Annotated in this window: 118 protein-coding genes; 34 read left to right on the top strand and 84 right to left on the bottom strand. The window is 52.9% G+C overall.

The window, feature by feature from the left end:
* The 9 genes from HYT79_07465 to kdsB form a co-directional block, all read right to left on the bottom strand.
* Window positions 1-245, bottom strand: a 245-nt coding sequence (locus HYT79_07465; protein ID MBI2070429.1) for a DNA polymerase/3'-5' exonuclease PolX, incomplete at its 3' end; no start/stop codon positions are given.
* Window positions 246-261: 16 nt separating this feature from the next.
* Complete coding sequence (locus HYT79_07460; GenBank protein MBI2070428.1) at window positions 262-846, bottom strand: hypothetical protein; 585 nt, start codon at window positions 844-846, stop codon at window positions 262-264.
* The gene (gene sppA / locus HYT79_07455; protein ID MBI2070427.1) at window positions 831-1898 is read right to left on the bottom strand and encodes a signal peptide peptidase SppA; all 1068 of its coding nucleotides are present in this window, start codon (window positions 1896-1898) and stop codon (window positions 831-833) included. Before sppA ends, HYT79_07460 begins: the two co-directional genes overlap by 16 nt.
* The gene (locus tag HYT79_07450; protein ID MBI2070426.1) at window positions 1840-2388 is read right to left on the bottom strand and encodes a hypothetical protein; all 549 of its coding nucleotides are present in this window, start codon (window positions 2386-2388) and stop codon (window positions 1840-1842) included. Before HYT79_07450 ends, sppA begins: the two co-directional genes overlap by 59 nt.
* 11 nt (window positions 2389-2399) lie before the next feature.
* Window positions 2400-3104, bottom strand: coding sequence for a protein-L-isoaspartate(D-aspartate) O-methyltransferase (locus tag HYT79_07445; protein MBI2070425.1), 705 nt, complete (start codon window positions 3102-3104; stop codon window positions 2400-2402).
* Between the two features lie 2 nt (window positions 3105-3106).
* Complete coding sequence (locus HYT79_07440; GenBank protein MBI2070424.1) at window positions 3107-3550, bottom strand: D-tyrosyl-tRNA(Tyr) deacylase; 444 nt, start codon at window positions 3548-3550, stop codon at window positions 3107-3109.
* 6 nt (window positions 3551-3556) lie between these two features.
* A complete protein-coding gene (locus HYT79_07435; GenBank protein ID MBI2070423.1) occupies window positions 3557-4492 on the bottom strand; it encodes a DUF1460 domain-containing protein in 936 nt (311 codons plus the stop codon).
* Window positions 4467-5093, bottom strand: coding sequence for a histidine phosphatase family protein (locus HYT79_07430; GenBank protein MBI2070422.1), 627 nt, complete (start codon window positions 5091-5093; stop codon window positions 4467-4469). Before HYT79_07430 ends, HYT79_07435 begins: the two co-directional genes overlap by 26 nt.
* On the bottom strand, window positions 5094-5879 hold the full coding sequence (gene kdsB, locus HYT79_07425; GenBank protein ID MBI2070421.1) for a 3-deoxy-manno-octulosonate cytidylyltransferase: 786 nt from the start codon (window positions 5877-5879) through the stop codon (window positions 5094-5096). It abuts the gene before it with no gap.
* A gap of 51 nt (window positions 5880-5930) precedes the next feature.
* Here kdsB and HYT79_07420 point away from each other — a divergent pair, with 51 nt between their 5' ends.
* Entirely contained in the window at window positions 5931-6947 is a 1017-nt protein-coding gene (locus HYT79_07420; GenBank protein MBI2070420.1) for a hypothetical protein, read from the top strand.
* A 2-nt stretch (window positions 6948-6949) separates the two neighbouring features.
* On the opposite strand, the gene HYT79_07415 is transcribed toward HYT79_07420, so the two are convergent.
* From HYT79_07415 to HYT79_07405, 3 genes are all read right to left on the bottom strand, one after another.
* Window positions 6950-7126 carry a hypothetical protein gene (locus tag HYT79_07415; GenBank protein MBI2070419.1) on the bottom strand — a complete coding sequence of 59 codons (177 nt, stop codon included), beginning with the start codon at window positions 7124-7126 and terminating at the stop codon, window positions 6950-6952.
* 28 nt (window positions 7127-7154) lie between these two features.
* A complete protein-coding gene (locus HYT79_07410) occupies window positions 7155-7661 on the bottom strand; it encodes a hypothetical protein (protein MBI2070418.1) in 507 nt (168 codons plus the stop codon).
* Between the two features lie 257 nt (window positions 7662-7918).
* A complete protein-coding gene (locus HYT79_07405) occupies window positions 7919-8155 on the bottom strand; it encodes a hypothetical protein (protein ID MBI2070417.1) in 237 nt (78 codons plus the stop codon).
* Between the two features lie 62 nt (window positions 8156-8217).
* Between HYT79_07405 and HYT79_07400 the strand changes: the two genes are divergently transcribed.
* Genes HYT79_07400 through HYT79_07390 form a run of 3 tightly spaced genes read left to right on the top strand, consistent with a single transcriptional unit; the run spans window position 8218 to window position 18988 of the window.
* Complete coding sequence (locus HYT79_07400) at window positions 8218-10818, top strand: hypothetical protein (protein ID MBI2070416.1); 2601 nt, start codon at window positions 8218-8220, stop codon at window positions 10816-10818.
* Between the two features lie 2 nt (window positions 10819-10820).
* Window positions 10821-17339 carry a hypothetical protein gene (locus HYT79_07395; GenBank protein MBI2070415.1) on the top strand — a complete coding sequence of 2173 codons (6519 nt, stop codon included), beginning with the start codon at window positions 10821-10823 and terminating at the stop codon, window positions 17337-17339.
* Window positions 17339-18988: an acyl-CoA dehydrogenase family protein gene (locus HYT79_07390; protein MBI2070414.1), complete on the top strand. Its 1650-nt coding sequence runs from the start codon at window positions 17339-17341 to the stop codon at window positions 18986-18988. Before HYT79_07395 ends, HYT79_07390 begins: the two co-directional genes overlap by 1 nt.
* A gap of 38 nt (window positions 18989-19026) precedes the next feature.
* On the opposite strand, the gene HYT79_07385 is transcribed toward HYT79_07390, so the two are convergent.
* The 5 genes from HYT79_07385 to HYT79_07365 form a co-directional block, all read right to left on the bottom strand.
* Window positions 19027-19224: a hypothetical protein gene (locus HYT79_07385; protein MBI2070413.1), complete on the bottom strand. Its 198-nt coding sequence runs from the start codon at window positions 19222-19224 to the stop codon at window positions 19027-19029.
* An 81-nt stretch (window positions 19225-19305) separates the two neighbouring features.
* On the bottom strand, window positions 19306-20541 hold the full coding sequence (locus HYT79_07380) for an ammonium transporter (GenBank protein ID MBI2070412.1): 1236 nt from the start codon (window positions 20539-20541) through the stop codon (window positions 19306-19308).
* 228 nt (window positions 20542-20769) lie between these two features.
* The gene (locus tag HYT79_07375) at window positions 20770-21642 is read right to left on the bottom strand and encodes a hypothetical protein (protein MBI2070411.1); all 873 of its coding nucleotides are present in this window, start codon (window positions 21640-21642) and stop codon (window positions 20770-20772) included.
* A gap of 38 nt (window positions 21643-21680) precedes the next feature.
* Window positions 21681-22373, bottom strand: a complete 693-nt coding sequence (locus HYT79_07370) for a hypothetical protein (GenBank protein MBI2070410.1) — start codon at window positions 22371-22373, stop codon at window positions 21681-21683.
* Window positions 22374-22471: 98 nt separating this feature from the next.
* The gene (locus HYT79_07365; protein ID MBI2070409.1) at window positions 22472-23260 is read right to left on the bottom strand and encodes a GAF and ANTAR domain-containing protein; all 789 of its coding nucleotides are present in this window, start codon (window positions 23258-23260) and stop codon (window positions 22472-22474) included.
* A gap of 284 nt (window positions 23261-23544) precedes the next feature.
* Here HYT79_07365 and glnA point away from each other — a divergent pair, with 284 nt between their 5' ends.
* Window positions 23545-24978, top strand: coding sequence for a type I glutamate--ammonia ligase (gene glnA / locus HYT79_07360; GenBank protein ID MBI2070408.1), 1434 nt, complete (start codon window positions 23545-23547; stop codon window positions 24976-24978).
* 55 nt (window positions 24979-25033) lie between these two features.
* Here glnA and HYT79_07355 read toward each other — a convergent pair whose 3' ends face one another.
* The 4 genes from HYT79_07355 to HYT79_07340 all read right to left on the bottom strand — a co-directional run bounded on the left by HYT79_07355 (window position 25034) and on the right by HYT79_07340 (window position 27908).
* Window positions 25034-26101 carry a hypothetical protein gene (locus tag HYT79_07355; protein MBI2070407.1) on the bottom strand — a complete coding sequence of 356 codons (1068 nt, stop codon included), beginning with the start codon at window positions 26099-26101 and terminating at the stop codon, window positions 25034-25036.
* Window positions 26102-26185: 84 nt separating this feature from the next.
* A complete protein-coding gene (locus HYT79_07350) occupies window positions 26186-26620 on the bottom strand; it encodes a hypothetical protein (GenBank protein MBI2070406.1) in 435 nt (144 codons plus the stop codon).
* A gap of 11 nt (window positions 26621-26631) precedes the next feature.
* Complete coding sequence (locus HYT79_07345) at window positions 26632-27246, bottom strand: hypothetical protein (GenBank protein MBI2070405.1); 615 nt, start codon at window positions 27244-27246, stop codon at window positions 26632-26634.
* Window positions 27247-27296: 50 nt separating this feature from the next.
* Window positions 27297-27908 (bottom strand): hypothetical protein, encoded by a 612-nt coding sequence (locus tag HYT79_07340; GenBank protein ID MBI2070404.1) that lies wholly within the window; start codon window positions 27906-27908, stop codon window positions 27297-27299.
* Between the two features lie 68 nt (window positions 27909-27976).
* On the opposite strand from HYT79_07340, the gene guaB reads away from it, so the two are divergent.
* Entirely contained in the window at window positions 27977-29425 is a 1449-nt protein-coding gene (gene guaB, locus HYT79_07335) for an IMP dehydrogenase (GenBank protein ID MBI2070403.1), read from the top strand.
* On the opposite strand, the gene HYT79_07330 is transcribed toward guaB, so the two are convergent.
* The gene (locus HYT79_07330) at window positions 29422-30060 is read right to left on the bottom strand and encodes a PorT family protein (GenBank protein MBI2070402.1); all 639 of its coding nucleotides are present in this window, start codon (window positions 30058-30060) and stop codon (window positions 29422-29424) included. The two genes, guaB and HYT79_07330, sit on opposite strands and share 4 nt — an antisense overlap.
* 18 nt (window positions 30061-30078) lie before the next feature.
* The gene (locus tag HYT79_07325) at window positions 30079-31494 is read right to left on the bottom strand and encodes a hypothetical protein (protein MBI2070401.1); all 1416 of its coding nucleotides are present in this window, start codon (window positions 31492-31494) and stop codon (window positions 30079-30081) included.
* Window positions 31495-31599: 105 nt separating this feature from the next.
* On the opposite strand from HYT79_07325, the gene HYT79_07320 reads away from it, so the two are divergent.
* The 4 genes from HYT79_07320 to HYT79_07305 all read left to right on the top strand — a co-directional run bounded on the left by HYT79_07320 (window position 31600) and on the right by HYT79_07305 (window position 33362).
* Window positions 31600-32001, top strand: coding sequence for a hypothetical protein (locus tag HYT79_07320; protein MBI2070400.1), 402 nt, complete (start codon window positions 31600-31602; stop codon window positions 31999-32001).
* A gap of 64 nt (window positions 32002-32065) precedes the next feature.
* Entirely contained in the window at window positions 32066-32305 is a 240-nt protein-coding gene (locus tag HYT79_07315) for an AbrB/MazE/SpoVT family DNA-binding domain-containing protein (GenBank protein MBI2070399.1), read from the top strand.
* Window positions 32306-32308: 3 nt separating this feature from the next.
* Complete coding sequence (locus HYT79_07310) at window positions 32309-32725, top strand: putative toxin-antitoxin system toxin component, PIN family (protein MBI2070398.1); 417 nt, start codon at window positions 32309-32311, stop codon at window positions 32723-32725.
* Between the two features lie 19 nt (window positions 32726-32744).
* Entirely contained in the window at window positions 32745-33362 is a 618-nt protein-coding gene (locus tag HYT79_07305; protein MBI2070397.1) for a hypothetical protein, read from the top strand.
* Here the strand turns inward: HYT79_07305 and HYT79_07300 are convergent.
* The 3 genes from HYT79_07300 to HYT79_07290 are packed head-to-tail and all read right to left on the bottom strand — an operon-like array spanning window position 33314 to window position 36166.
* The gene (locus HYT79_07300) at window positions 33314-33883 is read right to left on the bottom strand and encodes a hypothetical protein (protein ID MBI2070396.1); all 570 of its coding nucleotides are present in this window, start codon (window positions 33881-33883) and stop codon (window positions 33314-33316) included. The two genes, HYT79_07305 and HYT79_07300, sit on opposite strands and share 49 nt — an antisense overlap.
* Before the next feature lie 50 nt (window positions 33884-33933).
* Complete coding sequence (locus HYT79_07295; protein MBI2070395.1) at window positions 33934-34557, bottom strand: TetR/AcrR family transcriptional regulator; 624 nt, start codon at window positions 34555-34557, stop codon at window positions 33934-33936.
* Complete coding sequence (locus HYT79_07290) at window positions 34523-36166, bottom strand: NAD(P)/FAD-dependent oxidoreductase (protein ID MBI2070394.1); 1644 nt, start codon at window positions 36164-36166, stop codon at window positions 34523-34525. Before HYT79_07290 ends, HYT79_07295 begins: the two co-directional genes overlap by 35 nt.
* A gap of 57 nt (window positions 36167-36223) precedes the next feature.
* On the opposite strand from HYT79_07290, the gene HYT79_07285 reads away from it, so the two are divergent.
* The 8 genes from HYT79_07285 to HYT79_07250 all read left to right on the top strand — a co-directional run bounded on the left by HYT79_07285 (window position 36224) and on the right by HYT79_07250 (window position 44275).
* Window positions 36224-37339, top strand: a complete 1116-nt coding sequence (locus tag HYT79_07285) for an acyl-CoA dehydrogenase family protein (GenBank protein MBI2070393.1) — start codon at window positions 36224-36226, stop codon at window positions 37337-37339.
* Entirely contained in the window at window positions 37332-37799 is a 468-nt protein-coding gene (locus tag HYT79_07280) for a Zn-ribbon domain-containing OB-fold protein (GenBank protein MBI2070392.1), read from the top strand. The genes HYT79_07285 and HYT79_07280 overlap by 8 nt, the downstream gene beginning before the upstream one ends.
* Window positions 37789-38940, top strand: coding sequence for a thiolase family protein (locus HYT79_07275; GenBank protein MBI2070391.1), 1152 nt, complete (start codon window positions 37789-37791; stop codon window positions 38938-38940). Before HYT79_07280 ends, HYT79_07275 begins: the two co-directional genes overlap by 11 nt.
* Before the next feature lies 1 nt (window position 38941).
* A complete protein-coding gene (locus tag HYT79_07270; GenBank protein ID MBI2070390.1) occupies window positions 38942-40096 on the top strand; it encodes a thiolase family protein in 1155 nt (384 codons plus the stop codon).
* Window positions 40077-40550, top strand: coding sequence for a Zn-ribbon domain-containing OB-fold protein (locus HYT79_07265; protein MBI2070389.1), 474 nt, complete (start codon window positions 40077-40079; stop codon window positions 40548-40550). The genes HYT79_07270 and HYT79_07265 overlap by 20 nt, the downstream gene beginning before the upstream one ends.
* A gap of 12 nt (window positions 40551-40562) precedes the next feature.
* On the top strand, window positions 40563-42098 hold the full coding sequence (locus HYT79_07260; GenBank protein ID MBI2070388.1) for a long-chain fatty acid--CoA ligase: 1536 nt from the start codon (window positions 40563-40565) through the stop codon (window positions 42096-42098).
* Window positions 42099-42218: 120 nt separating this feature from the next.
* Complete coding sequence (locus HYT79_07255) at window positions 42219-42809, top strand: hypothetical protein (protein MBI2070387.1); 591 nt, start codon at window positions 42219-42221, stop codon at window positions 42807-42809.
* 233 nt (window positions 42810-43042) lie between these two features.
* Window positions 43043-44275, top strand: coding sequence for a zinc carboxypeptidase (locus tag HYT79_07250; GenBank protein MBI2070386.1), 1233 nt, complete (start codon window positions 43043-43045; stop codon window positions 44273-44275).
* A gap of 52 nt (window positions 44276-44327) precedes the next feature.
* Here the strand turns inward: HYT79_07250 and HYT79_07245 are convergent, their stop codons facing one another.
* The 3 genes from HYT79_07245 to HYT79_07235 form a co-directional block, all read right to left on the bottom strand.
* Window positions 44328-44852: a hypothetical protein gene (locus HYT79_07245; protein ID MBI2070385.1), complete on the bottom strand. Its 525-nt coding sequence runs from the start codon at window positions 44850-44852 to the stop codon at window positions 44328-44330.
* Window positions 44853-45249: 397 nt separating this feature from the next.
* Window positions 45250-45924, bottom strand: coding sequence for a DUF799 family lipoprotein (locus HYT79_07240; GenBank protein ID MBI2070384.1), 675 nt, complete (start codon window positions 45922-45924; stop codon window positions 45250-45252).
* A complete protein-coding gene (locus tag HYT79_07235; protein MBI2070383.1) occupies window positions 45921-46517 on the bottom strand; it encodes a hypothetical protein in 597 nt (198 codons plus the stop codon). The genes HYT79_07240 and HYT79_07235 overlap by 4 nt, the downstream gene beginning before the upstream one ends.
* A gap of 179 nt (window positions 46518-46696) precedes the next feature.
* Between HYT79_07235 and HYT79_07230 the strand changes: the two genes are divergently transcribed.
* Complete coding sequence (locus HYT79_07230; protein MBI2070382.1) at window positions 46697-47578, top strand: NmrA/HSCARG family protein; 882 nt, start codon at window positions 46697-46699, stop codon at window positions 47576-47578.
* A 15-nt stretch (window positions 47579-47593) separates the two neighbouring features.
* On the opposite strand, the gene HYT79_07225 is transcribed toward HYT79_07230, so the two are convergent.
* Together HYT79_07225 and alaS are read right to left on the bottom strand one after the other, a co-directional pair.
* The gene (locus HYT79_07225; protein ID MBI2070381.1) at window positions 47594-48637 is read right to left on the bottom strand and encodes an N-acetylmuramoyl-L-alanine amidase; all 1044 of its coding nucleotides are present in this window, start codon (window positions 48635-48637) and stop codon (window positions 47594-47596) included.
* 23 nt (window positions 48638-48660) lie between these two features.
* Complete coding sequence (gene alaS, locus HYT79_07220) at window positions 48661-51234, bottom strand: alanine--tRNA ligase (GenBank protein MBI2070380.1); 2574 nt, start codon at window positions 51232-51234, stop codon at window positions 48661-48663.
* 493 nt (window positions 51235-51727) lie between these two features.
* Here alaS and HYT79_07215 point away from each other — a divergent pair, with 493 nt between their 5' ends.
* Window positions 51728-52315 (top strand): hypothetical protein, encoded by a 588-nt coding sequence (locus HYT79_07215; GenBank protein MBI2070379.1) that lies wholly within the window; start codon window positions 51728-51730, stop codon window positions 52313-52315.
* 22 nt (window positions 52316-52337) lie between these two features.
* Here the strand turns inward: HYT79_07215 and HYT79_07210 are convergent, their stop codons facing one another.
* Entirely contained in the window at window positions 52338-53243 is a 906-nt protein-coding gene (locus tag HYT79_07210; protein MBI2070378.1) for a hypothetical protein, read from the bottom strand.
* A gap of 141 nt (window positions 53244-53384) precedes the next feature.
* Here HYT79_07210 and HYT79_07205 point away from each other — a divergent pair, with 141 nt between their 5' ends.
* Window positions 53385-53840 (top strand): hypothetical protein, encoded by a 456-nt coding sequence (locus HYT79_07205; GenBank protein MBI2070377.1) that lies wholly within the window; start codon window positions 53385-53387, stop codon window positions 53838-53840.
* Window positions 53841-53892: 52 nt separating this feature from the next.
* On the top strand, window positions 53893-55665 hold the full coding sequence (locus HYT79_07200) for an ATP-binding cassette domain-containing protein (protein ID MBI2070376.1): 1773 nt from the start codon (window positions 53893-53895) through the stop codon (window positions 55663-55665).
* On the opposite strand, the gene rho is transcribed toward HYT79_07200, so the two are convergent.
* Entirely contained in the window at window positions 55648-56538 is an 891-nt protein-coding gene (gene rho / locus HYT79_07195; protein MBI2070375.1) for a transcription termination factor Rho, read from the bottom strand. The genes HYT79_07200 and rho overlap by 18 nt on opposite strands.
* A gap of 146 nt (window positions 56539-56684) precedes the next feature.
* Between rho and HYT79_07190 the strand changes: the two genes are divergently transcribed.
* Complete coding sequence (locus HYT79_07190) at window positions 56685-57671, top strand: response regulator (protein MBI2070374.1); 987 nt, start codon at window positions 56685-56687, stop codon at window positions 57669-57671.
* Window positions 57672-57678: 7 nt separating this feature from the next.
* Here the strand turns inward: HYT79_07190 and HYT79_07185 are convergent, their stop codons facing one another.
* The 7 genes from HYT79_07185 to HYT79_07155 all read right to left on the bottom strand — a co-directional run bounded on the left by HYT79_07185 (window position 57679) and on the right by HYT79_07155 (window position 63880).
* Window positions 57679-58590, bottom strand: a complete 912-nt coding sequence (locus HYT79_07185; GenBank protein MBI2070373.1) for a HEAT repeat domain-containing protein — start codon at window positions 58588-58590, stop codon at window positions 57679-57681.
* A gap of 75 nt (window positions 58591-58665) precedes the next feature.
* Window positions 58666-59829, bottom strand: coding sequence for a hypothetical protein (locus tag HYT79_07180; GenBank protein ID MBI2070372.1), 1164 nt, complete (start codon window positions 59827-59829; stop codon window positions 58666-58668).
* A 32-nt stretch (window positions 59830-59861) separates the two neighbouring features.
* Window positions 59862-60302: a hypothetical protein gene (locus HYT79_07175; protein MBI2070371.1), complete on the bottom strand. Its 441-nt coding sequence runs from the start codon at window positions 60300-60302 to the stop codon at window positions 59862-59864.
* Window positions 60303-60331: 29 nt separating this feature from the next.
* Window positions 60332-61258 carry a hypothetical protein gene (locus tag HYT79_07170; GenBank protein ID MBI2070370.1) on the bottom strand — a complete coding sequence of 309 codons (927 nt, stop codon included), beginning with the start codon at window positions 61256-61258 and terminating at the stop codon, window positions 60332-60334.
* Entirely contained in the window at window positions 61255-61704 is a 450-nt protein-coding gene (locus HYT79_07165) for a DUF799 family lipoprotein (GenBank protein ID MBI2070369.1), read from the bottom strand. The genes HYT79_07170 and HYT79_07165 overlap by 4 nt, the downstream gene beginning before the upstream one ends.
* 133 nt (window positions 61705-61837) lie before the next feature.
* Window positions 61838-63139 (bottom strand): diaminopimelate decarboxylase, encoded by a 1302-nt coding sequence (gene lysA, locus HYT79_07160; GenBank protein ID MBI2070368.1) that lies wholly within the window; start codon window positions 63137-63139, stop codon window positions 61838-61840.
* A gap of 18 nt (window positions 63140-63157) precedes the next feature.
* Window positions 63158-63880 carry a hypothetical protein gene (locus HYT79_07155; GenBank protein ID MBI2070367.1) on the bottom strand — a complete coding sequence of 241 codons (723 nt, stop codon included), beginning with the start codon at window positions 63878-63880 and terminating at the stop codon, window positions 63158-63160.
* Window positions 63881-63969: 89 nt separating this feature from the next.
* Between HYT79_07155 and HYT79_07150 the strand changes: the two genes are divergently transcribed.
* The 4 genes from HYT79_07150 to HYT79_07135 all read left to right on the top strand — a co-directional run bounded on the left by HYT79_07150 (window position 63970) and on the right by HYT79_07135 (window position 68147).
* Entirely contained in the window at window positions 63970-64815 is an 846-nt protein-coding gene (locus HYT79_07150) for a proline dehydrogenase family protein (protein ID MBI2070366.1), read from the top strand.
* Window positions 64816-64827: 12 nt separating this feature from the next.
* Complete coding sequence (locus HYT79_07145; GenBank protein MBI2070365.1) at window positions 64828-65808, top strand: alcohol dehydrogenase catalytic domain-containing protein; 981 nt, start codon at window positions 64828-64830, stop codon at window positions 65806-65808.
* Window positions 65809-65932: 124 nt separating this feature from the next.
* A complete protein-coding gene (locus tag HYT79_07140) occupies window positions 65933-67123 on the top strand; it encodes a glycine C-acetyltransferase (GenBank protein MBI2070364.1) in 1191 nt (396 codons plus the stop codon).
* Window positions 67124-67178: 55 nt separating this feature from the next.
* Entirely contained in the window at window positions 67179-68147 is a 969-nt protein-coding gene (locus tag HYT79_07135) for a hypothetical protein (protein ID MBI2070363.1), read from the top strand.
* Here the strand turns inward: HYT79_07135 and HYT79_07130 are convergent.
* From HYT79_07130 to HYT79_07040, 19 genes are all read right to left on the bottom strand, one after another.
* Window positions 68144-69001 carry a hypothetical protein gene (locus HYT79_07130; GenBank protein MBI2070362.1) on the bottom strand — a complete coding sequence of 286 codons (858 nt, stop codon included), beginning with the start codon at window positions 68999-69001 and terminating at the stop codon, window positions 68144-68146. The genes HYT79_07135 and HYT79_07130 overlap by 4 nt on opposite strands.
* A 6-nt stretch (window positions 69002-69007) precedes the next feature.
* The gene (locus tag HYT79_07125; protein ID MBI2070361.1) at window positions 69008-70024 is read right to left on the bottom strand and encodes a hypothetical protein; all 1017 of its coding nucleotides are present in this window, start codon (window positions 70022-70024) and stop codon (window positions 69008-69010) included.
* 24 nt (window positions 70025-70048) lie between these two features.
* Complete coding sequence (locus tag HYT79_07120; GenBank protein ID MBI2070360.1) at window positions 70049-70912, bottom strand: hypothetical protein; 864 nt, start codon at window positions 70910-70912, stop codon at window positions 70049-70051.
* A complete protein-coding gene (locus HYT79_07115) occupies window positions 70902-71744 on the bottom strand; it encodes a hypothetical protein (GenBank protein MBI2070359.1) in 843 nt (280 codons plus the stop codon). The genes HYT79_07120 and HYT79_07115 overlap by 11 nt, the downstream gene beginning before the upstream one ends.
* A gap of 2 nt (window positions 71745-71746) precedes the next feature.
* Window positions 71747-72463, bottom strand: a complete 717-nt coding sequence (locus tag HYT79_07110) for a M48 family metalloprotease (protein ID MBI2070358.1) — start codon at window positions 72461-72463, stop codon at window positions 71747-71749.
* A gap of 13 nt (window positions 72464-72476) precedes the next feature.
* A complete protein-coding gene (locus HYT79_07105) occupies window positions 72477-73325 on the bottom strand; it encodes a hypothetical protein (GenBank protein MBI2070357.1) in 849 nt (282 codons plus the stop codon).
* Between the two features lie 64 nt (window positions 73326-73389).
* Complete coding sequence (locus HYT79_07100; protein ID MBI2070356.1) at window positions 73390-73971, bottom strand: hypothetical protein; 582 nt, start codon at window positions 73969-73971, stop codon at window positions 73390-73392.
* A gap of 143 nt (window positions 73972-74114) precedes the next feature.
* Complete coding sequence (locus HYT79_07095) at window positions 74115-74768, bottom strand: nucleotidyl transferase AbiEii/AbiGii toxin family protein (GenBank protein MBI2070355.1); 654 nt, start codon at window positions 74766-74768, stop codon at window positions 74115-74117.
* A gap of 6 nt (window positions 74769-74774) precedes the next feature.
* The gene (locus HYT79_07090; GenBank protein ID MBI2070354.1) at window positions 74775-75320 is read right to left on the bottom strand and encodes a hypothetical protein; all 546 of its coding nucleotides are present in this window, start codon (window positions 75318-75320) and stop codon (window positions 74775-74777) included.
* Window positions 75321-75390: 70 nt separating this feature from the next.
* Window positions 75391-75843, bottom strand: a complete 453-nt coding sequence (locus tag HYT79_07085) for a hypothetical protein (GenBank protein ID MBI2070353.1) — start codon at window positions 75841-75843, stop codon at window positions 75391-75393.
* A 31-nt stretch (window positions 75844-75874) separates the two neighbouring features.
* A complete protein-coding gene (locus tag HYT79_07080) occupies window positions 75875-76651 on the bottom strand; it encodes a M48 family metalloprotease (protein ID MBI2070352.1) in 777 nt (258 codons plus the stop codon).
* 133 nt (window positions 76652-76784) lie between these two features.
* Window positions 76785-77357 (bottom strand): hypothetical protein, encoded by a 573-nt coding sequence (locus HYT79_07075; protein ID MBI2070351.1) that lies wholly within the window; start codon window positions 77355-77357, stop codon window positions 76785-76787.
* A 47-nt stretch (window positions 77358-77404) separates the two neighbouring features.
* Window positions 77405-77983, bottom strand: a complete 579-nt coding sequence (locus HYT79_07070; protein MBI2070350.1) for a hypothetical protein — start codon at window positions 77981-77983, stop codon at window positions 77405-77407.
* 27 nt (window positions 77984-78010) lie between these two features.
* A complete protein-coding gene (locus HYT79_07065; protein ID MBI2070349.1) occupies window positions 78011-78547 on the bottom strand; it encodes a hypothetical protein in 537 nt (178 codons plus the stop codon).
* A gap of 28 nt (window positions 78548-78575) precedes the next feature.
* Entirely contained in the window at window positions 78576-79169 is a 594-nt protein-coding gene (locus tag HYT79_07060) for a hypothetical protein (protein MBI2070348.1), read from the bottom strand.
* Window positions 79166-79681 carry a hypothetical protein gene (locus HYT79_07055; protein ID MBI2070347.1) on the bottom strand — a complete coding sequence of 172 codons (516 nt, stop codon included), beginning with the start codon at window positions 79679-79681 and terminating at the stop codon, window positions 79166-79168. Before HYT79_07055 ends, HYT79_07060 begins: the two co-directional genes overlap by 4 nt.
* Window positions 79671-80219 (bottom strand): hypothetical protein, encoded by a 549-nt coding sequence (locus HYT79_07050; GenBank protein MBI2070346.1) that lies wholly within the window; start codon window positions 80217-80219, stop codon window positions 79671-79673. Before HYT79_07050 ends, HYT79_07055 begins: the two co-directional genes overlap by 11 nt.
* A 10-nt stretch (window positions 80220-80229) precedes the next feature.
* Window positions 80230-80916: a hypothetical protein gene (locus HYT79_07045; GenBank protein MBI2070345.1), complete on the bottom strand. Its 687-nt coding sequence runs from the start codon at window positions 80914-80916 to the stop codon at window positions 80230-80232.
* Window positions 80917-81248: 332 nt separating this feature from the next.
* Window positions 81249-81632 carry a hypothetical protein gene (locus tag HYT79_07040; GenBank protein MBI2070344.1) on the bottom strand — a complete coding sequence of 128 codons (384 nt, stop codon included), beginning with the start codon at window positions 81630-81632 and terminating at the stop codon, window positions 81249-81251.
* Window positions 81633-81805: 173 nt separating this feature from the next.
* Here HYT79_07040 and HYT79_07035 point away from each other — a divergent pair, with 173 nt between their 5' ends.
* Both HYT79_07035 and HYT79_07030 read left to right on the top strand, forming a co-directional pair.
* Entirely contained in the window at window positions 81806-83905 is a 2100-nt protein-coding gene (locus HYT79_07035; GenBank protein MBI2070343.1) for a hypothetical protein, read from the top strand.
* A 244-nt stretch (window positions 83906-84149) separates the two neighbouring features.
* A complete protein-coding gene (locus tag HYT79_07030) occupies window positions 84150-85469 on the top strand; it encodes a hypothetical protein (GenBank protein ID MBI2070342.1) in 1320 nt (439 codons plus the stop codon).
* Window positions 85470-85668: 199 nt separating this feature from the next.
* Here HYT79_07030 and HYT79_07025 read toward each other — a convergent pair whose 3' ends face one another.
* The 7 genes from HYT79_07025 to HYT79_06995 all read right to left on the bottom strand — a co-directional run bounded on the left by HYT79_07025 (window position 85669) and on the right by HYT79_06995 (window position 109981).
* On the bottom strand, window positions 85669-103884 hold the full coding sequence (locus tag HYT79_07025; GenBank protein MBI2070341.1) for a hypothetical protein: 18216 nt from the start codon (window positions 103882-103884) through the stop codon (window positions 85669-85671).
* Between the two features lie 135 nt (window positions 103885-104019).
* Window positions 104020-105111 (bottom strand): membrane dipeptidase, encoded by a 1092-nt coding sequence (locus tag HYT79_07020; protein MBI2070340.1) that lies wholly within the window; start codon window positions 105109-105111, stop codon window positions 104020-104022.
* A 28-nt stretch (window positions 105112-105139) separates the two neighbouring features.
* A complete protein-coding gene (locus HYT79_07015; protein MBI2070339.1) occupies window positions 105140-106456 on the bottom strand; it encodes an FAD-dependent oxidoreductase in 1317 nt (438 codons plus the stop codon).
* Window positions 106456-108192, bottom strand: a complete 1737-nt coding sequence (locus HYT79_07010) for a hypothetical protein (protein ID MBI2070338.1) — start codon at window positions 108190-108192, stop codon at window positions 106456-106458. The genes HYT79_07015 and HYT79_07010 overlap by 1 nt, the downstream gene beginning before the upstream one ends.
* A gap of 20 nt (window positions 108193-108212) precedes the next feature.
* On the bottom strand, window positions 108213-108857 hold the full coding sequence (locus HYT79_07005) for a hypothetical protein (protein ID MBI2070337.1): 645 nt from the start codon (window positions 108855-108857) through the stop codon (window positions 108213-108215).
* 21 nt (window positions 108858-108878) lie between these two features.
* Window positions 108879-109388 carry a hypothetical protein gene (locus tag HYT79_07000; protein ID MBI2070336.1) on the bottom strand — a complete coding sequence of 170 codons (510 nt, stop codon included), beginning with the start codon at window positions 109386-109388 and terminating at the stop codon, window positions 108879-108881.
* Between the two features lie 20 nt (window positions 109389-109408).
* Entirely contained in the window at window positions 109409-109981 is a 573-nt protein-coding gene (locus HYT79_06995) for a hypothetical protein (GenBank protein ID MBI2070335.1), read from the bottom strand.
* 236 nt (window positions 109982-110217) lie between these two features.
* Between HYT79_06995 and HYT79_06990 the strand changes: the two genes are divergently transcribed.
* Window positions 110218-110547 (top strand): hypothetical protein, encoded by a 330-nt coding sequence (locus tag HYT79_06990; protein MBI2070334.1) that lies wholly within the window; start codon window positions 110218-110220, stop codon window positions 110545-110547.
* 13 nt (window positions 110548-110560) lie between these two features.
* On the opposite strand, the gene HYT79_06985 is transcribed toward HYT79_06990, so the two are convergent.
* A complete protein-coding gene (locus HYT79_06985; GenBank protein MBI2070333.1) occupies window positions 110561-116044 on the bottom strand; it encodes a hypothetical protein in 5484 nt (1827 codons plus the stop codon).
* Window positions 116045-116234: 190 nt separating this feature from the next.
* Between HYT79_06985 and HYT79_06980 the strand changes: the two genes are divergently transcribed.
* A complete protein-coding gene (locus tag HYT79_06980) occupies window positions 116235-117023 on the top strand; it encodes a hypothetical protein (protein ID MBI2070332.1) in 789 nt (262 codons plus the stop codon).
* Window positions 117024-117052: 29 nt separating this feature from the next.
* Here HYT79_06980 and HYT79_06975 read toward each other — a convergent pair whose 3' ends face one another.
* Window positions 117053-117550, bottom strand: a complete 498-nt coding sequence (locus HYT79_06975; GenBank protein MBI2070331.1) for a hypothetical protein — start codon at window positions 117548-117550, stop codon at window positions 117053-117055.
* Window positions 117551-117744: 194 nt separating this feature from the next.
* Here HYT79_06975 and HYT79_06970 point away from each other — a divergent pair, with 194 nt between their 5' ends.
* From HYT79_06970 to HYT79_06960, 3 genes are all read left to right on the top strand, one after another.
* A complete protein-coding gene (locus HYT79_06970; GenBank protein ID MBI2070330.1) occupies window positions 117745-118158 on the top strand; it encodes a DUF2914 domain-containing protein in 414 nt (137 codons plus the stop codon).
* Window positions 118159-118175: 17 nt separating this feature from the next.
* Complete coding sequence (locus tag HYT79_06965; protein MBI2070329.1) at window positions 118176-120554, top strand: hypothetical protein; 2379 nt, start codon at window positions 118176-118178, stop codon at window positions 120552-120554.
* A 64-nt stretch (window positions 120555-120618) separates the two neighbouring features.
* Window positions 120619-121239: a hypothetical protein gene (locus tag HYT79_06960; protein ID MBI2070328.1), complete on the top strand. Its 621-nt coding sequence runs from the start codon at window positions 120619-120621 to the stop codon at window positions 121237-121239.
* Here the strand turns inward: HYT79_06960 and HYT79_06955 are convergent.
* From HYT79_06955 to HYT79_06880, 16 genes are all read right to left on the bottom strand, one after another.
* The gene (locus HYT79_06955) at window positions 121236-121754 is read right to left on the bottom strand and encodes a hypothetical protein (protein MBI2070327.1); all 519 of its coding nucleotides are present in this window, start codon (window positions 121752-121754) and stop codon (window positions 121236-121238) included. The genes HYT79_06960 and HYT79_06955 overlap by 4 nt on opposite strands.
* Window positions 121755-121769: 15 nt before the next feature.
* Complete coding sequence (locus HYT79_06950; protein MBI2070326.1) at window positions 121770-122435, bottom strand: hypothetical protein; 666 nt, start codon at window positions 122433-122435, stop codon at window positions 121770-121772.
* Complete coding sequence (locus HYT79_06945; protein ID MBI2070325.1) at window positions 122384-122992, bottom strand: hypothetical protein; 609 nt, start codon at window positions 122990-122992, stop codon at window positions 122384-122386. Before HYT79_06945 ends, HYT79_06950 begins: the two co-directional genes overlap by 52 nt.
* Before the next feature lie 109 nt (window positions 122993-123101).
* A complete protein-coding gene (purH, locus tag HYT79_06940) occupies window positions 123102-124649 on the bottom strand; it encodes a bifunctional phosphoribosylaminoimidazolecarboxamide formyltransferase/IMP cyclohydrolase (GenBank protein ID MBI2070324.1) in 1548 nt (515 codons plus the stop codon).
* Window positions 124642-125154 carry a regulatory protein RecX gene (locus HYT79_06935; protein MBI2070323.1) on the bottom strand — a complete coding sequence of 171 codons (513 nt, stop codon included), beginning with the start codon at window positions 125152-125154 and terminating at the stop codon, window positions 124642-124644. The genes purH and HYT79_06935 overlap by 8 nt, the downstream gene beginning before the upstream one ends.
* Window positions 125114-127132, bottom strand: a complete 2019-nt coding sequence (ligA, locus tag HYT79_06930) for an NAD-dependent DNA ligase LigA (protein MBI2070322.1) — start codon at window positions 127130-127132, stop codon at window positions 125114-125116. The genes HYT79_06935 and ligA overlap by 41 nt, the downstream gene beginning before the upstream one ends.
* Window positions 127133-127145: 13 nt before the next feature.
* Complete coding sequence (gene nusB / locus HYT79_06925; protein ID MBI2070321.1) at window positions 127146-127607, bottom strand: transcription antitermination factor NusB; 462 nt, start codon at window positions 127605-127607, stop codon at window positions 127146-127148.
* 66 nt (window positions 127608-127673) lie between these two features.
* Window positions 127674-128165, bottom strand: a complete 492-nt coding sequence (gene ribH, locus HYT79_06920; protein MBI2070320.1) for a 6,7-dimethyl-8-ribityllumazine synthase — start codon at window positions 128163-128165, stop codon at window positions 127674-127676.
* Window positions 128166-128172: 7 nt separating this feature from the next.
* The gene (locus tag HYT79_06915) at window positions 128173-129423 is read right to left on the bottom strand and encodes a bifunctional 3,4-dihydroxy-2-butanone-4-phosphate synthase/GTP cyclohydrolase II (protein ID MBI2070319.1); all 1251 of its coding nucleotides are present in this window, start codon (window positions 129421-129423) and stop codon (window positions 128173-128175) included.
* A gap of 43 nt (window positions 129424-129466) precedes the next feature.
* Window positions 129467-130051 carry a riboflavin synthase gene (locus tag HYT79_06910; protein MBI2070318.1) on the bottom strand — a complete coding sequence of 195 codons (585 nt, stop codon included), beginning with the start codon at window positions 130049-130051 and terminating at the stop codon, window positions 129467-129469.
* A gap of 6 nt (window positions 130052-130057) precedes the next feature.
* Window positions 130058-130681: a MarC family protein gene (locus tag HYT79_06905; GenBank protein MBI2070317.1), complete on the bottom strand. Its 624-nt coding sequence runs from the start codon at window positions 130679-130681 to the stop codon at window positions 130058-130060.
* Window positions 130674-131810: a bifunctional diaminohydroxyphosphoribosylaminopyrimidine deaminase/5-amino-6-(5-phosphoribosylamino)uracil reductase RibD gene (ribD, locus tag HYT79_06900; GenBank protein MBI2070316.1), complete on the bottom strand. Its 1137-nt coding sequence runs from the start codon at window positions 131808-131810 to the stop codon at window positions 130674-130676. Before ribD ends, HYT79_06905 begins: the two co-directional genes overlap by 8 nt.
* Window positions 131811-132203: 393 nt before the next feature.
* Window positions 132204-133460, bottom strand: a complete 1257-nt coding sequence (locus tag HYT79_06895; protein ID MBI2070315.1) for a redoxin domain-containing protein — start codon at window positions 133458-133460, stop codon at window positions 132204-132206.
* 76 nt (window positions 133461-133536) lie between these two features.
* Window positions 133537-137085 carry a chromosome segregation protein SMC gene (smc, locus tag HYT79_06890; protein MBI2070314.1) on the bottom strand — a complete coding sequence of 1183 codons (3549 nt, stop codon included), beginning with the start codon at window positions 137083-137085 and terminating at the stop codon, window positions 133537-133539.
* A gap of 110 nt (window positions 137086-137195) precedes the next feature.
* Entirely contained in the window at window positions 137196-138734 is a 1539-nt protein-coding gene (locus tag HYT79_06885; protein ID MBI2070313.1) for a hypothetical protein, read from the bottom strand.
* Window positions 138735-138867: 133 nt separating this feature from the next.
* A partial coding sequence (locus HYT79_06880) for a cation diffusion facilitator family transporter (GenBank protein MBI2070312.1) occupies window positions 138868-180152 on the bottom strand: 41285 nt, incomplete at its 5' end.

Genomic DNA, 180152 nt, shown 5'->3' with positions numbered 1-180152 from the left:
TTAAGCGCGCCTGTGTCCGCGATTTCCCGGATATGGGAGGCCATGGCTGAACCGATTCCGTTAATGGATTTAAGCTCCTCAAGAGGCATGTCCGCCAATCGCTGGGTCATGCCGGAAAGCACTTGAACCGCGCGTTCATAGGCTCTGACGCGGAAAAAGTTTTCCCCTTTGATGTCCAACAACTGACCCATGAGCGAGAGGATATTAGCGATTTGGGCGTTGCTGATTGCGGATCGGGCGGACATGGTCGCCGGGTGAGGGCTAGGCGAGCATGGCGGTCACTACCATGGCGGACGCCAAAAGAAAAATGGCCGCAAGCCCGGCAAAAACAGAGCCGACCAGGAGAAGGTAAGGCGAGAGCACGAGGCCGATCATGGAGAGTTCCCCCATATCCGCGAAGCGCCGCCTGATTTTGACGTAGAGAATGACGTACATGAGGAAAGGAAACAAGCCGTTTAAAAACTGGCTTAAACTGCGCGGGTAATCGAGCCCGAAATATTGCACCACGGCCATGGACAACAGCAGGATGGGCGCGGCCAGAAGATAGCTGGATTGGGCGGTTAACGTGATGTTGAGCAGTTCGGTCCAGGAAGGCTCGCGTTCGGGTTTTGTGCGCAAAAATTTGATCATGGTCATGATGCTGGCGGCCAGAAAGAATGCTAACAGAAAAGTGCTCAACAATTTCGACCCGAAAACCGGGATGATTTTAAGCACCGCCAATTTTTTCCCATGCAGCCAGGAGTTGTCCATGAGCAGGCGATTGATGGAGATAAGAACCAGGAGAAGCCAGGCCGGCCCGTCCCAGGGCCGCCCCAGCGGGCCCAGCGCTTTTAGTACCCTGTCCACAGGTAAAGAAGCCCGGTGGGCGGCAAGGCCGCTTCAGGCGCCACCCATTTCCAAATGCCGGTGGGCGATGAGCCTTTCAGAATTTCTTCGAGAAAATCTTCTTTGAAATCACCATCCCAGATGATTTTCGGCTCCCCGGTGATTTTGCCCATTTCTTTGGCGAGATCGATCGCGCCCTTGTAGCCGGAATCCTGGTCCACCAATTGAGCGGCTCTGGCTTGGGAGCCCAGGAAAATGCGCCCGTCCGCCGATTTTTTGACTTCCAAGGGCGGGATTTTGCGTCCTTCGGAAACCGCCTGCACGAATTGCTCATACGCGCCGTCGATCATGCTTTGCAGGATTTTACGCTCATCCGCTTCCATGGGCCGGAAAGGATTGCCGATGTCTTTGTAGGGACCGGATTTGATGGTGTTGAAGTTGACGCCGTATTTTTTGATCAGACCGTCGAAATGACCGGTTTGGAAAATGACGCCGATGGAGCCGGTGATGGTTCCGGGTTCCGACACGATGCGGTCGCAGGCGCTGGCCACATAATAGCCGCCGCTGGCGGCTACGTCGCCTAAAAGCGCGATCACGGGCTTGTTGTGCTTCATGCGGAGATATTTGATGGCTTGATAAAGTTCTTGGGAGCTGGCCACGGTGCCGCCCGGAGAGTTGATCCTTAGAATGATGGCTTTAATTTGTTTTTTCTTGGCCATCCGCTCCAGATTTTTTTTGATTCGGTCCACCATGGTTTCGTTCCAGAATCCGCCTTGCCGGTCCATGCGGATGACGCCGTCGAGGCGGATGATGCCGATCGCGTCTTTTTTATCGAAGTCAAGAATTCCGAATTTTTGTTTAAGGCCTTCCGGCTTTTGGGATTCGCTGTCCGCGACTTTGGGCCTGGGCCCGGAAAAAACAAGAATCAAGGCGGCCGCAAGGCTGGCTGCGTAGAGCAGGCCCAAAAGCGCCGGCCACGCGGCAGCGCGGCTTTTTGGCGCCGGGATTTCCGGGCTAGGGCCGCTTGTCTCCGGTTGCGGTTCCTGTTGAGGGTTCTGTTCCCAATTGTCCATTGTTTTGATTCTCTAATTTTTTCAAGCGAATATCTTGTGTCAGCTTTTTTCTAAGCTGCAATGAATCGACCCGGATTTTTTCATAAGGCAGCTGGTATTCGGTCGCCATTTCGCGCAAGCGCGCGCCGCGTACCCGTTTTTGAGCCAGCTCCTTGAGGGGCTGCTTGCCGCCTTCGGCGATCATTAAAAGCGAAATGATTTCCGCCCGGCCGAAACCCCGGCGCATGTACATGGATAGGTCTTGGGCCGGGTTGCCGGTGGAAATGGCGATGATGGACCAGTAATCCGTGGCCTTGGTTTTGGTTAATTCCTGGGTCAGGGCTTGGGCGTAAGGGTCGATGGGCGGGAGCGTGGGGCCGGTGGAATCCTTTTTGGAATAGGGGTCATCCATCCCCGGGCCGACGCCCATTTGAAAATCGTATTGGGCCCGGGCATGGTTGGCGCAAACGAACAACGCCGCAAGAATGGCGGCTGCGAGTAGAACTGGCACGGAAAGTCTCCTCATCCAGGAGTTGTTTGCCGTTCGATCTCGCCGCGCATGGGCACGAACATGACGCTGATTAATTCCCTTTGGGCGGCCTTGGGCGGGTTTGGAGGATCGGGTGTCTTTTCGATCAAAATCAGTTTTTGTCTTGATCTTGGTCCGATGGGCGCGATGAGTTTCCCCGGAGCGTTCAATTGCAGCATCAGGGCTTGGGGGATGCGCGGCGCGCCCGCGGTGATGATGATGCGGTCATAGGGCGCGTCTTCCATCCAGCCTTTGAAGCCGTCCGCCACTTTGACTTTGACGTTGGTGATATTTTCCCGGGCCAGGTTTTCATTGGCCATGAACGCGAGCTCAGGGATCACTTCAAGCGAAATCACTTCTTTGGCCAATTGCGCCAGCACCGCGGCTTGATAGCCGCATCCTGTGCCTACCTCAAGGACTGTTTCAGTCCCGGTTAAAGCGAGTTTTTCCGCCATATAGGCCACGATATAGGGCTGGGAGATGGTTTGGTTTTGGCCGATGGGCAAGGGCCGGTCCGCATAAGCCAAGGCCGGGGCCACGTTCGCGGGCAAAAAATGATGGCGCGGCACTTCGCGCATGGCTTTCAACACGCGTTCGTTCCTGACGCCCCGGTCCACGATTTGATTGGCCACCGCGGTCTGGCGGATGCGCACCCACTCCTGCTCGGAAATCGTTTGTTTGCGTTTAGCGGACCACATCGTCAAGTCTCCACCGTCACGGTCACCGGGCCGTCATTGGTGAGCGAGACTTCCATATGCGCCTGGAATTCCCCTTCCTCCACGCGCTTGACGCCCGCGGCTTTAAGCTCGTCGATGAATAATCGGTACAAGGGCAAAGCGGTTTCCGGCCGGGCCGCCTGGGTGAAGTCGGGCCGCCGGCCTTTGGAGGCGTCGCCGTAGAGGGTGAATTGGCTGATCACCAGGCACTCCCCGCCCACATCGAGCAACGAGCGGTCGAATTTTCCTTCATCATTCGGAAAGATGCGCAAATAAGCCGCCTTTTGGGCCAGGGTCTTGGCCGAGTCTTGGGTGTCGGTTTTGCTCACTCCCAAGAGTATCACAAATCCCGGGCCGATGCTGCGGCGAATATTTTTTTCCCGGACCGCCACGGAAGCTTGGCTGACCCGCTGGATAAGCGCCCTCATGACTCGTTATCGCGGATCAAGGACGGCGTTGAAATTCATCCCCAGCACTTTCCATCTCGCGCCGTTGTATTTGTTGATGTAGGCGTCCAGAGCTTGCTCCTCGACCGTGCGGCCCCAGGCCGCGTGGCGCACATACGCGCCGTCGGGTTTTTGAATGATCAGGCCCTGGTGGGTGATTAAGACCATTTGGTCTTCCCGGTTTTCGCGCACCACGTTGAAAATCGATCCGGTCGGGATTTGTTTGGCTTTGCCGGGCAGTTCGCTGGCCGGGATATAGGGGATGCGCGCGGTTTCATCGGGGAGGGCGCGGCCCGTCTTTTTCCATTTATCCGCCAGGCGTCTTTTTTGCTTGGCGCTCAAATGGTCGAACCCCTGAAGGTCATTGGTGCTTTTGGCGACATACCATTTCTGTTTGGAAATCGTTTTGCTTTCCCAGGCCACGGATTCGCCGCCGATTTTGTTAGTGATGTCTTTGAGAAAGCCCGCTTGCGCGTTGTTGGGGATCCAATCCGCTTCCGGAAAATGATTGCGCGCGCGATAGAAAACGCGGGCGTCTTTATAGCGGATTCGCTGAAGAACGGAGTCCATGGCCGATGATTGAGGCGCCAGGGCCATGGACATCACTGTTTCGATGAAAGTCGTGCAATCCGCGCAATCAAAGCGCAGCATGGGATCGCGGTCGAATTCCCCCTCCGGCCCTTCTCCGAGGGGGCCCAGTTGATAAGGCATGCCCAAAAATCGTTCGCTGATCATGGCGATTCTTAAGTTGACGTCGTTGGGATGCTTTTGCCGGGCTTCATTGATGATTTGCGCGATTTCTTGTCCGGAAGGAGGTTGATAAGCCGGCGGCTCATCGGCAAAAACCGGCAGCGGCAGCGCCGTGAAAGCGGCGAGCAGTAATGATCGAATGTTGAAATTAAGGCTCTTTATTCCATGAAACACAGAAGAATCGTCCTCCTTCATAGTGCAGTTCCCCGTAACGGCCCGTGCCTATTTTGAATGATTTGTTTTGAACTCGTTCGTCCCATTCGCCTTCGGGCAGCTTGAGAAAAAAGCGCAGCACGCCGTTGCTGCCGACTAAAACCACGTTTTGCCCGCGTTTCCCCGATATGGCGACGGTGCGGGCCAATTCATTGATTGAATTGATAACTTCCTGCTGCGTCGGTTTCCATCCGGCGTTATCCGGCCAGCGGGATTCCTCCTGCCAGGCGCGCCAGGATTCATAGCCGAATTCTTTTTGAATGCTCTCGTCGGTTTTTCCCGTCCATCCTCCGTAATCGATTTCTCTTAAGGTTTCCGTGACAATGGGGGTAACGGCGAGTTCCGCTTCTGTTAAGGCGATTTGGGCGAATTCCTTGGTGCGTTTAAGCGGCGAGCAGAAAACAGCCACGGGTTTGATTTTTTCACGCAGCAGTTTTTGTCCGAAGGCTTTCGCCTGCAAGCGGCCTTTGTCCGTCAAGGGGAGATCTTGGCGAGCGCCCACAGCCACGACTTTTTCTCCGTCGTTGAACGTATTGCCGTGGCGCACAAGAAAAAGGCGCACTTAAACCAGCTCGCCTTCTTTCTTGATGATGTCTTCAACCATGGCGATGTCGGAGGGATTGTCCACGGACCAAAGCGTGCGGCCGCGCGTGTCCACTAAAACGACGTCGATGGGCAGTCCGTGTTCCAGCGCGCGTAATTGTTCGAGCTGCTCGGCCAGCTCGAACACGCCGGGGGGCAGGGCCACCCAGCGTTTGAGCGCGTCCGGAGTATAGGCGTAAATGCCCAAATGTTTGTAGACGGGCAAATCCGCTGATTTTGGGTCGCGCACATAGGGGATGATGGACTTGGAGAAATAAAGCGCGCGTCCTCGTTTGTCAAAAGTGACGGTCGTGCCTCCGGCTTTCCCATTTTTTGAGGCTTCCCGGAATTTTTCAAAAACGTCGGCAGGCAACCGCACCGCGGGCGTGGCGATTTCGCAGGAGGGATTGCTCATCATTTTGTCGATTAACGCTTCGATAATCCAGGGCGGAGTCAAGGGCGCGTCGCCCTGAAGGTTGATGATGACGCCGGCCTCCGGCTTCAAATTTTTAACCGCGTCAAAAACGCGCTCCGTCCCATTCGCGCAGGAGCCCGATGTCATCACCGCTTGAGCTCCGATTTTTTTGGCGTGATCGAAAATTCGCTGATCGTCCGTGGCGATCCAAACGCCGGACGCGTTTTTAACGGCCCGGGCCAGATGCCAGACGCGCTCGAGCATGGTTTTTCCGGCGATGGCGGCCAAGGGCTTGCCGGGAAGGCGGCCGGAGGCCCATCGGACGGGGATGATAATAACGGCTTTCTTCACAGGATCATTTTAAACAATTGAGGAACATTCTCTCTTTTCCTGGTAATCTTAATGGGCATGCTATTGCTGATTTTGCTTCTCTTGCTGACGCCGCTTTGGGGACAGGAAGAGGATATCTACGCGGAAATCGATGAGCGTTACGCTAATGAAGCCGCGGCGCGATTCTGCGCCGATCCTTATCAATACGTCTGCAATAGGCCGCAGGTGACGGCCACCGAACAGCGCTACCGCTCCAGGAGGGACGATCTTGAAGGAAGAATCTGGCGGCGCAAAAGCAAGGCCAAAAGCATGGATGATTTATTCGGGCCTGTCCTGGAAATGCTGGGCTCGGACCTGGACCGGGCTTCTTTGCTGCATCAGCAGAGCGTGTTGGATGAAATCCGCAGAGACTTATTGGGAGCCATCAATAGGCAGCCGGGCTTGACGTCGGCGTCCAAGGGCGCCGCGTTCGGGGCTTTGTCGAACGTGACCATCCAGGCGCCCAACCGTTTGATGACCGCCCCGCAGAATTTTTATTATTCAAACCGATTCATGGAAATCTGCGCTTTAGAGGGATTGCGCGCCAATGCCTTCCCCGTTTTTGACGACGATTGGCCCTTGCTTTACCTGTGCCCCGGTTATTATTTGGCCATTGCCGGGTCTTGGGATGAGAACAACATGCTTTCTTCGGTTTCCGGGGACAGGGCCTTTCTGGTCGTGGCGCATGAATTGGGGCATTTCATCGATTACAGCAGCAATCCCGGTTTCCCCTACAATCGGATCGCTGATTGCGCCGAGAGCTACCCCGACGCCGGCCGTGAACGGTATTTGAGGGAATACACCGCGGATTATTGGGCGGCGGAGGCTTTGGCCTATCACCTCAAGGACCGTACCGACAAGGAATTAATGATTCAGTTTATTGCGGATACAACCGCGCTGTTTTGTTTTTCAGGTTTCCGGGAATCGAGCACGCACCCGTCGGCCAGGGTTTTTTTCAACGACATCCTTGGGCTTAATCCCGAACTGCGCAAGCTGTTAGGCTGTCCGGCTCCCGAGCGCAGCCGTTGCGATTTACAGCCGGACGAGTAAGATTAAATTTTTTCCAGTTTCCCTTCGCGGATATTGTCGACCAGCATATTCCACTGGTCCTTGGTCAGCACCGCGACTTTGTCGTCTTCCCCGATGGTGACGGTTTCATCATTGTGAATTTCGACCGTGGGGCAATAATATTCGTTGAGTTTACAGAGCACGATTTTTTTGTTGGCCATGGGATTCTCCTTAAGGGTTGTCCGGGCTTTAAGCCGCGATCAGTTCTTTGGGCCGGCCGGCGTTGGCCGCCGCCCGTTTGGAAGCAAGGCCCAATCCGGCGATGGCCCGCAACTCCGTTGCGCTGCGGAATCGCTGCCGGGCCGCGATATGGGGTTTATTGGGCCGGTGGAAAGTTTGAGGCGCTCGAGGGGTCTCGTTCGCCTGGTTTTTAGGTCGGGTCAAATAATAGAGAGGAATGCCCAAGGCCACGCCAGCCAGCAGGCCCGCGGCTGCGATAGGCCACGCGCTGCCGGGTGATTTGTCGCTAAGGCTTTTTTCGATTTCGGAAATCAATGGGTCAGCGGCAGGTTTCCGGTTGTTCTCGCGCAATGCCCAAGCTTCTTTTTTGGGCTGAGTCCTGGGCGCAGGCGCGGCCTTGTGACCGAGCAATTCCTTCAAAAAATCGGGGCTATTGGCGGACATTGTTCTGATGCCTTGGGCGGCGCGGTTGTCCAGGGGCTGGAGTTTTTCCTGGTGGTCGAAAATCTCGGACATTCTGCCGATTCTCCGCTCGGTCTCCGCCGAAGCGACGGGAAGATGGCTAACGACGGCGCAGAGAGCTAAGGTTGACGTCAAGAAAAGGGTTCGTTTCAGAGCGCGATTATTCATCATCGATCAGTTGCCGTCCTTTATTTTAGCTTAAAGCGAAATTAATTCAACGGTAATAGAGCTTAACTAATCAATGGATTTTTTGGTTGGGTCTTAGGGTTGAAAAAGAATAGGGACTAAAGTCCTATGCGCTAAGGCGGGGTTTATTTATCGATCATTTTGGAGCCGAAGATTTCCCATAGACCTAAAAGAATGGCCGCAATAGCCGCGAATTTGAGCAGGGGCGAAATTTTTCCCGTCTCCTGTTCAGTTTGGACGGCCGCTTCTTGAGCCATGACCATGCGTTCTTCCGCCGGCTTCCATTTGGCGAAAATGAGCCCGCATTTGCCGCATTCCGGAGTTCCGTCAGGGCTGTCTGTCTTACAATTAGGACACTGCACGATATCAAGGTTAAGCAGGGTTTGGTTCAAATGCAAGCGGCAATTTGGTTATCATAGGGTTGTTGCAAAAAACCGTTTTCGAGCCATCCGATTATTCCGCGATCAAGGAATTTGACCGGACCTTGTACGACCGCTTGTTGGGGCGGCCGGGCGAATATCCGTACACGCGGGGCATTCATCCGGACATGTACAGCAAGGGCAATTTGCCGACGGTCAGAAAATACGGCGGCTTCGGCACCGGCGCTGAATTGAACGCCAATATGAAGGAGCAAATCGCTTTGGGCGTGACCGGCCTCTCCATTGCCTATGATTTGCCTACGCAAATGGGCCATGATCCGGATCACCCGTTGGCTCAGGGCGAAGTAGGCGTGACCGGGGTTTCCGTGGCCTGCCTTGAGGATTATGAAGAGGCGTTTTTGGGGATTCTTCCGGATATCGCAGCCAAAGGCATCGGCGTTTCCAAGACAATCAATGCCACGGCTCCGATTTTATTGGCCTTTTATGTGGCCGCCGCCAAAAAACAGGGCGTTCCCCCAGCCGAGCTTCGAGGAACCATCCAAAATGACGTTTTAAAAGAGTACTTGGCCCGCAATACCTTTATTTATCCTTTGGCCGGAACTTTGCGTTTGGCCCGTGATGTGTTCGCCTGGTGCCGGGCGAATTTGCCGCGCTTTAACACCATCAGCATTTGCGGTTATCACATGCGGGAGAAGGGCTCCACCGCAAGCCAGGAACTGGCCTATATGTTCGCCAACGCCATCCAATATATCGTCACGGGCATGGCCGGCGGATTAAAGCCCGATGATATCGCCGCACAAATGAGTTTTTTCATCAATGTCAAAAAGAATTGCTTGGAAGAAACGGCCAAGTTGCGTGTCGCCAGAAGGATTTGGGCTCAGATCATTAAAGAAGGTTTCGGCGTTGACGCCGAGCGCCCGCAGAAGCTGCGCATGCAAAGCTATACCGGCGGCAGCGATTTAGTCAAGCAAAAACCGCAGTTGAACATTGTCCGCGACGCGGTCCGGACTTTGGCCGCCGTGTTGGGCGGGCCGCAGGGGACCAATACGACGTCGTTCGATGAAGCCATCACCATCCCCACGCCCTTATCCCAGCAAATCGCCATCGACACGCCGTATATCGTTTTGCTGGAGAAGTCGCTGTCCGGCATTATCGATCCGTTGGGAGGTTCGTATTATTTGGAATCGTTGTGCGACCGGCTTGAGGCCGATGTCTGGAACGAATTGGCGGCCGTCGCGCGCTGCGCGAGTTACCAGAAGGCCTTGTCGCGTATGCATCAACGTTTGGAAGAAGAGGCTTACCGGGAGCAGCGGGCTATGGATACCGGGCAGCGTTTGGTCGTGGGTGTCAATGGCAACCGGGAGGGCGAGCATCTTTATCCCGAAGTGCCGATTTTTGCTCCGCCCGGGGACCCGCGCGAGCGCGAACGCTCGCGCCTGGAATCCTTTCTTGACTATAAGCGCCGCCGGCCAATGGCTCTCGTTGACGCAAGTTTAAAAAGCTTGACCGCCGCGGCGCAAAGCGAATCGGACAATGTCATGGAAGCGATTTTGGCCTCGGTTGAAGCCGGAGCCACCTTAGGTGAAATCAGCGATACGTTGAGGAAGGTTTTCGGAACAGGCGGCTCGGCAGAGCCCTGGGAGCCTTCGGCTCCGATTGACGTTTTTAATGAGCCTTTGCGTTCATTCATCGGTAAAAAAGCCGCCGAGCACAAAAGCCGACCCTTCTCATCGAAAGCCTTCGGCCGGCTCGAAGACGTGCGCTATATCCTTAAATCCGATACCGGAAATCCGGAGGAACCCGGCGTTTTCCCTTATACGCGCGGCTTATCCGCGTCTTTTAAGCCGTGGAAGCCGGTGTCAAGGGCTGCCGCGGCCCCGGCTGTTTTAGCCGACGGTTGGTCCTATCGTGAGCAGGGCGCCGATGCCGTCCGGGAACTGGCCTTTAGTTTCTACGACGCGATGAGCCGGTTGTCAGCCGGCCGGGCTCGTTCGGGCAGCCGCTGCCTTTTGCTTTGCGCGCATAATGATTTTATTGAGGAAATCGCCAAATTTCGGGCCGCGCGTAGGCTTTGGGCCAAACTTAACAAAGGATCGAAACTCGAGATTTACGCCCGAACCTCATCCACGGCGTTGACCCGCGTGAAGCCCTGGAACAACATCGTGCGCAGCGCGCTTCAGGCGCTTGAGGCTGTTTTAGGCGGCGTCCAATATTTGGAAATTTTGCCGTTTGATTCCCCATTTCGCCCGGCCCTCCGGCGCGCGACCGAGTGGTCATCCTGGGCCGCGCAGTTGGCTAAAGACACGCATGCGGTTTTGCTGCATGAAATCGGATTAAATGGGCTGGTCGACCCGTTGGGAGGATCCTTTGCTTTGGAGGCCAGGACCGATGAGATTGAAGAATCGGCTCATCGGGAACTCGACAAGCTGTTGGCTCTTGCGCCTAAAGAAGCACAAAGGTATATTGCAAATTCTTTAGTTCATTCGTTGCCGGCCCTGGACCAGAAAAAAGTATATCCTGAGCAAAGTCGAAGGATGAATGGAACGCCTATTGTGGGTTTGAATATACAAACCAAGGGTCCCGACCCTCGTCCTCGGTTGCTGCCCATAAAAAAATCATCATCGGTTCGCAGAAAAGGAGTGTAGGTATGGCTAAAAAACATCGCGTTGAACATGTGCTGCCGGCATCCAATCCTAGATTCATCGAAAAAGCCGCTCAATCGGATGCGGATGTTTTATTTTTGGATTTGGAAGACGCGGTCGCGACCAGCGTCAAAGTCGCCACGCGCCAAACGCTTATCGATGCGGTGAAAGCCACGGACTTCAAGGGCAAGAAAGTGTTCGTGCGTCCCAATAACCTGCGCACCAAATGGGCGGCCGGAGACTATTATTTCGTGATGCGCGAAATCGGAAATTTGGTGACGGGCGTGACCTTGCCCAAAGTCGTGGGCGCCGAGGATATCGACGTCGTCGACCGGATTTTAACGGCTATCGAAGAGGAAAAAGGCTGGCCCCTGGGCCAATTAAAAATCGAAACATTGATCGAGCTGCCCAGCGCCGTGCTTCAGGTCGAGGAAATCGCCCGGATTATCCGGGATTCGGGCCGCGCCGGCGCCTTGATTTTCGGGCTGGTGGACTACACCGCGGCCACCGGCGGCCGTCCCCAAGCTCAAGAGGAGCAATGGACGTATCCCGTTTATCCCAAGAAGCGCATCGTAGACGCGGCTAAAAAATTCGGTTTGGATGCGATCGACGGCATCACCATTCACGTCAAAAATTTCGAACAAACAAAAAAAGACGCGCTGTTGGCTTCGCAGTTCGGATTTACCGGGAAATGGAGCCTGCATCCGGAGCAAATTCGCGCAGTTTTGGAAGCGGACAAGGAGCGTCCGTTCACCCCAAGCCGCGCCGACACCGCGCCCGGGCGCAACCGCCCCGGCGTCAAACCTTTTCCTTATAAAGAGCTCGAGCGTCTGGCTAAGGAATCGCTGCCTGTTTTCTCCCCGTTGACCCCCCGGTTGAAAGTGACCAAAGCGCGGCGCAGCGTGTGGACGGGTCCTGCTGTTGCGGCTCCGGCCGGCGTGGATGATGTGGCTCAAACCGTGGTTGCGGTTAAAAATCCTGACGATGTCCGCCAGGCTGCGGCGAAACTTAAACCCGGCCAGGGGATGTTCCTTAAAATCGATGCGCCTGAAACGCTGGCACAGGCTTATGAACTGGCCACGGCCTCGGAGCGCGTCGAGGGTTTGATTTATGCCTTGCCTTCGCAGGGCGACGCCTTCGAGTCCAAAGGCGCTTTGGTGGCTGCGGCCAGCGCCGCGGACGTTGACGCCATCGACGGCCCCGCTCTTGCGGCCAGAGCCCAGGAAGAAGCGCAACGCGCCGCCATCATGGGATTTTCCGGTAAAGTGGCGGCGTTGGAAGGCGAAGTGGTCATTTACAATAAAATCTTTTCCCCCACGCCCGAGGCCATCGCCCGAGCGCTCGAGGTGGTTGAGCTTTATCATAAGGCGGACGTGGAGCGCGGCTTGGGCGCCATCGTTTATGTCGATCCCAGAAAACCCAATGCCCAGGAAGAGTTGGTGGACGCGGCCACAGTCAAAGTGGAGCGCAGGATTTTAGCGGTCGCGCACAAGGCCAAGCTGTTTACGCCGGAGCAGGAAGCCCAGTATCAGAAGATTTTGGACCGGGAAAAGAGCCAGGACCCCCGCAAGGGTTCCGGTCCTGCGCCCGGATCAGGCTCTTCGTCTTCGGGCCAGCCGCAGCCGGCGTCGAATATTAAACGCGTCTCGATTTTGGGCGCCGGAGAAATCGGCGCGCCCTTGGCCGCGCGCATGGCCCGGCACGGGGTCAAAGTGGCGTTGGGCACGCTTCATCTCGACACTTTGGCCAAAGCCGAGAAAAAGATCAAATCGTCCCTGGAATTTCGAGCCAAAGAAGCCGTGGGCATTCTGCCTTTGGAGAAAAAGCTGGCCAAAGCCTCCCCTGACGAAAAATCGGTGATCGAAGCCAAGATCAAAGAATTATCTCCTCAAATGAAGGAATTAAGGGACCGGTGGCAGGCTAATATCACGACTTACCAGGACACGAATTATTTGAATTTGGTCAACGCGTTAAGCGCCCAGGCGCCGCAAATGGTCGTTGAGTGTATTCGCGAGGAGCTGTTGACCAAACAGTCCATTCTGGGCGAATGGGCCAAGGCGTTGCGCAGGCTCAAAACCTCGGACGCCAGTTTCAAGTGGCCGGTATTCGCCACAACCACGTCTTCGCTGTTGGTTACGGAGATCGGCCGTTCCCTGCCCAAGGAAGCGAGGGAGCGTTTCCTCGATTTCCACCCCTTTAATCCCCCCGACCGGATGGATTTGGTTGAAATCGTTTACGCTGAAGAAACCGATCCTTCCGTGGTCGAGGAAACCATGGCCTTCGCCAAAACATTGGCCTTGGAGCCGGTTCTTGTCAAGGATTCCTGCGGGTTTATCGTCAACCGGATTTTGTTCGTTTACCTCAATGAGGCGGTGCGCATGCTCGAGCGCGGCGAAGCCAGCCTAGAACAGATTATCCGTTCGGCTTATGATTTTGGCTATCCCATGGGTCCATTGCGTTTGGTTGATTTTGTGGGTGTGGATGTCGCGGAAGCCATCATTTCGAACCTGCACAATGCCTTGCCCGCGTATGCCGAAACCCCCAGTCTTTTGTTCAAAGCTTTGCTCGGCCTGGGCCGCTACGGCAATAAAAGTCAAAAAGGATTTTTCAGCTATGCGCCCGTGGTTCCAGTGGTCGCGGATGTGATCCGCAAGCGAAGCGCGGAATTGGGCGCTGATGAACGATTATTGGAGGCCGCCGCCAAATTGGGATTGCCGCTGGATTCATCCACGATGGATTTATTAAAGACCATGGGCGTTGACCCCGAAGGTTGCGGCCGGTTGGCCGAACTTTTGGGGCGTTCCCGGGCGGCTCTTGATGAAGAGGCTCTCAGGCTCCTGGCCCGTTATGGCGTTTCTTTGACTCAAGGCGCGTCTGATTTTGATCCCTTGCGATTGCCGTTGGTTATGCTTAACGAAGCGGCGCGCATTGTTGAAGACGGCTTAGCCTCGGTGGCGGACATTGATTTGGCCATGGATTTAGGCACGCGTTTTCCTGAAGACAAGGGCGCCGGCATCCGCTTGGCCGACGGCGTTTACACCATTGCTCACGAAAAAAGCCGGGAACCGCTTAAGAATTTATACGCTAAAACCAAATACCCCAAGCTGTTCGCATCCGGTCCCTTTGGCTGGGCGTTGCGCTTCGGGCTCGAGGAAGCGGTGCTGCGTTTGGAATCCTTAGCCGAACGCTTCGGGCCGTTGTATGCGCCCTCTCAATTTTTGCGCGATTTGGAATTAGGCTGCATTCCCAAGCCGGACAAAAATAATCGCTTCAGAACCGTAGCGTACAAGCGCGCGTTCGTCAAGCCCAAAGGCGCGGCCGGACCGGCGACCGAAATTTTCGAGGAAGGCATTGTGCCGACGATCAGCAATATCGGGGCTTATCAGATCAGGGCTTCGGTCCTGATTGCGGATATCAACGCCAACTGGAAATGGGGCACGCGGGATTACCCCATTGATTTATCCAAATATCATCACGAATCAGGAACTGTGGGCGGCAGCGCGGGCTTGGTGTTGGTGACCGAAGTGGGCAAGGAACTCGCTCAAGTGGGCACGATTAAACCCGGCGATATCGGCATCATGCTTTCCGGAAAGCATGATGTCATCACCACCGAAGCGTTGGGCGGCAGCGCCCAAGCGCATCGGAGTTTCCGTATCCACGCCTATGAAGCCAAAGATCCGTTGGAAGGCAGCTATAGCCAGGAAGTGGTTCTCGATTGGTCGCAATTCGTCAAAGTCGACGAGGGCGCCTATACGTTCGAAGAATTGGGCGGCGTGGGCCTTGTCTATCCCACGGTGCAGCATGCCTGGAACGTGTTGAACGTCAAAAAAGGCGATGTGGTTTTAGTCGAGGGCGCGGTCGGCGGCACGGGCGCGGCTGCGGTTGAAACCGCCAAGTCCAGGAACACGACCATCGTCGGCCTGGTTTCCTCCGAGGAACGGGGCCGCCGCGCCATGGAGCTTTACGGAGCGGACTCTTTCATTGACCGAATCAAACATGATAATGATGAGGATTATGTCAATCGCGTCAAGGAAGTGGTCAGGGAATTGACCGGTTCAAAACGCCTCTTGGACAAAGTGTTGGCGTATTCCGGGCAAGGCATGTTCGCGCGCCATTTACTTTCCGTCAGGGAAGGCGACCCGATGGACGCCCAGGATTACGGCGGGCAAGTCGCTTATTTCGGCGCCGGTGAAACCGGATTCGCTTTGGAGATCCCCGGAACCGCTTCCGATACGCCGCTGGAGGCCATGTTTGATCGCATCGCCAAACTGCGCCGGGAACGATACCGCGTGCCGCAGATGCGCCATTGCCTGATTGTGGCCGGAGAGGACGATCAGGAACTCAAACAAGCCGTTCAAATCGCTAAGAACCGGCGTGCGGACATTATCGTGGCGGTTCAAGACGATCGGCGCGAGCGCATGGTCCACGACTGGAAAATTCTTGATGAAAAAGGCTGGTGGCATAAGGCCAAATCAAGGGACGGCGTGGTGAATTTATCCCGCCTCGGGATTAAAGTCGAGCGCATGCCCGAGCCGCCGGCTATCTTGCCCGATCATCCTACCGAAGAGCAGAAAAAAAATTACGAAGCCAAACAGCAGGCTTATCACAATTACATGCGTCAGTCCCTGATTCCCTTCGGCAAATCGTTGGGCGAAATTTGGGGCAAGGATTCGACCGGACGCCCGCTGTATCCCGACGTAGCCGTTGTTTTGGCCGACGGGGCGTTGGCTGAAAATGTTTTGAATCACATCATGTTTACCGGATTCTTTACGCAAATCGGCTACCCTAACGATACCTCGCGCCTGAAGCTCAGGTGGCATGCGGCTTTGGGTTGGATGAATCAAAATTCCATCGTGTTGTCGAGAAAAGCGATTCTCGGCACGCATTACGCCAGCCCGGCCGAATCAACGGCCATTATCGACTGGATTATGCGCGGCGTGATCCGGCCCGTGGCGACCGAAGGCTATTGGCCGCGCCAAATCGGCCAGGCCCAGGAAGGCATCGGGACCGGTAAGAACGCGATTCTGATGGGCGTTTCAAAGCGCCATTTAAAAACTCTTGAGGATGCGTACCAAAGCCAGGATATCGCGCGTTTCATTGAGCCTTTAGGCCATGCCGAGGAGCCGATTAGAAAATTGGCGGCGCGAAAAATTCATAAAGCCGTTTCTTTATTAGCTGTTGAAGCTAAATCCGTTTTGGGTTCGGCCGGATTGGGCGATCTCATTCTTTGGCCGCCGACCGCCGGATTGGCCGTCGAGCCCAAGCGTTTCGAAGCGATCCGCGCGGCCTGGGGTTCCCCTGAGCTGGCGCAGGTGCCTGCCGAACATCAAGCCCGCGAATTCACCGTGCATGTGCCGGGCGCTCCCATCGATATTTTGATGCCGGCGGGCGAAGGCGCCATCAGCAAGTACTTGAGCCGCTTCGGGCATGGCTTGCAACAAATCGAATTTGTCACGCCCGATGTTCAACGCGCGACGGAGCTTTTAAAGAAATTCGGCCTTTCTCCGATTTACGAAGCGCCGAGGCCGGGAGCCAACGGCACGAAAGTCAATTTTGTTCTGGTCCCCCTGGCCGAGGATCGCAAAGTCCTCGTGGAACTCGTTGAACTTGTTCCGGGCGCGCGGGTTTCCTTGGCGCCCATGACCATGACCGCTTTGGACATCAGGGTTTTTGCCAAAGCATCGGGCGACAGAAATCCGTTTCATCTTGACGAGGTTTATGCTCAGCGCAGCCGTTACGGCGCCTGCATCGCCCACGGCATTTTAACGGTGACCAAATCCTTGGCTCATTTAGAGGAATTCGCGCCTGGCTATGATATACGATCGATTGAAGTCCTCAAGTTCACGGCCGCGGTTAAAGTCGGAGACCGGTTTTCCCCCGGTTTCGAAATCAAAGAGAAAACTTCAGAGGGTTTTCTGCTCGGCGTCACGGCGAAGAATCAGCATAGCGAGGACCTTTTTGAAGCGCAAGTGGATATGGTCCCGGCTTATTTTCATCCCGGAGCGGCGCCGTCAGGACGTCCGGTCGCGGCTTCCTGGGCTTTCCGCTGGTCCCGGGACGTCGCGCCTTTCGTCACCCGTCCGGCTCCTTCGTTGAAATCAGGCGATAACGCGGCCTTTCGGCCCGGCACGCCGGACACCGGATGTTTTGTCCTCTCCGAAGATACGATGCGCGCCTTTGAATTCATCGTCGGTTCCGGCAATCCTCATTGTTCGCGCCTGGCTTGTTTGGGGCCCATCGGCTGCACCTCCGCCCTGTTTGCGCCCGGGTATATTTTGGCCGGCGTGCGCGCGGGCAAGTTCGCGCGGATGTTGAAAACCGGGGAAGCGATTCAGACGCGAGTCAAGGTGCTTTCCGTCGAGACCACGAAATCCGGAAAAACATTGGCGAAAGTTTCCATCGATGTTTTGGATGAACACGGTTCCGTGTTGACCGAAGGCCAGGTCACTAAAATTTTGGCTGAACTAAAAAACACGAATGGCGTCTCCAAAGAAACCAAAGACGAAAAGGTCAGGTCAAAATAATGGCGGATACGGCCGAGCCGGTTCTTCGAGCTGCCTTAGCGCTCGAGACGAAAATAACCGAGCATTTGGCGGATGACTGCTCGCTTAAGGGGCAAATTTCTGCGGATAAAATCGATGAGCGTCAATTGGCCGCTTATGATCTGGCTTATCTTGCCGCCCAGTTGCGCGCGGCGCGCGCCTTATGGCGGTTTGCCTCAGAGTCCGGGCAGGATCTCGATAAGCGCCTGGCCGCGTTTTTGATCGCTGATGCCGCGAATGATTTCGCCGGCCGGGTTAGGTCCCGATTGCCTGAATTTGGCCTGACCAAAAAAGAGTTTGAAGCGACGTTGGGCGGCGATCAATGCGCGGCTTGGATCGCTGAAACGCTGGCGCCGGCGTTTTACGGCCCGGCGGCCAGGCTGTTGACTCAAGACGGGCCGTTGTTGGGTTTATCCTCCGAGCACGAAGAAATCAGGCAGCTGTTTAGGAAATTTGCCGAGACTAAAGTCGCGCCTGTGGCCGAGAAAGTGCACCGCGAAGACCTTTTGGCTCCGGAGGAGGTGATTCGCGATCTGGCTCAGATGGGGTGTTTCGGACTTTCCGTGCCGCAGCGCTACGAAGGTTTTCAGGATGACGCCAAGCCGGATAATCTGGGCATGGTGCTGGCTACCGAGGAACTCTCCCGCGTTTCTTTGGGCGTGGCCGGTTCTTTGATCACCAGGCCGGAAATTTTAGCCAAGGCGCTTTTAAAGGGCGGCACCGAGGAGCAAAAAGCCAAGTGGCTTCCCTTGATCGCCACCGGGCAAAAAATGGTTTCGGTGGCCGTGACCGAACCCGATTACGGCTCGGACGTGGCCGGAATCATCGTCAAAGCCCTGCCCAAAAACAACGGCTGGGTGATTCAGGGCACGAAAATGTGGTGCACGTTCGCGGGCCGGGCCGATTTGTTGATGGTTTTAGCCAGAACCGACCCGGACGCGTCTAAAAAGCATCGGGGCCTGTCCGTTTTTATCGTTGAGAAGCCTCCGTCCGATGGCCGCAGTTTCAGCTATGACAACCCCAAGGGTGGGCGCATCTCCGGACGCCAAATAGCTTGCATCGGTTATCGCGGCATGCATACCTTCGAGGTTGTTTTTGAGGATTTTTGGGTGCCTGCCGAAAATTTAATCGGCGGCGAAAGCGGTTTGGGCAAAGGGTTTTACCTGCAAATGGAGGGTTTTGCCGGAGGGCGGCTCCAAACCGCAGCCAGGGCCAACGGCGTGAGTCAGGCGGCTATTGATGAAGCTCTCAAATACGCGCTCGCGCGCAAGGTCTTCGGCAAACCCATCGCCGAATACCAGATGACTCAATGGAAACTGGTGCGCATGGCCGCGCTTCTATCGGGCAGCAGGCAATTGACGTATGAAGTCGCTCGGTTGTTTGACGAAGGCAAGGGTGTGATGGAAGCGTCTCTGGTCAAGCTTTTCGCTTCGCGCATTGCGGAATGGATCGCGCGCGAATCGACTCAGATTCACGGGGCCATGGGCTATGCGGAGGAAACGGCCGTTTCCCGTTATTTTGTGGATGCCCGCGTGTTTTCGATTTTTGAGGGAGCCGAAGAAATATTGGCTCTTCGCGTGATCGCTAAAACGCTGTTCGAAGAAAACCTAAAAGCCCGCACCCCTGCTTGAGCAGGCGTTCGTTTTTTCTTGCCGGTCAACCTACGGTTTCAGTAGTGGCTTTGTCCGCTGCGATGCGTTTCGTGCCCGTGATGGCTGCCGTGCTCATGGCGATGCCTGTTGCTGGCGTCTGATTTTTTGTGATGGTGATGATGATAACAGGCTCCTGCCATCGAAGCCGCAATGATGAATGCGACGGCGGATAGAAACCATTGCGCGCGCCGGTTGCTGCCTAAGATGCGTTTCACTGATTTCCCCCTTTGACCATGCCTCAGGCATGGTCAATCAAGGGTAACACCCCGGCGCTTTGCGCGCAATAGCTTGTTACTTTACAAGCTGTAGCCCGCTTCCCCATGCTGGGTCAAGTCGAGCCCGATTTCCTCTTCTTCTTCGCCGACGCGCAATCCGATCACGGCATCGATGGCCTTGAACATCATCCAGCTCATGATAAAGGCGAAGGCTCCGCAAGCGAGAACGGAAACCGCCTGAACATAGAGCTGATGAGGATTGCCGTAGAAAAGGCCGTTTGCTCCGTTGGCATTGATGGTTTTCGTGGCGAATAGCCCGGTGGCCAGCGCCCCCCAAATGCCGCCGATTCCGTGAATGCCGAAGGCATCCAGCGAATCGTCATAGCCTAATTTGGCTTTGACGCGAATCGCTCCGTAGCAGAGAATACCCGCAATAGCCCCGATCGCCAATGCAGACAAGGGCGTGACGAATCCGGCTGCGGGTGTGATCGCCACTAGACCGGCCACCGCGCCGCTGGCCGCTCCCAGGGCCGTGGGCTTGCCTTGGCGCCACCATTCGGCGAATAACCAACTGATCGTGGCTGCTGCCGCGGCCGTATTGGTGGTGACAAAGGCTGCTGTCGACAGGCCGTTAGCTGAGAGCGCGCTTCCGGCATTGAACCCGAACCAGCCGAACCAAAGAAGCCCGGCTCCCAGAAGCGTCATGGTCACATTGTGGGCTTGAAGCCCTTCTTGTCCGTAGTCTTTGCGCTTGCCGATAAACAAGGCCGCAGCCAGGGCCGAAAGCCCGGAGCTGATATGAACGACATTGCCTCCTGCGAAGTCGAGAGCCCCCATGTTTTTAAGCCAGCCCCCGGCTCCCCAGACCCAATGAGCCAATATGTCGTAGACGAATGTGGCCCAAAGCACCGAAAAGACTAGGAAACTTTTGAACTTGATCCGTTCGGCGAAGGCCCCGGTGATAAGCGCGGGCGTGATCACCGCGAACATGGCCTGATAGATCATAAAGGCCTGATGCGGAATGGTCGCGGCATAGTCGGCGTTAGGTTCCAATCCCACGCCCGTCAACCCGAACCAGTCCAGGCTGCCGATGAAGCCTTTGATGTCCGGCCCGAAGGCGAGGCTGTATCCCCAGAGCACCCATTGGATGCCGATTAAGGGCACGGCCATGAGGCTTTGCAGGATCGTTCCGATGACGTTTTTTCGGCGAACCATGCCCCCGTAGAAGAGCCCGAGCCCGGGGGTCATGAGCATCACAAGCGCGGTTGAGAGGAGCACAAAGGCCGTGTCCCCAGCGTTTACGTTTCCGTGGTCCATGAGCGTTCCCTCCTTATTCGTCTTTTCATCCAGGGTTCCGTTCGCTCGCACACACGGACCGTCCGGCCGCCGTTGGCCGGAAATAAAAAATCCCTAAACGCTTCTTTGCGCTTAGGGACCGCTTTGTCCGCTTCGGCCTCAACAACTTCCGTTGTCGAGGCTTTGCCCTCAACGCTTCATCGCGCCGCGAGGCAACATATTATTAATAGCAGATGATGTTGAATTTTGTCAAGGGCCGTTATTGATGAGATTCAAGGATTCTTCCGAAATCAAGGCTTGGGCCAAAGTGCCGTGGGTCGTCTCCAAATCCCTGTAAAAATTAGCCAGAGCTCCGACGCTCATGGAATGCCCGTTCCATTGGACGTTTTGATGATGATCAACCGAAGTCTGCAACTGAAGGCCGTAGATTTTCTTATATATTGCATCCGCAAGAATAATCGTTTTGACCGTCGTTATCAGCTCTCTTAAATCGTTATTTTGAATGGATTCAGGCGCTCTCAACGAGATTTCCTCAACGTGCATCACTTCATGGTAAGCGACCGTGTACTTGGACAGAAATAAATCGTTTTCCCAATTATCGGCGGCTTCGATGATGGCATGAACCCGCCATGTATTGTGCTCATTTTCCGAGTCATAAACCCAAGTTTTGTTTGAGGCGGCGCCGGGGTGGCCCGTTCTGACCCATTCGACGATATTCTCCATCGTTACCCCGGCGTCCTCATATTTGCGGATGTATTGTTGAAACAAGGCCATGGCGATTTTATCGGCCTTCTTCTTTTTATTTTTCGGGATCAGGTGAATCAGCCGGGGTTGGTAAACGGCATTCACAAAATCGGCGAACGCGGGGTTGTCGAGAGCGGCGTTTCGAATTTCTTCATATTCCGCGGCCCTTGATCCCACAACCGGGCTTCGGACCGTATGCTGGCCTGGACTATTGAGGAAGTTCAGGCTTTCTTCAAGCTCGGCGCGCCGCTCATCCGTGATGGGTTCATCAAAATCTTCATCATCGGAGCGGCTTCGCTGGGGGCTGACTTCGGTGCCCTCGCCTTCCGTGCCTTGAGAGGGCGTCGGCTGGGCGCTGGCCGTCAAAGAGGCGAACACCCACGGCCATAGGAGGATATTCGTTTTTATGGTTCGTTTTAGAATCTGATGCAGTTGTCGGTCTCGGGATCTTGATGGTCTTCGCATAGCGGGGGCACCTCAGGCGCTGTCGGCGATGGGATTAGAACATTAAGAAAATTTTCATCGAGAGATCTGCTTAGCGCGGAAAACTTTGCTTTCAAGTTAACCGCCGCCCCGCGAAAGCTTTCTCCAGCGTCCGCGGGAGTGGTTCGGTTCATTCGCCGTTGGGCTCGGCCCGCTTCCTGGGCCGCTCTGACGAGCATGTCGTTGAAATTTTGGTACTTCTTCGGCGCCACGAATACTTTATTGCAATCATTGCGGGCCAGTTCATCTTTCCCCGATTGCAACACTTGCTGCAGCTCGCTACAGGTCTGGGCGACGCCGAATTCCTCGCCGATGGTTCGATTATTGGAGCCTTCGTAACGGTCGAGATTCTCGGCAATCGTGCAAAGATTGCCTACCGCCCGCCATTCTGTTCTGCCCCCCGTTCGTTCGCCGTCGGAGTCGTCCCTTGGCCGCGTGTATCCTTCATTCAAGATTCCTAAAAAACCGTTATAGGGCAATTGCCATGCGCAGTAATGATCCTCGCCGACGGGATCGCAACAGCCTGCCGTAGGATCGGCGGCGGTTCCATCGGCATAGGCTCCTGAGTTGATGCCGAACATAAAAACAATGGACGCTAAAATAAGTAATTCTTTTTTGTCGTTCATAAAACCCCCTGTTCTTTTAATTATTTACCAGCATTTTGCGCCGCAAACAAGGAGCAGATGAAGCGGCCTTCGGGGAGCGGCGCGGTCGCGTCCTGTCGTTAGTTTTTCGGGGTTGGTTTTGTCGGGAAGCTGGAGGCGACTTCCTGGGCGATCAAAATAGCCTGGGCGATTTCTTTCATGGATTTTCTCAAGGCCATGCTCTGCGATTGGATGCGGCGGAAGGCTTCGGCCTCCGAGAGAGACTCCGTCTCCATTAAAATTCCCTTGGCCCGCTCCACGAGTTTGCGGGTTTCCAAATCGTCTTCCAGTCTTTGAATGCGCTTGCCTTTTTGCTGCGCATCTTCGTGAAGCCGGGCGTTCTCGATCGCTCCGCCGATCAAGCGCCCGATCGTGGCCAGTAAATTGATTTCCCTTTCCAAATGGCGCCGCGCTTTTTTGTGATGCACATTGATAACCCCGGTCACCTCTTCTTTCATTAGGATGGGCGCTGATAGAAAGGATTCGTAGCGGTCTTCGGGGAGGTTGTGGAAAAATTTGAACCGGGTGTCATCCGAGGCGTTTTTGAAAATCGCCACCGGCTCTTTATGCGTAGCCACCCAGCCCGTGACGCCTTCTCCCAGTTTCAAGCGGATGCGCCCGATTTCCTGAGGATGCGGGTTTTTCGACGCGCGCAGAACAAGCTCCGAGGAGCTGGGTTCATGGACGTAGAGGAAGCAGCCGTCCGCTTTCGTGACCTCGGTGACGAGTCCGACGACTTGAGTCAGGATCCGGTCCAATTCCCACGTGGAGCCGATGATTTCACTGACTCGATGAAGAAGCTCGATTTCTTTGTCTTTTTGGCGAAGAAAAGTTTGCAGGCCTTTAACGGTTACCCGGCTGTTTGCCATGCATTTCCTCCTTTGGTTCGGAACGAATTATTATAGCCGACTTGACAATAAACGGTGAATATCGGAAACTCTCCATGTACGATGATGTACGACCGCCCGGGTGATCCGGGCGGCGCCCGAAAAGGGCAGGACAATGATGTCCCTAAGCGCAAAGCGGCGCTTGGGGTTTTTTGTTTTTAAACCCCGAACATGTTGAAGAAGGAGGATTCATGCCGGAATTATTGACAGCAAAAACGGCCGAGGAAGTGGTTCTCAAACGCACCAACGGCGTGCAGGCGATTACCATGACTCCGTCGGCGGATGTAAAGCGAACGCCCAAAGAAGTCATCGAGTTCGCCAAAAAAAGCAAGATCGAGATGGTGGACTTGAAATTCGTCGATTTTTTGGGGCAGTGGCAGCATTTTGGAATGCCGATGACCGAATTGACGGAGGGCCTTTTTAAAGAAGGCACAGGCTTCGACGGCTCATCCATCAGAGGCTGGCAGGCGATCAATGACAGCGATATGCTGGTTGTTCCCGATCCGGATTCAGCCATTGTGGATCCGTTCACCAAAGTGCCGACCCTGTCCCTTGTCGGTAATATCGTTGACCCGACCACCGGCCGGCGTTACGGCAAGGACCCGCGATTCGTGGCTCAGAAAGCCGAGGCTTATCTGAAAAAAACGGGCATTGCGGACACCGTGTGCATCGGCCCGGAAGCCGAGTTTTTTATTTTTGACTCGGTGCGTTTCGACCAGACGGCCAATGCCGGCTATTACTTCATCGATTCCGATGAAGGCATCTGGAATTCCGGCAAAGAGGGCCCCAATCTCGGCTGGCGCCCGCGCCACAAAGAGGGCTATTTCCCGGTCCCGCCCGTCGACGCTCAGGAAGATATCCGGGCCGAGATGGTCCGGGAAATGGAGCGCTGCGGCATCGTGATCGAGAAGCAGCATCATGAAGTGGCGACCGCCGGCCAGGCGGAAATCGACATGCGTTTCGATACCTTGACCCGGATGGCGGACAAGGTGATGCTGTATAAATACATCATCAAAAACGTGGCCAAGCGTTACGGCAAAACCGTCACCTTCATGCCCAAGCCCATCTTCGGCGACAACGGCTCCGGCATGCATACGCACCAGAGCCTCTGGAAAAAGGGCGCGCCGCTGTTCGCGGGCAAGGAGTACGCCGGTCTCTCCGAGACCTGCCTGTATTACATCGGCGGCATCTTAAAGCACGCTTGGGCGCTGGCGGCCTTTACCAACCCGACTACGAACTCTTACAAGCGTTTGACTCCGGGTTTCGAAGCGCCCGTCAACCTGGCTTATTCCTCGAGGAATAGGAGCGCGGGCATCCGCATCCCGGTCTATTTCGACAAGCCGGCGGCCAAAAGAATCGAAGTCCGCTTCCCGGACCCGATGGCCAACCCTTACCTTGCCTTCTCAGCGATGATGATGGCGGGTCTAGACGGCATTGAGAACAAAATCCATCCGGGCCAAGCCTTGGAGAAGGACCTCTACGGCCTTTCCGATACGGAGGCCGCCAAGGTCAAGCAGATGCCCGGCAGCCTAGCCGAAGCCTTGAATGCTCTTGAGAAGGACCATGCCTTTCTTTTGAAAGGCGATGTGTTCACCAAGGACATCGTTGAAACCTGGCTCGATTACAAGAGGAAGAAAGAGGTTGATTACATCCGGCTGCGCCCGCATCCGGCTGAGTTCTTTCTCTATTACGATAACTAAGGTTCAGCCTTAGTTCGGATTGAAAATCGCTCCGGGACAACAACCGGAGCGATTTTTATTTTTGCAGGCCGCCGGTTTCAAGAACGGCCAGGAGGTTTTGATCTTTCTCTTTCTCGAGGAAACGGCTGACGCCTTCCTGGGCGTTTTTTTCGCTCTGTTCAATTTGAGACAAAAAAATGAATGCGGCGAAACGAACATAGGCCGCCGGATCGTTAAGCATGTTCAAGGCGTCTTGAATGATGGTTTTTTTCGGGAAAACAGGCAGATAGACGTTTAAATATTTTCCTCTAGTGAAAATACGGTCCGAGTAGCGCACCCGGTCCCGGTATCGTTGCATGGCTTTCTGATGCGTTTTCGCGATTTGATAAAGGGCCACGTCCGCGTTTTGGCTGACATTGCCCAGGTCGTCGTCCAGGCGTTCGATCAAGGGCTCGATGAGGGACCGGTCTTTCATTTTGCCGGCCCGGATGCAGGCTTCGGCTCTGATGGCTCCGTTGCGGGAGCGTAAAAACGGAATCAAGTCCTCGGGCGTTTTTACCGGCGCAAGCAATTGATCGCGTTTGGCGTTTAGCTCTTCGACGACTTTTTGAGGATGGGTGTTAAAGGGCCAGGCTTTTCTCCAGCGCGCTTCTTCTTCATCCGTAATCACCGCGCCGAAAGCCGCGCTCGCGGCTCGCTTGGGAAACAAGCGCCGGGCTCCGTCGAGCACGTAGAAAGCGTCAACTTCCAGGCCGGCGTTGAAAAGCGATTTCGCGAGTTCCATATGCGCTTTGGGATCAAAATAATTTTCCCGATACCGGTCCCTGGGGCCGCGCAGTTTCGAGAGCACCTCGGCCGTCAGCGGTTCTTCCATCAATAGAGGGATCTTGGCGCTTGTTTGGCCGGGCGCTATTTTTTGTTTGGCCGGGCGCAGAGCGAAGAACAGCACGATCGCGGCAACAACCGCGGCGGCCGCGATCCACTTGCCTTTGCCCTGCCAGGGCTTGGAAAATAGGGCTTCGTTGATGAGCACATCGGCATCTTGGGGGCTTTGCCCGTTTTCGATCAGGCTTTTGCGGATATCATCGAGCGTGTAGCTTTTATGGTGTTCCCGGATCAGCTTGATAATTTCTTTTTTGTTCATGGGTAGAAGGCATTAAATAAAAAAACCGCCCCGGTAGGAACAGTTCCTTAGAGGGGGCGGTTTTTTATGCCTGGATTTTTTTGTTCAGGCCGTCAAAACCTCTCGTCCTCCGTTTAGGGAGAATTTGGCCAGAAGCGGCTGGGCTTTTTCCGGTTGGTCCACGATCAAGACCACGCGGCCGGAATATTCTCCGGGATTGGCCGTGGCGTAAATGTTCAGGATATTGACGCCTTTTTCACCTAAGGCTTTGGCCAGACGGTTTAATTCTCCCGGTTTATTGGATAGTTCCACGTCCACCGCCGGCGTTTCAAACGCCTGATAGCCTGATTTTTCCAGCAAACGTTTGACGTTGTTGGATTCTTCCGCTAAAAAGCGGAAATAAGCCACGTCGCTTAAGCTTTCGGACATGAAGCTCGTCACGTTGATTTTTTCCGCGGCCAGGGTTTTCGTGAGCTTGGATAAAGCCCCCGGTTCGTTGGACAAGGGAACGCTGTATTGGACTAATTTATTTTTTGCCATGTATTCTCCTTTTACCGGTATTCGCTGTAGTACCGGATCTCCGTGAATTCTTCTGGTTTGGATTTGGCATTGGCGCGCGCCACCAGCGCGCCGATCCCGGCTCCGGCGCCGGCCAATGCTGCTGCGATCGCAAGAAGACCCAGCCCTCCCGCGACAGAGAGAACCGCCAATCCGATCAGAAGCCCGGTTCCGCCGCCGGCCAGTGAACCGATCATCGCTCCGAATCCCGTTTGTGAGGAAACGTAGCGGTCACGATTCACGATTTTATATTGGCTCGTTTCCTGGTGATCCTGGATATAAGCCGGGGGTACCCAGGAACAATGCGTGTAGCTGATCCCGCCGGGATAGGGATAGTAGTAATGATGCCCATGGCAGCTGTAATAGCCGGGACGATAGCGCTCCCCGATGATTTCATCGTGCCGGCTGATTAAGGCGACTCCGTTGTCATTGACGGCCAACGGCTCTGCCTGGGCCTCGGGCGGAGGCGGCGGGGCCCCGTCGAATCGCGCCATGGCCTCATGAGCCGGGGCTGTTTCCGGCCCTGCCAGCGCCGATACCGGAAGCGCCTGTCCTCCTGCCGCGGCCATGGCCGGAAGCAGGGTTAAAAGAGCGAGCAACATTCTCATCGAGTACCCCCTTTGGTTTTTAGTTTGGTCCAGGGGTTTTTATTCTTGAGTTAAATGTTTTCCGTTCGCCTATACTCCCGGACTTCGGTGAAGGATTCAGGTTTCTTTTCGGCCGCTTTTTTAGCGACGGTATGGCCGATGGCTAAACCTGCGAATGCGCCGACCATCCCGACGACAGCCAAAAGCACGATAGGATTGAAACCGGTCAGCAAAGCGAGCAAGCCGCCGACAGCCAATCCCGTTCCTGCTCCGGCCAAAGTGCCGATGAGCTGCCCTGTGCCGCTTTTGGCTTTGACATAAGCCTCGCGGTCGACGATTTGATAGTCGCTGGTTTCACGGTGCACTTCAACGCGCTGAAGCGGAAGATAAGTGCAGCGTTCCATGTCCAGCCTGCCCGCAGGCCGGCACCGCTCATACCCGCCTTGGGTATAGGTGCGGAGCAATTCGTCTCTCTGACTCATCAAAGCCACGCCGTCTTTGACGCTGATGGGAACCGGAAGGATATGAACCTCGCCTTCGGGTTTTGCTCCATCGTAACGCGCGGCCAGTTCATGAGCGGCTTGCGCATCGGGTCCGGTCAATGCGGCCGGTTCAACGGGCGCCGCGGCCCAGAGAAGAAAAGGCGTTCCAGCAATAGCTGCCGCCACAGACAGTATTTTCATTTGTTGCGTACTCTCCTTTTTCTTGTTCTATTTCGCCAACCATAAAAATTGTAGTAAATTGTTTTCGTATGAAAATTTTAGAGCAAGAAGGACTCACTTACGATGATGTTTTGCTGGTTCCCCAGCGCACGTCCCTGACTTCCCGCAAAGAAGCCGTGGTCACCACCAAGCTGACCAAAGGTTTGGATCTTCAGATTCCTATTGTCTCCGCCAACATGGACACCGTGACCGAATCCGCCATGGCCATCGCCATGGCGCGCTTGGGCGGAATCGGGATCATCCACCGTTACTTGACCATCCAGGATGAAGTTCGCGAAGTGGAAAAAGTGAAGCGCTCGGAGTCCATTGTCATCGATGAGCCCCATACGATCAGCCCGGATATGACGGTTGAAACAGCCACGGATACCATGAATCGCCTCGGCATACGCGGTTTGCCTGTCGTGAAAGGGAAGAATGTTTTGGTCGGCTTATTGACGTTTCGTGATACGCTGTTCGTCGATTTTCCGGCCAAGGTCAAAGTGGCCGAGGTGATGACGCCCAAGGAAAAGCTCGTCACCGGAAAACCCGGCATGAGCACGGAAGAAGCCAAAAAGATTTTAGAAGCCAACCGTCTCGAGAAGCTTCCTTTGGTCAACGGCAACGGCGAGCTCCATGGCTTGATCACGGTTAAAGACATCATCGAAAAGAAAACGTTGTTCCCCCATTCGGTCAAAGACAAGAAAGGCCGCCTGTTGGCGGGGGCGGCCATCGGCGTTAAATCGGATTTTATGGAACGCGCCGAAGCTCTGGTCAGCGCGGGCGTGGATCTCTTGGTCTTGGATATCGCGCACGGGCATGCGACTTACGCGATCGACGTCATCAAAAAACTCAAAGCGAAATGGCGCGATCTTCAGGTGATTGCCGGCAATACGGCGACCTATCTGGGGACGAAAGAGTTGGCTGAAGCCGGCGCGGATGCGGTCAAAGTGGGGGTAGGTCCGGGCGCCACTTGCACCACCCGCATTGTAACCGGCTCAGGCGTGCCGCAATTTACGGCGGTGATGGAATCCGCGCGCGTGACCAAGGAAATGGGCGTTCCGATTATCGCGGACGGCGGCATCCGGACCTCCGGCGACGTGGCCAAGGCGTTGGCGGCCGGAGCTTCGACGGTGATGGTGGGTTCATTGCTCGCCGGAACCGAGGAAAGCCCCGGCCTTTCGATTGTGCGCGACGGCAGCCGCTATAAGGTTTACCGGGGGATGGCGTCCTTGGGCGCGGCTTTAGGCCGGGCCAGCCGCACCGGAGAGGAAATTGACGTTGATGATTTTTCGGATGTGGTTCCCGAGGGCGTCGAAGCCTTGGTGCCTTATCGGGGCGGCTGTACCGACACTATCAATCAGTTGGTGGGCGGCCTTCGCTCCGGCATGAGCTATAGCGGTTCCCGAAGTATTCCCGAACTGTGGGAAAAAGCCATGTTCGTCAAGATTTCCCAAGCAGCTTTCCTGGAAAGCCGCCCCCACGACGTCGAAAAACCTTAATTTTTTAGGTCGAAAGCGATCCCGAAAAGGCCTTTGAACCCGTTGAGTTTGTTGCCCGAAGAGCCTTTGTAAATTTCCGTCAAACCCAGGGAATAACGCATGTCCGCGACAAAACTGACGGACTTGTGGAACGCCCACTCAACGCCCCAGCCGATATCGCCGGCCAGCTTGATGGATTCCGTGGCGTCTTTAAGGTCGATTTTAATGCCCGCCGAGTAGCCGAAGATATTTATTTGCGTGGTGATCGATGAATCGAGCAGGAAGCCGATATTGGGTCCTGCGAATACGTAGGGCTTGAAATTTCCTTTGCCGAATTTGGCCTTTAAAAGAACGGGCAGCTCAAGATAACTGAGTTCATATTTTGCGGGGTTGATCGCGGCGCATCCGCTGGGGCAATAGAGAGAGATTTCATAAGGCGCGTAGAGCAGTTCCGGTTGGATATAGAACGGTTCTTTCAAGGCGATTTCAGCATGGACGCCACCCCAGAACGACGTTTCATTTTGATCCTGAACCGTAGAGCCGGTATCATAGCCGGGCAAACTGGTGCTGGGCCCGAGTTGAACGCCCCCTCGCATCGGTCCAAGGGCTGACGCTGACACAGGCAGAAGCAAGACCGCAAAAAATAACAGTTTCATCGGTATCCTCCTTTTAGTTTAAAAAGCCGCGTTGACGCCGACCACGTAGAGGTCGTTTCTGCCGGAATCGTCGCTGTGCGTCTGGCCGGTGGGCACATTGCCGCCGCTGATGAAATTAAGCGGCGCGTACCCTGCGATATGAATGTATTCGGCGAAGAGTTTGACGCTGGGTTCGATAAAGCTGGCTAAACCCCAGACCCATTGATCCTGGAATTCCCAGGGGGCTCCGTTAGGGCCCGCGACGAAGCGGCTGAATTCGCCGGATAAATCCAATGGTTTTTTAGCCAGACTCATCCGGTATTTGCCTCCCGCCCCGAAGCTCGTGACCCTGCTGGCCGCGAATTGAGGGATCGCGGGATTGAACGTGCCGGGCCAGACGTTTTCCGTCTGCGCAATTTCCGCCTGCAGCGTCAGATCAGTCAAGCCCAATTGGCTATAGACGTCAAAGGCGGCGTTGTTGTCTTTGCAGGCGGCGAAGTGCGTGATGGGAAAGTCTTGGCAGTACGCGCTGCCTCGCTGATAAGAAGTCCCGACGAGCAGACTGGTTTTTTTATCGAATTCGTGCGTATAGTTCGCGTCCGCGCTGAAATTGTCGAGCCTGCTGGGCACCGCCGTGCCTGCCACGGATGTATTGTTGGAGCGAAATTGCGCGCCGCCTTCCACGCCCATGAAACTCAGGCGCAATCCGTTTTTAAGGAATCCCAAGGTAACGCCGTTGGCTAATCCGCCGAAGGCGTGCCAGACCGTCGAAGCGGTGAACGGATTGACGGTGTCCGTCAATCCGAAAGGCGTCGCTGATTTGCCGATGCTCGCGTAAAAAGGCGATTTTTCCAAATTGCCGAGCAAAACATAGGCTCGGCGCATCTGCAGCAGGTTGCGGGCCAACGCGGTGTTGGTGCCGGCCCCAAAGCTTTGTTCCGGCTCGTAGAGAACGTCCATCTGCGCCGCTACCCATTCGCCGATGGCGGCTGTGAGGCCGATTTGGGCGGAATGGACGACGGCCTCGGAAACCTCTCTACCCACTTGATTGCTGACGGTGGGCTGGCGCATGAGATAGCTGAACTTGTGATCCAAGTTGCTTTTCTGATAATCGGCCATGGATGTGACCGCGCCCCCAAGGATCACGCTGTCGGAAGTCAACTCGCCGGATTGTTTTTTCTGCAGGATGTAAAGCTCTTTACGGTTGATCCTGGTCGTGGCATCGAGCATGTCGTAGCTGAATTGATGGTTCAATTGAACAAGCCCGGAGGCATTTGAAGATGATGATCCGCTCGGCCTGGATTCTAAAAGACGGACTTTTTCTTTCAGCTCTTTGTTCTCCGCGGCCATGTCGTTGACCTTGGCGTCGAGCTCTTCCAATGTGACGGCCCTTGCGTCATCGACGGTCAATCCAAAAATGATGAATAGAAAAACGAAACGGATTTTCTTAGGCATTCTCTCCCCTCGCGTACATGATGCGTTTAATGATGCGAAGTCTACTTATAAATTAGGCCGCTTGCAATTCGTTCGATGAGTTCAAAAGGTACTAAGATGGCAAGTATGAAAAATAAATTGTTGTTCGGTCTGATTTTAGGGTCTCTTGCCGGAATCCTCGCCGGGACGGCTGTGGGCGGGTATTACGGTTTTCGCCACGGCATGGAATTTATCCTCAATGAGTGCCTCTACGGCGACGCCCGGGATATTCAGTCGCGCGTCGGCGCGCTCAAGCATTTAAGATCAGGCGATCGTAAACAGGGCATCGAGTTGCTCGAAGCCCGGCTCGATGACGCTTTGATCATGTTCGATCCGAATGAGCCGTACCCAGGTTTAACCCAACGCACCATGGCTGAAATGAATAAAGCCATCCGCGAATCCAAAGAATACCGGCAGGCGCATCCCCGTCAGTCAAACCGTCCGGGCATCGATGAAATGGTTAAAAATTTGTTTGCTCGCCAGCCTTGAAATACCGCTGCCCTTGCGCCGTTGGGCTAATTCTGATAGTATTAAAGTAAGGAAGTAAGAAAATATGCTATCAAAAAGAACCTCAAAAAATCAGGTTACGATCCCCAAAGAGATCATTACATTCTTTGGCGATACCGAATATTTCGACGTGAGCCTCCGCAATAATGAAATTGTTCTCAAGCCCGTCGAAATCAACCCTCAAGGGCAAGTATTGGCCGATGTCCGTGAGAAAATTCGAAAGCTCGGGCTTTCGGAAAAGGACGTTGAGCGGGCCGTGCGTTGGGCGCGCCGGCGTTCAGCCTAATCCTTGCGCGTCGTCCTCGATACAAACATTATCGTCTCCGCAATTCTTTTTAGGGGCGCCGCTGAACCTGTTTTTTTAGCCTTTAAAAGCAAAAAATTTATCTTTCTCGCTTCCGGCGAAATGATTATGGAGTATTGCAGGGTTCTGGCCTATCCAAAGTTCAAATTAAGCGAGCAGGAAATCAAGGTCTTGTGGGAAGAAGAGATTCTGCCCTTTATTACTCCCATTCAAGTATCGTCGGTTAAAGCGGTCATTAAAGATGACCCTGCGGATGATATTTTTTTGGCCTGCGCTAAATTCGGGAAGGCCGATTACTTGGTCACGGGTGACCGACACCTGCTCGATCTTAAGTCTTATGGTAAAACGAAAATTATCCCTTTGCGCGAATTTCTAAGTTTGCTCCAGGAGCCCAAGAGTTAAGGAATACGAGGGATAGAGGATGAGTTCCCAAAAATGTACGTTCTGCGAAGAGCAGAATAATTTGACCCGCGAACATATTCCCCCTAAGAATTTATTTTTTAAACCAAAACCAAACAACCTGATCACTGTTCCTTCTTGCCGTACATGTAATTTAGGCTTTCAAAAGGACGAAGAATATTTCCGGATTGCAATCTCCGGTATTTGTGGAGATTCAGTCAAATTTCAGGGGCTACTTTTGCAGAATGTTAATAAACAACTTGCTCATCAACCGAAACTTGCCACTACTATTCAAGGCAATTTACAACAAGTCGAAATTAAAACGAAAATTTTATATGGATGGCGTAGCGATGATCCTAGAATTGGTCGTATATTCCAGAAAATAATTCGAGGGCTCCATTTTCACGAGAGACGAACACTGTTGCCGCAGAATCAGGGAATGTCATGGAATATTATTGATGAAGATTTCATTGAAAAAATGGGTCCAGTTCAATTTTTAATAGGTGCACCGGTTCATGATATCGGCAATGGCATTTTCCAATACAAGGTGAGATTTTCCAAGACGGGGAATTCTTTATGGCTACTAAAATTTTATGATACCGTTGAATTTTTTGCTATTACGCTTTCCAGTGGTTTTTGAAATAAAATCGCAACTGCATAGAATGGCGCCTGAAGGACCAGATTGCCGGGTGCATAAGCAGCCCACCATTTAGGATCAAAAATAAGTTCTGGCCTCTCGATCAAGTTTATGGAGCTAAAGTATTGGAATGAACTATCTTGGTTCTCTAGCCATCTCAGTAAAAAATATAGTCCAACAACCGCAAACATGGAAATATAAAAACGGGCAGTAAAATCTTTTTTTGTTTGTTGTTTTCCTCGGGCACAGACAAAGGCAATATAAATCAGGAATGTGGCGTTTCCAAAGAAACTATTTGTACCGAAAAAACCTTGGCTTAGAGTTCCAATGGCGGTTGAAATAAGTAGGGCTTGAATCCAATATTTCGCCCCCCTTCCTCCTTGAACCTCAGAGTTTTTTTTGGCTTTATCTGATTTGGCTTGGAGCATCATTATTGCATCAAATTTTTTGGCAACAGGAGTTAATTTATTATCAATCCTATCGGCGAATCCTCTCGCTTTACGATCCAATTCATCGAGAAACATAATTTTTTTTAGCCTGTTAATGGCAATTATTATACCTTGAACTCATGAGATCAGGCTTTTGTTTTCAGCCGGGCCAGGATGGCCTGGGTGGCTTCTTCGGCCGCGGTTTCTGGGTCAATGGCTCCGGGGTCGAAGTAGGATTGGCAGACAATGCCGACCACGGCCGCAACCATGAGGGCGGAGAGGCCTTCAACCGAAACGTCTTTGAAGGCGCCTTGGAGCTGGCCGGCTTTGATGAGGCGGGCGGCTCGCTGCCGGTAAAGCTGATAGAGGCGGGCATTTAATTTTTTGATGCGGGAGTCGCAATGCACCCGGCTCCAAAACGAGAGCATGGTTCGCGTGGCTTGAGGGTTTTCCAAAAAACCTTTGATTTCCGAGCGAATCATGGTTTTCACTTTTTCCTCTACGGTGGGCGCGGCCTGCACATGCGCCAACGTGGCTCGGTCCACTTCCTGTAGCGTGCTTTTTAACAGGGCGTTGATGATATCGTCTTTATTTTTGAAGTGATAAGTGATGACGCCACGGGTAAAATCCAGGCGATTTTCCAGGGCCTCGATGGTCAGGCCGTCCAAACCGTTTTTTGCCACCAATTTTTTGGCGGCTGAAAGGATTTGGCGGCGGCGCAATTCGCGCCTGGGCTCAGGCGGCGGCGACGGCTGGGACTTTAATTTCATGTTCCGCCCCCGGCGTAGGAGTCCGGTGGATTTTAACAAGCGGACCCCGCGCTTTTAAGAGTTCGGTGATCGGAAGCTTGAGGATTTCTTGGGCCGCGACCAAACCCGAGACCATCACGCCTAAAACACCGTGGCTCACCGTGCTGGCGCCGCAGAGATACAGGTTCTCGAATTCCGTTTTGACTGAATAGCCCCACGGGCCGATTTGCCATTTGCTTTTTTCGGTGCCGTAGAGATTGCCCAGGGTCGCGTTGCAATAGTGCGCATTGGTCAAGGGCGTGGCCAAATCAGCGAACACCACGCGTTCCTTGATATCCGGGATAATGCGCGAAACCGCGCCCAGCATCTTGTCCTTCAAATGCTCTTTCATCATTTTATATTCCTCGGGCCGTTCGCCGTAGTGGCTTTGAGCCCAGGCTTTGAAGGCGTCGTGATGAACGAAGGCGAAGGATTCCATGGTGTGCTTGCCGCCGAAGTTTTTAGAGCGGTCTTTGAGCGTAGTCACGGTCAGGAAGAATCCTGGGATTTCTTCCGACTTTAAGTCCCAGGCCAGGAGGCCTTTTTTGTAAATGCCGTCCACATCCGCGTCTTGATAATGCCAGTAATTGCCGGAATCAAGCCCGTAAGCGTTGGGGTCGATATCCGCGGCAAAGAAAAGGCTTAAGGACGAGGTTGAATAGCGGGTTTTTTCAAGGCGTTTTTTCAGCCCCCGGCTTAAATGATCCCAGCCCACCATGCGCATGAAGGTGGCATGGGGATCGGCGTTGCTGATCACGTATTTGGCGCGGATTTCCGTTTGATCCGCCAGACGCACGCCCACGGCCCGGCCTCCTTCTATAAGGATGGAATCCACGGAAGTCCGAACTTTGATGTCTCCCCCCGCTTTTTTCAAGGCGCGGATCATGGCTTTGGGGATGGCGCCGCCGCCTCCTTTAGGGTAATAACCGCCGTTAAAATAATGCGCCATGACCGCAGCGTGCACCGGCGCGGGCGCCATTGAAGGAGGCAGGCCATGGTCTCCGGCTTGCGAAGCTAAAATGGCGCGGAGAAGCGGGTTCTGCGCATGAGCATTGATTAAAGTCTCGGCGGAGCGCAATCCCCATTTGGCCAAATGCGGAGATTTAAACGGCATCATCAAAACATCCCAAATGCTGTTCATTTCTCGCATGTGATCGAGCTCGTGCGCCAAGCCGTTGACCACTTTAAATAAGGAATCGATGCCTTCGCGCTCTTTTGGAAAACGGTTTTTGAGCCGCTCCATGTAAGTTCTCAGGCCCTTGGGGATGTCGAAGCGCTCGGAACCCACGATAATGTGATCGAAACCATCGGGATTGAGTTCGTAAAATTCAAGGTCGTCGCCTAATCCCAGGCCTTCGAAAATCCTCCTGGCCCGGCCGCGCGAGCCCATTTCACCGATGTAGTGAACACCGGGGCTGAAGCGGTAGCCGCCTAAGGAAAAACTTTGGCACCAGCCGCCCGGCAAGTAGTGCTGCTCCAGGACCAAAACTTTTTGTCCCGCTTGGGCGAGGGCTACGGCTGCGGTCAAACCGCCGGCGCCTGAACCGATCACAATCACGTCGACGTCCGTCCATTGTTTTGTATGATTCATGGGCTAATTATAACACTTGTTATAAAATTGCAACATTGTTATGTATAATGGCGAGGCATGGATTTTAAACTGACCGAGACTCAGCGGGAGGTCCAGCAGGCCTTCAAGGAATTCTGCGGCAAAAAAATCGCCCCCATGGCGAAGGAAATCGACGAGTCGGAGGAATTCCCCCATGAACTGTTCAAGGAGATGGGGCGTTTGGGCTATCTTGGCTTGGCTATTCCCGAAAAATACGGCGGCATGGGGCTTGATTTCGTCACCTGTTCCTTAATCAGCGAAGAGTTAAGCCGCGCTTCCACCGGATTCGCGCTGTCGGTCGGCGCCCACTCCTTTTTATGCGCCTACAACGTGTACAGCCTGGCCGATGAAGAGCAGCGGCAAAAATACAATTTGTCGACCACCGCCGTTAAAAAAGGCAATGAGTGGGTATTAAACGGAAGCAAAATATTCATCACCAAAGGTTCCATCGCGGACGTTCTTCTTGTTTTCGCGCGCACGCCGAGGAAGCCGGGCAGCCAGGGTATTTCCGCTTTTATCGTGGAAAAGAATTTTCGGGGTTTTTCCACGGGCCGGGATATCCCCAAACTGGGAACCTTGGGTTCCCCCCTTTCAGAGATCGTTTTTCAGGATTGCCGCGTGCCTGAAGAAAATCTTTTGGGCAAAGAGGGCAAGGGCATCAGCTATATGCTTGGGGCTTTAGACGTCGAACGCGCCTTGTTGTCCGGCATGGCCGTGGGCAGCGCGCAAGCGGCGCTGGATTTCGCCTTGGACTATTCCAAGAAAAGAAAACAGTTCGGGCAATTAATTTCGAGTTTCCAGTTGGTTCAGGAGATGCTGGCTCAGATGGCGACTGAAGTCGAAGCCGCGCGCCTATTGGTGCGCCAGGCGGCCTGGCGTTTGGATCATGGCATGGACATCACGCGCCACGCCTCTTATGCCAAGCTCTTCGGCGCTCAAATGATTATGCGCGTGACTCAGCAAGCCATGCAGGTGTTGGGCGGTTCAGGTTACTGCCGGGAGTATCCGGTTGAGCGTTTCTACCGTGACGCTCCTTTGATGGGTTTGGGCGGCGGCACCAATGAAATCCAAAAATTGATTATCGCCCGCGATTTGATTAAGAACGGGGCCGGTGAGAATACGCGCAGAAAGGTTGCGGTGAAGAATCATGGTTGAGACGCAGATCAAGCCTCTGGTCCACGAAAGCCGGATCAAAATTCCTTATTCCTGGTCCGCAGGAGAGATCGGCAGCCGGTTCTTGAAGGAATTGGCCGAACATAAAAAAATTCTGGGGCGGCGATGCTCCTCCTGCAACAAAGTTTTTTGCCCCCCGAAAAAAATTTGCGGGTTCTGTTTTAAAGAATGCGGGGAATGGGTTGAGGTCGGCCCCGATGGAACGCTGGTGGCCTTCACCCAGGCTCTTTATCCGAGCGCGGCCCATCCGACGGAGCGGCCGGTTTACGGACTAATCAAATTGAAGGGCGCGGATACCGCCATTTTGCATTTGTTGGGCGGCGTTGCTCTGGAGAAGCTATTGACAGGCATGACCGTGAAGCCTATTTTTAAGGAAAACCGCCAAGGGCATATTTTGGATATTCTTCATTTTGTTCCGGTTGAGGGAACCGATGGCCGATAAACCGGCGATTATCGGGGTCGGGCAAACCGAATTCGGCGCCCCCAAAACCGATCAAACGTTCGCTGATTTGACTTATGAGGCGGTTAATGCCGCCTTGGTTGACGCGGAGCTCGATATCAAGGATATCGACAATATCATCACCGTCTCTAATGATTTCTGGGACGGACGCACGATTTCTTCCATGGCTGTGGGCGATGCGGTGGGCGCAGCCTTCGGCCAAGGCAAAAATATTTCAACGGTTGAAGGCGACGGCGCCTTCGGCGCGTTTTACGGACTGGCCAGAATTCTTTCGGGTTCTTATCAAAACACCTTGGTTGTGGCCCATTCCAAGGGCTCCGAGGGCGACAACCGTTTGATCACCAACGCTTTTTTTGATCCGATTTTTGAGCGGTCGTTGGGCATGGATAGCGTGACCGCGGCCGCGCTCCAAGCCAAATCTTATATGGAGAAATACAAAATTTCTCCCCGCCAAACAGCCATGGTTTCGGTGAAAAACCGCGCCAATGCTTTGAAAAATCCTAAAGCGCATTTGCGCGAGGAATTGGACATCGAGGACATCCTCCGTTCGCCGCAGATTGCTCCCCCCATCAGAAGGCATGACGCCTGCCCGGTTTCCGACGGCGCCGCGGCTTTAATTTTGGCTAACGAAGATTTCGCCAAAAAACGTTCAGGGAAGCCGGTTTGGGTTGAGGGCGTGGCCTTTTGCGCGGATGCCTATCGCCTGGGCGAGCGGGCCCTTTGGGAAAGCCGCGCTTTGAGGGAAGCGGCAAAGAAAGCCTATGCCATGGCCGGAATCGCCGATCCTAGGAAGGAAATCGGCGTGGCGGAAATTTATGAAGCATTTTCTTATCAGGAGCTTTTGTGGAGCGAGGAATTAGGCTTTGCGTCACCGGGGGGCGGCGGCGCGTTGCTTGAGAGCCGCGTCACTCAAACCCACGGTGAATTACCGGTCAATCCATCGGGAGGTTGCCTGTCCGCGCATGCGGTTTGCGCGGCTGGCTTAGTTCGCATGATCGAGGCCGCGCTCCAAATTCGTGGCGATGCCGCCAATCCCGTGCGTAAGCCCAAAAAGGCCCTGGCCCACGGGCAAAACGGGCTTTGTGGACAATCCCACTGCGTTTGGATTTTAGGAGCGAATTAATATGGCTAAGCGTGTTGCGATCGTCGGCTCAGGGCAAACGAATCACATGGGCAGCCGGCCGGATGTAACCGGCGTCGAATTGATCCACGAAGCCGTGGCCAAGGCCTTGGAAAGTGCGGGTTTGACGCGCGATGACATCGATGGCGTTGTCATCGGGAATATGGATCATTTTGAAGGCATCAACGGCGTCGAGCTATGGTCTATTGACGGCAACGGCGGGTTTATGAAGCCCACCATAAAATTGACCACCGGCGGCACCACGGGCTCGACCCTGGCCATCGGCGGGTATCATTTGGTGGCTTCCGGGCACTTCGACCGTTTGCTGGTGATCGGTTGGGAGAAAAATTCGGAATCAGACACCACGGGCGCTATTACCACGGCCTTCGATCCGGTATGGGACCGCATGGTTTTTGCCGGAGCGATTTCAGGTTTGGCCCTCGAGGCCACGGCTTATTCCCAAAAATACGGGGTCACGGGAAAAGACGCGGCGCGCGTAGTGGTGCGCGACCGGGGCAATGCCGTGAAAAATCCACATGCGCATGTGCGCAAAGAAATCACCGTTGAGGAAGTGTTGCGCTCCCCCATGATTTCCGATCCGCTTCATTTTTGGGACATGTGCCCCCGAACGGACGGCGCCTGCGCCGTTATTTTCGCGTCCGAAGACGTCGCGGAAAAGATTTCCCCCAAGCCGGCCTGGGTCTGGGCCACGGCCAACCGGCATTTGTATTCCATGGCCGGTGATGTGGAATTCGGCTCGCTCAGATCATTGGAGCTGGCGGCTGCCGAGGTTTATCAAAAAACAGGAATCAAAGAGCCGTTAAAAGAAATCGATGTCATGGAACTTTATACGCCGTATTCCTATGCCGGATTATCCTGGATCGAGGCCTTGGGCCTGGCCCGGCCCGGCGAAGGAGCCAAACTGCTCTGGGACGGAGCCACGGACATGGGCGGCGAATTGCCGATTAATCCCTCTGGCGGTGTGATTTCAACGAATCCCATCGGCGCGACCGGCTTGATTCGCGCGGCGGAATGCGCGCTTCAGATTTCCGGGCAAGCGGGCGAACGGCAAGTTCCGGATGTCAAGGTCGCTTTGTCCACGGGATTCGGCGGATGTTATTGGTCTGATATTTTGATGTATGGCGCAAAAAAACCCTAATCTTATTACTCTCTCAAGCGGCGAGGCGTTCCAGCCGTTTCGCTACAGCGTCGGTCTTTACGGCAGCCGGTTCTTTGCTGAGTTAAAAGACAATAAGCGGTTGATGGGTGTTCGCTGTCCCGGGTGCCGGCGTGTGCATGTTCCCCCGCGTCCCGTTTGCGGCCCATGTTACAAGCGTATGGAAGAATGGGTTGAGGTCGGGCCTTTGGGAACCATCGCCACATTCACGATTTTACGTTTTGCTTTTATCGACCCTGAGACAGGGCAGAAGAAACCCGTGCCCTATGGCTACGGCCTCATCCGTTTAGACGGCGCAGACACCAATTTTCAGCATTTTCTTGAGCTGCCCAAAGACGGCAAGGTGGCCATCGGCATGCGCGTGCGCCCCGTGTTTGAAGAAAGCAGGAGGGGCAACTTAAGAGACATCAAGCATTTCGAAATTATTGAGGATTAGGACGGTTAATTTATGAAGGCCCAAACCATTAACGAACTCCTCAGCAAACAGGCCGAGCAATACGGCTCAAAGACATTCCTGATTTTTAAGGATCAGGAGATTTCATATTCAGAGCTTGATCGCATCAGCAATGCGGCGGCCAGGGAACTCATCGCCGCGGGCGTTAAAAAAGGCGACCGGGTGGCCATTGTGTTGGTTAATTGTCCGGAATTTCTTTATTACTTTTTCGGCGCAATGAAAGCCGGAGCCGTGGCTGTTCCGGTCAATGTTCTCTTTAAGCCGCCGGAAATGGAATACATCGTCAACAATTGCCAGGCCTCGGCCTTGGTGATCGGTTCCGTATTCGGTGAATTAGGCAAACTCCTTCATTCCAAGTGCGGTTCCCTGCGCTGGGTCAAGACGGTGGCGGAGGCTAAGCCCAAGGAATCCGCCCTGGCCATGATCAATAATTTTTCGGAGGCTCCGCCGGATGTCGTCGTTGGAACCGATGACTCGGCCGGCATTATTTACACATCGGGAACCACCGGATTTCCTAAAGGCGCGGTGTTGACGCATAAAAATTATCTTTTTGACGTCGATCAATTCGCGCCTTCGATGATGAGCGAGAAAGATCGTTTTCTTTGCATTCTCCCCCTCTTTCACGTCAACGGCCAGGTGGTGACCACGCTGGCGCCCCTTTATGTGGGCGGGAGCATGATTTTAATGGACAAGTTCACGCCGAAAGAGTTTTTTCCGGCTTTAGCCAAGCACAAGGCCACGGCTTTCAGCGCGGTTCCTTCAATTTACGCGGTGCTGCTGAATTTGCCCGACGCCGAGAAATACGATTTAAGCAGCCTGCGTTTTTGTATTTGCGGAGCCGCGCCCATGCCTGTTCCGGTCTTTGAGGCTTTTGAGAAGAAGTTCAAAGCTAAAATTTTGGAGGGCTATGGGCTGTCGGAAGGCACCTGCGTTTCTTCGGTCAACCCATGGGATGGCGCGAGAAAAGTGGGCTCCATCGGTTTGCCGTTGACCGGACAACCCATGAAGATTACGGACAATAGCGGCCAAGAATTGGCGCCCGGCGAAGTCGGCGAAATCGTGGTTAAAGGCGATAACGTGATGCGCGAGTATTTCAATAACCCGGAGGCTACGGCCCAAACGTTAAAAGACGGCTGGCTGCATACCGGGGACTTGGGCATGAAGGACAAAGACGGGTACTTTTTTATCGTGGGCCGCAAGAAAGAGATGATTATCCGGGCCGGAGAAAATATTTATCCCTCGGAAGTCGAATCAGCGCTGTATAAGCACCCGGCGGTGGCCGAGGCGGCGGTGATCGGTTTGCCGGATGAGCGCTGGGGCGAGGAAGTGGCGGCTTTTATCGTGTTAAAAGAAGGCCAGAGCGCCGTGGCCAAGGATATTGTGGCTCATTGCCGGGGTTTGATCGCGGATTACAAATGCCCCCGCAAAGTGGAATTCGTCCAAACCTTGCCCAAAACAGCCACGGGCAAGATTCAGAAAGTCAAACTGCGCGAAGATCACCTCAAAACGAAAGTCGGTCAGCAGGCTTAAAAGCCTTTAGTCCCGGTTTCTTTTTAGGCATATAGGCCTAGGGAAAAGAACCGGAAGGCCCTTTTTCACTTTATTTTTCGTTGCGATAATTGATCCATTCAATATTAAAAAGGAGAAACCATGAAATACCTTTACTTGCTGATCGCCCTGATATCCCTCAATCATTTTGCTTTCGCTGAAACGAACGCGGATGCGAACGGCTCGGCTGCTTTAACTCGAATAAATTTTTCTTTTGACCGCGCTCAAATTAGGAGCAGAGCCGCTGGCCGGCCCGTCAGGCTGACCGGGTTCAATGCGGCTTCCTCAAGCGCGAATTCCAGTGCGGTTTTATTCAACGGGACACCGGCAAGCAACCGGCAGCCTTCTTTGAGTCCTATGAGTAAGGCCTTGCTTGGCGGCGCCGGGATGCAAATGTTGGGGACCGTTATTGCTGAGGAAGGTAAAATCGCCGCTAACCGTCAGCTTTTTAAACAGCGTCCCCTATTTGTTTCATCCCTGGCAACCGGAGCCCTCGGCGTGGCGGTTTATATGCATGACAGCCGAAAACAGAGAGCCGGAGCCCAACTTGTTCATTCGGATATGACCAATTGGTTATTGGGCGCTGCCGGCACCCAAATGTTATTCGGCGCAATTGCTTGGAAGCCCTTGGTTTATTCCGGAGCCGCTACAGGCGCCGCGGCCGTTGGTTTGTATTTATTCGAAAATAATTAACGAACGGCGGTCATCCGCACGGCCGGCAGCACGACGCGAGCCAAGCTGCGGCCGACTCTGATCAAAAGGGATGGCTGCATTAGCGTCCCTTCTCTCATGGCCATTAAACCTAACGGATTGACGGGCCACGCCCTGTAGGAAACAGCTTTTAGGGTCTTTTGGGGTAATTCAAAATAGAACTTTCGGGTAATTTCATTTGCTATCTGAGTAAAAACAAATCATAATTAAGGCCAATGAAGACCAAGCCCTCGGTTTTCGGGGCGCTGATCAGGCTTCTTGTTCTTGCCGTCGCTTTCCTGCCATCGGCCATCACGCTGCTGGCCGATGGAACTCCTTCCCGCCATTGGATCGTGATCGAGGCTTCCAACAAATCCCAACGCACGCTCGCCGCCGAACTTGGTTTGGCTATTGAAGAAATTAAGGATAACTCCATCGCGGGCACGGCCGATGACGCGACGGTCGACCGGCTCAAGCGCCGCGGTTTTCGTATTTTGGATCAGAAGAGCCTGGAATTCATCCTCAAGGCTTTCCCACCCAGGGATTCAATCTATCACGATTATGGCGAAGCCATGGCGGAACTGAGCGCTTTGGCCGCCGCCGATCCGCAGCTTGTTTCATTGTTCTCCGCAGGCTCATCTCTTGAAGGCCGCGCTCTGACGGTTTTAAGGCTTAATAGCACGGCTAAAAATTTAGAGCCCAGCGATAAGCCCGGTATTGTGTTTATGGGACTCCACCATGCGCGTGAGCATTTAAGCGCCGAGATTCCCATCATGCTGGCCAATCATTTGGTTTCCGCATATAAAGAAAACGAGGAAATGCGCCGCTTGCTGGATAGTCGGGATGTGTACATCATCCCCATGGTCAATCCTGATGGCGCCGAATATGACATTGAAGGCGACCGCTATCATATGTGGCGCAAGAACCGGCGCGATAACGGCGGCTCCATGGGCGTGGATCTCAATAGGAATTACGGGCATCACTGGGGTGGCCAAGGCTCATCCGGCTATCCCGCCAGCGATACTTACCGGGGCCCTGCGGCTTTTTCTGAGCCGGAAACCCAGGCGATGAAGAGTTTTATCGAACAGCGCACCAATATAAAGATTCTTCTTTCGTTTCATACGTTCAGCGAGTTGATTCTTTATCCTTGGGGTTACACGGATGAGGGCATCGGCAATGCCAGGGATAAGGCTGTTTTTGAAACCATGGCCCAGACCATGGCTCAGTGGAACCGGTATACGCCCCAACAATCAAGCGATTTATATATCTCTTCCGGAGATACAACGGATTGGGCTTATGGCGAAAAGGGCATTTTTGCCTTCACTTTTGAGTTGACGCCCAAAAGCATGTCCCAGGGTGGTTTTTACCCAGGGGCCGGCATTGTTCAAAGCACTTTTGACGCCAATTTGAGGCCCTGTCTTTATTTGATTTCACTTGCCGCTGATCCTTATTCTGTCGTTGAGCAATAGCGATGTGTATTTTCATCAAATTTTAAGACCTGACCCCAGAAATTGATTTATTTTACTGAGAACAGCCAGTAAAAGATCGAATTTCAGCGGAATAGATCAGAGCGGTCAATCTTTCATTCCAAATCTGACAGGCCGGGGTAAAAGCATAAAAAAGAAACGTGCCTAAACGCTCATCGCTGTTTTCTGGAAATACCAGATTAGGAATTCCAGCTTGGCCCAACCGGCTTAACAATTCCCCCGTCAAGAGAGCGCCGATGCGATCAGCGAATAATTCTTCACTTTCCACGCAGCTTTGGGCGCGTTCCGGCGGCAGGCTGGGCAAGAGGGTGCCGATAGGCTCATCTGAAAGCCAGCAAGGATCAACGGCATGGCCTAATTCATGAGCCAGAACCGTAAGCATGGATTCCACGGCAAGATGCGTCATCCAAGGGCAGATGAGCACGGCATCGCCGTCAAAACTAGCGACAAAAGGACGGGTATACTCATCGCAGCGGGGCCGGTCTCTGGCTTCCAAGCGAAGGGCGATGTAAAGATCGATGATTTCCTGCCTTTTCGGATTGCTTTCGGGAAGGCGCATGGCTCTTTCAATGATTAGCGATTTTAGAGCGATGAATACCGGCAGAATTTTTTCCCTGAAATTTGTCCTATTGATTCCCCTCGAGATGCGTCTTTGAAGGGGGGCATGATTCAAGAGTTCCGGACCCGTGCGTCCGGGATTTAAGTAAAAAATGCTTCGGGTGGATAAGTCGAATGCGGCTCGCGTGTTCGCGTGTAATCGCTGACACGCTTGAGTATATTGCTCCTCACAGGTTTGCGCTGAGGAGTCCACGACTGCGGTCATTAGCAAGATCGCCGTCGAGATCAATATGTGCCGTCGGACCATACCAATAGTCTAACGGATTAATGCTGAATCGCAAGGTAAGCCAGCTGGCGCAATCGCTCGGAGCGAATGGCTTTAAACGGAAGGGTATTGGCTACTTTGCCGCTACTTGTTTCGGCGTGGCAGGCTGATAGGCCGGTCCGGGATAAGCTAAAGACGGCTTATTCATCGTCATTTTTTTAGCCAGAAGCCCGCCCATGATTTGGCTTTCCCGCACTAAGCTTGTTTTGAAAATTTTCCCCACCAAATCACCGGCCAATTCTTGGGCCCCCGCTTGAATCGCCGCTTGCAAGCTAAGATTGAATTTTTTTTCCGTAAATTTGGAGGTGGCTTCCCAAAGCTTTTCCCCATGATTATCATAGAGCATGACGGTGGTTTCCACGGTCGGGCTGATATAAATGCCGATATTGACTTTTTTAAATTCATCGATTCTGGTCACGACCAATCCGTCGGTTTCCAATTTGGAAGCCAGGTCGGTGAGTTTAAAAGCATTCAACTGGCCGCCGTCGGTCAGCCCCAATTTTCTCAAAATCTCTTCTTGAGCCGGGGTCGAGATGGGAAAGTAATTGGCCCCGATCAACGCCGAGGCTACGGCGCCGAGCGCTGCCCGCGGCGCCGTCAAGTCGTTGCTTTGATTGTCCGCAGGCAGCATGGCCACGATATCGGGAGCGGAAAACCCGTCTTTGACGTAGTTGATTTTAGCCGTGGCGCAGCCTGCCAGCACGGAGGCGGCGAATCCACAGAAGAGGAAAGCCGCAAATTTTTTCATGGCGCCTCCTTGGCGACGCGCGCTAAAAGTTGCCGCACGACGACACCTTTCGATAACAGGCCCGGTTGGCCCGTGGCATTGACGCCCCAAAGGGTTTTACCGGTTTTGACGTCGATGAGCCTTAAGCCGATGGCTTGAAGCGGTTTTTTCTTGTCTTTAAAATATTGGCCTTGAACGCACAGTAAAATGGCGTCTGCGCCCAGTTTTTTTCCGGCCGCCAGCGCCTGGGACGGAGTATACCCCCATCGGATGGATTCCGGATCGCGCACAGCGGACCATGCGCCCTTGATGTGCTTGTATTCAACGCCTTCTTTCTTTAAGGCTTCGAGGGATTGGTCCTGACCGATAATTTCAAATCTTTTGGAGAGATGTTTCTTGGCCATGTTGTCAAACATCAACGCAGGAACGAAGGAAGAGCCTAAACCGCTGTAATGAGGGTCATAGGCCGATTGAAATTGAGCGTCCAGGAAAGGCATGATCGCCACTTTTTTGACATGGGCGGCTGTTTCCTGGTTGCGGATGACGAAGAGAGGGCGCGGAGCGCAGGCCGCGAGCGCGGTCAGCATCCCCGCGGCTAAAATCTGTTTTTTCAATGTCCCTCCGTTTGTTGAGCTTTAAGAATCTTAATTTTCGAGGAGCACTTTGTCAACTGCCGTTGCCGGAATTCGCATGTCACATGGTCCCTTGTGGAGATGGCTCCCCCCAACGTCGAATAATTGGCCCGTCCGATTTTTTCCCAACCGCATATAATTTAAATATGGGAGGTGAACAAATGAGTGCAAAAACTGTTCTTGTCGCCGGAGCTACGGGCCAACAGGGCGGTTACGTAGCGCGCGCTTTGTTAAAGATGAATCACCATGTCCGCGCCCTGACCCGAAAACCTGAATCTCCGGCCGCCCAGAAATTAAGAAAATTAGGCGCCGAGATCGTCATCGGAGACTTTGATGACAAGTCGTCGCTTAAGAATGCCATGAAAGGAGCCGACGCCGTCTTTGCCATGGGAACACCGTTTGAGGCGGGGGTGGAAGCCGAGATCCGCCAAGGGATCGCATTGGCTGAGGCTGCCTATGAGTGCGCCGTTGACCATTTGCTTTATACATCGGTGGCCGGAGCCGATCAAAATACTTGCATTTCTCATTTTGACGGCAAGTTCGAGGTGGAAGAGCACATCCTGTCCTACGGCATTCCTTACACCATCATTGCGCCGGTCTTTTTCATGGAAAATCTGCGTACCAGTTGGTGGCTGCCCGGCTTAAGAGAGGGCCGTTTCTCCATCGCTTTGCCCCCTGAGAAGAAGTTGCAAATGATTCCGTTGGAAAACATCGGGGAATTTGCCGCCATGGCCATTGACCGTCCGAAGACGTTTTTGAATACCCGCATCGAGCTGGCTTCGGATGAAATTGCCGTGGGCGACATCGCCGGCGTTCTTTCGGATATATTCGGATGCAACATTGAATTCGTTCAAACGCCCATTGATCAAGTGCGCGCCATGGACAGGGATTTCGCCTTAATGTTTGAATGGCTCGATCAAAACGGCTGCAGCGTTGATATCGCGGGCCTTCGCAGGGATTATCCTGAGGTGGGCTGGCAGACTTTTAAAGAGTGGGCTAACTCCTGCGACTGGAGCATGATCAGTCATTTGATTCCAGCCTAGCGGACCCGGGGCTTGCTAGAAACCGGCGTTTGCTTGGATGCCGGGCAATACGAAGGATGAGCGGGCGTCCGGAGGGCGCAGCCGGTTTTGGACCTGCGTCTTAAAGCTATCGAGCAATTCGTATACAAAATCTCCCGGACAATCCGTATTTCGGTAATCCCGGTGTCCGCGCAGCGTATCAGGCGCGATCTGGTACGTTGAAGAGAGCCATGAGTAAAGCGACACGGCGCTTTCGATTTGATTTTCGTTCAAACGGTCGTTGACGGGTTCCTGATAGTAGCCCAGGAAAGAGACGCCCACATTATCCTGATTGTTATGTTTGGTATGCGCGCCGAGCACGGTCTCCGGGCGCCCCTGAAAAATCCTCCCCTCCCCATCGATGATGAAGTGGTATCCGATATCGTTCCACTTTCGGCCGTTTTGATGGAAGTCCTGGATGAAGCGGATTTCTTGAATGGAATCTTCGAGCGCAAAAGTTCGGCGTCCGGAGGTGTGATGCTGGGTGTAGCGCCGGGGCGCGTGCGCTTCATAATCTTCTTTAGGAGAGCGCGCGCCCCATTCTTCCCGCGAAATAATGGCCGGGCGTTCGACGGCTTTGCTATTTTTGCGCACGCGGCGGATCGGGGCGCTTTGCCTGCGCTCGAGAGATTCCGGTTCAAAGAAGGTTTCAACAGAATAAATAGTCAGGAGCCCGGAAAGCGGATTTTGCGCGGTGAACCTAAGCCGCACGGGCCCGCGCTGCATTTCGTTGAAGACAACTCTTCCCCAGAAACGATTTTGCGGAAACATTTTTAAAAAAGCGGGCTGCCAGGTGATATTTTCTCCGTCCTGAGCGGGAATCCCCACATCGATTTTAAGGCTGGGATGGGGCAACAGGCCTTGGAAAAGAACGACATTGAAAGGTTTGCTTGAGGGATCGCTCAACGGAGTCACCAGAAGAGTTTCCCCGATTGTTCCGGTTTTGCTGATCATTTTTTGGATCGCCAGGGGTTTTCTGTTAATGGTCACGACTTCATTGCCCGCGGGGTGGGCGTGAAGTCCGATGGCAAGCAGAGTCAAGCAGAAATGAAGTACGGTCCCTCCTACTGCAAAATCGCCAACAGAGCGGTCTCGATATCTTTGGGCGCCGGGTTTGACGCAAATCCCCCTTGCGCGAAATCCGGCCGTCCGCCCGCGCTGCCGCCCAATTTTTGGGCCAATTGTTTGGCTAAATTTCCGGCCGCCAACCCTTTGCGGATCAGATTTTCATGAACGCCGATGACGAAACCCGTTTTTCCGTTGATGGCCGCGGATTGAAGAATAACACCCTCGAAGGATTTTCTTTCCTGATCGTTGAGATTCCTCAATTGTTGGGAATCGCCCTGGCTGAAAACTTGAATTTTATAAGCGATGCCCTGCGGGGTTTTTCCTTCAAGGGTTTTGGCTTCGCCCAGCGCCACCGTCGCGGCTTCCTTTTCTTTTTTCGGCGCGGCTGGCTGCTGAATTTTTTGTTTGTCTTCCCACATTTTTAACGCATCGCCCGAAGCCGCCTCGATGCGCCTGACGCCGGCGGCCACGCTCGACTCTTTGAGAATTTTCAAGGGGCCGATTTGTCCGGTGGACAAAACATGGGTTCCGCCGCAGGCTTCAAAGGACTCGCCGAAGCGAACCACAAAAACTTTTTCCCCATATTTTTCGTTGAAAAGCGTCATGGCGCCTGACTGGCGGGCTTCTTCAAGAGTCAGCTCCTTGCGCTCGCGTTTTAAATCGGCCTTGATGGTTTCATTGACCAAGGCTTCGATTTCTTGAAGGGCCGCGCCTTTTAGAGAGTTGCCATGCGTGAAATCCAAACGGAATTTATCCGGGCCCACATTGCTGCCCGCTTGAGTGACATGATGGCCGACGAGCTTGCGCAGAGCCCAATGCAGAAGATGGGTTGCGCTGTGATGGCGCGAGGTGGGCATACGCCATGATTGTTCGACGCGAGCCTCAACCGGCTCATTCGGGGCTAATTTCCCTTTGCTGACTTTAGCTTTATGCAGGATAAGGCCGGCGATCGGGGTCTGAGTGTCCGTGACTTCGGCTGTTGCGTTCGTTCCGTTGATCGAGCCCCGATCCCCGATTTGGCCGCCGCCTTCAGGATAAAACGGGGTTTGAGAGAGAGCAATATAGACTTCTTGATTCTCGACAGCCTCTCTAAGAGGATTTAAGGACAAATCCAAGACAGCCGTGATTTGCGTTTTTGCGGAAAGCGCCTCATAGCCGGTGAACGCGACTTTGTCGAGTTTCAGCTTTTCCCGAAGCTCGATGTACTTGGCTTCGGATTCCGCGCCCGAGCCCTTCCACCCTTTGCGGGCGATATCTTTTGCTTTTTCTTCGGCGGCTTGGAAATCGGCTTCATTGATGTCCAAGCCCTGTTCTTTGGCGATTTCTCTAGCCAATTCTAAAGGATAACCGTAGGTTTCGTAAAGATAGAAAAGTTTGTCACCAGGAAGTTCAAATTTTCTTCCAGATGTTTTTTTTATTTGATCTTCTACCACTTCTTTTATTAACTCATCCATGAATTTTTTACCACGTTCCAGCGTTTCCAAAAATTTTTTTTCTTCAGTTTTGATGACTTCTTGAACCATATCGTAACGTTCCTGTAGATCCACATGATTTTTGAATGCGGGAAGCGTCATAAAAGTTTTGGCCAGGTTCCATAGGAACGGTTCTTTATCTATTCTTAATTTCATGCCATGACTTAGAGCCCGCCTGATTAGCCGTCGCAGGATATAACCTTTGCCTTCGTTTGAAGGAAGGACCCCTTGGCTTACTAAGAAAGAAGCAGAACGCACATGGTCTTGGATAATTCGTAATTCTTTGACATGCGGGTCATCTGCAGCTGGTTTATTTTTCGCAATATCAAACATCACCAAGCATCCAAGACTTGCAAGTGTCGCATGACTTAAAAAAAGATCGCCAACGTCAAAAATCGACTCTTTTCCTTGAACAACCGCTGTGATTCTTTCCAAACCCATCCCTGTATCGATGCAGGGTTTGGCCAAGGAAACAAGGCGGCCGTCCGTTTGCCGGTCGAACTGCATGAACACCAGATTCCAGATTTCCAGGAAGCGTTCGCAATTGTCATGGCCGGGATTGCAGTCCGGGCCGCAGCCTTTGTCCGCGCCGAAATCCCAATAAATTTCCGAGCATGGGCCGCATGGACCGGTCGGCCCCATGGACCAGAAATTGGAGTCCTCGCCCAGCGGGATGATTTTGACGGGGCCGTGCTTTTTCCATAAATTTTCGGCCTGATCGTCCTCTTTGTACACCGTGGTCCAAAGTTTGTCTTTGGGAAGGCCGAGTTCTTTGGTCAGAAACTCCCAGGCAAAACCGATGGCTTCGGTTTTAAAGTAATCCCCGAAGGAAAAATTACCGAGCATTTCAAAAAACGTCAGGTGGCGTTTCGTGAAGCCCACCCGGTCGATATCTGTTGTGCGCATGCACAATTGCACGCTGGTCGCCCTAGGCGGGCCTTTTTCCACGCCCAAGAAGCGATTTTTAAAAGGCACCATCCCCGCTGAGTTGAATAAAAGCGTGGGGTCCGCTGGGATCAGTGAGGCCGAGGGATAAACCCGATGCTGCCGCTGTTCAAAATAATCCAGAAATTTTTTGCGTATTTCTTGAGCTTGCACTCGGGAAATTATAGGAATTGCCCGCCCCTACGCAGAGCTTGTCCTGGCAAAATCCATCAACTCAGGTTAAGCTAAAGCAGTGCGTTATTTGATTATTGTTCTGTTGCTGCCGGTATTTTCTTGGGCCACTGATCATTGCATTATTGATGTGACGAGGGATTGCGCCGGAGAATGCCCTCGAGAGAGTTGTCCCTGGCGTCTTTTCCCTTGCGATTTTAGGGTGTGTTACGGGGATTGTCATGGCTCAACTCATTTGCATATATCGCTTAATGAGTTGACGCGCACTCTTAGGACCCCCTCTTCTTATCACTTTGGAAGTTCTAAGCGTTTGGCCCCGGGCTTTAGGCGCTTATCAAATGTTTTTCATGAGATTCGAATGACCATGGGTGAACCTCGAATTATTTATTACCAAGGGGAGCTTTATTTGTATATGCCTGCTTTTGCCCGGCGCAGACAAGCGCTGAGAATTATCGAGCGTAGTTATAATTGCGCAGTGCGAGCGTATGAACAGCATGAGCCCTTTATGACCAGTCGTATGGAATCTCCGGTTGCTTATTATTTAACTTGCGGCGGAGATCGTGCAGGGTTTAGGCCGGTCAGCGGTCCCGATCCTGTCGGTCGGCGTCAGACGACAGCGCCGGTTGACAGCCCGGGGAGCGGGACTGCTACTCCCGGCGCTGATGAGGCTTATTTAGAGGCTTTTCGGCAGGCCATTGAAACTGCCAGGAATAGGTCGTCCGCCGATTTGACGACATTTGTAAGAAATAGCGGCCATTGCGATATAAATCCAAACGGCAGAGTATTCACCGTTGACGGCGTCAATTTGTTTTCAGAAACCGAGGACCCGGCGCGGGTTCAAGCCGCTTGGGATGCCCTTTCGCTTGAAGAAGCTGCATCGCTGAAGGTTCTTTACGACCAGGTCGTGCAGCAAGCGATTTATGAGACGAAAGAGACGGAGGGTCCTCCTCCCCCCGGTCATTTTTTTCATTTCAACCCGGACAGCGGGCAAGTTGACATCGAATTTGTTGAAGAATCCGATTTTTTGAAGGACGAGCCCCCGGCTGCGACGCCGGGGCAATAAGCGGATAAAAGATTTGATCCGTTTAGTTAGCGGGACTCTTGGAGTGACGGTTCCAAAGCCGCTCCCCGCGCGGGAATTCCGTATCGTTATATAGGGTTTTGGCTTCCTCAATTCCCTCGTCATCCAGCCAGAACCCGGCCGCTTCGCCGATTTCCGCAAATCTTGCCCTTAATTGCGAGGCATTGCCGCAAGGTCCGTTTGATATGGCGCTTAATGCCCGGCACGCGGCTTCCCAATCCCCGTCGTCCTCGTATTGTTCTTCAATCGGAATAGCCACGGTTTGAGCATTGCGAATCTTTTCTTTCCATTTGGACACGTCCTCGTTATTATTGAGCGATGGGTAAGCCTTATAGGCTTTGTTGGCGCTGACCATGCTTTTTAAACCGTCGACTCCATCGGGGATCCAATATTGGGTGTAAATTCTATACATCGCCGTCCGTTGGGGCGTATCGTACACGCTCATATCTTGCGGGTATTTTTTGCGCAGCGCGTGATAAGCAAGCATATTGTTGATGAAGGCGGCGATTTCATCCTCTTTGCTTGCCTGGACGCCGGGGATTTCACGGTGAATGTGCGCATGCCGAAGCTCATGGGCCACGGTCGGGAAAAAGTGCCGGGCCAGGACCTTCGGCACATCGTCTCCGGTAGGATGATTGGGCATGGCTTCCATATAGGTTTGGGCTTGTTCGAGCTTTTGCCTGTTGATGATGACCCGTCCCGTGTTATCGTCAAAAATAGCGTTATGGTCGCCTGATACGCTCCCGATAATGATTTCCGTGCCGAGCTCGCTCTCCCTTGAGAGCCCGCTGATTTCATTGAGCAGAACATTGATCTCCCCTAAAATATAGGAGTCATCCCAGCCCCAAGCCTGCGGCGCTAATCCCAAAAGGCAGGCCAGAAGAAAAACAGGAGCGTTCTTTTGCCTCATTGCTTTAGGGTAACAGGGATCGCTTTTGGCCGCCAGTGGGCCGGAGAAAACATCTAAGGCCCGCGCCTTCCCACGGCGCGTAAAAATTAGCCATTGAAAATGGGGTAGGAAGACCTTAGACTTAATCCATCGGAGGCTTTGATGAAAAAAACCGTGCTTTTGCTCACAGTGATTCTTTCCGCAGTCTCAAGCGGCGTTCTTCTGGCCTTTGATCCCAATAAGATTTATACGGATAAAGCCGCGTTCCCCGCTGAGACTATTCTGGAATATGCGGATCGTTTGAAAGCGGCTTGCGGGCGGATTACAGGGTCTTCGGTGGACGATCCTAAAACTCCTTTGCTCAAACCGAATATCGAAGGAATGTGCGAAGAAATTTCGCAAAAATTGGATTCTCTATTAAGCGGAGGAACGTCCGGGTCTTATGTGGATGCCCCCGTGCACTTCCTCCTGCGCGTGGAGCGTTTTGAGCGCGCTTCAAGGCGCAATTGGCCGACCGCTTGCCTCCATCTTCGGCAGATATATCAAGAACTTTTTGAAATCACCCTGGCTGAGACTGTCTACATTTGTTACCTCAGGCGCATCCCCAGGGGCCGCTAAGCTAAATTCCCGACGAACAACAATTCAGGCGTGATGGTAAAATCATGGTTTCATGATTACCATTCGCAACGCTTATAAAGAGTTCGGTTATCAGACTCTTCTTAAAAACGCCTCTCTGCAAATTAATGAGGAGGACCGCTACGCTTTGGTGGGTCCCAATGGTTCCGGCAAATCTACGCTTTTTAAGCTGATTTTGGGCAAGGAGACCCTGGACAAGGGCGAGATTCACTTAAGAAAAGGAATCCGTATCGGGTATTTGCCCCAGGAACAGGCAATCTTCGGCGACGGCACGGTTTTAAGCGAAACCTTGTCCGGCCATGAAGACTTGGATGGCCGGCTTGCGGCCAAGGCCAAGTCCATTCTAGCGGGCCTTGGGTTCAACGATGCCGGGTTCGAGAAGAAAATCAGCCAGCTCTCCGGCGGCTGGGCCATGCGCGTGGCCATCGCCCGCCTCCTGTTGGAGGAGCCCGACGCTCTTCTTTTGGATGAGCCGACCAATCATTTGGACCTTGAATCCACTCTTTGGCTTCAGGAATACCTTTGCCAATTCCAGGGCGCTATTTTTCTCATCACCCATGACCGGACGTTTTTAAACACCATCTGTCAGGCTGTTGTCAGCGTCCTGGACCATGATTTAAACGTTTATTGGGGCGCTTTTGAGGATTTCATCGAGGCGCGGGACCGGGAAAAAGAGAAATTGGAATCCGCTTATAAATTGCAGCAAAAACAAATTTCGGATATGGAAGATTTTATCGCGCGCAATTTGGCCCGCTTGTCCACGGCTTCACGCGCCCAGAGCATGAAAAAACGCTTGGAAAAATTGGAGCGCATCGAACTGCCCAGGGAGATGAAGCCCATCAGAATTAATTTTCCCCAGCCCAAAAGAACGGCCGCGCGCGTTTTGACCTTGAACAACGTCGATAAATCTTACGGCGACGTTAAAGTCTATCAAGGGCTTGATTTTGCCGTGGAGCGCGGCTGGAAAATGGCTTTTGTCGGCCATAACGGCGCCGGCAAGTCGACCTTGCTTAAAATGTTGGCCGGGGTCATCCCCATCGACTCGGGCGAGCGCGCGCTGGGTTTAAACGCCAAGGTTGGTTATTACTCCCAATACCGCCTGGATATGCTCAACCCCAATCGCACTGTTTTTCAGGAGGCCTCGGACAACACCCAATTCGGACAGACGGAAACCTTTATTCGCACCGTTTTAGGTACCTTTCTTTTTCCCGGCGAGACGGTTTTCAAAAAGGTGAATGTGTTAAGCGGCGGCGAAAAAAGCCGCCTGGCTCTTGTCAAACTTTTGCTTGATCCCCCCAACGTGCTGCTGATGGACGAACCGACCACGCATCTTGATATGTCCAGCGTTGAAGCGTTGATCGACGCCTTAAAAAACTATGACGGGACGGTTTGTTTTATCAGCCATGACGTGTATTTCATCAACCAATTGGCCACCCATGTCGTCCATGTCGATGGCGGAAGAGTCTCGATTTATCCGGGCAATTACGAGTATTTTGAGCACCGGCAAAAACAAATCCGTGAGGAGGCCGATGGCAAAATCACGCAGCCTGAGAGACTGCCCGAGTCCGCTTCCGGGGTCAATCCGAAATTGGCCCGCCAGCAAAAAGCCCAGGAGCGCGAATTCTTGCGCCTGAAAGAAAAACAGGCGGTGGAAGCCGTGCAAATCAAAAAGAGAGTTGAAGAATTGACGGCTCAAATGCATGATCCGGTTGTGTATGCCGATTACATGCGCGCGAGGGCCGTGGGCGATGAGATCAAGTCGCTTCAGCGCAGGCTCGCTGAATTGGAATCAGAAGAGAGGGCTTAAAAGTTTTTCGTTCGAGGCGTGATTTTCTAAAAGTTCGACAAGTTTCCGGGTTGCTTCAAGATCAGGCAAACCGCCTAAAACCCGGCGTAATTTCCAAGTGCCGCGAAGGATATCCTCCGGGAGCAGTTTTTCTTCTTTGCGGGTTCCCGATTGCCTGATATTGATGGCCGGGAACAGGCGCTGTTCCGCCGCGCTTCGAGACAAGACAAGCTCCAGATTGCCCGTGCCCTTAAATTCCTGAAAGATAACGTCATCCATCCGGCTGCCCGTTTCCACCAAAATGGTGGCCAGAATGGTTAAGGATCCTCCCCCTTCTATGTTTCTGGCCGCCCCAAAGAAACGCCGGGGCAATTCCATGGCCCTTGAATCCAGGCCGCCCGAGAGCGTGCGCCCGCTGCCTGAGCCCCTGTTGAAAGCTCGGGCCAGGCGGGTCAGGGAATCCAGAAGGATGACGACGTCTTTGCCGGAGGCGGCTTCTTGAGCCGCATGTTGGATGAAATCCTGGGCCAGTTCGATATGTTCTTCATTGGGCCGGTCGTTGGATGAGGCCACGACCTTGGCCGGGGTGTCTCGCTGAAAGTCCGTCACTTCTTCCGGTCGTTCGTCAAGCAAAAAGCAATAGAGCTTAATCGAAGGCGCGACCGTGGCGATGGCATGGCAAAGCTGTTTTAAGAGAATGGTCTTGCCGGCTTTCGGCGGCGAAACGATCAACCCGCGCTGGCCTTTGCCGATCGGGGCGATGAGATCCACGGCGCGCATGGCGGTTTCCTTGGACCCTTGTTCAAGGCGCAGCCATTCGCACGGATCAATCGCCGTTTTATCGGCGAAGTAATGGTCAAGAGTAATTCTATTTTGTCTGGGATCCCGGCGCATTGTTTTTAGTAATAGGCAGGTGCATAGGTATTTTAGGATATGAACAGCTCTTTAAAACAACTGCCAGCCTCCTAAATTTTTTTGATGGAGGCGCCAAAGTTTTTAGATATGCCTTGCAAAGCGGGCGTTCTCGACCTAATGTATAAGTGGTGGGAGAGAATATCGAGTCTCAACGTTTGGCCCTGGACCGCCGGTTAAGGGGTATCCTTCAGAAAACATCCAGTTTCGTTTCCATCGACGTGGTTGATTCAACCGCCATGAAAATGGGGGAGACCGAGGAGGATGTGATTTTCAGCTTCCTCGCTTATCAGAAACTGGTCGAAGACGTGATGCGCGCGCACGGAGGACAGGTGGTCAGCATCACCGGCGACGGCGTCATGAGCCAGTATGCGTTAAGCCAGGAGGCGGTCGAATCGGCCATTGACTTGCTCAATCGTATGCCGCAATTTAATAAGGCCACGCAGCTGTTGAAGAACCCTTTTCGCGTTCGGGTCGGCGTCAATACGGGCAAGGTATACGTGGACGCCAGCGAGCAAAGCGCCACGCTTCAGATTCTCCCCTCCTCGGCCATCGATTTGGCGGGCTATCTGCAGAAATACGCGCCGGTCAATACGGCTTGGATTTCGCAGTTTGCTTATGAGCAGCTCGAGCGGCCCGTGGCCGGGATTAAAAAAGACCATTTTGATGAAAAATTCGGCTTCATGATTTATTCTTACAAGTCTGAGGTCGCGGTTCCTCCCCTGCCGAATTCAAAGCGCCCCAAGAGCAAACCAAAAATTTTGATTATTGAAGATGAGCCGGATCACGCCTTTGTTTTCGCCCAGGCGTTTAGTGTGGCCGGATACGAAGCGGAAATCGCTTTCGATGGGATCGAAGGGTTGGTTCATTTAAAAACGTTTAAACCCGATTTAGTGCTGCTTGATATCGGATTGCCGAGGATGGACGGGTGGCAGATTCTTCATGAGATGAAATCCAATAAAATGGCCCCCAAGGTCCCCGTGTTGATGCTGGCCCGCCGTTATAAAGTCGAGGATATCGAGAAAAGTTTCGCCATGGGAGCGAGCGGCTGCGTTAAGAAATCTTTTGAGCTGCGCTTGTTGATGAGAAAGGTAGATACGATATTAGCCGCCTAGGTTTTCTTTAGCGGACGCCTTTGCCGTCGATTCCTTCTTCCTGCGGTATCGAGATGATGTAGGGAAACTGAGATTGTTTTTTAGCGACGAAACGGCCTCGATTGATGATCGCCAGGCCGGCCAACAAAGCGACCGCCAGGACGGCGATGATTAGGAAAATTTTGCGTCCCCGCCTGTTGCCTTGAAGAACGACCAAGGCTTCGCTCGCCACCTGTCGGACACGATCATCACCGTCTTTTAGGCTGTTGCGGATGGCGGAGGCGGCCGTGCGCCCTTCCAAGCACATCAGGGACAAAATGGCTTGGCGCCTGACTCCGGGTTCGACATCCTGAAGCGCCTTTTTGATGTACGGCGACGCTTTCCTATCGCTCATGCCTCCCAGAACATAAACGATGTATCGGCGCACCTCGGCGTCGTTGTCTTTGAAATTATCGATTAAGTGAGGGACGATGGATATATCGCCGATGCGGTGAAGAGCCCACGCCGACGCCAAGCGCAAGGCTCGCTCCGCGCTTCCCATGGTTTTGCAAAGCGTCGGGATCGCTTCCCGCGCGCCCAGGCGCCCCAGGGCTTTGGCGATGTGTTCCCTGCCTACTTGAGAATGGTTATCCAGGGTCGCGATCAATTGATCGGTGATATTGATTTTTTTGCTTAGGATCAATTCGATGGCGTTATCACGCATGGCCGGAGAACCTGAGGTGATGGCCTGGATGGCATCAACGGCGCCTGCCTGAAATTTGGTTTCAGGTTCAACGGAAGCCGGTTTTTGTTGATCGCGCGAAGCGACATGCCAACGATAGACATGGCGCTGGCTGTCCCGTTTTGGTTCTTCATCGACAGGCCGTGGGTCCTTCTTGCAGAAGGGACATTTGGCGATGTTTTCAGGCACGCGCCGGCCGCAATGCACGCAGGCATCCACAAAGGAAGTGTAATGGGGCAATGCCCTTAAATCAAGGCTGAAACGCGGACTTTACGCTGCCGATGAATCCCGTCGCTAGGGCAGCGCGACTTCGAGAGTGTTCCCTTCTACTCGATTGACTTTGGCGTTGAGCCTCTCCGACAACCTAGCGGCGATTTCTTGAACGCCCGTCTTGCCGGCGACCGTCAGGTAAACGTCCAGATTAGCCGCGCCGCCGTCTAAGGAGCGCACAAAGAGATCGCGCACCCCGGGCATGTCAACCAAGGTTTTTTTGAGGCCTTCAAGTTTCTGAAAGTCCGCGTTTGTTGCGGTGACCGAAACGCTTGCGTCTTGAATAAGCCGGTTATGCAGTTCCCGCGAGAATTCTTCTCCCGTTTTTTTGCCCACGGCTTCAAGCGCTTTTTGGATGGCCGCATCATCCACGGCGTCGAGGCCGGAAGCCTGTCCGGACACGTTCTGGAGCACTTCCCCGGTTTTAACGCGGGCCGCCTTGGCCGAAAGAGTCGCCCGGTAGGATTTCATGTCTCCAAGGAGATTTTTGTCCATGACCACCGGAGAAGCCTTGGCCTCGCCGATGACGATGATTTCAGCGTTGAGCTTCATCCCCAGATTGCTGAGCATCGCGGGGTCGTCTTCGGCCGCGTCAAGATTTTCGTAAGCTTTGGCGGCCATGATCGCATCCGGGTCCACGATTTTATATCCGGCTTTAATCAGCGCTTCGCCCATGGCATTAGCGGCGTAGGTGTGATCCTTGCCGTCATCGCTGGATGTGGGCCCCCCTTTTCCGACTTCATCAGCCACGATGACGGCCACGCGCGGCAAACCGACGGACGGCTCCCTCAGCACATTAAGCGACTTTAAGTCGTCGCCTAATTTTTGGAAGAGGACCAAAGCGCGAATTTTGGTCAGGTAATTATCGCTTTCCCGGCCTTCTTTCAGAACGTCATATTTGGAAATATAGCCTTCGGTATTGGCCAGAATGTTTTGTTCGATCGTGACCGCTTTTTCCACGCGGGTTTTGGCTGAAAGATAAACGCCGATGACTTTTTCCAGAGCCTTTTTCTGCGCTTCGCGCAGGGAGCATTCTTTTGCCCCCCTGACGTCGCCGCCGACGATGGGACAGGAGCCTTCGGCTTCGATAACTTCCCCGCCGGCCACGGCGCCGACTTTAAGCCGGCTGGTCGAGGCGCACCCGATCAGAAAAAAAGGCAAACAATAAGCCAATACCCGCGCGTTCATTGACAGTCCTCCTGTGCCCTTGTGGGGCCCGTTTATTTAAACTTGATGCCCATCAGCGACTCAAGGCGCTTTTTGGGAATCCTCATGGTTACCACGCAGCCATCGTCGTTGGTCCATTCGGTTTTGATGATTTCCGCTCCCTTTAATTCTTCGTTAAGCCGGGACTCGAGGGTCGAGTCTTTTGCTATGGCATCTTGCACGGTTGTGCCGCCTTCAACCTGGACTCTTTTAATCATGGAAAGCATTTCAAATTGCGCTTTCACGATGGCGGCGTCGCGCGAAAGAGAACGCCGTTGCGTTTGATTGGGCAGGCTCGGATCAGCGCCGCCGATACCGATGGATTCGACGTAACTGCCGCCCACGGCCTCTTGGTCCATGGTTTGTTGAAGTTCGCCTTTTTTAACCCGGGATTGGGCCCCGCCGCAAGCAACCAACGATAAGCTCGCTAAGGTCAAGATCGATAATTTTTTCATGTTGTTTATCCTCCTATTGAATCAAAAGATCAGTTCGCCATCCGGGCTAAATCACCCGATGACGGCGCGCGCGCCGCTCCTTTCATGCGGCCTTTGGACATGCTGTCCATCACCTCTTCCAAAACCAGTTCGCCCAGTTTCTCTTCGGTCCGGCCGATCACCAAGCCGGTGGTCGGGCTTTTGATTTCCCGGCCGAGCTTGAACACCATCAGTTTCTGGCCGTTTTCCATGCCGGACTCGGATCCCGCATCAATATATACGGTTGGCCCTTCCACTTCAGCCACCCGGCAGGACCAAGGTTTTTTATTAATTTGCGAAGTAATGTTTTCAACGAGCTGGGAAACGGCGGCCCTCAAGGCCTCGCCCTCCAGACCTTCGTTGTAGCCGCCTTTTGTGCCCATGCCCAGGAACGATCCTGACCCGGATTTGGCTTCGCCTTTTCCGGAATCGGCATAAAGCACTTGCCCGGTCTCCGCGTCAACCACCCGGATATCAACCGTGGCTTGAGCCACCTGACGTTTTGTTTGGGTGATCAGGTAATCTGAGCCCGTGGTATTGACGCCGAAATTGGAAATGGCGCCGGTGACAATGGCGTTTAAGCCGAGAACTTTGCCCATCTGGGCTGCGGTGGTGGAATCAATGGCTCCCGTCATGCCCAATTTTTGCTCATCCATGAGCTTATTGAGCTTGTCCCGCTCGACGACGACAAATTTGCCGGTTTTAACGAGTTCGGTAATTAAAATATCGGCAGCGGCTCCGCCGAGGCGATTTTGCCCGTAAGCGGTTTTATTATCGAAATCAACGACGCCCACTCTTCTCTTGGGGCCGGTGTATTTTGAATCCACCTTTTCGGTGACATTGGCGGAAACCGCTTGTTTCATTTTGGTGGATTGCATAGCTGCGCAACCGGTCATCAAGCCGGCGACGGCGGCTAAGCCGATCATTCTTTGAATCATTGATCCCTCCTTGTCGTTTTCTTGGCTTTATTTAAGCTTTTTATGATTTGTTTGACTAAGCGTTCCATATTAGGAGCGGGCTTGTCAATGGACTCCTCCCAAAGTTTGGCGCCGGTTTTGGTGTCTACGAGCCAAAAGTCGGCCTGATAATTCTGCCCGGCCGGCGCTTTCAGCCACTGTCCATAAAGAGCGGACGGCGCCCCCAGCAGCAGGCCCATTTTTTGCGGGGCGACGACATTCAATTGATAACCGTCCGTGACGCCGATGGATTTAAGCTTGAGGTCAGTGACCTCGAGATCAGGCACCTCGTATCCGGAATCCATTAGATGAAATTCCAATAAATTTCTGACAGTTGCGGACTCCGCGGGATAATCAGATGCGTTTTTCATGGGTAAAACCGCGATGGTCTGGGGAAAGGACGAGGGGGCATGGGCCGAAGGCATCATCGCGCAGGACGCTAAAAGCGCCGCCGCCGTTACGGGAATCAGGTATCGCAAAAGAAAAGATATACATCCCCCCACATTCTAAGCTTCGTGGGAGTGTAACACAGAAAAATGAGACACGCAAGATTCCGTGGATTTAAAGGTCTTGGCGCAAGAGATCGCCCAGGGATTCCCTACGGACGATTAAGCGCGCTTTGCCGTTTGCGGCCATGATCGCGGCCGGCCTTGGGTAGCGATTGTAATTGGAGGCCATCGAGTAATTGTAGGCTCCCGTGGAAAAGACGGCCATGATGTCCCCGCGTTGAGGCGTTTGAATGTTGACGTCTTGGAAAAGCCGGTCGGTTTCGCAATGTTTCCCCGAAACGGTGCAGGGAAAATTGGCCGGTTTGTTCATCTTATTCGCCACGGCCACGCGATAGCGGGCGCCGTAAAGGGCCGGCCTGGGATTGTCCGAAAGGCCGCCGTCCACGATCACATAAGATTTGCCGCCGGGAATTTTTTTGACGTAATGAATCGTGTAGAGCGTCACGCCCGCTTCCGCGACGATGGAACGCCCCGGTTCCACGATGATTTGAGGCAATGGATAGTCAAGATCGTGGCTGATCTGCCCAAGAGTGCGGCTGATGACCCGGGCGTAGTCTGCGACCGAAGGCGGGTGTTGCTCCTGCGAATAACGAATGCCCAGCCCTCCGCCGAAATCTAATTCGCCGAAGACTTTTTTCGTTTTTGAGCGGACGTCCTTTAAGAACGCAAAAACCATTTCGATCATCACTTGGTAGGATTCCAGGTCGAAAATTTGGCTGCCGATATGGGCGTGGATGCCGTGCAAATTGATATTTTTCAAGGCCAGCGCCGACTTGACGGCTTTTAACGCCAGGCCGCTCTCGATATGGATGCCGAATTTTGTGTCCAAATGACCGGTTTTGATGTATTCGTGCGTATGCGCCTCGACCCCCGGAGTGATGCGTAAAAAAATATCCGCTTTTTTCCCCATTTTAGCGGCGATGCGGTTGAGTTGGATCAGTTCCTGCTCGCTATCGATGATGAGGCGATGGACTCCGTATCGCAAGGCCATGGTCATTTCTTCCTGAGTTTTGCAATTACCGTGCATATAGATGCGGCCGGCCGGAAATCGGGCGCTCATGGCGGTAAATAGTTCCCCGGCGGAGGCGACGTCGAGGCTCAGCCCCTCTTCTTTGATCAGCTTCGCCATGGCCAAGGTTAAAAAGGCCTTGGCCGCGTAAGCGATTCTGCTTTCCGAGGGATAATTCAGCCGGAAGGCTTCCCGATAGTCCCGGCAATTGGCTCTTAGGCGGGTTTCATCGAAAACATACAACGGGGTTGCAAAGCGTTGGGCGAGAAGGACGGCATCGCAGCCGCCGATTGTTAGGCGGCCGTTTTTGCCAACGGAGAACCCTTCGAATGTTCGGGCCTGCATGAGCCAGTCATTCTGGCATTACTGTTTTTCTTTTTCCAGATAGCTGTTATAACAGCCGTAAATCGTGCCCATGGCGCTGAGCATGATCAAAACGAATCCGATCCAGAGTCCGGGTCCTTTGGCCTGATAGAGCCCTTGGTGCAAATAAAATAGGGAATGCCCGAAAATTGCGCTAATTGCTAAAGAATTGATCAGCCGCCAAGAGGGATCGGCGCTGGTGAGGCGCGTCGCCATAAAAATTCCCAAAAATCCGATCAGGATCAGGCATAAAAATATCCGGTCGTATTCTTTAGGCCATATGTTGGCGGCCGTCAAGGCCGGCGTTTTTTGAAGATTATTTTTTTGAGCGGAGATCGCCTTGGCCTTGATCGTTGATGGAAAATTTTTTCTGTAGGACGGCGGCTCAATGGAATGCGCTGCGTGCGGGGCAGGCGGATTTTTAGCCGGTTCAAGCGCGGCGATCAAACCGAATGTGCTCTGCGCAGGCAAGGCGGCTTCTTCAGGCTTGGGCACGGTGATATTCAGGTCCGGGATGGCCGGAACATCAAGAGACAGGCCGTCTTTGGATGAAAAAAAATCAGGCCAGTTCATTTCCCAGCGTTGAGCCATCCGCTGATCGGCAAAATAAACGGCCGATGAGACGCCGAAGCCCGCGGAGAAAAGAAGGATGGCGGCGACGGCGTTGCCCAGCGTCAGGTTTTCTTTGAGGCGCTTGAAAACGGCGCCAATGAATTCGTTCACGAAGCGTTTACTCACGGCCCCTTAAGTTTGAGGTCAGTTGGCGTTTGCGTCAAGAGGGAGTTTGTGTTTTTATATCATCATGGTTATCCATGCTTTTTCTAGCCAATCGTTTCGTGGCCGGCGAGACCAAGCGTGAAGCGTTGGCCCGAGTCCGGGAGATTCAGAAGCTCGGACTCTCGACGACGTTGGATTTTTTGGGCGAACACACGAAAGAGCCCGATGCCGCCGCAGGCGTTGCCCGGGAATATTCGGAGCTTCTGGAAGAGATCGGCAACGACGGCGAACGCGCCTGCACGATTTCCGTCAAGCTGACCCATCTCGGCCTCGATATCAGCGATGAACTTGCCCTAAAAAATATGCGCATGCTCCTTGCATTGGCCAAACAACACGGCAATTTTGTGCGCATCGATATGGAGGGCTCCCCTTACACCGAGCGAACGCTGGATATTTTTGAAACGCTTCGGAAGGAATACGGCGATCATGTGGGCATCGTCATCCAGGCGTATTTGTACAGGTCGGCGGACGATATCGGGGATTTGGTCGTTTCCAAGGCGCGCGTGCGTTTATGCAAAGGGGCTTATAAAGAATCTCCGGCCATCGCCTTCGCCGCCAAAAACGACGTCGACGCCAATTACGATCATTGCTGCGAAATGCTGTTAAAGGACGGCCAGTCCCCGGCCGTCGCCACCCACGATGAATTGCGCATTAGAAACGCCATCGCGTTCGCCCGTAAATACGGCAAAACGCCCAAGGATTTCGAATTTCAGATGCTTCTGGGCATCCGCACCAAGCTGGCCATGGAATTGGTCAAAAGCGGATACCGGGTCCGGCTTTACCTGCCCTATGGCAATGAATGGTTCCGGTATTTTTACCGTCGCATCAGGGAGCGAAAAGAAAATTTTTTATTTGTGGCTAAAAATTTCTTCAAGAATTAATATGGTGTATCCGTGCTCGCCTTGATGAAAACAAGCCGCAGCCGCGGCGCCCAATTGGCCGACGTTCCGGTCGTTCGCCCCGGCAAAGGTGAAACGTTGATCAAGGTGCACCGGGCGTCGATTTGCGGCAGCGATTTGCCGATTTTCAACTGGACATCTTGGGCGCCCCATCGAATCCATCCTCCCATGATTTTCGGCCATGAAATCTGCGGCGAAATCGCCGAGTGCGGGCCCGACGTCAAAAACATCCGCCCCGGCGATCGCGTGGCCGTCGAATCTCATATTTTTTGCGAAGCCTGCGCTTCCTGTCTGGCCGGGGACCGACATCTTTGCCGGAAAATGTCGTTGATCGGCGTGGACGCTAACGGCGGATTCGCCGAATATATCACGGTGCCGGAGCGCGTCTTATGGAAATTAGGCTCCCATATTCCTTATGACTATGCGAGTTTGATGGAGCCGATGGGCAACGCGCTCTATGCCACTTGCGTTGAGCCGGTGACCGGAAAAACGGTGCTGGTGATGGGCTGCGGCCCTCAGGGGCTTTACGCCGTGCAAATCGCCAAAGCCATGGGCGCTTCTTTGGTCGTGGCCGTTGAAAAAAGCCCGTTTCGCGCCAAGCTGGCCAAAACGCTGGGCGCTGATCATGTGTTCGGGCATGAAGGCGACGGCGATCTTAAAGAAAAGCTTCTTGGGCTCAAAAAAACCAAGGAAGGTTTCGACGTTTGCCTTGAGATGTCCGGCGCTGATCAATTGGTCGCCTTGGCTTTTCAGGTTTTAAGAAACGGAGGCCGCTTATCCCTATTCGGCATCACGGCCGGCAAAATGGGCATTGATTTGGGTGAGGACGAGCTCGATCGGCTGATCAGCGAGCGTAAAGTCAATTTGGAAAGCGTGGTCAGCCATTCATTCCCTCTCAAAGAGGCGCAGCAGGCGTTCGAACTGTTTTCCGGGCCGCAAAGAGATTGCGGCAAAATCATTTTCGCATTGAATTAGTGTAGTGCGTCATAAATCCCTTTGCATTCGTCACCCCGGCGAAAGCCGGGGTCCAGGCCTGGATTCCCGCCTTCGCGGGAATGACGCCAAAAGCAAAGAAGTGTTGGACGTACTACATTAGCTTATGCTTAAAGCGCATCCAGCGCTGGGCTTCCTCCAAGATGAGCTCGGCGATTTGAAGAAAAACGGATTACACCGCCGTTTGCGCATTTTGGGAACTCCCCAAGAGCCCGTTTCGGTCATCGATGGTAAAAAAGTCGTCAACCTGAGTTCCAATAATTATTTGGGATTGACGACTCATCCAAAGCTCATTCAAGCGGCGAAAAAAGCGATCGATGATTTCGGCGTGGGGACGGCGGCGGTGCGCAGCATTATCGGCACTCAAACCATTCACGTTCAATTGGAAGAGCGGTTGGCCAAATTTAAAGGCACGGAATCCGCCGTGGTTCTTCAGTCCGGATTCGCCACCAATGTCGCCGTTGTTCAAAGCGTGATGTCCGATGAAAGAGACCTGTTGGTTTCCGATGAATTGAACCACGCTTCGATCATCGACGGCGGACGGCTGTCGAAGGCCAAGCGTTTTATTTACCCCCACCGCGACGTCAAGGCGTTGGCCGGGATTCTTGAAAAAAATGCGCCGGGCACGCGGCGGCGCATGATTGTCACGGACGGGGTTTTCTCCATGGACGGCGACGTCGCGCCCTTGCCGGAGATTGCCGCCGTCGCCGAACGCTTCGATGCTCTTGTCATGGTGGATGACGCGCACGCTTCCGGCGTCATGGGTCCCAATGGCCGGGGAACGCCGTCTCATTTCGGCTTGACCGATCAAATCCCCATTCAAATCGGCACCTTATCCAAGGCCATCGCGGCCATCGGCGGCTATGTGGCGAGCACTAAAGAAATGCAGGATTTTCTGTTTCATAAAGCCAGACCGTTCTTATTTTCGAGTTCCCACCCTCCATCAGTGACCGCCACTTGTCTGGCGGCTTTAGACGTGCTTGAGACCGATACCGAACGTATCAAACGGCTTTGGAAAAACACCCGTTTTTTTAAAGAAGAGCTTAAAAAAATGGGCTTTGACACAGGGCAGTCCGAAACTCCCATCACCCCTGTTATGGCCGGAGACACTGAGAAGGCCCGAAAATTAGAGCAGGGCTTATTTGACGAGGGAGTTTTTGCCCTTTCCATTACTTATCCCACCGTGGCCAAGGGCAAAGAGCGCGTGCGCACCATTATGACCAGCGAGCATACCCAAGCCCACATCGAAACCGCTCTTAACGCTTTTCTCAAGATTAAAAAACGCCTTAACATCTAAGCTCCAGCAGCCGGTCCCATTGCCGGCCCTCCTTTCCTCTGGTACATTTATAGGGATGGTCGGAACGGTTTTTCTCCTGATGCTGACGGCAGGAATTCATGCCGGCGAGCTGGCTGATGCCGTTGGCGGCAGAATTGATGCCTGCCGGGCCGAAGGTTTTTTGGAGGAATCGTCAGTTTTGGTTTCAAGCGCAGATTTACCTGAGGAATCCGCCTTAAGAGATCTTTTGCCGGGAGTATCCGCTGATGACGTCGAATCAATGAATTGTCTTGTTCTAGAACATATCTTGGCAACCCAACGGCCTTGCCCCTATCGCATGGAAGCTGCTCAGGAAACCATTCGGGGGCTGGCCGAACGCATTTCCGGACGCAGCGCCGACTTTCGGAGCATGAAAGCTGCCGTAGGTCCCATTTCCGTCCGAATCCATGATTTTAACGGTCCTGTTCCCATGGGCCGTTTCCGGCCTTCGGAAGGGGATATTTTGATGAATGCGCTTTGGTCTTGCACCTTGCGTATGGGAGAGGAACAAATCATGGCCCGGCAATTGGCTGCGGAAACTTTGACTCATGAATATTTTCATGCCTATGTTCATCGAATTTTGGGAGAAAATACCTATACCAGCACCGAGGAAGCCATGGCCACGGTTTTGGGTTTTCATTTTGCCAGGCAGGCCGGGTTGACGGGAGGCTTAAATTGCGGTTCCATGGATTTAGGCCTGAGCAGATTGGCGAGCATCATCAAAGAAGGCTCCTGTCAAAAAATAGATTGGTTGATATCGGGATCATGGGAGTCCTTTATCGAATGGTCGGCGCTTTATTGCACGGATGAAGACGGCGTTGTTGAGTGCAATCGCGGTTCTTTTATTTATGCTTCCCGCCCCTTGCCCGGGGATGCTGATAATTGCCAACGAGCCCGGCATTACTTAAAAAGAGCGCTTTATGAAATGGAAGGCGGCGCCAGCCCCATGAGCGATTTCCGCCAATCCCTTCGTTTTGCCCGTTCTTGCCCGCCGGGGTATCCCTAAAGCGGAAAAAGCTTATGCGCCTGGGTGTGGATTAAAAACATTTGGGAATCAGGGGTGCGGTCGAAGCTGGCGTAAACCGCAGCCGTGTCCAGCGCCTCCCGGATATGTTCCAAATAGTTGCGGATATCCGCTTCGCTGGCGCGGATGGCGATGGCCCGGTTCATCAGATTGATCCCGTTTTTTCGCGCTGTTTCCCAGCATTTTTTCAGGCATTCGCGTTCCGCTTCGCCATAAGTGAGGGAGGCCGGAGCCGTAAAATGACGGCAGCCGAAAGCGCTGATCCATTCCCCTTTCTTTTTTTCTTTGGCGAGTTTGTGTTTTTTAAGATTGTTCATGGCCGCGTTGATTTCGCTTTTGCTCATTTTAAGCAGTTTGGCCAAAGTCTCAATCGTCCATGGCCCCTCGTCATTGGTCAACACTTCCAGACACCAGTAGCCGGCCGGGTCTTGGATAACGCCATGAAACTGGTCCGGAGTCAAATGCTGCACCCGCTCTTTGGAGAGCACCTTGGCGGCTTTAATGGAAAGAGCGGAGAGGGAACCCTCCAGCCGCCTGCCTTCCATCATCGGCTGAAAAAGAGAATCAAAAACTTCATGATCACCGACCATGGTTTTTATGTAAGCGGCCAGAAGCCCTCGCACCTGTTCCGTGCCCGGCTTGATTCTGAGCAGATGAATCAAAAGAGAAAGCCGTTTGGCCTGAGGCAAAATTTCCCCCTTTTCGATTTTAAGGTAGCCCACAAAGGATAGTTGAAGCACCTTGGCTCCGCCATTTTTATGGTAGAAATCATACGGGCTTTCAAAACCAGCGTCCTTCCTGAGTTTAACGAACATGGCGGAAAAAGGAGTGATCATGATTTTTTAAGGATGCGGCGACGGGCCGCCATAAGTTTCGACATAGCCTTCGTTGCAGATATCCGCCACCCTCTCCTCAAAGGCGGCAAAATTCTCCAGGCAAAAGTCTCGGTCTTCACCCGCCCACATTTCACAAAAAGATTCCGGAAAGGCGCAGTCGTCATCGGTTAATAAAGTCGCGGCCTCTGGGTTTCGGACGCGCCCGTCAAGGCGGCCCCAACTAAAGTTCATCGTATCCACCAATATTGAATCAAGGCCATGTCGTAGCAGTTCCCGGTCCTCTGTAGACGTTTTTGCCCCGCTTAAGGCTGGGCTGCGGTAGTCTGATTTTGCTTTTCCCCCCGTTGCGGACTCCGCAGAACCGGTTAAGGCGAAGTAAATAACGTCGGTTTTGTTGAGGATTACCTTCCCCGGCATGGCGTTGTATTCAAAAGCAATCAAGGCGCGGGGGAATGTCAGTTTGAGGTTACCATAACGGGCCATGATGTTTTTCCCGAGAGCGCCGGTTGTAGTGTTGATGCTCATCAACTGAAAATAACGAAGCGTTTTGGCGAGCTTGTTCGCGTCGCAAAGCCGTTTTGGCAGATAAAACACATCGCCGGTATAATCGTCGTCAGCGCTTGTTGATAAGCTGGAAAAGGTTTTGACGATATAGGGCTCATCCGCGAACCGAACGGACATAATGGGCAGGCCATGGAGAATATACGCGCGCGCAAAGCGCCGGACGCCTTCGATTTGGGCGCGGCTGGTGGTTGCGGGTAAGTGAAGACTCACGCCCGGAACGAGCCCGGCCCACTCGGTTTCCATGGCCCGGCGCTCGGGTTCCGTAGCCGGGCCGGGGCAGGCGCGCGGCGAGAGGCGGTAGCTTGCGACCTCTTTTTCAAGAGCATTAAAATATTCGTCGGTGTATAAATCCGCCTCCGTGGGCGGATCGCGAAAGATGTCGGCCCGGGCGACTCCCAGGCTGACGATAAGAAACAATGACCCCAACATGCTTTCAAAGGGTATCAGCAATTTTTCCATAACGCCATAGCTCCTCCCCGCGCTTTATTCCCCAATGTCTTCCAGTAGTTTACGGGCATTTTCAAGATCAATTTCATATTCCGCCGGATCGTCGGGTTTTTTGATGGCGAGGGCGGCCCGGAGCGTGAGCCTGGCTTTATACTCATCCCCGGCGTCAAGATAAGCCTCGGCCAAGGTCGGGTAACACGCGGCGCAGTTTGGGGCAAGTTTCACGGCCTCTTCAAGTTCTTCGAGAGCTTTCTTTCTATTACCGCCAGGCAACTCAAGGATTAAGCGTCCCAGAAAATAATGGGCGCCTGCATGCCTGGGATTGAGGCTGAGAACAGTCATCATTTCTCTTTTCATGGGACCCACTAGAGTCAAAGCGCTTAAAAAATCCATGGTTTCGGCTTTGCGGCCCAGAACAACGCCGAACCAAAAATGAGCCTCTGCGTTGTCGGCTTTTAAAGCCAACGCTTGTTTGATTTTTTCTTCAGCTAGTGAGAAAAATATCAGCTTCCCTTTTTTCTTTGTTTGGCGTTCGCCTAGTTTGACCAGGCCGCGTCCCCATCGCCACAAAATGTCCGGATTACCGGGTGATGCCGCATCCATACTTTGAAGCCGGTTGATCGATTCTTCAAGGTTTGAGCCCAAGTGGCGGTAAAGATAAAGGCGATCGATCTCCGCAAAATCAGGAGATGCGGCATTTAGACCAAGGCACAGACCCAACAGGATGAGCAAAATGTTGAACCTGCGCCACGGCCAGAAATTCCCCGAACCCTTTCTTTTTCCGTCATACCGGCGAAAGCCGGTATCCAGTTTATTGGACTCTCTTGGGGGGCCTGGATTCCGGCTTTCGCCGGAATGACGAAGCGGGGAATATCCGCCCCACGGTGTCTTATAGCCCATGTTTTTTGGCCCAGACATCGACATCGCGGCGTACTTTGGCGGCGGCATCGATATAGCCCGGGGCTTCGTCCTTTAAAAATGCTGTTGCGGCCGATCGGATCAGGGGATTGGGTTCGCTGATTAAAATTCCCATCATTTCACCTTTAATCTTCGCACGAATTTCGTTTTCAAAAGTTGGCTTGCCGAAAATCGCGTCCCCGGCCTCAAGAGCCCAGTCATTAATCGCATCGCCTATTTCCCTGAGACCGCCGGCAAAATCATCCGGGTATACCCGGAACCTTTCAATGTCGCTTTCATCCACGGTAATCACTGCCCCGGTCCGCGCGTTGATGAGGGTGCGTGTCGTGTTTATTTCCTCTTCATGGGGATTCAGGATGTAGATCATTTTAAGAGAGCGGATGGCCTTGAGCGCCGCGGCAATTGATTCCGGCGTTCGCGTTTTGGCGCAGGAGATGGTTTTTGAACAATTGGCGATACCGGCCAGGGCAAGGACAGCCCCCGATTGGAAGGCCTCGGCCCGGCGCAAGTAAATAAGGCCGTTGAAAACGGTGATTTCATTGAGCAGCGCTTCATCGGTTAAATGGTGCGCCAGGAATTCAACGCCGTACGCCGCATCCGCGTCGCTGATGGCGGGGTCAAAAAGCAGTTTGTTGATGTCGTTGATTGTTTTATCGGAGCCGATCCACTCGAATCGCCCCGTAACCTCATTTTTACGGACTGAGCTTGCGAGCAGACTGCCCAGATCGACGGCCGTTGATTCGCCCTTTGCCGGCAGGCCGCCAGCCAGAATAAGCGCCGCCGCCGCGAATTTTATGATTGCTCTATTCAGCATGATCATTCCCCCTCGTTTAACCAACGACAAACCGAACGGTATAAATTGAGCCTTTCTTCCAGCGGATGGTACATGTCCGCCCTTGCTTTATCCCTTGATTCATGCCACGCTCGTTCTGAGTCAGAACCTTTTCGCAGCCAACCTTCAAACATACGCCTGAATACTCCTTCGCTTTCTTTGCAATTGAAACCGGCCTCATGCATATAGATGACGGCGTAGGTATCAGCTTCTTTTTCTACGTCTGGCGTGGGGGCGATAGACCCACGCCATAGTTTTTCAGAGTGCCTAAATTGAATATGGGCCAGTTCGTGGGCGATGTGCCAAGCCAGCTCATGCTCGTTGCGAACGCTATCCATCAGTTCCCTGGTGATCACGATAGCGCCAAGGGCAGGTTTGCGCCGGTCGTCTGTCCTTTCCCAAGGTTTGCTAAATGAGTAAGCGTAAGAGAAGTCCTCGCCCGCCGTGTACTTGTACTCTAAAAAGGCGGGCATAACGGGGGCATGGAATCGTCCCAGAACCTCCCAAAGCCGGCCGAAGACTCGCATTACTTCTTCGCTTGGATTATGGTACCAAGCCACGCTCATCGGGGGATCGGACGGGTCGAAACTGTAGGGATCGGCAATCCCTCCGGCCAGAGCAGATTGAGCCAAGGCGGCAAACGCAACGGCGTTTAACCCGATTGTCTTAAGCATGCTTTTCGAGGGCGTTAATTTTTTCATTTGAAAATACCTTTTATTCCGTTGGTATCGTGTAGACCGACGGCAGGCCGTTTGCAATTCGTTCTTGAATAAGCTTTTCAATGTTGACGTCACCATAACGCCATGGGACGTCAACCTCCTCAAGAAAACGCTTGGCCATCATGTATATCCTGGGTGATGGATGGGACGCAACGATATATTTCATCGTATTTAAAACAGACATTTTGACCAGAGAATAGCCATACACAGGATCATCGGGGTACTTTAAGTAGTACATCAGTTTGATGGCATTGAACGATTTCGACGCGGCCTCATATCCAGTGCTGAAACCGTAAGAAGCGTTGCGGCCTTCATGGTAATCGACAACCGCGCCAAGAAACGCAACCGTTCTCTCGCCGATTAAAGGAGACGCCCGGGCAATAGCCGTGCCTGTTACAAGAGCGATGGTTTTCTCATTTTTGCTCGTATCCCGCGACATCACGATGCCGTTGTAAACCAAATCCTCCATGGCATTGGAAACAGCCTCATCGGAAACATCGCTGTCGAGCACAAGCGCGGCCGTTTCTCGCAAAGCCTCCGTCCAAGCCGGCGGTTTGATTTTGCAGAACAAGGGGTCAATAGTGCCGGCGACATTTTCACACTCTACCGTCCACAATGGATTCATGGCGTATCTCGTCAAATACGAAAGCCGCGCCTCTTTAACTTTACGCCTTAGTTCGGCAGGAGTCGGCTTGCCGACCATGATATGATGATCCGCCGCTATTGCCGTCTTGAAATTGCCGAGCACAAGGTCCGGGGCTAAAGATTCATCTCCTTGCAAGGCCACAACCGGGGCTAGATTAGCCGCTGTCCAAAAACATGCGGCCGCGGCTATTTTAAACATCGTTTTATTTATTTGGCTCATTTTATTTGCCTTTATGTGTTTGTTGGTGTACATCGTATCCCCCCTATTCCTTGCACGCGCCAAGCAGGCGATCGAGCCGTAGGGTGGCAATAAGTTCTTCGCTCTTGAGGCTGCTCAAGCGATCTTCCGCATCAAGAACTTCTTGAAAGCCCCTGAATTCCGCATCGGCAAGGTAGCGGCACATGGAAATGTTGATCATCCCGGGGTCCTTGCCAACACATCGGACCCGGTATTCAATTTTTTTGCCCTCAAAATAACTCCTCGCTCTGGACAAACTGCTTTCCGCATCGGCGATATCGTATTCAATGTCGCTGATTCTCCACTTCAAGGCGCGTACCTTAGGAGCGGTTCTTTTTTCAGCGCAATCATCTTTTTTAGGTTCAATGGGTTTGGTCTTGACGGCATGTGTTTTCTTCGTCGGTTTTCCAATCTTGCCATCCCATGTTTTGACGACTTTTCCAAGCGCCTTGATCACTTCTTCCTTGGAGTCTGATGCGGCCACGGAAGAAACCTTGCTTGCGGGGATTTCGCAAATGGGATGAGGCTCGCTCCCTGCTTGCAGGCCCATGGCCCACGCAAAGACCAGCGCTGCGGCATTTGTCGCAATCATTTTCGTTTTTTTCATCTTTTCACCCTCCTCTTTGGGTTCGCTGTCATGAGGGTAACAGGGGCGGCGGCGGATATCCTGAAACCAAAGACTAAAAAGATCGGGCCCAAAGGCCCGACTACCTGATATTGAGCTAAAGGTCGGTTTTAGTTAACTGTTGGTTAACTAGACTTGAGGATGACTTTTACGGCCTTGGGGACTTCTTGCTCGAAGTATTTTTTGATTTGGGGCCAACGCGCGGGCTTAAGCAACCTGGGGCTTGGGTCTGATTCCGCGTCGTCAAAGTAAACAAGGGCCTTGGCCGCTTGCAGATAAAAGTCGGCCGAATGCTTGAATTTTTGCTCGGACAGTTTCAATAGATCCGTTAACGGGATTTTCTGACTGATTGTGTAAAGATCGATAAAATCTTTTTTGGCTCCCCGCCCGATAATGGCGCCGATTTTCATCAATGCGATATCCTCGTAGGAAGCGACCGCTAAGCCTTCCCAGGATAGAAGAGGTTTCAGCGCAGGGTAGGGGTAGCGCAAAAAACTGACGGCCGTTTCCAAAATAACAACGTGCAGGGTACCTTCTTCTTCTTTGCGAATGGCGAAGCGTCCTATCTTACGAAGCCCCGTTTTTAAAGCCTCCAAATGACTAGGGTCAAGCGGGTAATCCGGGGAGAAAAAGTCCAAATCCATGGAGACCCGATGCCCAAACTGAAGCGCCAGCGCCGTGCCTCCGGCCAAATAAAATTTTTTTAATTGGGGCAGCGTCAAAAGCAGGCGCGCAGTTTGCCGGCAATCATTTGTCATGGCTTGGGGATGCCAGGGCATAAAGGTTTACGCTCCCCCCCAAGCGCGTCCGGATAGGCGCCATTTTGGCGGCAAGGATGGTTTCACGTCAAAACAAAGACTCCAAAGGCGCAACGATTTAGCCGAAAGAACCCGTGAGCCGTCCTGTTTCAAGAAATCGCGGATGGCGCTAATCGGGTATCGCCGCAGTACCCATTTCATCTCTTGGCGAGTGCCTTGGTCAAGGATGCGGGAGAGCATGAGCCTAACGTCACGGTAAGGGTTAATTTGGTTGATGGGATATTCTGGAAACAGGACTTGAAATTTCTTGGGCGGTTTTTTTAAAGATTTGGGCAAACCCGCCAATTTTTCGACACCTTCTAAATCTAAAAGCCATTCACCCAGAAATTTTCCGTGTGTTTTAATGACCTGCGTCTCAAGAAGACGGTAAATTTGCCGTCTTGATCGCTGCAGTTTGCGCGAAGCGTCTTGAGAGGTGCAGATTCGTTTGTAGGCGGGCTTGCCCGCGGTCGTCGCTCTTTTGAGGTAGAGCCGGCCTTTGCTGTCCTGGGCCACCTCAATAAGATACTTCATGTCATATATTATGACATGAAAATGTATATAATTCCAGTAGGGCTGGAATGGGTTTACCGGAGGCGCTTTGTTAGGTTTTCTTGCCCAAGGATTTGCCGAGTTTTGAGAGGTTGTAACCCAAAACAGTCAACGCAAAACCAGCGAGGGCGATCCAGAGGTAAGGGAACAGGGCCACCATAACGGCTAGGGCGACCCCCAAGAAAAACCCGGCGACCCCGGTAACCAACGTCGCGGTTGCCGCGGCGCGAACAAAGCGAGCCGGCGATTTTTTGGCTTTAAGGACTTTTTTGTCTGGGGTTTTTCCCGGGGACGGCGTAGGGGCCGTTTCCGTCGTTTTCGCTGCCACCGGCATGGACCCCGGCAACCCGAGCGTCCCACCGCCCCCTTCTCCTTGCTGCCCGCCGTCAAAAATCCGGCGCGAGTCGTTATAGAGGTGGTCGGTATCAGCTAAAGCCCATTGTTGCCCGAAAGTCATGCTCAGGCAAAAAAGGACGGCCAGACACAAAATCGCTTTTTTGATCATCGCAACGCTGACCGACCGTTCCCTTGCCGCGTCATTTGCAAACCTTGCGCAATACATTGAGCCTTTCTGGATAGGCATCACGGTTGCCCTCCTCGTATCTAATCTCATGGAGTCTCGCTACCCAGTCTCGGGTCTCTTCTTCAGGGGGCATAAAAAGGGTTGTAGCGCGGGCCCAGTCAACTTCAAAAGAATGTCTGAATACTCCCTCGGCCTCCTTGCAATTAAAACCTGCTTCCTGCATGTAGAGGGCTCCAACGATATCAGCTTCCCGCTCGTACAGCCGCCGGCTTTTGCTTGTGACTTTTTTAACGTGTTCCAATTGAACATGAGCTAGTTCGTGGGCAATAATGAGGGCCAACTCATGCTCGTTGCGAACAAGTTCCAGCAATTCGTAGGTAATGACAATAACGCCGCTGCCGGGGCCAAGACCATAAAGATAAAGCTCTTTTGTCTTTACTACATAGGCGGGAGCAACATCTATTTCCGTCTTGTATTCCAAGATAACGGGCATTACAGACGGGTGGAATCGCGGTAAAATCTCAAAGAGCCGGCCAAAAATCCTCATCACTTCTTCGCTTGGATTGCGGTACCAAGTCACGCTCATTGGGGGATCGTCTGGATTGAAATTGTAAACTTCAGATTCCTCTTTTAGGACCGGGCCGAAGTATGCCGCTGCCGGCGCCGTCATCCGCATCTGCACCGCAGCGAACGCTATGAGGAGAGTTGTCATGCGCAGGCCCCGCATCGCAGGCTGCGGCGTTGTTGCCTTGTTCATTTCCTGGCTTCCCGATTTTAAGCTTTCGTTCATAATCATGAGGGTAACAGGGTGGCAGGCAGGCGTCCTGAATCCAAAGACTAAAAAGATCGGGCCCAAAGGCCCGGCTACCTGATATTGAGCTAAAGGCCGGTTTTAGTTAATTATTGGTTAACTCGCGAATCAACTAATGGACGACGGCCAGGCGGGCCGCCGGAAAAACGATTTTCCCTAGCCTGCGGCCGACTTGAACCAACAGAGTACCGAAGATTCTGGTGCCCTCGCGCATCCCGGCCATGGTGAAGCTTACGGTGGGCATGGCCCGATAATGAATGCCACGACTGCTTCCTCGGGACAATCGAAACGGCCCAACCGGTTCAGCAGGAGGGGTGTCCATCACATTGGTGACTTTCCAAGGCTTAAGAAGGCCGCGGTCGGCAACACACTCAAAACGCACGCACAAGCCCATCACCTTAATGGTTGGAGAAACCGCTCTTTTACCGTTGTAGTGCCAAGCGCCGCCGAAATCGGCGTAAAGGCGGAGGCCGTCATTAGCCGTCATCACCGCCGGGAAGCGATTATTCACAACACTCAAGGGCTCCCGGAGTGCAAACTTAAACCCCTCGGCCTTTTTCCACCTGGCTCCGTCAAAAATTTCAAGCTCACCGAAAGGAACTTCTTTGACCGAGGTGCTCATGGCATTCGGCGAGATGGCGCCCAGCATCAAGAGCGCGGCGGCTGTTGTGCGGATGAGTTTCATTGATCGTTGTAGAGTAGAGTTCTGACGCATTTTAGTCCTCCTTAATGTTACCTTCGCGGTGGTATTACGCGGGCGATGGGCAGGGCCCACTTGATGATCTGTCTGCCAACGCGGGCGACCATGGTGATGCGAACTTCCTCGGAAGCTTCCAGGGCTTTCATCAGTCTGTTGCTTAGGGTCGTGAAGGCCACCGGGGTCACCGCGCGCGACTCGCCCGGCCTCAATGCGAACGTTTTGGGATAATTAAGAATGCCTTGCGGGCCGGTAAGCTCGAAGCCCTCTCTAAATTTCCATACGCGCCTATCCAATTTGACTTCATGGCCCAGGAATTGGATGGATTTTAGGGTGGTTTTGCCGTGGTTGGCAAATTCTCCCATAACGCCCGCGCTGACGTAGATTTTGCCGGCGGGCCAATTGGCGGGCTGCCTGCCGATTTGGATTAAGGCCGTTCCCTCTTGCGCGCCGAAACGCAAAACCGGCACTTTTTTTCTGGAACGGACAATGCGCGAGCCGTCAAAACGTGCCCCAGCCCGGCCGGCATCATGGGCCGAAGATCCCGCCACGGCATTCCCGGCCGCCAAAACAACCGACAACGCAATGGCAACAACGATTGTTCTGTGTCTCATGAATTTTTTATCACCGTTGTTTTTTGATCAACGGCGGGTGATGAGCCTGGTTGCCGGTAAAACAATTTTGCCGACAAGTCTGCCTAGCCGCACAGCCAACATTGGGTAAATATCAAGCGATGCCGGGAGCCTCTCCGACGCGACCAGGGCGGCGGTTTTGTAGCCGGCGCGCAACGGCCGTCCTCGAGGAATTCTTACGGATGGCGCCAGGCGATTGGTTTTAGCGTCGCGCACGGGCCATAGTTCAGCCTCCTTCTCGTAATCCCCGAAGCCGACAGACACGGCAACGATTTCCACAGGTGTCGAGAGCGGTTTTTTCCCCGCGTAGCGCCAGGACCCTGAAATTTTTCCCGCCAGCGATGGATGCGGAGCCCCGGGTTTTTTTGATGAGAAAAAAAGAAGTTCGTTATTTTTAAAGCTGTATGTTCTGCTGGTTCTCCATCGGTTGCCGTCATAGAGCTGAATGGGAATGGCTGCGTCGTTGAGCCCAACCTCAGCTTTTATGTTTGACGCCGGCAGCAGTAGAAAAGCGAACGCCGCAGATATGCTGATCAGTTTTTTCATTGGCAGGCTCTCCTTTTTTATTTTTCTTTTATTGATTTGTTAAGCGCCTGGTGATTTCAACGGCGCCGGCGCCGATAAGCGCTGCGCTGCCGGCGACAATGCCTGTTAATGGAATTAGTTCGGGCATGCCCCGCAGTGCGACAAGAAGCCCGGCGCTCATCGTTGGAGCCGCGACCGCAACAGCAAAGCTGAGTGCCGGATGAATTCGGTTTCTATATTCGCCATGAATAGCTGCTGCGCAAAATCCGACCATCCCGCCCGCGGCTCCGGCGATTGGCGCCATAGAAACATGAGGATGACGAATGACGTAGTGCGTAAACAGGCCGACGCTGAGCCCGGCTGCGAGCCCGCCGCCTACGGGTTCGGTTACTCGTTGCCAGAGCGGCGCTTTTTTCCTTGATTGGTCAGGTTTGAATTCCCCGGATCGATAGCTTGGGCTCGATGGCGACCAAGCGGATATCCTCACAGGCGTCGAGGCAGGTTCCTTCGCCTTCAAATGCCGGGCGTCCATGGCACTGGAGAGGACTCTCCAATCGTCAATCTCAATACGTCGCTCAAGAGCGAAACAGGCGCGCGTCGATACCAACGAAGTCAACAGGCAAGCAATAAGAGTTTTCGTCATAACTTTTTTTCTCCAGTTTCGGTTGTATCGGCAATTAGAGGCTGCTTTTTTGACGACTTGGCGTTTAAATAATCAATCAGGATAACCGGACCGAACGTCAGCAGGATAGCCGCAAGGCCCATGACCATGATGATGGGAAACGCCAGGAATGATCCGGCCATTGCACTGGCGACAATGCCCAGTCCGGCCGCGCCGGTCATGACCAAACCCATGGTTTTAAGCCTGGACACGAACTGGCGGCGGAAATCTTGCATCGCAGGATTTTTGGGCGTTTTTTCCGATTTTATTTTGTCTGCTTTTAATTTTTGTTCATCCCCTGATTGGGCATCTAAACGACCAAGCCGCACGGGAGCATCCGTTGCGGCTGGACTCGCCGCCGATTCATCAAAATAAGACCTTGCCTGTCCGGCCATTGCCTCCGCTTGGCCGGCGTGCGAACGATCGGATAATGCCGCTAAAATAAAAAACGCGATGAATGTTGTCGCAATCGAGATTCGCGTTCTATCGGCCATTTTTGATCTCCTTTCTGGCTTCTTTGTAATCGTTGATAATGAACAGGGCGGTCATGGCGGCCTGCACAACAAGGACGATGGCGAAAAATACTGCAATGGGCCAGACGGCCGTAGCCAAGGACGCCCCTGCCACAAGACCCGAAGCAACGATTCCGACGGGTAAAAGTGAAAAACCGAGCGTTATACCGGTAGCGATGCCCAATGTTTTCAAATTGGACCCCAATTTTTTGCGAAATTTTTCCATAGCTGCGCTGCGAGGAGGCCTCGGGGGTAATTTATTCTCTTTGACTTTTCCGGTTGAGGCATCATCGGAATCTGGCGCGTCCGGCGCCTCCGCTAAGGTCAAAGCTGGACTGATCCCCGATGGAAGGACGCGATTGTCACTGTGGCCGCCGTCAAAAATAGCGTTGGCGCGGGCGGCGTCATCATGCGGACCATCTAGACCCGAGCGTTCATGCCAAGCATCAGCGTTAGCCGCACGGCAGCTCAATGGCAAAGATACGGCGATTCCAATAAAAATCAGCGCCAATTTGTCCATTGTAAACCTCTCAAAGTAGCACGGTTTTCATTAGAAGCCGGTGCGCGCCGCGCAAAACCGAATAGACCAGGCGGCTGGAAACTTCATAAGGAAACGGTCGCCAAAAAGACGCCGGGCCCATATTGCCCATGCCCCATTTTGATGTGCCGCCGGCGCCTTGCGTCGCCGTTTCCATCGCCAAAATTTTTCCGAACCGGGAAATCACGGCGGTCATGGTGTGGGTCGGCGGACGTTTAAAAATATCTGCGGGCAGCGATCTCCAATCGCCTACGGAAATGGAGCTTTTGACCGCGTTCCAGCGGCTGCCTTTTTGCACGGCTTGGACTTCAAGCCAGGGGCCGCTCCATGCGGGCCACATTTTGGTTGACTCCGGATACGGGGAATGCGCCGGCCATGTTTCCAGCCGGTCTAGTCGAATCGTTCCCTTGGACACTCCTGGAGCCAGATCAAAACGCGCTTTATCAAGTTTGATCGGTCGATTGCTTTTGAGCGCATCAAACATATCGCCCAAATGGCTGAGAGTAAAATCACCTGTGGTGAATCCGTTTTTTTGGGAGGGAATTTGCGCCACGACGGCGCCCACCGGCGTAACGCTGAACGGCGTAATAACCGGATTCTCGGTCGCGTAGCTTGGCGCAAGACAAGCGGCTGCGGCCAATAAGGCCGGCGCGGCTAATTTTGTTTTGCTCTTGAACATTTATTCCTTCCTTTAGAATGAGCGATGTTGTCGTGGAATTTTCTTAATAAGGAAAGCCCCTGTCTTGAAGCCTTCATTCCGGATTTATGGGTCTTTCGTTTGAGCAACCAGACATTCAAGGAATGCGGGGTCTTGGTTAATTAACGGTTAGTTTGCGATCATTAATTCTGACGCAAAGATTTGAGAGTCATGGTCAGAGATAAAAACGGGGCGCCGTTTCAAGCCCGGGTTCATGACATGATAGTAGGCTCCGGGGAATTCTGTTGCGTCGTTATTCCCGCGAATGCGGGAATCCAGAATCGCGGTTGCGGAAGTTTAAGTGGAGGCGGTTTCTAATTTCTGGATGCGCTTTTCGTGGTTTCAAGCATAGGGGCATGCTCTTTGAATACGACATGGACAATTTGTTTTTCCAAATGGTCCAACTTTTGTTCCATGCGTTCAAAGTTCTTATCATGTCCCGAAAGCTTTACTTCCACGCGTTCCAGGCCTGCCTTAAGTTTTTCTTTAGTAGCGAACGCCTTAAGTTGTTTTTTAGTAGCCAGTTCGTTTCTCAACCTTCCGATAATTCTTTGCTTTAACGTATCCGTTGTTCTTTCCAGAATTTTCTGGAAAGCCTTGAGAGTGAAAGGAGCGGCCGGCTTTTTGGCAAGCGGTTTAGTTTTTGCCATACGCCATGCTTGGTCCGTGGCTTCCTGTGATTTGCTCGCCGGTTCCACCACCCTCAAGTTTGTTAAAGGGTACCTTGGGAGTCTGCTTCATTCCATCTTAATTAACCGTTAGTTTACTTGGCGTAGGGCCGGGCTTTAATGACGGGTTAATGAGGCTGCAGACCCTGCGCTGACTATCTAAGGGCTCAAGATCGCGGAGCCGCCAAGGGTCAAAATAAGGCATGGGTAAAATTTATGCCCTGCTTCTCTTTCTGGGCCAGGCGGCTCTGGCCGATGACGGCCTCAAATTAACCGGGGTTCTTTTTGATGGGGCAAAACCGCCGATTTCCGGCGAGCCCCTCGGCCTTTCGGTTTCGCTCCCCTCGACTCCACTCGGGGCAGGCAGGACAGGCCTGCACCCTGCGCCTAAATGGTGGGGAGATTTGGAGCTTGAAACCGGCATTATTGCGGGCGGCCCTGGTAGTTCCAAATTGGGAGTCATGCCTTACGTTACCGTAGCCAAAGGTTGGGAATCTAGTCCGGGAGCCAAGCTTCACTGGCGCTTTCTCGCCAAAGGCGGGGTTGCCGCGCCTCATATTAATCTTTTCCCAGCCGAGGAACCAACTTTAGCGGCAGACTTGGATGTTATTGCAGAGAATATTTCGGGCAATACCGGTGCAGGTGATTCGTCATCGGCTTTTAGCGATGCCGGCCGCTATATGAGTTATAGCGGCTCATCGGCAGCGGAACCTATATTCTGGGCCAGCGTGCTTGCCGAGCTTGCCAAAAGCTTTAAGCTGGCGGGCCCCGTTCATTTTGGGGTTTCAGCCAGCGTGATCGCGGATGCTGTTTCCGGGCGCATGCCGGCTTTCAATGTCCGCGCGACAGAGCCCAAGCCGCCTTCTTCTTCCGACCCGGCGGAGATTGAGGCCTACAACGAAGCCTATGCGGCTTATGAGGCTGAACTCAACCGTAAAATCACTGTTTTATACCCCAATTTTCAAAGCGATATCAGCATGGGTTTTATGTTTCGGCACCCGGAAATTCCCATCGCCCTGATTGCGGCCTTCGGCGACGCGCAGAATTTAGGGGTGGTCGAAGCGCATCCTTTTAGAACGATCTGGGGATACCGTGGCGGCTACAATGAAATCAAACCGGCTTTTGAGCATGCCCCGCATTACGGCGGCGGCTTGCTCGCTTCCCTGCCGGATCATCCGGAAACGGCGTTGGACGTCCGCTTCACAAGCGTGTTTAAAGAGCTGAGCCTTGAACAAAAATTTTCAGCCATGATCTCGGCCATTGTGGCCGGACGGGAGGCGGAGCTTTATTTTCGCTATCACTGGGAAAAAGGTTCCGGGATCGAGTTTTCCCGTACCGGCGGCGAGGCCGGAACTTCCTATGAAATAGCGCCGTGGTTGAAAATCGCGGCCTCGGGTTCTTGGGATACGGTGGAAATGGGCCCCGCTAAGGTTCATGAGAGCGGTTTTATGTTGAGTGCCGAGGGCGTTCTTGGCCCGACTCCTGCGTGGGTCAAGCCCAAGAGCGTGGTCGGTTACTACCATACGACAACTCCGCCCCTAGACCGCAGCGAGGTTACTGAGGCTTACCGGACTTTTGACTCCGCCTTTCGGGCTTTGGCCACCAAGACCGGCGCAGACCCAAGCAAAGAGGGTCTTTTTTTCTCGAATTTCATCAATGCCGATCCTTTCCAGCGCGCCGCCATGGTGGAAAGTTTCTGTACTTATTTTGGCAAGGAATATGCGGAAACCTGCTCATGGCTGAGCGATAATTTGCCCGCCATCAGCGCTATCCTAACGCTTGAATCAAGCGAGCGACTGCTCTCCGGCATGGCCATGAGGATTGGACGAAACGCTCTGCGCGACTTCATGGTCTCCGAGGGGTACACGGAGCGCGACGCCTTGGCTTTGTCCGCCATCGCCGGCCGCCGGCTCTCGCCGGTTCCCGGCCTGATCTCTGCTGATGAGACCCTGTTTAAAAACTGGCTCCTTTTTCAGATCGGCGGTGCCCTAGAGATTCCTTACACTTGCGTTGCCGGCGAACCTTGCGAAATCAGCAGGGATCAAATCTTGACGAGCCTGGGCGGGGCGCTCTCGCCTGATTTGGAAAGCGCGATCGCGAGCGGCTACTGGGGCAATGCCCAAGAGATGGCGGATTTCTTAATCGAGTACATTTATCAGCTCGCCCGCATCGAGGTCAACCGGGAAATCATCGAAATGCTCTTAGTCGGCGAGAAACTGAACAAGCTGATGGCCTCCGGCGGCAAAAAGTCCTACGAAGTTTCCTACGACGCGCTGCTGAAAGTTTTCTCCGACGTCCGGTAAAATACACTTTCCGGCGACACCTTTTTTGATTTAGTCATCGCGAAGGCGGGAATCCAGACCCTCTTTCGCAATTTTGTTGTCTTTAAAAAACAGAAATATAAATCTGGATTCCGGCTTTCGCCGGAATGACATGCAAGGCATACCGCTACTGTCTGAATCCTGACTGGTAAGACTTAAGTTTTATTTTCAATTGGGCCTTTAGGCTCAGGATAATCTTGATGCCGGCCGGGTAAACTTGGGTGTCATGGCTCGCGCCGCAGGCAAAGCGTTTATTTTAGTTTTCTCTTTTTTTTGCTTCTCGGGCACGCTAGCCGCTGAAGACGTTTGCACGCAAGACGATACTATGGGGCGCGCCGGCGCGACTTTTGATGGGGCACGTTTGATTGCTCCGGCTCCGAGCAATCCCCGTCCGACGCACCCTGCGTTCAATTTCGCTTTAAATAATGTGGCGCCTTTTTTGGCTGTGACCCTTGGGTCTTCGGCCTCCGCCTATCGCGAGAGCCGGGAAAGGGATAGTCTTTGGTCAACGTTTAGGCCGGGTATTTCCATCACGCCCGACGGATTTATGGTCACCTTAGCCGGCGGCGGCGCTACGACCTTGCCATCTTCCTTGGTCAGTGATCCTGCGCAAGTCGCCCGGCTCCAGCAGGATTATCCGGCATCGGGCTATTACAACGCTGCGATCATGGGGGTCACTGCGGCATTGACAGGCGCCTTATTGGAGCAAGCCGGCATCATTAGAACACCGGAACCATGGTATAGCGACCTTGGACTCAATTTTGGCACAGGCTATGTTTTGGGCAGTGTTTTGAATCAAGGCGCCTTCCATCGCGATGTCGCCCTCGGCGGCCTCAACGCCCTTCTTAGCTGGACGCTCAACGCCACCATTGATTGGATCGCCAAGCGTCCCATTCGGGATCCCCGGTACGACGTTGTCTCCTACGGCGCCGTTTATGGCATCCGCAGCTTGATTCCTGAGCGCGGCAATCCCATGCTCAGCGACGGCCGAACTGGAAGCGAACAGGCTTTAAACGCGATTACCGATGTCGCTTTTGAGGCGATTTGGGACGGCGGGGCGGGCTATTTGGCCGATGTTTTGCGGGGTAATTATGATTCCCTGTATTTTCTGCGGCATATGGTTTATGGCGTTGTTGCCAGGACTTTGGTCAATGCGCTTTATGGAACTAGAGTGCGCCTTGAGCCTCAAGTGATGGAACGCGCCCGCGAGATAGCTTTAACGCGCGGGGGCATTGACATTGGGCCGGTTGAAAGGGACTTCGAACTCAGGCGCGGCGGCATTACCGATCTGGAAGGTTTAAGCGGCGTGTCGCGATTTAATTGGGTAAGCATCGAAAATCTAACCCTTCGATCCCCTCTTCTTGAGGGCGGCGTTCTGACTCCGGCGGGAGAAAGCGTAGCCGGTCTTTTGGCTCATGAATACGCTCATGCTTGGGCCGTTGACCGTATCGGCCTTCAGTTCGGCATTTGGTATTTATGGCGCTTTCTAGCCGGCGAGGATTATAACCATCACCGCTACGAGACTCTCCCTTACCTCATTGACTAGACGGGTCGGGGAAGATACGTATTGTAATTCAAGTTTCATCAGATGCGAAAAAATTAAACTATGGTTTTATACCTTCGGCGTTCACGAAAAATTTTATGAGAAATTAGAACGTCACTTGAAGTAGCAGCTCTAAACGAAGCGGGAAAGGAATTTTTGGAAGTCGGTTCGCTAAAGGCCCTCGGCCTAAAGACGGGGGTTTTTATCTGAAGGATCTCAGGTAGTCCGGATCGAGCGGTTTCGAAGGGTCTTGGGTTGGTTTCTCGGAGGGATAGCCCCAAAGATTGTTAGGCGCGCTTTGGACGGCTTGGGCCAACGGTTTATCCTCATATCCCCAAAAATCCTTGTTGCCCGGCGCGGGCTTGCCGCCGATGGCGCCGATGGCTTCGGGATCGCCAAGCGCGGCCAGCTCGACGAGCCATTTTTGAGCGGCTCGCCTGATGATATCCAGAGTGTTCCCCTGCCGCCAAGCAGCCAATCTGGCGACAACCGCGCGGATGTCGAAAATATCCATGCGGCCGGCGATTTCCTCGCGTTGGACTTGCCAAGACGGCGGCGCTTCTTGAACAGGTTGAGCCGTAGGTTTCTCAACCGGAGGGACGGCTGCAATCCCATAGCCTTCCCATTGAACTATGTGAAGAGTCCCCTCGCGAACAAAAGCAAGGGATTTGCCTTCCGGTTGAAGGGCGATGAATTGGCCCGCGTGATCAAGACGGTGTTCAGGGTCAATGAAACGCACTTGAGCGATTGGATGGTCTGAAGCGCCAAAGGCGCTGTCGTTGAGCTGGTAAGCCTCTTGTTCTTTCAGCCACATGTAATTTCCTTGATCGGTTCTATAGCCCAGGGCCATTAGGCGGCGGGTGTCGTCTTTTGGTTCTTTCATAATTTTTATTTGGTTTGAGAACAAATCGGCGACATAGAGCCGGCCATCTCGATCGGATATAAAAATCTTTTGAATTGCGGGTATAGGCATGACGATCGCCGGCTCAATTTTTCCTCTTGGTTTTTTCCACGCTTTTAACCATGCTTGGTCAGACGTAAATGTTGGCTCAAGAACCATGATATCCGCCTTGTCCCCATCCCCCGTTAGAATAAAACTTTCGCCTTTCCAGTGTTTAATGGCATTGGCGGGCGCCGCTTTGGCAGGTAGGCTTATGCGATCCAAGGCGCCTCTTTCGACATCCCAGAGAGTGACCTTATCGTAGCCGTCAACCGTCGTGACCGCCGCCAAAATTTTGCCTTTGTCGTCATAGGCGAGGCCTTTGGTAAAACCGCCCCTTATGGTCGTAAGCCAACAAAAAGTCCGCTCTTCAAACGAAACAATATGGATCTGCGTTTTGTTAACCGAGGTGTCGTTAATGGCAAAAGCCAGTTTCCCGCCATCAGGAGAAAAAGCGATCTCTTGGATGGTTTGATCCGTTTTGATGCCACCGTCCACTAGAATGTCTCCGTTTCTTAAATTCGCGACCCAAAGCGCTTTGCCGTCGGTCCAGGCAGCCATGGGAGCATTTTGGGCATAGACAAGCTTGATGTCCTGATTCAAAGGAATTGAGTAATCCCATACCGAGCGGCCATGAAACGGCGTCCCTTCCTTAAGCCTGGCATTGTCGGCGAAAGTATGGGGGTTTTTTACCGCGACGAATGGTTCATGATCTTTTGGAACTGCTCCTGCGCCCGGTGCGGCATTAAAGTAGCCGTCGCTTTTATCGAAAGTGCGGGGAAATCTGACCGGCCAGTTTTCAAAAAGCGCGATTCCCAGGCCAACGGCCCCGAGCCCAAGGAATAACAAGAGACCCAAACCCGAACCCCCTCCCGTCGGAGCCATGCCCATGAGAAGAGGAGCCAACAGGGTGGCGCCCAAGGCGGCGATGGAAGAAGCTGTCCCGGCTGGGTCAAGCCATTGCAGCCAGGCGCGCCTGGGCTTAGGGATTGAGATTTCTTTAAATTCATCAACTGAAAGTAAAATAGAATCCCTTTTATCCTCAAAATTTAAAATCAAATGCGCCAACTGCGATGCGATGATCGTTTCGTTTTTAACTTTCATCATTATTTGGGGTCCCAAGGGAATTTCCGTTTTGAAAATCCGCCCGGACTCCAGTGTAATTTGGGCGATGTCTTTTTCCGCAACACCCCTTGCTTGGGCGTTCTCGCGGGTCGAGGCCAAGGCTTCTTCCGGTTGTCCCGTTACAATGCTGAGAATGGAATACCCGTCAAGAGAATAGCCAAGATGTTTTAAATGAACGGCCTCATTGTTATTGTCAAAGGTCAGCATGGGCTCAATATCATGGCCATCCGTCAAATCTTCGTAAAGCCTTGTCGGCAATTTGATGTAGGTTCTGCTCGAAAAGCCGTCATGCCGGACTTGATCCGGCATCCAGGCCCTTTGCTGTCCGAGTGAGTCCTGGATTCCGGCTTGCGCCGGAATGACAGAAATGGACCTGGCTTGAACCAGGGAAATTTCTTTCTTACCTTGATTTTCGGCTTGATAAACCCAATAGCGCAGGGTGGGCAGGTCCATTTTAATGGTTTCGCGTTTTTGCAAAGTTTCCTTGGAAACGGCAACGGCGCCGCGTCCCCGGCTCTTGAGCCGGGATAAAAAGTCCTCAACTTTATCCTGGGGCACGGAAACCAAAAAGCCTTGGTGCGCGTCATAACCCAGGGCCTGCGCGCCGACAGGCCCCAATACCTCTTTTTCAAAAGGCCCGTCCCCTTTTTGCGTGGGCGTAAAGAAAAACCTTAGGGCAAAAACCGCGTGATTTTTTTCACCATTTCCCCTACCCAACAAGGCCATCCCCGCCACCAATGCCGCCGCGCCAGCGGCCAGAATCAGTCCCCCAAAACCCAAACCGCCTTTGACCAAAACCATCGAACCCAACCCCGCCAATCCTGCAACGATCATGCTCCCCAAAAGCGCCATGCCCCTTTCCCCGTTCTCCCCGTCGTCATTCCCGCGAAAGCGGGAATCCAGACCTGAATTAAGTATGGTGCCCCCCGAATTCGAGACGGACCCCTCACCCGCGCCGGGCGCGGCCTCTCCCTCAAGGGGAGAGGCAAGAAGGAGCGGGTTTACCGCATGTTGACGTTCATGGAGCCTGTCAATGGCGGCCTTTAATTCCTCAGCCGTCATTTGAGATGGCTGCCTGTCTGACTCAACTTCATGGATGGCCGCCTGTAAATAAGGGTCGTCTTTTTCAGGGTCATAAGGTTCAATCGGATCCGCGCCAAGCTTGGCCAGAGCTTTGACGATTTTCTTTCTCATTTTTTTGGCTGCGGGATATTTCTCCATTAAGGCGGTCAAGACGCTGACGGTTTCCTCAAGAGGCAAGTCCCCGGCTTGCTCCTCCCATTGCTTGAGCATAGCCAGGACAAGGTCGCCGGTATCATCTTCGTATTTGGTGAGTTCCTTATCTAAGACGGCGTAAAGCAGTCGTCGGTAATTGGCTGGATCAAGTTCATGAAGCGCCTTCATGCCGTTCCACAGGGGCGACAAACTCATCATCTTGGGAGAAATCGCCATGAGGCCGGCGCCTAAAATGAATCCAAACAAGCCCAATGGGGCGAAAATCCAGAAAATCGAAGCTGCACTTATCGTCACAATCGAGGCTAAACCTGTTACAGCGCCGACGATGAGCGTTTCTCTTCTCCACTCATTTGCCTCATAAACATCGGACACGAATTTTTGGGCCTCCTGCCAAAGCTGCACTTGACGCGTTTGGGTGCCGCCGGTAAAATCCGAAAGCCTGACCAAGGCTGTTTGGGCGACAGACGCGGAATCCCGCCCCTGCTCTTCAGGAAGAATAAGCGTCCTGGAGAGGGTAGGGTGAGGGTTCACCGGCGCCAGGGCTGTGCTTGCGGCAGACGTCCCGGCGAGCAAAGTGTAATATTTTTGAGCCAATTCCTTGATCTTCGCTTCGCTTTTACTCAAGCTCAAAAATGGTGTTTTGGCCTCGGCCAAACGTTTTAATTTACGCATGGCGCGCGCTGATATCATCTGTTTGGCGACTCCCCAACCCATCGGGTTGCCAAAGTTCCAGTCGGTAACAATCGCGTTAAGTTTCTCAAGCGTAAGCAGAATTTCCCTTTTTTTACGGGCCCCAAGAAAGTTTTCTTGCCAAGAAGAAAATTTTTCTCTGGCCTCTCTGATCCGCGCCTCTCTCACTCTTTCTCCTTGGCGCTCATTCTCTTCCCTGGCGCGTTCCTCTTGCCGCCTTGTTTCTTGCGTGAACCTTGCCTCAAGCTCCCGATAGGGCAAAACGGCTTCGAACTGTTCAAAAAGTTCAACCGCCATTTTTTGGATTTCCTCTTTCCTGTCAGTTATCGCCCAAGCTCCATGAATTAAAAGATCCAGCCTGTCACGAAATTGAAAATCATCAACGACGGATAGAAATTCATGATGATTGGGCCAGGTTTCCAAATCATTTTTAATCGTTTGGAGGGCCTCGGCTAATCTGTCCACGGCTATTTCAGTTTTGACGACAACGACTGCTCCTCGAAAATTAGCGATGCGCTGAGGCGTTGGGCTTCCATCCGATAAACGAACAATGGCCCCAATCACTGCTCCAAGACCCAGCATAAGGGCCATTAAACCCATGCCCCAGGGCCGGCCTGCCGCTTCAGACAGGACTGCCGCAAACGGAACGACCGATGCCGTAACCGCAACAGCAGCCAGCGTCCCCAGCAGGGCCATGCCCCTGTCGCCACTTGGTTTTTTTAATCCTTCGATAACATCCGGGTCAAGCGGCATTCCCTTTTTTTTCGCGAGCGGCGCTATTGGAGGGGCTATCTCCTGTGGAATTTCCCCAGGTTTGTCATTGCGAGCCACGGGCGAAGCAATCTCAAGCGCTCCTGGGATTGCCACACCCGCCTTTGGCGGGCTCGCAATGACTGGAAGTAGCGGCCTGGGGTTCTGTATCTCCCCTGCCGGATCGGGGCCCGTTGGATTTGCTTGTTTTGGAATCTCAAGCCAGACAATGGCCCCCTTGCCCTTGTAAGCGTTTCGATCGGAACCGTATTTTATGGTTAAGCCCCGAGCCTTCAGGCCGGATGCCAATGCCTGGGCCTGCGGGTTCTCAGAGCTTAAAATTTGTTCCAGCTTTTCTTTTTCTTCTTTGCTGAAAGCTCTTTGGTCGCGGTAAAGAGCCATGCGCGAACGGGAACCATCGGCGTAGTAGTAGTAACTTAAGTCTTCATCCCCTAAAAAACCACCGGGGAGTGATTTAAAAAACGCCTCGGCCAGAGCCAAATCATCCCGTCTGGCGCGGCGTTCCTGCAAATCAGCGGCGAAGTTTGCGGGGATGGCCTCCCATCTAAAATTCCAACTGTAAACATCCATCTCGAAAGCGTTATCCTCCTCCATCCATTCTTCGTTGATCGGTCTTGAGGATTCCCTCAGGAGGGCTGAAGGATTGGCCGCATCGGCGGGAACCTCCCGGCCGGGCTGGACCGGGGCATTATCGTATGTGGGAGAACTGCCGATAGGGTTGTAACCCAAAAGTTTGGCCAGCTCCCGGCCAAATTCGCCTTTTGAATGAACCCACTTGGCCAACTGCCGTTGTTCCAAGGGAGTCATTTTAAGAATAGGCCTGAGCTCAGTGTAAACAGCCCGCGTAAATTCGTAGGCAAAATTCGCTCCGGGAGCGTACAACGCGTTATGGATGGCCCGTAAGATAGAAGTCGGGCGATCGAGTTCCTTAAGATTTAAGTGGTCGAATAGTTCGTTCAAAATCCTGATGCCTTGAGCTACTTGATTCGCTTGACGCAACATCAGGCCGGGCCAGCGGTTGATCAGCGTTACGACGCTCGTTACGGGGTATTGTTTATTTCGCAAATACTCGAGTTCTTCTTGAAGCGTTGGGATATCATTGACAAGCAACAACTCGTAACCGGTGTTAGCGCGAGTTTTCGTTTTAAGTTCGTCAAAGGGCGGCAGAAGAAAGGAAATGATGCTGCCAGGGGAGGAAGAGTCAACCGGTTGGCGGTATTTGGGAAAGGTTCGCTCGAGTGTTTCTTTGAAGCGCCAAATATCTTGCGCGAAGCTTGCGACTTCGATTTCGAGCTGCCAGAGCGTGCTCCCGTCATAATATTCGCCCGCCAAGCGCAATTGGGGACTCCAAGGATTTTTTGTCAAAAAATGTTCCCAGCCGGTTAATTCTGATTTGGTGATAACCGTTCCTAAAGCGAACAGTCCCAAGGCAATCAAAACAGGCCAGAATAGCGATGGGTTGCCGAAAATCATGGGCGAGGCAAGCGTAGCCGAAAGCCCCAAGACCCCAGCCGCAACCATACTGCCTAAGAGCGCAAAACCGCGCTGTTTTTTTTGAGTCCTCCGGGCGGCCGGCCCTACGGAAACCTCATCCTCGGATTTTAATTGGGCGGTGACGGGGCGGGCCTGCAGGATGATGATTTTTCCCTCCTCGATGGCAAATTCAATATCAAGGGGGTATCCAAAATAATCCTCAAGCGCCTTGGCCATTTCGGCTAATTTCCGGATTTGGAATTCGTCCAATGACGCCTTTGTTTGGTCGTTTCTAGCGACGCGGATTTCCGCTGTTCCTGCGGCCGAAGGAGCCGGCCCTATCTTGATTTTTTTTGTTGCGATTAAAGGCAATCGAGCCAATTCGCCGTTTGATTTTTTCACCACAAATTGGTCAGCCTGAACCCGGCCGGAGACGATTCCTTCCCCAAGCCCAAAAGCCGCATTGATCACGATTTCATCGGTTCCCGTCACGGGGTTGACGGTGAATACCACGCCTGCCGATTGCGGGTTGGCCATCTTTTGAATCAAAACGGCCGGGCGCACATCCCCTTCTTTGATACCGCGTCCCTGGCGGTACATCACGGAGCGCGTCAGCCAGAAGGACCCCCAGGTGGCAAGGATTTTTTCATACAGATCCTCCGGGTGGACATAAAGATGCGTCTCGGCCGCCCCCGCAAAAGCGGCTTCCTGCGTGTCTTCCTGGACGGCCGAGGAGCGCACGGCCAGGGGCCCGCCTCCCAACCCATGCGCTTGAATGCCCCGGAGAACTTGTTGGTAAAAGTAGGAAACTGGCCGATCTCTTTGAAACCCGAAAAGGTCCCGCATGAGCCGCGTTTGCGATTCCAATCTTTTTGTTTTAAGAGTCGAGTCCGGCATGGAAACAATGGCGTCAAGATCGGTTGATAACTTTTCGAACTCAGGCATCTTGCCGCTTGAGTCGAGATATTCGAGAAACGCTTGCGTGGTCAAAACGATGCCCTCGGGGACAGACCCGCCCATTTTTCGCACGACGCCCAATATAGCCCCCAATTTAGCGGCTTTGCCTCCAACCAGTTCGACATAATCGTCATCAACAAGGCCCAGGGGCAAAAGGGCGGGCGCGGCTTTGGCCAACTCGGCCTTTTTTCCAGCCGTTAGGTTGCGCTCGATGCCTGAAATCTCCGCCGCCTTGAGGCCGCGGCGCCTGGCGTTGGTGATTATCGAAGAGCCGGCCCCAGGGCGCTTTTCTAAAAGTTCCCGGCCGTCTCCGAGGGCGACAAGACCCTCTGTGCCATCCACCCAAACCCAGTCCCCTTCATGAATTTCAATGGTTTTGGTTTCAATCTTCTCGCCGATCCAAAGACCCGTTTGATTTTGCCTGGGGGCGGAGGGAGACAGGAGGCTGATCTCCAGATAGGACTTGCCGGAGGCTTCTTTCTTCCATTGCGCCTGGGGCAAAATAACGGCGGGCTTACCCATCTCCCGCGTAGTGATTCCGGCGTGACTCAACAACCCTCCGCCCGTGGTGATGACGGCGTCGGCCATTGTCATGGTTTCAAGATCATCGGGAGTGGTGTAGGCGGCGATCAAGACCTTGTGCCCGGCGGAGATCCCTTTGACAAAAGTCGCCTGGCCGCGCAGGGGACCCCCTCGTCCGGGCGAAGCGGCCAAGCCTCGCGCGGTGTCACGTAGAGTTTCTATTTGAGGCGCGGCTTTGAGTTGTTCTCTGACTAAATCAGTCTCGCGCCGGCCTGGCAATTCCGGGGACAAACTAAGTAAGGAATTCCCAAAATTCAACAGGCCTTTCTGGCGCATCAAGAGATCAAGCGTCTTAAAGTCCAGCGTTTCATGTTTTTCCATTGCCGGATCGTACGTTTGCGCGCGGGCGTAATAAAGCCGCCCTGTTTCCGGATCGCGCAAACCGTAGACCGTGAGCCACTGGCTGTCGGGAAATTTAATCTGCGCCCGTTCGGCCCTTAGACGGCCCACGGACCCGACGGGCACGAAAGAAAACTCATTCTCCGCCTGCCTGAGCGACGCCCCCATCAACAGCATTTCATTGTATTCACGCAAAGCATAATAAGCCAAGTCAGAAACGGGTTGGTAGGCATGCAGGCGGATAGGCTCTTTTAACTTGCTGATCCCGTTGAATTCTCCCCTGGCCAAGCCCTCTTCGACCGGCCTTGTGAAAAACTCGTCAATAACAGCCTGGCCAAAGAGGATATTGCCGGGGATGGCGGGTAAGCCGAGCCTGTCGAGTTCCGCATTAAGAACGTCCCTTAAATCGATCTTTTTCCCGAATAGAGAGCCTTTTTTAATAGTCACCTCTTGGTTGTCATTGCGGTTCTTAAGGTATTTCTCATAGCCTTGGACCAAAGAAAGATCCTGGCCGCCCCTCACGTAAAAAGGAAGATACCCTTCGGCCAAATAAATCCTGCCCATATCAGCCGCGATTTCCTTGGCGCGCTCAAGCCCGTAGGCCTTGCCGGCAGCCTGCAGGCCCCAATCCATATTCCCGGTGTAGTAAAGGGAGCGCAGAAATTTGGGAACCGTATTTTCGATTTGGGCTTTGCCGTTTAACCCGTGGTCCTTGTCTAAGGCGGCGTTCAAGTACATGCCGCCGTGGATTTCAGTGTGAAAGCCGAGTTCCTTTAAAACCGTTTCAACGTAAACCAGGCGAGACTGGTTGCCCTCGTCCATGCCCCCTTCGGCGTACCTGACCTCGACGGCGCCCCCTTCGTCCGGGTCAGCCGTCTTAAGGTAAATTTCCATAGTATGCGAGCCCAGGCTGCTATGAAACCAGATTTGATCGCCTTTAATAATCAGGTTCCCTCGGGCAGGGTTGGCCGTGTTATAAAGGGCCGGCAAAATTTTATTGAGCATCCCGTTTCTTATCCGGTCTCCTCGTGCTAAAGGCTCCGTGTCGAGGTTGGTGTACATTAATGATGTCCCTGGTCCGATGTTGATGTTTCCATGGGCTTTGGAGTTTATGGCCGCTCTACCTAGTTCGGCGAAGCTGCGAATATGAAGATAGTTGATCAGGCTGTGGATCGTCTCCACCTGGCTCAGGTTCTGACAAGCCTGGAGTTGCGTCACTTTTTTGGCCGTCTCAGGCGCCAGCGTATCTTCGCCCGACAAGCCCAGCCACAACGCCTTTAACTCTGTTTGCAGCGCCTCAAAGGTATGCCAGGCTTTAATTTTTCCTGAAAGTTTGACGTAGGCTCGGGTCATATCTGCCGCCTTTTCCAAAATCGCCTGAGCGGTTTTTTTCGTCAAGCCCATTTGCGAAGCGGAGGCCATCAGGCCTAAAGCGGCAAAATTGGCGGCGATCAGCGCGTCGAAAACCTCAAATTTTTCAAGAATGTCTTTTTTTTCGTTTGGTTTTTCATCGTCGGCCCTCACCCAGGCCACGATCGGCGATTCATTAACCACTGTCGCCTTAGTCTTTAATTGCGGGAGAATATAGGGCAGTTTGTATCTCCCGATTTCGACGTACTCGGACCATCTGGATAAAGGGACGTTGATCGTCTCGCGCTCTTTCTTTTTCTCAACGGTGGCGGGGCCGGCGATGAAATTCGAGAGGTTGGTTAAATTGGGACCGGTGGTTTCAACCACGCCCTCCTTGATGGCCAGCCCGGGGAGCCCCTTGCTGATTGAACTGATTAGTTTGAGCAACGCTTTTTTAGAATGTCCAGGCGTATGGACAAGACCGCCCTCCTGCCAAGCCTCATCGGGCAGAAGCGGTTTTTTTCGAGCCTTGTAGATTTCCTTCCCGCTTAACAAATCAAATATATGCCAAGTGCCGCCTTTTGTTTTGACGATAACTTTCGCTTCGTTCCTGGGCCACCATAATTGATCTTTAGCGTGCGGCAGGTTGATTATCGGGCCGGCTTTTTTGACATCTTCTGCGTTCATGAAGCTCAAATTAAATTCATTTTTGAATGGATTCAATCCGAGATTAACCGCTATTTGTTTGCCGTCTGGGCTAAACACGGGGACTTCAATGCTGGAAATGGAATAAAAGCCCTTTCCGGTGACGGCATCCGCTATATAATGGCTCGTTGGGTTCATCATTGTCATCATCTTGCTTCCGTCAGGGCTAAACCCGATAAATTTTCCGAACATCATCTGGACGGCTTTATCGGTTAACAAAATAGAAGTTTCTCCATCCGGGTAAAGAGCGACAAATTTTGTGCCTTCCGGGTTCGATTGAATCTCAGTAAGTTTGACGATCGTCCCTATGCCGTCATTCCAAAACAAATCCTTAGTGATGGGATCAAAAATTAACCCCGGGCCTTTTAGCGAGCCCGGTCTTGAGAGGCCATAAATCACGGAAACAGCCAAGATCAAACTTCCGGCAAAAAAGACCGTTAAAAGTCCCCCATCGCCCGCCGCCGGCGCCATGCCCAGCAGAATGGGCGCAACCGCTAGGAGAGCCGGCAACCCGAAAAAATTAAACACAGAACGCCGTTTTCTTGACTTAAGATTTTTTAAGGCCGCATGTTGCGTCACCGGATCGGTGTCTTGCGTCAGCGTTTGTAAAACATCATCGGGCGAGCGTATTTTATTCGCCAGCCACCGGCCCAACCGTTGTAAAAAGTTCCAGGCCAGCGCCATCCCCAGGACCCCTAATCCCAACCCTCCAAGGACTAACCATGAGGCGTTGCCGGAAGCGATTGAACCCACGGCCGCGTGGGCTGTGTTGGGGGCCAGAAAAAGAAGCCCCCCTCCCAGGGCGGCCAGCAAGGAAAAACCGGAGGGAACGAATGGGAGATCGTTTTTCTTGGGTTTAGGGGAGTTGGGGGAGAGGGTAGGGTGAGGGGGTTCTGGTGTCCCGGATTTATAAGGGCGGTGATCGTCTAAAAAATCCATCCGGCGCGGGCCATGAAGCCTGAGCGCCCAAGTCCAGTACGAAACCCAGCGTTTGGACCAATGGGAGCGAGTCAAGATATCTCTTTTAATAAGACCATCCATCTCAAAAGTATCCAAATGCAAAAGCGATTCAACGGCCAAATAATCCCTGGTCTTGTTTATCTCCTCTACGGCGCTTTCCATGCCTAAGTTTTCCGAAAAATTCAAGGAACCGATTATGGGATGTTCAGCGATGATAGTCTTGTAATGCGCCGGGCCATGGGATTGGGCCGGCAATTCCCCCCGCTCATTGTTTTGCGAGAACCGAATGTTGCCGGGGTCAACTTTTGGCGGCCTAGTCTGTTTATAGGCGTCAAAACCATTTGGGACGAAATCAATGGCCCAAGAGTGCCGGGGGTTTGACCTAAAATCTTCTTTTTTCCCGTCATTGCGAGCCCCGGGCGAAGCAATCTCAAAGCCGCTGGACATGTTGATTCCAGTTGGAGATTGCTTCGCTTCGCTCGCAATGACAGAATCACCCGGGGCAGACCCCTCAAACGTCAAGCGGTCCGGGTATTGGGCTGCGGCGCCTTCCACGTCGGCTTGGGTGATGGCGTGCATGAATTGTTTGCGGCCAAAAAGCATTTCAAGCTCCGGCATATCGCTGGCCAGGTAGCGCGAAAAAGCAGGCAGAATCCAGCGCGCGATTTTAAGCCGCACAGGCCCAAGTTGGCTGCGCACGTAATGCACGTGGCCCACTTCATCCACCAGAATTTGGCCGATGAGTTCCTCGATGCGCGCTAAGGACTCCGGTTGGTCTTTAAAGAGTTCTCGGGCCTTATCCCTCAATAGCCGGAAGGCTGCCACGCCCCCTACTTCCCCGCAAAAAATAAGGATATTGGCGATGGGTTTGGGCAAAAGGACAAGCAAGCGCACCAAAAAAGCGGTGACGGGATGCGGCGGGAGCATTTGCATTTCAATGCCGGTGACTTTGAGCGCGTCCCGTAAAATCCTCGTATGGTAAAACTCCTGGGCATTGATGCGCCCCAGGATATCGTTGGGGCCGTAGTTTGATGAATCGGCCCGCCCAAGCGCGTACTCTACCCCGTAGCGTTCCGAACGATTGACTTTTGCCATGGCCAGTGCCCAGAGCATGGCTTGATCAAGGCCCTTTTCGGGCCGGTGATTATTTTCATGACGCGTAAAATCAGCCTGGTTGACGATAGGGGCGCCCCGGCGGACAATGGGGTTGGCTTCCAGATTACGGAAAAATGTTTCGCGTTTGCTCAATACCGGGGCCAAGGGATTGCTCCAATCCGGTTGTTCGCCATCGCGCCGGCGCAGGTAGTCGAGGTAACGCTTCTCGAAGGCGGCTTTCTGCTCACGGGTCAAAGCATCAAAAACGCTTGCGGGGTATCCGGTCAGAACTTCCACAGATTTTTCATTGCGAGGACCCACAGGGTCCGTGGCAATCTCATATAAGGGGGACCCCTTCTTTGAGATTGCTTCGCCCGTGGCTCGCAATGACGGGCTCGGGGAAGTTGTGTATTCGGGATTCTTTTGCGGCGCTGGTAGCGATCTATACTTGGAACGAAGCCATTTGAAACCAACCGTCAGAGAGCCCAAGGCCGCAGCGCCGCCAAAAATTAGAGCTCCGGCTGCCGCCACACCCCCTCCCCCCGGCACCATCATGCCCAGGACAAAAAGGGCCAGACCGATGAGTCCGGTCGTAAGACCCAGCGCGGCCAGCAATGATCCCACCAAGGCAAACCCGCGTTGGCCGTTGCGGCCGCGCTCGGTCTGGGGGGGCCGGGACAAAACGACTTCGTTCGCATCGGCTTCGAGTTCTTGGGCGTCAATGTCAATGGTGACCCCGGCGGACCCCTCTACATGGATCCTTTGCTGAGCCGGAGGCAGGGCGGCAGGCAGTTCCCCTGCGCTCATGCGTCTCTCCAATTCTGCGAACCGGGCTTTAAGATTCTCAGGGGACTCTCGCTCAATCTCTTCCAAGGCTTCGATAAAATGGGGATTTTCGGTCAAAGCTTGGTCTTCGGCTAATGCTTTTTTGATTGAACTAGACTGCTTTTTATGGCCTGCCAGGACAAACAGCAATGACGCAAGTCCGACGGCAAAAACGGCTGGGATGGAAACAAAAATTGTGCCTATTGTTACAGCCATTGCCGCGTAGAAAATTTTGTCCCATCGTTTGTTGATAGCAGTCAATTTTTCATTATGTTCATTCGCAATCATCACCAGGTAGTCCAACGTTGCCTGATGGTTACGGTTGGCGGCAACCAGCGCGGTCGTGGTCTGGGCAGCCGGCGCCGGGGGCGCGGCCGCCTTTTCGGTCGTAGGCGCTAGGGCAGTATTGCGCGGCGATGTATCCAAGGTTTCAAGGCGCTCCATAAGCATTCGGGCCTGGGTTCTGACGGTTGCCTCAATCTCGGGATGAGTGGCTATGTCCAAAAGTTCCGTCTTTAATTCTTCGGCCCAGGGCCCGCCGAAGAATTCGGGGTTGGCGCTCATATGCGATTCAAGGAAACATATAAGATTGAGCAAGGTGCTGTCGCTAACTACACTCTTACTCGGTGTTTTAATGATGTTATTGATTCTGGTTTTGAGCGGCTCATTCAAGCGGTTAACGTTTTGACGCAACGCGCGAACACTTTTGATGAATCCTATCAGGAAGGAATCAAGACCGGGCAAATTCTTTGCTAGGGAGGGTTGGCGGGCTAGTGTCATTACGATATTGATCCGGGGGAGCCAATAGGCCTCATAAAGTCCGGCGGAATAATTATTGTGGGCATGGCCGGCCAAAACAGCATCCGACATGCTTTTCCAAGATTCTTCAGTCATTCTTATTTCCCGTTTCGCATAGATCGCTTGGAATAAATCGCGGAAGATTTCTTGTTCATGAGGCCGATCCCCCCAGCCGTATTTTTTATCCGTATAGAGTTCAAGCATGATTCGGGATAACCGGCTAATGCGTTCGCCATGGAGATCAAAATCAGGCCCAATAAGGACATTCGAAGAAGCGGGATTAAACGTCACTTGGATCAATTTATTCATCAAGCGGCGAATACCGGAGACATCGAGCTTTTGTGCCGCTTGAGCGATTGTTGCGGGGTAGGCGCCTTTGCTAAGAATGTCTAAAGCCTTCTCTTCCCACTCGGCGTAGCTGACCTCGGCCGGTTTTGGAGAACGCCTCCAAAAAGCCATGCCCAAAGCCCCAAGGCCCAACCCGGCCAAAGCCGCAAAGCCTCCCATCCCCTCGCCTCCCCCCGGCGCGGCCATGCCGAGGAGGAAAGGAACAGCGGCCAAAATCGCGGTCAAGGCAAGATTCCTAGGTTCTTGCTGTTTTTCGTCATTGCGAGCCTTGGGTGAAGCAATCTTAGAGTTATTGGAAGTGTTCGTGACAGCTTGAGATTGCTTCGTTTCACTCGCAATGACAGAAGCGGCAGATTCCCTTCCCATCAAACTGACGATCCCTCTAGTTAAGGCCGCGCCTGCGATGGGCAGGCCCAATTGAATGGCATGAGAGGCTAATGTGACCCCGGCGCCGGCAACCCCCAGAGCCGACACAGCAGCCATGGCGATCGAAGGCGCGACAACCAAGGACAGGGCGACCCCGACCGCTATCGGGATCAGCCGCCGCGGCGTTAATAGTGGGGCAAAAGCGGTTTTCAACGCCGCTTTAGCGCTGGGTTTGGCCATTATGTTGACGGCGGACGAGGCCACGGCTTTTTCCTCGGCCGCCAACTGGACTTTTTCCATGTTGGCTTTCAAGACTTCTTCGGTGACGCTCTCAAAACCCATTTTTTTGGCTTCGGCCATAAGATAGGGGTTTCTTCCGGCGGTCTGGGCATCGGCAAAAAGCTTGAATTCCTTATCGGCATTGGGGAAACGGTTGCCCAAAATGCGGCCCATGATTTGCGCGTAAAAAACTTGGGGCAGTTCGTGAGGGTCCAAAATAAACATGGACACTTTCTTGTAAAGCGCTTGACCCGGCAGGTCAATACCCCGGCCCGCCACGGGCGCTTCCAAAAGGAGAACCCGGGCCGTGCCTCTTTTTAAGGCTTCAATATTAAAACTCGCGGCAGCTTTTGGATTGTTTTTAAGCTCATATTTGCCGGATGCCCAAACCGCGATTTCAGCGGGTTTAAGCGACGGCGAAAGCAGTCTTCTCAAAACACGAATATCCCGTGTATTTTTTGCCGCGACAATGCTCAGGGATTGCGGATTGCGGGCGTTCTCGCGCACGGCCCGGGCTAAATTGGCGTATTTGGCGGAGGCCGTAGCGGCAAAATCAATAGGCGCTTCCTGCGCCGGCGTGGGTTTGCCTAATTCTTTAAATCCCAATCGCTTGAGCGTGCCTTCAATGGCTTGGGGCTTGGTTCCGGAAAAAGCCATAACCACCTTGGCCCTTTCCAAAACATCGGCCATATTGGAAACGGATTTGTGCTCGTAGGGTTTGGTGACATCCAAGTTATGTTTGAGTTCCAGGTAGCGGCGCGCTGGGATGTCCAGCGTCTCGCTCCAGGTTCCTGACTCTGTTTTGGGGATGATGCGTCCGGCTTTATTGTCCACGCGGTAGCGGCCGCCCAAAGAATCCAACGATAAAAAGGCTTCGGAGAAATTCTTGATTTCTTTTAAAGCATTAGGATTCTTGGCATAGTGCTCGGCGCCGCTTCTGATTTCTTTGGGCAATGAGGAGTCGCGGGCAACGGCCTTAAAACGTTCGGCAAATCGGCCGGCTTCAAGTTCAAGGCCGCGGTTTAATCCAATACCACCGTCATTGCGAGGCTCCGATGGAGCCGAAGCAATCTCATTAATGGGATTGCTTCGTCGCTTCGCTCCTCGCAATGACGAAGACAGCATCTCGGTGCGGTCTCTCATGGAACGAAGCAGGGTATAAACCGGGTTTTCCGCGATCTTGCCGGTCTTGTCGGCGTAAGTTTTTGGGATTGTTCCCGATGGCTTGCCGTGGCTGATGGCGGGCTCGGTAAAGGGCGCGTCCGCTTCATCCAAAAGCAGGGCGGATTTCTCAAGCGGCGTAGCGGCCCCGGCGCGTCCGCTTTTTTCCAGATTGGCGCGGCTGATAAGCTCGGCGTGCGTGGCGAATTCTAGATCGGAAGGCAACGCTCCGCCCCGGAACGCGGCCATTTCATTCCTCGCCTGAAGGTTAAGCTCGGGGGTCGGCGCCGAATAAATGATTTTTTCCGCTCCCCTTAAGCCGGCCATGGCCGAAACAACGGGATAAAGAGCGCCGCCCGCTAAAACGGTTTTGCCGCCGCCGGTGGCCAGTTTCAAATAAAGCCGGTGGACATCCTCGGAACTTTTGGCGTTGGCTATTTCGTTCATGGCCATATCGTACAGCTCTTGCTGGCCGGGGGTCAGTTTTTCGATGACCCGGCCTTCCCCATTGTTGACTTTGCCTGAGTCAAAAAGGGCCTTTAATTGTTCGTTGTAATGGTTGATCGCTCGAGCGACCTCCCCGGTTCCGGTTGTCCCGCCGGCCCTTTCGTCAACGGCTCTGGCCAGGCGGCTTCCAGCCTCATCCAAAGCAAGCACTTCTTTGCTCGCAGCAACCGGGGCGGCCTTGGCAAAACCACCGACTTTTCTTTCAATGGCGGCTGAAGCCTTCCCATAGACCTTGGCAAAAGCAGGCAGACCGATCATGGACGTAGCCAGTCCCCCGATATGCTGATACAGCGCTGAAACCGCGTACGGATTCTCCGGATTTTTCAAATACTCTTTGGCGGATGTGACGGTGGCCGCGCCTTCCAGGGCCATGGGGATGCCGACCATGGTGGACAGGACCCCTGTTTTAAAGGCCACATGAACGCCTCGCGCAGCAGCCATAGCCGCCCGGGCCGAACCTTCGGCCAGATGAACCCCACGGGCGGCTGCGGCTGCTGCGCCGGTTTCAACGGCAGGCATGGCCAGCATCAAGGGAGCTGATTCCAAAAGCATGCGGCCCGTGGCCGTCAACACCCCGGCTCCCATCCAAGCGTATTTGGCCGCTCCCTTTGCTTTTTCCGCGTATTTAAAATATTCGGAGGCGGCATGTTCCGAGGACCATTCCCCGTGAATGCCTGCGGTCAGAGCTTCCAATGTTTTTATTCCACGGTCGCCGAAAACCATGGCGTAGTATTTCCTTGGTCCGATCCACTTGATCCCACTTTTATGCGTTTCAATGGCCAAACCATCCACTTCCGCAGGGTCAAGGTATTCCCCGGCGGCCAAAAGAGCCCGCTCTCTGGAATCTTCGGTTTTGGTCAGTCCGCTGATGCCGACATCGGCCCAGGTCGCATAACCGGCCGCGTGAGCGCCGTCGGAAACGGCTTTTAAGCGTTTCGATAAATCTTTTTCACCGAAGTAACCGGCGAGGGCGCCGGCGGCTGCGGTCGCTCCTCCTGCGCCATGGTGCACAAGGCCGACCGTGCCCAACACCGCGCTTTTGCCGATATCGGTCACTTCGCGCAAAACCGGTATTTCTTCAAATTTTTTGGCGTACAGCGTGGCAAAGTCCGGCTCCTCATAAGCCGTGTAATTGGCTTTTGTTTCTTCGCCTGTTTCCTTCCAAATTTTGGCCACAGGATGACGCTTGAAGCTGGTGGCAATAACATCATGAACCGCCTTGGCTCCTAATCCGGGGCGGATTCTATGTCTCACCATCTCGCCTGAACCAAAATATTGTTCATCCAGAAAATTGGCCACAGGAATATAACCGTCTTTCTTTTTGATATAGGCTTTGACGATCAGGGCTGTTTCCGTTTTTCCCCTTATGTCCGTGGCTGCCAAGCGGCCGGAAAACAAAAAGGAACCGCGCGATACCTGGACTTCTTTATCCGTGACAATGGCATGAACATCGGCGCAGCCGGCCGGGTTTTCAGCCCAGGCATGGCGCTCCAGAAAATCAGCCACGGCGCTTTTGGTCTCGTTGCTCCAGACCGGAGCCGGCGAGAGAGTTCCCAGGGATTGGAAGGCCAGCTCCAAGCGCGCCGTGGCTATAGATCGGGGCACAAAGCATAAAGCTTGGACGTTTAAAGCGGTTTCCTTGGGCCCCGATGCCTCAAGAGCAGACCCCAATGCCTGGTAACATTCAAAACCTGGGGCGGTGAGCAAAATCGAGATGGCCAGCAGAATGCTGATAAAAGACTTCGGGGTCCAATGTTTGGTTTCTTTGAGAACCTTAATAGTGGGCGTGATTACAAAGCTAAAAAATTTTTTGGGGCTGATCGCCTTTTCCCGCTCGGATAAAAGGTAGAGGATGCTCAGATCAGTCTGCGGAACCTTGCGCTTTCCTCGACTATGTTTTTTCCCTTTCATGGTCGCTCTCTTAGCTTTAGTCTAAGGGAAACCGCGCAAGGGCCCTAGAGAACAAAGCCCTATGGAAATAGGGCAAAAAGTCCTGGGAAGCCGGGGTTAAGGAAAAGTCAAAAAATGGTTAACAGAAGGTTAACTTTATCTGGCCGCAATGTGGGCGGAATATCCCAGGAATCGCCGCCAAAGATTAAGAAAGTTTTCCGCACTTTGGCGGGGGCCGGTGACGCCTGCTTGCTCCAGAGAGGAGAGAACTTCGGCCAGCCCTTCGGTCGTGGCCAGGCCCTGCGCCCTGGGTGGGAAGCCGTTAAAATCAGTTCCGAGCGCCAAAACCCCGTAACCGCCGTCTCGAACCATAATTTTGGCGTGCTCAAGCAAATCAGCGATCGTCCCCCCTGTTCGTCGAGCATCAAAACTTAAGCCGACCATGGACCCGGATTTTCTCGCATAGTCGAGTTTCGCTTGATCGACCGTGCGCTCGCAGGGGGTCAACTCCCTGGCTGCTTCATGAGAAAAAAGAAGCGGCATATTGGGCATTTGTGCCGTTACATCGCGAAAGGTCCGATCACTCGAATGAGCCAGATCAATGAGAATTCCTTTTTTAACGGCATAAGGCAAAAGTTCTTTGCCCAATTCGGTCAGACCGATAGGATTGCGTTTGGAATTAGGTTTGCCCTTATGCAGGCAGTTGGAAAAAAAGACATAGCGGATGTCCGCAGCGCCTGCCCAGGGGCTTTTTTTCGACATGTGCGCGATGGTAATCATGCGCACGCCGGCATCATAAAGCGAATCCACCGCGGCCTGGGACGTGACGCCGTGCGTTCCTTCGACGGCCAGAATAAGGCCCAGGCGATATTCATTTGAACTTAATACCGCTTCAGCATCTTGAGGCGAACGCACAATCATCGCTGTTTCGCTGTTTTCCTCAGTCCATTTTTCAATGGCTTCGATTTGACGGTGTATTTCTTTTAAATAACCGCCCCGCAGATGGGAAACGACGTCAAAAGCGTAAATGGTGGCCATGACTAGCCGGACATTGCCCGCGCGCAAGTCTTTGACGCTGATTTGATTTTTGAAAATTTCCGTATGTTTTTGAGCCTGCGCCGGGCCCTCAGAGGGCCGTCCGTCAAAAAACAGAGGCAGGGCTACATCCGTGGCCATGTGCAAATGCAGATCAATAGTCGCGGCTTTTAGGTTAAGCGGCGCGAGTAGAATCAATAAAAGAAAAATCATATGGACACGATATATTTGACATTATTTGTTACTGGTCCGCGCCGGCAGCAGCCTTGGCGGAACGAATCGCGCCTTCGATCAGGGGCGCCCGCAGGTAGTCGCCGGCCAGCCGCAGGCCCTGAATGCGCGCGGCTTGCGTTTCAAGATCGCGGATATTTCCGAACATGCCCGCGTGATAGGTGGGCACGGCCAGGGGCCGTCTGATGACCGAGGTTCGTTTTATCATAGACTCGAGGTCCGGCAAATAGACCTTCATATCGTTAAGCGCCTGCTTGAGAATCGTTTCGTCGTCGACAGCCATTAAGGCTGTTGCCGTGGGATTAACGAAGGATACCTGAATCACGCTTTTGCCGTCCGGAAAAAGAGGCGGGCAGCGCCTTCTGCAGTCAATGGCGAAAGCGGCTTTATGCCCGTCGTGGCGGGAAAGCACGTAAACCCAATGCTTGCCCTCAATGGCGCGATCAAGAAAGAAATGAGCCATGATGGTCGCGGAATAAGGAATTCTTCCAAAAGCTCCCTGAAGCTCCGGCTGCGAAGAAAATAGTGAAACGGCCTGGGGCGGCGGCACAGCGCAGACAACATGATTTGTTTCCACGGTCTCTTCGCGGCCATTGGCTCTGTAAGCGACCGATTCCACTTGCCCGTGGCGCACGGTCACGCCGGTGGCCCGCCCTTGAATGACCGCCAGTTGCTTGGACATGGCTTTGGCCAACGCGTCGTTTCCTTGCGTGTGGGCGTAAATTTTTGCGATAGCGCCCAGTTTGATGATTTTAAGCAGCATGGCCAGGCTGTGGCCTTCGGGCTCAACGAATGCATAGGAGGTGGTCATTGGCCGGATGGCCAACTCCAAGACCTTGGCGCCGCACTTGTGTTTGAAATATTCGGCCGCGTCGATGCGGTCAAGCGCTTCGTCCCCTTTAAAATTAAAAATATCGAGCGCAGCCAATGCCCCGGCATGTTTGGCTATGGCTGCCCAAAGCGAGAGATTTTCCTTGATCCCCAGCAAATTCAACCAGGGTTTTGTTTTTTCGAATGTTCCGATGCGCCCTTCCCAGGTCATGAGACCAGAGATCGGGGCCGGTATTAAATGTTGTTGCATGCCCGTTTCGCGCAGCAAGTGCCGCGCCTCTCTATAGGCTGAGTAATAAAACTGCATGCCCGATTCAAATGTGCAATTGTTTTGCTCAACGGAGCAGATGCGGCCGCCGATATGCGACGTTTCCTCAAGAACAATAACGTCCAGTCCTTTTTTCTTAAGTTCCCAAGCCGCCGTCAACCCTGCGATGCCGGCGCCGATGACGACAACAGGACGTTTCCCGTTAGTGGGTCGAATATTCAAATTCATCAAAGATTGCCTCCAGGTGATGCAACTGCCAATATCTTGTCCTGCGCCGGGATAAGCCGCCCGTCCGGCGTTGCTTCCATGAGCGTTTTGATCAATGCGCCTTGTTCATTTGTCCGCCAAGCGACCAAGGCGGGCCGGCCGTTGATGATTTCTACGGCCCAAACCAGTTGTTCATAGAGCGAGGCGGACCCCGTGTTGACGTATTTTTCCACCAACGAGCCGTTTTTGTCCGCCGCCCGGAACCTGGGCTCGTGGGTATGGCCGAGGACAAGGTAGGGCGCTTCAGGGCCGGCGCCGGTGACCGCCTTTGCGGCCATGTCTTCGTTCATGTGTCTCCATTTCACAACCGCGTTTTTTTCCTTAAAGAAACTGGGAGAACGTGAAATGGTATTGGCGAATCCCGAGTCTCTGCGCATGCGTTGGGTCCAGCCGCCTTCTTGGGCTGAATAACCCGGCCACACTCTGTCCGCCCCGGTTCCAAACCAAGCCAGGGATTCCGTGTAAACCTCGCCGATTAAATCCCCAGCGCCAATGGCGCAGATCACATCGAATTGATGCCCGTGCGCCACCACAGCGCGCACCGGACTGTTGGAGACAGCGGGATCATCGACCAGGGCAAGGTATTCATAAACCTCTATGGGACCTCCGTATATTTCCCGCAGAACATTCAAGAATTCCGGTTCCAACAGCGCCTCATCGTGATTGCCGATGAGTTTGATGAGGCGGCCGTGTTTAAAAAAAGAATCGCGTAAATGTTCGTAGTGAGATGCGTAGTTGCGCGCTATGGCGCGGAGCTTTTGGAGGCGTTCCTTTTTTTCCGCCGCGCCGTCAAAATAGTTGCCGAGCGGTCCCAATACAGCGTCGAAAATTTGCTCCTTCGCCATCCTGCCGAAGCCGGGGGCTTTGACGAATAAATCTTCAATGTCGCCCGCTTCCACGAGATAAAATTCGTGTTTTTGGTAATAATCGAGCGCCCTGTGAAAAATTTCATGATTGCCCGGGCCATGGCCGGCCCGGCTCCAGTTTTTGAAATGATCGTGCCTGGCCCCTTTCTCCAAGAGATGCAGGTCGGAAAACACGACGTATTTTTTAGCGGCATCGGCGCGCGCAACCTTGGCGCCGGGGGGCGCCTGCCCTCGGGCCAGGCGTTGAAAATCTTCAAGACCCTGCCGGTCCCATCCGAACACATGGCCCCAGCCCGCAAACATGGTCGCATAAAGTACGTCGTCGCCATGGCCCAGAAGCCAGGTCATTTTGGCCATCAAACCTGCTCCGTGGTCAGCATAAGGATGCCCGCGCCAGGCAGCGCCCCCAACAGATAACGCGACAACCGACAAAACAAGGACAAGGCTTTTTTTGGCCAAACGCCGATTTAAACTCATCAATCTGCCGGATAATGCTCCGGCCCAGCGGCGTGCCAGCAACACGCCAAAAAAAAGATTCGCCGCGCTCAGCGCGAGGAGCGCCGGTTTAACCGGCAGACGCAAGATGCAGGGATCGGCGCTCCCCGACGCCAGGGCGCTCAGGAGCGCCATCAACAGACCCAGGATAAAAAGCCCGGCCGGCGCCCAGATGAATATGCTGATGTAAGCGGCGGCCGCCGTGATTAAGTAGCGTTTTAACGGGCGGTTCTCAGTTTTAAAGGCGTTGGTTGTCAGCGAAAAGTAAAAGACAAACGCCAATGATGCCATGGCAATCGCGACAAAACCGGCATCAATGAAACCGCTGGTCGTCACTGAATCTTTTTATCGGGTGCTTAAATGGAGATCACGCTGCCCGGTTTTCTCTGACCGGGGTCGATTTTAATTTTCTCCTTGGGCTTATTGGGCGATTCCTGCCTGGGCCGCCGTTCCTCGGGATTATTGGGCCGGGAAGGCTCGTTTTCACTCGGTTCATCAGGCGTTCCCTGGCCGTCTTCATTGGGCTTGGGCGGCACATAACGCGGTTGTTGCTCGCCGCCGCGCTTGCCGCGTCCCTGGCGGCAGCGCTGATTGCTCCGGTCGTATTGCCCGCATTCATTGGGTTCAGGTTTGACTTGCCTGTTCTTTGATCCCCTGTCCCTTCGTCCCCGGGTTCTCGTGCGCTCATCATAGCCCTGGCGGGTCGTGGGTCCGCCTTCGGACTCCTTTTTCTCCCCATCTACCCAGATATATTTTTCATCCCCGTCGTCTGCGCCTCGTTTGGGATCAAGCCCGCTTTCATCAATGCGGAGAGGCTCAGCTTCTTCGCCATCCTCATTTTTGACGCGGGGCGCATTCCCATCGAATGTCTTCGAAGAGTCGGCCCAAGTCTTTTTCGGCTCTTGAGGGCCGCCCCGCTTGGCTGTCTCCTGGGCCGACGCATAGCCCGCCAGCAGGCCAAAAGCGGCCAGCGTAAGCGCGATTTTTTTAGTTTGCGACATTGTTATGGTTTCCTCCTGATGTTATTTTGATAAGCCGCAACGTTCATCGAGAGCGGCCATTTCTTTGTGCAACCCGTCTAAAGCATGATCGGCTGACCAAAGGGCATCTGCGGCTCCTTTCCTGGCTCCTTCGGCTTTATGAACGGCGATACGTGTTTCCTCTGTCCAAGCACGTCCCCAGTACTCTTCGCGCAGACTTTTCACAATGGCCTCACCCTCCTTTTTGGCAGCTTTGAATTCCAATCGTTTTGTTTCAAGAGCGCTGATGCGCAGAGCCAGGCCATTGACGCGCGCGATGCAATAAGCCCGGTCCGGTTTTGAGGCCGCCGCTTTGGCCGGGGTCTTGGGCGCGGCCGTGCTTGGCTTGGCAGTCCCCGGCTTAACAGCCGAAGTTGCCACGCCTTTCTTGGGCGCTTTCCCATCCATCACCTTAGTAGTCGCCTCATACGTTTTTAACGGGTCTGTGTCAGCCATGGCCTGGGAAAAAGCCAAGAAAATAACGGGCGCGATCCACATTTTTGTTTTAGTCATTTGGTTCATTACCTTTAATTTCATGGAAAACAGCAGGTGACGGCGCCGCCCATCATACGACAACCTTTACCCCAGGGAACCGGATTTGTTGGTTCAGCCGGTTTTTTGGCTGATTCTACGGCAGCGGTTGCCGTCTTCCCGGCGGAACCGGTCAGGCTCGATCCTTCGGGCCGATGAGTGCAATCATGGTCAGCCGGACGGCCCCCTGAAGACATTTTGTCGGACTTTTTAGAAACACCGGTTTTGACGGTTTTTGTCTTGACGCTTTTGGATTCCGCCTTTTTTCCTGCCTCAGCCGTTCCAACGCGAACGGGCAAAGTTCCTAAATGAGGATCGGTGGTTCCATGCACACATTCCGTGCCCTTGCACCCCTTGGCACGGGTTTCGCCGAAGGCCGAGCCTAGGCGGACCGCCGTCTTGCTTGAGGCGCCTAGAGAACCCTCTATCTTGGCCGTGGCCGTCCGTGTTTTGCGAAGCTCCTGTTTCACCGTGGCGCAGGCTTCACCCTCACGGCTTGATTCAGCCCAAAGCGCTGTTTGGGTTGATAAACCGGCGATTATGAGGCCGGCTAAACCGATTTGCGTTTTTTTCATCCTTGACAACATCGAACTGTCCTCCTTAACCTTCTTGGGGCTTCAAAGTTAGTATGGCAGGAACGCAAAAAAACGTCACGTGTCTTAGGTCTAAGATTGATCGAACTAAAGACCCATCAACCGGCGGTTCAATAAGGATTGAAAATAAACACCTTTCGGTTAAGCAATAACATCTTGGGTTAAAAATGATGGAAAATAGGGCGTTCTCAATTAACGATCAGGAGGGAGGAAATCTAATGAAACAATCAATCAAAATAGGGCTTGTTCTGGGATTGGTCGCAGCCGCGGCGCTGGGCCTTGGACGCTTCGTTGAAGCTCAAGGCGCCAAGGAAGAAACCCCGACGGTTTCAGCCGAGCATGCTCAAAAAGACGTTCTCAAGATGGCGGCTGAAAAGAATCTGCACGTTTATATCAATCTCCGGAGCGGCAAAGAGTATTCAGGCAAGGTCAAAGAAGCCGCTTCTCATGCGGTTGTTCTTAAAAATCCGACGGGTAGGGAATTTTACGAGGTTTACATTCCCCTTGACGCCATCGCTTCCGTGGAGATTAAAGTCCGGGATCGTTAGAAGGGTTTCGTTTTTACGGCGAGCGTAGAACTTTTTTTCTGCCATATGCTTCTTCCGATAAAATTTCGATTCCGTCACCCTTGAGAAGCTCGTGAATTTTTTTCACCACTTCGGATTCGGCATAAATTCTGACCAGCCCGGTTTCTTTATCGGTATGGATCATAACGTCATCTTTAAATTTAGTTTCGATGGTCTTAATGGTTTTGTCTGCTTTGGGGGATGTTAATGGATCGAGATAAAAGACAGGCTCCATGATCATCGCATCCCGCCTGGGCGCTGGTTTTGTCTTGGCAGCAGGTTCGCTTGGTTTGGTCTCTTTAGGCAGATAGTCGGCATAAGGAAAAAGGCCTCGTCCCGATGAGTCTTCACCGATAAAATAAGCATCTTTGGCCAGGCCGAAATAATTTTGCACCCCGTCCAGGATAATCCAGGTCCCATCGGAAGACCTATAGGCGGCAAATCCATGGCCGGGGCCCCGCACATAACTGGCAACGCCGTTGAGGTACCCCTCTTTGGTTAATCGTTCGACAATGGCGGCTATGACGATACCTTGGTGCCGGCAAACGCCGCCAAAGCCGACGCAAGCCTCGCCGATCAAAACGGTTTTGTTTTTAAACTTGCTTTTGATTTCAGCTTCCGCGGTTAGACTAGCCGGAATCGTTTTGCGAACTTTTTCATAGACCTTGCCTAAAAGCGCTGTTTTTTCAGCCCCGTCAAGGCCGCGCTCTTCATAAGGCTTTAAAATTTCGGTATATAAATCGTTTAAAGCCTTGTCCTTGGACCAGTCCACCAGCAATTTCTCTCTGGAACTGCCCCTGCCCCTGCTCATGCCACCGGCGATGGGCGTCCCTGCCTCGATTTCATGCCTGGGATCATCAAGGATAAATTTTTTACCCGAGGCATCAACATATTCCCAGCTTCCATCCGGTCTTTTGACGCGCTCAAGCATCACGCGCTTCTTGGCGGCGGGCGGCCCGGGAGCCGGGCCAACCGAAGTATCTCCGCTTGAACGCTCTGTAATTTCCCCTTCCACGATCACGTCGAAGCCGGCTTTTTTCAACGTTTCATATTTATCCCAAGGAATATCGGGCCTGACGCGAAGGAAAGCGTCGCTTGAACCTGCCGATCCAAAGATGTGTTTGCGGGCTTCGGCAAAAGCCTCGATACGGCGGGCTGCAATTTCAGGTGGGAGAAAGCCTTTAAATGCGGCATCCGCAGACGGCGCGTCAACCAGGGTTTTGTCCGAATCTAAAGTTTTTTCAGCCATAGCTTTGGGCACAGCCGGGCTTGTTTTATCCGGATCAGCGACGGAGCTTGGTTTTGGAGTTTTTTTGGCGGTCGGACCCGACGGCGAGAGAGCCTCGATGATTTCAATGGCATAGCCCACTCTTTTTAGATCCGAAACAATGTCCGCCGGCGTATCCTTTCTGACACGTAGCGTCCGATCATGAACCGAAGAATCACCGATGATGTATTTCATGCGCAGCGCGTCGCCGTATTTTTCAAATTTAATTGTTAAAGAGATATCCGTCTCTGATGCAGATATCGCAACATCGCCTGGGCCGGGAGGAGCTTTATCTTCAATCTTGGTGGTTCCGGTATCGATGGGTTCTGTTTTTGAGTCAGTGGATTTGGAATCAAAAATCGGACTCCATTCCTTGGGCCAGGAATCATAAACGCGGATGCCTTTGGCGATCAGCATGGCTTTTAAATCTTTGGTCCCGACATCGCCGGGGCGAACCGTCAAAATGCCTTTGCCGTTGTCCAGGCTGACCGGGCCTTCATAGCCGTAGGCTTTCATAATGCCTTCAAAATCGCGTTTCCCCGCGACTAAATCATGAATCTCGATAAAAATCAGTTCCGCGGTCGGCGTGGAGTCTTTTTCAAGGGCCAGGCGTTCTTTACGCAAGGCTTCCATAGTCGCTTTTTCACTCGAATGAACCCCGAAAACTTTATGAATGACCACATCGGCCAAACCAAAATCAGCGGCGGCTGTGGCCGCGGCTTTCACCATGTCCGCAGCATCGCCACGGCCGGCTGCGTCAGCGAACTCGCCCACATAACTGACCCCGCCGATGATGAGGCCCGATGTCATATATGCGCCTGCGGCGGCCTTGGTTAAGGTGGCGGCTTTGGCCAAAGAGCCCAAGCGCTTGACTCGCTCAATGGCCTCAAGCCCGGTGAAACCCATCATCATGGGCCAGCCTTCGGCGAATGTGGTGATGAAAGCATCGGCTCCGCCGGCCGCATAAAGAGCCGCTGATCCGGTTTCCTCGGCTCGTTCAAGGATATGCTCCGCGGTGCCGTATTTGCGCAGGTGGGCCAAGCGTTCGGCATCCGTCACCGGCGCGCTATCCATTTTTTTAGCGGCGATCAGTGATTCAGGCGTTGCCCCCGGCCCGCGAAGCGCTTTGTAGGCGTCGCTGCGTCCGGCTCGCACCTCGGCATCCAAAAAAACCAAGACTTTTTTATCCGCCTTGACCTTGGCGAGAATCTCATCCGGCGTATACACGGCGCCGGTTCTCAAAAGAGAGGCATAAACACCCAGGCCGTATGCGGCGGATGTTTCTTTATCACCGGTCATTTCAGAAGCGATGGCAGCCCAGGCTAAGCCCCCCGCCTTAAATCCTTCGATAGTGCCCCGGCCTAGGGCGGCGCTCTTATCCATCGCCCACTCAAGCCCTTCTTCCATCGGGGATTTCATTCTGCGCTTCATCATTTCCAATTTCCTGAGTTTGACGAACTCCTCCATGCTCTTTTCGACTTTAATTTTCTCGGTTACCGGCTTACCGATGGGCGTTCGCGAAATTTCTTTGCCGCGGCATCCTTTGCCGGCCTCTCGTTCCACCAAAAATTTGGCATGAGACAGCGTCATTGAGCCTGCATCCGCATATTTTTCCATCAAGCTCGGATCGCCCTTGGTCTCCGTTTCCCAACACCGGACATAGTTCCAGTTCCAATGATCAGCGGGGTATTCTCTCCATCTCAAAAGACCTGCTTCATCAAGCTTCGGCCCAACGGGTTTGTCATTGATGTCTAGATGTAGCGGCGCATAAACCACCAGAGCCGCGCCCGGGGCCTCTGACTCAAAACGTTTGGTAGCGAGCAAAAATCGAGCGCTTTCAACGCGCCGGTCTTTGCCCATTGCGTTGTCAAAATAGAGAATCATGGACTTGTCTTTGATATCTTCGCCGGATTTAAGATCAATCCAAAGGCGAAAGGGTGATTCTTCGGGCTTGAGTTTGATCCTGGCCAGACTGCTTGCCGGATTGTGTATGCGCCACAGATTAGCGCCGTCATAAATCCAATTGGACATGGCCTTGATACGGCCTTCATCGAAGCCCATTAATTTGCCGACACTGTTGGCCATTGATAAGGATTCACCGGGCGTGTTTACCGAGATTAAACTTGCCATCAGCCCGGTCCTTATTTCTTTGCCATCGGCGCCGGGGCTTACTTCAAAATATTCGGCCACATGCGGCCCATGCATCCGAAAACCTGGGCCTTCCTTAGGCCGGTATTCCTCGGGCGAATTGCAGGCGCCTTTTTCATCAATGACCCCCCGGCAAGTGCCCGCTGGAGAAATGATGACGTCAGGACGGAATTCAGCCTTGCCGTCGGCAATGACGGTTTTGCCTCTTAAAATCGTGCATTTTGAGGTTGATCCGGTGACAGCGCAATCTACGCCCGCCTCGCCAAAAGCAATCTCAGTTTGTAAAAAGCCTTCGCCGGAAATTTTACCCTTCATGTATTTCCAGGGACGCTTGGGATCAAATTTTTTGTTGGTTACGGTGGCCGAGCCGTCAGGCATGATGACAGTTTCCGTATCGTCTTTATAGATCGTTCTTTTAATTTCTTTTTCTTTCCCCTTTTCCAATTTAAATTCCGCAACCACCACAAGCTTGGGCGGCGGGTCCTTGGCCGTTGACTTGGGATTGAATTCCTTATGCGTGACGGTTTTGACGCCCTTAGCGGTCCTTTCTTCCAGGGATTTAATTTTTTTGCCTTCTTTAAACCATTCTTTTTCCACCAAGCCTTTGCTTTTATCGTATTTTTCCGTTTCAACCAGGCGGCCGTCTTTGTCCTTGATTTCAACGGAACTTCGGACGATTTCTTCAGTCTCTTTGCCTTTTTTGTCTTTGGTCGTGCGCAGGATCAAAACAGCGGTTTTTACTTCGCCGCTCGGACTGCGGATGATTTTGATTTTTTCGAGGCCGTCTGTTCCGGCCCTTGTTCCCTCAAAAATTTCAGTCCCATCTTTGGTTTTAATCTTAAAGCCCAAAAATTCGACTCCAGCAATAGCGGTGGCGTCTTTCTCGATGCGTATGTCCGCCCCTGACGCTGGATTCAGGCCAATTTCCCAAGGCTCCAGCCGGTCGCCAAGAGCCAGCCGGCCGTCTTTCATGCCGCCCTCCAGGAATGTTTGGTAGGCCCTTTTTTGATTAATATAAAGAGCTAGTTCGGGATTTTCTTTAGCCGCAATGCTTTGCGCTTTTGTCAGATCATCCTTGGATAATTCACCGGACAGACAAGCTTTTTCTTTTTTAGGCAGGCCTTTGAAGGTTTCGCAAATTTTGGCCCGATAAGTCGTTTCAATTAATGCGTCGGCTTCGCCCAATGTTTCTCGCAGGAGCACCGCCCGTTCATGGGAATCGGTCATAGCCATAAGGGCATGAAGCTTGCCGGCCAGTTCGACATTGCCTAATTTTTCGACGGCGGATACAGCGCGGCCGGCCAATTTGTCGGTCAATGAGTCCCGTTCTCGCGTAAAATCAGCCGATGGACTTAAAGGCAAGGCGGCCTTTAGACCTTCCGCCGTCGGCGCTTTGTAGAGATCAGCGAGAGCGGGCTTGGCTTCGGGTGGAGCCGCTACGGTACCGGCGGGAGCCGCGGCCGGCGCTGTCTCGCCCGTATAAAGTTCCGGCCGTTCGATTTTAGGAGCGCCGGGAATTTTAGGCGCTGCGGCGACGCCCAAGGTATGCTCCAAATGAGCGGCAGCTCCCAATTCCTCCTCGAATCCCGGGGGACGGCCGGTGCCGGAGAATGTTCCGCTTAAGCCGCTGTGTCCGCCTCTAACATCGCCGGAAGCCGCTTTCTCAGCCATGGCTTTTCTGCCTTCATCGAGAGCCTTGCCCCTTTCCGTGCTTGGCCCTGCAGCCGATGGGTCCGCGCTTGGGCCAGGGGCAGTTCCCGGGGAACTTCTATCGGGAGGCGGGCTATGGCCGGGGATGCGTCCGGCTAAATAATCCTCAAGAAATTGTTGGGAGACGGAGCCGGGGTCTTCGCCCCTCGATTCAGCTGCGGCGCGGCATGAAGGATCAGCCGCGCAGTCGAAGCCTTCCGGTTCTTCAGGGTACTGGCTTTGCCGGCCGTCGCCGTCGTCGCCATCATCTTCGGGGTATTGGCTTTGCCTTTCCTCATTAGCCAGAATAATAGGCGCAGGCAAGGCAACAGCCAAGATCAACAAAAACGGCAGGCGCCAGTGACTGTTAAGCAAAAAGCCTCCTCTTTATGAGTTTAACGGGCTTTTGTTTGTCGCGCCATCAGGCAATCTGGAGTAGAGCAAGTGCTCCCCTATGATAAAGCTGGTCTTTACCGGTCTTTCGTCCCAGGTAAGATTGCCTCAAAGACCCACGACAAAATAGTTTAAAGTCGGCACAATAATAATAAGAAGTAGGCAGCGCGGCATGAAATGGCATCTTGAGAAATTAACGATTTTGTTTCCGGCGGCCTTGTTGATGGTGGAGGCTTCTTCAGGCGCTTTGGCCGGCGACGATTTCATGGGGTTGCATTCCAGCAGCGCCTTGTCTTTCGATGCAAAGAAAAAAGAAGTCTCTGATCCGGCGCGGCCTGTGATTGTTGAAGGCGCCAAGGGTTTGGCTAATGCTTACTGGAATTGGGGCAAGCTGGCCATAGCTGCGCCGGTTGTTTTGGCGGCCAGTTCCGGAGAAATTTATTATGACGGGGTTCAAGCCGCGTTGCGCGGCGATTATTGGACCTCTGTAATCACGCCGGTCAAATTGCTGATGAATGCCTGGGCGACATCCGTTGATTTATTCCTCTCATGGACGAGCGTCGCGATTGACCCTCTGTGGCAATGGATCTCGCCTGAGAGCAATCGCGTTCACGTGGCGCTGATGGGCAGCGGAGCCAGGGTTCGCTTGGGCCTAGGAGGCGGCTATCTGGTTCAATTGCCAAGCCCGGTTCCCAGCGAATATAACGTCAGCAAACCTACGGGGAACGCATATACAGCCTACACCGCATCAGCCGCAACCATTCATTTTGATTCGGCTGGCTGGATGCAAAATGAGTATTTGCGCGCGCATGAATTCGGTCATACCATGCAAATCAATAAAAGCTTTGTTGTTGACGCGTTTTGGAGAAGATTCAATAAAAACTCAGCGGTTGATATGGAAGATGAAGCTGATGAGATCGGCGAAGAATACCGAGAAACGATTTGGCTCTTTCCGAAATGACCATTTGAACCGGTCGCGCTGGCGTATCGTTAAGGGAGCCGGACGGGCATGACGGGTGCACTTAAAGCATCCCGTCCTTCGCCGAAGGCCCGGCGCACCTTGCTCATGCGCTGCGGTCTGACTTCGGCAGGTTCTACAAAACCCACGGTGCCGATGCGTTCGTACCCACTGCGGTAGGCATAACCGACCGTCCCAATACGTTCATAGGGCGATGCGGCGTAACCCACGGTGCCGATGCGTTCGTACGAGGGGGCTGACGGCAAACTGGGATGACCCGTGCTGGCCGTAACCCCTGTAGCGCTGGAATCGCTTGCGCCGCTGATTGTTGCCCTAATTGGGACTCCTGATAAAGAAAGATAGGCGCTGCCTACGGCGGAGGAAGCCCTTTTCATGAGGCTGCTTGCCCAATCGCCGACTGCAACGACGCTGGTAACAAAACTTTCAGTTAATCCTTCAGCCTGCGTGGGCCTATAAGGAGCGCATAATATAGCGCTCGCCAGAAAACTCAAATATATTCGTTTTTTCATTGTAACCTCCACCAAAACATGCTTTATTTTGACCCATTTTAGGCTAAAAAACATGGGACTTAGGTCCTATTTTCAACGGGTCTTTAAGTCCCCTTATTTTTTACGGCATTAAACGGCGTCTATCGCCCCGTCCTTCATTATTCTATGATGCTTATCAGAGACCGCTTCTAAAGTTAATCAACAGGAGAATTTTGATGATGCTCATTTTGTCCCTTCTAACATCCTTAACCTGGGCGACAAGCCAGTCGGTAGAAATCATTGACGCCTTGATCGCCAAAGATGTCGTCGCACGCCAGCCCGTTGAGCCGGCTGAACATTTTGATGCCGAAGTCGGCGCTCTTGTCTGTTGGACAAAGGTCACAAGCCACGCCGTTCCTACGAAAATCACGCATGTCTGGTATTACGAGGATCGCCAAGTCATGCGCATTGCGCTGGACGTCAAAACCGCCAAATGGCGCACGTGGAGCCGCAAAACCGTCCATTCGAATCATACCGGCCGGTGGAAAGTCGAAGTGCTCGATGAAAACGGTTCCCTGTTAAAGACGGTGAATTTTTCCGTGATCGACGACGCAGAGCCGGAAGCTGAATCGCCTGAATCCGGCGGATGAGGGCAAAATTTCGTGCTTTGTCTTTTCTATTATCGTTGCTGACCATGGCCATGCCCTCAGGCGCCTTGTTTACCCCAAAAAACCGTCCGTATGATGTTTCACATTACGCCATTGCCATGCGTCTGGACGCCGCTGCCGTCCATTTCAACGCCTCTCAACCGGCAGGTAAAGAGATCGCCGTCACCATCGCCTACGGCGGCCAAGCCGATGTCCAACACCAAGGTTTCTTCAAGGTCGCCGATCCCGATGAGCCGACGCGGCCGATGATGTTTTTTACGCATCTTGAGCCCGTGGCGGCGCGCAAGTTATTCCCCTGCAACGACGAGCCTTACGATAAGGCGACGACGGAAACGACCGTTGAAGTCGATCCGAAATACGATGTTTTTTCCAACGGCCGCAAAGTCGCCGATGAGATCGTCGATATTAAAAACGCCGGGAAGCTGCGGCGCGTCCGCTGGGTTCAGGAAAAACCCCACAGCACTTACCTGGTCAATATCGTCGTCGGCAAATTCGGCGAACTCAACGCCGACGTCCAAGGCGCGGGCATGAGCATTTACACGTCGCCTTCCAAACGCGAGCGGGCCGAATTCGCGATGGACGTTTTGAAGAAAGCCCTGCCTTTTTTTGAAAATTTTTACGGCATTAAATACCCTTGGAACCGTTACGCCATGGTCGGCTTGCCGGGATTCCTTTGGGGCGGCATGGAGAATACGACCTTGACCACCATGAGGGATTCGGCCATGACGTTGGAGGACCCGACGGCCAAAATCCAAAAATTTCGCATCGCCTCGGTCGTCACGCACGAATTGGCTCATCAATGGTTCGGCAATTACGTGACCATGAAATGGTGGGATGATTTATGGCTCAATGAAGCCTTCGCTTCCTATATGGAGACCGTCGCCACCGAGGACTATTTCGGCAACGAATTTGCGGTGGTTGAAACCGTCTTGAGCACATGGGAAAGTTATTTCCGCCAGGAAGACGGACCGCGAAGCCACCCGATTGTTTCCAAGGAACTGCCCACTCCGGACGACGCCTTCGACAGCACGAATTACACCAAGGGCGAACAGGTCTTGAGGATGCTTGATTTCTATATTGGGCGCGAGGCGTTTAGAAAAGGTTTAAATGAATACCTTACCCAATTCGCTTTAAACAACGCCACATACAAAGATTTTATGGCGGCCATGGAGAACGCCTCGGGACTTGATCTTCAAGGGTTCGTGGACAGCTGGCTGTTGGCGCGCGGGTATCCGATCCTCGAAGTCGAGGAGCGCTGGCATGATTCGAAGAAAAAAATCAAGTTGAGAATGAAACAACGCCCCAATCATGCCGAGGATACGACCGTTTTTGACTTTCGAATTCCGGTGGTTTTCCATCGTTTGACTCCTCCGGAATTCCATGAAAAGAAAATTATTTTAATCAATAGAAAAGAATGGTCGGCTGATTTTGATTTACTCGCGCAGCCGGAGTGGATCACCTGGAACCCAGGTTCGGTTGCCTTGGTCAAGCTTTCGAGACCCAGGACAAGCGAGGAAAAATGGTCGCTGCAGGCGCTGCACGACCCTGATCCCATCGCCCGCATCCAAGCCTTGTTTGCTCTGGCTAAAACATGGGTATCCCGCGAAGCCGAAAAACTTGAGGATTTGACGCCAAAGGCCAAAGAAACGCTTTCTTTGGCCTTGAAAATTGACCCTTCACCTTATGTCCGCCACGGGCTTCTGGACAAACTTTTGACCAGCAAATGGACGCGTTATCCCGATGATTTAACCCCCGTTCTCTTGGAGCTTGCAAAAGGCCCGGCCGGCCTTCCTTCCTCCGATCTTGAGGGGCAAACCTTGGTCCGGGCCCGCGCGTTGGCTTTGTTGGGCAAATCAACGGATCAGGCCGGCCGCAAATACCTTAGAGAACTCTTAAGCGATCAAGAATTGCCGCTTGATATTCTTTCCGGAGCTTCCTCCGGCATAGCCGGTTTTTCGGACCAAGAGTCCATCCAGGCGCTCAAAACAGCGCTCGATCAGCACGGCCGGCGAGGGTACCCTTTCAAAAAGACCGTTTTATTGGCCTTCGGCATGGTGCGCCATCCCGGCGTTTTGCCCGAGCTTGAGCGCATCGTCAAAAGTTCGGATGCCAATAACGAAATCGTGGGCGGCATTTCTTGGCGGCTGATGAACAACGAAGTGATTAAAAATTCGGCCGAAGGGGCCGGTTTCGTCAAAGATTTCGTCCTTCATCCGAATTCCTTCAGCGAAGAAATGAAATCACGCTGGCTGGAAATTCTTGAAGAGTCGAGAAATCCGGCGGTTCGTCCCGCTCTTGAAGCCATTGTCCAAGAGTCCTCAAGCGCGCGAATCAAGGCGCTGGCCAAAAAAACCCTCGATAAGAATTTTCCTCGCTAGTCGCAGCTTCTTTTAAAATTTCCCCCTTGCCGGAATTGTCCCCGGGGGTTAACCTTATCTTGCCATGGGTAGGGTTTTTCTCTTTCTTTTGTTGGCCGCCGACGCGTCGGCATCGGGAGTCGTTAATCAGATTTCCCCTCTCGGCGGCAACGTTCGCGCTTCCATCCCGGTTCTTGAGCATAAAATTCGTTTATTGGACTCATGGGGCCGGGGCGTCATTGACGGCGGCGGCCTGCGCTACCACCATGACCGTTTGATGCCCGGCTACATGACCCAGGATTTATCCCAAGTATTCCCCCGCCTCCATTGGGGAGAATACGAATTTTTCTACGCGGGCGATGTGATGCGTTATCAGATTTTTTTTCATAACAAAACATCGCGTTCTTACCGCAATTTAAAAATTTCAGCTTGGCAGGAGCATCTGAGGCCGGATGGTTCTTGGCAACCTATGGAAGGGACGGATGATGCGCGGGAATGGACGGTTTCAGGATTAACGGCCGGCGAAATGCTTGTGTTAAACGGCGACGTTGCCGTCCCCGTGGCGCAGATGCGTCTTGGATTGACGAGGACCCGTTATCAGGTTGAGTATATAGATGACGGCCGGTCCGATCAGTTGGTGCCGCGCCTTCTGATGGAGAACGAAATAACTTCGATCTGGTGCCCGTCCGAATTCAAACCGCGCTAGTGGACGCCTTCCTTAGTCATTCGATTGATGTGGTGATTTTTGACTAATGAATAAGTCACCACGCCCAGGACGGTTGCGGCAGCGACTCCGGCCAACGCGCTCGCCGGGATGGCAAAGACAGGCCGAAAATCAAAATCTCCCGCGCGCCCGCGCATGGCCCATCTCCAGGTTGCGGCGGCAGCTCCGGTAAATCCGACGCCTCCGGCAACCAGACCCCATGTTAATCCTTTTCGCTCGGCTGTTCTGTATTGAGTGACGGTTAATCGGCCGACTTCCGGAGTTGCCTGTTCTTCGCGAGGGATGCCCCCTAATCCTGTTGATGGCATAGAGTGTTCGGGATGGAAATATGTTAATCGAACGTTCAACGGCCTTTGGGGCGATGGGCGTGAGCCGGTCCTTTGATCGATACGCAAATCAAGGCGCTGCCAATCGGCAAGCGATTCTCTGTGATCGTCCGCTGAAACTACGCCTAAACCCAGAGAGAATAACGAAATAGCGATCGCAATACGTTTCATATTGAATTTCCCCTTTTATTTGAAGTCAAGGGCCCGGTCGATAGTCAAGACCGACGCCGTGATGGCTGCTGCGCCGACTGCGGACAAAGGCAGCTTCCAAAGAAACGCTCTTGTGCCGGCGCGAAGCCCGTATCCGGCTGAGCGTGCCCAGCGACCCTCCGCGATACCTTCGTAGGCGCCGACCGTCATGGCTTTGCCGATGCCGCCGACCGCGCCTCCGGTTAAAGTTCCCAATAGAAAACCTTGGCCGGTGCGTCCATGCTCGCGATCCGTCCGGCTGCCGTAATAAACAGCCGCGCCGCCGCTTAATGCGCCGGCTGCGCCGCTGACCAAAGCTTTCGTTCTGTTTAACGCAGGATAAGGCAGAATAATGGGGAAGGTGCCGGTCAAACCCATTTCCCAGCCGCCCAGAGCGGTTGAGGTCAACCCGCGGGCCACGCCGCCGATAACGACGTTTCTGATCACCGCTTTTTTGTCGTCATGAGCTGGTGCGGCTTGAAATCGGCTGTCAAGTCTTGTGGAAAGATGTTGGTAATCTTCGCCCCGCGTTTCGTTTTTATCCGCGGATAAGGGCCGCAAAGGCAGAAGAATGGCCGCGGTAAGAATAATTTTTTTGATCATGGTTTCTCCTAACGCCTCAAGACAATATTGGTTATCGGGAAGGCCAATTTTTTCGGCCATTTGCTCAGGCTCGATAAAATAAACCGGCATGATGCTCTGACGCCTTGTGCCGTTGCGACGGAGGCGCTCAGGCTTCGGGGCGTCAGGCGATGCCTGACAACTTCGACTTCGTCACCCATGCGTATGCGTCCCGTATGATGCCCTCTGAGATAAGAGTCATCGGCCGCTGAAAAATAATGCCACTCGCTGCGCATGCCTTGAGCACCGGCAGGGTGCTCATTGACCCGCAGGTGCAAAACGAACACCTCAGGATGGAATCCGCCCTTGAGTGTTTGACCGCGCACATCAAGCCTGACTTTAAATCCGACGTAACCCGCGCGGCCGTCTGGATTATAGACGCCCAAATTTCTGGAAATCGAGTAGGTGGCTTTGCCATTTCGTTGATTCATCCGGACATCGCGGTCGTTTTCCATCGCCTGCCGGGCGAGCCCGTGCAATTGAATGACATCTTCGCGGGATAAGATGGATGCGGATGTTGCCGCGCCCGAGCGCCCGGATGAATGCGCCAGAGGGCTCAACGAGCAGCATAAAAGAGCCATCAATAAAGATTGCCTCATCGCAAACATCATCCTAAATGCCCATCAGATTGCCGTGAGACTTTGGGGGTAAAAAGTCCCCCATAAAAGACCCAGAGTAAAAAAGGGACTTTCGTCGAGAGCCTAAAATTTAGTGGAGAAAATGCCTGAGTCCGGTAAAGACCATGGATAGGCCTTTTTCATTGGCGGCCTGGATGGAATCTTCATCGCGGATCGAGCCGCCGGGCTGGATGATGGCCGTCACCCCGCGCTGGCTGGCTTCAAGAATGGCGTCATTGAACGGAAAGAAGCCGTCCGAGGCCATGACCAGCGGCGTCACGCTGCGCGCGATGGTTTTTCGTTCCTGGATTTTTAATAGGGCGTTTTTCAGGGCGTCGATGCGCGACGTCTGCCCGCCGCCGATGCCCACGGTTCGATGTTCGCAAGCCAGGACGATGGCGTTTGATTTGACGTGTTTGGCCACTTTCCAGGCGAATTTTAAGTCGCGCCACTCCGCTTGAGTCGGTTCGCGCTTGGTCACGATTTTATACTCCGGCGGGAAAGAGACGAAATCTTTCTCCTGCACCAGAAAACCGCCGGTCATGGCCCGGTAGTCGAAATCGCCGATGGGCACGACCTCTCTTAACGTCATAGCCAGGAGCCTGAGGTTCTTTTTGGGCTTTAAAATATCAAGGCTTTGGCTGTGGTAATCGGGAGCGATGACGCATTCCAAGAAGTATTCGGACAACTTTTTTGCGGTATCCGGGTCCACTTCCCTGTTGAAAGCTACGATGCCGCCGAACGCGGAAAGCGAATCCGCATTGAAGGCGCGCTCAAAAGCTTCCGATAAATTTTCGCTGGTGGCCGCGCCGCAAGGGTTGGAATGTTTGATGATCACGCAAGCCGTTTCTTCAAATTCACGGACCAGGTTCCAAGCCGCTTCCAGATCAAGGTAATTGTTGAAGGACATTTGTTTGCCTTGCAGCGCGCGCGCGTGAACGATGCCCCGCCGCGCTTTAGGCAAGGTATAGAGCGCGGCTTTCTGATGAGGATTTTCGCCGTAGCGCAAATCCTCGACTTTCTTAAGCCTCAATGTCAACTCTTCCGGAAATGTCGCCGGGATGCGGGTTCTGAAATAGCTGGCGATGGTGGCGTCGTAATGGGCGGTGTGTTCGAAAGCTTTGTAGGCGAGGATGCGGCGCTCTTCAGCGGTAATTTCGCCGAAAGCCTTTAATTTTTCAATGATCCAGTTGTAATCTTTGGGATCGGTGACAATGACCACGTTGGGGTAGTTTTTCGCCGCGGACCTGATCAAGGATACGCCCCCGATATCAATGAATTCCCGCAGTAGTTCTTCCTCCTCGCGGGCTTCCATCATCTCTTCAAAGGGATATAAATTGACGACCACCAGACCGATGGGTTCGATGCCGTGGCGCTCCATGTCCTTGCGGTGGGCGGGATCGGAGGGATTGGCGAGGATGGCGCCTAAAATTTTCGGGTGAAGCGTCTTGACCCTGCCGCCCAGGATTTCGGGAAAACCAGTAATTTCTTCAACGCGGCTGACGTCAATCTGGGCCGATTCAAGTTCCTGAGCCGTTTTGCCGGTGGCATAAACGGCAAAACCCAAATGTTCCAGCTCTTGGGCGAAAGGAACGATCCCTAATTTATTGCTGACTGAAATTAAAGCGACTTTATTCATTGAATTCCCCCTCGATTTCGAGCGTAAATTTTGAGGCTTTACGGGCCGTTTCCGGCGCAAACCCGCGCGACAGCAAAAATCGAAAAGCTTTGACGGGCTCCATGTTTTTGTTTTTTACAATTTTTTTGCCGATCAGCGCTTGGGCACGGGCAAGCTCATCGGCAGGATCGCCTAAATCAGCCGCTTCGGCGGTCTCATTGGCGAGCGCGGCATTGATGCCGTGAGCTTTAAGCGTCCGGCGAATGTTCAAGACGCCCCGGCCGCGCTGGCGTTCCCGGCGAATCAGCATGCGGGCATAGGCTCCGTCATCAAGGAATTGATAATCCTTCGCCTTTTGGATCAGGCCGGGGATTTCAACTTCAGGGACGCCTTTAGCCTTGAGTTTTTCAAACAGCATGGCTTCGCTTTGCGCGCGCCGCGAAAGAATGCGCAGAGCTGCGGTCCAAGAATTTTTCGGAGGCCTCTTATCGCGCATGGTCGATGAGACGCAGAAAGTCTTCTTCATTGGCCACGGCAATCCCCATTTTTTTGGCTTTATCAAGTTTGTTTCCGGCTTCTTCGCCGGCGACCACAAGATTAACTTTTTTAGTTATGGCGGATGCGGTTTCGCCGCCTAACCGTCGAACCAAGGCCTCAGCTTCGTGCCTGGGGTATGTTGAAAGGGTTCCGGTAAAAACCACGAGTTTTCCGGAAAACGGCCCCCGGCGGCGTTCTTCTTTAGGCTCTTCCAGATTAAGCCCTAGACGCTGGAGGCGGCGGATTAATTCTCCAGCGCGGGCATCCTCGAAATAGTTTTTGATGGACTCCGCCACAATGGGTCCGACTTCAGGCACAGACTCCAAATCTTCCTGAGAGGCTGCGCGCAAGGCCTCCATGCTCCCGAAGCGTTGGGCTAGAACTCGGGCCATTTTTTCTCCGACGTGGCGGATACCCAAGGCATAAAGAACGCGCGAAAGCGGCTTGGTCTTGCTTTTGACGATTTGAGCGAGCAAATTGTCGGTTTTTTTGTCCGCAAAAAGCTCCAACCCCAGCAGATTCTCTTTTTTTAGCTCGTAGAGATCGGCTGCGTTGCGCACGAGCTTTTTAGCCAGCATTTGCTCCACGGCGGACTCGCCCAAACCGTCGATCTCCATGGCATTGCGCGATGACCAATGAAGAATAATGCCCATCAGTTGCGCCGGACAATCGATGGAATTGGCGCAGCGGTAAGCGACTTCCTCTTCTTTGTCTTTAGCGACCCGGCCGCCGCAAGAAGGGCATTTTTTCGGAATGTCGATCATAACGCCGCGGGGCGCTTCCTTGGCGACTTTGACCACTTTGGGGATCACATCGCCCGCGCGCTCCACTAAAACCGTATCGCCGATTTTTACTCGAAGGCGTTTGATTTCGTCGAAATTATGCAGCGACGCATGTTTGACGGTAACGCCGCCGATGGCCACGGGCTCCAGATCAGCCACGGGCGTGATCACACCTGTTCTGCCGACGGAGTAAATGACCTTGTTGAATTTGGTCGTGGCTTGATGCGATTCGAATTTATAAGCCACGGCCCAGCGCGGGCTTTTCGCCGTCGCGCCTAGGAGGCTTTGGATGTCCGCCTCATTGACTTTGACCACCAACCCGTCCGTTTGAAAGGGCAGTTTGGCGAGTTCTTCTTTAGCCTTAACGATCGTTTTCTTAACGGCGTTCTCATCCGCGCAAAGCCGCCGCCAAGGAACCACCGGAAATCCCAGGGCTTCCATCGCCTCAAGGAATTCAAAATGGGTTTTATGGCGCGCGCCGTCGGCGAAGCCTTGGGAATGGCAATAAAAACGCAAGGGGCGGGAAGCCGTAATTTTCGGGTCCTTTTGCCGCAGGGAACCGCTGGTCGCATTCCTGGGATTGGCGAAAATCATGGCCCCTGATTTTTTTTGAGATTCGTTCATTTTTTTGAAGTCATGGGCGTTCATCACGACCTCGCCGCGGACTTCAAGCAGGGACGGCGTTTTTCCCTTGGCCAACGAAAGCGGTATGTTGCGGATCGTCCTTAAATTGGCGGTGACGTCTTCTCCGGTCTCCCCGTCACCGCGCGTTGCGCCCTGAATGAGGCGTCCGTTTTGGTACGTCAAAGAAGCGCTGACCCCGTCGATTTTTGCCTCAAGGACAAATGTCGGCCGGCGGCCGCCCAAGAGTTTGGCGTTTCTGGCAAACCAGTCATCAAGTTCCTCAAGCGAGTAGCAGTTGTCCAGAGACAACATGGGGATTTGATGGCGCACCGCGGAAAAATCGCTGGCCGGCACGCCTCCTACGCGTTGGGTGGGTGAATCCGGAGTTTTTAAATCCGGGAATTTTTCTTCGAGCGCGCTTAATTCTTTCATGAACCGGTCATATTCCCGGTCGGAGATTTCCGGATCGGAGAAGACGTAATAAAGCCGGTCGTGACGCCTGATTTCTTCGCGGAGTTTTTGGATTTTCCCTGCGGCTTGTTCTTCGCTTAATGCGCTCATGGCTGACGTCAAATTAAGCCGGCTTTCGTTCTTGTTTGATTTTATCCAGGATGCCGTTGACGAAACGGCCGGATTCGTCCGTTGAATAAGACTTGGCAATTTCCACGGCTTCGTTGATGGTGACGTTGATGGGGATCTGCGGCATGCCGATGATTTCAAAAGCGCCGATCCTCAAGATATTTCGATCCACCGCGGACATGCGATCAAGCTTCCAGTTATGACAATAATTCTGAATGATGCCGTCGATTTTTTCGCGGTTGCCGAGGATGCCCTCCCAAAGCGTTTTGGCGAATTCGACGGTCTCGGCGTCAGGCATGGGGCGGCGTTTGGGCTTGGCTTTTTCTTGCGTTTCATCGCCGTTGGTGATGGGCGCGGAGATGGCCGTGATCCAGGCTTCCTCAGGCGTAATGCTGCAATTATCCCAGAGGTAAAGCGACTGAAGGCAAATTTCTCGTCCTTCCCTGCGCGAACCCATAAGAATCAGTATACAGTAGACGCAAGAGTCAATGCAGCGTTGAAAAGCCGCAGAAGGCGGAGTTTCTTAAGAAGGCGAGAAGAAAGCCTCTGAGCGGGCGACTTCAGCGGTCAAATCCTTGTAATCTGTTTTCATCCGGCGTTTAAGTTTGAGTTCGGCCATTTCAATCGCAGCCAAGGCTGCTTCACGGCCACGGTCCAATTCCCCTCTTGTTCTGTCCATGGCGACTTCAACGCTGGGGGCTGAGATCAGGCCGAAGGTCATGGGGACGCCGGTCTCCAATTGGGCCCATTGCAGCCCGATCGCGCAAGCGCGGGCAAGATGCGTGTTTTGATCCGTTCCTCCCTGAAGGATGACGCCCAGGCAAATGACGGCGTCAACGGAGGGTTCCCCTCTAGCCATCATTTTGGCCGCAAACGGAATTTCAAAAGATCCGGGGACGCGGACAATGGGTCCGATTTTGATCCGCTCATCGGCCGCTAAAACGGTCAACGCCGAATCAAGCAGGCGCCCGGTGATTTCCGTGTTGAATTGAGAAACGACCAATCCTATTCTCAATTGAATCTTAGGCCGTTGGAACAGGCTCGTCCATGTCGATGATATGCCCCATCTTTTCTTTTTTAACCTTAAGGTAGCCGCGCAGGTAATCCGAGTTGCCGGAGGGCCGGGCCTGAAGCGGCACGCGCGCCGAGACTTTCAGCCCATGTCCCTCGATGCCGATGATTTTTCTAGGGTTGTTCGTCATGATGCGCAGCGAGGTCAATCCCAAGTCCTTGAGGATTTGGGCACCGATGCCGTATTCCCTTAAATCATCTTTAAAGCCCAAGGCCTTGTTCGCTTCCACCGTATCCAAGCCTTTGTCCTGCAGAGAATAGGCTTTGATTTTATTGGTCAAGCCGATGCCGCGGCCTTCCTGGTTAAGATACAGGAAAACGCCTTGCCCTTCCTGGGCGATGGTTTCCATGGCTCTGTCCATCTGCGCTCCGCAATCGCAGCGCAGGGATCCCAGCGTGTCCCCGGTCATGCAGGAAGAGTGCACGCGCACCAGCACGTTTTGCTGGTTGTCCAACCGGCCCATCGTCAAGGCCAGATGTTCGCTGCCGGAAATCAAGTCGCGGTAGAGATGCAGTCTGAACTCGCCGTGGCGCGTCGGCAAACTGGCTTGGGCGATAGGTTCCACAAGTTTTTCTTTCTGACGCCGGTATTCGATGAGGCTGGCGATGGTGATGATTTTAAGACAGTGCTTTTTGGAAAACTGCAGAAGATCGGGCAGGCGAGCCATGGTCCCGTCTTCATTGATCACTTCGCAAATAACACCCGCCGGATACATGCCCGCAAGCCGAGACAAATCAACGCTGGCTTCAGTGTGCCCTGCGCGCACTAAAACGCCTCCCTCGCGATACCGCAAAGGAAATATATGGCCGGGCCGGCGAAAATCTTCAGGTTTGGCGTCGGGTTTAATCATTCCCAAAATTGTATTGGTCCGGTCCGGCGCGGAAATGCCCGTATCCACGTTTTTGAGTCCATCGATGCTGACCGTGAAAGCCGTATCTTTACCGTCGCCCAAGGAAGGAACCATGGCTCCGATTTTAAGCTTATCCAGTTGTTCTCCAACGATGGGCACGCAAAGGAGTCCGCGCGCATGGGTGATCATGAAATTGACGGCTTCAGGCGTCACGGATTCGGCAGCCATGACCAGATCGCCTTCATTTTCTCTGTCCGGATCATCCACGACAATGACCATTTTTCCGGCGCGCATATCCGCAATGGCCTCATCAATTGTTGCAAACTTGGTTTTATTCTGGATTTCGTCCATTAAGAATCCTCCTGAATTAGGGATCACCAATTATAGCACGGGGTCATGTCTTGACATTTGACAGTTTCAGCAAACGGAATAGATAATCGCTTTCAACATTGACCAGATCACCTGATTTTTTATGAGCCAGCATGGTTCGGTGTGCGGTTTCCGGAATTAAGCAAAAATCAATCGATAGCCGGCCATTGGAGCGATGCACATGGTTGACGGTTAAGCTGATGCCGTCCACAGCCAGGCATCCCTTGGCAGCCACGAGGCAATCTTTGGCTGGGATATCCAACGTGATTAACACGGAATTATTTCGTTTTTGAGAACGTTGAATCCGGCCGACGGCATCCACATGACCCAAGACAATATGCCCGCTGATGGGTTCGCCCATGCGCAACGGCCGCTCTATATTGACCCAGTCTCCTGATTTGAGCCGGCCTAAAGTGGTTTTTTTGACCGTTTCCTCCCCGAGATCAAAAAAACAAACCTTTTTGGTGAAACCCGCCACAGTCAGGCAAACTCCGTCGATGGCCACGCTTTCGCCTTTTGCAAAAGCCCAAGGTTTTTCAGGGCTGATCACTAAAGACCGTCTGGAACGTTTCTCCAGGAGGCCCAATTGTTTGATAATCCCTTGGAACATCAGCCGTTATTTGAAAATGATCAGATGCGGCAGGGCCTGACCGATAAATTGAACTCCGATGGCCGCCAGCAAAAGACCCATCAAGCGCGTGACGATGTTCATGGCGATGGGGTTAAGCCATTTGGCTCCGGTAATGCCCAGGCGCAAAGCTCCGTAACTTGCGGCGCTGGCAACAATGATGGAGCCGAACAAAAGAAGCTGGTGGCCAAAGCTATCGGCCTGCGTCGAAAGAACGGTGACCGTTGAAATGGCCCCCGGCCCCGAAAGCATCGGAATAGCCAACGGCGTCACGGCAACCTGGGCTTTCTCCGCGGCAACCTTCATTTCCTCTTCGGTTTCCTTGACGGCCGAACGTTTGCCCCGGAGCATGTCCATGGACATCAACAAAAGCACGATGCCGCCCGCGATTTGGAAGGCGGGCATGGAAATGCCGAAAATTTCAAAAATAAAACGGCCGAGAAAAGCGAAAGCCAATAAAACTCCCATGCAGGTGGCGCAGGCGATTTTGGCGATTTTTTTGCGCGAAGCCGAGGAATCACCGATGGTCAATGCCAAAAAAGCGGGGATGGCAGCGATAGGATTAATAATCGCGAAAACCGAGCTAAAGGCCAGCAATGAGTATTCAAGCATGGTGAAAAAGCCGGGAATCGAATTGAATCAGCGGCCAGAGAAGTCCTTCTGGGCGGCACGAGCCGCGAAAAACCAAATCTCCGTTTAAATGAGCGCCGGAGATGCCGCGCAAATCGATGCTTTGATCAAGAGGCAGGCCTCGCCCGCCGACCGGAGATTTGGCGGTTTTTCCCCCCACGATTTTAGGAGCCACGAACCATAATATTTCATCCAAGAGCCCCTCTTCCACAAAACGGCCGTGGGTTTCCCCACCGCCCTCGACTAAAACCGTCTGAGTTCCCTTAAGCGCCAATAATCGCAGCATTTCTTTCAAATCCAGGCGCCCCTGCGTCAAACCCACGGTCATGATTTCCACGTCTTTATTGGTCAATAGTTTAAATTTTCCATAGTCTTCGGTTCCGGACACAAGAATTGTGCCGGCGTTTGCCGTGTTGAGAACCTTAGCGCCGGGTTTGATTCTCAATCGGGGGTCCAGAATAATGCGCAAAGGGTTTCTGCCGCGCCCATGGCTGGTTAATTCGGGATCATCGGCCAACACGGTATTAACGCCCACAAGGATAGCATCTGCGCGTCCGCGAATGTCCCACAACGCTTGCCTGGTTTGCGAACTTGTAATCCATTTTGATTTTCCTCTGAAATCCGCGATTTTACCGTCGAACGTAGCCGCTGTTTTAAGAATGATATACGGCCGGTTAAGCGTCATTTGGGTAAAAAAAGGCAAATTGAGTTCCCTGGCCTCCTTGGCCATGGGCCCGACGCGAACTTTAATGCCGTGTCGGCGCAATCCCGCCACGCCCCGCCCGCGAACTTTAGGATTTGGGTCCGTTGTCGCAGCCACAATCTCTTTGACGCCTGCCGCCGTTAAAGAATCAACGCAAGGCGGTGTTTTGCCCCAATGAGAGCAGGGTTCAAGGTTCACATAGGCTGTTGCGCCCTTGGCTCTTGAACCGGCCTTTTTTAAGGCCACAATTTCAGCATGGGGTCCGCCGAATTCTTTGTGATAGCCCTCGGCAATAATGCGCCCATTTTTGACCAAAACGCAGCCGACCATGGGATTGGGCGTCGCCCTGGGGTAGCCTTTTTGAGCCAAAGCTAAGGCCCGGGACATCAGGCGTATATCATCGGCCATACGAAGCCATTATAGACCAGAATTTACCCTGACGAATGGACCCAAAGGCCCCAATCTGAACCGGACATATCAAGGCCATTCCCAAACGTTCCCGAGCGCCCAGACGGCCGTATGTGGCCCGGACAATAGGGACACAACAGCCGTGGCCAATCGCTGCGTTGCATCCTTAGTCGCGTGCCTTTCAGGCACGCTCCTTGCGGTGCGTCTTGCGCTTGGCCCAATCTCGGCTTGCAAACTGTCAAAAAAATTACCGCTGCGTCCACTAGTGTAGTGCGTCCAACACTTCTTTGCTTTTGGCGTCATTCCCGCGAAGGCGGGAATCCAGGCCTGGACCCCGGCTTTTGCCGGGGTGACGAATGCAAAGGGATTTATGACGCACTACACTAGGCTGATTTAAAAGCTTGGGAAAAGTCCGGCCAGATAAGCAAACCGGTTGGTGATTAAGAGTATTCCAAGAAGAATCAGGAGAATGCCGGAACCGATCTCTATTTCCTGGAAGTACGGCTTGACTCGGTTTAAAAATCGTTGAAATTGCGGCAGAAATGCGCTGGCCAACAAGAAAGGCGCTCCGATGCCCGCCGAATAAGCGCCCAGCATGGCGATGCCTTTGCCCAGCATGCTTTCCGTGGCCGCGTAAATCAAAATCGCCGATAGAATCGGGCCGACACAGGGCGTCCAGCCTACGGCAAAAACCACGCCTAATAGAAAGGCTCCGGTCAGCCCGCCTTGCTCGATTTTCAATTGAAAACGCGCCTCTCGATAAAAGGAAACGATGCTCAGCGCGCCGCTTAAGTGAAGGCCAAAAAGGATCAGTAATCCTCCGCCGACGATTCTCATGATGCCCTGGAAAGACGCAAAAAATTGCCCCAAAGCGCTGGCCGTCGCTCCCAACAAAGTAAAGATCAACCCGAAGCCAAGGATAAAAGCCAACGTCGATATCATCAGCATTTTTCTGGCGGCGACTTTCTTATCCGCCGACAGCAGGGTTTCCAGTTCAAGACCGGTGATAAAAGCGATATAGCCCGGGATCAGGGGTAGAATGCAGGGCGACAGAAAAGTCAGCAGGCCGGCCACAAAAGAGGCTAAGAGCGGAAAGGTTTCAAAAAGCGATGAGAAACGCCCGGAGAGTTTGATGGCGCCTGTTGCGGCAGGACCGCTTTCTTGAGTAATGGCCGCGATTAAATCCGGTATTTCGGCCTCCTCCAGCGTTTGGCGGCGAAAAGCGATCTCCCCGCCTTTCCTGATGCCGACATTCACCGGGATGGGGCGGATATTGTAGGCCTCCGTGACGACCCCTTCTGCATCAAGGAGCATTGGAAAAGGCACCTGGAATTTCTGTTGAAATTCCTCGACAACGGCCTTGTCTTCCATCAAACTGACGGCGATGAATCGGATTTCAGGGTGTTTTTTGCTGGCGGCGACCAAAGCCGGAGTCTCGACATTGCAGGCCGGACACCAGGTGGTGTAGAGCGTCAGCCAAACCGGCCCTTGGTTATACAGCGCAGCCAAGTCCACAGTTTCCCCTTTAAGCGAAGGTAAGGTGAACCCAGGGGCTTTGTAGCCAGGGTAAGGTTTTTCTTCCAAAGTTAAGCCGGGGGTTGCAACTAAAAGGTACGCTAGGGCAATGAAAAACAAAAGTTTAAGGCGCATCTTGAAATATTTTATGAGATTGCCACGGCCCCTGCCGGGGCCTCGCAATGACAGGATGGGGAAGCTCTGGTAATTTTTAAGAAACGGTGGCCGTGGCTTCTTCGAGTTTGACCGAAATAATTTTTGAGACGCCCAATTCTTCCATCGTCACGCCGTAAATGGAACGGGCGGCTTCCATCGTTCGCTTGTTGTGGGTGATAACCAAAAATTGGCACTTCTGCGAAAATTTTTCGAGCATCCTGCGGAAACGCAAAACATTGGTTTCATCCAAGGGCGCGTCGATTTCGTCCAAGATGCAGACCGGAGCCGGGTTGATGGAGAAGAATGCGAACAAAAGGCTGACCGCTGTGAGGGCTTTTTCGCCTTGTGAAAGCTGGGTGATGGTCTGCAATTTTTTACCCGGAGGCTGGGCAAAAATCTCCACCCCGCGCTGGGTCAAATCCTGGCTCTCGGTTAATACCAAATCCGCCTCGCCGCCTTCGAACAAAGTGGCAAAAATTTCCCTGAATTTTTCCCGGACAGCGGCGAAGGTGACGCTGAAGCTTTCTTCGATTTGAGCATTGACCTTGGCGATGGCGGACCCAACGTCGGCCTTGGCTTTGAGGATGTCTTCCCTCTGCGTTTCCAAAAACGTCAGGCGCTCCGTCAACCGGTCGTATTCTTCCTGCGCCAAAAAATTGATTTGCCCTAAGCGACTAATCTGCTCTTCGATCCTCAACAGCGCATCTTCCACGCTTTCGCCTTCTCTTAAAAGGACGGTGGTTTCGGTTGTCTTGGCTTGTTCGAGCTTCGCGGGCAATTCCTCGGCCGCGGCCCCGAAAATGCGGACAGCCTCTTCCACGACTCTAGCGCGCTCATATTCGAGGGCGCGCAGTTCAACTTGGGCGTTTTTGACTTCTTCGTCAAGTTTACGGATGTCTTCATCAAGAAAAGCGATATCCGACTCAACGGCGGAAATCAACGTCCTGGATTTCTCCAACTCTTCCCTGGAGACTTCCATCGCCCGGCCTTTTTCTTCATGCGCCCGGTCGAGTTCGGATAATTCATTTTTAAGGTCTTCGATTCGATTCGCAAGTTCTTCCAAATCCCGGTCAAGATCGTTGACGGCGGCTTCAAGGCGGCCCGCCTGTTCCGCAGTCAGGGCGACGGCCTTATCGAGCTGATTCTTTTTCTCCCTGGCGACGGCCTTCTCATGCTCGCAGCGCTCAAGTTCAAGGTCCCGCGCCAAACGGGCCTCGCGGCCGCTTTTGGTTTCGACAATGGTCTTTTCCAATGCGGCATTGCCCTCATCCAGCTGTTTATGCAAATCAGCGATAAGCTCATCTTTGCCCCTGAGGGTTTCCTCCATCTGAGTTAACATCTCTTTCTTGGCCGCCGAATCTTCAAGGTAGCGGCGAGCCTCTTTTTCCATCGATAGCACGGATTCCTGCGCCAGACTCAAATCCCGGTCATTGGATTCTTTTTCTTGAATTAAACCGGCTGATTCGAGATTCTTCGCCCGCAGACTCTCCAGCAGCGTTTGAAGTTCAGACGACAACCGCTCTTTCTCATGGCCTGATTCGGCTACCTGAGCTCCAAGTTCCTGTTTTTTGACGCTCAGGTCAGCCATTGCTTTGGCCACCGCCTCCCGCTCCTCGACGGCCGACAGCGTGTTGATATCTTTTTGCGCCGCCGGCTCCTCCCCTCCTCGAACAAGGGCTTCCCCGAAGACGGATGATCCCTGAACGAATGTCGGACCCACGAGCCTAAAAATCGCTTGTTTGGTGCGCGCGTCTGTCGAGCCCAAGAGATAGTCCAACTCTACGATACGCCCGATCGCCCCTTCCCGGCCCCAATTAAAAGTAACGGGTTGAGGCGTTTCCGTCAAACGGTCGAGCAGGACAAATGCGGCCCGTCCTTTGCGCCCGGAACCCAGTAAATCGATGATTTTAAGCGCGGCTTCGGCGTTTTCGGCCAAAAACCAATTCAGGCGTTCGCCTAAAATTTCTTTAAGGTGAATATGATGCTGCGGCGAAGTCTTGATCAATTTCCCGATCGGGCCGTAGACGCCGCCTTGCTCGCCGGAAATCTGATCCGTAGCCAGAGCCCCGCGAACATAGGGGTCTTGCTCGGCAATTATTTCCCAGTGCCGGCGGCGCGCTTCAAGAGCGGCTTCTTCCTGAGTCAGTCCCCGGTAAAGCGCATCCTCGAGACGGCGGCAGGCGTCGATCTGTTGAGCTTGCAAATCGGCGGTTTGAACGCGTTTAGTTTCCAGTTCTTCAATCTCGCCTTTCAACGCTTGGATTCTGGCCTCAATTTCGCGATTACGCTCTTCAAGATGCAGCTTCTGCAGGTCTTCCCGATGGTGTTCTTTCAGCGTGTGTTTCAATTCAACCTGCCACTGGGAGAGTTCCGTCGTCAACCCCAAGCTCTCGTTGCGCAAGCGAGTGATCTCCTGGTTTTCAATGATGATCCGGTTTCTTAAATCTTGGATATGCCGCTGCATTTCATCGCGGCGCGACGCAGCGCCGGCCAGTTCTTCGTTCAGACCGCCGTCTTGTTTTAACTGAAGCGACGTTTCTTCAAGCTCTTTTTCTTTTACGGCCAATTCCCGGCCCGCTGTTTCAATTTCTTCGTTCAGCGCTTGTCGCTGCTTGATGAGATCTTCTTTTTCCAGCAACCGGGTCTCGCGCGAGGAGCGCAACTCGCTCAGACGCGATTCCAAATGACGCAGCTTTTCCGCGGCCACATCACGGGCCCGCAAAACTTCATGAAAATCTTTGGAAAGTTCGCCGGATTTCGCCTCAAGTTCGGCGCGCCCGGCCTTGAGCGTCTCGGCCTTGGCGTAATGCTGATTGAGCGCTACGGTTTTGCGCTCCATCTGGGCGCGCTTGGGCTCAAGCGTTTCCTCTTGAATCGCTTGGGCGCGGGTTTCCGTGCGGTCGAGGTCCGCCAGAACTTTTCGGACCCCGAGTTCGCGTTTTTGTCCTGAGAGCTTTTCGAAAAGCTTGGCTTTCTTGGCTTGGTTTTCGATGCGTTTTTTTTCCGCCGCCAGAAGCTCGATCTGGTCGCGGACGCGGTCGAGGTCTTGGTCGATTTTCGACAGCCGGGATAACGCCTCGTCTCTTTTTGAAGAAAAACGAGCCGCGCCGCTGGCCTCATCAAAGAGGAGCCGCCGGTCCAACGGTTTGGCGGTCAAAAGAAATTCGACCATGGAGCCTTCCATGATCGAATAACCGTCGTCGCCTAATCCTGTGCCTAGGAACAAACCCTTGATGTCTTTTAAGCGGCAGGAAGCCTTGTTGATGGCGTATTCGCCGCCTCCGTCGCGCGACACTTTTCTTTGCACGGAAACTTCCGGCGCATCGACGCCTAGAGCGCGATCCGAATTATCAAAAGTCAGAGTGATCTGAGCCTGGGCCGCCGGTGAAAGGCGCCTTGTGCCGTTAAAGATAACGTCGGCGATGGATTTGGAGCGTAGGGTTTTCGGCGAGAGCTCGCCTAGCGACCAGCGTATGGCATCGACGACATTAGATTTACCGCAGCCATTGGGGCCGACCACGCAAACAATCCCGGGTTCAAGGGAAATCTCCGTTGGTTCGGCGAAAGATTTAAAACCGCTGAGCTCGATGGACTTTAAATACACCCTACTCCCTTGTTGCCATCTTTTACCATATTCTGTCTTACCGCACCAAGTATAAACAGAAAACGCCCTCGGCGCAAGTCGCCAAGGGCGTTTTCAGAGCTGTTGTTTGTTCAGTAAGGAGGCGGAGGCGGCGTTGAGGAATCCCCTCCCGGTTGAGGGTAATCGACAAGAAAGTCCATGTAGAACTGCTCTTGTTGGGACCACCAGAGCTCGTATTCCGGAACGTAGACATAGTTCGATGTCGGGTTTGGACGCAGCGAGAGTCGATAGTATGTATTGTATTCGGAAGAGTATACCAACTCAGCGTCGAAGTCGAGCCTGTCATATTGAGTTTCCCCGCCATCGCTCGATACTCGGCGTACATACACGCTATTGCCGATGGCGCGCAATCTTCCCTCAGGCGCGGCGACCCAGCGGCCCAGCCATCGCCCGGTATTGGGGTCCCGATATCCGCCCCAATAAAAGAAACTACCGCCGACTTGATAGAGCCATTCATCGCCGCCGAGAGCGATGGACCGCTTGATCGTGGGCGGAGGCGGATTCGTTACATAGACATGCTCCACGATTACGCTGGGATAGCCCCAGTCCATATACACATGATGATGGGGACACCACCAGTAATGATGCTGGCCGTCCCAATGATCAAAATGATCATGATGGTAGGCCCAGTAATAGCCGCCGTAATGGTAGACGTCAACATAGACGTGATGATCGTGGTGATGGTGGGTATGAACCCTGACTCTGCCGACTCGGTGGCGATGATCGCGGACAATGACAACCGGGGGCTGAGTCACAACGACCCTGGGCGCGGCCACATGCGTAATCACGCGCGCCCTGGGCGCGGCGATGCCGGGAGCAATGGTGACCGTCGGGTGAGGCTCAACGCTGCGGACAACATGCGATGGGCGTTCGCGTCCCGGATGCGAGCGAACCGGTTGCTCGATCGGACGAGGCAAATTTCTTCCTTCCGGAGTGCGCACCACCGGGGGCCTTCGTTCCGGCGTGCCCGGCCGCGTACTCGGAGGATTAACACCGCCATTGGGCGGTCGCACGACAGGACGATCGGATCCGGGCCGTCGGTCCCGTCCATCAAAATCCGGATTGCGGACGGGCGGATTCGTCGGATTAGGATTCACCACAGGCGAACGATCAACCGGCCTTCTGTCTCTGGGTGTGCGCACAGGATCAGGATTAACGACAGGAGGATTCGGATTAACAACCGGTGGGCGAGTGCCCGGCCTTCGATGCCCCGGGTTTGGGTTAACAACCGGTGGATTCGCCACGGGCCTCCTGGTTCGCGAGGAATCTCCGGGATTGGGATTAACGATCGCCGGCGTTCTACTGCGGGTATCGCTCCCTCGTCCACGAGAGGAACTGCCCTGATTAGGCGGCGGCGTATAGACCGGCTGTCCTTGAGGCGGCCTGACCCGGATGGGACTTCCGTGCCTGGGGCTGCTTGCGGGAGGCGAAGTCACGGGATTGCCCCGTCTGGGCTGAGCCGGAACGGTTCTCGTCGGCTGGTTTCCGGAAACCCCTCGAGGCCGGCGATTTCCTTGGGCCAGAGCCTCCATCATGGGGCTTGCGGCCAGAGTCAGGGCCAAGAGCAATCGTAACCACGATTTAGGCGTCGCGTGATGGTCAATATCCATGCGAGTTGCCTCCTTTTTCTCCCTCGTCAATTTGGTCCGGGGCGCATCTATAGAATGCAACGATAACATATTTTCACACTAGGGCATTTTGACCCAATTAAATTTGGGACTAAAGTTAAATCGGCGGGAACGATCAGCGGCGGCGTTTTTTATTGGTGGATTCGTTCTCGAGAGCGATTTCGGCCTCGATTTCTTCTTCGGCCAAGCGCTCCTTATTTTCTTCTTCAAGCGGAGCAATGCGGACTTGCTGCGCCGGCGGAAGCGCTTTGATTTCGGGCGTTTCCAATTGCGCTTGTTCGGTTTTGGGAAGTTCCGGATTTCTTTTTTGACCGAGCGAGCGCAAAACTTGACGAGCCAGAGCATGGATGGCGATCGGCCCAAAGGCGATCATGAGAGGGACGATCAAGTTTAAAACAAACGGCGCGCCGAAAATTTTCATCAAAAATATCAGGGCGATGGACGTCAACGGCGCAATCGTATATTTGACGTCATCAATACCTATGGAGATTTTTTTCTTGGCTTTTTTTCCGGCTGGAGCCGGGTTAGGGGTCTGGGTCAGCGCATTTAAAAGACGCGCCGCCTCGCCCGGGTTCTCCCTGGAATAAACCAAGGCTTGAGATTTGCTTGGAGGAGCCGCTGATTTGCCGCTTAGACCCAAAGACAGCATTCGCGGAAATTCCCGCAAAATGGATTGTTCAGCCGATCGTTTACCGAAGTCGTAACCCAGATAAGCGGCGCGGTCGAAATTTAAACGTTCCTGTTCGGCCAATTGCTTAAGCGAGCGGCCCCAATCCGTTGTGCCGATCAAGCCCGCGAAGGATTCGTTGTCGACGCTTGTTTCAATGGAATATTTCGGTCCCAATAAGCGGCGAAACTTCTTGATGAAATCGTCGAAATTTGATTCCTTGAACAAGCCTCCTTGGTAACGCATGACATAGCGGCCATTTTGATCGATCATGTCTTTCTCAACATAGTCTAATTGCGCCACCCGCGCCTTGAGCGCAGGGTCCATCATGTCCTCTTCCCTGGTCGCCGGTCCGTCATCAAAACGGACCCAGTTATAAGCGACCGGCGCCGTCCCATGAAGATTAGTAGTAGGCTTTCTGGGAATAACAAACCCGCCCCAAACTGAGTCAGGGGAAATTTCAAGGTCATAAACGTCTCCAGGGACCATCTTCTTAAACGCTTGCTCAAAAGCCGCCCGCACGCCGGCATTATCTTCAAAGCTCATCTTAGGCGCTGAATAAACGCTTTGCAAACGGCCGTTCATTAACCGATAAGCTTCCTGGCCCATGCCCGTCAAAACATAAACAGGATAAGCTGCATGGCTTCTGTAAAGCCCGGTTAAACGAGCGCTTAAAGCCGGAGCAAGCCTATCCCAAGCGCCCCCATCCCCAGGTGCAGTTACGGTCAACAGCACGACGGCCTTCCCTTGTTTCGCCAAATAAGCCAGCAGCCCGCTCAGTTCATCGGTATTGAAGTTTCCCCCCGGAGCCTGATCGATATTGACGACGACTGAATCAACGGCGCCTTGTTCCAGGTATTGCATTAATTGTTTTTCATGAGCCGGTCCCATGACAGGACTTTTTCTTATGCCGAACCATTTGCGCGGCTGAGGAAGTTTCGCTTGCGCTTGGGCGGGATCGCTGATGGCTTTAACCGGCAAATAGGATTTTTTATCCTTGGGTAATCGAGGGCCGCGGATGGCCAGGATGCCGGGCGTCGGCGCAAAACGCGAAGCGACCGGCGCGCTTTTCTCACTTGGCACGACCACCAAGGCGCGCTCTCCCACCATCATTTCCGACAGCCAATCGATGGGATAAACGACGCGTTGATCGCTCGCCGTATTAGGGTCAAGGGTTACCGTTAGAAATTCTCCGTTTTTTTGCAGTTGGCCGACGACATTAATGGAATGTTTATCCTTGCCCGTGTCGATGACAACCAAAGGAACAAGACGATCTTTAATCGCCGCTTCCGATGCTTTTTCAATCGGTATTTCGCGGATGGACGTGCCTGTGCGCTCGGTCAATAAATTCATCACCCAAACAACCTCGAAAGGATTCAATCCCTTTTTACGGATGTCCTTGACCGGCCTATTAAGCGCGCGTGCCGCCGTCCTCTCGATTTCACGCGGACGGAGCAAAGACCGCCCCATTTTGCCCAGAGCCGCATTAAAAGTATTGGCGATGGCGTAAATCGAACAATCCCCGTCTCCGCGCTGGCGGCCGCTATGAGGCGTATCGATCACAAGGCCTTTTTTAACGGCTTCTTTAATCATGGCATCGTAGGAACCCGAGCGGCCGATTGCTACGGCGGCGGCATAATTAAGCCAAAGCGTTTCACTTTTTGCGCCGTCGGGTTTAGCGTCTTGCCTTAAACTCGAAATAGCCAGAGACGGGGAAAAACTTTCCCTTTCGTCAAAAGAGAGAGAGCCGAGCATTTTTTTAAGTTTCGATGATTTGACCGGTTTCTCCCGCCACGGTTCCCCCAATTGATCGACTGCTGCCGAGGCTTCGTCAAAATAAGCATCTGGAAGCTTTGCTTTTCCAGCCTTCGCTTGCTTTTGTCGTTTAGGGGTTTTTCTTCCTGAGCTCAACGCCGCCCCTATGGCGCCGGCCCCTGCGGCCACCCAAGGAAGCGCCCCCGATAAAATAGAAGCAGCCTCTGTCGCTCCGGCGCCTGTGGATGCGTGCGCCACGCCCGGAGCCAATAAGCCCAGCGGCAAGACAATCCAAGGCAAGATGTTAAGCCAGCCGCCTAAGCCCCCCTCTCCGCGACGAACTCCGGATGTTTTAACAGCGGTTTCAAAATCCCGCCTGAGTTCCTCAAGAAAGATGCGCGCCGTATCAATATCTTCCGGTGTTGTATCGGGCGCCCCCTGGGCGACGCTCGATGAAAATCCCGCATCGTCGCCCTTGTTTTGTTCAAGCTGTTTGCGCATTTCGTCCAAGCGTTCGATGAATTCATTAAGGATTCGGCGCATATGCGCCAGACGAAACTCTACCGGCGCTCCCCCTTGGAAAGAAAGCTCCATGATGAATTCATGGATTTCTTTTTGTTTGACGCTGCCTTTGAGAATGCTTGAAAGAGCGCCGGCCGCTTGTACGACGCTGTCGGCCGGAAATTCATAAGGGTAGGACTGGTATGAAATTTCATAAAGACCCTTTAAATGTCTCCCGAATACAACATCGAATTCCTGAACTCCGGCGCGCTTGGCCCAATTTGCGTTTTTGCTGAAGATCGACGAGGGGTTTTCCATGGTTCCGCCAAAAGGCAAATCATCATCCTTAAGCAAATCAAGCAAAAATTTCCGCTTCGCGCTTCTGTCCAACCGGGACCAGCCGGAATCGCCGTAAAGATTGACGATGACGCCGAGCGCGCTGACAATGCTTTTGGCTTGAATTTCTTCGCTAAAGAACCCGGTCGATTCGATTTTTCTTTTTTGCGCAACCGGCATTTCCTTGGCCATGTGAAGAAAATCTTCCAAAACCGCGTGTTGATATTGTTCCGGCAGGACATCCGTAGCCATCAGCAGATTAACGACGTCTTTGCGCAAAGCCTCTTTCTCCCGCTCATAGCCGTCGGGATCATGGGGGGTTTTCAACTCCATCTCGATCAACGCGGACCAATTTTCATGGAGGCTTCTGCCGATCTGACCCATCATCGCCTCGGGACTTGGCGGCGGACCCTCGCCGCCGGCATTGCCCCCGGCCGCGACCGCCGCGCCGATCGCCAAAGACCCCATGGCTGAGACTGCGGCAGGGTCTAAAAATAAAAATACGGCGACGATCAATGCCAACGCCGAAAAAACGCCGGTGCGTTTTAAAACCTCCGGTTTCCGGCGCAATTGTCCTGCTTGGCGAAGAACCAAATGGACGTCGACCTTGCGCAAGATGGCGGCAACGCGCTCTTTCTCTTGATCATTGCCCGGCGCCAAAACTTTCTCAAGCCACCCGCCGGCTTCTTCGGCGCTCAACCGTCCCTGGGCAATTTCTTCGGCCAACGCCGAAGCGGCCATGTGCGGATTGCCGGCGAGAATCAGCGCGCGGGCGGCTTCGGCGGCCTGCTCTTTGGCCGGGTCCAAATACTTAATGGCGAAACGCAGATGTTTCTCCCGGACATAGCCGATCCAATCGTCTTGTCGTAAAAGATTCAAAAGTTGAGCCGCCTCAATATTCGTCAATTCATATTTGCCGAACGCATCAACGATGCGATCCAGCTCATCGCTATACGACCAGTTTGAGTTACCGGGCAAAGTCGGCAAATAATTCTCAAGAAAATTCACGGCATTAGCGCGAAATTCAGGATTTTCCAATTCTTTCCCGGTCACGCCTTCAACGCCCCGCTTAGCCATTTGGGCGAGCAGCGTCTTTCGTTTCTTTTCCTGATTCTTCAAATACTTGGGATCCGGCGGCTGGTTAAAAACTTTATTCATGGCATAAAGGAAAAGAGCGTAAAAAATCCCAAAGCCCGCCGCCAGCATGGAAACAAAACCAAAGCCTTGTCCCATTGAAGAAAACATGGTTAAACCGATCCACGCATTAAGGAGCCCAATGCCCGTCAATATTCCGATGAATAATGCCGTTTTGCTTTTATCCGAGGCTTTGGGCGTTGATGCTGTTTCGCCGGCCTTGCCGTGAAGCATATCTTCGGCGACGATATCAGCCGCATCCCCATTAGCCAGCAACCGCGATTGCGCCGCAAAACGGTTTAATGTTTCCGGTTCCTTAAGCAACTCGGCTACTTTGGGTCCGGCATGAGAGGCCCGGTTAACCATCACGCCGGCGCCGTTTGCGATGATCACGCGGGCGTTGCCGGCTTCCTGTCCCGGCGCCGGCCCCACCAGCACCATGGGTTTGCCTAAAATTTCGGCCTCCGTTGTGGACACGCCCCCCGGTTTCGTCACCACCAAATCCGCTGCCGCCATTTTTTGAAGAAGTTCACGATGAGGGAGAAAGCCGTGGACCCTGGCTTTTATCCCCAATCGCGCGACCAGGCTCTCGAGGCGCTTTTTTAGTTTTTCGTTTCTGCCGGCCACCAAATCCAATTCAATCCCTTCAACGCCTTTAAAAGAGGCCGCTGTTTTTTCCAAGGCTCCGGTGCCGTAACCCCCCATTAAGACCAAGACTTTGGCGATGCCTTGACGGTCGGCGTGGACCGGGACAACGCCCTCCATGTCCACCGGGATGCCGGAAACCATAATTTTTTCCCTGGCGATGCCGCGCGCCACTAATTCATCGGCCACGGGCTGCGTTTTGCCGGGTTCTCCCTGAATTCCGGCCACATAATAACGGTCGATATCCCTGTCGATCCAAACCGCGTGCGCTTTCCAATCCGTGACCACAACGCCGAGTTTGGCTTTCAGGCGGCCGTCTTTTTTGGCTTGAGAAATCCCCTCCAGCGGGAGATAACTCATCAGAATCATATCCGGCTGTTTCCGGATAAGATCATCGACAAGCTTGCGGTAGCTGCGTTTGCGGGACCATTTCCAAAAATGAGCGATGCCGGGCAAAGGCAGCAATTTGTCGCCAAGGTGGAAAATTAAATGCATCACCCTCGGAAAACGCCCATGGATGAAAAATAAAAGGGATCGCAAAAATTTCAACCGGCTTTCCGGCAGATAATCGGTGATGTCGATGGGCTCAACCTCGGCGCCGCGATTCTTGAGCGATTGAGCCACGGCCTTGGCCGCCATCTCATGCCCGGCGCCGTAGGAGGCGTGAAGGATAACGACCTTGGGAGCGGCATGCTCATGGGGAACCGGCCGATTGTCGTCAATCGACTCAAGCATTCGCCCGGTGATCGCATGAGCCGCGTCATTATTGACGATCAGCCCGTTGTTTTTGCCCATCTCAACAAGGCGTTGCGGCTGGGCCAACAATTCAGCGGCGATCGCCCCGATGCGCGAGGCATCGTTCGTCAAGATGCCCGCCCCGCTTTCAACTAAAACATCGGCGTTATAGGTCTCATTGCCGAAGGTCGGACCCACGAATAAAACGGGTTTGGCCAAGGCTCCGGTTTCCGTAATGGTGTTGCCGCCGGCCTTGGTGATCACCATATCCGCATTGTGCATCATGGGCACGAATTCTTTATCGTGGTCGACGAAGCCGTAAACCGAGGCGTTCAACCCCAGCGAACTGACTTTTTCTTCCAATTGTCTTTTGAGAGACTCGTTTCTTCCGGCGATGAGTTGAAGATGGACGCCGGCAATGCCTTTGAAGGACTCGGCGACTTCCATCAGAGCGCCTGCGCCGTAGCCGCCCATAACCACTAAAACAGTTTTTGTCGCCCCGTCGGCCGGCGCTTGGCGTTGGGAAGCTCTGACAGCCTTAAGGTTGGGATCCACGGCGCGCCCGCTGATGACGATGCGGTCCCTGCTGACTCCCCCTCTGATCAACCTACGGACAATCCCCTCCTGGGCCTTGACTACGGCTTGGGGAGCCTGTTGTTCATCCGCGATTCCGGGAATGAAATAAAAATCCGGCCGCGAATCGATGAAAACTGAATGAATATGCCAATTCGTGATGGCGACCCCGATTTTGGATTTGAGGCGTCCCTGCTGTTTCGCTTTAAGCAGTCCATCAAGCGGAATATAGGTCGTCATAACGATATCCGGTTGCTTCCGGATAATTTCTTCAACCAGTCCGCGATAGCTGCGCCGGTTCATCCAGCGCCAGGCATGAAAAATTCCGGGCAATACCAAAAACCAATCGCCGACGCTGTACATGATGCTGAAAAGCCAAGGAGCTTTCCCCTGAAGCAAGAATAAAGCCTTCTGAAGGCGATTCCCGTAAGCCGGAGGCAGACGTTTGCGGGCGTCGATCACCTCGGGCACGATGCCACTGGCCCGGAAAGTCTTGGCCAAAGCGCCGGCCGCCATCTCATGCCCGGCGCCGTAGGAGGCGTGAAGGATAATGACCTTGGGAGATGGCGCGGGATTGCCTAAATGGCTCGGGGTTCGACTCTCTTGCGCCGGAGGATTCGGCTCATTGGCGGCCGGATTGTTGAAAATGGCCGCTGAACTCGACGGGCCCTCCGGTTTTTTAGGCGGCCCCGTCGGCCGCCCTATCGTTAAGCGCTCCCGCCACTTCATGTAAGGCAGCTGAAACCAATGCTTATCCGCCCGGTAAATGGCGTAGGTGATGAAAAAAGCGGCGAACACATCGATGGAATAATGCAACCGCGATAAAAGAACGGCGGAGCCCATCAGCAATGAAATCGCCAGGAAAGAAAAACGCACCCAACGATTGCGAAAAACAAGAAAAGCCAAAAAGGGCAAAGCCGCATGGCCGGAAAAGAATAAATCATGGCTCATGGTGAAATACTTGAATAAATGCTCATAGAGAGGATCGCCGGCCACCGATAACGCTTGCTCAGGCGCATGCATGGGGGTCAAAACGATAAAAAAGCTCCTAGCCGCGATCAACAAAGCGAATAGCCAGAGCAAGTGAGGCAGACGCTCCCTTTCCTGCCAAACGGCGGCGGCGATGGCCCACCCGATGAAGGCAAGGAATCCCCACAGAAAAACAACGCGCATATCAACGACGGGGAGCCAAGAAAGCAGCAGGTCGGGCAAGGCATAAGATTGGGCTCCGATGGCATTGGCGATATGGCCCGCTTGGATATTGAGCAGGAGCGAACCCAGGATAGCCAGGGAAGCGAACAAAAATTTTCCCTTCCAAAGCCTGCTGATTGTTGACATGGGCGGCAGGGGAGCCATCGCCTGAATTTCATCTTCCGTCTTTTCTGGGTTTAGGATATGAGCTTTTTCGTGCTTTGCGATTTGAGCGCGTTCGCGGGAGGTGAGCTTTTTTAATGTTTCGATTTGGTGAGCGAAGTAATACACCTGATTTCTTGTTCGTCCCGGATGAACAACGATGTCTTCGGGCGGATCAAGACCAGCCGCTTTCGCCCACTTGATCAGCTCTTTTTTACTCGCTTCAATGACATAAACTTGGGTTGCTTTTCCATTGGGGCCCTCCTGGAGATAATCCTTTCCCGGATCAAAAAACGAATACTCCTCCATATCGGGGGCAATGGCCCTAACCTTACCTGCTTTAAAAGCCGCTTCAATCAGCGGATTGATGACTTTTTCATGCTGCGCCTGGGGCAGTTCTTTGCCGGAAAGCCGCATCGCCGGGCCTTCGGTTTTTTTTGCGTTTTTGCCGTTATTTTGCCTAGGCTCTACCGTTTCTCGGTCTGTGAGCATGGGACTTATAAACCCTTTGGTTTGCTCCAGAAGGGGCTGGGCGTCGGTATTCCCCAACTTGCCCGCGCGCGCCAGGCGAATATTTTTTTCGATGATCGCAACCGCGCGATGGTACGCTTCGGGCGTCTGCAAATGGTGCGCGCGAAGATTACCCTTTATGAAGCGCGGCATGATGTCTGAAATCGGTCCCATGTGTTCTTTTTGGGTTAGGCCGAATGCATTCATGAAAAAGAACGCCGCTTTCGAAAAAATGCTGATGCCTAATGTCCGCAGCAAAATGCCCAAATGACGCCAACGCCGCGACCACACGTCGCTGCGCAATGTTTTTTTCAGCATCTTGTTGCCGGAAATGACTTCATCGAGCCTCATGGCCGGCATGTCGGGACCCGGCTGCAGCGCCGGGTTGTTAGCCAAAATCTCGTACTCGCTATCGCCGCGCGCGTCGCGCTTCACCGAAATCGAAAGCTTGGGAACGCGGCCGTAGTCAAAGCCTTTGTCGCTCTTTCGGTAGCGACCGTCGGTGTAAATGTCGACATGGTCGAGATCAGCATTGACCACGAACAGATTCGGGATATGGTGATAGGGCTTCAAATACTGCCTGACAAACGCCCGAATCTCGGGATCGGAGTTGTTTTCAACGTCCGGCGGTACCGCAAGGGTGCCTGTAAGCACTTTTTCTTCGCCGATGCCCTTGTTAATCGCGGCGTCATCGCGTGCGTCATTCTGTAAAGGCGAGTATCCATCGGAACTGCGCAGCAGCACGTTGATCTTCTTGCCCGACTTAAGCGTGATGAGCAACGTGCCGGCCTCATCGAGCGTCGAGAAGGGATGGAAATCGTTGAGCTCTATTTTGGCAATCGGCGCGCCACGAAAACCGTCCCACTTGCCCAATGGATAGTCGTGCGTCACCGATTTTGCCGAAGACGAGGCGTCCGTTTGTGTGATCGTCTTTCCGACCAAAGTTTCACCGGTCGAAACGAAAGTCCAGTCTTTATCGTTGAGGAGCTTTTTGTAGTAACCCGAAAATCCCGCCGCGTTTTTGCCTTCGATCACAATCTCGCGCGCCTGGTTGCCTTGCCCGGCCGGATGAATGCTGATGCGATCGGTGACAACGGCTTGGCCTTCCAGCGCCGGAAAGTCGATGTGCTGCCATGGTGGCAGCGGAACAAAACGCTGGGCTTCGGCCAAATCGTAAATTTTTCCTTTTTCATTCTTCGGCGGGTCGAACACGTAGCGCAGGCCCGGGCATGATCCGAGCATTTCGTGATCGTAGCCCTTAACCCACAAGCCGGGCTTTCCGTTGTCTTTGCCATAGAGCAGCCAAGTGGAACCTGCCTGCGCAAGTTTCTCTCCGACAACGCGCCCGCGGTATGGGGTGAGGAAGCCGCGTTGAAAGTCGGCCGGCAGGCCCGTGTCCCAGTAGCGAATCTCGCGGCCGTTTTCCGTAAGGATACCGAGCGTCCCGGTAAAACCATAGAACGTTTTTCCGCCGTCGGCGCCCTCGTAATAATTGTCGATGTCCGTGTAGGGGTTGATGAACTCAAGCGTCGGCCGTTGCGAAGGTTTCACGCCGATGCTCAAGCCGAACGCCCAGTCGCGCGCCCTGGGAAAGCGCAACGCGCCGCCGAAGGGCGTACCGTTGTCAGAGGACCACTTTACCGGCAGCTTTGAGTCCGGCACGGTCGGTTTGTAAAGATACAAAATGCCGTCCGAGCCGCGCGCCGCGATGATCTCGCCGGCGACTTGGATGCCTTCGATTGTTACACCATCGGGCAGATGGGGACCGCCCGATCCGTCATGCAGTTGCCATTTCGTCGCGAGTTCCGGTTCGACTTCAACCAAACGGCCTCTGCGCAACATGAAACCTCTCTTCGCGGCGTCGGGTTTAGGAGTCACGATAATCACGCTCCGCGCTTCATCGTAGGCATACGCATAGGGACCGGCGACCTTTTCAAAACGCGCTTTGAGTTCGGCGGCCGAGGGCGGCTCGGTCACTGGAACCTCGAATGGCTTGGTTGCCAAAATCCCAGCGTAGCGCATCCAAATGCGTCCTTGATCGTCCAATTTGTATTCGAAATACCCGGTACGGCTGCGTCTCTTGTCTGTAACGCCCAAGCCTTTTGTTGTTAAATCGCGGCTCATTTGATCGCTGATGGCTTCGAGAGTCGCCTGCTCATTGATAATGGGCAATGGGTATTTGGACTGAATTTTGCTTTCCGTCAATGCCGGATTTTCAATATGGGCCCGCTCATGTTTGGCGATACGGGCTCTTTGAGCGGGCGTGAATTTTTTGAGCGTTTCGATTTGGTGGGCGAAATAATAAACGTTGTTGCGCGAACGTCCCGGATGGACGACAATATCGGAGGGCGGATCGATCCCCCCGGCTTTAGCCATCTTGATCAATTCTTCTTTGGTGACCTCGATGACATAAACTTGTATCGCTTTTTTCTCCGTCATTCCCGCGGAAGCGGAAATCCAGACCCCTCCCCCATTTAGGTAATCACCTTCCGGATCAAAAAACGAATACTCATCCATATCCGGGGTCACGGCCCGGACACGCCCCGCCTTAAACGCCGCTTCAATCAGCGGGTTGATGACTTTCTCGTGCTCAGCCTCGCTTAAACCCTTGCCTGAAAGCCGCATGGCCGGGTCATGGCCGTTTCCTTCTTCGAGAAGTTTGCGAACTTCTTTTTTGCCTTCTTCCAGTAAAGCATCGTGGTCGATAAGGCCGGCGTCATCGGCATTAATGTCGAGCAGGCCCAGAGCCGCCTCGATTTGATCGCGAATTTTTTGAGGAACGCCGTATTTTTCTACGGCGGCGATCGCGGCTTGCGCTGTTTCCCGAAGAGGGGCGTCCGGCGCGTTTTGCTCCCATTTTTCAAACAGAGTCGCGGCATAAGCGCCAAGAAAAACCCGATTTTTCTTATCGGCAAAGTGCTGGTCTAAAATTTTGCGGAGAATTTCTCCATAGAGATCTTTATCTTTGCCTGATAATTGATACAAGGCGTTCAGTCCCCGATAGTCTGGAAGCACCGGGCTTAATTTTTTTATCGACTTGTGAATGACGTCAATCAATCCGAGATAACCGATTCCTCCTGCGATCAACCCCATGACACCGGCGGCGCCAATACCAAAAAAAGGAGTTAAGACAACGGTCGCAAGAGCCGCAATAAGTCCATAGGAACCTAGATGAATACCAGCCTGGGTACGGCTGATATCTTCGGCATAAGGACCTGCATTAATGAAATTCTTGGCTTCCTGAATTCTGGTCAATTGCCGGTACTCGGGACCCTCAAAATAAGCGTTCATTTGTTCCATGGCCACAGATAGATCATCCGCAACTGCGGGAGTCAGAAGAGCGCTTTCTTTCTTAGGAATAGCCAGGGCTTTTTCCGCGGGCACGGATGACGCTGCGGCCTGGGCTTGGCCATTTGTGCTTTCCGTAAAGGGTGTCGCCAGGACAAGCTCGCGAACCGTCTTAATGAGCCTGATTCCTTCCGGAGTCAACTTGGGAAGTTGATGAGTCTCAAGCTCCTTAAGAATGTCAAGAAAGTGTTGAGGGGTCGGCAGCCAGCCCAACGTTTTAGGCATATTTTGGTGATTTTTTAAGTATTCGGCGATTTCTTGTGAATCGGGAAAAAGAATGTCATGGCGGCCTTGTTTAAGAAGAGCGGCATAGCTTGCCAAAATCCCGACAATGGCATGATCAACGACATAGCCGGTCATCTCATTGACTTCGGGTGTAAATTTGGACCATTGTTCTTTGTAACTTTGCAAAAGGTCCAACGAATCCCACAGCCCCTTCCACAAATGATTCCCCGCGCTTCTGGGTAAAGCTGCGGAGAGTTGGGGCCGGATCGTCAATGCCTGGGCTAACGCCGATGAAAGGGCAAAATATCCTCTATATGTCTCGCCGTCTGCGACGTAATAATCACCGTACCCGTTATATTGCTTTCTCTCGAGCTGAGGCGTGCGAGTCAACGTAAAAATGTTGTCCCACAATTCCTCCATCCCTTTTGCGTTTAACTGTTCATGGGCTTTTAAAATATATTTAGAGAGCTTTTTCGCATTCGCCCGATTGATCGCTGAATTAAGCTTCTTCTTCCACTTATTTAGAGTCTTGATTTGCTGCGAACCCGTCAAGGCCATGCCCAAAAACACCGGCGCCGCCATAACGAAAGACCATGGGTCAAAAGAAAACGACGCCGGCGCCCAAACGCCGGTTACTGCGGCGATCAAGGAGGCCGGAATGAAAGCCAGCAAGAAGAGCGGGAAGTATTTACCGATAATAGAGTTTAGACTGCCCGGCGCATTACCTGCGCCATCCGAAGGAATTTCTTTGTTGATCCCATCGATAAACTTTTTGAAATAAGCTGAAGCCCGGCCATAAAGAGCCTCGTCTTTCCAGGCTTTAATAAATTTTTTGACGTTGACATTGTTTTCCCGGATGATTTCAACTTGCTTGGCGATGTCAGGAGGCAGCAATGTGGCTTGAGCCGCCCTTCTGAGATAAATTTCCTGGTCGCGATCCGTTTTTTCATAACTGGCCAGCCCTTGTTCCCTCCCGTCGAAAAGCGAGGGCAGTTGATAAATGGATTGAATGACCTGCCTGAAACCCTCAAATCCCAAATCCACCCTGTCCATTTGAGTTTGATACCAGGAAGCGATTCTGGGGCTGTATCGGCGGCCGCGCTTAAGCTCCTCCCCAACATAATCAGGCCCGATCCAATTAGCCTCGATCTCGTTTTCCAGACTGTGTAAGCCGTCGAATGTCAGGCTTTGACGCATATGGATGAGTTCGTGATAAACGGCAGGCGCGAATTCCCCAACGAATTGCTTGCGTTTTTGATCGTCGTTTAAATCATCCAAAGATAAATCCAGCATTTGAAGCATCCCGGGTTGAAGGCGAATTTGCCTGGCGGCCCAATCGAACTCCAGGGCCGATGTTTCAACATGGGTTTCTAAAATTTTGAAAGGGACGTTTTTCTGTTTTTCCCACAAGCGGGCGAGGGGACGGCCCAGAGGATTCGTTTTAAGTTCGGCGATGAATTCTTTTTTCAGCTTACGCTCAAGCGGCGTCGCGGCGGTGTCCGGCGGCGGCCTGCTGCCGCGCACCGAAAGAGTCATCATCATAACGCCAAAGGCCGCAATGACTGCGGCAATGGCCGGATTCACCGGCCAAACGGCTGCGGCTGCCGCAACCAGAGCAATCAGGTTGAGACCCTCGTACAAAATATGCCCTTTTTGGGATTTACTTGGCCTAATTCTAAAAGTCTGTAGAGTTTTTTCATCAACATTCAATGAAGGTTGCGCCAGCAGCGCTTCGGGATCATTTAGCCGGATCAATTCGTCAAACCACTTGGCGGCAGCCGGCCTCATGAACTCGTCGCCGGAACGAATAAAGGAAATAAGCCTGGAGATAGGATTTCTCCCGCGATAGCCGAATAATTTCACGGAAATGTCATCGCGTTTTTGCCGGATCAGCGCTTCCTGGTCGACAGCGGATGAATCGGCCTGCGATTTTTTTGAGGCAAGCTCGTTTTTAGCGGTATCCGCCTGTTCCGTTTCTCCTATTGAGATATAGATATCATGTCCGTTGCCTGAATTTACCGCACCGACAAAAAAATCGCCCGCAGGATCGATTAAAGCAGCCTCCATTTCGCGAGACGTTGGCCCCTGCAATATTTCCATGGTCACAGTAGGAGCACCGGAGCTTAAAGCCTCTTTCCTAAAACGTTTTATTGACTCAGCGCCAGCTACGGTAACCCATCCGTCCATGTCTTCGGATATCGAAAGAACCGGACCGTCTGCGTCGGTAGCCTTAATGATTGCGGTGTCCCCGTTGTTTATATCGGTCATAGAAACTGAGCCAATCGAATTGCCGGTCCAGATATGGTGTTTATGCGTTGTCTTGCCTAAGGCAACAGTCTCGAAAAGCCCCATCTCTACAGTCTCGACATCAGCGATGTTCTGATCGATCCTTATTAAAAAAATGTGCCTCGGACTTCGAGAAAGAGCGATGGTGTCCGCGCTTAAAGCCATGATCCTAAATTGACCTGCCGGTATAATTCCATTAATAGGAATTCGTAGATGTTGCTTTGGCCAAGAAGCCATATCTTTTTTATCCATCAATGCCAAGACGATGCCTTTGCCCCCATCGCTCCAAACTACGACCATTCGCCCATCATCCAAAAAGGTTGTACCCAGAAACCGCTCATTTAATTCTCGAAGCCAACTTTTGCCGGATTCAAGATCGATATAAATCAACGTATTGCCATCGGAACGGTCGTCGCGCAGATGCGTCATCGTAATAACAAGCTGACGGCCGTCCGGTGAGATAGCTAAATGGTTAATGTCAGGCATCTTCACATCATTTAAATTGAGCGGCAGCGAAGCTATTTTTTTATTTTCCAAATCAATAATTTTCACGTTTTTTTCATGGGCGACGACCAAACGTTTATTCGCGGATGCGGAGAGTCGCGGGTGTAGGTATGTTCCGTATCCATCGATACTCAAACGGTAAGTCGTATATCCGGCATCTTGAATATATGGTTCCATTGAGGACCACTCAAGCGGCCATGAAAGGAGTTGGGCCGGCATAGGAGGCAACCGATCAGACTCAAACGCGGTTCCATCCCCCTGATACCTATTCTTCTTCAATACTTTATGCTTGTGATGATTAATGGCGGCGCGGTTGGGTTTGGCCCATTTAAGCGCAGCGCCCAACGCCAAGCTCCCGATAATCGCAAGAATAGGCCAAACACCGGTTACCCCCTGAGGTGCAGCCATGCCCATCAAAAAAGGCGCTAACAGGATAATTAGACCGATACCGCTTAAAGCCGACAAATTAAGGCCCAATTTTGCGAGCATGGCACGAGCGCCTCTTTGGTGCAAGTCGCTCGATCCTTTTAACCACCGCATTAAGATAGGGATAACTTCCTGCTGTGGAGTCAATGTCACTTCATCGGCTATACGTTTAAGTTCGGCTTCGTTGATTTGAGGCTCGGCAATAAATGACTTCTCTTTAATTTTTACGATTGCTCTCATCACTTCTTTCGCAATTTTTATATCGGGATTGGGTTCATCAGCGATGAAAGCCTCCAGTCGGTCTAGATGTTCCGGCCGGCCGATTTCTCCCAATGTCCAGGCAGCCATGGCTCGGAACAAGCTGCCCTGTCCTTTATCCTCTAGAACTTGGGATAGGGCAGGAATCGTCACCGGATCGCGCAGTTCCCGCAATAAACCTAAAATTAAAAACTTTTGATGATTCGTTGTTTTTTGCGCCATGATTCCGGCTAATTGAGCGCTGGAAAATCCACGATCGGCTAACTTCCGACGCCGGATCTCATTGGGTCCATTTTTATCATTAAGAACCTTTAAACTCAGAGCCACGGAATCCCGGAAATATTTCGAGCCTTTTAATTTTTCAAGAAAATCATGAACTTCCGCTGAATCAACGCCGATTTCACCAAGAGCTTCAATGATGGCTGCTTTTGCTCCCATATTCGGTTCATCGTTGAATTGCTGCAGCAAGGGAACGATAACCCGCTCATCACCGATACGGCCAAGGGAATCAATCGCTTGGATCCGTAAATTTGCATCGTTCGATGCCAGCGCCAGATGGAGCAGCCGGCCTGATGCCTCGCTGGCTTGCATGCTGCCCAGGATTGCTACCGCATTTTTCGATTGCAGCGAATCAACGCTAAAAGCTTGGTCAAGATAATTTATCAATAGAGATTCTTCGGTAAGGTTGGCCAAATTAGCGCCACCGGCTTTATGCGACTCGAAATGGGCTTGGTTCCGGCCGCGGCCGCTATCCGCCGCCGGCGCGACGCCATAGTGGATGATTTTTGCCAAGGCATCGCTTGCGTCATCCCGAAGCTGGTGGATTTTCATGGTCCGCCAAAGGGCGAAAATAGCGAGCGGATCTTGCAGGTTAAAGCGCTTCAAGGAAACAATCGTCTCGCGCTGCACCCCCATATCTTTGGACTCAAGCAGGAGCCGGGCCAGATAAGGAACGGCCTTCGGATCGCCTATTCTTTCCAGCGCCTTGCGGGCATAGAAAATTAATCCGGAATCGTTTGCTTGAAGAAGGTAACGGCCGATGCCGGGAACTGAATCTGGGTCACTTAGTTTGCCAAGTTCCCAGAGTCTTGCTTGGACAGCGGGGTAATTTTTGCCGTCAAGGCCGCTGAGCAAAGTCTCAAGAACGCGCTCTCTAGAGACATTGTGCCGAGCGGCGAGCGTGTCGCGATAGTTTTCATCCGCATAGACAGTCCGCTTGACCGTCAAAATTACGGCGCCTAAGGCCAAGGCGCCAAAAATCATGAGAACGGGCCATGGGCTAGCGCCGCCAACCGGAGCAGCAACGCCCATTAAAAAAGGCGTTAAAAAAATAATCAGACCGATTCCGACTAAACCCAACAGCAGATTAAGATCGATAAAACCTCTTTGCTTGTTTTTCGCGCTTTTGCCGCCCGGCAGAACTCTGATGATGCGCCTTAATTCCTCCTGAGAGTAACGTCTCGGAAAATTTTGCTCTGGTGCAGGCGCATTATTGGCAGGCGTCAAGGAACCGGTCTCAGGAACGGACGAAGCAGGCGAAGCGATTTCTCCAACCACTGATGTTTCCCAGAGCGTCAAATTGGAGTCAAACCCCCAAGTTGCCGCAATTTTTCCATCAGCGCGCAGCCAAGCGTCGTTGATGCCTGTTAATGCCGGGTTTTTGATCAACACACGCTCTCTGTGACCCAGCAAAGGGTCCCAGGCCGCTACAAAGCCGGGATAACTAACCGTAACAATCTGTCCGATTGTTCCTGGTTTTTGACTCCAAGAAACAGATCGAAATCGTCCGCCATCCGGATCGCGAATGGTCCCCAGCCTCCGCCCTGTATCAGTATCGAGAACCGCGACGAAACCTTTGGAAGCGGCAACAGCCAGCATTGAACCATCGGGGTTTAGGGCCAGGGAATTGATGTCACCATAACGATGCCCGCTGAAAGCAGCCCGAATATTGGCTATCAAGCTGTCCTGATAGCCTGGAACGATCGTCAGCATTCGTTCCCCGGTACGCGCATCCCAAATCTTCAGGCTTCCCCCCAGGCCCGCGGCTGCAACAACAGACCCATCCTGGCTGATGGAGGCATCGGTGAATCGATCCGGAACGTCTTTCAATCGGATCTTGTGTAATTGATTTCCCGAAGAAACATGCCAGGACGTCAATACCCCGCGATCATCGAGCGCGTAAACTTTGCGGCCGTCCGAGTCAAACGATATGGTTTTAATCCAATGGCTCCCGCTCTCCAATGTGTTCACTTGCCGTCCCGAAGCCGTATCCAAAATAATGATGCTTCCGTCCCAGGCCGCGGTCGCCGCCAGTTTACCGTCAAAACTAAACGCCGCGTCAGCGAACATGGAGCGCTGCGTTCCCCCGATCACTTTTACTTTGCGCCCGATAATAACCACCGCCATGACCGCAATCAGAGAAAAAAGCGCCAGCGCGGGTTCCCCCATAACCGCCAAAACGGCCGGCATGGCCACGCTGTACAACTTTGTTCCTTGAAACTTATCTTGATTGTTGACAGGCGCAGCGGCGTTTAAGGCCGGCAGGCTGGGCGCCTCGCCCAATAATGGTCGCGGATTCGACTGGATTTTTAGGACTTTGCGGCGTGTTTTGAGTTTCTGAGAGGGATAATAGTAAGAAGCATAAATAAGAAGATAAAAAGAAAACGTCAGATAAAGCCCCACGCCGATCCCCAAAAAACCCAGGGGGTTAAAAAGGCTTAAAAAAATCCAGAACCCCAAGAAAACTTTTTCTTTAGGCAGGGTAAGCAATACTTTTCCGACGCGCTTGACAAACTCTTTAATGCTCAACTCCGGCCAATACCCGAACTTGTTCCAAAATTTCTGATTAACGGCATCTCTATCGCTGGGTTGATTTTTTATTTTGCCAGCGTTCACTTCTTGGGGCAAGGCTATGGCAAAAGGTTCAATATGACCGATATGTTTGGTTGCCTTGCCTGCTTTAACTACCTGGTATTGCTCAATCGCGGCCAACAAGGTCCGTGTTTCATCCCTGTATTCTTGATACTGGTCCAGTTCTTTGACGCCGGTCAGCCATTTTTTATCCTTAATTAGTTCGTTTTTGAGCTCGTGGATAGAATCGGGAGCGGTTTCAAGTATTTCCCTGGCATGGGCTAAGGTCGGAGGAATGGCGTCTTCGATCTTCTCGCCGATGAATTCCCTATAAGGCCCGTGACCCTCACCGGTTCTGTCAAAACGTTCGAAGAATTCTTTATATTGCGCATGTTTGAGGATGACTTCTTTGGCGGTATTAAATTTAGCCAGCGCAAGATTTCTTCTGTTTTCGTTACCGTAATGCGGCGGCAATTGTTGTGGATTAGACTTGAGCAATTGAAGGCTATTGGCGTATTCTACCGGCGTAATCGCTGCATCCTCCGAGCGGCCGAACATCACTCCGGCCATTAAGGCCATCGCGCCCAGCATGGCTGCGCTGCCCAAATCAAACGATCCTGAAGCGCCCATTAAGAATGGCGTCAACAATAAGAGCAACAGTTTAAATTTAACCCCCGAATCACTTTGCAGTGATGCGGGGGCGGGCCCGGAGACTTGTTTGTCCCCGGGGATGAACCCCGAAATCTTTTTTTTGGCCCACACGGCGAACCTTCCCAGAGCAATCAAACCGGCGAACGAAATTCCAAAAACCACCCCGGCCAATGGCGCGCCGCCCAACGCCCACGGCAACCCCATAACCCCCGCCCCCCAAATCAAAAAAGCGCGTTCCCGGACGCTCAGAGGCGCGCTCTTATTCCACCGGTAAGAGTCCTCTCCGTATTTAAGACCGCCGGCATAGCGCGGCATGCCCGGGATTTCACCGTCGCTTCTTAATTTCAAGTCATGGCGCCCCAGCCAAACGGAATCAAATTCTCCTTTAAGCTTTCCTCCCTCGTGAAAGAAAACAAAAGCGAGAACAGCCCACATGAAGGCCAACGCCACGCCGATGGTTACCGGCGACACGGCATTGGCCACAAGAATTAAAGAGAAGAAATGGAAAGGCAGGGTTAATTTGAGCAAGGAAAATAAATTACCCACGGAACGGAATAACTCGTTTTTGCTCTCAGCGGCGCCGGGAGCTTCCTTGCGCTCATGTTGAATCCCTCCGGCAGAGCGCGGTCCTTGATCGGCCCGGTCCGGATTTTCTTCACTCACGGAGGAAGAATCCTCCGGGCCCGCCGCCTCAACGGGAGGCTGTTCCTTCTCAGATGTGCCCGCCGCCTGCGCGCGCCCGGCGCCTTCGGTCACATGCGCGGTTTTCATGATCTCGATCTGAATGGTTGCGCGCGCGATGCCGAATTTATTGTTAAGGATTTTTTTAGCGTTTTGAAGGATGTCATGAGGATCGGCGCCCTGGGGGATCATTAAATGCGCGCTCATGACCTTCTCCTGCGAACCCAATCCCCAGACATGCAGATCGTGGACGTTCTTGACATTGGGAATCTCCAATAAATTGCGTTCGATATCATCGATGGAAACGCCTTCGGGCGTGGAGTCGAGAAGAATGTTCCAGGAAGGCTTGAACAATTCCCAAGTCGTTTTAATGATGAGAACGGCGATCAGGAACGTCGTGATGGGATCGGCGATATACCAGCCGAATTGCATCATCAAAAGTCCGGAAACGATGATGGCCACCGAACCCATCGCATCCGTCATCGCATGCAGGAAAGCGGCCTTAAGCCCCAGGCTTTCTTTTTGATACCGGCTTAGTATGAACGCGGAAATGATGTTTGAAATCAATCCTGCCGTAGCCAACAGCAAAGCGGCTCCGCCGGGAATCGCGGGAGGAGCCGAAAGCCTGCCGAAAGCTTCGAAAACTAAATTTCCCGCCGTATAAAAAAGAAAAACGCTGGCTAAGAGCCCAATCATCGCCTCCATTTTCGCGTAGCCGTATGTTTTTCTGGAATTGGGAGGCCGTTGACTGATCCAGATGGAAAACGCCGCGGCCACGCTCACCATGATGTCGGAAAGCATGTGCACGGCATCCGTTCTCAAAGCCAAACTATTCGTCAAAGCGCCGCCGATAAATTCAACCCCCATAAAAACCGACGCGATCGCGATGACTCTGAGAAGAGTCTTAAGGTGCAGGGAGGACTTTTGCGCGCGCTCGAGGCTGGGGGTCAGGGGTGTGAAAAGGTCGGAGGGTTTCGCTTTTTCGCCTAATTCCGCTTCGATTTTATCCAGGTTCAAATTGAGCGCGCTTTGCAAGTCGGGATGCTCAAGGCGGCCCCTATACCACTGCAAAGATTCCATGGCCGAAGCAGTGCCGATGCGAGCCAAGCCTTTAATGAGCACCGCTTTAACCTCGCGATTTCGATCGCGCCAAAGCGCCTCTTTCATGATTTCGACTATCTCTTTATCTTGCGTATAGCGGCCCAACCAAGATAAACGCTGGGCGGCGAGCTCCCTGTTCGTCGGCCAAAAACTGAATTGAAGCGAACGGACAAGCTTGCGTTTTAACGCCGGCGAAAGAGCGCGCAGTGAAGCCGCAGCCGCTTGGCGGACTGATTCGTTCGAATCGTGCAAAGCCGTATCGCCTAGAACCTCGACAAAATCAACCAAACCGAACTTGGTCATTTGATCGATCGCTTGCAATCGGAGCGCCGTATCTTTATTCCTATCGATCAACTCCGCAATGAGGCCCGATCCTTTGGCGGAATCCCGCCAAACCTTTATGTAATAACCCAAAGAAATGACGACGATAACCAACGCAGCCGGCGCAATCCATGCGATATCAATTCCAAAAAAATTTAACGTAGCGGTGGGTGAAGCCGCCCAGGCTATGTTGGATAACAATAGGCCGGCCATCAATACGCCGAGAGAAAAGAGAGCGGACAAACGGACACCGGTCGATGACGGTTCATCCTTCTTCGTTTGAGCATCGACTCGATTGTTGGCCGGCGCATTCGACCCGGAATCCCCGCTTGAAGAGTCGTCATTTCCCCGCGAAGCTTTGAGGTACCAATAAAGGTTATGCAGAAAATGCGCGATGATGGGAGCGATGATGCTTCCGGTCATCATCAGGGCTCCCGCGTAAATCAAGCCGCTCAGCACGCGAGGCAAAAAAGGCCCGTTTTTGTGGCGCGATGCGAAGAAAAACGAGCTCACCAGCGCAGCCGCCGCATAAGCCGCTATAGCGGGCATGAAACCAGCCAGCATCGTCCCCCCGCCCAAAAATAGAAGCCAGCGATAACCGTATTCTTCAATAGCCGCCAAAACCGCCAATAAAGGCACGGCCAGCGGTTTGGGCAGGCTGAAAAGAAAATCAACAAGGCCGTTTTTTCTCGGCGCCTTTTGCGCCGGCTGGGGTTCATCCGTTTCTTCTTGAGTTTTCTCCGTAAAAAAACGCTTATAAGCCAAATCAAGGCCGACATTGACAACGGCAAGGCCCGCTCCCGCAAGAATGACGATCGGCCAATAAGGCGCAACGTAAAGTCCGGCGGACCAAAGAGCGGCGGCTGGTCCAGCCCATAAGAACTGTGGAACGATCAACAATGCGACGGCGGCGGCGATGGCAAGGATTTTGAATGTTTTTGGTTCAGAAATATCAAGATGATCTTTGGGACCTGCGGCGGTCCTGCTTAAAACAACAGGCTCAACCGGCTGTTCAGAAACAACCTTCCCATGAACGGGGATCGTTTTGGGCGCATTTTTTTTCGCCGCCGCACCATTCACTACGATGGTTAATAACCGCCCGTCGGAAACTTTTAAGTAAACGGCGCGATCATGGGAATAAAAAACTAAAGCGTTGATCGAATCCAAATAAGGAGCGGCTCTGGCGCTGCTGCGGGTTAGCGCCTCGTTATACAAATGCCCGTAATTGTTCTGCGCCCACTCATTAAGGCGCTCTTGAATTTGGCTTTCAGTGAGTTTGGTTCGGCGGGCATCGATGATGACGAGTTTTTCTAAAGAGGGGTTGGCGTTGAGTTCTCCCCCAATGGACGGGGGCAAAATATCGGGATAACGCCCGATTGTTCTCGTTAAGAAGCGTGCCAACTGGCCATAAGCGCTGCTGAGGGCGCGCGTAAGACCCAAAGTTCCGGTATCAGGCTCCAACGTCTTTAATTCGCCAATCCGACCGTTTAATACCCAATCAACATAGGAATACTTATACCCATGAGCCAAAGGAATCCGTTCAATCCGGTTTCCTCTCGCTTCAAGAAACTCTCGCAAGGCTTGTTCCTGGCTCGTTTCAGGCTGAAAATGAAAAACCGAAGTAACGGACAACCCGAGGAGGCTGAGCATCCCCAAAAGTCCCCAAGGGATGTTTGAATTTCCGGATAAATACCCCAACCCAAACAAAAGAACGGGCAAAGCAAAGCTATAGAGTTTGTCTTTGCCTCCAGATTTTTGGTCTTTCATCGCCGCTTTGCTTTCTTCATTGGAAATTTTCAGGAAAGGTTTGAGTTTTTCAAGCTCCGGGGTCATGGCGGCCAGCGTCTGGCCGGTGGCCAAATCAAGCGGCCCATAACCGTCCCAGAACGCCTTTTCAAGCGATGCCCGCTCCTGGGGATTAAGGCCTGCGGTCAGCCACGCTAAAAAGATGCCGATATCATGCGCCCGGTATTTTCCCTCCGGATCCTTCCAAGCGTGCTCGAGATCGATGTAATAGGCGCGGCCATCCTCGCCGAGCATGAAATTAGACGGTTGATTGTCGATAATGGCCCAGCCCCGGTCATGGGCTTGGCGCAAAGATCGCGCCGTTGATTCTACGGCGCGGGTATCGCCCATCAGCTCGGAAAGCGATGTCCCTTTGACGAAGCTGAACGTATTGATGAGATTTTTTCGATCGGAATTGATCAACCGTGAAGCCGGAATCCCGGCTTTTTCAAAATCTTCGAACGCGGCGCGATCTCTCTGATAACGGTGGCTTGCCCGATAGCTTCCGGGATTGGGCATCGGCAATGAGAAACGTGCCAGCCAAGCCAAAAAAGAGCCTGTGTGCGCATATTGTTTAACGATGACCGGTTGGCCGTCCGCGTCCTTGGTCAAAAGAACTAAATTGGAGTGCCCCCCGCCTAAAATTTTGGCCCCCGGATATTGCTTGGCTAGCTGGGCTGCACGGATTCTAAATTCAACTTTCCCGGCGAGCAAAGCAAGGCCCATTAAGGGCGCGATGGCGATGATCTTGAACCTGGTGGACTTGCGCCATAGCCAAGAAATTAATCCTATGCCGATCAAACCCGTAACGCCGTAAACCGCGATCGGCCATCCTGCAATCCAGGATAGCCCGATCCCGCCCAACAACACAAGCAATTCCGGGGCCGCGAACCCTCGTTCCCTGCCGCCGGGGATCACTTGAAAACGGCGCAATCGAGCGATTCCAGATTGTTCGCCTTCGGCATCTTGCTTTTTATCGCCGGCAATTGAAAAAACGACTTTCTGCCGGCCAAAGTCTTCCTTGCGCCTAATTTCGATTCGTTTGCGCGCAAGCTCGAACATGCCTTGGATATAACGTTTATCACCACTCAATCCAGACTCTCCTTCATAGGGAAAAGCGCTGGGCAAAGGATGAAGCTCGCGCACATTCTCTTCGCTCATGCTGGGATGATCGATATGGCCGACCTCGTGCTCGGCGATCAAGCCACGCTGCCGGGGCGTAAAAACTTCCATAACGGACCGGTTGTGGCCGAAATAATAGACTTCGCCTTCGCTTCGATCCGGATGAACCAGCATATCTTCGATCAGTCTTCGATCGGCGGGAATATCGAATTTATGCGCCAAGTCCAACAGCTCATCAAGAGTCGCTGCAATCACATAAACCTTGATGCTGTTATCCCAATAATGCCGGTCAGGATCAAAAAGGCTGTAATCCCGGCGTCCCGGTTGAAGGCGAATAACCTTGCGTGTTCTTTTGGCGGCTTCAATTAACGGATTAATAATATCGTGGTGCTGTTTGGAGCTTAACCCTTGGCCGGAAAGCCGCATCGCAGGATCATGGTCTTGATCATGCCCCAGTTTGCGTTGCGCCGTCAAAAATTTTGAAACGGCGGCTTCAGGCCCGTCGCCTGCCGTAGCGTAGATTGGCTCAAAACCATCCGGCAGCCGGGGATTCATGGAAGCCAAATCTCTAATTTGCGCGAAAATATGCCACGCCAGATAAAAAAGAGATGCGATGACACCGGCCAGACCCATCCACGCCCAAGTCATGGAATATGCGTCCGCCAAAAGAAAGCTTAACCCGAAAACGGCCATGATTAACAACGTCGGGAAAAAAACTTTGTGATTGAGGCGATGAGGCGCCAATTCATCGGCCAGATCTTTGACTGAAGCGGCTTGATGATAAGCCGGATGATTTTCAGAAAAATTACTCAACGCGCTTAAGAATTCGGAATCGGAAAGCAGATGCCAAACTTTAAAATCGGCCGGCCGTTTTCGCAGGAACGATTCCAATTGTTCGAGCGCTTGGCCGACATAACGGGTTTGGCGCCATGACGGGCTCGCCGTTCGATACGCGTCTCCCGTGGGCGCGGGTCCAAGTTCCGTAAATTCACCATACCCCACGACAATATCCCGGGCGGCTCGCACCGCCTGCCACTCGGTTAACGCATCCGGTTTAGGACGCCTATACTCAAGGTGAAGTTTTACCTCCCGCGAGATGACCGCGATCATCATTTGGAAAGAAACGAAAAGGATGGCTGCGAACAAAGTCCCGACTCCGCTCCATCCCAAGAAAGCGCCGGCGGCCAAAATCGCCGCAATAAAAAAGAAGGTAACTTTCCCTTTGGTGATCGAACTTTTTATATCGATAGTTTTTTTGATCCGGCGGCCGGCGTCTGTTTTGCTCAGAACCACAGCCGCCCCTCCCACGGCCATAACGGCGATAAGAGCGGGCAAGGCCCAATAAGGATCAAGCAGCATCAATAAAACAGGCAGCCCCAAGCTATAAAGCTTCGTCCCCGAGTCGCGTTCTTGAGGCGACGGCTTTGTCAAGGTTTCAAGCGTTTCTAAAATTTTTTCTCTTGAGATTCCCCTGCCCAGCAGCATTATTCTTTCAAGGACTTCCAGATCGGAGAATGAAATCGGGAGCCCTGAGACGAAACTTTTGCTTAATCGAGTTTTTTGGGAGAACGCTTCGTCCTTCGCTAATTTTTGGTATTCATTCGTATAAGGCAGCCGGTGAACGACGGCTATTTTTAAGGAAGGATTCCTTAGCGCCGTTCTTTTAACCATTGCGACAAGCTCTTCGCCCTGAGTTTTATGGGCGCCGGTTAAAACCCGCAAGCTTTCTTCAAAAAGAGAAACAGCCTGATCCTTCGCTCCGCTCGCGTAAGCCTTGCGCGCCTGTAGGAGCAAATCATTGGATGACGAAGCTGCCTGCCTATAAGAATTTGAAGCCGCATGCTCGGGAGAAACGACTTTGGCTCCGCTTTCATAAAGAGCTTGGGCCAACCCTTTCATGAAGGAATCAAACAACAGCCCGATTTCAGCCTTTAAACGCTCCACGGCGCGAGCCGCAGCCATATGCCCGCGGCTGACTTCATTAAGGACATCAACGATCTGGGGTGAAGCCAAGAGAAGAACGATGTCAGCGTCGGCGATTTCCTGCTTCAGCCGCTCCCCAAGCTGATCCGCCGGATCGCCGAAACCCCAATAAATGAAACGGACAAAACCCTGTTCCCCGTCGCTCTTTTGGGGTAAAAGTTCAGGGTGATTTGTTTGAGAATCTAATTCTTTTTTAATGGCTTCCTTGACTTCAACCTCCAACTGCCTGATTCGTTCCCTGCTGATTCCATAGGTTTCTCCGATCTCTCTTAGAGCCGCCGGGTCATCAGCCAGAAGCCGCTGTTCGATAATTGCGCGATAGCGAGGGTCCATGGCCGCCACTTTCGCGATTGCATTTCGAAGGGATTGCCGGGCTATTGATGTTTCCTCCAAATCAGCCAAAAAATCATCCTGCAGCGGACGCTGGTCCGAGATCAAATCCAGACGGCTGGTTGAATCCGGATCTCCCGCCTTGACCGGCCTATCCAGGGAAACCAAAGGCTGCCCAACGGCAATAACGCGTTCAACATCGTATTTGGTCACCTTGACTTTTTTTGGGCCTGTTTTCTTTTTCTCCGGGCCCTCTCCATCAGCGGCGACGTCTTCAAAGGCCGATTGCTCCGTCGGGTTTTCTTGCGGAGCGGCTTCTTCGCGTTCAAGATAATCAACGATAAATTGCGGATCGGCGGCGGCCGCAGAGCCGTGTTTCTTCTCAATTTCTTCTTGGATGGCGTTAAGCTTGAACAATATCTTACGCTGTCCGGCCGTTGTGATGCCTTTACCTAAGTGTTTATTGTCGATGGCGTAGCGCAGGATAAAAGCCCTGATCCATAAGACGGCGTAGGTTGAGAGCTTGGCTTTGGCGGGATCGAATTTTTCAACGGCCCTCATCAATCCTAAATTTCCCTGTTGAATCAAGTCTTCAACGGGCAGACCCATGCCCCTGTACTCGTTAGCGACTTTAGCGACGAGCCTTAGATTATGGAGAACCAACTTTTCCGCCGCTTTTCTATCGCCGGCCATCTTTTTATGCGCCAAGTCCGTTTCTTCCTCCCGGCTTAAGAGTTTAAACCGGCTGACGTCCTTCCAGTAGAGAGCCCCGGGATCAAGCCGGGAGTCTTTGGCGCGGATCATGCCGAAAACAACCAAGGAGGCCAACGCAACAGGAGCCAAGATGCCGAACATATCCGGCAAATAGGAGGATAGAAACAGGCCCGCGAGAATGATCGAGCCCATTTCGTAAATTTTTCCCCCTTTGGACGCATCGCCGGCCGGAGGCAAGGCTTTCTGATCTTGACCGGACGCTGCAGCCAGGCTGCGCTCTGCGTCCGGTTGGGCAAGTTGCGATTCAAGGAGCTTAAAAAATCCGTACATCTGTTCGGCTTGCCGCCGGATATCCTCATTCTTGGATTCAAGCGCCAACTCCGCCCATTGCTTTGGAATTTTGAAATCGATTAAAACTTCCAGCAGGCTGGCTCCAGCCTCGCTTTCTCCGGATGATTTTTCCGGATCAGTATCCAAGGCTCTTTCCAGGATGTTTTGCATCGCGCCGAAAGCCGCCATCGGCACCCGCGGACCCCACTTAGACGACAGCCCGATCAATCCCGAAAGAAGAGCCGCATCTTCATTGACGGTGACATCCAATCGGCGGAACTCATAAAGGGAAAGAAGATTGACCAAAAGAGGCTCAACGCTCTCCACGCTTATTTTTGGGGCCACGGTATCAGCCACATAAAGAATCGCATCCCTTAGCTTCGCGGCTTCTTCATCGTTTAAATCTCCCTTGATGTCATAGTAGGCTTTCAGCGAGACGCTTTGGGAATACATCCTGAGCAACTGTAATTCCGTAATGTCACTGGATTGTCCGTAGCTTTGCCGCCAATCAAATAGAGTATTTTCAAGCGTAGGATCGGGGGCCGCGTCGCCGGAACCCGCGGTCAGCAAACCTCGCGTCCGTTCCGAGGCCGTTTGTCCGATTCTACGCGTAACCCTGGAATTGCGTATCGCGGGCCTCAGCAAACGATAAATTGTGTACCCTGCCGCCGGACCCACTATCAGCGGAATCAAGATCGGAGCGCCCAGCAGAGCGAATAAACCCGTGCCTATCACGGTAATCGCGACGCCGACGCCGATGCCTGTCCCGACATTGCCCGGCGTTCTGTTCGCGGCAGCGGCTCGGGTGAGAGCATAGGCGCTTCGATTAACTTTCGGCCTGGCCGGGACCTCCGGCGGTTTGTTTTCTTTGGGCGCAGGAGTTAAATCAGTGGATTGTTTTTGACTTTTTTCAGGCGCAGGGAGAGGGCCTGTCTCCTCATAAACCGGAAGAACAGGCCGGTATTGAAATTTTTCCAACGCATGCTGCGCCTGCGGCCTGAGTTCCGGAGAATAGGTTTGATTGGCGAAATATTTCAACTCATGGCGAAAGTCATCGATCTGTTCAAGACTAAAGGATGCGGGTTCTTTCTCAAACAGAAATTCGCTTGTCTTTAGAATGTTGGAATAGACCTTCTTTACGCTTTCGAATGTTTGAATAATATTGGGATTTTGGCGATTGTCAGATTCAGCGCAGGATTTAATCAGCGCCTTTAAGTCGCGAATTCCCTCAAGCAAAAGAAGCTGCGCATCGGGGAATTCGCCGCCCAAAGAAGGATTCCTATCGATGGCCGTGCTGAGCAAATGCCATAGCCGCAATCGTCCGGATAGCTGCAGGTATTGCCGACTGCCTTCTTTGGCTAAGGCGAATTCAGACGCGTTTATCCTGGCGATTTCGCGCCAATCGTCCTTAGTAAATGAAAATTTTTCAGAGGATTTTTCCTTATTCAAGAAGACTCGTAAAATTTCCGTTCCGAACGGTTTTTTCCCCCATCCATAGTTTTCATAAAGTTCGATGAAAATTTTAATGAGAGCGTTGCGCCTCTTCCTCTCGTCAACGCTTAAATATGTTGATTGATGAGCAAAGGTCACCGCCAGCAATTCACCCACAAGCTGTTTCATTTCGTGGGGCTCAAGATTATGTGAAGCTCGATCCAGCCACGCGATCATTTTCCCGGGGTCTTCGATATCCTTTAAATTGCCAAGCATATGCGTCTGCCATTCACGGTATTTATCGGAGAGCTTCTCCCCAGGCTTGAGCGTCAGTAAACTACCCAAGGCCAAAGGCAAACCGACCGCCAAAAGAGTTCCGAGCGTCCCCATTCCGCCGTCCGGCGAAGCCATGCCCATTAGAAAGGGTAGAAAAGCAAAAATCCCCCAAATCGCCATTGGGGGGATGGTCCCGGTTCTGGAGCTTAATTGTCCCGGCGGCGCCTTGTCCTGAACGTCTAGCGCCGGTTTTCTGATTTGAATGAAAAATTGAGGATGCCCGGCTTCAAGATCACCATAGCGGTCATAATCTTCCAAGGATTTCAAACTTACATTGTGTTCGCCGAATTTCTCTTTTAATTTGTTGACCAATCGTCCGAACCGTTCTTCAACCACAGGCTTCGCGATCCATAACTGATAAGCCACAAAAAATGAATCTCCCTGAGCGTAGAACAGCCCGCCCGGAGCCAAATGCCGGTCAATGGAATCAATAAAACGATCCATATCCGCGTCCGTCTCTAATCCGCCAAATTTAGGTGAATTGAGAATGACGCGTTGGGCAGGCTTAAGGTCGGCCGGAGGATTCAAAAAATCATAATTTTCCATGATGATGTTTTTGGATAATTCACCCGTTTGTTGCTTGGTTTCCAATAACTCCTTTAAGTCATCAAATTCTCCGGGCAGGTTGACGACTCGAAGCCGCATCGCCGGATACTCTTTGGCCAAACCGGCCGACCACTGGCGCTTAAGCAAAGCCAAACCGCCTAGATCAATCACCTCGTGGGCGCCGGCGAAAAAATCTTCGGCCCGCGCTACAGGAAAAACGGGGGCTGTTTCTACGCGTAAAGTGCCCTCGTTTTTCTTTGATAATCGGGCCAAACGCGCAATCCTTAAATCATGGCTTGGATGAAATGAAAATAACGTTCTGACTCTCTCCCATAAATACCGCCATGGACGCCAACGGGGATTAACCGCCATAAACGGCCGCCCGCGCAGCGCTGAAGCGGCTAGTTTTTCATCCGCTGAATCCTTGACAAAAAACTTCATTAACGGCTTTGGTCCCGGCGCCCCTGAAGCTGCAAACTGGTCCGCCTCGTATTCATGAATTTTCATAAATGCGAAAAAACCAAAAATCGATGCTGCCGCAAAGGGAATGCTGATCCATTCGGGAGCGCCCACGGCCCCAGCCGTCAAAGCCAGCATAATGGGCAAGGGCGCAAGAAATACCCCTGCAATCGAAGCCAAATTATCCTTGTGCTTGACGTGCCCCAACTCATGCCGGAGAATCGCCTCGATAATTTCCGGCTCTTGTTGGGCGACTTCAGCCGTCACAGTCACCGTGTAGTCTTTTGAAGAAAAACCCTCGACCATGGCGTTAACGGAGCCGGGTTGATCCAAGACAACAACCTGTTTGGGCGCGTCCAGACCGGTTTCTCGAGCAATGCGCCACGCAATGTCCCTAGTTTTATTTTCCAGGCCGGCGATGACTTGTTCAGGCAATTTCGGTGCCGGAGGCTTAGGAACCGGCGGCCGCCCCTTTAGCTCATCCCAGGTCTCTCGAAGAGACTCTCCGATCGTTTGATTTGAGGGGTTCCGGCGGGCATGATCCAAAAAGACTCCGGCCATGATTGAAATGCCGAACGACGTGAAACCGGCGAGTATCAATAGAGCCGGATTAAGAGAAGAAACATGAAGCATCACGCCGCCTGTGACAAGCGCGGCCCAATATAAAAACATCAACGAACGGCTCATCCAAGCCTTCGGCGCGGCAATGGGCCGTATATCGCCGGCTAATTGCCTGGTTATTTCATCATCGCTAAGCTGCGATTTTTTATTCTGATTGTCTCCGGCGCCGGTGCTCCGGCTCGCGAACGATAAAGAAAAACCGCCCGGACCACGCACGCTTGAATTCACGCTCGATGGCGGCATCGGCGTTTTAGACCCAGGCAATCTTGAAACCGCGAATCGCGCCAGGGCTTCGATGAAAAGTTCCGGATCAATACCGGAACCGCCGTTATCCACATGTTTGGCCCATCTGGGCAGGAAAAGCTCGGTGTGCGAAACGTCTTTAAGCTGAATATGAGGAACTCCCGGAAGCTGGGTATTAGCCGCGGCTACGGCACCGTCGGAAGGCTGCCCGGCATAATAATCCATAATGGCGGCAGGCGCTCTCCATACGCTGCGTCCCTTTGTAATCTCGCTGCCCACCGTGAGGATCGGAATGTTGATATCACCCCGGAAATGCTCAGCGATGAACATGCTGCGGCGCTCGGTGGAAAGGTCTTTCAACCCGGGGAAACGTTTGGCGAATTGCCGGATCGGCCATGAGGCGTCTTCCAAAATCAAATCAGCCATGGGCGTTCCATCCAGAGGCGCCTGAACGGGGATGACCATCGCCAGCTTGCCCTCGAGTTCCGGATAAAGAAGCGCGGCGGCCAGAACCTCCATCCCGCCCTTGCTATGCCCGATCAGCACCACGGGTTTATCCGAAGCCAAGACTTTATCCCGAAGCGCCTGGGCGTTGGCCTTGATGGATTTGACGGTTTTGATTTCCCATGGTTTTAAATCCCAGGCTGCCTCGGCATCAAGGCCCATGGCGCGCAGTCTCTGGATCGTGGGCTGAAGATAAAAGGGAATATGATCGCTCAAGTAACCCGGAACAATGATGTAGCGGTAAGACTTGAGCTTTTCATCAGGGAGAATTTCCGGTGTCTCGGGGACCGGCTCCATTGTTCGTTCAAGCCGTTTGTACAGCCGCATGAAGCCGGGCGTCACGTCGACGGGCTCATCTTCTTTGGCCGAATGACGATTTTTTGAAAACCGATTTTTCCGGCTGGGGCCGATTAAAATCCTCATCAGAAGGTTGCGGATTCCCTTCCAGCCCATGGCTGCGACCGGCCACGCTAAAATGCCCAACCCCACAACACCATGAGCTAAAGAAGTCCCCATCGTGCCTGCGCCTGACAAGGACAGCATCCCCAAGAGGCCCAAGCCCAGCACAAGAAGATTGGCCAAGCCATGAGTTGCCCAGGCAGTTTTAAGTCCCTTGCGCATGAAAACCAAACCCAAAATAATGCCGCCCGCCAGACGAACAAAAAAATAGCCTTGCCCATGGATTAAGGCGAACAACAAACTGCTGATTAATAAAGCCCCCGCCATCGACGCCTTTTTCCAGGCCGGACTTTTGCCTTCAGCAGCCTTGCTGAACTTATCTTGCAGCAGGCGCTGAAAACCGGCCCGCACCAATATCTCTTCGAGCAACGGCCCTAAAATTCCGACTTCAAGGGCAAAAATGATCAATACCGGCCAAGGCGGAAGAAGGCCGGAGTCATTTTCTAAAGGAAGGTTCCCAAGCAAAGGACCGCCAAAAACATTATTTTCAAAAGCGGCCAAGGGAAAACTGGAGAGAACAAGTAAAACTGCGGCTAACAGCGCCACGCCGATGGCTTTTTTCGGGAATCGGCCCATCGTCTTTCCATCCGCGCTTGGCGTCTTTGTCGAGGGTGCTTCCAATTTTTTCCATACATACCTTAATCCGTACGGCAAGCCGAAAACAAGAAGAACAATGGTGGAAAAAGCATCTACATAAGAACCTTCAAGCAAAGAGTTGTAAACGCCTAAGCCAAAGGAGATAAGGTAAAGAAACGACAAACCAAGGATGACACTGACATGAATCAGGGTACGCCGGCGAATTTGGAGTTTCGGCGGAGAACGAGAGCCGTGATCGCGGCCCAGGAAACTCTCGCCCACGGGAACCGCCGCCTCCTTGACGTTTGCGGGGCCTGATTGCTTTCCTAATTTCGCCTGATGCTCCATCGCAAAAGAAGCCGTCAATAATCCCGATTCTTCAAGATTTGAATAAAAACTATAGCCGTCCTTGCCGTGCTGCTTACGCCAATAAAGAGCCTGGTCGGTTTTATGCGTGACTTCTGCGGCTAATTGCGACACCAATTCCTCAACCTGGTATTTTGAAAGCGTTTTAATCTGATCGCCCGATGGGATCGGCACGTCCGTTTTCATCACGTCGCCGGAAACAGTCGCCAGGCCCATGCTGGCGCGCACGGGCACGGCTTCCTTGTTACCCATGATCAGCGTGATATTTTGTATGGCTTGAAGCAATCGCTCGGCAACCGGCCGGGCCGCCGCCGCATCTGTTTTAGGCAGTAAAATCGCCAGCTCTTCTCCACCCCAGCGCGCAACGAAGTCGCCGTCGCGTAAATTCTTGCTGATTGTTTCAGCGATCGTTTTAAGCGCCAAATCACCAGTATCGTGTCCATAGGTATCGTTGATTTTTTTGAAATTATCCAAATCCACCATAACAACGGTAAAGTCTTCGTCATGACGCAGGGCGCGGCTGGCAGCTTTATTGAGTTCCGCGTCCCAATAGCGCCGGGTGGCCAGTCCGGTCAGATGATCTTTGAAAGCCAATTCTTTCAATTCGGTGTTTTCTTTGCGAAGCCTGTCATTCTGCACCAATAATCGGGTTGCAAGAACAGCCAGGCCTCCCATAACCAAAATGATCAAAATGTCGATGCCCGGAACGCCGGAGAAAAACCCCAAAGAACCGATAAGCCCATGCGAAATCCCCATGATCTCGGCCAGGGCAAAAAAGCCGCCTAATACAACCGCAGATGCAATGATCAATAACATGGCTCCCGGAGTGGCAAAACCGCGCTGCGACCCACGAACATATAAATCGTTTGGAATACTTTTATTATGAAGGGACGGATGGGCCGTGGCTTCGTCATAAATGTAACTGTCGCCCAGTTGAACGTGAGTCATAACGGCATAGGAATAAGACAAGCGGCCGGATTGCGAGGGGCTCTCTTCAGGAGGCGAATTGTTTTTGGTCTTGGCGGCAATCAACCGATTGCCGGCCAGCAGCGAATCCAATTCTTGAAGCAAAACCCGAGCCTCTTCGGCTGATCGCGTATAAGCGGAAATGATGTTGACTTCTTGTCCGGCATCATCCTTTGTTTGACGTTCAAAATCTTTGCCGCGCACAAGCTGGTGATCAATCCCCTTTTCTCTAAGGTATCCGGTCGCTGTTTTGGCCACCGCAGATGCTTGGGCTCTATTGGCGCTGACATGGATCATCCAGCCTTCCTTGGGTCTTTGAAAGTCAAAATTGCCGTACTCAATAAAACCGGTATTTGTCTCCAAGATTCCTGTTTTTAAATAAGACCGGTTGCCGTCCTTGCTTTGCCGGTGACCCATGGGGCCGTTGACTAAACGATCCGTGAATTCTGCGTAAGTTTCCAAACCCGCAATTGTTTCGCTTTTGTGGTATTCATCGGGCGTATAAAGCCCGTAAACCTGCTTTAAGCCGGATAATTCCCTTAGAATCTGTGCAGAAGCGCGGATTTTAATGCGCCCGATGGAGGCATCGTTCACTTGGAATGCATCGCCGAAGCGATTTTTGAGTCCACCCAGGAAGCCATTGAGATACTCTTCGAATTTTCTTTGCTTCATTTCATGGGTCATCCCGGTCAACGATTGAATTTGTTCGGGAGTCAAAAATACGTCCAGGGTCATCACGGCTTCGAGCATGTCTTGGGGTTGGGCTTTGGATAGTTGGGCTTTTAAGGCGGGAGCGATCTTGCGTTCATCGGTTTTTGGCCCGGTGATCGGAGGCCCGAAGAGATGCCCTTCTTTGACAAGAGCGATCGGCCAAAACCGGACCGGAAGCTCGACGGTTTTTTGAAGCGGCAGTCCATTGTTAATGGCCGCGTCCATGTTGGCAGCCCGGGAATAAGGTTTGAATTTCATCCACCAGCCGACCAGTTTGCCCCAGAAATTGTCGCGAACAGGGGAATTAAAGTAGTACCCATCGGGTTTCAAATATTGGCTTAAGTTTTTAATCGCTGCTTGAGGGTCCACGTACTCAAGCAGGCCGCCGGTGATAATCAAGTCGAATTTTTCTCCGATCAATGAGGGGATGGTTTGATTGATATCTGCCTCGAAAACCCTGCTCCTGCGAGCCATGCCGTCACGCTCAAGATTAGCCTTCATTCTTTCGGTCATTTCCTTATTAATATCAAAGGATACAATGCGCGCATTAGGGAACCGTTTTAAAGCGGCCATAGTATAAAGGCCGGTGCCCGCCCCGGCGTCCAAAATTTTAATCGGCCGGTCCGTCGGCATCGGAATTTGGCGCATGAAATAATCCGCCGCTCGCTTGTAACCGCCCAGCCAAAGGCCGAAATCGTAAAATTTTGACCACCACGAATAAAATTTCTTCACGCGTTCATTTTTTCCCATAGATTTTTTTGCGCCTCCTCCCAAGACCGTCATGCCGACGGCCATGGCCAAAAGACTGACCAGAGCCCATTGCGGCTCGCCCGCAGCGGCGAAAACAGCAGGTAAGGCGAAACCGTAAACCTTTTTACCGACCGATGAGGCTTGTCCGCCACCCTGCGTTTTTTCTTCCGTTCCTTCCCCCTCATCAGGAGCGACGCGAACATGCGCCGTATCTTTGCTTGACTCTACAGGCGCAGTTTCAGGCAATTTAAGCGGTTGCATGGCCCCTCCGCTGCGCGCCGCCGCCAATTCTCTTTCCAATTTTTCCATGGCGTCCCTGTATTCAGGGTCGCTTTCCAGCAATAAGGCCTTTCTTGCCTTATCGATTTGCCGTTTCTTTGATCGATATTTATTCCAACTTACAGAAACAACCGCCCCCGACAACAGCAACATAAGCACGGCATAAAGACCCTCAAGCGCGACAACTCCGACGCCTCCGATGACTAATGCGGTTATAGAAATAAAAAAGGCTTTCCAAAACTCATCCCGTTGGGATCGATTGACTAAACTTATGATTTCACCAGCACTTTTATCGCCGATGGATAGAAGTGCAGTTCCGGGTGAGCCAAAGCGTCCGGCATATTCCAAATCCGCTATTCTCTCAAGCAAAGCTTCCGCGTATTGAAATGTCGAGCGGTCTCCATAACGCTGTTTTTTTAGCCGATTAAGTTGAGTTTTAAGTCTCGTTACATAAGACTTCCAGTCGGCAGATTGCCTGCTCAGGGAAATATCCAGCGAAGGCAGCAAAGACAACAAGGTTTTTTTGACATCCTCCAGCCGCTCCTTAACAAGAGGGCATCCTCCCCATTTCCCCCTGAAAGTATCGAGCATGACTTGCAAGCGTTCCAAACTGCCGAACAGATAAGCAGGCGACTGAGGAATCCGCTCGATCAGATCAGGATCTGCCTTCAACATATTAAGAACCTCAATTTGGGGTCCGAAGTAAGCGGGAAAAACCCAGTAAGAATAGGATGACGGCGAATTATGATCATCGACTTCATAGATTTCCTTCCAGCTTGCTTTTGTCCATTTGAAACCTTTCTTCGAAAATAAAACCTGAATCAATTCTTTAAGGATTTCGATCTCATGAGTTTGACTTCCCCAGCCATGGGAAGTATAGAGTTCGATGAATTCTTTAGTCGCTTTCCGGCGTTTCTGCGCAAGCGTTTTAAAATCTGAATTAGGAAAAATAAATGATAGTTCCGCATCTAAAGAAACTTGCATCAATTTGCCGGCCAATTTCTTCATTTCCTCCGGCGTCAATTCTTTATTCGCCCGAGCGAGGACCGTCTGAAAATAAGCGCTATTTTTCCAGGCGTAGAGCGCTTCTTTTTCCAAATTCTGATAAGCCACGCTGGGTTTGCTTTGCGATGAAGCATCGGAATCCTCGCGTCCGTCGCCGATAACCGCCATGCCCGCAAGAAAAATCCCCATGCTCAAAAGCCCCCACACCGGCTCGTTCATGGCGAAAAGTAGGGCGGGCAAAGCCAGGCTCAAAACCTTGCTTCCCTGTCCCGAGTTTGCGGATGGTGAAAAATCAACAAGTTTACCGCTGGCAGCGCCGACGGCAAAATAAGCCGTCCTAACTTTTCTCATGGCAGGTTCGTAGATAACAACAAGGTATTTGGTCGTAACCGATCTTCCCGTTACCCAGTCCTTGTAACGGATTTCTTCTAGGCCGAGGTCCAATTCAGAAATAGGGCGATAAATCTTTCGGCTTCCGTCTTCTTGGATTTCCCCGCGGGTCGTGTCGCGGATGGCCGCCAATAGATCGGCAGGCTCAAGATGCCGGCCTATTTCAGGATGCCCGTTTCCTCGTTCGGCTGATTTGGACCGGGGAGCGCCCATGAGAATATGGCTCCAATCACCGGGAGACATCGAAACCATCCCTTGGCATCCGGGGCAATCGGTTTCCCCCCGCCAGTCTTGATAAATATATTCGTCCGACCAACCCGGTCCGACGATCAAATTTTTTCTTTTAAGTTCAGGGAAAGTCCACTTTTCAAACTCAGTGAGATGGCGGGCGACCTTTTTAAGATAAATCCGGACAGCGCCCTGATCATTCGCGGGTACCGATGTTTTTCTCGGGCCGGAAGCGTTCTGCGGCGCAGGGGTCTCTGCAAATTCCGCTTTTGTCCTTGGAGTCTCCGACACGATCTGCTCATCGGCTGCAGCTTCGGATTCGGAAATCTGCTCTTGAGCAACCCTGCCTTTGAGAAACTCCTCTTTAATCTTCGCCAAATCAGGCGCATTAACGAATGTATCGGAAAATGTCCTTTTGATCATGTCCAAATCAATGGCCTGGTCATAGACAACGCTGATCGCGGACTGATCCGAATTCCGGCGAATCGAAGTTTGGCCGTATGGTTGAAGCTCAATACGATTGGACTGCCACTCTTGAGAATCAAAAGCGTCTGTGTCGCGACGGAGCGACTCCAGTGTTTCCAGAGCAGGCTGAGCGTTCGCCTCATCGGCAAAATTAGCGTATTGGACAATGTAATTGTCCGTTACAAGGACGTTCAATCCGGTCAATCCCAAAGCTGATTTGCGCGCCTGAAGTTCTTGCAAGTAAAGCTCGACGCCGATTAAATAATCCTCAAGAGATACGCCCTGACGGCGTAAATGCAGAGTGAAATGCGATGCTCCTTTCTGCCAGTCGGCATCAAGAGAGCTCAAATCATAGGCGTGATTGGACTCGGTCTTGCCTTGAAAAACCTCCGGGACGACGCTTTGGGAGCGATTGCCGGATTCTCCGGTCGTATCGAAATAGTCTCCATGAAGAGGGCCATAAACCTGCCCGTGCGGAGTCTCGCGAATGGCCTGGTAGGCCGGCTGGCTCTGATAGCTGACCAAAGCGATCTCAGCCGGAATGACGAAGGTGGCGCCGTTACGCGAAACCGCTCTTGGCTGATTGGTGAGAACCGGTTGATAAGAATGCAACCCGCGTCCTATCCCCGTTTTGATGGTAGCCCCGACAAAGACGCCATCAATGCTTTGATCGAATTGTTCCTGGGCAATGCCGGGTTTAATCCAACCCAGCCAAAAACGGTGATAGAGAGGACTGGGTTCACGCTGAGTTTCATAGGCAGCGGAAATGCTCTTTCGCTGGGCGACCCAGCGGTCAAATTGAGAACCAAAACCAATGAATTCGATGGTGACGCTATCAGATTCAGCGTCAACACTGAAGACCATGTGAACGTTCTTGATAACGCTCAAACGTCTGAAGCCGGTCTCGGGGATCTCAGTGGTGTTTGTATAGGGATTTTGCCGGATGGCCTTGCGCGCTTGGTCAAGCGCCTGCTTGAATTCTTTGTTCTTGGAAATAACTTCTTTATATTGATCAAAAATACCCGGGGCAAAATGCTCCTCAAGATTAAGCGACGCAGCTTCAGCCCATTGCTCTCGATCATCCTGGGATGATAATGACTCCGCAGCAAGTTTCGGTTCAGCTCTTGTCGAGGAAGCCGGGGGTTGATCGACCGGGGGCGCCTGCTCTTTTTTCTCTTGGGTATTGGGATATTTCTGATATAGAGTCCCAATGGAGCGATCAGCGACAGCGCGAACCTGCGGATCGCCGTCTTCTTCGGAAAGTTTTTTAAGAAGCGGCATGGATTCCTCATCGCCGATTTCGCTTAAAACATTCGCGGCGGCTTCGCGCACGGAGGCATAAACTTGCTTAAGCGCCTTATGCAAAATTTCCCTGACTTGCGAGACGCTGTCAGGATTCTCCAGAGCAAAATCAGCAAGCTCTCCAATCGCCTCCTCGCGCACAATGGATTCGGGATCAATAAGTTTGTTCTTGATCTTGGATAAAGTCGGGGCCGCGGCAACCTCTCTAGGAGAAAACCGGCTATGATCGGCTGCCATAAAAAGTTTTTTCATGGGCCCCCTATTTCCTTGAGAAGCCCAAACTGCAGGCCGGGCATTCGCAACGGTTTCAGGAGAGCTCCTTATCGGCCCCTTGTTTCCCTGAGAAACGATGGCGATGACTCCATTCTGCTCACTAACCGCAACGGCCGTATCTTCGCCTTGCTCGGATTGGGCACTTTGGCCTTGCGCTTGTTCCCACGGCGCCTCCATCAGAATTCGCTGGGCCAGAGTTTCGAGATATTGGTCTTCTTGATTGCCGATAAGCTTATCCAGGGCGTAAATTACTTTGTTCCAAAAATATTTATTATCTTTTTGTTCGGTTAAAGAACGATTCAGCCAATCCACAAGAAGAGCCTTGGCATCGACATCTTCCAGGGCTTGATTAATGAGAGCGTCGAGCCCGGCTTCGTAAGTTTCTTGATCTTGGCTGCGGAAGGCGATTTTAGCGATCAGGTTGAGGGCGGCGTGGCGGACTTCTTTATTGGCCGTATCCATCATGGCAACGGTTTTGTTTAAAACAACTTTATCCAGTTTGGGTAAACGGCTGAACATCCCAAGAAGTTTAAGCTTGGCTGAGTCATCCAGAATAACGGCCATGCCCACCATCATCCCAAGCATACTGAGGAGTCCCCAAGTTGGATCAAAAACAGAAATAATTGCAGGCAAAGCGATGCTGTAAATTTTGGCTCCTCGATTAGCGGCGACCGCGTTTTGGTGACCCAATTCGTCAGCAAGGAATCGCCCGAAGCGGCCTTCTTTAGCGGCCCAGGCAGCGAAATCTTTTCTGAGTTGAATATTCGCTTTCGTATTCTTAATCAGAAAGTCCGCCGCATCCTCAGCGACATGCTGAGCGATCAATTTTGGCAGATTCTCGCCCTTGAGCTCGTCATCGACATAGCTATCCAATTGCTGACCGAGTTGACCTTTAAATTCCTCGATAATTTTTTGTTCGCTCGGGCTTCTGTTTTTGGAAAATTCATTAATCGCCAACGCGGTCTTGGCGATATCAGCGACAACTTTAGAATCTAAATAAAGAAGCCGCGGCCAATGCGCCAGCAAATCATGCTCGTCCCTCATCGGATAAAGCCCTTTGGAGAGCCAGGTAAACCATTGATCGGGCTCAAGAAAGGAATCTTTTGAAACCCATTGATTGAAAACCAATTGGAAACCGCTTTGCTCAAAAGTAGTTTCGGCAAAAACGGACGGGGGCGGCAGGCGAAGGCTCATCAAGTCTTCGGGTTGCTCATAATCCGGGAACAACAAACTTAATTCTTCACGAAGCTCTTCGGCGCGCCTGTGACCGTAAGCCGTGTCCTTTAATTTAATAATGGCGCCGCCATCCTCCAAGCCGCGCGTGCCTTCCTGATCAAACCAATCTTCATTCGACTTAAGATAAATACCCCAATCAGCCGGAATAAATTGGGGTTCTTTTTTAAACGGATTGCGCATAACCATCATGCCGATCAGAATTCCACCCAAGCTCAGCATCCCCCACAAAGGTTCATTCAGGGCGAAGAGGAGCGCGGGCAGGGCCACAGAAAGCAACCTGCCCGAGTCTGAGCCGGACCCCTTGGCAAGTCCTGCGCGAATAGAGACGACCTCCGGCATGCGAGCAATTTCTGTTAACGTCAATGCGTTGACATCGGCAAATACAATGCCGGGTCCACTGAGTTCGGTGCGCACTTTGACATAATTTTTAAACCGTCTGTTAATCTTTTTGATAAACCGGCTCGTTTCATTGCCGCCTTCGGGACCGTCTAATTTCAGTTGAATCTTTACCGGGACAGGTCTGTCGCCCGTCAGCGCCGCTTCAAGTTCTTTTTTAACCTCGCGGGACATTTTTTGTTCGGGAGTTTTCTCATCGTTAGGGCGCGCTGTTTTCCGAATCGATTGCTTGCCCTTCTTTTTAGGAAGGGCCGTTTCAGTGTCATGAGCTTCTTCTGCCGGAACCTGGGCTGAAGCGTCGGTATTGACAATAGCGGGAGTGACGGCAGGATCTGTAGATGGAGCTTCATTCGCAGCCGCAGACACATTGGCTGCCGGAGGAACTATTTTGACTTTGCCTGATGCCTTCTTAGTCTTGGCTTTTCTGGATGTTTTGGATTTAGGTTGAGTTGTTGCAGGGGCAATTCCTTGAACTGCCTGATTAACACTAACCTGAGCGCCTGACGCGGAAGCATCGGTTGCCGTGAACGTTGTTTTAGCTTTGGGTTTGGCCGATGGTTTTTTCCCCGATGTCTTCTTCGCCTTTGATTTCTTCGATGATTTGGCTTTGGATTTTGCTTTGGCCGCTGATCGGGCGGCAGGCTTTTGTCCGTCATTGCGAGGAGCCTCGGGCGAGGAAGCAATCTCATCGGAGGAGTTATCGCTTTCTTGAGGTTGCTTCGCTTTGCTCGCAA

Source organism: Elusimicrobiota bacterium, assembly GCA_016180815.1.
Lineage (GTDB): Bacteria > Elusimicrobiota > Elusimicrobia > JACQPE01 > JACQPE01 > JACPAN01.
Note: the sequence above shows the minus strand (reverse complement) of the source record. Positions and strands in the feature narration are given on the sequence as shown.

What these genes read in the sequence shown, in the direction of transcription:
- HYT79_06915 (MBI2070319.1), bottom strand. Translation starts at nt 129,423, where the DNA reads ATGGACGAAATCCAGAATAAAACCAAGTTTGCAACAATTGATGAGGCC.
- HYT79_07285 (MBI2070393.1), top strand. Translation starts at nt 36,224, where the DNA reads ATGGATTTTAAACTGACCGAGACTCAGCGGGAGGTCCAGCAGGCCTTC.
- HYT79_07415 (MBI2070419.1), bottom strand. Translation starts at nt 7,126, where the DNA reads ATGGCCAACAAAAAAATCGTGCTCTGTAAACTCAACGAATATTATTGC.
- HYT79_06905 (MBI2070317.1), bottom strand. Translation starts at nt 130,681, where the DNA reads ATGCTTGAATACTCATTGCTGGCCTTTAGCTCGGTTTTCGCGATTATT.
- HYT79_06935 (MBI2070323.1), bottom strand. Translation starts at nt 125,154, where the DNA reads ATGAAGAAGACTTTCTGCGTCTCATCGACCATGCGCGATAAGAGGCCT.
- HYT79_07290 (MBI2070394.1), bottom strand. Translation starts at nt 36,166, where the DNA reads ATGAATCATACAAAACAATGGACGGACGTCGACGTGATTGTGATCGGT.
- purH (MBI2070324.1), bottom strand. Translation starts at nt 124,649, where the DNA reads ATGAATAAAGTCGCTTTAATTTCAGTCAGCAATAAATTAGGGATCGTT.
- HYT79_07180 (MBI2070372.1), bottom strand. Translation starts at nt 59,829, where the DNA reads ATGAACGCGCGGGTATTGGCTTATTGTTTGCCTTTTTTTCTGATCGGG.
- HYT79_07275 (MBI2070391.1), top strand. Translation starts at nt 37,789, where the DNA reads ATGGCCGATAAACCGGCGATTATCGGGGTCGGGCAAACCGAATTCGGC.
- HYT79_07295 (MBI2070395.1), bottom strand. Translation starts at nt 34,557, where the DNA reads ATGAAATTAAAGTCCCAGCCGTCGCCGCCGCCTGAGCCCAGGCGCGAA.
- HYT79_07300 (MBI2070396.1), bottom strand. Translation starts at nt 33,883, where the DNA reads ATGTTTCTCGATGAATTGGATCGTAAAGCGAGAGGATTCGCCGATAGG.
- HYT79_07245 (MBI2070385.1), bottom strand. Translation starts at nt 44,852, where the DNA reads ATGCGCCTTCCCGAAAGCAATCCGAAAAGGCAGGAAATCATCGATCTT.
- HYT79_06960 (MBI2070328.1), top strand. Translation starts at nt 120,619, where the DNA reads ATGGGTAGGGTTTTTCTCTTTCTTTTGTTGGCCGCCGACGCGTCGGCA.
- HYT79_07420 (MBI2070420.1), top strand. Translation starts at nt 5,931, where the DNA reads ATGGGCATGCTATTGCTGATTTTGCTTCTCTTGCTGACGCCGCTTTGG.
- HYT79_07095 (MBI2070355.1), bottom strand. Translation starts at nt 74,768, where the DNA reads ATGCCCTGGCATCCCCAAGCCATGACAAATGATTGCCGGCAAACTGCG.
- HYT79_07055 (MBI2070347.1), bottom strand. Translation starts at nt 79,681, where the DNA reads ATGGCCGATAGAACGCGAATCTCGATTGCGACAACATTCATCGCGTTT.
- HYT79_07260 (MBI2070388.1), top strand. Translation starts at nt 40,563, where the DNA reads ATGAAGGCCCAAACCATTAACGAACTCCTCAGCAAACAGGCCGAGCAA.
- HYT79_07390 (MBI2070414.1), top strand. Translation starts at nt 17,339, where the DNA reads ATGGCGGATACGGCCGAGCCGGTTCTTCGAGCTGCCTTAGCGCTCGAG.
- HYT79_07365 (MBI2070409.1), bottom strand. Translation starts at nt 23,260, where the DNA reads ATGGCAAACAGCCGGGTAACCGTTAAAGGCCTGCAAACTTTTCTTCGC.
- HYT79_07065 (MBI2070349.1), bottom strand. Translation starts at nt 78,547, where the DNA reads ATGAAAAAACTGATCAGCATATCTGCGGCGTTCGCTTTTCTACTGCTG.
- HYT79_07325 (MBI2070401.1), bottom strand. Translation starts at nt 31,494, where the DNA reads ATGCCTAAGAAAATCCGTTTCGTTTTTCTATTCATCATTTTTGGATTG.
- HYT79_07035 (MBI2070343.1), top strand. Translation starts at nt 81,806, where the DNA reads ATGGGTAAAATTTATGCCCTGCTTCTCTTTCTGGGCCAGGCGGCTCTG.
- HYT79_07115 (MBI2070359.1), bottom strand. Translation starts at nt 71,744, where the DNA reads ATGCTGAATAGAGCAATCATAAAATTCGCGGCGGCGGCGCTTATTCTG.
- HYT79_06895 (MBI2070315.1), bottom strand. Translation starts at nt 133,460, where the DNA reads ATGCGCCTTAAACTTTTGTTTTTCATTGCCCTAGCGTACCTTTTAGTT.
- HYT79_07370 (MBI2070410.1), bottom strand. Translation starts at nt 22,373, where the DNA reads ATGAACGACAAAAAAGAATTACTTATTTTAGCGTCCATTGTTTTTATG.
- HYT79_07015 (MBI2070339.1), bottom strand. Translation starts at nt 106,456, where the DNA reads ATGAATTTGAATATTCGACCCACTAACGGGAAACGTCCTGTTGTCGTC.
- HYT79_07090 (MBI2070354.1), bottom strand. Translation starts at nt 75,320, where the DNA reads ATGAAGTATCTTATTGAGGTGGCCCAGGACAGCAAAGGCCGGCTCTAC.
- HYT79_07075 (MBI2070351.1), bottom strand. Translation starts at nt 77,357, where the DNA reads ATGAAACTCATCCGCACAACAGCCGCCGCGCTCTTGATGCTGGGCGCC.
- HYT79_07025 (MBI2070341.1), bottom strand. Translation starts at nt 103,884, where the DNA reads ATGAAAGGGAAAAAACATAGTCGAGGAAAGCGCAAGGTTCCGCAGACT.
- HYT79_07130 (MBI2070362.1), bottom strand. Translation starts at nt 69,001, where the DNA reads ATGATCACTCCTTTTTCCGCCATGTTCGTTAAACTCAGGAAGGACGCT.
- ligA (MBI2070322.1), bottom strand. Translation starts at nt 127,132, where the DNA reads ATGAGCGCATTAAGCGAAGAACAAGCCGCAGGGAAAATCCAAAAACTC.
- HYT79_07105 (MBI2070357.1), bottom strand. Translation starts at nt 73,325, where the DNA reads ATGTTTAAAATAGCCGCGGCCGCATGTTTTTGGACAGCGGCTAATCTA.
- HYT79_07175 (MBI2070371.1), bottom strand. Translation starts at nt 60,302, where the DNA reads ATGAAAAAATTATCGATCTTGACCTTAGCGAGCTTATCGTTGGTTGCT.
- HYT79_06990 (MBI2070334.1), top strand. Translation starts at nt 110,218, where the DNA reads ATGAAACAATCAATCAAAATAGGGCTTGTTCTGGGATTGGTCGCAGCC.
- HYT79_06975 (MBI2070331.1), bottom strand. Translation starts at nt 117,550, where the DNA reads ATGAAAAAACGAATATATTTGAGTTTTCTGGCGAGCGCTATATTATGC.
- HYT79_07440 (MBI2070424.1), bottom strand. Translation starts at nt 3,550, where the DNA reads ATGAGGGCGCTTATCCAGCGGGTCAGCCAAGCTTCCGTGGCGGTCCGG.
- HYT79_06955 (MBI2070327.1), bottom strand. Translation starts at nt 121,754, where the DNA reads ATGAAACGTATTGCGATCGCTATTTCGTTATTCTCTCTGGGTTTAGGC.
- HYT79_06995 (MBI2070335.1), bottom strand. Translation starts at nt 109,981, where the DNA reads ATGAAAAAAACGCAAATCGGTTTAGCCGGCCTCATAATCGCCGGTTTA.
- HYT79_07315 (MBI2070399.1), top strand. Translation starts at nt 32,066, where the DNA reads ATGCTATCAAAAAGAACCTCAAAAAATCAGGTTACGATCCCCAAAGAG.
- HYT79_07100 (MBI2070356.1), bottom strand. Translation starts at nt 73,971, where the DNA reads ATGAAAAAAACGAAAATGATTGCGACAAATGCCGCAGCGCTGGTCTTT.
- HYT79_07120 (MBI2070360.1), bottom strand. Translation starts at nt 70,912, where the DNA reads ATGGGCTATAAGACACCGTGGGGCGGATATTCCCCGCTTCGTCATTCC.
- glnA (MBI2070408.1), top strand. Translation starts at nt 23,545, where the DNA reads ATGACTCCGTCGGCGGATGTAAAGCGAACGCCCAAAGAAGTCATCGAG.
- HYT79_07030 (MBI2070342.1), top strand. Translation starts at nt 84,150, where the DNA reads ATGGCTCGCGCCGCAGGCAAAGCGTTTATTTTAGTTTTCTCTTTTTTT.
- HYT79_07355 (MBI2070407.1), bottom strand. Translation starts at nt 26,101, where the DNA reads ATGAACAAAAAAGAAATTATCAAGCTGATCCGGGAACACCATAAAAGC.
- HYT79_07410 (MBI2070418.1), bottom strand. Translation starts at nt 7,661, where the DNA reads ATGTCCGAGATTTTCGACCACCAGGAAAAACTCCAGCCCCTGGACAAC.
- lysA (MBI2070368.1), bottom strand. Translation starts at nt 63,139, where the DNA reads ATGCAGGCCCGAACATTCGAAGGGTTCTCCGTTGGCAAAAACGGCCGC.
- HYT79_07240 (MBI2070384.1), bottom strand. Translation starts at nt 45,924, where the DNA reads ATGAAAAAATTTGCGGCTTTCCTCTTCTGTGGATTCGCCGCCTCCGTG.
- HYT79_07070 (MBI2070350.1), bottom strand. Translation starts at nt 77,983, where the DNA reads ATGAGACACAGAACAATCGTTGTTGCCATTGCGTTGTCGGTTGTTTTG.
- HYT79_07320 (MBI2070400.1), top strand. Translation starts at nt 31,600, where the DNA reads ATGAAAAATAAATTGTTGTTCGGTCTGATTTTAGGGTCTCTTGCCGGA.
- HYT79_07125 (MBI2070361.1), bottom strand. Translation starts at nt 70,024, where the DNA reads ATGGAAAAATTGCTGATACCCTTTGAAAGCATGTTGGGGTCATTGTTT.
- HYT79_06950 (MBI2070326.1), bottom strand. Translation starts at nt 122,435, where the DNA reads ATGGCCGAAAAAATTGGCCTTCCCGATAACCAATATTGTCTTGAGGCG.
- HYT79_07005 (MBI2070337.1), bottom strand. Translation starts at nt 108,857, where the DNA reads ATGTCGCAAACTAAAAAAATCGCGCTTACGCTGGCCGCTTTTGGCCTG.
- HYT79_07150 (MBI2070366.1), top strand. Translation starts at nt 63,970, where the DNA reads ATGCTTTTTCTAGCCAATCGTTTCGTGGCCGGCGAGACCAAGCGTGAA.
- HYT79_07135 (MBI2070363.1), top strand. Translation starts at nt 67,179, where the DNA reads ATGGTCGGAACGGTTTTTCTCCTGATGCTGACGGCAGGAATTCATGCC.
- HYT79_06970 (MBI2070330.1), top strand. Translation starts at nt 117,745, where the DNA reads ATGATGCTCATTTTGTCCCTTCTAACATCCTTAACCTGGGCGACAAGC.
- HYT79_07350 (MBI2070406.1), bottom strand. Translation starts at nt 26,620, where the DNA reads ATGGCAAAAAATAAATTAGTCCAATACAGCGTTCCCTTGTCCAACGAA.
- guaB (MBI2070403.1), top strand. Translation starts at nt 27,977, where the DNA reads ATGAAAATTTTAGAGCAAGAAGGACTCACTTACGATGATGTTTTGCTG.
- nusB (MBI2070321.1), bottom strand. Translation starts at nt 127,607, where the DNA reads ATGGGTTCGCGCAGGGAAGGACGAGAAATTTGCCTTCAGTCGCTTTAC.
- HYT79_07280 (MBI2070392.1), top strand. Translation starts at nt 37,332, where the DNA reads ATGGTTGAGACGCAGATCAAGCCTCTGGTCCACGAAAGCCGGATCAAA.
- HYT79_07080 (MBI2070352.1), bottom strand. Translation starts at nt 76,651, where the DNA reads ATGAACGAAAGCTTAAAATCGGGAAGCCAGGAAATGAACAAGGCAACA.
- HYT79_07110 (MBI2070358.1), bottom strand. Translation starts at nt 72,463, where the DNA reads ATGAAAAAATTAACGCCCTCGAAAAGCATGCTTAAGACAATCGGGTTA.
- HYT79_06980 (MBI2070332.1), top strand. Translation starts at nt 116,235, where the DNA reads ATGAAATGGCATCTTGAGAAATTAACGATTTTGTTTCCGGCGGCCTTG.
- HYT79_07270 (MBI2070390.1), top strand. Translation starts at nt 38,942, where the DNA reads ATGGCTAAGCGTGTTGCGATCGTCGGCTCAGGGCAAACGAATCACATG.
- HYT79_07395 (MBI2070415.1), top strand. Translation starts at nt 10,821, where the DNA reads ATGGCTAAAAAACATCGCGTTGAACATGTGCTGCCGGCATCCAATCCT.
- HYT79_07210 (MBI2070378.1), bottom strand. Translation starts at nt 53,243, where the DNA reads ATGAGGCAAAAGAACGCTCCTGTTTTTCTTCTGGCCTGCCTTTTGGGA.
- HYT79_07050 (MBI2070346.1), bottom strand. Translation starts at nt 80,219, where the DNA reads ATGGACAAATTGGCGCTGATTTTTATTGGAATCGCCGTATCTTTGCCA.
- HYT79_07140 (MBI2070364.1), top strand. Translation starts at nt 65,933, where the DNA reads ATGCTTAAAGCGCATCCAGCGCTGGGCTTCCTCCAAGATGAGCTCGGC.
- HYT79_07200 (MBI2070376.1), top strand. Translation starts at nt 53,893, where the DNA reads ATGATTACCATTCGCAACGCTTATAAAGAGTTCGGTTATCAGACTCTT.
- HYT79_07085 (MBI2070353.1), bottom strand. Translation starts at nt 75,843, where the DNA reads ATGATCAAAAAAGCGATTTTGTGTCTGGCCGTCCTTTTTTGCCTGAGC.
- HYT79_07340 (MBI2070404.1), bottom strand. Translation starts at nt 27,908, where the DNA reads ATGAAAATACTGTCTGTGGCGGCAGCTATTGCTGGAACGCCTTTTCTT.
- HYT79_07255 (MBI2070387.1), top strand. Translation starts at nt 42,219, where the DNA reads ATGAAATACCTTTACTTGCTGATCGCCCTGATATCCCTCAATCATTTT.
- HYT79_07330 (MBI2070402.1), bottom strand. Translation starts at nt 30,060, where the DNA reads ATGAAACTGTTATTTTTTGCGGTCTTGCTTCTGCCTGTGTCAGCGTCA.
- HYT79_06910 (MBI2070318.1), bottom strand. Translation starts at nt 130,051, where the DNA reads ATGTTCCAAGGGATTATCAAACAATTGGGCCTCCTGGAGAAACGTTCC.
- HYT79_07045 (MBI2070345.1), bottom strand. Translation starts at nt 80,916, where the DNA reads ATGTTCAAGAGCAAAACAAAATTAGCCGCGCCGGCCTTATTGGCCGCA.
- HYT79_07020 (MBI2070340.1), bottom strand. Translation starts at nt 105,111, where the DNA reads ATGATTTTTCTTTTATTGATTCTACTCGCGCCGCTTAACCTAAAAGCC.
- HYT79_07170 (MBI2070370.1), bottom strand. Translation starts at nt 61,258, where the DNA reads ATGATTCAAAGAATGATCGGCTTAGCCGCCGTCGCCGGCTTGATGACC.
- HYT79_07205 (MBI2070377.1), top strand. Translation starts at nt 53,385, where the DNA reads ATGAAAAAAACCGTGCTTTTGCTCACAGTGATTCTTTCCGCAGTCTCA.
- rho (MBI2070375.1), bottom strand. Translation starts at nt 56,538, where the DNA reads ATGCGCCGGGATCCCAGACAAAATAGAATTACTCTTGACCATTACTTC.
- HYT79_07060 (MBI2070348.1), bottom strand. Translation starts at nt 79,169, where the DNA reads ATGACGAAAACTCTTATTGCTTGCCTGTTGACTTCGTTGGTATCGACG.
- HYT79_07165 (MBI2070369.1), bottom strand. Translation starts at nt 61,704, where the DNA reads ATGATGCCTTCGGCCCATGCCCCCTCGTCCTTTCCCCAGACCATCGCG.
- HYT79_07305 (MBI2070397.1), top strand. Translation starts at nt 32,745, where the DNA reads ATGAGTTCCCAAAAATGTACGTTCTGCGAAGAGCAGAATAATTTGACC.
- HYT79_07230 (MBI2070382.1), top strand. Translation starts at nt 46,697, where the DNA reads ATGAGTGCAAAAACTGTTCTTGTCGCCGGAGCTACGGGCCAACAGGGC.
- HYT79_07265 (MBI2070389.1), top strand. Translation starts at nt 40,077, where the DNA reads ATGGCGCAAAAAAACCCTAATCTTATTACTCTCTCAAGCGGCGAGGCG.
- HYT79_07380 (MBI2070412.1), bottom strand. Translation starts at nt 20,541, where the DNA reads ATGGACCACGGAAACGTAAACGCTGGGGACACGGCCTTTGTGCTCCTC.
- HYT79_06945 (MBI2070325.1), bottom strand. Translation starts at nt 122,992, where the DNA reads ATGAGGCAATCTTTATTGATGGCTCTTTTATGCTGCTCGTTGAGCCCT.
- HYT79_07000 (MBI2070336.1), bottom strand. Translation starts at nt 109,388, where the DNA reads ATGACTAAAACAAAAATGTGGATCGCGCCCGTTATTTTCTTGGCTTTT.
- HYT79_06885 (MBI2070313.1), bottom strand. Translation starts at nt 138,734, where the DNA reads ATGGATATTGACCATCACGCGACGCCTAAATCGTGGTTACGATTGCTC.
- sppA (MBI2070427.1), bottom strand. Translation starts at nt 1,898, where the DNA reads ATGGACAATTGGGAACAGAACCCTCAACAGGAACCGCAACCGGAGACA.
- HYT79_07445 (MBI2070425.1), bottom strand. Translation starts at nt 3,104, where the DNA reads ATGTGGTCCGCTAAACGCAAACAAACGATTTCCGAGCAGGAGTGGGTG.
- HYT79_07250 (MBI2070386.1), top strand. Translation starts at nt 43,043, where the DNA reads ATGAAGACCAAGCCCTCGGTTTTCGGGGCGCTGATCAGGCTTCTTGTT.
- ribD (MBI2070316.1), bottom strand. Translation starts at nt 131,810, where the DNA reads ATGGCCGATGATATACGCCTGATGTCCCGGGCCTTAGCTTTGGCTCAA.
- HYT79_07345 (MBI2070405.1), bottom strand. Translation starts at nt 27,246, where the DNA reads ATGAGAATGTTGCTCGCTCTTTTAACCCTGCTTCCGGCCATGGCCGCG.